The organism is Lentisalinibacter orientalis (assembly GCF_040706535.1).
Taxonomy (GTDB): Bacteria; Pseudomonadota; Gammaproteobacteria; order Steroidobacterales; family Woeseiaceae; genus Lentisalinibacter; species Lentisalinibacter orientalis.
Window position 1 is genome coordinate 1 of sequence record NZ_JAPDRJ010000004.1, and the last position, 230686, is coordinate 230686.

Here is a 230686-nt window from a genome sequence, read left to right on the forward strand (position 1 = left end):
ACTACAACCCGTGGAGCACGCCGGAGGAGAACGAGGAGCGCTCCGCCGCCCGCCTCGCCAAGCGTGACCCGGTGCTCTACAAGTGGTGCGTGAACCACGCCCACAACCATCCCCACGGGCCGGAGGACTTCGAGGACACGATGCAGCGCCGCGGCACCCATACCCACGGCGACGGCACGACGCATACGCATCACCACCACGGCGACCACGACCACTAGAAATGTAGGAGGGCCTTCAGGCCCGATTTCTTCCCGGCCGGCTCCCCTTCTATTGTGGCCGCCCTGCGGGGGCATCCGTCTTGCTCCCGACAAGAGGTCGCGGCGATGGATACCCCCGCATGACGGCCACGCCTTCAGTGGCGTGAAGGAGGCACCAGTCAGCAGCGTCGGCTGACCGGCGCCATTCCTGTCGGCTACGGGCCCGCCACCGGGTGGCGGGCCTAAGCCAATAGAAAGCCGGGTCGGGCCTGAAGGCCCTCCTACCGGAGCAGCTGCTGCGCCAGGTCTTTCTTCAGGATCTTGCCGAGGCTGGACTTCGGCATCTCGTCCACGAAGATCACCGCGGCCGGCACCTTGTACGGCGCCAGCCGCCCGGAGCACCAGGCGAGCACGGCTTGCTCGTCGGTGCTGTCGCCGCACACAAAGGCCACGGGCTCCTCGCCGAGTTTCGAGGAAGGCCGGGCTACGACGGCAGCCTCGGTGATGTTCGGGTGGGCGAGCAGGGCGTTCTCGATCTCGCCGGGATAGAGGTTCACGCCGCCGCGGATGATCACGTCCTTCTCCCGGCCGCGCAGCATCAGATGGCCTTCGGGCCCCCGGGCGGCGAGGTCGCCGGGATAGAACCAGCCGCCGGACTCCGCGCCGTGTTCGTTGCCGTCCTCGTCCAGGAAGTGCGTGGACACGCCGGGGCCGCGGTAGCGCAGGCGGCCCGTCTCGCCCTCCGGCACGGGCCGGCCGTCGCCGTCCAGTATCTCCACGTCCACGCGGAAGACCGGCCGGCCGACGGTGTCGGCATGTTCGGCTACCTCGTGGGGCTGCAGCACCGAGATGCCGCCCCCCTCGCTGGAGGCGTAGTAGGACAGCAGCCGCGGGCTCAGTCTGGCGCTGATCTCCCGGGCCTCGTCGGCATGCAGGACGGCTCCCGAGGAGATCAGCAGTCTCAGACGCGGCAGCAGGTGGCCGTCACCGTTCGCGAGCGGCAGCAGGCGCCTGAGCAGCGTCGGCACCAGGAAGGCGACCGTGGCCCGTGATCGGTTGATGGCCTCGGCGAGTTCCTCCGGCTTGTGCGGCGGCGGATCCAGCACCACGGTGCCGCCGGCGGCGAGCAGGCACATGCTGAACGAGCGGCCCGCGCCGAAGTAGAGCGGCGTCAGGGCGACGAAGCGGTCGTTCACGTTGATGCCCAGGGTCACCCACTGGTTCACGAAGCGCTCGTAGAACTGGCGATGCGTGAGCAGGGCGCCTTTCGGCCGCCCGGTGGTGCCCGAGGAAAGGGAGATCAGGACCGGCAGGTCGCCGTCCTCCGGCATCCGCGGCGGCGCCTCGTCCGGCTCCTCGTACCAGTCGTCGTCGGGCCGCAGCACGGTCAGTTCGCCATAGTCGGCATCGCCGTCGTCCGCCAGCAGGCAGCGGGCGTGGAACGCGCGGGCCACGTCCCGCTGCTCCGCTGCCGTCCAGCGGTGGTCGACGGGCAGGATCACCGCACCGAGGCGGGCCACGGCGTAATGCAGCAGCAGGTGGAGCGGATGATCGCCGAGCGCCAGCGCCACTCTGTCGCCGGTGCGCACGCCGGCCGCGGCGAGCCGCCCGGCGCAGGCCTCGATCCGCCGCCAGGCCTCACGGTAGTCGGTGGCCTCGTCCTCCCGGCCGCGCCAGACGATGGCCGGGTGGGACGGGCGGTTGCGGGCGTGGCCGGCGATGAGGCCGGCCAGGTTCAGCGCATCAGTCACCGCCCTTGCCACCGCCCTTGCCGCCGTCCTTGCCGCCGTCCATCCCGTAGATCCGGATGACGTTGTCGCGCAGGAGTTTGCGCTTCGGGCCGGGCCTGAGATCGAGTTCGTCGATCTCCCGGCGCGTGCGCGCGAAGTCGAGCACGGGGAAGTCGGTGCCGAAGATCACCTTGTCCTGGCCGAAGGTGTTGATGTAGTGCGCGAACTCCTCCGGCCAGTATTTGGGACTGTGAGCATCCGAGCCGATGTAGACGTTCTCGTGCTTCCACGCCATCGCGATCATCTCCCGAGTCCAGGGGATGCCGACGTGGATGCCGATCAGCTTCAGCTCGGGGAAGTCGCAGGCCACCGGGTCCAGCGTGATGGGCTGGCCGACGCTGCGGCAGCGGTAGTCCTTCGAGTAGATCATCGACTGGCCCACCTGCATCTGGATGGGCACGCCCAGCTCCACGCACTTGGCGTAGAAGGGGTAGTACTTCGCATGGTCCGGGGCCAGCTCGAACCAGTGCGGATAGAGATGGGCGCCGATGAAGCCGAGTTCTTTCACCGCCCGCTCCAGCTCGCGCACGCCGTCCATGCCGGTGTAGGGGTCGATGCCGATCAGCCCGGAGAAACGTTCCGGGTACCGCTCCACCGCGCGCGCGACGATCTCCGGCGGCATGTGGTAGCAGCCCGGCAGGCCGGGACGGCCGGACTTGGCGGCCACCAGGAAGGCGTGGCCGATGCCTGCCTCGCCCATGCGCTCGATCATCTGCTCCAGGGAGAGTCCGCCCATGAGCCCGCCCTGGGCCTTCATCTTGCCCACGAAGAAGTCCGGGCCCCAGTCCGGGCGCACCGACAGCGCTTCCTCGGTCCAGATGTTCACGACGGCGTCGATGGCCTGGTATTCGTCGGTCATGGTTCGTCTCTTTGGCAGCGTTGGCCCGTGCGTTATAGTAACCCCTCCACAGGGGTGGCCCCAGAGGGCCTGAGACCCGTTGGCGCGGAGGCTTGTTTCCTCCGGCGCCGGCACGGGAACCCTCAGAACCTGATCCGGTTAGTACCGGCGTAGGGAGGAGGATCCATGACTATCCCGCTATCCGTCGTCGCCCGTCTCGTTGCCATTGCCATTCTGCTGCCGCTCGCCGCGCCCGCCCTCTGCGCGGAGGACGAGGTCATCGAGGAGATCGTGGTCACCGCGGACTTCCGCGAGCGCGAGCGTGCCCGCCTGCCGACCAGTGTCGCCGTGCTGTCGCGGGAGACCGTGCGCGAGGCGGCCGTGCAGCACTTCGAGGAGCTGACCCACCTGGTGCCGAATCTGAACTGGGCCGGCGGCAGCAACCGCCCGCGCTACTTCCAGATCCGCGGCATCGGCGAGCGCAGCCAGTACGAGGGCGCGCCCAACCCATCGGTCGGCTTCCTGATCGACGACATCGACTTCTCCGGCATCGGCGGCATCGCCCTCACCTGGGACGTGGCCCAGGTGGAGGTGCTGCGCGGCCCCCAGGGCACCCGCTACGGAGCGAACGCGCTGGCCGGTCTCATCAACGTGCGCTCGGTGGAGCCGGGCCCGGAGACCGAGGGGCGTTTTCGCGTGCTCGCCGGCGGCGACGATGCCCGCGGCGCCAGCGCCGCGTTCGGCGGCGCACTGACCGACAGGTCGAGTTTCCGCCTCAGCGCGAACCGCTACGAGAGCAATGGCTTCCGCGATAACGTATACCTCGGCCGCGACGACACCAACGGCCGCGACGAGACCGACGGCCGGGCGCGCTTTCGCTGGCAGCCGGCCGACGACCTGCAGGTGGACCTGAACCTGCTCTACGTGGACGTGGACAACGGTTACGACGCCTTCGCCATCGACAATGGCTACACCACGTACTCCGACGAGCCGGGCCGCGACGCCCAGCGCAGCCGGGGCGGCGCGCTGAAGGTGCGGAAGGACTTCGGCGAGACGGCCAGCCTCACCAGCATCACGTCGGCGGCGCGCTCCGACATCACCTTCAGCTTCGATGCCGACTGGGGCAACCCGGACTTCTGGGCGCCCTACACCTACGACTTCGTGACCCGCTTCCTGCGCGACCGGGAGACCATCAGTCAGGAGTTCCGGCTGATGTCCGGTCCGGACGGCGGCCTCGCCGACGGCGCCGTCTCCTGGCTGGCCGGCGTCTACGCACTGCGTCTCTCCGAAGGCAACCGGGAGGACAGCACCGGACTGTACGTCGATCCGGCCTTCGGCGCGTTTCCCCTGGAGAAGGACCTGCGTTCGGATTACGAGGCGCTCAGCACCGCCGCCTTCGGCCAGCTGGACTGGACGCCGGCCGACCGCCACGAGGTCTCCCTGGGGCTGCGGGTGGAGCACCGGGGCGCCGACTACGTGGACACGCTGGACGGTACGCCCCGCAACGACCTCACGGACAGCGAGACGATGCTGGGCGGGCAGCTGAGCTACCGCTATGCGCTCGGGGAGCGCCACGGCACCTACGTGAGTCTCTCCCGTGGCTACAAGGCGGGCGGCTTCAATCTGGGCAGCGTGCCGAGCGAGGACGAGCGCTACTTCGGCCCGGAGTCGCTGTGGAACCTGGAGACCGGTATCCGTTCCGAGTGGCGGCCGGGCGTCCTCGAGTCGGGACTGACGCTGTTTCTCTCCCGCCGGGAGGACCAGCAGATCGGCACCTCGACCCAGCTGGTGCCCGGGGATCCGTCCTCGTTCATCTTCTTCACGGACAACGCGGCCACCGGCCGCAGCATCGGCCTGGAGGGCGAGGTGCGCTGGGCGCCCCGCGGCGACCTCGAGCTCTGGGCCCGTCTCGGCATGATGCGGGTGGAGTTCGACGAGTACGCCACGCCGGACGGCCTGGACCTCTCCGGCCGCGAGCAGGCGCATGCGCCGGGGTACTCCTTCGCGCTCGGCGCAAGCTGGGAGCATCCGGCCGGCTGGTTCGCCCGGGCCGACGTCACCGGCAAGGACGAATTCTATTTCTCCGACAGCCACGACCAGAAGTCCGACCCGTATCAGCTCGTGAATCTGCGCCTCGGCTATGCGAAAGGCGGCTGGACAGCCAGCCTGTGGGGCCGCAATCTCCTCGACGAGCGCTATGCGGTACGCGGCTTTTTCTTCGGCAACGAGCCGCCGGACTTCCCGAACGAGCGTTACGTGCGGCTCGGCGACCCGCGGCAGATCGGCTTCACCCTGGAATACGGATTCTGAGCATGCAGACTATTTTCCGAACCACCGTCGACGTCAGCCTCTATCCGCTGGCCGACGAATTCATCCCGGCCATCGACGATTTCATCGCCCGCCTGAACGCCCGGCCGGAACTCGACGTACACACCAACCCCGTGAGCACGCGCATCGGCGGCGAGTTCGAGGCGGTCTGGGATGCGCTGAAGGCAGAGATACGCGCTACCTTCGAACGTGAGGGCAAGGCCGTGTTCGTGCTGAAGGTACTGAACGCGGGCGGGGCGGACGCCGGCGCGTGAGCGGTTTCGTCGAGAGGCTCGCCGCGCAGGCGTCCTCCATGTCGCCGGCCGAGGCGCTGGCGGTGGCGCTGGCGGTGGGTTATCTGGTGCTCGCGGTGCGCCAGAACATCTGGTGCTGGGCCTGCGCCTTCTTCAGCACCGGGCTGTACATCTGGCTGTTCCACGGCGCGGCGCTGTTCATGGAGTCCGCGCTGAACGTGTTCTATCTGGTGATGGCCGTCTACGGCTGGTACGAGTGGCGCTACGGCGGCGCCCGGCATGCCGGGCTGCCCGTCACCGTATGGCCGCCGGCGCGGCACGGCGCCGCACTCGGGGTAATCGCCGCGCTCACGGTCGCGAGCGGTGCCTGGCTGTCGGCGAACACGGGCGCGGCCTTCCCGTACCTGGACTCGCTGACGACCTGGTCCGCCGTGTGGGCCACCTTCCTGGTGGCGCGCAAGGTGCTGGAAAACTGGGTGTACTGGTTCGTGATCGACGCCCTGTCGGTGTACCTGTATCTCTCCCGGGGCCTGCCGCTCACCGCGCTGCTGTTCTGTTTCTACCTGTTGCTCATCCCCGTCGGCTTCCTGAGCTGGCGCAAGGACTATGCGAGGACGCGCGATGCGCTCGCGGCCGCCTGACGGGCTGCTGCAGCGCGTGCCCCTGTGGCGGGGAGCACGCTCGCTCGAGTGCCGCGCCCTGACCGGCGGACACTCCAACGAGAGCTGGCTGGTGGTGGCCGACGGTGAGGCTGCCGTGCTCCGCCGCGACCGGGAGCGGGTGCCGCCGCCGGTCGTGGATCGGCGCAGGGAGCTGGCCGTACTCCGGTCGGCCGCCGCGGCCGGGCTCGCGCCGGAGATGCTGTACGCCGATCCCGCTGCGGGAATACTGGTCACCCGCTACCTGGAAGGCGAGAAGCCGGGTCCGGCGCAGATCGGCAAACCCGAGACCCTGACGGAGATCGCGGCGTTGCTGCGCCGGGTCCACGCGCTGCCCGACCCGGGCGGGGCCTACGGGCTGGCCGAGGCCGGCGGGGTGTACCTGGCGGCCATCCGCAACCCGGCCCTGCGCCGCCGCGGCATGGAGCTCGTGCAGGAACTCGCCGAGCTTCCGCCCGTGCCGCCGGCGGAGCGCCGCGTCTGCCACATGGACCCCGTCGCCGGTAACCTGATCCGGACCGCGGACGGGCTGCGTCTGGTCGACTGGGAATTCGCCGTGGCCGGCGATCCCCTGTTCGACGTGGCTGCGGTCATCGCCTATCACGACCTGGGTCCGGCCGCCGCGCTGCATCTGCTCCGGGCCTGGTCCGGGCGGGTCTCGCCGCGCCGTCGACAGCGGCTGGCCGAACTCATCCGGGCCCACGACGCGCTGCACTGGCTGTGGCTGGCCGCCGGCGGCGACGCACTCAGGGAGCGGGAGAGGGTGGAGCGCCGCCTCGCCGCCGAACCGCTGCCCTAGCTATTGCCCTGGTTATTGCCCGGGCCACTGCTCTGGCCACTGCCCTTGCCACTGCCCTGGCCATTGCTTTGGCCGGGCCGGGGTTACCGCCGCTCGTAGGACTGCGCCCCCGCAGGCGGTAACATCCGCGTGTGAGCGCCTTCTACTGGATACTGGGCAGCGGCATCCTGATGAGCCTGATCGCGCTCGTCGGCTCGCTGACCCTCGTGCTCCGCGAGGAGACGCTGCAGCGGCTGCTGCTGCCCCTGGTCGCGCTGGCCGCGGGTTCGCTGATCGGCGGCGCTTTCTTCCACATGCTGCCGGCCGGCCTCGCGCAGGCGGACTCCGTCGAAATCGTGTTCGTGGCCGCCATCGCCGGATTCACGAGCTTCTTCCTGCTGGAACAGCTGCTGCACTGGCATCACTGTCACCGGGCGGGCTCGGAATGCCGGGAGCCGGTGACCTACCTGATCCTGATCGGCGACGGGCTGCACAATTTCATCGGCGGCCTGGCGGTGGCGAGCACCTTCCTCGTCGACATCCGGCTCGGCATCACGGCCTGGATTGCGGCTGCACTGCACGAGGTGCCCCAGGAGCTGGGCGACTTCGGCGTGCTGGTGCACGGCGGCTGGCCGCGGCGCAGGGCGCTGCTCATGAACCTGCTGTCGGGGCTGGCCTTCCTGGCAGGCGGGCTCGTGACCTGGTTCGCCTCGTTCCGGATGGACGTGTCGCTGCTGGTGCCGTTCGCGGCGGGCAACTTCCTCTACATCGGGGCCGCCGACCTGATTCCGGAGGTCAACCGCCATGCCGTGACCCGCTCCAACCTCGTCCACGTGGCCGCGTTCCTCGCCGGCATAGCCCTGCTGTGGACGGCGAGCCTGATCAAGTGAGGCGTGCGAACCGGCACGGGGATTCCGTATGAACGGCATCGTCTCGGCGCTGGTGCCGGTGCTGGCGCTGATCCTCACCGGCTACGCACTCCGGCGGCTGGTGTTCCTGCCCGAGGGTACCTGGGCCGGAATCGAGCGACTCACGTATTTCGTCCTGTTCCCGGCCCTGCTGATCCGCACCCTCGGCGGCCAGCGCCTCGACGGTGCGCCCTGGCCCGAGGTCATGGCCGTGGTCGTGCCGACCGTGCTGGCGGCGGCCGTGACGCTGCTGGCCTGGCGGCGGCTGCGGCCGGCGACGCCGGGGCCCACGTTCACCTCGGTGTTCCAGGGCGGGGTGCGCTTCAACACCTACATCGCGCTCGCGGTAGCCCAGGCCTACTACGGCGAGGCGGGCCTGGCCATGGGCGCACTGGCCGCCGGGTTCATGATCGTGCTGATCAACCTGCTGTGCGTGACGACGCTGGCTGCCTGGGGAGCCGGAAGCGGCGGACCCGGCCGCCTCCTCCGTCTCCTGCGGGATGTCGCCGGGAACCCCCTGATCGTGGCCTGCGCGATCGGCTGGTTCCTGAGCCTGAGCGGCATCGGCCTGCCGGGGCTCGCCGCGGACCTGCTCGAGGTGCCTGGCCGCGCCGCGCTGCCGCTGGGCCTGCTGGCCGTCGGCGCGGCGCTGCGGCCTGCCGCGGTGCGTGGTCACGCCGGCCACGTCACGGTGGCCTCGGTGGTGCAGTTCGGCGTGAAACCGGCGCTGGCCTTCGCACTGGTCTCGCTGACGGGGCTCGCCGGCGCCGCGGCCGGGGCGGTGCAGATCGCGCTCATGTCGCCGACGGCGCCGTCGGCCTACATCCTGGCGGGACAGCTCGGGGGCGACCGGGAGACGATGGCCTCGATCATCACCGCCCAGACGGTGCTGGCGTTTCCGGTGATGCTCCTGCTGTCCGGGTTGCTGCCCGGCTGAGCCCTGCCAGCCCTACCAGCTGTTCCTGAGCTCGCGGAGCTTCAGGAATACCTCTTTCGGCGAGGGTTCCGCGGGCAGGTCCGGGAACGCCTCGCGCAGGCGGTCGATGACCGTGCGGCTGCGCAGGCGGAAGAACGTATTGATCTCCTTCTCCTGCGCCAGGTCGGTGACCAGGGCGTCGGCCGGATCCATATCCTCGACTTCTTTCAGCAGGGTGGCGGCGGCCTCGTTGTCGGGTTCCCGGTCGAGGGTGAAGCGCAGGTTGTTGCTCAGATACTCGTGGCCCGGATAGACCCGGGTGGCCTCGTCCAGCCGGTCCAGCTGATTGACGAAGGTCTCGTAGAGTTCCTCCGGATGCCCGCCGTTGTGGCAGTTGCCGGCCCCGGCATTGAACAGCGTGTCGCCGCTGAACAGCGCGGGTGCGTCCGTATGCGCCAGCAGGCAGATGTGGCTCATGGTGTGGCCGGGCGTGTCCAGGCACTCCAGCTCCACGGTCCGGCCCACCCGGATGACGTCGCCGGCGCCGACGCCCCGGTCCATGCCGGGGATGCGCTCGGCGGCGTTGCGATGGGCGATCACTTTCGCGCCGGTGGCCGAAACCAGGCCCTTGTTGCCGCCGATATGGTCCGGGTGCTCGTGGGTATTCAGGAGCTGGGTGATCTCCCAGCCGCGCTCCCGCGCCCGGTCGAGACACCGGCGGAACTCCAGCGGGTCCACGGCCAGCGCTTCGCCGGTCTCGGGGCAGGCGATCAGATAATTGAAATTCCGGTAGGCGTTGCCGGTCCAGATCTGCTCGATAATCATCGCGGTTTTCCTCGCGGGCCGTGACGCTGCGGCGCAGGGCTTGCCACCCCTCCGGCGGCGGCCGTCTACGTCGAAAAGCGGATTCTTTCCCGGTACCATATCGTATTTGCCGCGCGCCATCCCAGGCGCACCGCCGCAGCGGGTGCGGTGACGTCACCAGTACGGAGATACTCGATGAAGAAATGGGGGCTGCTGACCCTGGCGGTCTGGCTGTGTCTTGGTTGCCAGGCATCCGTGGAGGTGGAGACCGGCGAGGACGTCGGCGCGCAGGGCGCCGCTCCCGTGAGCGCCGCGGATACCGGCGGCGACGACCGCATCTTCGATCTGCCCTACCTCATGCGGGATCTGGACAACGGCCTGCGCGTGATCATCGTGCCCACCGACTACCCGGACGTGGTGTCGCTGCAGATCCCGGTGCAGACCGGCTCCCGCAACGAAGTGGAGCCCGGCAAGTCCGGCTTCGCCCATTTCTTCGAGCACATGATGTTCCGCGGCACTGAGCGGTTCCCTGCCGACAGCTACAAGGAGATCCTGAAGAGCGCCGGCGCCGACCAGAACGCCTACACGACGGACGACTACACCAACTATCACGTCACCTTCACGAAGCAGGATCTGGAGACGCTGATCGAGCTGGAGGCGGACCGCTTCCGCAACCTGAGCTACTCGGAGGCGGACTTCCGCACCGAGGCACTGGCGGTGAAGGGCGAGTACCTGAAGAACTACTCGAACCCCACGCAGAAGTTCTACGAGCGCACCCGCGCGCTCGCGTTCCGGCGCCACACCTACCGGCACACCACCATGGGCTTCTTCGAGGACATCGAGATGATGCCCGAGCAGAAGGAGTACGCCGATCTGTTCTTCGACCGCTGGTACCGGCCCGAGAAGACTTCCATCATCCTGGTCGGCGATCTGGACCCCGACGCCACCTTCGAGCTGGTGGAGAAACACTGGGGCGGCTGGGAGCGCGGCGACTACCAGGCCGAGATCCCGGTCGAGCCGCCGCTGGACGGGCCCGTCTACGAGCACATCACCTGGGAGGCGCAGACCCAGCCCTGGCTGGTGATGTCGTTCCGTGGCCCGGCCTTCGTGCCCACCGAGAAGGACATGCCGGCGCTGGACCTCGTCTCCATGCTGTATTTCTCGGAGTCTTCGGATCTGTACCAGCAGCTGGTCATCGAGGACCAGGTGGTCGACGAGTTCTGGACCTACTTCCCCGACCGCAAGGACCCCAACCTGCTGATGATCGCGGCCCGTCTCACCGACGAGGGCCACGCCGCGGCGGTGCGCGACGCCATCGCCGATACGCTGGCCCGGGCGCGCACCCGTACGCCCGCGGCGGAGGAGGTGGAGGAGGCGAAGTCGCGCCTGCGTTATTCCTTCGCCTCCGGCATGGACGACTCGGCGGGCATCGGCTCCATCCTGGCGAGCTACGTGCAGTTCGAGCGCACGCCCGAGACCATCAACAAGACCTTCCGCACCTATGCCTCGCTGGAGCCGGAAGACGTCAGGCGCATGGCGGATCGCTACTTCACCGACGCCAACCGGCTGCTCGTGACGCTGGCCAACGACGCCTCGCTGCCGGGCATCGACGGTAGCTTCTCGGTGGACGAGCGAGCGGCGGCGATGGCCAAGGCGGAGGCGCCGCCGGTCGGCCTCCTCGAGCGGCGCTCGGAGACCTCGCCGCTGGTGGACGTCTCGTTCCTGTTCGCGACCGGCGCAGCCGACGACCCGCCGGGCAAGAAGGGCCTCGCGGCGCTGACCGCCGCCATGCTCGCCGACGGCGGCTCCCGCTCGCGCACCATCCAGGAGATCAACCGCGCCATGTATCCGATGGCGGCCGGCTTCGAGGCCCAGGTGGACAAGGAGATGGTGCGGCTCGCCGGCACGGTGCACCGGGAGAAACTGGCGGACTGGTACGAGCTCGCGAGCGTCCAGCTGCTGCAGCCCGGCTTTCGCGAGTCGGACCTGGAGCGTCTGCGCACCCGCACCATTAACGCCATCCGCACGGGCCTGGTGGGCAACAACGACGAGGAACTCGGCAAGGAGCTGCTGTACGCGGAGATCTACGGCGCCGAGCATCCCTACGGCTCGCTGAACGAGGGTGATATCAGCGACATCGAGTCGATCACGCTGGACGACGTACGGGCCTTCTACCGCGACCACTACACCGTCTCCAACCTGACGGTCGGTCTCGCCGGTGGCTATCCGGAGGACTTCGCGGCCCGGGTGGCTGCCGACATGGCACGGCTGCCTGTCGGCGAGCCGGACACCCGGGAGGTCCCGGCGGCACCGGCGCGGGAGGGCCGTCGCGCGCTGATCGTGCAGAAGGAGACGCCCGCGGTGGCGGTCTCTTTCGGCTTCCCGATAGACCTGCGCCGCGGCGACCCGGACTGGGTCGCCCTGTGGCTCGTGCGCTCCTGGCTGGGCGAGCACCGCTCGTCCTACAGCCACCTGTACCAGCGCATACGCGAGGCCCGCGGCATGAATTACGGCGACTATGCCTACATCGAGTACTTCCCGCGCGGCATGTTCCAGTTCCAGCCGGACGCCAATCTGGGCCGCCGGCAGCAGATATTCCAGGTCTGGATCCGGCCGCTGCGGGACAACAACGACGCGCTGTTCGCCACCCGGACGGCGCTGTGGGAGATGGACCGGCTCATCGAGCAGGGCATGAGCGAGACCGATTTCGAGGCCACCCGCGAGTTCCTCGACAAATACGTCGCGCTGCTGGCCAGCAATCAGTCCCGCCGGCTGGGCTACGCGCTCGACAGCCGCTACTACGGCATCGGGGAATTCTCCGACTACGTCCGTCGGGGCCTCGCCGAACTCACGCTGGACGACGTCAACCGGGTGATACGGGAACATCTCGCCACCGGCGACGTGCAGTTCGTGTTCGTCTCGGCCGACGCCGCCGGCCTGGCGGAGGCCATCGCCGCCGATGCGCCGTCGCCCATGACCTACAACAGCGAGAAGCCCGACGAGCTGCTGGCCGAGGACGAGATGATCGAGGCGCTGCCGCTCGGCATGGGGGCGGAGGACATCCGCATCATCGACGCCTCCGAGGTCTTCGAATGAGCGGCGGCGCGGCAGGGGCGGGTGCGGCATGAGCCGACTCTACGTCGTCAGGCACGGCCAGGCCCGCTTCTTCACGGACGATTACGACCGTCTGTCGGAGAAGGGTGAAGCCCAGTGCGCGGCGCTGGCCCGGCACTGGCTCGAGCAGGGTCTCGAGTTTCATGCCGCCTGGTGCGGCAGCCTGGTACGGCAGCGGCGCTCCGGCGAGACGGTGCGGGAGGTCTACCGGGAGGCGGGCCGGAACTTCCCCGAGATCCACTGCATCCCCACCCTCGACGAGTATCCCGCCGACGACATCATGGACACGCTGTTGCCGCTGTTGCGCGAGAGTGTCCCGGCCATCGACGACCTGGCACGGGGCTTCGAGGCGGCGCGGGACGAGCGGGAGCGCTACCGCGGGTTCCACCGCCTGCTCGAGGCGGTGATGGAGCGCTGGATCGCGCGCGCATACCCGGACGAGGGCACCGAGGGGCTGCTGCCCTGGGACGAGTTCAGCGGGGGCGTGCGTGCGGCCTTCCGCGACATCATGGCCGGCGCAGACTCCGGCGAGAACGTCGCCGTATTCACCTCCGGCGGCCCGGTGGGGATCAGCGTGCAGACCGTCCTCGGCGCCCCCGACCAGGCGGCGGCGGAGCTCAACTGGCGGGTGCACAACGGCAGCGTCACCCGCTTCACGTTCAGCGGTTCGCGGGTCAGCCTGGACTGCTTCAATGCCACCGATCACCTGCAGCCGGAACTGCTGACCTACCGGTGAGTAGTGTCTATATTTTGTAGATATACATTCTCGTCATTAATTTGACGCGCTGGGCGTGATCCGGGCAGTATTAACCGCGAGCAAAGCCGGATTCTTGCAGTCCCCCATACCTCGCTGGCCGGCTTCGCTCGTATGTCCCCAACCCGCCTCTTCCCCCCGGAAGAGTGCACTGGCCGGCGGCGCGAGTCGCCGGCTTTTTTTTTGCCGGGGCGGGTGGCAAGCTTCCATAACGTTCGACAAAGAGGTAGCAAAATGTCTGACAAGACCGAAACCGGGCGGCTTACGAACCGCCGAGCTTTTCTCCGTATGACGGCCACCGGGCTGCTCGCCATTCCGGCGGCGGCACTGCTGCGCCCGGCGCCCGCGGCGGCCCAGGACATGCCGAAGCTTGCGCTGGACAACCCGCAGGCGAAGGCGCTGGCTTACGTCCACGACGCCGCCAACGTCGACAAGAGCAAGCAGCCCCGTTACCAGGAGGGCCAGAATTGCGCCAACTGCGCGCTGTTCCAGGCCAAGGGTGACGAGGAGTGGGCCGGCTGCTCAATCTTCCCCGGCAAGGCGGTCAACGCCGCCGGCTGGTGCAGCGCCTACGCACCGAAGGGCTGAGCGCCCTCTGTCCGGCCCTCTGTCCGGCCATTTGTCCGGCCATCTGACCGGCAGTCAGTCCGCTGTCCGGCCGGCGAGCCGGATGCGTACGGGGCCGCGTGCGGTGGAGCCATCCACGACGCGGCCCTTTTGCGTTATTTCCACCCGACCGCAGCGAGCGCGATCAGCCGTGCGGCCGCGGCAATGCCGGACAGCCAGGCATTCTCCACCCGCGATTCGCCGGCACACCAGTCTCCGCACAGGACCAGGGAGCGCGGCTCGTCGATCAGTGCACCTGCCGTCAGCGGGGCGGCGGCCCGGGCGTAGCGCCAGCGGTGGTACACGGCGGTGGCGCGGTCCAGCGCGATCCCGGTCAGCGCCTCGAAACGCCCGCATAGGGCGTCGACGGTCTCCGCAGGGTCGAGATCGATGCGGGCCGTCGACCACTCGGCGGTGCCGTGCAGCACCCAGGTGGGTCGGCCGGTGCGCCCGGGTTTGCTGTGGTCGGCCGCAGCCCAGCCCAGTACGTCGCCCGCGACGAACGCCGCGTCGAAGGGTGCCGGTCCTGTGACGGCCGGGCTGGCCGCGACGGCCAGACAGGGCGAGAACGATACCGCCGCGGCCTGGCGCGCCAGCTCCGGCGAAGCCGGCCGGACGAGGTCCGCGGCCTGGGGTGCCGGTGCGCTGACGATCACCGCATCGTACAGCGCGTCGTACTGACCGGTGTCCTGATCGCCATCGACACGCAGGCGCCAGCCGCCGTCGGCATGCTCCAGCCCATCGATCCGCGTGCGGAACCGCAGGTCGAGGTCTGCGGCGAGATGGCGCGCCAGCCCATTCATGCCCCGCATGGCGACCAGTCGGTCGTCGCCGGTCGCCCTCGTCAGTGACCCGTCGGCAGCGATGCGGACGAGCCGCGCGGCCCATGGGCCGACCACGCCGTCGTGACGCCAGGAATGGACGTGGCGGCGGAACGCCGCGTCCCGCGCCGTGAAATATTGCGCGCCGTGGTCGAAGCGCCGGTCGGGCTCGCGCCGGGTCGCCGTGCGGCCGCCGGGGCCGCGGGCCTTCTCGAATACGGTCACGCCGTGGCCGGCGTCGGCCAAACTGCGGGCGGCCGCGAGCCCGGCGATCCCGGCACCGACGACGGCGACGCGGAGCTGCCGCCCGGAGGGCGGGCGATCGATGCGCCGGCGGCAGGCCGCCAGATCCAGCCGACGGGCGTGGGCTGCGGTGTCCCTGGGCCGGATGCGGCCGAGCACCGGGCGCTCGGGAGCGAAGGGGCGATCCAGGGCGCCGAGCGCCCAGAGCAGGCCGCCGTAGGAGTTCGGGTCGTTGCCGTCCAGGGCGTAGCGGTGGTTGAGATCGACCAGTGCGGCCATCGCGGCCTCCGGGGTGCGCGTCCAGAGCGGGATGGCCTTGGCCCAGGTCATGCGCAGATTGTTGTGCAGCTCGCCATGGCGGAGCAGCGAGGCCTGCGCCGTGTCCCAGAGGGCGTCGCCCGAGCGGCCGCGGGCCAGCGTCTCCAGGGAAAAGTCCCGGACGCGCGGCTCGCGCCGACGGGCTTCCAGCGTCGCGCGGGCCCAGCGCGGCAGGGCGTCCAGGGTCTCCAGTACGTCACGGTGGTAGCAGAAGTTGTGCGCCAGCTCCCGCCAGACGAGCAGCTCTTCGAGGAATTTGGCTGCACCCTTGCCGCCGTTGCCACCCTCGCCACGCCGGGCGGCGGTCTCACGCGCCATCCGGAAAGGCGATATCTGGCCGTAGTGGAGATAGGCGCTCATGCGCGAGACGCCCCGGGGCGCCTCGATGGCGGCGTCGTTGCGCAGCGCGTGATAGGCGTCCAGCCCCTGGTCACGGAACCGCCGCCACCGTTCTTCTGCGGCCCTAGTGCCGCCGGGCGTGTGGAAGACGGGCCAGACGCCGTGATCGATGTCGCAGCCGGCGATCAGTTCCGCGAGCTCCCGGTCGTCCCGCTCGGCGAGGCCGTCGATGCCGGCAAGACCGCGGCAGTCGGCTTCGGCCAGCCCGACGCTCGGCGCCGCCTCGCCCGGCCACGGTGCCGCGGCGCGGGCCGCCTGTTCCCGGCCGACGACCTCGCGAAAGCGGAAGGCCCGGTCGAAGGCCCGTCCCACCCGCTGCATCGGGTATACGCAGCGGGCATCGACGGCCCATGCGGCGCAGCCGATCCGGGCCGCCAGCGCCGGCTGCCAGCGGTCGAACGGCGGCACGGGCATCTCCTCGAACACCACGGCCGCCGCGTCCCGGCAGAGCAGCGGCAGCGGGGAGGGGGCGTCGGCCTGCCGGGGCAGATGGAAGACGTAGCGGATGCCGCGCTCGGCGAGGGCGCGGGCCACGTCGCGAGCCCCCTGCAGGATGAACAGATGGTGCCGGTCGGAGTTGTAGCGGTGGCGGCCGCCCAGGCCCTGATACACGAGGACCGGCAGCCCGAGCGCCGCGCCGACGGCGAGCGCCGCCTCCAGGGCCGGGTTCTCCGCGGCGCGCATGGCGTGATGCATCCAGTACAGGACGTAGCGGCCGCGGCGGACCGGGGCCGCATTCAGCGCGCGCCGTCTTTCCTCGAGATAGGCCGGCAGCGCCGGCGCGTCGGGCTCCATGGGTATCTCCGCGTGGGGAGGGCCGGGCAGGGAAGGCTAGCCGCAGGGCCCATCCGCTACAATCTCCCCGGCGGCGGACGACGGCCGTGCCGAGTCTGTGACCAAGAATCCACCTCGGATGGGAAGGAGATGACGTGCATATAACCGCAGAAGACCTGGTCGGCGCCTGGAAACTCGAGCGCTGGGAGATCAGCTACCCTGCCACGGGCCGCGTGACCCGGCCCTTCGGCGAGGACGCCACCGGGATGATCCTGTACACGCCGGACGGCTACATGTCGGCCGTGCTGGCCGAGCGCGACCGGGGCTCGTTCTCCACGCCGGTCGTGCCGAAAGCGCCGGACGCGGAGAAGGTGCGGGCCTTCGACGGCTACATGCATTACGCAGGCCGATACTTCGTGGTGCAGGGCGACGTCCACCACGAGGTGGAGTTCGCGCTGAACATGGACCTGATCGGCACCACGCAGATTCGCGAGGCCGAGCTCGACGGCGACCGTCTCACCCTGTCCGCCGAGGAGCCGCTGGAGGGCGGCGAGATGCGCCGCCACCGTCTGCAGTGGATCCGCGCCTCGCTGGCCGGCGGGCTGCCCGGGTGAGGATCGCGAGCTTCCGCCACCGGGGCCGGCCGAGCTACGGCGTCGTGCGCGCCGGCGGGATCGTGGATGCCGGCCGGAAGCTCGGCGTGGAGCTTCCCGACCTGAGAAGCGTGCTGGCTGCCGACGCCATCGACGAACTCCACGCACTGGCCGCGGACGCCGAACCCGACCTGGCCCTGGCCGAGGTGGAATTGCTGCCCGTGATCACCCACCCGGACAAGATCCTCTGCGTCGGCATCAACTACCGGCCCCACGTGGAGGAGACCGGCCGCGACGCGCCGGAACACCCGGTGCTCTTCACCCGCTTCCCCGGCTCCCAGGTCGGTCACGGCCAGCCGCTGGTGCGGCCGTCCGTGTCGCACAAGTTCGACTACGAGGGCGAGCTGGCCGTCATCATCGGGCGCCGCGGCCGCCATATCGCCCCGGAGGGGGCGCTGCGCCACGTGGCCGGTTACTCCTGCTTCAACGACGGCAGCGTGCGCGACTTCCAGCGCCACAGCTCCCAGTTCACCGCCGGCAAGAACTTCGCGCGCAGCGGCGGCTTCGGCCCCTGGCTCACCACCGCCGACGAGATCGGCGACCCGGCCCGGCTGACGCTCGAGACCCGGCTGAACGGGGCGGTAATGCAGTCCGCGGACGTGGCGGACCTCATCTTCGACGTGCCGGCGCTGATCGGCTATTGCTCCACCTTCGCCGAGCTGCTGCCGGGCGACGTCATCGTCACCGGCACGCCGGGCGGCGTGGGCTACGTGCGCAAGCCGCCCGTCTATCTGCAGCCGGGCGACGTCGTGGAGGTGGATATCCCCGGCGTCGGCGTGCTGCGCAACGGCGTCGTTGACGAGGTCGACGTGCTCAGCGGCCGGGGACCCGACTGATCAGCCGAGGTGGCGCCTGAGGAAGTCGGTGGTTCGCCCGAAAGCGAGACAGGCTGCCTCCGGGTCGTAGTCGCCACGCCGGTCGCAGTTGAAGCCGTGCCCGACCCCCTCGTAGACGTGCACGACGGCCTCCGGATTGGCGGTGCGCACCTGCTCCACCTGTTCCATGGGGATGTGGGCATCCCGGTCGCCGTAGTGGAGCATCACCGGGCAGGCGGGCGAGAGGTCGGTCATGTTGTGGATGCCGCCGCCGTAGTAGCCCACCGCCGCCGCCAGCGGCAGTTCGGCGGCGCAGCGGTAGGCCTGCGCGCCGCCCCAGCAGAAGCCGACCGCGCCCACCTTGCCGCCGCGGGTCGCCTGCTCGACGCCGGCAGCGAGGTCCAGGATGGTCTGGCGCGGATCCAGCCGCCCGACGAGGTCCCGTCCGCGGCCGATGTCCGCATAGTCGACGGTGATGTCCCTGCCGAGCCGGTCGAATACCGCCGGCGCCACGGCCAGGAAGCCGGCCTCGGCGAACTGGTCGCAGACGTCGCGGATGTGGTTGTTCACGCCGAAGATCTCCTGGATGACCAGCACCCCGCCGATGGGTGTGCCTCCCGGCGGTGCGATCGCGGCGCCGAGCACGTGGCCGTCGGCGGCGGTCAGCTCGATGTCGTGCGCCATGCTCAGGCCTCCACGATTTTCTGGTCGATGGCGCCGAAGATGCTGTTGCCCTCGGCGTCGAACATCTCGATGCGGACCCGGTCGCCGAAGCGCAGGAAGGGCGTCTTCGCCGCGCCGTCCTCGACCGTCTCCAGCATGCGCCGCTCGGCGATGCAGCTGGAGCCGCGGCTGCGGTCGTAGTTCGAGATGGTGCCGGAGCCGATGATGGTGCCCGCGCCGAGGCGCCGGGTCTTCGTCACGTGCTCGATCAGCTGCAGGAAGTTGAAGGTCATGTCCACGCCGCACTCCGGACGGCCGAATTCCTCGCCGTTCAGCGTGGTGACCAGCGGCAGGTTGAAGGTGCCGTCCTGCCAGGCCTCGCCCAGTTCGTCCGGGGTGACGGCGACCGGGGAGAATGTGGTGGAGGGCTTGGACTGGTAGAAGCCGAAGCCCTTGGCCAGCTCGCCCGGGATCAGGTTGCGCAGCGAGACGTCGTTCACCAGCATCAGCAGCCTGATGTGGCCGGCCGCCTCGCCGGCGCCGGTGCCCATGGGCACATCATCGGTGATCACCGCTGTCTCGGCCTCCATGTCGATGCCGTAGTCCTCGTCCGGTACGGGTATGTCTTCCAGCGGCCCGAGGAAGTCGTCGGAGCCGCCCTGATAGACGAGCGGGTCGTGCCAGAAACTCTCCGGCATCTCCGCGCCCCGGGCCTTGCGCACCAGCTCGACGTGATTCACGTAGGCGCTGCCGTCCACCCAGTGGTAGGCGCGCGGCAACGGCGCATCGAGGTCGGCCATATCCAGGTCGAAGGCGCCCTCGGCGGTACCTTCGTGGAGTTCGTCGGCGAGCGCCTGCAGGCGCGGAGCCGCGGTCTCCCAGTCGTCCAGTGCGGCCTGGAGGGTGGTGGCGATGCCGTCCGCAGCGACGGCCCGTTTCAGGTCGCGGCTGACGACGATCAATCGGCCGTCGCGCCCGCTCCTGAGGCTGGCGAGTTTCATGTGATTCCCCTCTAAGCGTGTATCGGATGAATTGTCCGATGAATTGTCCGATGAATTGTCGAATCCGCGCGAAGCATGGTAGACAGGAAGCCGGGCAGCCGCAATTGGACCGCAATCCGATCACATGAGCAGACAGGACGCGCCCTGGATCGTGGGCTGGCGTGAATATCTCGACCTGCCGGATCTGGGCCTGAGCCGCATCAAGGCCAAGGTGGATACGGGCGCACGCACCTCCACGCTGCACGCGCTGGACATCGAGCACTTCGAGGAGGAGGGCAGGGAGCGCGTGCGCTTCCTGGTCCATCCGCAACATCGCGCCGACGACCTGGAGGTGGTCTGCACCGCCGACGTGGTCGACCGGCGCGGCGTGCGCAGCTCCATCGGCCACCGTCAGCACCGGGTGGTGATCGAGACCACGCTCGCGCTCTCGCCGGAGCTCGTCTGGCCCATCGAGGTGACGCTGACCTCGCGTTCGGACATGCGTTTCCGTATGTTGTTGGGCAGGACGGCGCTGCGCGGGCACATGCTCGTGGACCCCGGCCGCTCCTATCTCACCGGCGGGCGGCCCGCGCGCATCGACGCGGCCAGACGGCGCAGAAAGACACGTTGAACGGGCTGCCGGGCCGTGCCCCGGCGCTGAAGGAGGACCTCTATCTTGAAGATCGCAATACTCTCGCGCAGGCGCTCGATCTACTCCACCCGCAGACTGATGGAGGCGGGCGAGGAGCGCGGCCACGAGATGCACGTGATCGACCACCAGCGCTGCTACATGGACATCACGTCGCACAAGCCGTCCGTGCACTACAAGGGTGCCACGCTGAAGGGCTTCGACGCCGTGATACCGCGCATCGGCGCCTCGGTGACGTTCTACGGCACCGCGGTGCTGCGCCAGTTTGAAATGATGGGCGTCTTCCCGCTGAACGAGTCGGTGGCCATCAGCCGCTCGCGGGACAAGCTGCGGTCCCTGCAGCTGCTCTCCCGGCGCGGCATCGGCCTGCCGGTCACCGGCTTCGCCAATTCGCCGGACGACACCGAGGATGTGCTGAAAATGACCGGCGGCGCGCCGGTGGTCATCAAGCTGCTGGAAGGCACCCAGGGCGTGGGCGTGGTGCTGGCGGAGACCCGCAAGGCGGCCACCAGCGTAATCGAGGCGTTCCGCGGACTGAACGCGAACTTCCTCGTGCAGGAATTCATCGCCGAGGCGGGCGGTGCGGACATCCGCTGCCTCGTGGTGGGCGGCAAGGTGGTCGCGTCGATGAAGCGCCAGGGCAAGGAGGGCGAGTTCCGCTCCAACCTGCACCGGGGAGGCTCCGCCTCACTGGTACGCATCACGCCGGAGGAACGCTCCACCGCCGTGCGCTCCGCGAAGATCATGGGGCTGAACGTCGCCGGCGTGGACATCCTGCGCTCCAATCACGGTCCCGTGGTGATGGAGGTGAATTCCTCGCCCGGGCTGGAGGGCATCGAGGCGGCCACCGGCAAGGACGTCGCGGGCCTCATCATCGGCTTCATCGAGAACAACGCGAAGCCCGGCAAGACGAAGACCAAAGGTGTCGGCTGAGCGTAGCGGGGCGGGCGGCCGCCCCATCGAGATCGGCGGCCATACCGTGCGCCCCGGTGAACGGGCGAGCATCGACCTGCCGGCGGCGGATCTCTACACCCACACGGAAATGACCATGCCCGTGCAGGTCATCAACGGCCGGCGGGCCGGGCCCGTGCTGTTCGTCTCGGCGGCGGTGCACGGCGACGAGATCAACGGGGTGGAGATCATCCGCCGCCTGCTGAAGCGGCGCGCGCTGCGCAGCCTGCGGGGCACGCTGCTGGCGGTGCCGGTGGTCAACGTGCTCGGCTTCCTGAACATGTCGCGCTACCTGCCGGACCGCCGCGACCTGAACCGCTCCTTCCCGGGCAGCGAGAAAGGCTCGGCGGCGGCGCGCCTCGCGAACCTCTTCGTCACCGAGATCGTCGACAAGGCCGACTACGGCATCGATCTGCATACCGGCGCCATCCATCGCGCCAACCTGCCGCAGATCCGCGCCGACCTGGATCACGAGGAGACGCGCGAACTCGCCAGCGCCTTCGGCGTGCCGGTGATGATCAACGCGTCGGTGCGGGAGGGTTCACTGCGCGAGCTGGCGGCGAGCCGTGACGTGCCCCTGCTCCTGTACGAGGCGGGCGAGGCGCTGCGTTTCGACGAGCTCGCCATCCGCGCCGGCGTCCGCGGCATCCAGCAGGTGATGCGTCGCCTCGGGATGCTGCCTGCCGGGAAGTCGAAGCGCCGCGAATCCAGTCCGGTCACCGCGCTCGACAGCGGCTGGATCCGCTCGCCCCAGAGCGGCATCGTGCACGCCACCGTGCGCCTCGGCGACTACGTGAAGAAGGGCGACGTCATCGCCAACGTGCGCGACCCACTCGGCGCTTCGGACACCGTCATCCGCGCCACCGACGACGGCGTGGTGATCGGGCTGTCGAAGCTGCCGCTGGCGCACGAGGGCGACGCCATCGTGCACGTCGCGGCCTTCGATCAGCCCACGCGGGTCGCCCGCAGCGTGGAGGAGTTCCACCGCGGTCACGGCGCCGACGAACCGGCGACCGGCTGAGGGTCATGCGGGATTGCTGCGGCGGCCGATTATGTTGCACTGCCGCGACATACGGACGGCTTTCTGCCCCTGAAATTTGACACTTCGTGGGGTTTCTGCCACCTTTCAAATCCCGACAATTTCATCGACCATCGCGTGCCGGGTATACGACCTTCAGGTACACACTGGGGCGGGGGAACACGATGCACTGATCCCGTCACGACGATGGACACCGCGGCCCCACTGGGGCCGCTTTTTTGTGGCGGAACGCGAACTGTCGCCGGGCCGCCAGCCACTCGACAGCCACCAGCCGCCATCCGCCCCTGAATCGCCGTTCGTTTGAATTGCCGCCCGCCGCGGCGCAGAATCCCGCGGAACGCGGTCTGCAGCAAAGGGAGTAAGGCATGGGCAAGTTCGGTACGGGCCAGGCGATCAGGCGTGTCGAGGACCAGCGTTTCCTCACCGGTACCGGCCGCTACCTGGACGACGTGGCGCCCGCAGACGCGGCCGTGTTGTATTTTCTGCGTTCGCCTTTTCCCCATGGCGTCATCAGCGAACTCGATCTGGACGAGGCGCGGGAGGCGCCGGGCGTGCTGGGGGTCTATACCGCCGCGGATCTGGTGGACGCCGGCTTCGGCGAGCTGCCGGGATCGGCGGTGCCGAAGAGCGACGGGCATCCCGGACACGCAGCGGTGCAGCAGCCGCCGCTCGCGCGCGAGGTGGTGCGTTACGTCGGCGAACCCGTCGTCGCCATCGTGGCCGAGACTCTCGCCGCAGCCAAAGACGCGGCCGACCTGATCCTGTTCGACGTCGACGAACTCCCGGCGGTCACCGGCCTGGCGGATGCGCTGGCCGACGGTGCGCCGCGGGTGCACGACGACGTGGAGGGCAATCTGCTCGGCATCATGACCCACGGCGACGCGGCGGCCACCGACGAGGCCTTCGCCGGCGCCGAACACGTGGTCGAACTCGAACTCGTCAATAACCGGCTTGCGCCGACGGCCATGGAGCCGCGGGGTTGCGTGGCCGTGTACGACGGCGGCGAGGACGCCTACACGCTGTATCAGGGCTGCCAGGGCGTGCACAACCTGCGCAAGCACGTGATGGCGGCCACCGGTATCCCGGAAGACCGGCTGCGCGTCGTCTCGCCGGACGTGGGCGGCGGCTTCGGCCTGAAGATGTTCCTGCAGTGCGAGACCGTGGCCGCGCTGCATGCGGCGAAGAATCTCGGCCGGCCGGTGAAGTGGCTGGCGGAGCGTTCCGAGAGCTTCCTGTCCGACCTGCACGGCCGCGATCAGATCTCCCGCGCCGAACTCGCCCTGGACGGCGAGGGCCGTTTCCTCGCCATGCGGGTGCGGACCGACGGCAACGTCGGCGCCTACACGTCCCAGGCGGGCGCGTTCATCCCCTGGTTCGGCGCGGTCATGCTCACCGGCGCCTACGCCATCCCGGCGGCTTACGCGGAGATCCGCCTCGCCGTGACGAACACCGTCCCGGTGGATGCCTACCGGGGCGCCGGCCGCCCCGAGGCCATCTACCTGGTCGAGCGCCTGGTGGACAAGGCGGCCCGTGAACTCGGCATCGATCCCGCCGACATCCGGCGGCGCAATTTCATTCCCCCCGAGGCGTTCCCGTACAAGACCGTGACGGGGCAGGTGTACGACTCGGGCGAATACGCCCGTCTGCTGGATGCCGCGCTCGAGCGCGCCGACCGGGCGGGCTTCGACGAGCGGCGCAAGGCCTCCGCGGCGAAGGGTCTGCTGCGTGGCATCGGGCTCAGCTATTACGTCGAGATCTGCTCGGCCATGGGCGGCGAGGACACCCACGTGCGCTTCGAGGAGGACGGTACGGTGACCGTGCTCATGGGCACCCAGTCCACCGGCCAGGGCCACGAGACCAGCTACGGTCAGATGGTGGCGGCGGGGCTCGGCGTGCCGCTCGAGCGCATCCGCGTGCTGCAGGGCGACACGAAGACCATCCCCACCGGCCAGGGCACCGGCGGTTCACGGTCCATGGCGATCGGCGGCTCGGCGCTGACGCGCACGGTGGAGACCGTGGTCGAGTCGGGAAAGAAGATCGCGGCGGGACTGCTGGAGGCGGACGCCGAGGACATCGAGTTCGAGGACGGCGATTACCGCATCGTCGGCACCGATCGGGTGGTGGCGCTGCCCGAGGTGGCCAGGGCCTCCTTCGACGACGGGTCGCGGCCGGACGACGTCCGGCCCGGTCTCGCCTCCAGCGAGCATTTCACGCCGGAGGCCGGCACGTTCCCGAACGGCTGCCACGTCTGCGAGCTCGAGGTGGACCCGGAGACGGGTATGATCGAGATCCTCCGCTACACGGTGGAGGACGACGTCGGCAACGTGATCAACCCGCTCATCCTGGAAGGCCAGATCATGGGCGGCATCGCCCAGGGGCTCGGCCAGGCCCTGTTCGAGGAGGCTGTCTACGATCACGACACGGGCCAGCTGCAGACGGCCACGTTCATGGACTACACCATGCCCCGGGCCGACCGGCTGCCCGGCATCGACTTCCATTACACGGAGGTGCCGTCGCCGCGCAATCCGCTGGGCGTGAAGGGGGCGGGGGAGGCCGGCACCGTCGGCGCGCCGCCGGCCCTCGTGAATGCGGTGATCGATGCGCTGGCGCCTTACGGCATCGAGCATCTCGACATGCCGCTCACACCCTTGAAGGTGTGGCGGGCCATCCGGGCGTCGCGGCCGGCGGCGTGAGGCGGCTCAGGTGATGCCGCGGCGCCAGTCGGCGACCCTGATCGCCTTCACGCTGGCCGCTGCCGTGGCCGGTGCGACGGAACGAGACGGGGCCGGAGAGGAACGCTACATTTTCGCCTGGCCGTTCATCGACACCAGCGAGATGGCGCCTCGCGGCGGCACCACCGAGGGGCCCGAGGTCAACGTCGATACGGCACCGAGTACAGCCTGGCGGCGGCTGCGCGAGGAGGGCCTCGACAAAAAGGAGCGAGACCGACGAGCGATCCTGGCGATGGCCGGTCCCTACCGGGCAACCTTCGATTTTCTGGAGACTGTGGGTTTCTCCGCCGGTTTCGAGCCCGCCCGCCCGTTCCGCTCCTGGGGCACGGAGTACATCTACGTCGTCGCCGACGAACCGGATTTCATCAGCCTTCAGCACGTCATGGTCATGTTGTTCCGGCAGCAGGACGGTTCCCTGTCCGACCCCATGGTCATAAAGCACTGGCGTCAGGACTGGCGCTACGAAGACCCCGTCATGCACGTCTATGCCGGTGACCGACGCTGGCGCGAAGCGCGGCTCGACGGAGAAGCGGTGGAGGGCCGGTGGACCCAAGCGGTCTACCAGGTGGACGATTCGCCTCGCTACGAGTCCTTCGGCGAGTGGGTGCACGCCGACAGTTACTCTCTGTGGGAGAGTGCCGAGACCTGGCGTCCCCTGCCGCGCCGGGAATTCAGTGTGCGCGAAGACTACGATGTCCTGGTCGGCACCAACCGGCACACCATCCTCCCGGACGGCTGGGTGCACGAGGAGGACAACCGCAAGGTCGTGCTCAGGGCGGAGGGGGGCGGCATCGTTCCCGCGGATACCCTGGCCCGTGAGGCCGGCGTCAATCGCTACCAGCGCATATCGGATTACGACTGGTCGGCCGGCGAGCGCTATTGGCAGCGCACGGCTCCGTTCTGGCGGCAGGTGAGGGCTGCTTGGAGCGAGATCCTCCGGCGGCATGAAACCGTTCGCGTCGCGAAGCAAGCCGACGGCCGCAGTCTGGTCATGACGATGTTCTCCCTGGCGGAAAGTACCACCGCAGACGGCTTCGATGCCGACACGACCCGTGCGCAGATCGACACCGTGCTGGACCGTTACGTCGACGATGCCGGAACGTCGCGCAGCGCCGACTGAGCGCCGCCGGCGGAGCCGTCGCTGAAGCCGCGACCGTTTCCGATGCAACCTGTGGTATTTTCCACCCGGTAAGCGGGCGATCCCTGCCCGCTCCAAGGGAGAGAAACGATGAGAACGATAAGAAAAGCGATCTGCGTCGCGGCGCTCTGCGCCTCGTCCATGGCCATGGCCACCGGTGCCTGGGCTGCCGAAGAGTGGCCGTTCACCTCCGGTGACTACTGGGAAGTGACCGGGATCGACATCAAGGACGGCGGCGGCTACAAGTATGCCAAGTGGCTGGCGAGCGAGTGGCGGGAGAATCTCGAATTCTCCAAGTCGAAGGGCTGGATCAAGGACTACATGATCCTTGCCAACGTGTACGAGCGCAGCGGCGAGCCGACGATCTACCTCATCCGTGTCATGGAGGACGTACCGACGGGCGCCGAGGGCGAGAAGCGTCAGGAGGAGTACATGGCCTGGCGCAAGAAGAGCATCGAGCAGATGCAGGGGGAGAGCGGTAATCGTGCCGAGTACCGTGAGGTCATGAGCTCCTCGCTGCTGCAGGAACTCAACTTCCGGAAGTAATCTCCGGCGCACGGGGCTCCCGGTCTGCGGATCGGGAGCCCCGCTGCGTTGTGGCGATCGGGTGATGCCGTGGCCAAGGGCCTTCGGCACCTTCACGCGCTGAGAAATTCCGTTAGACTATCGGGATGCTTCGCCTCCGCGCACGATTCCTGGCCCGCTGCACGGCGATCGCGCTGGTCGCGATCCTGGCCGGGCAATTTGCCGTCGCCGGCCATGCCGCGGTCGCCGATCACGGCGTCGGCGAGCAGTGCGACGTCTGCGTCGGCGGCGATCGACTCGCCCACGGGCTGTCGCATACGGTCGCCGAGCTGCCTGCGGTGCCGGTGGCACCCGCCGTCACCGCCCCGGTGGCGACCGGGCATCCCGTTTTCCCGCCCCGGCACGGCCACGCCCGGGCACCTCCGCGCCTCTGATCATCAGTCGACCGACCATCACCGTGTCACCGTGCCGCCGGCAACAGGCCGGCACGGCATCTGCTGATCCGATCAGAGGAATGAGAAATGCGTATTTCGCGACTGGCTGCGGCGTTGCCCGCAGCATTATTGTGTGCCGGCGCCCTGCAGGCCCAGGAAGTGTCCGGCCAAGCGGCTGAGGACACGATCGAGGAGATCGTGGTCACCGCGGCGCCCCTGGGCGACGTGCTGCAGCCCACCAGCGTCTTCAAGGGCGCCGAACTGTTCACCGACCGTGCGCCTACCCTGGGCGAGACCCTCGCCGCACAGCCCGGCGTGAGTTCCAGTTACTTCGGGCCGGCATCGTCCCGCCCCATCATCCGCGGCCTGGGCGGCTCTCAGGTCATCATGCTCTCCGACGGCATCTCGTCGCTGGATGCGGCGGACGTGAGTGCCGACCATGCCGTGAGCATCGAGCCGCTGCTGGCAGAGGCCATCGAGATCATCCGCGGCCCGACGACGCTGCTCTACGGCAATTCGGCGGCCGGCGGTGTCGTGAACGTGATCGACAACCGCATACCGCGGCGGCCTGCCGAGGAGCCGCTATCCGGCGCCATCGAGGCCCGCGCGGATACCGCCGCCGAGGAGCGGGCCCTGGTGGGGCGCCTGGACGGCGGCGCCGGCAGCTTCGCCTGGCATCTCGATGCCTACACGCGGGAGACCGACGACGTCGAGATCGACGGCTACGCCACCGCCGATCCGGACGACCGGGAGGAAGACGAGATGTCCGGCATCCTGCCGAACAGCTACTCCGAATCCGACGGTTACTCCGCGGGCGCCTCCTGGGTGGGCGAGCGGGGCTTCCTCGGCTTCTCCTGGAGCGACTCCGACATGACCTACGGCCTGCCCGGTCACAGCCACGAGCACGAAGAGGAACATGGCGAGGAAGAGCACGGCGAGGAGGAGCATGCCGGCGAGGAAGAGGGCGGTCCGTTCATCGAGCTGGAGCAGTCGCGGGTCGACGTGCGCGGCGAGTACGCGCTGAACGGCGAATACTTCGAAGCGGTGAAGTTCGCCTGGGGTATCAACGACTACGAGCACGCCGAGATCGAGCCCTCCGGTGAGATCGGCACCCTGTTCGAGAACGATGCCTGGCAGGCCAGGGTGGAGGCCATCCATGCGCCCATCGCCGGCTGGCGGGGTGCCTTCGGCCTGCAGCTCGACGACCGGGATTTCTCCGCCGCGGGCGAGGAAGCCTTCATCTCGCCGACGAACACCGAGTCTCTCGGCCTGTTCCTGGTGGAGGAGCGCGACTATGACTGGGGTCACGCGCACCTGGGCGGCCGCGTGGAGTTCCTGGAGCACGCCAACGAGCTGTCGACCGATTTCGACGACACCTCCGTCTCGCTGGCCGCCGGCATCGACTTCGAGATTGCGCCCGACTACACCCTGATGCTGAACGTCTCGCGCACCGAGCGCCTGCCGGCAGCCGAGGAGCTCTACGCCAACGGACCCCATCTGGCGACCGGCCAGTTCGAACTCGGTCTCGCGGTACTGGGCACGGACCCCGACAAGGAGGTCTCGGTGAACTACGACATCGGGCTCTCCGGCCGCGGCGGGCGTCTGCGCTGGGACGTCCACGTCTTCTACAACCGGATCGGGGACTACATCTTCCAGAACCTGACCGGCGCGGAAGAGGACGGGCTGCCGGTGGCGGAGTATGCCCAGGCCGACGCTGACTTCTACGGGGTCGAGGCCGAGGCGACGCTCTTGCTCGGCCGCCTCGGCGATTTCGAAGCCGAACTCGACCTGCTGGGTGACTTCGTCTACGCGGAGCTCGACGACGGCCGCTACCTGCCCCGTATCCCGCCGATGCGCCTCGGCACGGGACTCACCCTGCGCAACGATGTCCTGACCACCTCGCTGGACGTTCTCTGGCATTCGGAGCAGGACAATATCTCCTCGTTCCGGACCGACAGCTACACCATGGTGGACCTGTCCGCGATCTATGCCATGACGCTGCAGGAGACCCGGCTGGACCTCTTCGTCCGTGGCACGAATCTGCTCGACGAGGCGGCGCGGCGCAGCACCTCCTTCCTGGCGCCCTATGCGCCGCTGCCCGGCCGCTCGTTCCACGCGGGCGCGCGTCTGCGCTTCTGACCGGCGGAGGCCGCGCCGCATCCGCGCGGCGCGGCCTCTCGCCGCCGGCGCCCTGCGCCGGCAGGCGTATCGTGTATATTGCCGGTCAGGGCAAGGAGACTCTTCATGCAGCAACTGACCGGCCTCGACGCCTCTTTCCTCTATCTCGAAACGGCTGCCACCCCCATGCACGTGGGCAGTCTGTGCATCTACGATCAGTCGACGGCGGCCGGCGGCCACGTCACCTTCAAGCAGATCATCCGCTTCTTCGAGGAGCGCCTGCACAAGGCGAAGACGTTCCGGCGGCGGCTCGCGAACGTGCCCCTCGGCCTGGCGCGTCCCTACTGGATCGAGGACCCGGAGTTCGACCTGGAATTCCACCTGCGCCACATCGCGTTGCCGAAGCCGGGCGACTGGCGCCAGCTTTGCATTCTGACCGCGCGGCTGCTAGCCCGACCGCTGGACCTGAACCGCCCCCTGTGGGAAGCCTGGGTGATCGAAGGGCTGGACAACGTCGACGGCATCCCGCCGGGCAGCTTCGGTCTCGTGACCAAGATCCACCACTCGGCCATCGACGGCATCTCCGGTGCCGAGATCGCCGCGGCCATCCACAGCCTCACTCCCCACGACCAGGCGGAGCCGCCGCCGCGGCCCTGGGTGCCGGAGCGCGAGCCCACCGACGTGGAGCTGCTGGCCCGCAGCGCCGCGGGCATGGCGGGTACGCCGCTGAAGATCGGCAAGCTGGTGCGCCACGTCGCGCCCACGCTGCCGAAGCTGGCCACGGGCCTGGTGCGCCGCGACATCAGCCTGCCCCGGTCCGTGCCGCGCACCCGTTTCAACGCCAACGTCTCGGCCCACCGGGTCTTCGACGCGCGCACCTTCGCGCTGGACGAGATCCGCGGCATCAAGGGCTTCGTGGAAGGCGCCACGGTGAACGACGTGATCGTCAGCGTCTGCGGCGGCGCACTGCGCAGGTACCTCGAAGCGAAGGGCGAGCTGCCCGACGAATCGCTGATCGCGATGGCGCCGATGAGCGTGCGTTCGGATCGGCAGCGCGGCGCGGAGGGCAACCGGGTCAGCGCCATGCGCCTGCCGGTGGGCAGCGACATCGAGGATCCGCTCGAGCGCCTGCGGGCAGTGCACGCCGCGAGCGACGAGGCCAAACGGTTCACGCGCACCGCCGGGCCGGAGCTCAGCATGGAGCTGGCGGAATTCCTGCCCACGACCACGTCCGGGCTCATGGCCAAGGCCTTCGGCCGCTGGCACATGGCCGAGCGCCTGCCGCCGCTCTTCAACACGGTGATCACGAACGTGCCCATCAGCAATCATCCGCTGTACTCCATGGGCACGAAGATGGTCGCCTACTACGGACTCGGGCCGGTGGTCCACGGCGTCGGCCTGTTCCAGCCGGTGATCGGCTACGACGGCAAGATCACCGTCAGCGCCATCTCCTGCCGGGAGATGATGCCCGACCCGGCGTTCTACTGTGAGTGCCTGCAGGCGTCCTTCGACGAGCTGAAGGCGGTGACTATCGCTACTGCAGGCAAGCGGGCGAGGGCCGTGGTGGGCGGCGGCGCGGAGGCGGCCCCGGAGTCCGGCGGCAGGAAGGCGGGAGGGAAGAAGCCTGGCAGCAAAAAGGCCGGCGCAAAGAAGCCCATCGCGAAGAAGGCCGCCGCGAAGAAGGCCGCCAGAAAGAAGAGCATGCGGAAGAAGAAGGCGGCCGCGCCGACGTCGTCGGAGCCGCAGTCCGGCTAGCGCTCCAGCGTGGGCACCAGCCCGGGGCGGAGGATCGCGCGGGTCGCCTGCTCCAGCGCGTAGGCGTAGCCGATCAGCTGCGGCTCGGTCCACGGGCGGCCGAACAGCGTTACGCCCACCGGGAGGCCGTGAATGTTGCCGGCCGGCAGCGTGAGCGAGGGATACCCGGATACCGCACCCAGCCGCGAACTCGAGATCGTGTAGTTGTCGCCGGCGACGAAGTCGATGGGCCAGGCGGGCGAGTTCGTCGGTGCGATGATCGCATCCAGGCCGTGCTCCTCCATCACCGCGTCGATGAGGCGGCGCAGCGCCGGCCCGCTGTTCTCCCGCGCCGCCAGGTAGGCCTCGTCCGTCAGCGGTCCCCGGGACCCGGCCTGCTCGAAGATCTCCTGGCCGAACCAGGGCATGGTCTCGTCGGCGCGAAGCTCGTTGTAGCGGATCAGTGCGGCCAGGCTGCCCCGGTCGCCTTCCATGCCGGCGTTGCCGAGGTAACGATTCAGGCCGTCCCGGAACTCGTACAGGAGTACCTCGTATTCGGCCTCGCGCACGCCGGCGGGGATCTCGAGGCCGATCGGGTCCACGACCTCGGCGCCGAGTTCGCCGAGCCGGGCGATCGCGGCGTCGAAGATCGCCTCGACGCGGGGCTCCGAGCCTGCACCGTAGTACTGGCGCCAGACGCCGATGCGCGCGCCTGCCAGCGCGCTGGTGTCCAGCATGGCGAGATAGTCCCGCGGGCCCGGGTGCGCCCCGGCCGCGGGGTCCGCGTTATCGGGTGCCGCCATGCCGGCGAGCATCAGCGCCGCGTCGCGGACGCTGCGTGCCATCGGGCCGGCCGTGTCCTGGCTGAGCGCGATGGGGATGATGCCGTCCCGGCTGACCACCCCGAGTGTGGGCTTGATGCCGACGACGCCATTGGTGCCCGCCGGACAGACGATGGAGCCGTTGGTCTCCGTGCCGACGGCGAGCACCGTCAGCCCCGCGGCGACGGCGACTGCCGAGCCGCTGGACGAGCCGCAGGGATTGCGGTCGAGCACGTGGGGGTTGCGGGTCTGCCCGCCGATGCTGCTCCACCCGCTCACCGACCGGGTGGAGCGGAAGTTCGCCCACTCGCTGAGGTTGGCCTTGCCCAGGATGACGACGCCGGCGCGACGGAGCGCGGCGACGTGGAAGGCGTCGTCCGGCGCGCGATGCAGCGCCAGGGCCACCGAGCCGGCGGAGGTGGCCATGCGGTCGCCCGTATCGATGTTGGCCTTCAGGATCACGGGTATGCCGTGCAGTGGCCCGCGCTTCTCCCCGACGGCGCGCTCCTGGTCCAGGTCCCGCGCGATCTCGATGGCGTCCGGATTCACCTCGATGATGGCGTTGAGCGTGGGGCCGGCGTCGTCCAGGGCTTCGATGCGGTCGAGGAACCGGCGCACCAGCTGCTCGGAGGTGAGATCGCCGCGATCCATGCGTTCCTGGAGCGCGGCGATATCGGCGTAGTGGAGGGCGCTCGCCGCGTCGTCTGCGGCGGCATAGGAGGCACCAGGAAGCAAGCCGGCGAGCAGGCAGATCAGACTGAGGGTGAGCGTGCGAGTGATGTCTCGCGGCAGGCAATGCAGCATGGGAGACGCCCCGGTATGGCAACGCCGCCCATTGTAAAGGTTCCGCCGCGATCGGGCAGGTTGCCGGGCTGGGGACCTCTGGCCGTTCAGGCGCTGCCGAAAGCGCGGCCGCCGGCGCGCGCGCTGCTGCCGTCGGCGCCGTAGACCGGCGCCGCGCCCTCGGGCGCCCCGCGCAGCACGTCGAGCGCACGCCCGATCTGCCGCTGGCGCAGATGGACGATGGCCCCGTTGGCCGCATTCGCGTCCCGGCAGCGTCCGGCCACCGCGCCGAGTTCCCGCCACAGACCGCTCAGCGAATGAGCCGGCGCGCAGGCCGCGAGTACCGCCTCGACACCGCCCTGGTCCGCCGGGTAGCCGTGGTCGGCGAGCAGGCGGCGGCGCCGTCCGTCCAGTTCGTCGAGCCGGGACAGAAGTTCCTGCTTGCCGGCGCCGGCCGTGTGCAGCGCCGCGGCGTCCCGCGCCTCGAGCGCGGCGCGCTCGGTCGCGAGCGCCGACTCCAGTCGCTGCGCGGTCGCAAGCGCCTCACGGATCACGGTCTCGAGTGCGCCTGCGCAGGCTGTCGCGTCCGCCTGGCTCATGAGTCGCTGCCGAGGCTCCTCTCGAACATCATCAGACGCGCCGCGATCTTCTCCGCATCGATCTCGTAGTCGCCGCTGGCGATGGACTCCATGATGGCGTCCAGACGCTCGTTCTGCATTTCCAGGCTCTCCAGCATCGAGCTCATGCGCTCCATCATCTGCGCGCTGCTGGTGAGCTGCACGGTCTCGCCGCCCGGTGCCGGCGCTTCCTTCGCCTGACCGGTGCGCTGCGCCGCCCCCGCGGTCGGCCGGCTGCCGCCGACCCCGTTCGGGCCGATCGGCTGCCCCTGATTCGTTCCGTCAATCTTATTGGACATAACTGGCTACCTCAGACATGAGTCTGTGTTATCCCGCTTATCGGCGATTCCGCGTGAAACTTTAGCATCGAGTGACAATTTCTTTACCGTGCCGCATATGGTCAATTCATCCTAATTTCAACGAGTTCGGGGGACCGTACTATCCCCTCGACGACTCGCCGGGAGGAGACGTTCTCCACCCGGATGCGCTGGTCCAGGGCGCCGTCGGACAGGGCCCGCCCCGCCATGCGGATCTCCATGCTGCCGTTGTCCACGACCAGGGTCACTTTCTGGCCCCGGCGGACGATCTGCTCTGCGTCCACCATGGTGTGGGTGAGCGGCGTGCCGGCGAGCACGGGGCGCTTCAGCCGCCGCCCCGGCAACTGGCGCAGGCTGCCCGCATAGGTCTTCAGGTGACTGGACAGGTCGCGCCTCTCCGTGTGCACGTCGCCGGCGGTCAGCACGTGGCCGCGGGGCAGCGAGCGCGAGACCACCAGCACGTCGGCATAGCGGGCGATGCGCACCGGCACGAACAGCTTCCAGGGCTTCGAGCCCTCGCAGCGCACGCCCACCACCAGGCGGTTGCCGTTGCCCATCCCGTTGGGCAGGAAGCCGGACAGCGGCACGTCGCAGCGGTTCATCCGCAGTCGGGTGTCCAGCTCGCTGGCCTCCACGCGGACGTCCTCGCCGTCCGCGCCGAGCTGGCCCGCCGCGTAGCGGGCCGCGGTCTCGCGGATGGACTCGACCGGCTGCCAGTCCGCCGCGGCGGCCCCGGAAGCGAATAGTACGAGCACGACAAACAGCGCGAGCGCGGCCGACACGGGCCATCCGCGCCGGTTTTCAGTCGCTGCCGTCAATGTCCCGTCATTTTGCATACGTGGTTCCTCGTCGTCCGGAAGCGGGCCTGGGTGCCCGGGATACGCCGTATGCGGTGCATCCCGCGTTCCCTGTGCGGCCGCTCCCGCCCGGCTCCGTTTCCGGTCGCCATCATTGATGCAAGAGCTGTGCCAGTGATTCCGCGGATCGCCGGGCCGCGGGGCCGCGTGCGGGACGCCTGTTGTCCGGTATCCGGCTGCAGTCCTTTGCCGCCGGCAGCGGCAGCCCTTTGCCGCTCCGGGCCATTTGCCGGGGCGACATCCATGAATATCAGCCACTTGCAGAGTTGGCACGGCATTTGCTGTGAATCCGGCGGAAGCGGGCGAAGTGCCTGCCAACCAGAGAGACACGATGAAGATCGACCCTTTCGGACAACACGCACTCGCACTGAAGCTGCGCTCGATGCGCACCGAGGTGCTGGCGACCAACATCGCCAATGCGGACACGCCCAATTACAAGGCGCGTGATCTGGATTTCGGTGCGGCGCTGGAGCGCGCGCAGTCCGGGCGGGTCGCCATGGCGAAGACCCACGCCGGCCATCTGGATGCGAGCGGCGGGCCGGCGGGGGCCGAGCTGAAATACCGGCTGCCGCACCAGCCGTCCCAGGACGGCAACACGGTGCAGCCCGACGTGGAGCAGGCGCAGTTCGCGGAGAACGTGCTGCGTTACCGCGCCAGCCTCATGTTCCTGGACGGCAAGGTCCGCACGCTGAAGCTCGCGATCAAGGGGAGTGAGTGATGTCGATGTTCCGGATATTCGATACCGCGGGTAGCGCGATGAACGCGCAGTCCCTGCGTCTGAATACCACGGCCAGCAATCTGGCCAATGCGGAGAGCGTCAGCGGCGACCCGAACAAGGTCTATCGCGCCCGCCATCCGATGTTCGCCACCGCCATGCAGGAGGCCGCCGGCGCCGGCGAGAGCCATGCCGCGGGTGTGAGGGTGCTCGGCATCGTCGAGAGCCAGGCGCCGCTCACCGTTCAGCATCGGCCGGAGCATCCGGAGGCCGACGAGAACGGTAACGTCTACCTCAGCAACGTCAACGCGGTGGAGGAGATGGTCAACATGATGTCGGCCTCGCGCTCCTACCAGAACAACATCGAGATCCTGAAGACCACGCGCGACCTGATGCTGCAGACACTGCAGCTCGGCCGCTAGCGTCCGTAACCAGAGCCGGTAAGCCGGAGGAGAGCACATGGATTCCATCAACGGTTTCGAGGACCTGGGCAGCCTGGGGATAGCCACCCGGCGCGAGTCCCAGCCCACCACGGCAAAGGACGAGCTGGGCCAGGAACAGTTCCTCGAGCTGATGATCGCCCAGTTCCGCAACCAGGATCCCATGGAGCCGATGAGCAACGGCGAGTTCCTGAGCCAGCTGGCGCAGTTCGGCACGGTGTCGGGCATCGGCGATCTGCAGAACTCGTTCAGCGCACTGTCCGAGTCCATCTACTCGGACCAGGCGCTGCAGGCCGCGGGGCTCGTCGGCCATCAGGTGCTGGCCCGCACTGATCAGGGCCATCTGGCCGAGGGCGGAACGCTGAACGGCGCCGTCAATCTGTCGGCCGGCGCCTCCGCCGTGACCGTGGAGATCACCGACCAGACCGGCCAGCTGGTGCGCCGCCTCGAGCTGGGCGGCCGGGGTTCCGGTCTGACCCAGTGGCAGTGGGACGGCATGAACGCCGAGGGCGAGCCGGCCGCGCCGGGCAATTACCGGGTGTCGACCATCGTCAGCCGGGGCAACCAGGTAGAGAACGCGCAGACGCTGGTCGGCGCCACCATCGAGAGCGTGACCCTGGGCCGTAACGGCCAGGGGCTGACGCTGAACATCGCGGGAGAGGGTTCGCTCAGGCTGAGCGAGGTCGACCGCATCCTCTGATTCGTTTAGCCATACGCAGAGTCACAGTCATCGGGTATTCCTTCAAGGAGACAACACCATGCCATTTCGCATCGCATTGAGCGGCCTGAATGCCGCATCGGCTGACCTCGGGGTCACCGCCAACAACATCGCCAACGTGAACACGACGGGCTTCAAGGGTTCCCGGGCCGAGTTCGCCGAGGTGTTCGCCGTCGGCACCCAGAGCACGGGCTCCTCGGCGGTCGGCTCCGGCGTGCGCCTGTCGAACATTTCCCAGCAGTTCGCCCAGGGCAACGTGGACTTCACGGACAACGCGCTGGACCTCGCCATCGGCGGCGAAGGCTTCTTCGTGCTGAGCGACAACGGCTCGCGGGTCTACACCCGCGCCGGCAACTTCAGCGTGGACAACAACGGCTTCGTCGTGAACCCGGCCGGCAAGCGTCTGCAGGCCTATCCGCCCTCCGGCGACGGCAACTTCAACACCGGCTCGCTGAACGACGTGCAGCTCAGCACCGGCGCGAACCCGCCCCAGTCCACCACGGCGATCGACTACGGCGTGAACCTGCCGGCGGACGCCGAGCCGCCGACGATCGTGCCTTTCGACCCGGCGGATCCGAACACCTTCAATCACACGACCTCGGTCACCATCTACGACTCGCTGGGCGCGGCCCACACCGGCACGCTGTACTTCCTGAAGGATGCCGCCACCAACACGTGGAATACCCAGTTCACCGTGGACGGCAACGTCGTGGGTGCCGGCGATCAGCTGGTCTTCGGCAATGACGGCCAGCTGCAGTCGCCCGTGGGCGGCGTGATCAACCTGCCGGCCTATGCGCCCGGCAACGGCGCGGCGGACATCACGATGTCCCTGAACCTGGACGGTGCGACCCAGTTCGGCAGCAACTTCGGCGTGAACTCGCTGTCCCAGGACGGCTTCGCGACCGGACGCCTGACCGGCATCGAGGTGACCTCCGAGGGCATCCTGTTCGCCCGCTTCACCAACGGCCAGTCGACGGAACTCGGCAAGATCGCGCTGGCGGACTTCGCCAACGCGGGCGGCCTGCAGCAGCTCGAGGACACGGCCTGGGGCGAGAGCTTCACCTCCGGTGACGCCCGCCTCGGCGAGGCCGGCACCTCGAGCTTCGGCCTGATCCAGTCCGGTGCCCTGGAGGCGAGCAACGTGGATCTCACGGAGCAGCTCGTGAACATGATCACGGCGCAGCGCAACTTCCAGGCCAACTCGCAGATGATCTCCACGGCGGACACGGTGACCCAGACGGTCATCAACATCCGCTGATGACGAACATCGACCGGCGCAACCCTGAACGATGGACATGAGCAATGGATGATCTCGTCTACGTGGCGATGACCGGCGCGAAGCAGACCGAGCTCGCGCAGTCCGTCAACAGCCACAACCTGGCCAACGCCAGCACCACCGGGTTCCGGGCCGACCTGCACGCGTTCAGCGCGCTGCCCATCCAGGGCTTCGGCGAGCCGACCCGCGTGAATGCCGTCGCCGAGAACTACGGCACGGACCACCGCCGGGGCGCGACGATGAGCACCGGCAGGGAGCTGGACGTGGCCGTGCAGGGCGAAGGGTTCATCGCCGTGCAGGCGCCGGACGGCAGCGAGGCCTACACGCGGGCCGGCGACCTCCGGGTCAACTCGGTGGGCGTCATGACCAACGGTGCGGGCCATCCGGTGATGGGCAACGGCGGGCCCGTGGCCGTGCCGCCCCATGCCAGCATCACAGTCGGCGCCGACGGCACCATCTCCATCCGGCCACTGGGCCAGGGGCCGGAGACGCTCGCCACGGTGGACCGCATCAAGCTGGTGCGCCCGGACACCGAGCAGCTGGAGAAGGGCGCCGACGGCCTGCTGCGGCTGAAGGACGGCGCGGTGGCCGAGGCGGATGCCGAAGTGCGTCTGACCTCCGGCGCGCTGGAGTCCAGCAACGTCAACGTGGCGGAGACGCTGGTGAACATGATCGATCTGGCGCGACGCTACGAGCTGCAGGTGAAGGTGATGACCACCGCCGCCGAAGATGCCGACAAGGCCGCGCAACTGCTCAGCATGAGCGGATGACAGCACAGGAAAGCAGGAGCTAAACGATGAATCAGTCACTCTGGATTGCCAAGACCGGCCTCGATGCGCAGCAGACGCGCATGTCCGTGGTCTCCAACAACCTGGCGAACGTGAACACCACCGGTTTCAAGAAGGGCCGCGCGGTGTTCGAGGATCTCATGTACCAGAACGTGCGCCAGGCGGGCGGCCAGACCTCCCAGGACACCGAGCTGCCCTCGGGCATGATGCTCGGCACCGGCGTGCGCGTGGTGGCGACCGAGAAGCTGTTCACCCAGGGCAACGTCCTGCAGAACGGCAACGCGCTGGATACGGCCATCCAGGGCCGCGGTTTCTTCCAGGTGCAACTGCCGGACGGCACCACTTCCTATACCCGTGACGGCAGCTTCAAGCGCAACGCCCAGGGCGAGCTGGTGACGGCCAGCGGCTACCTGCTGCAGCCGGGAATCACCATCCCGGATGCGGCGCAGAGCATCACCATCGGTTCCGACGGCACGGTGTCCGTGCAGCTCGCCGGGCAGGCGTCGCCCGTGCAGGTGGGCACGCTGCAGCTGGTGGACTTCATCAATCCGGCAGGCCTGCAGCCCCGCGGCGAGAACCAGTATCTGGAGACCGCAGCCAGTGGTTCGCCCCAGCCGGGCACGCCCGGACTGAACGGCCTGGGCACCGTGATCCAGGGCGCGCTCGAGGGATCGAACGTCAACGTGGTCGAGGAGCTGGTCAACATGATCGAGACCCAGCGCGCCTACGAGATGAACTCCAAGGCCATCTCGACCAGCGACCAGATGATGCAGTACGTGAACAACAACCTCTGAGCCTGAATGAACCCGGGCCCGGAGCCAGGACCAAGAGCGATCCCATGGATGCACTGAAACGAATCAAGACCGTCGCCACCGTCGCCACCGTCGCGGCGCTGCTGGCGGCCTGCGGCAGCGCGCCCCGCTACCCGGAGAGCTATGCGCCGCCGCAGCCGGTGCCGCCGCCGCAGCCCGCCGAGCCGGACGGCTCCATCTACCAGGCCGGCAGCGACGTGCGGCTGTTCGAGGACCTGCGCGCCGGGCGCGTGGGCGACATCCTCACCGTCCGGCTGGATGAGCAGACCGCGGCGAGCAAGAACGCGCAGACCTCGACGGACAAGAACACCAGCGCCGATTACTCGGGTCCCACGGTGTTCGGTCGACCGGTCACGAAGGACGGGGTGCCGATTCTCTCCGGTGCGCTGGACGGCAGCTCGGAGTTTTCGGGAGAGGGCGCCAGCAGCCAGTCGAACAGCCTGCAGGGCGACATCACGGTGACCGTGGTGGAGCGCATGGCCAACGGCAACCTGATGGTGAGGGGCGAGAAGTGGGTGACGCTGAATCAGGGCGAAGAGTTCATCCGCCTGTCCGGGATCATCCGGCCCTACGACATCGAGCCGGACAACTCGGTGTCCTCCCGCAAGGTGGCGGACGCCCGCATCACCTACTCCAGCAAGGGCGTGCTGGCCGCCGCGAACCGCATGGGGCTACTGTCCCGGTTCTTCAACTCCATCCTGAATCCCTACTGAGGACGCCGCGCCATGAATAACCGCAACCGGTTTCCGACTATCCGCCAGGCAGCGGCCGCGGCGGCAGCCTGCGTCCTCGTGCTGGCGGCCGGTGCCGCCCAGGCCGAGCGGGTCAAGGACCTCGCCTCCGTCGCCGGCGTGCGCAACAACCAGATCGTCGGCTACGGCCTGGTGGTGGGCCTCGACGGTAGCGGCGACCAGACCAGCCAGACGCCGTTCACCGTGCAGAGCCTGAAGAATATGCTCACCCAGTTCGGCATTACCGTACCGCCGAACGTAAACCCGCAGCTGAAGAACGTGGCGGCCGTGTCGGTGCATGCCGACCTGCCCCCCTTCGTGAAGCCGGGCCAGACCATCGACGTGACCGTCTCCTCCATCGGCAACGCCAAGAGCCTGCGCGGCGGCAGCCTGTTGATGACGCCGCTGCGCGGCGCCGACGGCCAGGTCTACGCCGTCGCCCAGGGCAACCTGGTGGTGGGCGGCTTCGGCGCGTCGGGTCGCGACGGCTCCAGCGTGACGGTGAACGTGCCGAGCGCGGGCCGCATCCCGAACGGCGCCACCGTCGAGCGCGAGGTGGCCACCGCCTTCGACCAGGGCGATGCCATTATGCTGAACCTGCATTCGCCGGACTTCACCACCGCCCACCGGCTGGCCGACGGCATCAACGAGCGGCTCGGCGCCGACATGGCGCGGGCCATCGACGCGGTCTCGGTGCGCGTACGCGCGCCGCAGGATGCGTCCCAGCGCACCTCCTTCGTCTCGGTGCTCGAGAACTTCGAGGTGGAGCCGGGGCAGGCGCCGGCGCGGGTGATTATCAACTCGCGCACCGGCACAGTGGTGATCGGCTCTCACGTGCGGGTGCGCCCGGCGGCCGTCTCCCACGGCTCGCTGGTGGTCACCATCAGCGAACAGCCCTTCGCCAGCCAGCCGCAGCCTTTCAGCGACGGCGAGACGGTGGTGCTGCCGGACTCCGAGGTGGAGATCACCCAGGAGGCGAACCGCATGTTCCTGTTCCAGCCCGGCACCAGCCTGAACGAGATCGTGCAGGCGGTGAACCGGGTGGGCGCGGCGCCGGGCGACCTGGTGGCGATCCTCGAGGCCCTGAAGCAGGCGGGCGCGCTGCGCGCCGAGCTGCTGGTGATCTGAGGGCGGACCCGTGAAGCCCGTCGTCACCGACTTCCAGCAATTCACGGCGCTGCGCACCGAGGCGCGCGGCGGCGGGGATGCCGCGCTGCGCGAGGCCGCCAACCAGTTCGAGGCGATCTTCCTGCAGACCATGCTGAAGTCCATGCGCGATGCCAGCATGGGCGACCCGATCTTCGGCGACAGCAATGCGTCGGAGACCTATCAGGACCTGTTCGACAAGCAGATGGCCATGGAGATCTCCGGCGGACCGGGCCTGGGCTTCGCCGATCTGCTGGTGCGCCAGCTCGGCGGCAGCCACCGTGCGGGCGGCGACCAGAGCGGTCTGGCGATAAACAAGGACCTGGGCAAGGGGCTGGGCACGGCCATGTACGAGGCGCCGGCCATCGGCCGTCGGGTGCCGGTGGAGGGCACCACCGAGCGGCCGCTGTGGCAGAGCCCGGCGGAGTTCGTGCGCAAGCTCTGGCCCTATGCCAGCCGGGCGGCGGACAGACTGAACGTCGATCCCCGGGCCCTGATCGCCCAGGCGGCGCTGGAGACGGGCTGGGGCAAACATGTGATCGCCGATGAGAACGGCCGCAGCTCGCTGAACCTCTTCGGCATCAAGGCCAGCGGCGGCTGGCAGGGCGATGCGGTCAGCGTGCGCACCATCGAGTACCGGGGCGGGGCGGCCCGTCCGGAGGTGGCGAGCTTCCGGGCTTATCCCTCGCTGGCGGCCGGATTCGACGATTACGCCCAACTGCTCGGCTCGAATCCGCGCTACGAGAGCGTGCTGAACCGGGGCGAGGACGTGGCGGGCTATGCCGAGGCGCTGCAGGCCTCCGGCTACGCCACCGATCCCGCCTATGCCGACAAGATCAAGTCGCTGCTCGGCTCCGAGACCATGGGCCGGGCGCTGGAATCACTCAAGTTCGGCGGATTGATGCCGATAGACAGGGAACGCTTCTCCTTCTGACGGGAGCGTGCTGACGAGGGACCATGTCGAATATCCTCTCCACAAGCGTCTCCGCCCTGCTGTCGTTTCAGCGCGGCATAGAGACCACCGGCCACAATATCGCCAATGCGAGCACGCCGGGCTACAGCCGCCAGCGGGTCGACCTGGAGACGCGTCAGCCCGGCGTGATCGGCAACCAGTACATCGGTTCCGGCGTCAACGTCGCGAACGTGCGCCGGATCTACGACGAGTTCCTCGGCAACGAGCTGTCGGCCGCGACCACTTCCCAGGCACGGCTGGATACGCTGGCGGGTCTCTCGGGCCAGGTGGACAACCTGCTCTCCGATCCCAGCGTGGGCCTCGCGCCCGCCATCCAGAACTTCTTCAACGCCGTGCAGGATGCCGCCGGCGACCCGGCGTCCGTGCCGGCGCGCCAGGCCCTGGTCAGCCAGGCGGATACGCTGGCCTCCAGCTTCGACTTCCTCGACGGCCGCCTGCAGTCGCTGGAGAAGGACATCAACGGGCGCCTGCGCCAGTCGGTGACGGACGTCAACGAGCTGGCGACGGCGATCGCAGAGCTGAACCGCCGGATCGCCAGCGCCGAGGCAGGCGTCTCCGGCCAGCCGAACGACCTGCTGGACCAGCGCGATCTCCTGATCCGCAGGCTCTCCGAGCAGGTGGCGGTGACCACCGTGCCCCAGGGCGACGGCGCCCTCAATGTGTTCATCGGCAACGGCCAGACGCTGGTGACCGGCAGCCAGGCCCGGCAGCTCGCCACGCAGCCGAGCGAATTCGATCCGCGCCGCCTGGAGGTGGTGTACGAGGGCGATGCGGGCACCGGTGCCCTGGGAGGCGATCTCTCCGGCGGCGCCATCGGCGGCATGATGGACTTCCGTCGCCTGGTGCTCGACCCCACCCGCACGGCCATCGGCGAGACCGCGGTGGCGCTGGCCACGGCCTTCAACGAACAGCATGCGGCGGGCATGGACCTGAACGGCCGCCTCGGCGGCGAATTCTTCGGCATCGGCGATCCGGCGGTGCTGGTCTCGTCGCGCAACACCGGCACGGCCGGCGTGGACGCGGTGGTCGCCGACGTGGCGGGCCTGCAGAGCACCGACTACGTGATGAGCTACGACGGCAGCGCCTGGTCGCTGACCCGGGCCGACAACGGCCAGGCCATCCCGATGAGCGGCAGCGGCACGGCGGGCGATCCGTTCCTGGCCGGCGGACTCGAGATCACGACGGGTCCGGGCGCGGCCGCCGGCGACCGCTACCTGATCCAGCCTGCGAAGGGCGCGGCGGGCACGCTCACCCGCACTGTCGCCGACGCCCAGTCAGTGGCGCTGGCGGCGCCCGTGCGCACGGCCACCGGCACGGACAACGTTGGCGATGCGCAGATATCGGCCGGCGAGGTGATCGATCCGGCCGATCCGGATCTGCTCGCCGGCGCCGTCATCGAATTCACGGCACCGGATACCTACACGATAGACGGCGCCGGCTCCTTCGCCTATGCGAGCGGCGACGCCATCGACCTCAACGGCGCCCGCGTCGTCATCACCGGTACGCCTGCGGCCGGGGACGTCTTCCGCATCGAGGCCAATGCCGGCGGCACGGGTGACAACCGCAACGCGCTCGGCCTGGCCGAGGTGCAGACCCGGGGTCTGCTCGCGGGCGGCACCGTCGCCGTCTCCGAGAGCTACGGCCGTCTGGTCGCCGAGGTGGGCACCGTCAGCCGCCAGGCGCAGATCGGCCTCGACGCCCAGACCGTCGTGCGCGAGGACGCCGAGCAGGCGCTCAGCAACAAGTCCGGCGTGAACCTGGACGAGGAGGCCGCCAACCTGATGCGCTATCAGCAGGCCTATCAGGCGGCCGCTCAGCTCATCGGCGTGACCAATACCCTGTTCGAGACCCTGATCGGGGCGTTCCGCCGCTAGGAGGCGACACTGATGCGCATATCCACCGCAGGGATGTTCCGGGCGAGTCTCGGCCAGATGCAGGAGCTGCAGTCGGCGCTCGCCCGCACCCAGGAGCAGATCGCCAGTGGCAAGCGGCTGCTCGCGCCGTCGGACGATGCGATCGGCGCGGCGCGCAGCATCGAGCTGCGTGAGCTGTCCTCGCGCATCGAGCAGTTCGACCGCAACGGCAACCTGGCGCAGAGCCGCCTGTCGGTGGAGGAGCAGGCGCTGGCGAGCGCCGGCGATTTGCTGCAGCGCGCCCGCGAGTTGGCCGTGCAGGCGAGCAACGGCACCCAGAGCAACGAGACCCGCGCGTTCATCGCCACCGAGATCCGCCAGCTCAAGGATCAGATGATCCAGATCGCCAACACCCAGGACACCACCGGGCGTTATCTGTTCTCCGGCTACAGCGACAAGGTGCAGCCGTTCAGCGCCACCGCCGACGGCGCCGTCTACAACGGCGACGAAGGCCAGCGCTTCGTCGAGATCGCCGAGGGTCGGCGCATCGCGGACGGCGACTCGGGCGCGCGGGTGTTCGAGCGCATCCCGCGTGGCAACGGCACGTTCACGACGGCGGCAGCCGCCGGCAACAGCGGCTCCGGCATCATCGACTCCGGGGCGGTGACCGATCCGGCCGCCTGGAGCCGGGATACCTATACCGTCAGCTTCGTCGCCGACGACGCCTGGGAAGTGACCGATGGCTCCGGCACCGTGGTGGCGAGCGGCGGCTTCGAGCCGGGTTCCGCCATCGAGTTCGGCGGCGTGGTGGTCAGCATCAGCGGCTCCCCGGCGGCAGGCGACGAGTTCACCGTCGAGCCCAGCCGCGACCAGAGCGTATTCGCGACGCTGGATCGGCTCGCCGACGCGCTGGAGCGCCCGACCAACAACGACACCAGCCGGGCGGCCCTGACCAACGATCTCAACTCGAGCATGAGCGATCTCGACCGTGCCATCGGCAACCTGCTCGACGTGCGCGCCACCGTGGGCTCCCGCCTGGCGGCGATCGAGGACCAGCGCGACGCGAACGAGGGCTTCGCCATCACCGTGGAGCAGACCATCTCCGAGATCGAGGACCTCGACTACACCGAGGCGCTGACCCGCCTGGCCGAACAGATCAACAGCCTGGAGGCGGCGCAGAAGTCCTTCGTGCGCATCCAGTCGCTGTCGCTTTTCAGCGTCCTGTAAGCGCTGAACGAATCCTCGAAGCCCCGTTCCGGGACGCCGGAACGGGGCTTTTTCGTTGGCGTGTCGCGATCCGTATAAGTCGTTTCCAATGGTTCGCGACGGCCCGGCGGGGCAAAAGTGTGGACTGCTTCACGTCTGCGGGAATTTATGCCCGCAAATGGCGTCCAGGGCTCAAGTAAGGCCCGCTCCGACCGATAAAGAAACTGTACTGCGGTGAGGCAGAGCCCGGACATGGTGTGCGGGGAGCTGAGCGGCAGACCAGCAAATATCGGAAGGAGTGTATGTAATGGCACAGTCGATTAACACTAACGTTGCCTCGCTCAATGCGCAGCGCAACCTCAGCCAGTCGCAGGGTCTGCTGAACACGTCGCTGGAGCGGCTGTCCACGGGCCTCCGGATCAACAGCGCGAAGGACGACGCTGCCGGTCTTGCGATTTCCGAGCGTTTCACCACGCAGATCCGCGGCCTGAACCAGGCCGTGCGTAACGCGAGTGACGGCATCTCCCTGGCCCAGACCACGGAGAGCGCACTGGGTGAGCTCACCAACAACCTGCAGCGCATCCGCGAGCTGGCCGTCCAGTCGGCCAACGCCAGCAACTCCGCCTCCGACCGTGCGGCGCTGAACGCCGAGGTGCAGGAGCGCATCGCCGAGGTCGACCGCATCGCCAAGCAGACCAACTTCAACGGTCTGAAGGTGCTGGACGGTTCCTTCGGTTCGGCCACGTTCCAGGTGGGCGCCAACGTCGGTGAGACGATCAGCGTGAGCCTGAGCACGGACGTTACCGCCGAGGCGATCGGTACGGTCAATACTGCCGCTGGTGGTGCGTTCGCGATGGATACCGACACCGATCCTACGACCGGTGCGGTTACGCTGGATTTCACGGACGCTGACAGCAATGCCATGGGCTCGGTCCTGATTGCGGGTGGTTCTTCTGCTCAGGAAGCCGCGGATGCGATCAACAATGAGAACATCGATGGCGTAACGGCTTTCGTGAACGATAGCGGCAACCTCCAGTTGCTGACGACAGAAGCCGGCGTCACTGTCGCCGAGACTGACACGGGTGGCGGTGGTAACGCTACGGGTCTCGATACGGCAGCGACCGCCACTGAGGCGGCATCTGCCACGACCTCCATCGCCGCAGCTGACATCAGCACGGTGGCTGGCGCCAACTTCGCCATCGCCCGTGTCGACTCCGCTCTGACGGACGTGAACGGCCTCCGGGCGAATCTGGGTGCCATCCAGAACCGCTTCGAGTCCACCATCACCAACCTGCAGACGGTGAGCGAGAACCTGGCTGCTTCCCGCGGCCGGATTCTGGACGCCGACTTCGCTGCCGAGACCGCCAACCTGACCAAGGCGCAGGTCCTGCAGCAGGCCGGTGTGGCCGTGCTCGCACAGGCGAACGCCCAGCCCCAGCTGGCGCTGAGCCTCCTGCAGTAAGCGAGAGCCGGAGCGATAGCACCAGCCATCGCACTGGCAATCGGAGCATGGGGGAGGGGCGGCCGCGTGCCGCCCCTTCCTCTCCTCCCGGACGGCGACTTCACGAACGAATGGGGCAAGCATGAGAACGCACGACGCCGGCTACCAGACTCATCCCGTCATCCGGCCGGCAGCGACCGGCGAGGCGGATCTTCGCGGCGGCAACGAGACGCCGGCGGTTGGCACGACCTTGCCGTTTTCCGCGCCCCGCGACGTGCGGCGCCAGCTGGAGCTGGCCGTACATCAGCTGAACAGCGGCAGCATCCGCTCCGGAATGTTTCTGCGCTTCGCCGTCGACTACAGCGAAAATCCCGCAACCGTGCGGGTTACGGATTCGAAAACCGGCGATCTGGTCCGCTCCATCCCCTGGGGGGAGCTGTTGCCGGAGCTGGACCGCTCGTCGGGCGGCAGCCTGGACTGAACTGGCACGCTTCTTGGATTGCAATGGCTGAGTTGAAAGTAGCTGAGTTGAAAAGGGGCCGGAGCAAGCCGGCCGCCAGACACGAACGAAACAGCAGGAAAGGGTAGCGACCGACATGGCGAGCATCACCTCCACGGGCATCGGGTCGGGACTGGACGTCGGCGGCATCGTCGAGCAGCTGGTCGCGGCCGAGGGCCAGCCGGCCCGGCAGCGCTTCGCGCGGCAGGAGGCGCGGGCGCAGTCCGAGCTGTCCGCGTACGGCACGCTCAAATCCGCCCTGTCCGATTTCCGCGACCAGCTCGACGGCATGAAGTCGCTGAACTCGCTGCTGACCCGGAAGGCGAGCTCCGGCAACGAGGAGCTGTTCGCGGTGGTCCCGGACGAGACCGCGATACCCGCGAGCTACTCCGTCGAGGTGGTGCAGCTGGCCCAGGCGGCGAAACTGACCTCCGGGGCCTTCGCCGACTCCGATGCCGTGGTGGGCACCGGCACACTCACGATCGACGTGGGCGCACTGAGCTTCGACGTCGAGATCACCGAAGAGAACAACACGCTGGCCGGCATCCGCGATGCCATCAACGCCGCCGTGGACAACGCCGGCGTCAGCGCGACCATAGTCAACGCCGAGGCAGGCAGCTACCTGATCCTCTCGGGCACCAGGACGGGCGCGTCCCGCGAGGTCTCGCTGAGCCAGACGGGCGGCGACGGCGGTCTCGCGGCACTCACCTACGACGCTGCCACCGGCACGGGCTCGCTGACCCAGTCCCAGGCAGCCCAGGACGCGCAGGTGCGCATCGACGGCTTCGACGTCTACAGCGAGACCAATACGGTCACCGGCGCCATCGACGGTGTCTCCATCGACCTGCTCGGTGCCGCGCCGGGCGAGACGAACGACGCGGTCATCGAATACGACGTGGCCGCGGTCCGCTCCACGATCACGGACTTCGTGGAAAGCTACAACGAGCTCGTCGACACGGTCGGGTCGCTGACGAACTACAACCAGGAGACGCAGCAGGGCGGCCCGCTGCTCGGCGACGCCACGCTGCGCGGGCTCGAGGCACAGCTGCGCCGCGAGTTCTCCACGCCCGCCGGCAACAGCCAGAGCCCGTTCGGCACGCTGGCGGAGATTGGCGTGAGCCTGCAGATCGACGGCAAGCTCGCCGTCGACGACACCCGGCTGGACGAGGTGCTGGGCGCCAACTTCCAGGACGTCGGCCGGCTGTTCGCGGCCGAGGACGGATTCGCGGTACGGCTGTTCGACCGGGTCGACCGGGCGCTGTCCGACGAGGGCGCCATCGAGACGCGCACGGAGGGCCTGAACAACCGCATCGAGCGCATCGAGGAGCAGCGTGAATCCCTGAACCGGCGCCTGGAGGCGCTGGAGACGCGGCTGCTGCGCCAGTTCAACGCGCTCGACTCGCTCGTGAGCCAGCTCAACAACACCAGCAGCTTCCTCGCACAGCAGCTCGCCAACCTGCCCACGCCGGGCAAGGACTCCTAGGGCACCCGCGGATTCCAGACATGAGCTCCCCATGCGGAGCCGACCAGAGAACCAGAGGACATACAGCAGATGACTTACGCAGCCGGTCCCAACGCACTCCGTGATTACCAGAAGATGCACGTCGAGCAGGAAGTGGCGGACGCGAACCCCTACCAGCTGATCCAGCTGATGCTGGACCGCCTGCTGGCGAGGATCGCCATCGCCCGGGGCCACGTCGAGCGCGGCGATGCCGCGGGCAAGGGGCAGCACATCGGCAAGGCCATCTCCATCGTCGACGGGCTGCGGGTCAGCCTCGACGCCGACAGGGGCGGCGAGATCGCTTCCAACCTCGCGGCGCTCTACGATTACATGTCCCGTCGGCTGCTGCACGCGCAGCTGCACGACGATCCCTCCGCGCTGAACGAGGTGGCCTCGCTGGTGCGCGAGATCAAGAGCGCCTGGGAAGCCATTGCCGACCAGGTGGCCGACCAGGTCGCAAAGCAGGACGGCGCCACCGCCGGGAGTGCTGCGTGACGCGAGCGCTAGCCGGGATTGAATCACTCTCCGACGAGATGCGCCGCTGCGCGGAGCAGGGCGACTGGGAGGCCGTGGAAGCGGCATTGACCGCGCGTGACGGCCTGGTGCGCGAACTCCTCGCCGGCACCAGTGCGGCGGATCATGCGGACGACCTGCGGCGGCTGCTGGAACGGGACGCCGAAATACTGGCGCTTGCCCGGAAGGCACGCGACGCCGTGGCGGCCGAGCTGCGTCAGCTCGACAACGGCCGCAAGGCGGTGCAGGCCTATGGCGGCCAGAATGGCCACAACCGCCAGAGCCGCCGCACCATTGCCGGCTCGGCCAACTCGCTCGGCCCCACCGAGGCCTGATTTCACATAAGCTGCCGAATTGTGACCGGCGTCACGACGTCGGCAGCGGCGGCCCCATTACGCTGTCGACCCTGTATCATCCCGCGTGCGGAACCGAGGAGCCATACAGGGCGTGAGCGACAACAAGAGCGAGAATACGGTCAGTCGCATACTGGTGGTCGAGCAGGACGCGGAGCGCCGCGAGTCCCTGCTGAATCGGCTCGAATACCTGGGCTGCGATGCGGTGGCAGCCGACCGGAACACCGCATCGGGTGACGGATGGACGGCGGTGCTGCTGGGCGACGCCGGTGACGATGACGCTCTGCAGAGCCTGATCCGCTCGCTCCTCTCGGCCCGGCGCAAGATCCCTTTCCTCGTGCTGAACGACGGCGCGCAGGGCGAGCCGCCCGGCGAGCTCACCGGCCATCCGGTCTGGCCGCTGGCGGCGAGCATGCGCCGCTCCGAGCTCAATCGCCTGCTGCAGCGGGCGCGGCGCTATGGCGACGGCGACCGGCGCCAGCGCCTGACGGGCAGTTCCGCCGACATCCAGGCCGTCCGCCACGCGATCGAACAGGTGGCGGACTTCGACACCAGCGTGCTGGTAACCGGCGAGTCCGGCACGGGCAAGGAGCTGGTGGCGCGCACCATCCACGACCTGTCGCCGCGGCGGGACCAGCCCTTCGTCCCGGTCAATTGCGGGGCGATCCCGCCGGAGCTGCTGGAGAGCGAGCTCTTCGGCCACGAAAAGGGCGCGTTCACCGGCGCGGTGAAGTCCCGCCCCGGCCGCTTCGAGCTCGCCGGCGCGGGCACTCTGTTTCTGGACGAGATCGGCGATATGAGCCTGGCCATGCAGGTGAAACTCCTGCGCGTGCTGCAGGAGCGCCGCTTCGAGCGGGTGGGAGGCGCCGACTCGCTGGAATGCCGCTGCCGGATCGTCTGCGCCACTCACCGCGACCTGCGCGCCGCCATCGAGGCGGGCGAGTTCCGCGAGGACCTCTATTACCGCATTAACGTCTTCCCCATCGAAATGCCGCCGCTCAGGAAGCGGGCGGACGACCTGCCGTCACTGCTCGATGAACTCATGGTCGCCCGGTCGCCGGAGGGCGGCGACGGCTTTCGCCTCACGACGGAGGCCATGGAGGCGCTGTCCGTCTATCCGTGGCCGGGCAACGTCCGCGAGCTGGGCAATCTGGTCGAGCGTCTCGCCATCCTGCATCCCTCCGGCGTGATCGGCCTGGACGATCTGCCCGAGAAGTACCGCCGGGCAAGGCCCGCAGCCGGCGCGGGAGCGTCGTCGCCGCCGTCGCCGGATCTGGCGGGCGACGGTCTGGACCTGCGTTCCTACCTGGCCGACATCGAGGTCCGGCTGATCACCCGCGCCATGCGCGAGGCGGGCGGCACCGTGGCGGAAGCCGCGCGCCGGCTGAACATGCAGCGCACCACGCTCGTCGAGAAACTGCGCAAGCACGGCCTGAATACCGACGCCCTGTCGGGAAATTGACGCCAGCCGCCCGGCGGCGTTCGCGTAACCCACTGTTTTAGCAAGCAATCCAAGTTGGCATAAGACTTGCTTGGATAACACCGGACCCTGACCCGGGACCGGCGGAGGCACAGCTCCGCCAGAGATCCGCCGGAGATCCGGCAGAGATCAGCCGGAGATCAGAGAGCGATTCCACGGGACAGCGTGACGGGACAATCGATTGCGACGGAGCAGCGGATTGACGAGTGAAGCCAAAGCCAGTGCCGGACCGGGGACCGAAGCAGCCGCGGATGCGCGCCGCGCCGGTCTCGAGGCGGTCTACGCTGCCCTGCAGCGCGAGGTGCTGACGCTGAACCGGCAGCTCGCCGAGGCGCGCTCCGAGCGCGTGGAGCAGCTGCTGGAGAAGGAGCGCCTCGGCAACCGGCTGGCGCTGCTGCTCGAGTCACTGCCGGGCGCGGTGATCGTGCTGGACGGCGACGGCATCATCGTCGAGTGCAACAACCGCGCCGTCGAGCTGCTGGGCCGCCCGCTGATCGGCCTGACCTGGGCCGAGGTCGTCGACCGGGAATTCGGCGCGGTACGCGATTCGGCCGGCGAGCTCAGGCTGCCCGACGGACGCTGGCTGGCGCTGTCCCGTCGCTCGCTCGCCCCGGAGACGGGCGAGATACTGCTGCTCACCGACGTGACGGAGACCCGCCGGCTGCAGGAGACGGCGGAACGCCAGAGCCGGCTTTCCAGCATGGGGGAGATGACCGCGCGTCTCGCGCACCAGATCCGCACGCCGCTCGCCTCGGCGTTGCTGTACGTCTCTCAGATCGAACAGGGTGCCACCGAGCCCGCACTGACGCGCCGTTTCGCCGGCCGTGCCATCGCCAAGCTGCGCGAGCTCGAGCAGATGATCAACGACATGGTGGTGTTCGCGGGCGGCGGCCGCGGCCCGGCCGAGCGATTCCCCGTGGCCGGGCTGCTGGAGGATGTGGCCGAGGCCGCGGCGGCGCACACCCCCGGCGATGCCGAGGCAGCCGTGGTAACGGTGGTGATGGCCGAACCGGGCCTCACGATGAGCGGCAATCGCCCGGCACTGGCGGGCGCGCTTAGCAACCTCGTGCAGAACGCCCTGCAGATGGCGGGCGATGCGGCGCGGGTGGAACTGGGCGCCGCGCGTACGGACGCCGGCGAGATCTGGCTCACCGTGACGGACAACGGGCCCGGCGTCGACGAGTCCCTGCGGGATCGGATCTTCGAGCCGTTCTTCACCACCCGCCGTCAGGGCACCGGGCTCGGGCTGGCCGTGGTGCGTTCGGTGGCGGGCGCCCACGGCGGCAGCGTTTCCGTCGAGAACCACGGCGACGGGGCCACCTTCCTGCTGCGCCTGCCCGCCGTGGCCGATCAGCCGCTGCTGGCGAGCCGGACGGCCTTCGCCCGGGCCGGCGAGGCGGCCGCGGCCGGCGCCCGCCGCCAACCAGAGTTCAGGAGCAACCCATGAGCGAGAGCCGCGCGTGCCGTGTAATGATCGTCGAGGACGATGCCGATCTGCGCGAGGCGCTGACGGCGACGCTGGAAGCGGCCGATCACGACGTGGTCACGGCCGATTGCGGCGAGAGCGCGCTCGCGCTGCTCGAACGCGAAACCGTCGATCTGGTGGTCAGCGACGTCCAGATGGAACCGATGGACGGGGTGGCGCTGCTGGAGACGCTGCGACGCCGCTACGCCAGTCTGCCCGTGGTGCTCATGACGGCCTACGGCACCATCGAGAAAGCGGTCGAGGCCATGCGCCTCGGCGCCGCCTACTACCTGGTGAAGCCCTTCGAGGCGCGGGAACTGGTCGAGACGGTAGGCCGCCACGTCCGCCCGACGCCGGGCGGCAGCGGCCCGGTGGCCGGAGACCCGACGACCCGCGTGCTGCTGAAGGTCGCCGAGCGCGTCGCCGCCAGCGAGGCCACCGTGACCATCAGCGGCGAGAGCGGCACGGGCAAGGAAGTGTTCGCCCGCTACATCCACCGGTGTTCGCCCCGGGCGGACGCGCCCTTCGTGGCCATCAACTGTGCGGCCATTCCCGAGAACATGCTGGAGGCGGTCCTGTTCGGCCACGAGAAGGGGGCTTTCACCGGCGCCACCAGCGCGAGCCCGGGCAAGTTCGAGCAGGCCCAGGGCGGCACGCTGCTGCTGGACGAGATCTCCGAGATGGCGCTGGGCCTGCAGGCGAAGCTCCTGCGCGTGCTGCAGGAACGCGAGGTGGAGCGGATCGGCGGCCGGCGCACCATTCCGCTGGACGTGCGGGTGCTCGCCACCACCAACCGGGATCTGCGCTCACAGGTGCAGGAGGGGCGCTTCCGCGAGGATCTGTTCTATCGCCTGAACGTCTTCCCGCTGAACATCCCGCCGCTGCGCGAGCGCCGGGGCGACATCCTGCCGCTGGTGGCGAATGCGCTGGAACACTATGCGGGCGGAATGCGCGCCGTGCCCGCGCTGACCCCCGCCGCGGAGCAGAAGCTGGCCGGCCACCACTGGCCCGGCAACGTGCGCGAACTGGAGAACCTGGTGCAGCGCACCCTGATCATGACGGCGGCCGACACCATCGACTCGGACGACCTGATCTTCGAGGACGGCGGGCACATCGCCGCGCCCGGCGGCGGCGCGGACGGGGATCTGCAGGACGACCTCTGGCAGCGCGAGCAGCAGCTGATCCTGGAGGCGCTGCGCGAGGGCGACGGCAGCCGCAAGTTCGCCGCCGAGCGCCTCGGCATCAGCGCGCGGACGCTGCGCTACAAGCTGGCGAAGATGCGCGAGGCCGGGGTCGACGTCCCCGGCGGCAACGGCAATGGCAATGGAAATCGGGAGGTCGCCTGAGCGCGGCCGTCGAGAGTCACAGGTAGAGAGCCATGAATACGATCCGACCCGAACAACTGCTGGAACAGATCCGCGCGATGAGCCCGGGCCTGCAGCCCGAGTCCGTGCAGCCGCCGCCGACCGGTCGTCCCGAGTTCGGGGACGTCCTGCAGGACACGCTGAAGGCGGTCAACGAGGCGCAGAAGGCATCCGGCGATCTCGCCGCGCGCTTCGAGGCCGGAGATCCGAACACGAGCCTCGTGGACGTCATGCTCGCCCGGCAGAAGTCCGGGCTGGCCTTCCAGGCGGTGACCGAGGTACGCAACAAGCTGGTCAGCGCCTACCAGGACATCATGAACATGCCGGTGTGAGGTTGACGCTGGTGTTGACGGTAAAGCCCTATGGAAAATAATCCTCCGATCGAGAATCGCTTCGCCGCGGCGTCCCACCTGGACTTCGCGGCCGTGATGCGCATACCCGCCGTGCGCCAGGTGCTGCTGCTGGTGGGCGTCGCGGGCAGCGTGGCCATCGGCATCGCCCTGTTCCTGTGGTCGCAGTCGCCGGCCTACACCCAGTTGTACGGCGACCTGGCCGAGCGGGACAGGAGCCAGGTGGTCGAGGCCCTGCGCACCGCCGGCATCGACTTCCGGCTGGATCCGGGCACCGGCGCGGTCATGGTGCCCGACGCACGGGTGCACGACGCCCGCCTGGAGCTGGCGGCGAACGGACTGCCGGAAGGCACCGGCATGGGCCTGGAGATGATCAAGGAGCCCCAGGGCTTCGGCGTCAGCCAGTTCATGGAGAACGCGCGCTATCAGCATGCGCTGGAGACGGAGCTGGCACGCACCATCCGCAACGTGCGCTCGGTGCAGGAGGCCCGCGTGCATCTCGCCATGCCGAAGCAGACCGCGTTCGTGCGTGACCGGGAGGACGCCAGCGCCTCGGTGATGCTGAGCCTCTACGGCGGCCGCCAGCTCGAACCCGAGCAGGCGGATGCCATCGTGCACCTGGTCGCCTCCAGCGTGCCCAACCTGATGGCGAAGGACGTCACGCTCATCGACCAGCACGGGCGCATGCTGAGCTCGAACGGCGAGCGCAACGGCTATGCGCTGACCGCCGCCCAGTTCGAGCACACGCGCACGGTCGAGCAGAGTTATCGGGAGCGCATCGTGGACCTCCTCACGCCGCTGGTCGGCGCGGGCAACGTCCGCGCCCAGGTGGTCGCCGACATCGACTTCACGGTGAAGGAGGAGACCCGGGAGAACTACGACCCCGAGAGCACGGTGGTGCGCAGCGAGACCGTCAGCGAGCGCCAGCGCAGCGGCGGCTCCGACGCGGCCCAGGGCATCCCGGGGGCGCTCAGCAACCAGCCGCCCGAGGCCGGCGGCGTGGCGCCCCAGGAAGGCGAGGCCGCCACCGCCAGCGCCGTGAATACCTCGCGCGAGGCCACGCGCAACTTTGAGGTGGACAAGACGGTGAGCCGGGTGATCGCGCCCACGGGTGCCATCCGCCGCCTGTCCGTCGCCGTGCTGATCGACGACGTCGCCGCGGCCGGCGCCGCCGCCGAGGATGCCGCTGACGGCGAGGCTGCCGGCGCCGCCAGCCTCGGCGAACAGGACATCGCCCGCATGACCGCCCTGGTGAAGGAGGCCGTCGGCTTCGACGAGGCGCGGGGCGACTCGGTGCAGCTGATCAACGCGCCGTTCCAGCCGGCGCCCGAAGTCGCGGCGCCGGACGGCCCGCCGATCTGGCAGCAGCCCCAGGTGCTCGCGATCGGCCGCCAGGTGCTGGGCGCGCTGCTGGTGCTGGCGCTCGGCTTCGGCGTCCTGCGCCCGATGCTGCGCGGCATCGTGCAGAGCCACCAGCAGTCGACGCCCCAGCTCGCCGCGGCGGGAGGCGCGGGCGCCCTCGGCGCGCCCGCGCACCAACACCAGCCGCAGCTGAGCTACGAGCAGAAGATCGCCGCGGCGAGAAATATCACCACCTATGACCCGGGCCGCGTGGCCCAGGTCGTGAAGAAATGGGTAGCAGAGGATGTCTGAGCAGCCGAATTACTCCGGCACCGAGCGCGCCGCGGTGCTGCTGATGACCCTGGGCGAGGCCGAGGCCTCCCAGGTGCTGAAGCACATGAGCGCCCGGGAGGTACAGCGTCTGGGCGTGGCCATGGCACAGATGAAGGACGTCTCCAGGGACGCCGCCGACAACGTGCTGAACCACTTCGTCTCCGTCGTCGAGGAGGAGACCTCGCTTGGCGTCGGCACCGAGGCCTACATCCGCAAGGTGCTTGTGAATGCCTTCGGCGAGTCCAAGGCCGACGCGTTCATCGACCGCATCCTCATCGGCGAGGACGCGAGCGGGCTCGAGGCGCTGAAGTGGATGAGCTCGGAGTCCGTGGCCGAGATGATCTCCGACGAGCACCCCCAGATCATCGCCATCGTGCTGGCGTATCTCGACGCGGATCAGGCCGCCCACGTGGTAGAGCTGCTGCCCGAGGAGATCCGCAGCGAGGTCGTCATGCGGGTGGCCAAGCTCGACGACGTCCAGCAGAGCGCGCTGGCCGAGATCGAGGCGCTGATCGAGAAGAAGGCGAACATGGGCGAGCGCACGGCCACGGCGAAGATCGGCGGCGACAAGGTGGCCGCCGACATTCTGAACGCGCTGACGCCCCAGGACGGCGACTCCATCCTGGGCTATATCAACGAACAGAGCGAATCGCTGGGCCAGCGCATCTCGGAGAAGATGTTCATGTTCGAGAGCTTGCTCTCGGTGGACGACCGGGGCATACAGGCGCTGCTGCGGGAGGTGTCCAACGACCTGCTGGTCCTGGCGCTGAAGGGCACGGACCAGGCCATGCAGGACAAGATCTTCGGCAACATGTCGAAGCGCGCCGCCCAGCTCCTGCGCGAGGACCTGGAGGTCAAGGGCCCGGTGCGCGTGAGCGAGGTCGAGACCGCCCAGCGCGAGATCCTCACGGTGGCACGCCGCATGGCCGACGCCGGCGACCTCGATCTCGGCACCAGCGGAGAGGAGTATGTCTGAGCCCGCGACGGACAAGGCGGCCACCCGCTGGCAGCAGCCCGACATCGGCGACGAGGGACTGGTCACGGCCAGCCGGCTGGAGACCCTGCAGCGGGAGGCCTACGAGGAGGCCTGGCGCCAGGGTTACGAGGAAGGCCTGCAGGCCGGTGCCGACGAGGTGGGCGAGCGCGCGGCCAGGCTGCAGTCACTGCTCGGCGCGCTGTGCAAGCCGTTCGAAGAACTCGACGACGAGGTGGAGCAGCAGGTGCTGCGGCTGGTGACGCTGGCCGTGCGTCAGCTGCTGCGCCGGGAGCTGCAGAGTGATCCGGGCCACGTCATCGGCGTGGTCCGGGACGCGCTGCGCATGCTGCCAGTGGCCAGCCGCAGCATCGAGGTGCAGCTGCATCCCGAGGACGCGGCGCTGGTCCGTGAGGCCCTCACGGTCGCCGAGGAAGAGCGGCCGTGGCGGCTCACCGAGGACCCGCTCGTGACCCGCGGCGGCTGCCTGGTGAAGGCCGAGAAATCCCGCATCGACGCCACGGTGGAGAGCCGTCTGAATCGCACGCTGGCGGGCCTGATCGAGGACGAGCGCGCATGAGCGGCGGTGCCGGAACGGCGGTACCGTCCGCGAACCGCTCCGCCCGCTGGGCCGAGCGCCTGCGTCACTACCAGGGCCGCATCGAGAACGCGCCGCCGATGGTGGTGGAGGGGACGCTGCGGCGCACGGTGGGCCTCACGCGGGAGGCGGAGGGCTGTCAGGCCGCGGTAGGCGGCCGCTGCGACGTGGTCTCGCTGGGCGGCCATACCGTCGAGACGGAGGTGGTGGGGTTCGCGGGCGAGAGTCTCTACCTGATGCCGACCGGCCACATCCACGGCATCGCCCCCGACGCGCGGGTGATCCCCTCGCCGGGCGTGCGGGAGGTGGCGGCGGGTACGGAGCTGCTCGGCCGGGTCCTCGACGGTCGCGGCCGTCCCCTGGACGGGCTCCCGGCGCCGCGGGCGAGCGACCGCGTGCCGCTGACGGGCACCCGCATGAATCCGCTGGAGCGCCGCCGGATCACGGAGCCGCTCGACGTGGGCGTGCGCTCCATCAACGCGCTGCTGACCGTGGGACGCGGTCAGCGCATGGGCCTGTTCGCCGGCAGCGGCGTCGGCAAGAGCATGCTGCTCGGCATGATGACCCGCTACACCAACGCCGACGTGGTGGTGGTCGGGATGATCGGCGAGCGGGGCCGCGAGGTGAAGGAATTCGTGGACTCCACGCTGGGCGAGGAGGGCCTGGCCCGCTCGGTGGTGGTGGCGACGCCCGCGGACGACACGCCGCTCATGCGCCTGCACGGCGCCTGGCTCTGCACCGCCATCGCGGAGTATTTCCGCGACCAGGGGCTGCAGGTGCTGCTGCTCATGGATTCGCTGACCCGTTTCGCCCAGGCGCAGCGGGAGATCGCGCTCGCCATCGGCGAGCCGCCCGCCACCAAGGGCTATCCGCCGTCGGTCTTTGCCAAGCTGCCGCAGCTCGTTGAGCGGGCCGGCAACGGCGCGAGCGGCGACGGCTCGATTACGGCGCTCTACACCGTATTGACGGAGGGGGACGACCATAACGATCCCATCGCGGATGCGGCGCGGGCCATCCTGGACGGGCACATCGTGCTTTCCCGCCAGCTGGCCGAATCCGGCCTGTATCCGGCCATCGACGTCGAGGCGTCGGTGAGCCGGGCGATGCACCAGATAACGCCGAAGGACCAGCTGGCCCAGGTGAGCCGTTTCCGCCAGATCTACGCCACCTACCAGCACAACCGGGACCTGATCGCGGTGGGCGCCTACCAGCGCGGCTCGGACCGGCGCGTGGACGAGGCCATCGGCGTCTGGCCGGCCATGATCGAGTTCCTGCGCCAGGACTTCGAGCAGCGCGTGGACATGGCGACCAGCCTCAGGATGCTGGACAACCTGCTGCCGGCGGAGCCGACCGGCACGGAGCCGGTGCCGGCCTATGGTGGCAATGGTGGCAATGGTGGCAATGGTGGCAATGCTGCCGCCGCCGGCGGAGGAAACTGACATGGCGAACAAGCGCTCCACCCGCATGCAGCCGGTGCACGACGTGGCCAGTGCCGAGGAGCAGGACCTCTCCCGCGAACTGGGCAGGGCCGAACGCACGCTCCAGGAGCAGATCGGCCGGCTGCAGGAACTGCGCAAGCACCGCGAGGAATACGCGGCGAAAAGCCGGGAGAGCGAAGCCGTGGGTTCGAGCCGGTGGCGGGACTACCGGCTGTTCCTGGACCGGCTGAACCAGGCGATCGTCATGCAGGAGGGCATCATCGCCGACTGGCGTCGCCGGCGGGACGCCCTGCGGCGGCAATGGCAGGTGAAGCGCCAGCGGCTGGAGTCGCTGGACCGCATCATCGACCGCTACCGGCGCAACGAACTCCGCGAAGAGGAGCGTCGGGAGCAGCGGGCCGTGGATGCCGAGGCGCGCCCCCGCCAGGTGTTCGGTGAAGACTAGGCTCTGGCACGCTTCTTGCTCCTGTCCGGATGGATCACACAAGACGGGAGCGGTCCCTTGATCGAAAACATGCTGAACATGCGGCCCGGTGAGGGCTTCGCGACGGGCTCCGGCCCCGTGAAACTGCGCGCTGCGGCCGCCGATGGGTCGGCCGGAACGCCGTTCCGGATCCCGGCGCTGGCCAACCCTGGCGCTCCCGGTTTGCCGGCAAACGGCTTCCGCCCGGACGGCAACGCCTTGCCGCCCGGTGATACTCCGGACGGGAGCCTGCGCAGGCTGGGGAACCTGTTCCCGGGCGACGCCCGGGATCCGGCGGCGGTCTCGACCCGGCAGATGCTCGAGCAGGCCGCGGTCCGTCTCGGCGGCGAGGCGGGCGGGCGGGGTCGGATTGCCGGCGCGCAGATCGTCGGGGAGGAGGCGGCCGCTGCGGCTGTCGCCGGAGGCATCGAACCGGCAGGCACGGCGCTGCCGACAGACCTGCTGCCCGACCTGGAACTGGAGTTTCCGGCCGCGCCGCTGGAACTCCGACCCGAGGGACTGGGTCTGGTAACGCCGCCGCTGGACGGTTCTGCCGGCACCGTTGATGCGATCTCTGCGCCGGCCGACGGGATCAGGACGGGCTTGCCGGGTGCGCCGTATGGCGGTTTGCATCCCGCACTCGCCGATCCGTTGAGCGCTCTGCCCCCGGGTGCCCGGGGATCGGATTGGGCCGGCGCGCTGCCGGCGGGGTCTGCCGGATCGGTTTCCGCGGGGCTATCGGTAATCCAGGGAATCCAGGGACTGCAGGGATGGCCTGCCGCAGTGATGGCGGGCGACAGCGCGGCCAATAGCGCGGCCAATGCCCGGGCCGCCGCCGAGACTCTCGCCGCCGGACTGACGTCGCTGAATGGCCAGCCGCCGGGCACGCCGGTGGTGCCGGCGGCGTCCGGCGCGAACGGAATGGCGGGTCAGGCGTCCGCGCCGGGCCTGCAGGCCGCGCCTCCGGGGATCGAGGCCATGGCCGGACTCCGTCAGGCCATGGCGGATCTTGCCCGTGACGGTGGCGGCTCCTCCGCCGACCGGGGCCGCCCGGCGCCAGAGGCCCTGACCCGCACCGACGGGGCAGGCTTCCACTCCACCCTCGGCCTGACGGCGGCATCCCAGGCCTCGGCGGCCGACCGCCCGATGTTCATGCTGCCGTCGCCGCCGGGGACGCCGGAATTCGCCGACCAGGTGGCCGAGCGGGTGGTCTGGATGGCCGGCCAGAAGCTGGATCGGGCACAGATCAGGCTCAACCCGGCCCATCTCGGGCCGATCTCCGTCGACGTGAGCGTGGGCGAGGACGGGGCGAATATCACATTCACCGCCCAGCACGCGGTGACCCGAGAGGCTCTGGAGCAGGCGCTGCCGCGGCTGCGGGAGATGTTCAGCGGCTCGGGCCTGGCCCTGGCCGGCGCCGACGTCTCGGGCCAGGGCCCGGACACGCACCGGGGCGGTGACGACGCGGGGACCGCCGCCGGCGGCGAGACGGCGCCGGGTATCGGCGTGAGCGGGGCCGCGGACGCCGAGGCGGTCGCCGAGACGCCGGTGCGCTCCGGTCCGGCCGCGCGGGGGCTGATCGACACCTATGTCTGACGGCCGACGCTGGATCGTTGACGCCGGCGCCAATTTCCCGGCGACGGAAATCCGACGCGCCTGAAATTAAATACAATAAAAACATAGGCTTAATCGCGTAGATCCGGTTGGCATGTCCCTTGCATCCACTCCTGTGGTTTCTACAGGAGTGAGGTCGATGGCAGACGAGCAGAACGAGACCCCGGCCAACGAGGAGGCCGCACCCAAGGGCAAGGGGTCCAGGCTGTTGATTATCGGCGGCGCCGTCGCGCTGCTGGTGGTGGGGCTCGCCGTCGGCGGCTTCATGTCCGGCATGTTCTCGTCGGAGGAGGCCGCCGGAGCCGGTGAAGAGACCCCCGAGGCCGCGGTAGACGACGGCCCGGCCCTCTACGTCGGCCTGCATCCCCCGCTCACCGTCAACTTCGGCGGCGAAGTGGGCCAGCGCCATTTCATGCAGGTCAGCCTGGAATTCATGGCTCGCGAGCAACGCATCGTCGATGCGTTCAAGGAGCACGATGCGGTCATCCGCAACAACCTCCTGCTGCTGCTCGGCGGCTACGACTACGAGACGGCGACCACCCGGGCCGGCAAGGAGCGGATGCTGGACGACGTTCTGGCCGAGGTGCAGGGCATCCTCAGCGATCGCATCGGCGAGCCCGGCGTCCGGGAAGCGTACTTCACGACGCTGGTGGTGCAGTAAGCCGATGAGCGAGAAGGTACTCAGTCAGGACGAAATGGACGCCCTCATGGACGGGGTGTCGTCCGGCAAGGTCGAGGTGCAGACGGATACCGGCCCGCTGGACGCGGAGGTCTACGACTACGAGATCCCCGCCCGTAACCAGATCCGCCGCGGCAGCCTGCCCCGGCTGGATCATCTCAATCGCCAGCTCGCCCGCCGCATGGAGCGCACCCTGATGCGCCAGCTGCGGGTGGAGACCCGCGTGGTGACGCGGACCATCGAGACGCTGCGCTTCGAGACCGTCTGCGACGGCTTCCCGACCCCGCCGCTGCTGATGCTGCTGGGCATGAAGCCGCTGACCGGCCCGGCCCTGATGTTCCTCGACCCGCCGCTGATCAATGCGCTGGTCGACCGCTACTTCGGCGGCGCCAACGGCAACGAGTGCCGGAGCGACCGCGAGACCTATACGCCGGGCGAGGTGCGCATCAGCGAGATCGTCATGAGCCGGTTCCTCGAGAACATGAAGGAAGTGTGGCGGCCGGTGATCGAGCTCGAACCCGAGATCGTGCAGACCGAATCGGATCTGCAGCAGCTGCAGGTCGCGGCGCCGAACGATCCGGTGGTGAAGTGCGAGTTCGGCGTGGAGCCGGGCGAGTCCAGCGGCCGCATCCAGCTCATCCTGCCGCTCGAGACCATCCTGCCCGTCTTCGACAGCCTGGACGGCGCCGAGCGTTCCGGCGGCGACGCCCAGGACGAGGTCTGGTCCGGGATGCTGAGGGAGCACGTGCTCGCCTCCGTCGTGGAGCTGACCAGCGGCATCGGCGACAAGGAACTCTCGCTGGGCGACGTGGCCCGGCTCGCCCCCGGCGACATCATCCCGATCAACTCCCCCAAGACGGTGACGCTGAGCGTCGGCGAAACGCCCGTACTCCAGGGCGAGTTCGGCCTGTCGCGGGGACGCAATGCAGTGCGGACCGGCGTCTGGGTCGCCGCCCGCAAGGACTGAGAGCAAGAGGAAGCATCATGAGTGAGAAGACGGAAAACACCGGCGCCGAGGCGGCGGAAGAGCAGGCGGCGCCGCCCGCCGCCGAGACCGGCGAGCAGTACTCGCCCGACCGCTTCGAGAAGGGCGCATCGAGCCTCCCCGCCGACAGCGCGGATATCAAGCTAGACCTGGTGCTGGATGTGCCGGTCACCGTCTCGCTGCGGGTGGGCAACACGAAGATCAGCATCCGCGACCTGATGCGGCTGGTGGAAGGCTCGATCATCGAGCTCGACCGGCCCGCCGGCGAGCCCATGGACGTGCTGGTGAACGGCACCCTGGTGGCTCACGGCGAGATCGTCGTGGTGAACGACAAGTTCGGCGTGCGCCTGACGGACGTCGTCAGCCCCAGCGAACGCATCCGCAAGCTGAATTGAGCCCGCAGGGAGTCGAGCGCATGGAAACCCGTCCCACGTCACGTCCGGTCCGCGCGATGATTGCAGCCGCCGCGCTGTGGCTCGCCGCCGCACCGGTGCTGGCGGCCGGCGACGGCAAGCCGGCGCCGATGCCCTCGCCGCTGTCGGGGACGGAGTTGCTCAGCATGAGCATGAATCTCCTGCTGGTGATCGGCGCCATCCTGCTGTTCGGCTGGATCTACAGCCGCTCCCAGGGGCTGCGCGCCGCGCGCAACGGGCACTTCCGGGTGCTGGCGGCCCAGCCGCTGGGCGCCAAGGAGAAGGTGGTGCTGCTGCAGGTGGGCGAGCAGCAGGTGGTGGTGGGCATCTCGCCCGGCGGCATGAATACCCTGCTGGTACCCGAGAAGCCGGTCGTGCCCTTCGCCCCGGCACCCGGCGACGACGAACGCAGCTTCACCGAGCGTCTGCGCGCCGCGGTGGCGGGCACCACTAGGGAGCGGTCATGAAGCGGCGCGCCCTGCAAGTGTCGATGCATCTGGCGGCGCTGGCCATGGTGATTGCGGTGCTGATCGCGGCACCCGTCAACGGCTTCGCAAACGAGGCGACGGCGGCGGACGTCATCGCCGCGGCGGCCGAGTCGGTAAACGAATCGGTGAATGGCTCACCCGCCGGTGCCGGAGAGAGCTACAGCCTCAGCATCCAGATCCTGGTGCTGATGACGCTGCTGACCCTGCTGCCGGCGGGGCTGCTGTCCATGAGCGCCTTCGTGCGGATGATCATCGTGCTCTCGATCCTGCGCCAGGCACTCGGCACCGCGCAGACGCCCCCGAACCAGGTGCTGATCGGCATCGCTCTGTTCATGACCTTCTTCGTGATGACGCCGGTGCTCGACCGCATCTACGACGAGGCGGCGAAGCCGTACATCGACGGCGAGGTGAGCGCGGAGGTGGCGCTCAGCGCCGGCATGGAGCCGCTGCGCGAGTTCATGCTGCACCAGACCCGCGAGGACGACATCGCGCTGTTCGCCGGCATCGCCGGACGGACGGATTTCGCCTCGGCGGCGGACGTGCCCACCTCGGTACTGGTGCCGAGCTTCATCGTGAGCGAGCTGAAGACCGCGTTCCAGATCGGCTTCCTCGTGTTCATACCGTTCCTGATCATCGACCTGGTCGTGTCCAGCGTGCTGATGTCGATGGGCATGATGATGCTCTCGCCCATGCTCATCTCGCTGCCCTTCAAGATCATGCTGTTCGTGCTGGTGGACGGCTGGGCCATGGTGCTCGGCACGCTGGCCTCGAGTTTCTACGTCTGAGGATGCGCCCATGACACCCGAGACAGTCACCACCATCGGACAGCAGGCCCTCTGGGTGACGATATTGCTTGCCTCGCCCCTGCTGCTCTCGGCGCTCGCCGTGGGCCTGCTGGTGGGCATGATCCAAGCCGCCACGCAGATCAACGAGATGACCCTGTCGTTCATCCCGAAACTGCTCATGCTGGTCGTCGCGCTGTCGGTGGCCGGCCCCTGGATGCTCAGCGTCATCATCGACTTCACGCGGCGCCTGATCACGGACATCCCCGGGATCATCGGGTGAGCCATGGACGGGAAGCAAGGTGAATACCCTCATACCGGTCGTCACGGACACGCTGCTGCCCTACCTCTGGCCGCTGATCCGCATCTCCGCGATGCTGATGGCGATGCCCTCGCTCGGCGGCGGGCTGGTGCCGAAGCGGGTGCGCATCCTGCTGGCACTGGCGCTGTCGGCGGTGATCGCGCCGGTGGTGCCGCTGCCGCCCACGGAGCGCCTCCTGGAGCCGGCCATCGTGATCACGGTCTTCCACGAGATCCTGATCGGCGTCGCCATGGGTTTCTGCGTGCAGCTGATCTTCGACGCGGTGGTGCTGGGCGCACAGAACATCGCCATGAGCATGGGCCTCGGCTTCGCGGTGCTGGTGGACCAGCAGCGCGGCGTGAATGTGCCCGTGCTGTCCCAGTTCTTCCTGATGCTGACCACGCTGGTGTTCCTGGCGCTGGACGGGCACCTGGTGATGATCCAGGTGCTGGCGGACAGCTTCCACAGCCTGCCCGTGGGCAGCGGCGGGCTCACGCGGGACGGGCTCGGCGGCCTGCTCGAATGGACGGCGTATCTGTTCGTGGGTGCGCTGACGGTGGCGCTGCCGGGCATCACGGCACTGCTGGTCGTGAACCTGGCGTTCGGCGTGATGAGCCGGGCTGCGCCCACGCTGAACCTGTTCGCCGTGGGCTTCCCGGTCTCGATGCTGCTCGGCTTCTTCGTGCTGCTGCTGTCCATGGACAGCCTGACCTCGGGCTTCACGCGGCTGCTGGCGCAGTCGCTGGAGATGACGCGCGCACTGGTGGGAGCGAACTGAGGCCATGAGCGGACAGCAGGAACAGTTCCAGGAGAAGACGGAACAAGCGACACCGAAGCGCCGCGAGGACGCGCGCAAGAAAGGTGACGTCGCCCGTTCGAAGGAGCTCACCACCACGGGCGTGATGCTGTGCGGCTCCGCTGCGCTGGCGGTGCTGGCCGGGCCAATCGGCGGCGGTATCGTCGATGGCTTCACGGGCGCTCTGGTCACCGAGCGGGCGAAGATCATGGACGCGGGCTACGGGCCGCAGGCGCTGGCCGAGGCCGGTGTGGCGGCCGTCGGCGCGCTGGCACCGTTCTTCCTGGTGGTGGTGGCCGCCGCGCTGCTGAGCTCCGTGGCGCTGGGCGGCTGGGCGTTCAGCGTGGAGGCCATCGCCTTCAAGGGCGAGCGCCTGAGCGTCATCAAGGGCGTGAAGCGCATCTTCAGCATGAAGAGCCTGAACGAACTGCTGAAGGCCGTGGCCAAGTTCGCGGTGGTGGCGACGGCAGCCGTGATCTGGCTCTGGCTGAGCGCCGACCGGCTGCTCGGCCTGGGCACCCAGACGCCGGGTGCCGCGCTCGGCGGTGCCGCCGAACTGCTGGTGCAGTCGCTCATCATCCTGAGCGCCTCGCTGCTGCTGATCGCGGCCGTCGACGTGCCGTTCCAGCTCTGGGACCACGCCAAGAAGCTGCGCATGACCCGCCAGGAAGTTCGCGACGAGCAGAAAGACACCGAGGGCCGGCCGGAGGTGCGCCAGCGCATCCGCCAGCTGCAGCAGGAGGTGGCGACGCGGCGCATGATGGAGGCGGTGCCGGAGGCGGCCGTCATCATCACCAACCCCACCCATTACGCGGTGGCCCTGGCCTGGGATTCCGGGCGCATGTCGGCACCCCGGGTGGTCGCCAAGGGCCGGGACCTGATCGCGGCGCGCATCCGCGCACTCGGCGAGCAGCACGACGTGCCGCTGTTCTCCGCTCCGCCGCTGGCCCGCGCGCTGTATGCGAGCACCCGCATCGGCCAGGAGATCCCCGCGGCGCTGTATACCGCCGTGGCCCAGGTGCTGGCCTACATCTTCCAGCTCAGGGATTTCGACGGCCCGGCCGCCGAGGCGCCCGAGGCGCCGGAGCCGGACGTGGACGAGAGTCTTTTCACCGGGCCCGGACGGCGCTCGTAACAGGAGAGTAGAACGTGGCAAGTGTCGCTGCAGTGAACGGATTCGCCCGCTTCAGCCGCGGGCTCGGGGTGCCGCTCCTCATGCTGACGATGCTCGGCATGATGATCGTGCCCATGCATCCGTTCGCGCTGGATACGCTGTTCACATTCAATATCGCGCTGTCGCTGGCGATCCTGCTGACGGTGGTCTACGTGCAGCGGCCGCTGGAATTCGCCGTGTTCCCGACGGTGCTCCTGATCGTGACGCTGCTCAGGCTTGCGCTGAACATCGCCTCCACCCGGGTGGTGCTGCTCGAGGGCCATACCGGCACCGGCGCCGCGGGACGGGTCATCGAGGCCTTCGGCAACTTCGTCATCGGCGGCGACTATGCGGTCGGCCTGGTGGTGTTCTCGATTCTGGTGATCATCAACTTCGTGGTCGTGACCAAGGGCGCCGGGCGCGTCTCCGAGGTGACCGCCCGTTTCACCCTGGATTCCATGCCCGGCAAGCAGATGGCCATCGACGCCGATCTGAACGCCGGCCTGATCGACCAGAATGAGGCCCGCCAGCGCCGCCAGGAGGTCCGCGAGGAGGCCGACTTCTACGGCGCCATGGACGGCTCGAGCAAGTTCGTCCGCGGCGACGCCATCGCCGGCATCCTGATCCTGTTCATCAACATCATCGGCGGCCTGGTGATCGGCACGGTGCGCCATGACATGGGTCTGTCGGCGGCCATGCAGAATTACACGCTGCTGACCATCGGCGACGGCCTGGTGGCACAGATCCCCTCGCTGCTGCTCTCCACCGCCGTGGCCGTGATCATCACCCGGGTGTCCAAGCCCCAGGACATGGCCCGGCAGATGCTCTCCCAGATCTTCGCCGACCCCCGCGTGCTGGGTGTGACGGCGGGGGTAATGCTCACCCTCGGCCTGATCCCGGGCATGCCTAACTTCGCGTTCCTGACGCTGGCGGCAGGCGCGGGCTACGGCGCCTGGCGCTCCGCCCGGCGCCAACCGGAGTCCGCCGAGCCCGCCGCGGAATCGGCCGAGCCGGAGCAGCCGGCCCAGCCGAAGGAGCTCAGCTGGGACGACGTCTCCCCGGTGGACACCGTCGGCCTGGAAGTGGGCTACCGGCTGATCCCGCTGGTGGACCGGAACCGGGGCGGCCCGCTGGTCTCCCGCATCAAGGGCGTGCGCAAGAAGCTTACGGAGGAACTGGGCTTCCTGATTCCGGCCGTGCACATCCGCGACAACCTGGATCTGGCGCCGGTGGGCTACCGCATCTCGCTGATGGGCGTGCCCGTGGGCGAGGGCGAGGTGCACATGGACAAGGAGCTGGCGATCAACCCGGGCCAGGTCTTCGGCGAGCTGCAGGGCATCGCCACGAAGGACCCGGCCTTCGGCATGCAGGCGGTGTGGATCGACCCCTCCCAGAACGAGGAGGCGCAGATGCTTGGTTACACGGTGGTGGACGCGAGCACCGTGGTGGCCACCCACATCAGCCAGCTGCTCTCCACCCACGCCGCCGAGCTGCTCGGCCACGAGGAAGCCCAGCAGCTGCTGGACAAGCTGGGCGAGACCGCCCCGAAGCTGGTGGAGGAACTGACGCCGAAGACGCTGCCGATGGCCACCGTGGTCAGGGTGCTGCAGATGCTGCTCGCCGAGAACATCCCGGTGCGCAATATCCGCCGCATCGCCGAGACCCTCACGGAGCAGGGGCCCAAGACCCAGGATCCGGAGCAGCTGGTGGCGGCGGTGCGCGTCGCGCTCGGCCGCTCCATCGTGCAGGGCGTCGCCGGCATGCGCGAGGAGCTGCCGGTGCTCACCCTGGAGCCGGAACTCGAGCAGCTGCTCACCGAGTCCACCCGCAACGGTGCCACTGCCGGGCTGGAGCCGGGCCTGGTGGAGCGCATCCACCGGGTGCTGTCCGAGAACGCGGAACGTCAGGAGGCCGCCGGCGAGCCCGCGGTGCTGCTGGTGGCGCCGGGCATCCGGCCATGGCTCGCGAAGCTCATGCGCGGGATCCGCAACCTGCATGTGCTCGCCTACAACGAGATCCCCGAAGACAAACAGATAAGGATGGTCGGCGCCGTCGGTAACTGACCGGCCGCCTGAGCTGAGGAACCCACTATGAAGATCAAGCGATTCGTAGCACCGGATATGCGCCAGGCCCTGCGCCGGGTGCGGGAGGAGCAGGGGCCCGACGCGGTGATCCTCTCGAACAGCCGCGTGGCCGAGGGCGTGGAGATCATCGCCGCGCTGGACTACGACGAGGCACTGATACGCGAGGCGCTCGGCAGCCTCCGGGCGGAAACCGGCAGTGCAGCCGCGGCGGCGACGCCGACCGGGGACGCCGTGGCGGAGGCGCCCGCGTCGCCCGCCGGCGAGGAGGAGACGCCTGCCGGGCCGTTCATGCACCGTGCGCTGGCCGACCTGGCGGACCGTCCGGTCGCGGAGACCCCGGCCGCCGCCGGGGCGAACCCGTCCCTCGATGCGGTCCACTCCGACATCCGCGGTCTGCGCGAACTGCTGGAATCCCAGCTCTCCAGCCTCGCCTGGAACGACTACTCGCGCCGGCGGCCCGGAAGGGCCCAGGTGCTGAGGAACCTGAGCCGCATCGGCGTGGCGCCGGACGTGGCCGCGCCCATCGCCGAGCAGCTGGAGGACGGGGCTGCGAGCGAACACGCCTGGCAGCTGCCGCTGCGGATCCTGGCGGAGACGCTGCCGATGGCGGAGGACCGGCTGCTCGAGAACGGCGGCATCGCCGCGTTCGTCGGCCCGACCGGCGTCGGCAAGACCACCACCATCGCCAAGCTCGCGGCCCGCTACGCCATGCGTCACGGCGCCGAGGGCATCGCGCTGGTCACCACGGACTGCTACCGCATCGGTGCCGAGGAACAGCTGGCCACCTACGCGCGCATCCTGGGTGCCCGCATGTACGTGGCCGAAGACGGCGAGGCGCTCGCCGCGCTGCTGCAGCGCCTGGGCTCGATGGGCCTGGTGCTGATCGATACCACCGGCATGAACCAGCGCGACGTCCGCCTGGCCGATCAGCTCGCGGCACTGCGGATCGAGGGAACGCCGATCGAGGTATTCCTGACCCTGTCCGCCACGGCCCAGGAAGCCTCGCTGGACGAGGCCGTGCGGCGCTTCGGCCAGCTGCCGCTCGCCGGCTGCGCGCTGACCAAGATCGACGAGGCCGCCCAGCTCGGCTGCGCCCTCGGCGTGCTCATCCGCCACCGCCTGCCGCTGGTCTACATCGCCGACGGCCAGTCGGTGCCGCAGGACTTCTACCTGGCCGATGCGAAGCGGCTCTGGATCGCCACCCAGGCCGTCGAGTGCATGCGCCGCAGCGAAGCGGACGTCTCGGAGGAAGTCATGGCCCAGCGTTTCGGAGGCGGTGCCGATGCGCTCTCTTGAACACACCCAGGCGCGGGACATGGAGCGGGCGCTCGCCGGCGCGCCGGTGAAAGTGATCGCCGTGACCAGCGGCAAGGGCGGCGTCGGCAAGACCAACGTCTCGGCCAACCTGGCCGTCGCGCTGGCCTCCTTCCAGCGCAACGTCATGCTGCTGGATGCGGATCTGGGGCTCGCGAACGTGGACGTGCTGTTCGGCCTGCAGCCGCGCTACAACCTGCAGCACGTGATCTCGGGCGAGACCGACCTGGAGAGCACCATCGTGCGCGGCCCGCGCGGCCTGTCGATCGTGCCGGCCGCCTCCGGCGACAAGGCCATGACCGATCTGGCGCCGGCCGCCCAGGGCGAGATCATCCGGGCGTTCGGCGATCTCGCCTGTCCGCCGGAGGTGCTGGTGATCGACACCGCGGCCGGGCTGTCCGACAACGTGCTGCGTTTCACCCAGGCCGCACAGCACGCGGTGGTCGTCGTCTGCGACGAGCCGGCTTCCATCACGGACGCCTACGCCATGATCAAGGTGCTGAGCCGCGACTACGGCGTGGGCCGCTTCCAGGTGCTGACCAACATGACCCGCTCCGATGCCCACGGTCGGCTGCTGTTCCGGAAGATCGAACGGGTGGCGGACCGCTACCTGGATGTGGTGCTGCAGCACCTCGGTAACGTGCCGGCGGACGACACGCTGCGCCGCGCCGTGCAGCAGCAGGTGGCCGTCGTGGAAGCCTACCCGGCCAGCCGCGCGGCGCTCGCATTCCGCCGCATCGCGGATGCCGTGGACCGCTGGCCTGCGGCGGCGCAGGCGCCCGGCGGGCTCGCCTTCTTCTTCGAGTCCCTGCTGGGGCGCGACCTGACGGCAGCGGGGAGTCTCACCGGATGACCTACACCCAGCTCGCAGACGATCGACGCGTCGTGACCGACGATTTCGTGGAACAGCACCTGGTGCTGGTCAAGCGGATCGCGCATCACCTCGCGGCCCGGTTGCCGGCCTCGGTGGAGCTGGACGATCTCATGCAGGCCGGGCTCATGGGCCTGATCGAGGCGGCGGGCAATTTTGACGCATCCCGGGGCGCCAGTTTCGACACCTACGCCGGCATCCGCATCCGCGGTGCGATGCTGGACGAGGTGCGCAAGTCCGACTGGACGCCGCGCTCGGTGCATCAGCGCCATCGGCAGATCGTGGAGGCCATCCAGCGGGTGGAGGCGGCCACCGGTGCGGCGGCCGAAGACGCCGAGGTGGCCCGGGAGCTGGGCATCTCGCTGGACGAGTATCACGAGGTGCTCCGCGATGCGGCGAGCTGCCGCCTGTTCAGCCTGGAGCAGCCGTTCACGACGCTGCAGGAACCGCTGGAGGTGCCGGCGGAGGGCCAGGCCGGCCCGGAGGAACGGGCCCAGGCCAGCGAGATGCGCGGCCGGCTGGCCGAGGCCATACGCGGCCTGCCCGAACGCGAGCAGCTGGTGCTCTCCCTGTACTACCACCAGGAGCTGAATCTTCGCGAGATCGGCACCGTCCTCGACGTCACCGAGTCGCGGGTCAGCCAGATCCACAGCCAGGCGTTGCTGCGGCTGCGCGCCCGACTGCAGGACGAGGGGGCGTAGTCGTGGTCGTAGCGATGGCGATAGGCAGCGGCGGCGGCAGGATTGGCGGCGGGATAAGCGACGTGTATCCGATCGCGCCTTCCCGGCCCCTGAAGCCGGTGAATCCGGATACGCCGAAGCGGCCGCGCAGGGACGACGACGCCGAATCTGAGCGCGAGGAAAAAAATGAGAATTCGGACAAGGATAACGGTTCAATTATCGATGAGTATGCGTGATGGACTTCATTAGCGAAATCAATGTGATCTACGTGCTGGCATTCTCCAATGCCCTGATCCTGTTTGCCGTGGCGGCGATCCTGCGGGGCGAGCCCCGCCGCGAGCCGCTGCCGCCGGAGCAGGCGGGGCAGGGCGACGACGCCGTGGGCGATGTCCGTGGCGATGTCCGTGGCGATGGCCGGGGCGATGTCCTGGCCCGGGCGGTGCTGGAGCGGCTCGACGAGATCGGCCGGCGCCTCGAGCATCTTGAGAGACTGTCCGCGGATGCCGCGCAGGCGCCTGCGCCCGCAGCGGCGGGCGGGACCGGCGGGCAGCGCTACGGCGAGGCCCTGCGCCTGGTCGGGGGCGGAGCGGCGCCCGACGACCTGGTGAGCCGCTGCGGACTGAGCCGCGGTGAGGCCGACCTGTTCGTGCGGCTGCATGGTAACCGGCACCGGGGCGAGGCTGCGGCCGTCCGCCGGGTGTCCTGACCGGAGTAAGAAGAAATGTCGAGTGCCGAGTACTTCCGTTTTGTCCAGATGCTGGCGGACGAGCTGACCCGCAAGGAGATCAAGCTGCCGTCGTTCCCCGACGTGGTGATCAAGATTCGCGAGGCGCTGGAGGACGGTGACTGCACCGCCGAGCGCGTCGCCGACGTGGTGAGCCTGGAGCCCGTGCTGATGTCGCGCATCCTGGCGATGGCCAATTCCGCCTTCTACAACCCGGCGGGTGTGAAGATCACCAGCCTGCGCGCCGCCATCAGCCGGCTCGGTTTCAACATGGTGCGCAACACGGCGATCGCCATGGCCGTGGAGCAGCTGTTCCAGGCGGAGCAGCAGGCGGCCATCCGCAATCAGCTGAAGACGCTGTGGAAGGTCAGCCTGCGCAGGGCGGCCATGGCCGAGGTGCTCGCCGACCAGCACGCCGAACTGGACGCCGACGGCGCGTTTCTGGCCGGCCTGCTGAACGAGATCGGCAAGCTCTACATCCTCACCAAGGCGAAGGAATTCCCGACTCTGCTGACGGACGAGGACTCCCGCCGCCAGATACTCGAGGAGTGGAACCCCCAGGTGGGCAAGTCGATCCTGGAGAACTGGGAGTTCCCCGACGACATCGTCGACACGGTGGCCGGCGACCAGACCCAGCGGCGCAGCAGCAAGCCGACGCTGCACGACGTGATCGTGGCGGCGTGTTACCTGTCGCTGCGGGAGGCCGAGGCGGAGGTGGAAGAGGAGTTCCAGCCGGTCGTGCACAAACTCGGCGTGGACGGACCCCGTTACCCGCCGGTCTACCAGCGCTTCGAGGAGAAGCTCGAGTCCCTGACCGCCGCGCTGGCCGGCTGACCGGCCGCCGGCGCGGCCGCGCCGGCTATTCCTGCAGCGCGCGCAGCCGGGCCGTGCGGATGTCCTCGGCCTGGCGGCTGAGCATGTGGCGGATGAGCATCTCGCTCTCTGCCTCGCGCATGCCGACGAATTCCACGGCGATCTTGTAGCCCTCGTCTTCCAGGTCGGATTCCTCGGGCGTCTGGCAGCGGACCACTCTGGCCAGCGTCTCGACGTAGTGCGAGTCCGAGACCAGCAGGAACTTCAGCATCAGCCGCGCGCCCTCGCTCATGCCGTGGGGTGCCGCGAAGGCCATGCCCGAGGAGCTGAGGTCGCAGAGTTGCGTGGGGCGCTTGTAGATGGGGTTACGCTGTTGCTCGAGCTCCATCACCTTGTCGGCCACGAGCTGAATCTTCTCGTTCAGCAACTCCACGCACTCCGCACTCACCGGCGCCTTCTGCCGCAGCTTCAGGACGGCGGGCTTCAGGGAGGCCTCCACCTCCATCAGCTTGGCATCCAGTCCGGAGGTCCGGGAAGTGCTGCCCAGGTTCTTCTCCAGTCGCTGTATCCACTCGCTCTCGTCCACCGTCGAGTAGTCGATGCGCACGAGTTCCTTCAGGCGGAACACGCGGCGGCGGTTGGTTTCGCTGGTCTCGGCTTCGTTCTGAATTTCACTCATCGTCTTCGTCTCCCCCGGGTGCATCGGCCGCGGCACCGTCGCCGTCGGCACTCGTCCCGGTCTCTCCCGCTGCGTCCGCGTCCGGTTTGCGGGCTTCGGCGATGCGCAGCTGCCGGTCCTCACTGCCACCGGACGGGTTGCGTATGATGCTGATGTCCACGCGCCGATTGATGGCGCGGTGCTCCGCGCTGTCGTTCGGATACAGCGGGCGCGTGTCGGCGTGGCCGGTCACCACGATGCGGCTCTCTTCGATGTCGCCGCCCTTCAGCAGCGTGTGGGCGACGGAGACCGCCCGGGCCGTGGACAGCTCCCAGTTCGAGCGGTAACGCTCGTTGTAGATGGGCACGTCGTCGGTGTGCCCGGAGATCTTCAGCTCCCCCGGCATCTCGCCGATGAGGCCGCGGATCTTCTCCAGTACCGGCAGGAAGCCGGGCTGTATGCTGGCGTCCCCGGAGGGGAAGGTGGCCTTCTCCAGGATGCGGATGATGATGCGCCGCCCGTCCAGTTCGACGTCCACGCTGCCCTGCGCGATCTCCTCCGCCAGCGCCTGGCGGAGCTTCTCGGCATCCTCCTTCGCTTGGTCGGCTTCCTCGTCGCCCACGCCGGGCTCGTCCACGCCCACGTCCAGGGTGTTCTTGGCGGAATCGATGGTGTGCTGGCGGATCTCGTTCAGCGGCGTGGGCTGGGGCCGCCCGGGGCTGAATTCCCGCGCGATGATGCTGGTGCCCTTGGGGATGGTCTTCACCTCCACCTGCGCCTGCACGCCGAAGGCCTCCCGCACCGACCCGGACAGCACCTTGAACTTCTGCACGTCCATCTCGGAGAACGCCAGCATGAGCACGAAGAAGCACATGAGCAGCGTCATGAGATCGGCGAAGGTCATGACCCAGGCGGGTACGCCCTTCTTCTCCTCTTCCCTGACTCCCGGGGTCGCTTCCTCGTCCATGCGCCGGGACCTCAGGCCAGTTCTTCGTCGACGCTGCGGCGCGAACGGGGCAGGTAGGCCTCCAGCATGCTCTCGATGATGCGCGGGTTCTGCCCCTCCTGGATGCCGATCAGCGCGTCGATGACCAGCGACTTGTGGCGCTGCTCTTCCTTGCTGCGCAGGGCCAGCTTGTCGGCTACCGGTATGGCGATCACGTTAGCGAGGATCGCGCCGTACAGCGTCGTGAGCAGAGCCACGGCCATGGCCGGGCCGATCTGCTTCGGGTCGTCCATGACGGAGAGCATCTGCACGAGGCCGATCAGCGTACCGATCATGCCCATGGCAGGGCCGACGTCGCCGATGGCCTTGAAGATGCCCTGGCCGTCGCTGTGACGCTGCAGCGTCTGGTTCAGGTCCTTGTTCAGCATGGAGCGGACCACCTCGGAGGGATGGCCGTCGATCAGGAGGCCCACGCCCATCTTCATGAACTCGTCGGGCACCTCGGCGTCTTCCAGCGCGAGGATGCCGCCCTGGCGCGCGGTCTTCGCCAGTTCGACGGATTTCTCGATGATGGCCTCGGGGTTGGGCACGCGCTGGGTGAACGCCTTCACCGCGATGCCGGTGGCGCTGAAGAACTGCTTCAGGCTGAACTTCATCATCGTCACGAGGAACGTGCCGACGAGCACGATCAGCAGCGACGGGGTATTGAGGAAGACGCCCGGCGCGCCGCCCAGGAAGATGGAGGTGATGACCACCCCGAGGGCGCCGAGCAAGCCTATCAGTGTTGCGAGATCCAACGCGTCGTCCTCCGTTCTTGTTCGGGATGCCGAAGGCGGCGCCGATCCGCGCATCCGCACGCACGCGCCGCCACGCTCCTGTGGCTACCCTCTGTATCGGCGGCGCACGGGGAATCTTTAGCCCGCGGGACGGATCCGCTACGACACCGGCCCGGCCCGGGGGCGCGTGGCGCAAGAGCATGAACCGGCACGAATTATTCCGGTCTCGAGTTGCAATCGCCTGCTGTGCACCGCACAATCGTCCGCGGTTCCGGCAGACGCCCGCTCGAGGCGCAAGGCACTGAATTGACAGGCGTGATCAGACCAGCGGCCACGGGGGCGACGACTCCGGGCCCCATTCCCCCGCGGCCCGGCAGGGGACGTCCGGCCGCGGAGGCGGCATGGTGAGCGGCGAACGGCTCATACTGGTCATCGCCGAGGACGCCGAGGCAGGGGAGACCCTGCGCGACAGCATCGAGTTTCTGGACGCGCCGGCCACGGCGCTCACGTCGCCCGAACGCTGGCGCGACAGCGCCGCCGGGCAGCGGCTGGCCGCCGTCTTCCTGCACCCCTCACTCGGGCGCGCGGCCGTCGCTCATCTGGTCGCGGAGATCGGCAGCGCGGACGCCGCGCTGCCGCTCGTGGTCGCGGGCCGCGCCGATCTGTCCGCGCTGGAGGCGGACTGCCCCGGCGCAAGGCTGTTCGGCCTGGATCTGCCCGTCGACTTCAGTCAGCTGGCCGCATTGCTGGAGGAGATCTGGGCGGGCTACAGCCGCCACCGCACCGAGCATGCGGCCGCCCGGGTCCAGTCGCGGCCGCTGGGCGAGAGCCTGGCCATGTGCGAGGCCCGGGGGCTCGCCGAGCGGGTCGCCGCCAGCGGAGCGTCCGTGCTGATACTCGGCGAGTCGGGCACCGGCAAGGAGGTGGTCGCCCGCTACATCCACGAACTCAGCGCGAGGCAGGGGCCGTTCGTCGCGGTGAACTGCGGCGCCATCCCGGGCCAGCTGCTGGAGAGCGAGCTGTTCGGCCACGAGCGCGGCGCGTTCACCGGCGCCGTGGCGCGGCGGACGGGACGCTTCGAGCAGGCGGCCGGCGGCACCATCTTCCTGGACGAGATCGGCGACATGCCGCCGGCGATGCAGGTGAAGCTGCTGCGGGTGCTGCAGGAACGCGTGATCGACCGGATCGGCGGCCTGGAGAGCATACCGGTGGACGTCAGGGTCATCGCCGCCACTCATCGTGACCTGCCCGAGGCGATCGAGGACGGCACCTTCCGCGAAGACCTTTACTACCGCCTGAACGTATTCCCGATCGAGCTGCCGCCGCTGCGCGAGCGCACAGGCGACATCCCGCTGCTGCTGGAGGAGATGGTGCGGCGGGTCGACGCGCGGCTCGGCATCCGGGTGGACTTCGAGCCGGAGACGGTGCGGGCGCTGCAGGAGTACGACTGGCCCGGCAACGTGCGGGAGCTGGCCAACCTGGTGGAACGGCTGGCGGTGGTGCGTCCCCACGGCTGCATCATGGTCGGCGACCTGCCGGCGCCGCTGCGGCGCGAGACCGCGGCGGCCGCCACGGCGCCGGCCGCCGCCGACGATCTGCCGCCGGACGGCAAGAGCCTGAAAGAGCACATGGGGGACATCGAGAGCAGCCTGATCCGCGACGCGCTGCGATCCTGCGACGGCGTCGTCGCGCAGGCGGCCAGGATGCTGGGGATGGGACGCACGACCCTGGTGGAGAAGATCCGGCGTTACGACATCGCGCTGGATGAGGCCACGATCCGGGGCGAGACCACCCACGAATAGGAGCCATTCCATGAAACTGGACAATCCCGACCTGTTGCGCAGCCGCTGCTACGTCGCCGGCGAGTGGGTCGACGCGGACGACGACGGCACCATCGCCGTCGAGAATCCCGCCACGGGCGAGAATCTCGGCACCGTGCCTGCCCTGGGCGCGGACGAGACCCGACGGGCGATCGCCGCCGCCGGGGAGGCCATGGCCGAGTGGAGCGCACGGCCGGCCGCCGAGCGTGCCGCGGTGCTGCGGCGCTGGCACGACCTGATGATGGAGCATCAGGAGGACCTGGCCGTCATCATGACGGCCGAACAGGGCAAGCCGCTGAAGGAGTCCCGCGGCGAGATCGCCTATGCCGCCGGCTTCATCGAGTGGTTCGCCGAGGAAGGCAAGCGGGTGTACGGCGACATCATCCCGTCACCCCAGGCCGGCCGCCGCCTGCTGGTGCTGAAACAGCCGGTGGGCGTGGTCGCGGCGATCACGCCGTGGAATTTCCCCGCCGCGATGATCACCCGCAAGGCGGGACCCGCGCTCGCGGCAGGCTGCACCTTCGTCTGCAAGCCCGCCTCGCAGACCCCGTACTCGGCACTGGCGCTGGCCGTGCTGGCGGAGGAGGCCGGCATCCCGGCCGGCGTGTTCAGCGTGGTCACCGGCTCGGCATCGGCCATCGGCGGCGAGATGACCGGCAACCCGACGGTGCGCAAGCTTTCGTTCACCGGTTCCACGGAGATCGGCAAGCTGCTCATGGAGCAGTGCGCCGGCACCATGAAGAAGGTGTCGCTGGAACTCGGCGGCAATGCGCCGTTCATCGTCTTCGACGATGCAGATCTCGACGCGGCCGTCGAGGGCGCCGTGGCCTCGAAGTACCGCAACACCGGCCAGACCTGCGTGTGCACGAACCGGTTCCTGGTCCAGGAATCGGTCATGGATGCCTTTGCCGACAAGCTGGCTGCCGCCGTCGACGACCTGGTGGTGGGCGACGGCCTGCAGGGCGATACCGACCAGGGCCCTCTGATCGACGAGAGCGCGGTGGAGAAGGTGGAGGAGCACATCGCCGATGCACTCGCCGGTGGCGCGGAGCTGATTACCGGCGGCAAGCGGCATGCGCTCGGCGGGCGGTTCTTCCAGCCGACCGTGGTCAAGGGCGCCACGCCCGAGATGCTGGTGGCCGGTGAGGAGACCTTCGGACCGCTGTCGCCGCTGTTCCCGTTCCGCGACGAGGCCGAGGCCATTGCCATGGCCAACGACACCCGCTTCGGGCTGGCGAGTTACTTCTACACCCGCGACCTGGCCCGCGCCTGGCGGGTCGGCGAGGCGCTGGAGTACGGGATCGTGGGCCTGAACACCGGCCTGATCTCCACGCCGGTGGCGCCGTTCGGCGGCGTGAAGGAGTCGGGCATCGGCCGCGAGGGCTCGAAGTACGGCATCGACGACTACCTCGAGATCAAGTACTTCGCCATGGCGGGGCTGGACTGACGGCTGAGGCTATTCCCGGCTCAGGCGATTACCGACAGCGCCGCAGGCACGCAGCGGATCTCGAGCCGGCTCACCGGCACGGCGGCGGCCTCGCCGTCGGCTTCCAGGGGCAGCGGCGCGGAGGTCTCGATGACGAGTTCCCGCGCGCTGAACAGCATGGCTTCCGGCGCGCTCATGTGGGTGCCCCGGATGGCCTGCGGCACCAGGGTCAGTACCCTGCGGCGGCTGAGCGGTGCGGCCACCACCACCGACAGCAGGCCGTCGTCCAGGCTGGCCGGCGGGGCGATGTGGAACAGGCCGCCGAACCAGGCGCCGTTGCAGGCGATCACCATCGACGCCGGCAGTTCCAGGCGGCGGCCGTCGGCCTCGATGCGCACATCCGCCGCGTCCACTCCGCTGCGCAGCACGAGTGCGAGGGCGGCCGGGTAGGCGAGCAGGCCGGGCAGCCAGCGTACCCGTTCGGCGGCGCGGACCACCACGCCGTCCAGCCCGATGCCGACGCTGTTGGCGAACCACTCCCCGTTACACCAGCCCACGTCGATGCGCCGCCGGCGCCGTTCCGCCAGTGCTACCGCTACCGCGGTGCAGGCGTTGCGCCAGCTCCGCGGCGTGCCCAGCGATTTGACGAAGTCGTTGCCGGTGCCGGCCGGGATCACGCCGAGGGCGAGATCCAGTTCCTGGCCGAGGATCGCGTTCACGGCCTCCCGGACCGTGCCGTCGCCCCCGGCTACGACCACCTCGCGGGCTCCGGCGGCGGCGGCTTCGCGCAACAGCGCCGCCATGTGGCCGGGCTCCCGGCTGTAGCGGGGGGCTACGGGGCGACCCGCGGCCTCCAGCAGGCGGCCTATCGCCTCGCCGTGGCGGCCGGCCGCGCCGCGCCCGGCAGCCGGGTTCACGATGAGGGGAACGGGGGGGACGGCCGTGCGGGCGGTCCTGTCGTTCGCCGGGTCGCTGCTCATGACGCTCTCTGCCGAACCGCCCCTGCCGATGGATGCCCGGCAGCTTACACGCTTCGCCGCGCACCGGCTGCATGAAGCCGGCGCGCGGCCACGCTATCATGCGCCACTTTGGCAGCTGACGGAGTCGGGATGGAACGGGAGACGGGCAGGCTTTTCGAAGTCGATATCCACTCGCTCAGCATCGATCGCTACGAAGGCCTGGCCGCATCGGGGCTGCTTGCGGATCTCCGTACCGAGGCCGCGCGGCTCGCTCGGGCGCTGGAGGGCCGGGTCTTCTGGCACCTCAATTCCACGGCGGAGGGCGGCGGGGTCGCCGAGATGCTGCCCTCGCTGCTCGGCTACTGCCGCCACTTCGACATCGACTCCCGCTGGCTGGTCGTCGGCGGCAATCCCGCGTTCTTCCGGGTGACGAAGCGCCTGCACCACGGGCTGCACGGCGAGCCGGGGGACGGCACGCCCCTGGACGACGAGGCCCGGCGCATCTACGAGGAGACCCTCGAGGACAATGCGGCGGAACTGCTGGCCCTGGTGAAGCCCGGCGACGTCGTCCTGCTGCACGATCCGCAGACCCTGGGGCTGGCCCGCTACCTGGTCGAGCACGGGGCCGCCGTCGCCTGGCGCTGCCACATCGGCCACAGTGACTGGAACGAGGAATACGACCGGGCCTGGCGCTTCCTGAGCCCTTATCTCGCCTATCCCAGCCGGTTCGTGTTCTCCCGTCAGGCCTACGTGCCGCCGATCGTCGACCGGGAGCGCACCGTCATCATCCCGCCGAGCATCGACGCTTTCACGCCCAAGAATCAGGGCATGAGCGACGACGCGGTGCGCACGCTGCTGGTGCATGCCGGCCTGGTGTCGGGCCCGCTCCCGGCGGCGCCGGACTACGAGTTCTTCCGCAGCGACGGCAGCCGCGGCCGCGTGGACCGGCACGCGGATCTCATCCGCTGCGGTCAGCCGACGCCGCCGGACGTCCCCATGGTGGTGCAGGTCTCGCGCTGGGATCCCCTGAAAGACCCCTGCGGCGTCATCGAGGGCTTCGCCGCCTGGCTGGGTCACGGCGGCGACGGCGGCGCCGAGCTGGTGATGGTGGGACCCAGCGTGACCGGCGTGGCCGACGATCCGGAAAGCATCGAGGTCTTCCACGAGGTGTTCCGGGTCTGGCGTGAGCTGCCCCACGCCCAGCGCAGCCGCATCCACCTGGCCATGCTGCCGATGGTCGACGTGGAGGAGAACGCCGCCATGGTGAACGCCATCCAGCGCCACGCGGCCGTCATCGTGCAGAAGAGCCTGCACGAGGGCTTCGGGCTTACGGTGACCGAGGCCATGTGGAAGGGCAGGGCTGTGCTCGCGACCCGGGTGGGCGGCATACAGGACCAGATCGACGACGGCCGCCACGGCCTGCTGCTCGACGACCCCCGCGACCTGGCGTCGTTCGCCGGGCTGCTGGATCGCCTGGTCGGCGACAGCGAGCTGCGGGAGGGGCTCGGTGCCGCCGCCAGGGAACGGGTGAGCGAGCGCTTCCTCGAGCCGCGCAGTGTCGCCGATCACCTGCGCCTCGCCGGGGAGCTGCTGGAGGCGGTGCGCTGAACGCCCGGCTGCCGGCGGACCTGGTCTATGCCGCCGCCCTGTTCGCGGTCGCCGTCACGGCGATCGTCGCGGCGGCGGTGGCAACGGGCGCCTCCATAAGCGCGGACGAGCTGCCGCTGGCAGGGTTTTTCCTGCTGTTCGGGCTGTTCACGATCACGGTGGGTTATCCCCATCCGACCTTCGGCCACGTCTCCTTCGATCGGGTGGCCCAGGTGTCCAGCCTGCTCCTGCTGGGGCCGGTCGATGCCGCCATCATCAACGGCCTGGCCTCTCTCCTGTGGCCGCTGCAGCGCTTACGCCGCGGCGGTATCCGTCGGGCGGTCACGGCCTCCCTGCACAATGCGGGCCTGATGTCCCTGATGATCCTGGTCGCGGGGCTGCTCTACGTCAGGCTCGGCGGCCCGGTGCCACTGACGGCCGTCGACTGGCGCAGCGCCGCCCTGATCGTGCTGCTGGCGCTGGCGATGCAGGCCATCAACGAGATCGGCATGCGCATCTATGTCAGCCTGCGCGGCATGGCCACGGCGGGGATGTTCAGCGCCTTCCAGACGATGATCGAGATCGGCTCGGTGCCGGCCGCCGTCCTGGTGGCGATCGTCTTCGGCCGCATGGAGGTGGCCGTCATCATGATCCTGCTGTTCGTGCTCTCGCTGGGCATGCTGGCGCTGAAGGAGTTCGCGGATATGCGCCAGCGGCTGGAGGCGCTGGTGGAGGAGCGCACCCGCGAACTCAGGGCCAAGACCCTGGAGCTCGAGCGGCAGGCGACCCGGGACAAGCTCACCGGACTGTTCAACCGGCGCTATGCCGACGGCTTCGTCGACGGCCAGCTCGAGCTCGCGGAGCGCGTGGGGCGTCCGCTGGGCGTGGTCCTGGCCGACGTCGACCATTTCAAGCTGATCAACGACACGCATTCGCACGCCGTGGGCGACGCGGTGCTGGAGCGCCTGTCGCGTCTGCTCGAGTCTCATTGCCGGGAGACCGACATGGTCGCCCGTTACGGCGGCGAGGAATTCCTGATCTGTCTGCCCGCCACGGACGCGGAGGCGGCTGTGCGCGTCGGCGAGGCCATCCGCGCGGCGGTCGCGGCGCTGGACTGGTCCGATCTGGCGCCGTCGCTCAGCGTGACCGTCAGCATCGGAGTCGCTGCCAGCGGACGGGGGAAAGACCGGGCCGCCGTCCTCGGCAGGGCGGACGCGAACCTGTACCGGGCCAAGCGCGCGGGGAGAGATCGCGTCGTGGGCTGACGGCCCGGCGCACCATGGCCGTGCAAGATCGGCTCCCATACGTATATACTGCGCCCACAATCACAATGCGGGCCGCTGCAGCGGCGGTGCGGACAAGGCGGGAGACCTCACATGGCGATAGCGGATCTCAGTAGCGTACTGAAGATTTTCGGCGGCTCGGAGCCGACCGAGGAAGAGCGGCGCACCCTGTTCAAGGAAGTGCTGCTGATGACCCTCTCCCGGGCCACGAGCGCCGACGCCAATATCGATCCGGCCGAGGTGGACACGGTGCAGACCATCCTCAAGCGCATGCTGGACGAGGACATCCACGCCGCCGACATCCGCGTCGCGGCCAAATCCGAAATCTACGAGAACGCCCCGCTGCCCGACTATCTGTCCAGCGTGGCGAAGCGGCTGCAATCGTCGGAGCGGGTCGCCATCGCCAAGGCGCTCGCCGACGTCATCCACAGCGACTGCCGCATCAGCGAGCGCGAGGTGAACTTCTTCGACATGGTGGCGAAGGCGCTGAAGATCACCCCGGCCGAACTGGCCGGCATCATCGCCAGCTAGTGTCCTGTCACTAGGCATTCGCCGGGGGCGCCGGCCCGCCGGCGGTCAGCGCCGACCAGAATGCCCGCACCAGCCGGTCGCCGAGCCGCTTGCGGCGCGCGAACAACCCCACCTCGAAAGGCGCCAGCGCGGGGCGTGCGTCAACCTGCCGCACCCTGCCGGCCAGCGGGCTGTTCTCCAGCACGATCAGCGGCACGACACCCACGCCGCCGCCGAGCCCGACCATGCTGACGATGGCCTCGTTGCCGGCTGCCTGGGCCAGTACCTGGGGCCGTATCCCCTTGTCCCGGAACCAGCGCTCGACCCGCTCCCGGGCGAGTCCCCGCTCGGGCAGTATCATGGGCACCGAGGCCCAGTCGGCGGGCCGCATGCGCGGCTTCAGGAATCGATCCACGTCCGGGTCTTCACGGGAAGCGATGAACACCAGCGGTGAGACGGCCATGGGTTCGAAGGCAAGGGCGGCTGGCAGGCGCTCCGGGCGGGCCCCGATGGCCAGATCCTCGTCGCCTGCACGCACCCGGGCGACGGCCTGCTCCGGGTCGCCGGTGTGCACCGTGATCCGTACCCGCCGATGGCGCCGCCGGAACTCGGCGACCGGGTCGTAAAGAAAGCTGTAGCTGGCCGTGACCGAGCAGTAGATGCTGATCTCGCCGGTCAGCTCGTCGCTGTCGGCGGCCAGACCGGCGCGCAGCGCCTCCCACTGCTCCAGCGTCTCGCGGGCCCACGTCCGGAAGCGCTCGCCCGCCGGGGTGAGGCTGACGCTGCGGTTGTCCCGCTCGAACAGCCGGACGCCGAGTTCCTCCTCCAGACCGCTGATGATGCGGCTGAGCGTCGACGGACTCATGTGGCAGGCCCCGCTGGCCCGCCCGTAGTGCAGCGTGTCGGCCAGGCTCAGGCAGGCACGCAGGCTGCGGTCGTCCATGCCGGTTCCTTCATTGCAAAAAACGCAATACAAGATTTTAAATATTTCATTTCAGAAAATACACTCGTTGCACTATGGTGCCCCCATCCCGCGCAGGAGGGNGTAGTGCAGCGTGTCGGCCAGGCTCAGGCAGGCACGCAGGCTGCGGTCGTCCATGCCGGTTCCTTCATTGCAAAAAACGCAATACAAGATTTTAAATATTTCATTTCAGAAAATACACTCGTTGCACTATGGTGCCCCCATCCCGCGCAGGAGGGCCTTCAGGCCCGATCCGGTTTATTGGATCGGGCCTGAAGGCCCTCCTACATATCATCACATGCCTCCACATCAGCGACAGGAGCCCGCCATGAACATCTACTACGACAAGGACTGCGACCTCTCCATCATCCAGGGCATGAAAGTGTCCGTGATCGGCTACGGCTCCCAGGGCCACGCCCATGCTCTCAACCTGCAGGACTCCGGTGTCGACGTCACCGTGGGGCTGCGGGAGGGTTCCTCCTCCGTCGCGAAGGCCGAGAAGGCAGGGCTGCGGGTGCAGAGCGTGGCCGAGGCCGTGTCCGGCGCCGATCTGGTGATGATGCTGGCGCCGGACGAGTCCATGGCGGCGCTGTACCGGGACCAGGTCGAGCCGAACCTGAAGCAGGGCGCCACCCTCGCTTTCGCCCACGGCTTCGTCATCCATTACAACCAGGTGGTGCCGCGGGCGGATCTCGACGTCGTCATGATCGCGCCGAAGGCGCCCGGCCACACGGTGCGCAGCGAGTTCGCCAAAGGCGCCGGCATCCCGGATCTCGTGGCCATTTTCCAGGATGCGAGCGGTCGGGCGAAGGACGTCGCGCTGTCTTATGCCTGCGGCATCGGCGGCGGCCGCACGGCGATCATCGAGACCACCTTCCGCGACGAGACGGAGACCGATCTCTTCGGCGAGCAGACCGTGCTCTGCGGCGGCTGCGTGGAGCTGGTCAAGGCCGGCTTCGAGACGCTGGTCGAGGCGGGCTACGCACCGGAACTCGCCTACTTCGAGTGCCTGCACGAGCTGAAGCTGATCGTCGACCTGATGTACGAGGGCGGCATCGCCAACATGAACTACTCCATCTCCAATAACGCGGAGTACGGCGAGTACTTCACCGGCAAGGAAGTCATCAACGAGCAGTCCCGGGCCGCGATGCGCAATGCCCTGGATCGCATCCAGAGCGGCGAGTACGCCAAGTCGTTCATCGCCGAAGGCGCCATGAACTATCCGTCCATGACGGCGCAACGGCGCAACACCGAGGCACACCTCATCGAGACCACCGGCGCCCGCCTTCGGGAGATGATGCCCTGGATCACGGCCAACCGGCTGGTGGACCGGGAGAAGAACTGACGCGCAGACCGGCACGGTCATCCGGTCCGTCCACGGCTGACGCCGCCCTGCGGCGGCGTTACATTGTGGGCATAGCCACCGACCGGAGCGAACGATGGGACACCTGAAGCCCCGTACCGAACTCGCGACCCACGAGGTCATCAACCAGGCGCCACCGCTGGAGGGCGTCAACTGCTACGAGAACGACATCGCGCTGAAGGAGGCCGTGAGCCGTAGCGGCGCGGCCTGGATGGATGCGGAACTCGGCCGGCTGGGCGCGCGAGTCGGCTCGGCCGAGGTCCAGGACTGGGCGGCGCGGGCGAATGCCAGTCCGCCGGTGCTGAAGGCCTTCGACCGCTACGGCCAGCGCATCGACGAGGCGGACTTCCATCCCGACTACCACCGGCTGATGGCGCTGGGGCTCGAGAGCGGTGTGAGCTCGGTGGCCTGGACGGCGGAGCGGGGCGGGCACGTGGCGCACTCGGCGCTGATGTACGTCCTGAGTCAGGCGGACCAGGGCGTGTGCTGCCCGTTTTCGATGACCTACGCCTGCATCCCCACGCTGCGCCATCAGCCGGACCTGGCGGCCGAGTGGGAGCCGCGGGTGACGGCGGCGGCCTACGATCCCCGCTGCCTCCCGGCCGGGGAGAAGCGGGGCGTCACCCTCGGCATGGCGATGACCGAGAAGCAGGGCGGCTCCGACGTGCGCGCGAATACCACCCGTGCCGTGCCGCTCGGCGCGGACGGGGAGTACGAACTCGTTGGCCACAAGTGGTTCTGCTCGGCGCCGATGAGCGACGGCTTTCTCACGCTGGCGAAGACCGAGGCCGGCCTGTCCTGCTTCTTCGCGCCGAAGTGGCGCCCGGACGGTACGCGCAACACCATCCAGGTGGTGCGGCTGAAGGACAAGCTGGGCGACCGCTCGAACGCCTCCAGCGAGATCGAATATCACAACGCGTGGGCGCGGATGGTGGGCGAGGAAGGCCGCGGCGTGCGCACCATCATCGAGATGGTGCAGGGCACCCGCCTCGACTGCATGGTGGGCTCGACGGCCATCATGCGCGCCGCGCTGTCCCAGGCGCTCTGGCACGCCGGGCACCGGCGCGCCTTCGGCCCGCGGCTGGTGGAGCACCCGGCCATGGCCCAGGTGCTCGCGGATCTGGCGCTGGAGCAGGAGGCGGCGCTCGCCATGAGTTTCCGGGTGGCCCGCGCGTTCGACGATGCCCCGCACTCGGAGCATGCCGCCGCCATCGCGCGCATCCTCACGCCGATCGCGAAGTACTGGATCTGCAAGCGCACGCCGGCCCTCGTCTACGAGGCCATGGAGTGTCTCGGCGGCGCCGGCTACGTGGAGGAGTCGCCGATGCCGCGCTACTTCCGCCAGTCGCCGCTGAACAGCATCTGGGAAGGCTCCGGCAACGTGATCGCGCTGGATACCCTGCGCGCCATCCAGCGCGACCCGGGCGTGCTGGAAGCGCTGTTCGCGGAACTGGACGACGCCCGCGGCGCCGACCGCCACCTCGACGGCCTGATCCACACGGTCACCACGTTGAACGTGAAAGAAGCGCTGGGCGAAGCCACGGCGCGGCATTTCGTCGAGTCGCTGGCGCTCGCATGCCAGGCGGCGGAGCTCTTCCGCGTCGCGCCGCCGATCGTGGCCGAGGGTTTCGCCGCCACCCGCCTGCGCTCCGAGCGGGGCTATACCTGGGGCGCCTTCGCGCCGGGGCTGGACCTCGATGCGCGCGGGCTGATCGAGCGTGCGTCGCCCCTGAGTGCCTGACATGAGTGCCTGACATGAGTGCCTGAGTTGAGCACCTGATACACGGCCCATTGCCGTGTTATGTTGATAGGCAGCGCCGAGGCGCTTTGATGCACCGCGACACAGGGAGTCTGCCATGGCGACGGACATCGGACCGGACACGAGACCGGAAATGGAGGCGGGGCCGCTCAGCTGGCGGCAGGACGGGAACGGAGCCCTCACGGAGATTCCGCTCGCGCGGGTCACCCGGCGGGACGTCCTCGCCGGCATCGCGGCGGGCACGGGCTTCGCGTTCGCGCTGTCGCTGACGGGCTGCGCGCGGGCCGACCAGACGGCCGGCGGCCTCAGCGACGTGCGGGGCGGAGACGCCACGCCGAGCCTGTTCATCAGCATCGATAAAGACGGTACCGTCACGGTGACCTGTCACCGCTCCGAGATGGGTCAGCAGACCTGGACGGCAATGGCCCAGATCATGGCCGACGAACTCGAGGCCGACTGGAGCCGCATCGAGGTGGTGCAGGCTATCGGTCATCCGAAATACGGCGACCAGAACACCGACGGCTCGCGCTCCGTGCGCCGCAACCTCACCCGCCTGCGCTATGCGGGCGCCGGCATGCGCCACATGCTGGAGACGGCGGCGGCGAACCGTTGGGGCGTGCCGGCGGAAGAGTGCAGCGCGCAGCTGCACCAGGTGGTGCACGGGCCCAGCGGACGCACCCTCGGCTACGGCGAGCTGGCCGCGGACGCCGCCGGTCTCGATATTCCCGACAAGGACGCCGTCCGGCTGAAGGACCGCAGCGACTGGCGCTACATCGGCAAGGACGTCGCGTCCCTCACGGTCCCCGACATCGTGGTCGGCAAGGGCACCTTCGGCATCGACGTACAGGTGCCCGACATGGTCTACGCGGTCATCGCCCGCCCGCCGGTGGTGTTCGGCAGCGTGAAGAGCGTGAACGACGAGAAGGCGCTGGAGGTGCCCGGCGTGCTGCGTACCGTGCGGCTGGATTCGCCCGAACCGCCGGCGGCCTTCAAGCCCCTCGGCGGCGTCGCGGTCATCGCCGACAACACCTGGTCCGCCCTGCAGGGTCGCGAGGCGCTGGAGATCGAGTGGGAGGCGGGCCCGAACGGTGACTACGACTCCGACGCCTTCCGGGAGCAGCTCCTGGAGACGGCCCGCAAGCCCGGCCAGGTGCGGCGCAGCCGCGGCGACGTAAAGAAGGCGCTCGAATCGGCGGCGAAACGGGTATCCGCCGACTACTACGTGCCGCATCTGTCCCAGGCACCCATGGAGCCGCCGGCGGCCACCGCGCGCTGGGACGGCGACAAGTGCGAGGTCTGGGCCTGCGTACAGGCGCCCCAGGCCACCCGGTCCGCGGTCGCGGGGGCGCTGGACGTCGACCCGGAGCAGGTGATCGTGACGCCGACCTGGCTCGGCGGCGCGTTCGGCCGCAAGTCCAAGCCGGACTTCGCCGTGGAAGCCGCACTGCTCGCGCGGGAGATCGGCAGGCCGGTGAAGGTCACCTGGAGCCGGGAGGACGACCTCAAGCACGGCTACTTCCACTCGGTGAGCGGCCAGCACATGGAGGGCGGCCTGGACGAGGAGGGCCGCTGCACGGCGTTCCTGCACCGCACCGTATTTCCGCCCATCCCGTCGACGTTCCAGAAAGGCGTCACGGAGCCCTCCTGGGGCGAGCTGCGCCTGGGCGCCTCGGACAACCCCTTCATCGTGCCGAACCTGCAGCTGGAGACCGGGCCGGCCGAGGCGAAGGTGCGCATCGGCTGGTTGCGCTCGGTGGCGAATGTCTATCACGCCTTCGCCATCCAGAGCTTCGCCGCCGAACTCGCGGCGGCCGCCGGCCGCGACCAGAAGGACTTCCTGCTGGAACTGATCGGACCGCCGCGGATCGTGGACCCGCGGGAGGAGGGCGCCGAGTACGACAACTACGGCGACCCGTTCGAGGAATACCCCATCGATACCGGCCGGCTGGCCAACGTGACCAAGATGGCCGCCGAGATGGCCGGCTGGGGCCGCACGATGGGCAGCGGCGGGGGCCTGGGCATCGCCGCGCATCGCTCCTTCCTGGCCTACGTGGCCACCGTGGTCGAGGTGAAGGTGGACGACGAGGGCCGGCTCACCATACCAGGCGTCTGGTCCGCCATCGACGCCGGTACCGTGGTGAATACGCGCCACGTGGAGGCGCAGATGGAAGGCGGCTGCCTGTACGGGCTCTCCAACGCGCTGTACGGCGAGATCACCGCCAAGAACGGCGTCATCCAGCAGGAGAACTTCCCCTCCTGGCGCATCATGAAGATGAGCGAGGCGCCGCGGAACTTCGAGGTGAAGATCATGGAGTCCGACGCCCCGCCGTGCGGGGTGGGCGAGCCGCCGACGCCGCCGGCCGCCCCGGCACTCACCAACGCCATCTACGCCGCCACCGGCAAGCGTATCCGCCGCCTGCCCGTCTTCGGGCCGAATGCGGACAGCCTGGACAGCCTCAGCAGCGGGAGTGAACAGTCATGAGCACCAAACTGACCGTCAACGGTGAATCCGTCGAACTCGACGTCCCGAGCGAGATGCCGCTGCTGTGGGCACTGCGCGACCGGCTGCAGCTCACCGGCACGAAGTACGGCTGCGGCATCTCCCAGTGCGGCGCCTGCGTCGTCTACGTGGACGGCAGGGCGCGGCGCGCCTGCGTGACCCCGGTGGGCAGTGTCGCCGATTCGAGCGTCACCACCATCGAGGGCGTCCAGGGCCCCGAGGCCGAAGCCGTCCGCGCAGCCTGGCAGGCGATAGACGTGCCCCAGTGCGGCTATTGCCAGTCCGGCCAGATCATGTCCGCGGTCGATCTGCTGAAGAAGAATCCGAAGCCGAGCGACAAGGACATCGACGAGGCCATGGACGGCAACCTCTGCCGCTGCGCCACCTACGTGCGCATCCGACGCGCCATCAAGGACGCGGCCGCCTCGCTGGGCTGACTGGGACGGGACCGGGATGCCACGGAGGGGCGTCTGCGCAGCCGTCTGCGTGTTGTCGCTGGCCGCGCTGCTCGGCGGCTGCGGCGACGGAGAAGTCGCGCAGCCGAGGCCGAACGAGGTCGCCGCGGGTACCCCGACCGTGAGCGAGGAAGCGGCCGCGCGTCTGCGGCGCGGCCACTACGCCGACGTGCACGACCTCAAGCAGGCCGTGTCGCTGCCGACCGCCTTCGCTCGCTCGGAAGCGCTGCATGCACTCGCCGGCCGTGCCGGCGAGAAGAGAGTGGCGGCCCTGATCGACGAAGTGGCCGAGATCGCCGATCCGGCGCAGCGCCGGCTGGCTCGCCGGGTGCTTTATCTGCGCTTCACAGAACTCGATGCCGAACCGGCCGCGCGCCGGGCGGCGGCGGAATCGCCGCCGGAAGCGCACGAGCTTTTGCAGGCGCTGTTCGGCGACTGGGCGCGCCGCGACCTGGACGGCGCGCTGGCGGGGCTGCAGACGTTCTCCCGCGAGACGGACCTGCAGCGCTCGGCTGCGACGGGCATCGTCAACGCCCATGCGTGGCGCGGCAGTCATCGCGCAGCCGCCGTACTGTCACGGTTGCCGGAGGCTTTGCGGACGCCGCACGTCCAGGGCAGCGCTGTCGCGGCTAACGCGGAAAGCGATCCGGCAGGCGCTTTCGAGCGGGCGCTGGAACTGGAGGATCGGGAGGCCCGCGAGACGGCGCTTTCTCTGATCGTCCGAACCTGGGCGGAGGCGGATCCGGAGGCCGCGTTCGCGCGAGTGAGGCAGCTCGATGACGGCCGCTTGCGAAATGCGGTCATGGCGCCCGCCACGCACGCATGGGCCAAACAGGATCCGGAGGGTCTGTGGGACGCGGCCCGGCGTGAGGATAATCAACGACTCCGCACACAAATGCAGACCGCTGCGCTCGGGACACTTGTTGTGGAGGACACGGATCGTGCACTGGAGCTCGCCGCCGGACTCCCCGCCAGCGCGCGGCAGGGCGCCTACTACTCGATGCTGAGCCTGCTCGCGCAGACCGCGCCGGAGCGTGCCGCCGACGCCGTCCTCGGCATCGCCGAGCCCCAGGTGCGCAAACGGGTAGCGCGGTCGATCATCGGGACGCTGGTGTCGCGGGACATCGACGAGGCGCTAGTCTGGGCCGAGCGAGTGGAGGGTGAGCGGGGCGACATTTGGCTGATGGTGCTGCGTCAGGCGGCACGAAGCGATCCGCTGGTCGGACTGAACCGTGCCGCCGCGCTGGGTGACCCGGATGAACGAGCCCGGGCGCTGATGGTGGCTATCAGCGGCGCTGCGGATACCGATCCCGACCTGGCTGCCGGTTACATTGCGGAGCTGCCCGCCGGGCCGAAGCGCAGCCAGGCTGTGCTGAGCCTGGTGAACGGGCTTGCCACTGCGGACCCCCGGGCCGCGATGGAATTCGCGCTGGCGCGACCGGCGGACGAGCGAGAGAAGCTGCTCCGGCAAGTATCCGGTCGCATCGTCACGACCCATCCGGAGATCGCCGCCCAGTATTTGGCCCGCCTGAACGGGAAGGAGCGTACAGCCTGGCTGACGGCGATGGCGAACCAGAAGAGTGCCGATGATCCGGCCATCGCGGCCGCCTGGCTCGAGGGCTATCAGGGCGACCCCGACTTCGACCGGATTGCCACGGCATTGACCGGCGGGATGAGCCGGAATGACCCCGAGACGGCCCTGGCCATCGCCCGGCGCATCGGCGACGAGACTCTGCGCAGCCATGCTCTGGCCCGCGTCGCCGGTGCGATGGCGAGCGCCGCGCCCGAGAATGCCATCGCCATCTACGAGCGCATGCCGGCGCAGGACCGCTCGCCCCAGCTCGTCGAGCAGATGGTACGACCGATGGTTCGAGCCGACCCGCAGCGGACGGAGCAATGGGTCGGCTCGTTCAGTGAGACCTCGCTGCGGGACAGCGGCTACTCTGCCCTGGCCGTGGGCATCGGGGACCTCGACCGCAGCCTGGACTATGTGCGGCGCATCACCACCGACGAAATGAAGATGCGCGCGCTGGCGCCCCTGCTCCTGCAGAACGGCCGCGATCCGGAGACGGTGGACCGCATTCTCGGCGGTGCGGGCCTCTCTCCCGAGGTCGCCGAGGAACTGCGGGACGAGATGCGACGCCGCTTTCCCATGGGCCTGCCCCGCTGAACCGGACCATGCTGTTCGGCCGCCGCTCCTACAACACCCTGCAGGCTCAGACCCTGCACTATTTCGCGCGTCCCCACGCGAAGATCCGCCGCAAGCCGATTACGGGTCCGGCGGCCTGGCGCGGCAGCGACCTACGCCCTAGTGACTGGACCCACGAGTTGACGCCGGCGGAAGTCGACGAGATTCGTGCGGCCGTGAACGTTGTCGCGGCCCGCGGCCTCGAGCTGCGACGGTTGCGACGGCAGGACTTCCCGCTGCCCCTGCTGGCGCCACGCATCGACGAGTGGCGCCGGGAGCTGGCCGACGGCCGGGGCTTCCAGCTGATCCGCGGTGTGCCGGTCGCGGACTGGAGCGAGGACGAGGCCGGGACCTTCTTCTGGGCGTTCGGCCTGCACCTGGGCATCCCCGGCACCCAGAATCCGGAAGGCGATCTGCTCGGCCACGTCATCGACACGCGCTCCGCCGCTGACCGGGACTCGGGGCGCTATTACAAGACGGCGAAGAACATTGCCTACCATTGTGACGCGGCCGACGTGGTCGGACTGCTGTGCCTGCGCAAGGCGAAGTCCGGCGGTCTCAGCCGCATCGTGAGTTCGGTGACGGTCTACAACGAGCTGCTGTCACGGCGGCCGGACCTGGTGGAACGTCTCTACCGGCCCTTCCACCTGGATACCCACGGCGAGGGTGGCGTGCGCACGGTGCCGATCGAGCCCTGCCGTTACCACGGCGGGCACCTGCGCACCTTCTACCACAGCGACTATTTCCGCTCGGCGTTCGACTACGAGCACGTGCCGTCGATGAGCGAGGCGGAGCGTGAACTGCTGGGTCTCTACGAGAGCATCGCCGAGGACCCCGACAACCGCCTGGACATGGATCTCGCGCCCGGGGACATCCAGCTGGTCTCCAATCACACCGTGCTGCACGCACGCACGGCCTACGAGGATTACGCGGCCCCGACCGAGCGGCGCCACCTGCTCAGGCTGTGGCTGTCGCTGCCGGGCAGCAGCCGCGGCCGGCTGTCACGCCTCTCCGGCCGCTTGCGTCTGCTCGCGCGGGTGGCGCCGCAAAGGCTGCAGGCGCGACTGCGAGGCGCCCCGCCGCGATCCGTGTGATCGGCGCGGGTGGCGTCGACCGGCTCGGCCGGTCCGGCTCCGATCGTCTCAGCGCGCGGCCGTCGCGGTTGCCGCCTCCCGCCGCCAGATCGTCTCGCCCTCCTTGAGGGTCTCGAGCACGGTCAGATCCATCAGTTCCTCCGGCGGGATCGTCAGCGGGTTGCGATCGACGATGACCAGATCGGCCAGCTTGCCGGCTTCGATGGTGCCCTTGCGCGCTTCCTCGAACAGCTGCCGTGCGGCGCTGCTCGTGATGGCCTCCAGCGCCTGCCGGGCCGTCACGCGCTGTTCCGGCCCGAGCACCCGGCCCGAACGGGTCAGCCGATTCACCTGGCTGTAGAGGATCATGCGGCTGTTCGGCGGCGTCACCGGCGCGTCGTTGTGGCTGGTGTAGACGATGCCACGCTCGAGCGCCGAACGGGCAGGTGAGATGCGCACCGCGCGCTCCGGCCCGAGCACGCTGTCCCGGTGCCAGTCGCCCCAGTAGAACGTGTGCACGGACATGAACGAGGGGATCACGCCGAGTTCCGCCATGGCGTCCAGCTGGTCCTCGCGCGCGGTCTGGGCGTGGATGGCCACCGGCCGGCGGTCACCCGGCCCGAGCGCTTCGGTGGCCTTGCCGACGGCCGCCAGGAACTGATCGATGGCGGCGTCGCCGTTGACGTGGGTCAGCACCTGCCAGCCATTCTCGAAGGCCCGGCGCACCTCGGTCGCGAGGTAGTCGTCCTCGAGCTGGGGATAGCCCCGGTAGTCCTCGTCCTGACCGTGGGGCGGCACGTGGTAGGGCAGGCTCAGCCAGGCCGTCTTCGCCTGGGGCGAGCCGTCCAGCGACAGCTTGATGCCCGGGATGCGGAGGTGATTCTCGTATCGGCGTGAGGCGTTTTCCATGAGGCCGTCGAACTCCGCGGCGTCGCGCGCGAAGGTGGGGTCCGGGTAGACGTCGATGTCCAGCTTCAGCAGGCCGCCGCTTGCCGCGGCCTGCAGGGCACGCACGTTGGCCGGGAGGGCGCGGCCTTCCTGGGCCGTCGTGAAGCCGGCGGCTGCGTAGGATTCCTGGGCGGCAGCCACCATGGCGGCGAAGCTCTCCGGGTCCTCGGGCAGCGGGAGCTTGTCGAGAGTGGCGAAGAAGGCGGTCTCCTCCAGCACGCCGTCCGGCTCGCGGCCGTCCGGCTTGCGGCGGATCACGCCGCCGGGCGGGTCCTCGCTCGCGGCGGTGATGCCGAGAGCCTCGAGACCCGCGCTGTTGACGACGGCGACGTGGCCCGACTGGTGGATCAGCAGCACCGGCATGTCGGAGATCATCGCGTCGAGGTCGGCGGCGGTGGGATGGCGCTGCTCGTCGAGTTGGGCATCGTCGTAGCCCATGCCGACGATCCAGCCCATCTTCGCCGCCTGGTCGCTGTCCCGGTGGGCCTCGAGTGCGGCGGCCATGGTGGCGAAGTCGGTGACCCCGCCGTCCGGCGGCGGCAACAGGCTTGCGGACTGGGCGAGGAAGCCCACCTGCAGGAAATGGCCGTGGGCATCGATGAAGCCGGGGAGCACCGTGCGGCCGCCGAGGTTCCTGACCAGCGTGCCGGTGCCCTCCCAGACGGCCGCGATGTCCTCGGCCGTGCCCACGGCCTGGATTCTGCCATCCCGGATCGCGACGGCGCCGGCTTCGAGAGTCGGGCCCGTAAGGGTGACGATAATGCCGCCGCTCAGGATCAGGTCGGCCGGTTCGGCGCCGGCGGCCGCGTCGGTGGCGGTTCCGGCGTCCGGTTCCGGCGACGGGCCGCAACCCCAGGCGAGGGTGGCCAGCGCCGCCGTGGCGGCGAGGCGGCTGGTGAGTCTGAAAACGGTCGGCGTCATCGGCTGGCTCCCCTGCGGCGATATCCCGGACGGCAGTATAGGCGAGCGACCGACGTTTCAGGAGCCGTTCGGCGTATCGTCGGCGTCGCGCTCCCGGTTACGGCCCAGGGACAGCAGGCGTCGCACGGTCTGCTCGCCGAACCAGATCGGCACGATGAACGAGCCCAGCGCCACCAGCCGCAGCGTTGAGAAGAGGGCGTCGAAGATGTCGTCGCTCACCGGCATCGTCAGCGGGAAGCTGAACTCGACGACGCCCGGTTCCGACCGCCGCACTTCCAGACCCTCGGTATGCCGCTCCAGCAACTCGCGCACGTCCGGGTTGTCGGCGAGCGCCACCGAGCGGATGCGGCGGATGCCCCGCTCGGCTGCCGCGCCGGCGATACGTTCCAGCAGACGCTTGCCGACACCGCGGTGCTGCCAGTCGTCCACCACCACGATGGAGATCTCCGCCGTCTCCGGATCCGACGTGCTGCGGACGAAGCGGGCGACGCCGATGCCCTGCGCTTCGCCGTCGGGCGCGCCGGCGGGGAGCATGGCACCCAGGGCGTAGTGATCCGTGCCGTCGAACTCGGTGAGGTAGCGCAGTTCCTCGTCGCTGAGGCCGGTCTTGCTCGTGAAGAAGCGCCGGCGCCGGGATTCCGGCGAGAGGCGGGTGAACCCCTCCGCCAGCATCGCCTTGTGCCAGGGCTGCACGGCGCGGAACTCGATGAGCGTGCCGTCATCGAGCGTGAGCCGTTCCCGGTAATCCCGCGTGTACTTCATGGCCGAATGCTATCAGCAACCGTGTTGCCATCTCGTTGCGGAGACGTGGCGGCGGATCCGTAGAAGCCGCAGTTGACAACAAGACACGAAATAAGAAGGATTCGCATTTGCATCTGGAACCACCGCAAGAGGAGCGACGATGACTTCATCCATGACCCGCCCCGGGCTACTGGCATGCCTCATCCTGGCGGCAGGAACAGGCACGCCCGAATCCGCGGCCGCGCAGTCCGGTAACGACGCCGCGGAGGGCGCGATCGAGGAGATCGTGGTCAGCGCCAGCCGCGTCCAGCAGCCGGCGACCGCCATTCCCGGCACGCTGACCATCCTGGATGCCGAGACCATCGAGCTCCAGTCGGCCATCAGCGACGATCTCGCCAGCGTACTGTCCAACTCGGTGCCCGGGTTCGCGCCCAGCTCCCAGAAGCTCACCGGGCGCAGCGAGACCCTGCGCGGCCGCAACCCGTTGTACCTGATCGACGGCGTCCCCCAGCACAACGCCCTGCGGGACGGCCAGCGCGACGGCCACACCATCGACCTGGCGTTCATCGAGCGCATCGAGGTGATCAACGGCTCGAATGCCATCCAGGGCGTCGGCGCCACCGGAGGCGTCGTGAACACGGTGACCCGCGCGCCGGTGTCCGGGGATGCCTGGCAGACCGATCTGCGGGCTCGCCTCACGACGGCGGACGACCTGGATTCCGACGCCTACGGCTACAAGATCGCGGCCACCACCGGTCGCGGCAGCGACGCGTTCGACTTCATCGTCGGCTTCGCGTACCACGACCGGGGACTGTTCCTCGACGCGGACGGGGACCCGGTGGGCCTTTATCCCACCCAGGGCGACATCATGGACTCGACCTCGCTCGGCCTGTTCGGCAAGGGTGAATGGCGGGTGACCGACGACGCCACGCTGACCCTGCTGGTCAACGACTACGACCTGGAGCGCAACGGCGATTTCCGCAGCGTGCCCGGCGACCGGGCGGCGGGTATTCCGACCGGCACCGAAGAGGGCGACCCCTCCGCAGAGGTGGGTGACCCGGCCCGTAATGAGGTGACGACCGTCTCGCTGACCTGGCGCCAGGACGCCGTGCTGGGCGGCAGCCTCGAAGCCCAGGTCTACGATCAGAGTTACTCCGCGCTGTTCGAGGGCGGCACCTTCGGCGACTTCTTCCGCCTCACACCGGACGGCGGGCCGTTTCTGGACCAGTCGGAGATCGTCTCGGACAAGAATGGTCTGAAGACCACCTGGAACCGCGCGTTCGTCGACCCCGACCTCAACTTTACGGCGGGCGTGGACTGGTTCCGCGACGACTCGGCCCAGGAACTGGCGCGCAGCGGCCGCGAGTGGGTGCCGGAGACCCGGTTCGAGACCGTCTCGCCGTTCCTGCAGCTGGGCTGGACCATCAACGAGGTTTTCACGCTCTCCGGCGGCGCGCGGCAGGAGAACGCGAGTCTGGAGGTGGACGACTACACCACCATCGCCTCGGCCGGCAGCACCTTCGTGGCAGGCGGCGAGCCCGAGTTCGACGAGACCCTGTTCAACGCCGGCGCAATCTGGCGGCTGACGGATAGCTGGACGCTGTATGCGGCCGCTGCGGAAGCCTTCACCATGCCGGACGTCGGCCGTGTACTGCGCGGCGTCTCCACCCCCGGCCTGGACGTGGACAGCCTGCTCGCGGTGGAGCCGATCGTCACCGACAACACCGAGGTGGGCGTGGAATACGGCGACGGCCGGCTGACGGCCCGCGCCACCTACTACGAATCCACCGCCGACAACGGTGCACGGCTCCTCAGCAACGAGGCCGGTATCTTCGAGGTGGAACGCCAGCGCACCGAGATCGACGGTATAGAGCTCGCCCTGGACTACGCGGTCAGCGACACGCTCAGCGTCGGGGCGAACTACAGTCGCATCGACGGCCGCTTCGATTCCGACGGCGACGGCTCCGTGGACAGCGACCTGGACGGCCTGAACATCGGGCCGGACCGCCTGAACGTCTACGCCGAAGGCCGTTTCCGCGACGACATCCGCTGGCGGCTGCAGGCGGCGCGGCTGGAAGACCGCAGCTTCGACGGCCCGGGCGCGCCCGCGGACGCCGCCGACTTCGACGGCTATACCCTGGCCGATGCCTTCGTGAGCTGGAAGTCGGACTACGGGGTCTTCTCCGTGGCCGTCGAGAACCTGCTGAACGAGGACTATTTCACCTATTTCGCGCAGACCGAGCCCTTCCAGCGGTCCGATACCTATTTCGCCGGCAACGGCCGCACGCTGACCTTCGGGTGGCAACGGGCGTTCTGAGCGCATGATCCGCCGGCTGCACCGCTGGCTCGGGGTCGTCATCGCCGCCTGGCTGGCGGTGGCGACCCTGAGCGGGCTCGCGCTGCTCTGGGCCGACGAGTACGTCGACTGGCGCTATCCGCAGCTGCCGGAGACGCTGCCGGCGGAGACGCCGGACGCCGAAGTCATCGCCCGCATCGTCGCCGCCACGGAAGGGCGGCTCTCGGCGCTCGCCATGCCGCGGCCGGCGCGTCCCGCCTATCATGCCTACCTGACCGATGGCGGCGAGAGGCTCTATCACCCGGAGACCGGCGCCCTGGTGGCGGAGTGGGGCTGGAGCGACAGCCTGCCCGCCTTTCTGTTCGAGCTGCATGCGTATCTGCTGGCGGGAGAGCCGGGCCACACCCTCGTGGGAATCCTCGGCTGTCTCGTACTCGTCAGCCTGGTCTCCGGCGTATGGCTCTGGGTGCGCCGGCGCAATATCTTTCGGCTGCGCTATTTCTGGCCCCGTAACACGGAGTCCCGCTACCTCCTGCGCGGCCATGCGGCCCAGGGCGCGACGCTCGGCCTGCTGTTCGCCGGACTGGTCGTCACCGGCGTGGCGATGGTGTTCCCCGCGCCGTTCCAGTCGTCGCTGAACGCAGTTCTCGGCGCGCAGCCTCCGCTCGCACCGTCCGTCGAGACGGTGGAGGGAGACGACGGGCCGATTGACTGGCAGCAGGTGCTCGATGCAGCCGGCGAGGTTTTCCCGGCCGGCGTGGTGCGGTTCGTCTCGCCGCCGCGGCAGTCCGGTGCTCCGGTGCTGGTCCGGCTGCGCAACGAGGGCGAGCTGCATCCGAACGGCCGCAGCTATGTGGTGGTGCACCCCGCGTCCGGCGAGACGCTCCAGGTCATCGACGCGACCCGGCGCGGCGCGGGACCCGCCGTGTTCGATGCCCTGTATCCGCTCCACGCCGGCAAGACCGGATGGCCGGGCTATCGGCTGTTCCTCACGCTCGTCTCGTTGTCCCTGCTGTTCATGGCGCTGAGCGGTCTGCGCCTGATGCTCGGGCGCCGCCGCCTGCGGGCAGGCGCCAGCCGCCGCGCCCTGGCCCGTTGCTCTTGACATAACGGCGGTCCTGAACCGTCAGCTTCCTGCCGGACCTGTCAATCGGTCCCGATTAGCCCACATAGATTTGCGAACCTGGTCACAGATTGGGGTGTGCGGTTGATCGACACTGCGCCCTCGGAACACGAGACGGGAGGGACAGCGGAGGTCGCCCCCCTCTGCAGAGCCGACCCCCACAGTCAGGACGGGTGCCGATCATGTACCAATTCATTCGAATCGCGCTGTTGAGCCTTGTTATGTGCAGTGCCGCAGACGCTGCCGGCGACATATCCGGCGAGCAGATGCGCGGACTCGACGAGCAGGTGCAGGAGATGAAGTCCGACGTGCTCGACATCGCCGCCGAACTCGGCCGTCTGGAAGAACGCCTGCTGTATCCCTCGGGAACGCAGGTGGCGCTTTTCGTCGAGATCGCGGACGGCGATGCGCTGCGCCTGGACGCCGTGCAGGTCGAGATCAACGGCGAACTCGTCGCTCACTACATCTACAGCTTCAAGGAACTGGAGGCGCTGCAGGACGGCGGCGTCCAGCGCCTCTACACCGGCAACATACCGACCGGCGAACACAGCCTCAGCGTGAGCTATAAGGGCAAGCTGAAGAACGGCAACGAGGTGAACGGCTCGCAGCAATTCGCTTTCGTGAAAGGCGTGGAGCCGAAGATGATCGGCATCACGCTGGACGGCTCCGGCGACAGGATCGCGCTCGGAGACTGGTAGCCGTGAAACGCGCCTCGCTCCTCCCGATTGCTCTGGCCGCTGCCCTCGCCCTGACGGCGGCGCCGGTGCGCTGTGAGGAGCTGCGTGACCTGTGGTTCGGCGAGGCGCTCTATCACGCGAAGATGGGCCATTACTTCGATGCGCTGGAGCGGCTGGATACGGAGCTGGGCCAGCATTACGACGTCGATGAGCCCGAGCTCGATCCGCTCCACTACCACATCGACCGGGCCGAGTTCTCGGTGGGTGACTTCGAACTGCGTTACCGGATGCACCATCGCGCGGGCCGGGCCATCCGGGCCGTGCTGGAGGGCGATGTCGAGGAGCCGGTGCGCAACGAGGCCGCCTACCGTCTGGCGCGCATCCATTTCCAGAAGGGCCAGATGCCCGAGGCGCTGGAGGCGCTCGACCGCATCGAGGGCGAGGTGCCGGCCGGAATACGCGACGACATCGGCTTCCTGCGCGCGAACGTCTACCTCGCGACGGGTCGGCCGGATGAGGCCATCCCGGTCCTCGAGGACCTGCGGGGCTCGCGCAATCTGGAGGGCTTCGTGGCCTACAACCTCGGTATCGCTTACCTGCAGGACGGCCGGGAGACGGCGGCCGTCGCGCAGCTGGAACGGGCGGGACGCGTGAAGGCCGGCGACGAGGCGGCAGCCGCGATCCGCGACAAGGCCAACCTGGTACTGGGCACGATCCTGCTCGAGTCCGGCCGCAACGAGGAGGCCGCCACCTACCTCGACCGCGTGAGCCTGGACGGCCCGTTCTCCAACCAGGCTCTGCTGAGTTCCGGCTGGGCGTCGACACGCGCCGAGAACTACGAACGCGCGGTCGTGCCGTGGTCCATCCTCGCGGGCCGGGAGACGACGGACAAGGCGGCGCAGGAGGCCATGCTGGCGCTGCCGTATGCCTACGGCCAGCTGTCCGTGCACGGTCGCGCGGCGGAATACTACGGCCGTGCCCTGGATACCTACGGCGCCGAACTCGGCAAGCTGGATGCCTCCATCCTCAGCATCCGCGAGGGGCGTTTTCTGGAGGCACTGGTGCGTGAGGAGATCCGCAAGGACGAGGACTGGGTGATCCGGCTCCGGTCGCTGCCGGAGACGCCGGAAACCTACTACCTCATGGAACTGATGGCCTCCCACGACTTCCAGACGGGGCTGCAGAACTATCTGGATCTCGCCGATCTGCGCCGGAAACTCGAAGGCTGGCAGTCCAGCTTCGAGGCCTACGGAGAGATGGTCGGGATCCGCCGGGATCATTACGAACCGCTGCTGCCGGGTATCGATACCGAATTCCGCGAGCTCGATTCGCGCATGCGCCTGCGGCTCGAGCAGCACGAGATGCTGAAGAAGCGCCTGCAGTCGATGCTGACCGCGCCCCGGCCCGAATTCCTCGCCACCCGCGAGGAGCAGCGGATGCTCGCGACACTCGAGGCGGTCGAGGAGCAACTCGACGAGCAGGGCGCGGCCGCGGACGACGTGGCGCGGGTCCGCGTGCGCCGTCTCGAAGGCAGGCTGCTGTGGGCACTGCGCACCGAGTACCACGACCGCCTGGACGCGTTCCACCAGCATCTGCAGGAGCTCGACGGCGCCATGACGGCGCTGGAGGTCCGTTACCGGCAGTTCGTGCGCGTCCGCCAGGCTGCCTCGCACAGCTACGAGGGCTACGACACGCCGCTCGCACGGCTGCAAACCCGGGTGGGCGAGTCCATCGCACGGCTGGACCGGCTGATGGCCCGCCAGGGGCGGCTGCTGGAAGTCGTCGCCATCGACGAACTGGTGGCGCGGCGCGACCGGCTGGAGAAATTCCGGGACGACGCCCGTTATGCGCTGGCCGACAGCTATGACCGGGCCACCCAGCTGCAGGCGCGGAGCGAGGCGGAATGAAAGCGCGATCCCGAAATCTCGCGGGCAATCTCACCATCGTCTGGCTGGCGCTGCTCGCCGCCGGCTGCGCCGGCGTGCAGCAGCGCGACACGCTTGCCGATCTGCGCGCCGTGGAGCCCGATCTCGAGGACGTCCGCGTCGCCGACAGTCTGGAACGGGCAGAGCAGAGTTACCGTCGCTACCTGGAGGAGACCCCCTCCGGCGTCATGACCCCCGAGGCCATGCGCCGTCTCGCCGATCTGCAGATCGAGAAGGAATTCGGCGTGATCGGTTCCGGCGAACTCATCGAGATGGCCGTGGACGAGGATGCGGAGGCGATCGCCGCGGAGCGCGCGCCCCGCGGGCCGGTTTCCAACGGCGCCGGAGCCGCGGCCGACGGTATCCGCATCACCGAGTATGCGGAGAGCAGCGAGGCCTTCGAGGCGCGGGCGAGTGCAGAGACCCTGCCGGCCCCGGCGGCCGACGCGATGGCACCCGCGCTGCCGGACGGGATGGATACGACTGCGCTGGCCGGGCCGGTGGAGGCGATCCGGACCTACCGCCGCATTCTAGAGGAGTATCCCGGCTACGAGCGGAACGACCAGGTCCTGTACCAGATGTCCCGCGCCTACGACGAACTCGGCCGCAGCGACGATGCGATGGCCGTGATGGACCGGTTCGTAACCGAGTATCCGGACTCGCGCTATGTCGACGAAGTCTGGTTCCGCCGGGGCGAGTATTTCTTCGTCCGCAAGAAATTCCTGGACGCCGAGGAATCCTACGGCGCCATCATCAACTTCGGCGAGACCTCCCCATACTACGAACTCGCTCTCTACAAGCTCGGCTGGACCTTCTACAAGCAGGCGCTGTACGAGGAGGCCCTGCATCGCTACATGGCGATGCTCGATCATCGCGTGGCGACCGGCTTCGACTTCGACCGGGCGTTCGACAACGGAGACGACGGGCGCGGGGAAGACGAGAAAGGCGGAGACGATCACCGCATCGCCGATACCTTCCGGGTGATCTCCCTGAGCTTCTCCAACCTCGGCGGGCCGGAGGTGATCGACGATTACTTCGCCGCCAACGGCGCGCGGAGCTACGGCGACCGCATCTACAGCAACCTCGGCGAGTTCTATCTGGACAAGCTGCGCTTCCAGGACGCGGCGGCAGTCTACAACTCTTTCATCGACCTGAATCCCGCCCATCGCGTCGCGCCTCACTTCAGCATGCGCGTCGTCGAGATCTACGAGAAGGGGGAATTCCCCCGCCTGGTCGTCGAGGCGAAGAAAGAGTTCGCGGAGCGCTACGCGCTGCAGGCGGACTACTGGCAGCACTACGATCCCGCGGCTACGCCGGAGGTCATGGGCTTTCTCAAGACCAATCTCAAGGATCTGGCGAACCACTATCATGCGCTCTATCAGCAGGAAGACCTCGCGGACGAGCGTCCGGACAATTATGCGGAAGCGCTGACCTGGTACGGCGAGTTCCTGTCCTCGTTCCCGGCGGACGACGAATCCCCGCCCATCAACTACCAGCTGGCCGACCTGCTTCTGGAGAACGAGGATTACGCCCGCGCCGCGCTGGAGTACGAGCGCACGGCCTACGACTACCCGCAGCACGAGCAGTCGGCGGCCGCCGGCTATGCGGCGGTCTACGCCCATCGCCAGGACCTTGAACGGGCCACCGGTGCCGGGCAGCTGGAGGCCAAGGCGCGCACGGTAGAGAGTTCGCTGCGCTTCGCCGAGGCCTTCCCGGGCCACGAGAAGGCGCCGACGGTGCTCGGCGCAGCGGCCGATGACCTCTACGCCATGAAGGACTACCGGCGCGCAATTGCTGCCGCGGACACCCTGATCGAACGCTATCCCGGGACCGACGTCGCCCTGCGGCGCTCCGCCTGGATCGTGGTAGGCCACTCGTCGATGGACGTCACCGAATATCCCCGCGCGGAACAGGCCTACGCCCGGGTGCTCGAACTCACGGCGGAAGATCACGAGTCGCGCCCGGCCATCATCGACGGTCTTGCGGCCGCCATCTACAAGCAGGGCGAGCAGGCCAACCTCCTCGAGGATTACCGGGCGGCGGCAGAGCATTTCCTGCGCGTGAAAACCGCCGCGCCGACGTCCGCTATCCGCACGGCAGCCGAATACGATGCCGCCGCCGCTCTCGTGAAACTCGAGGACTGGGAGGGTGCCGCAGGCGTCCTGGAAGAGTTCCGCGAGGATCATGCAGAACACGAGCTGGCGGACGACGCCACCAGGCAGCTCGCGAACATCTACCGGGAGGACGGCCAGCTCGCCCGCTCCGCCGCCGAACACGAGCGCATCGCGACGGAGAGCGAGGATCCGGAGCTCGCACGCGAAGCGCTGCTGGTCGCCGCGGACCTCTACGAGGAGGCGGAGCGGACCGACAGCGCGCTGGCCGTCTACGAACGCTACGTCGGCGAGTATCCCGCGCCGCTGGACGTCCACGTCGAGACCCGCAACCGCATCGCGGAGATCTACCGCGACCGGGGCGATACGGCGGGCTATCACGACGAGCTGCGCGAGATCGTCGCACGGGATGCCGACGGCGGCGACGAACGCACGGAGCGCACCCGCTACCTGGCCGCCCGGGCGGGACTGGTGCTGGCGAAGCTCAGCTACGAACACTTCGCGGAACTCGAACTGGTGCAGCCCTTCGAGCGCAGCCTCGCGGAGAAGCAGGCCCGGATGGATGCCGCCATGGGCGCCTTCGAGGCGCTGGTGGACTACGAGGTGGGCGAGGTTACGGCGGCCGCCACCTACTACATCGCGGAGATCTACTACCGGTTCAGCGACGCCATCATGGCGTCGGAGCGGCCGGCGGGCCTGTCCGAGGCCGAGCTCATGGATTACGAGATGGTCCTGGAGGAAGAGGCCTGGCCGTTCGAGGAGCAGGCGATCGTCGTGCACGAGAAAAACTTCGAGCTGCTGGCTCTGGGCGTCTACAACGACTGGATACAGCAGAGCCTCGACCGGCTGGCCGTCATGATGCCGGGCCGCTACGCCAAGAACGAGATCTCGAGCGGCTTCCTCGGCTCCATCGACGTCTACGCCTATCGCATGCCGGTGGTCCCCGAGACGCCGGCAGACCCGGCCGTGGAATCGGTCGTGCTTCCCGAGGCGGAGGTCCAGGTAACCGGTGTATCCGGGCTGGCGCACGGGGCGCCGGGAGGCGAGTCGCCATGAGCAAGCTGCATCGTCCGCTGTCTGCGCTGCTGGTGCTGATTCTGGCCGGCTGTGCGGCCACGGCGCCGGAGCCGCGGCCCGGCGCGCGCATCGAGATCCAGGAAGCCGTGGGCTTCACCATCACGGAAGAGGCGCGGATCGGCGCGGCCGTGCGCGAGGACTACCAGACCGCTCTCGATCTGCTCGAGAACGAGCGCGAGGAGCAGGGCATCGAGCTCCTCAGGCAGGTGGCGGAAGAGGCGCCGTCTCTCAGCGCACCGCGGATCGACCTCGGCATCGCCTATCACCGCATGGGCGAGCTGAAGGCTGCCGAGACGGAGCTGCTGGCCGCCCGTGCGCTGAATCCGGAACACCCGATCGTGCACAACGAGCTCGGCATCGTGTACCGCAAGACCGGCCGCTTCGACGAGGCCAGGCGGAGCTACGAGACCGCGCTGGAGATCTACCCCGGCTTCCATTACGCGCGCCGCAACCTCGCGATCCTGTGCGATCTCTACCTCGCCGATCCCGAGTGCGCGCTGGCCAATTACGAGGCCTACATGAAGACGGTGACGGCAGACGAGGAGGCCGCCCTATGGATCGCCGACATCCGCAATCGTCTCGGGGAGACCACGCCATGACACCCGCGAAGCTCGCACCATGGCTCGCACTCGCGCTGCTCGGCATCGGCCTGCAGGCCGGTGCGGAGGACGAGGCGCCGGAGTCTTCCGAGGAGGCCGAGGCCATGACTGCGGCGGCGGAGGATACCGCCGGGACGACACCGGAGAACCCGCGGACGATGTCCGGCATGTCGATCCTCGGGAACGAGGAGGCGCCGAAGGCCCTCGTGATCGTGCCCTGGAAGAGTTCCGAGCTCGGCGACGATCCGTCTCTGGCGGACTCGCTCGACGAGCGTGCCCGCCCGGTGGACCCGGAGGTCTTCGCGCGCGAGCTCCGTTATTACGGGATCCGTTCCGGCGGGGAGAGGGCGGAATGACTCGCGCGCAGGGCGGCGGCCACGCTCGCGGTCGAGACGCCGGCAGGTGCCGGCATGTCCCCTTGGGGTTTGTTACGAAGTTCTGTCAGATGAGGAAAAGGTGATGGACATTTTTTATTCGATCGTAGGTTTCTTCGCCTCGGGCGGAGCGTTCATGTACCCGATACTGATCGTGTTCGCGGTGGGTGCCGCGATCGCGATCGAACGCTACATCACGCTGGACCGGGTCACCCGGAAGAACCAGCGCGTGTGGGACGAGGTGCAGCCGCTGCTCGCGAAAGGCGATTTCGACAAGGCCCGCGAGGTCACGGCGAAAGACGAGTCCACCGTGGCCCAGGTGCTGAACATGGGTCTCTCCCTGCAGGGCGCGGTGCGCCGCCGTGAGGATATCGAGATCGCCATGGAGGAGAACATGATGGAGATCGTGCCGCGGCTCGAGAAGCGCACCGCCTATGTGGCGCTGGCTTCCAGCATTGCGACGCTGCTCGGCCTGCTCGGCACCATCATGGGCCTCATCCAGGCGTTCACCGCCGTGGCCAATGCAAATCCGGCCGAGAAGGCCGACCTGCTGTCCGCCAGCATCTCGGTGGCCATGAACACGACGGCGTTCGGCCTGATGGTGGCGATCCCGCTGCTGATCACCCATGCGGTGCTCACGAGCAAGACGGGCGACATCGTCGACAGCCTGGAGATGGCGACCGTCAAGGCTCTGAACGTCATCAGCAAGAAGGCCAAGCGTCAGTACGAGGTCGCCGCCTGAGGAGGGAAGCGCCATGTTCAGAAAACGGCATCATTACAGGCGACGCACCAAAGAGACGCCAGAGCTGGACGTCACCACCTTCCTCAATCTCATGGTGGTCCTGGTGCCTTTTCTGCTCATCACGGCGGTCTTCTCGCGGCTGACCATCGTGGAGCTCGACCTCCCGTCCTCTTCCGGTGGCGCCGCCACCACGGAGCCAAACTTCCGCCTGGAGGTGATCGTGCGCGAGAGCGGTTTCGAACTCACCAACGGGCAGTCGGTCATCGCCGCCATACCGAAGGTCGAGGACGAGTACGACTTCGAGACACTGTCCGAGCACGTGGTCTCCCTGAAGCAGCAGTACCGCAGCGAGAACGCCGCCTCGGTCCTGCTCGAGCCGTTCATACCCTATGACTATCTGATCCAGGTGATGGACGTGGTCAGGAGCCGGCCCATGGAGGCCGCGGAGAGCGGTGAGATTCAGCTGGTGGCCCTGTTCCCGGAAATCTCGGTAGGAGAGGCGCCATGATGAGGAACACCCGACGCCTGAAGCGCATGACGCGCAACCGGACCAAAGTGACGAAGATGAACCTCACGTCGCTGATGGACGTGTTCACCATCCTCGTGTTCTTTCTCCTGGTGAACTCCGGTTCCGTGGAGGTCATGGAAGCGCCGAAGCAGGTCACGCTGCCGGAATCCATGGTGGAGGAGAAACCGCGGGAGACGGTCGTGATCTTCGTGAGTCCCGACGAGGTCCTCGTCCAGGGTCGGTCCGTCATCCGGGTCAGCGAGATCCTGGAGTCGGAGACGGCCACCATCGAGGCCATCACGGCGCGGCTGGAGGAGATCAGTCAGCGCGTGGTGGGGCCGAAGACGCGCTCCGTCGCGAAGAGCCAGGAAGTCACGATCCTGGCCGACAAATCGGTCCCGTTCACCGTGATCAAGCGGATCATGACGACGTGCACGGGCGAGGGTTACGGCCAGGTGTCGCTGGCCGTCGTACAGAAACCCGCCGACACAGCCGCCACCTAGCCGCGGCCTCATCGGGGTGATGCAGTGAGTCTCGAAAAAACCTGGGAAGAACAGGCGCTCCTGGACCAGATCGACGCCGAGCAGGAGAAGCTCGCCGATCTGGAGGAGCGGCTGCGTGCCGCCAGCGGGGAACTGCAGTCCCTCGCCGGCGAGCGCGAGAAATACGAACTCCTCGATGCGGTCACCGGCTCGCTGGAGCAGCTGGGGCGCCTCGGTGCAGCGGACCTGTTCTGGCGCGATACGCTGCCGGCCGAGGCGCGCGACACGCACCTGGCAGAGGTCCGCAGGCAGGCCACGGCGTTCTGCGACCGTGTGGCGGGCATAGAGCAGCGGCGCGACCAGCTGGAGCGGGAGCTCGAGGAGCACGACGACGTGCTCGAGTATCTGCAGGCCGAACTGCACGACCTCCGCGAGGAGCAGGAGCGCAAGCTGAACGAGTGGGTGCTGGAGCGCGACCCCTCGCCGCTCCCGTTCCGCCGCATGATCATGCCCTGGACCCGGGGCGTGGAAGAGGATCGTCGCTTCCGCCAGTCGCTGGCCGCCACCGTGGCAGCGAGCGTGCTGGTGGCGCTGGTCCTGCGCATGATCGACCTGCCCGTCCCCGAGCACGAGGAACTGATCGAGGTCCCCGAGCGGGTGGCCAAACTCATCCAGCCCGAGCCGCCGCCGCCGGCGCGCACGGTGGAGACGGAGCCGGATCCGGTGATCGAGGAGCCGCCCGAGCCCGAGGAGCAGGTGGCGGAGGAAACCCCGCCCGAGAAGACGCCCGAGATTACCGAGCCCGCGAAGGTGGCCGAGCAGTCGGCGCCGAAACAGGAGGTCCGCTCGAAAGGCATCCTGGCCTTCCGGGAGAGCTTCGCACAGCGGGCGCGCTCCGGACCGTCGGCCGATCTCGGCGCGAGCGCGCGGGTCGGCAACCGCGGCGAGTCGGCCGTGGGCCGACCGACGCGGGCCATGGTCACGACCGACGCGCCGGGGTCGAGCGGCGGCATCAATCTGGCGAGCGTCAGTCGGGACGTAGGCGGTGGTGCCGGCGGCCGGGGCATCGAGGGCGTCCGCGTCACGCAGGTGGCGACTTCCATCGGCGGGGACGGTTCCGCGGACCGGCCGCGGGCCGGCGGACCGTCGGCCGGGCGCACGGACGAAGAGATCCAGATCGTGTTCGACCGCTACAAGGCGGCGCTGTACCGCCTGTACAACCGGGAGCTGCGGCGCGACCCGACGCTGCGCGGCCAGCTGGTGCTGAAGCTCACCATCGAGCCCGACGGCAGCGTTTCGATGTGCCGCCTGCACTCCAGTGACATGGGCGCTCCGGACCTGGCCGACCAGATCGTGGCCAGGGTGAGCGGTTTCGATTTCGGCGCCAAGGAGGACATCGCCGCGATGACGATCATCTACCCGATCGATTTCCTCCCGGCTACCACCTGAACGAACGACGAGTAACCGACAAAGAACAGATTCCGACAAAGGCAAAACCACCGAAAGGTGGCGACGCAAAGTCTCCGGTCTACAGAGCCCCGACGGCTCCATGACAGCGGGACCGCCCGAATCCGGGCCCGGGGTTACGCCAGGGTCCAGGCCTCTCAGGCAACGCGATCGCCGCCGGTGAAACAGGCACCACATGGCGAGCAGCAGAACATCCAACATATCGGCAAGCGTCCGGACGGCACTCCGGCTGCTGGCCTTCGCCGTACTCGCGCTGGCCGCAGCGCCCTCGTGGGCCGTGGACTGCTCGGAGTTCCCGAACGGCACCATCGACGGCTTTGCCGGAGACGTCGCGCCCTCGCAGATCCAGATCGACCGCAACTGCACGATCCGGAACTTCCCGGCGTCCAATCCGCTGAATACGAACTTCAGCTTCCTGACCCAGCCGGGCCAGACGGACGAGCGCTGGCTGATCGTTTTCGACAACGTCGTGCATACCGGCGAGATGGCCTGCAACAGCGTCGCCGGCCATCGCATCTGGTTCGTGAACGGCTCCTCCAGCTCCATCCAGGAGGGCTGCCAGAATCTGCTGATCCCGGTCGAGAAGATCGAGAAGGACAACCCGCCGGGCACGGCGACGGCTTCGATCGGCGTTCCGTTCACCTACACGCTGACGATGCCGGTGCTGTTCGACGCCGGCACCGGCACGGTCATCGACGAGTTCGGTTCGCTGAACGACCTGCATGGCGTCACGCTGGTCGACGACCTCAACGCGACCGGCGTCGATCTCACCTACGTGAGCCACACCGCCTACTGGGAAAGCACGGGGTTGCCCGTGGCGCACACGTTCGACAACGACGGCGGCGTACTCACCTTCGACAACTTCCCGATCATCCCATCGAACGAGCAGATCGTGATCGAGCTGACCGTGGTGCTGGAGGACTCGCCGGCGAACGCGATCGGCACCCAGTTCGTGAACACCGCCAAGTGGGACTTCGGGCGGCTGATCGATGGTGTCTTCTACGAGCCGCTGCCGGGCGAGTGGGGCATCTCCGATCCGCTGACCATCGCCGGTCCCGAGATCGTGGTGACGAAGACCGGTCCGGCGACCCTCGGCCGGACACTGAATCTCGGTCAGTGGGGCGAGTTCGCCATCGACGTGCACAACACCGGACTGGGCGAGGCCTGGGACGTGGCGCTGGTGGACCGCCTTCCGGACGGGCCCCAGGGCGGCATGTGCGACATCCCGCCGGAGATCCTGGACGCGCAGGTGTACGTCGCGGACGGCGTCACGCCGGTGCCGGGCAAGGGCCCGCTGACGCCCGGCGTGGACTTCGAACTGGTCTGGCAGGACAGCCCGCGCTGCGAGCTCACTCTCGACATGCTCACCCCGGCGGCCATGATCGGTCCCGACGAGCGTCTGATCATCCGTTACCGCACCCGGCTCGACGCCGACACCGACGACGGCATCCAGCTCACCAACGTCGCCGGCGCCACCCGCTGGTACAACGGCGCGGCCGACAACGCGGACCGGCTGGAATTCGCCCGCCCCGTGACCAACGGCACGGTCGGCACGGCAGACCACCAGGACGCCCATACGGTCACCACTGCACTGTACGGTTACTTCTTCGAGAAGACCGTGGCCAACGTGACCAGCGGCGCGGATCCGGCGGAGAGCGCCGCGCCCGGCGACCGGCTCCGCTACACGCTGCGGCTGCAGACCACCGACGGCCCTCTCGAGGACGTTGCGATCCGCGACGACCTCGGCTCGCTGAATGCCGCGCCGGTGTTCGTGCCCGGATCACTGCAGGTACTGCCCGGCTCGCTGCCCCCCGGGGCCACCACCGCCGCGACGGATCCCTTCGGCGGCACCAACGGCACGGGCCAGCTGGTGGTCACCAACATCGATCTGCCTGCGGGCAGCGAACTGGTGGTGGAGTTCGAGGTGACTCTGGCCGCCGCCATCCTGGACGGCACCGTGGTCGCAAACCAGTCGGAGCTGATCGGCGCGGTGAAACTCGCCGACAGCGACGACCCCACCGTCAACGGCCAGGCAGACCCGGACATTCCCGGCGACGAGGACCCCACGACCGTGGTGATCGAGGCCGAGCCGCCGCCGGCGCTCGCGAAAGCGACCACGCAGCCGACCGCAGCCATCGGCGAGACCTTCGGTTACCGGCTCACCGTGCCGGCCACGCCCCACAGCGCGCCGCTGTACGACGTGCGCATCCTGGACGACCTGACCGCTTCGGCGGCGGACCTGGAGTTCGTGAGCGTCGCCCGGGTGTCCGGACCGGACGGGTGGACGCCGCAGAACACGGGCACCGCCACGTCGCTGGTCATCGAGGACCCGGTGAACGGCATCGACATCCCCGCGGGCGAGCAGGTACTGGTCGAAATCACGGTGGCGCTCAGCGACACGCCGACGAATATCGCCGGCCTGGAATTCACCAACAGCGCGGCCTACACCTACAACCAGCTCGACGGGCAGGGCGCCACCGAACGTCCCGGCGATGGCGCCGTCAGCGGGCCCATGACGATCGTCGAGCCCGAACTCACGCTGGAGAAATACGGTCCCCTGCGCCTGCGCACGGGCGAGACCGGCGTCTTCACGCTGAATGTGCACAACGTCGGCACCTCGACGGCCTGGAACGTCTATCTGACCGACCTGCTGCCGGATACCGCTGACGGCGGGCTCTGCGACGCGGCGCCGGCGCAGGTGACCGCGCAGCTGTTCGAGGCGGACGGCACCACCGCCGTGGGCGCACCGCTTGCGGCCGGTACGGACTACGCGGTGTCCTTCAGCGGCCGGCCCGGGTGCACGTTCACGCTCGAGGTGCTGTCGCCGGCGGGCGGCATCGGCCCGGACCAGCGCCTCCTCGTCACTTACGAGGCGGGCCTGGACGCCGACACGGCAGCCGACGCGGCGCTCACCAATATCGCGGGGGCCACCGAATGGTCCAGCATCGACGTCTCCACGCCGGACGACCGCGCGCGCACCTACAGCCGTGCCATTACCGACGGCACCGTGGACGTGCTCGACCACGAGGACGCACACACGGTGGTCGAGTTCTCGCCGGAGCTGCTGTTCGAGAAGACCGTGGTCAACGTGACCACCGGTGAAGACCCCGCGGCCGTGGCCACGCCCGGCGACACGCTGCGCTACAGCCTCTACGTCGAGAACCTGAGCGACACGCCGGTCGACGAGTTCCGTCTCGTGGACGAGCTGGACCGGCTGAACGACGTGCCCGCATTCCAGGCCGGCACGCTGACCGTCGTCACGCTACCCTCCGGCGCCGTTGCCGCCAATACGGATGCCGCGGGCGGCGCTGCCGGCACGGGCCTCCTCGACGTGGGCGGCCTCAGTCTCGGCGGTGTCGGGGACACCGTGCGGGTGGAATTCGAGGTGACGCTGGCGCCGGTGATCCGCGACGGCACCTACGTGACCAACCAGTCCGACCTGATCTACCAGGGCAATGCGGTCGCCGTCAGCGACGATCCCCTGGCCAACGGGGCGGCGGACCCGAACGTGGCCGGCGACGAGGATCCCACCCGCGTGCTGATCGAGTCGGCGCCTTATTTCACGGTGGAGAAGGTCTCGTCCTACGTCACGGGTGATCCCGACGTGCTGCTCGCCGGCGAGACTCTGCGCTACACCATCACGGTGCAGAACACGGGCACCGACGATGCCAGGGACGCAGTGATCGCCGATGCCGTGCCGGCCAACACCACCTACGTGGCCGGCAGCACGACGCTGAACGGGGTCGGCGTCGCGGACGCCGACGGCGGCCTCTCGCCGCTGACCGATGGCATCCCGATCAACGCCGCCGGCGACGCCACGCCGGGGCTGCTGCGGGCCGCCGCTGCTCCGGGCGCGGACGATACCGCGACGAATACCGCGACGATAGTCTTCGACGTCGTGGTCGACCCGGACGCCGCGGACGGCACCGTCATCTCCAACCAGGCCTTCGTGAGCGCGCCGGACGGCGGCGTGATCGACCGGCCGTCCGACGATCCGCGCACACCGGTGGCCGACGATCCCACCCGCGACGTGGTCGGCCGCCTGCCGCTGCTCTACGCCGAGAAGTCGGCGGCGCTGCAGGACGACCTGGGCACGCCGGGCATCGTCGATCCGGGCGATACGCTGCGCTACACCATCACGGTCTATAACAACGGCACCGTGCCCGCCACGGTCGTGGAACTGATAGACCAGGTGCCGGAGTGGACGACCTACCTCGCCGATACCACCACACTGAACGGCCTCGCCGCCGGACAGCCGGACGGCGGCAACTTCCCGCTGGCCGCCGGATTGCCCATCGCCTCCGCGGACCTCACGCCGCCGCTGCCCGGGCCCGGCGAGGGCACGCTGAGCCCCGGTGGCTCGGCCGCCGTGCAGTTCGACCTGCTGGTGAACGCCGATGCGGTGCCGGGCACGCTGATCGAGAACCAGGCCGCGGTCTCGAGCTACGAACTGCCGGACCTGCTCACCGACGGTGACGGCGACCCCGCGACGGGCCCCGAGCCCACCGTCGTGGTCGTGGGCGACGCACAGCAACTCGCCATCAGCAAACAGGTAACGGTGGTCGGCGGCGGCATCGCCGAGGCCGGCTCAACACTGGAGTATCTGGTGACGGTCAGGAACATCGCGTCGGTGCCTGCCTACGACGTCGTCATCTACGACGACCTGGATCTGCCCGAGCCCGCACACCTGATCTACGTGGACGGCTCTGCCGCGATGAACGGCTCCGACGAGGGCGTGGCCTTCGCCGGCTCGCTGCTGACGGCCGACTACGGCTCCCTGTACGGCGCGCTCCAGCCCGACGAGACCGTCGAACTCCGTTTCCGCGCGGTAATCGAGCCGACCCTGCCGATTGGCACCACGGTGACGAACATCGCCGAGGTGCGCTGGAATCAGGCGACCCAGAGCGCCACGGCCTCCGTCGCCGTGGACGTCGGCGGCACACCGGGCTCCGCGGCGGTGAACGGCACGGTGTGGCACGACGCGGACTTCGACGACGTCGATGGCGCCGGTGAGCGCCGGCTCGAGGGCTGGTCCGTCGAGGTCTGGCGCAACGACACGCGCGTGCGCTCGGTCCTGACCGACGCGGAGGGCAACTACCGTGTCAGCGGCCTCGTGCCCAACTATCTCACCGACGACGTCTACGAGATCCGGTTCGTCGCGCCGGGTGCGGGACCGCGCAGTGCCGCGCTGGGGCTCGCGTACTCCGCGGATTTCACGAACTACCCGCAGCGCATCGCCGGTATCGAGCTGGTGAAGGGCAACAACCTGCAGGATCTCAACTTGCCCATCGATCCGGCCGGTGTCGTCTACAACTCGGTATCCCGGGCGCCCGTGGCCGGCGCGGTGGTCACGCTGCTGGACGGGCCGGGCGGGACGCCGGTGCCGGCCGCCTGCTTCGAGGACCCGGTGCAGCAGAATCAGGTGACGTTGTCGGATGGCTGGTACAAGTTCGACCTGAACTTCGGCGATCCGGGCTGTCCGGCCGGTGCCGACTACCTGATCAGCGTGACGCCGCCGGGTGCGGGCTACGTGCCTGGTCCCTCCGAGATCATCCCGGCGAGTAACGACGCGACGGGCGCCGCGTTCGACGTCCCGTCCTGCCCGGGCTCGAGCGACGACGCCGTCGCGGCCACCAGCGAACACTGCGAGGTGCAGGCCTCGGAAACCGCTCCGCCGACTTCCGTACGGGCGCGCACCGCCAGGACGGCCTGGTACGAACGGCTGACCCTGGACGGGACTTCGGTGCCCGGGTCCAGCCAGCTGTTCAACAACCACATCCCGGTGGATCCGGAGCTCTCCGGCGCCGTGTCGGTCACCAAGACCACGCCGATGGTGAACGTGAACCGGGGACAGCTGGTGCCTTATCTGATCACGGTGAACAACACCATCGAGATCGAGCTCACCGACGTGAACTTGGTGGACCGCTATCCGGCGGGCTTCGCCTACGTCGAGGGCTCGGCCCGCATCGACGGTGTCGCCGTGGAGCCCGCCGTGAACGGACGCGAACTGGTCTGGGAGAACCTGACCCTCGATGCCTCGGGGCGTCACGAGATCCAGCTGCTGCTGGCGGTCGGTGCCGGCGTGAGCGAGGGCGAATTCGTCAACCGGGCCCAGGTGATGAACGGTATCACCGGCGGTGCCATGTCCGGTGAAGCCACGGCCACCGTGCGCCTGGTACCGGACCCGACCTTCGACTGCACGGACGTGACGGGCAAGGTCTTCGACGACCGCAACCGCAACGGCTTCCAGGACGAGCAGGAGACCGGCCTCGCCGGTGTGCGCCTGGTGACGCCGCGGGGACTCGCGGCCACCACCGATGCCCACGGGCGCTTCCACATCACCTGCGCGGTGACGCCGAACGAGACCCGCGGCAGCAACTTCGTGCTGAAGCTGGACGATCGCACGCTGCCCTCGGGCTATCGGCCCTCGACCCGCTCCGTGCAGATCAAGCGGGCCACCCGGGGCAAGGCGCTGGACTTCGACTTCGGCGCGTCCATCCACCGCGTGGTCGGGCTGGACCTCGCCGATGCCGCGTTCGAGGCCGATTCGGTCGAGCTGCGCAGCCTCTGGCGTCCCAGACTCGAGCTCCTGATGAGCGAGCTGCGCAAGGCGCCGTCCGTGCTGCGCCTGTCGTACCTGGCCGACGTGGAGTCGCCGCAGCTCGTCGAACGGCGGCTGGAGGCGATCCGGCGCCGGATTCTCGAGGACTGGGCCGCGCTCGACTGCTGCTACGAACTGGCGGTGGAACCGGAGGTGCACTGGCGTCTGGGCGGGCCGCCCGAGCGGCCGCGCAGCCGGAGGGAGGAGCGCCCGTGAGAGCCTGCATGAGGAAAATTACCTGTCTTGCCCTCGGCGCGGCGCTGGCTTCGTCGGCGGCGCTGGCCGGAGATATTCGGCCGCTGGGCGAGGCGGTGGAGCGTCATCTGCCGCTGGACGGCCCGTTCCGCGAATGGGTACACGATCCTGCTCGGCTGACGGAGGAGGCCGGGGACCGTATCGAGACGCGCGAGGTACTCGCGGACCGGCCCGAGACGGTGAAGCTTACCGGCGTCGTACCGCCGATTCGCTTCGAGTCCGGCGTCGCCGATATCCCGGAGAGCACCGTCGCCGAGCTCGGCCGGGTACTCGACAGCCTCGGTCACCGCCGCAATGTGCGCCTGCACCTGGTCGGCCATGCCGACAACCAGCCTCTCTCGGCCCGTCTCGCCGCCGTCTACGGCGACAACGCGGGATTGTCGCGGGAGCGTGCCGGCCAGGTGGCCGAGTATTTCCAGACCCGACTCGCGCTGCCGCCGGAATCCATCTCCTTCGAATGGGCTGGCGACACCGATCCGGTGGCGAGCAACGATACCGAGGCCGGGCGGGCGCTGAACCGCCGGGTCGAGGTGGAGGTCTGGTACGACGAGATGCGCGAGTCCGTGGTGGAGGAAGAGGTCCTCGTCCCTCACGAGATCCGTCGTGTGAAGGTCTGCCGCATGGAGACGGTGTGCAAGCTGCGCTACGTCGAAGGCCATGCCCATCGCGCCCGCCTGCAGAACCTGATCCCGCCGCTGCGCTGGCACGAGGAAGGCGTCGACATCGGCGAGCAGCACGTCGCGCAGATTCGCCAGGCGCTGGCGAACCTCGCCGACAAGCAGAACGTGGTGGTGAAATTCATCGGCCACTCGGACGACGCTCCGCTCAGCGGCGCCATCGAGCGCATCTACGGCACCCATCTCGGTCTGTCCAGGGCCCGCGCGCGCCGGGTCGCACTGGCAATACAGGAGCGGCTGGGGCTGCCCAGCGCCGCCGTCGCCAGTGACGGCCGCGGCACGGACAAGCCGCTCGCCTCCAACGACACGCCGCGGGGCCGCGCGCTGAATCGGCGGGTCGAGGTGGAGTTCTGGTACGACGATCCGCTGCAGGAGCTGCCCGACGAGCCGCAGCTCTGCCCCGACGCACCGGGCGCCGAGCTGGTCACTCGGGTCTACGATCCGCCCTGGGGCAGCATCCCGCGGGTGGAGATCGTGGACGGGCAGATGGCGATGCCGCCGGATCTTGCGGCGGATCTCCGGCGCGCCATGCAGGACGTCGCGGACGAGCGCAATGCGCGCATTCGTTTCGTCGGCTACACGCGCAACGAGCGCCTGGAGCGTCGCACGGCGATGGTCTACGGTGACGATATCGGACTGTCCGCAGCACGGGCCCGCCGCGTCATGGAGGCCGTCGGCGAGGATCTCGCTGATGCGGCCATGGAATTCGAGGGCCGCGGCTTCGTGCATACGGACGATCCCGTGAACGCCGGATTCGTCCAGGGCGACGACTCCTACGTCGTAGCCCAGGTGGTCTATGACGAACTCGCGGTGCTGGACGATTACGAGGGGGTGGACGTGACCCGCCTCACCCGCGAGCTCGAGCCAGAGAATCCCCTCGGCCTCAACCTGATGCGCATCACGGTCGACGGCGAGCCCATCGACGATCCTGAGCGCAGCTCCGCCGACATCCAGCGCTGCACCGACGTGGCGCTCGAGGAGGCCGATATCCGCTTCGGCTTCGACAACCTGCGCTCCGCGCCTCGTCTGGCGGTGACCGCCAGTCCGTCGACCGTGGCGATCCCGGCCGGCCTCGGCGACATCTGCATACCGCCCAGGGTCAGGCCCATCCGCTTCCGGATGTATGCGAACTACACCCACTTCATCGAGCGGGCGGAAGTCCGTGTCTTCGAGAACGGTCAGTCCCTCGAGTCCGAGCCGCTGGCCGTGGTCCGGCTCGACGATCCGGACGGCGTGGCCGAGTGGCGTCCGCCCAGGGGTCCCTTCCGCGGTCCCTCGCGCAAGCTCACCTATGTGGTCCGTGCCTACGGCGCCGACGGCAACTTTGACGAGACCGCGCCGCAACCGCTGTGGCTGGTCTACGGCGACAGTCCCGCGTCCTCGCCGGTCGATGCGGATGCGCCGCCCTTGCTCGCCGCGTTCGGCGAGAGCGACCTCGCGACGCAGAACATCCAGCTCGCGAGCGGCACGGTCGGCGTGCGCGGCAGCGGCATCCCCGAAGGGCACACCGTCTGGGTCGCCGGCCGGCAGGTGCCCGTCGATGCGCAGGGCAACTTCGTGGCCGAGGAGGTCCTGCCGCAGGGCACGCACACGGTCGAGGTGGCCGTGCTGGACGATCAGGGCAACGGGGAGCTGTTCCTGCGCGACCTGGAGTTGAAGTCCAGTGACTGGTTCTACGTCGGCATGGCGGACGTCACCGTCGCCGAGAACGATGCCACCGGGCCCATCGATCTCATGAGCGGCGACGAGCCGCTGCGCGATCCGACCTCCGGCGCGGACGGCCGGCTCGCCTTCTACGTCGACGGCAAGTTCGGCGAGCACTGGCGCCTGGTGGCCAGCGCCGACACGCGCGAAGAGCCGTTGGGCGAGCTGTTCAGCAATTTCGTGAGCAAGTCGCCGGATTCGCTGCTGCGCCGCATCGACCCGGACTACTACTATCCCACCTTCGGCGACGACGGCACGGTCGAGGAACTGGCGCCGACCATGGGCAAGTTCTACGTGAAACTGTCCGAGGACGAGAACCACGCCATGTGGGGCAACTTCAAGGTCGGCTACATGCAGAACGAACTGGCCCGGGTGGACCGGGGGCTGTACGGCGCCAACCTGCGCTACCAGTCCGACGAGGCGACCGAGTCGGGCGAACGCCGGTACGCCGCCGACCTGTTCGCGGCCGAGCCGGGTACGGTGCCGAGTCGCGAGGAGTTCCGCGGCACCGGCGGCTCGCTGTACTACCTGCGCCGCCAGGACATCCTCACGGGCTCCGAGCGCGTGCGCGTGGAGATCCGGGACAAGGCGTCCGGTCTCGTCACCGGCGTCGTGAACCTCACGCCCTCGCTGGACTACGACATCGATTACCTGCAGGGCCGCGTCATGCTGACCGAGCCGCTGTCGGCGACGGCGGATGATCAGCTGCTGGTGCGCTCCAACGCGGCCGGCGGCGACGAGGTCTACCTGGTGGTGCGCTACGAGTACACGCCGGGCTTCGACGAGATCGATGCGCTCGCCACGGGCGGTCAGGCCCACTACTGGTTCGGTGATCATGTCCGGCTCGGGCTCACGGCCAGCAATAACGACCAGGACGGCCAGGACTCGAGCCTGAATGCCGCCGACGTGACGCTGCGCAAGAGCGTGGGCACGTGGGTGAAGCTGCAGGGCGCTCAGAGCGAGGGCGCGGTCTCCACGACGCTGCGCTCCGACGATGGCGGCTTCGGCTTCTACGGCCAGGATCCGCTGGCCTGGGCCGGTGTGGACGCCGGCGCCTGGCGGGCCGACGTGAGCCTGGATACCGACGAGATGTTCGACCTGGCCGATGCGCGCATCACCCTGTATCTGCAGGAGATGGAGGCAGGTTATTCGGCGCCCGGCCTGAGCGCGCTCACCGCCACGCGCCATTACGGCGGGACGGTGAGCATGCCGATCCTGCGCGACTGGTCATTCACGGCCAAGACGGACAACCGCATCCAGGATCGAGGGCTCGAGATCCGGGCCATGGAGTACAACCTGACCTACCGGCTGGGCGAGCGCTGGGACATCAGCACCGGCTACCGCCAGGACGAGCGGGCCGACGCGGCGGCCGTGCCCGTGCCGACCCAGGAGGCCGGCGAGCGCACCGATGCCGTGGTCCAGGTCGGCTACAACTCACGCTCCGACTGGACCGCCTACGGCTTCGCCCAGCAGACGCTGTCCACGACGGGCAACCGGGAAGAGAACGGTCGCCTCGGCGTGGGCGGCTCCTACCAGGTCTTCGACAACCTGCGGGTGAACGCGGAGGTCTCCGGCGGCGACCTCGGGCCCGGCGGCCGCATCGGTACCAACTATCTCCACTCCGACCGCACCAGCCTGTATCTCAACTACACGCTGGAGAACGAGCGCACCGACAACGGCCTGCGCAGCTACCGGGGCGAGGAGGGCAACCTGGTTGCCGGCGTGAAGACCCGCTTCTCCGACTCCACCAGCGTGTTCCTGGAGGAGCGCTATCGGCACAGCACCGCCATGACCGGGCTCACGCATGCCACGGGCGTGAGTCTCGCGCCGACAGAGCGGCTGAATATCGGCATGCACACCGATATCGGCACCCTCGAGGATCTGGAGACCGGCGCTGAGACCGACCGCCGGGCCGCCAGCATCCAGGTGGGCTACGGCTTCGACAGGCTCACGCTGTCGAGCGGCGTCGAATATCGCGCGGACGAGGTACAGCAGCTCGACCTCGGCATCGCCGAACGCACGACGTGGCTGTTCCGGAACAACTTCCGTTATCAGCATTCGCCGGGCGCGCGGCTGCTCGGCAAACTGAACCACTCCACCAGCGACAGTTCGCTGGGCAACTTCTACGACGGCGGCTTCACGGAGGCGGTGCTCGGCTATGCGCTGCGGCCGGTCGTCCACGACCGCTGGAACGCACTGGTGAAGTACACCTACTTCTACAACGTGCCGACCACGGACCAGGTGACGCTGAAGAACACGGCCGCGGAATTCATCCAGAAGAGCCACGTGGCGGCGGTGGACGTCACCTACGATCTGACGCCTGATCTCTCGCTGGGCGGCAAGTACGCCTACCGCCTGGGAGAGATCAGCCTCGACCGCGAGGACCGGGAGTTCTTCGACAACAGCGCCGCACTGTACGTGCTGCGCCTCGACTGGCGGTTCCTGGAGAACTGGGAGGCGATGGGCGAATCGCGGCTGCTGGATATGGCGGATATCGATCAGCGGCGCACGGGCACGCTGCTGGCGGTGTCACGCTATTTCGGGGACAACGTGAAACTCGGCCTCGGTTACAGTTTCGCCGATTTCTCCGACGACCTCACCGACCTGGACTACGATCATCGTGGCTTCTTCCTGAACCTGACCGGCGCGATGTAAGCACCGGTCTCAATACAGTCCTGCCAGGTTCGCATAGACACGCTTCCCCGGTGCGCGCAGGTAGTAGCCCGCGGCGGGCGGGTAGCCGTCGAGCACGGAGCGCTCGATCCATTGGCGCTCGATCAGGCCTTTCAGCCCGAGCGTGATCGCGCGCGGGGTCGCGCCCGTCAGGGACCGGCGCAGGTCACGAAAGCGCACCCGTCCGTCGCCGATGACCGCGATCAGCGGCAGAGACCACTTCCGGTAGGCGACGTCCGCGTCCTTATCACCGACGACACGCGCCAGTGCGGCGCAGTGACGGGCCGCCTGCCGTCCCCGATCGGTGAGGAGGTACTCCGGCCGCATGGGGTGGCCGTGGCCGGGATTGCGGCAGATCAGACCGAGTTCGATGAGGTGGTTGAGGGTGGCGCTGAGCGAGCCCCGGCCCACGTCGAGCCGGTGCGCCAGCGTCACGAATTTCGCGCCGGAACCGCGATGGAGCTCTGCCAGGACGGGAATGCTCCAGCGCCGCTCCACCAGATCGAGCAGGGGCGCAAGCCGTAGACGCTGCAGTCCGGTTGATTCTGGTTTCGCCGTCATTTGACAAATAATATACTAAGTATAAAAATAGAACCTCAACAATAAAAAGGGAGAGCCGAACATGGCCGCCGAAATCGACTTCGATGGGGGATTGACGCTGTCCGTGCCGGTATCGGACCTGGACCGATCCATTGCGTGGTACCGGGACACCCTCGGCCTCGAGCTGATCTATCGGCTGGAGGATCTGGGCTGGTGCGAGATGGTGTCGCCGGTCGCGCGGGTGAACGTGGGACTCAGCGTCGTGGAGAACCCGAACCCGGGCGGAGCCACGCCCACCTTCGGAGTGAAGGATATACACGCCGCGAAAACGTCACTGGAGGAGCGGGGCGTCCGCGTCGACGGAGACGTCTTCACCATCGAGGGCATGGTGCATCTGCTCACGTTCTACGATCCGGACGACAATGCGCTGATGTTCTATCAGGATATCGGCGAGTCGGCCTGAGCTGCAGCCGCCTGCTCGGAAAGCAGGGAGCGGGAAGTACGGAGCGCCCGCCGGGCGGCGGGCGCTCCGCAGTCGGGTTACCGGAAGAACCAGCGTCCGCCGACGGTGATGACGTCGCTGTCGCCGGCGAACTCCAGGCTGAGTCCCGCGGCGAACTGACGGGTGAAGTAGTAGTCACCGGCCAGCTCCAGGTAGGTGTCGCTGTCGGCGATGTCCACGTAATTCACGGAACCCCGCACCTCGAACTGCGGCGCAAGCAGGCCGCGCAGTCCGGCGGATAGCGCAATGCCGCTGTCGTCGGCATCACCCACGGGCGTATCCACCTCGGCGTCGACGAAGCGGGCGGTCGCCACCAGGTCGAAATCGTCGTTGTAGGGATAGACGTAGCCGCCACCGAGTTCCAGCGCGGTGTAGTCCACGTTCTGATTGAACTCGAGACTCGTGATACCGCCCACGATGATCCAGTTGTTGCCGAGATCGTAGCTGCCGTTGAAGCGCAGCCCGTCGCCGCCGTTCTCGTCGACGTCCACGTAGCGGAGTTCCGCGTAGGTGTAGCTCAGGTCGTCGCGGCCTGGGTCCTGCGCGAGCGCGAGACCAGGCACGCACAGCACGGAAAGAAGAACCAGCTTCTTCATGATGAAAACCTCTGTTGATGCGACCGTCGAATACCGTCTGCCGCGGGCCGGGGGGACAGGAGTCCGGCTGCTGTGGCCCGCGCATGGCATGCGACGGAGAACCCCTCTGGTTTCGGCAGCCGGCCGATGGCGCGGACTGTAGGAGACGGTTGCGGCTCGTGTCCAGCGTAAGCACAACCGCGCCGGTATTGCCGGCGGACGCTGTCTCAAGCTGTTGATATGGAACGATTAAGGGGAAACAGGAAGGTGTCGCAAAATGGCGTCACCTCGCGGAGGAACGTCGTGGCTGCGCAAGAGCCGGCGGGGTTAATCGGTCTTGTCAGCCATTGCCGACTTCCCGGAGTTCCTTGCCGCGGTCTTCTTCTTCTTACCTGTCGACCGCTTCTTCCTGCTCCGTTTCTTCGTGCTCTGCTTCTTCCGCGGCGCCGCAGCCTGCATTTCCGGACGCAGGCCGGTAGCCTCTTCCAGTTCCACGAGCGCGTCCTCGAGATGATCGATGAAGCGTTGCACCTGCGGCAGCGTGCGGCGGCAGGCGGTGATGCCGAAATTCACGTGGTCAGCCAGGGTGACGAGGGTGATATTCAGGGCGAAGCCGTCCAGCACGATGGAGGCCGGATAGATGCCTTCCAGCCGCGCGCCGTTCCAGTACAGCTGCTGCCGGGGCCCCGGCACGTTGGAGATCACCGTGCTGTAGGGCGGGAACTTCGCCGTGAGGCCGAGCCGGTCCAGAAACAGCAACGGCATCTGCAGCATCTGCATGACGATCTGGGCCTCGGTGGCCGAGAGTTCCTGGAACATGCGCTTGCCGGCGATCATCGAGGCCTGGATCGCGCCAAACCGCTGCACGGGGTCGGCCACGTTGGTGGCCAGGTCGGCGCTGATGGCGCCGACGGCGTTGGAGGAGTCGAGGTCGTCCGGGCGGCGCAGCGATATCGGCACCATGGCCTTCAGCGATTCCCCGGGCAGTTCCCGGGACCCCACGAGGTAGCGTCGCAGCGCGCCCGAGCACATGGCCAGCACGGCATCGTTGAAGGTGCCGTCCAGCGCCTTGCCCACCGCCCGGATGCGGGCGAAGGGCCAGGACTGGGCGACGAAACGGCGCGCGCCTCCGATCCTCGTGTTGATGGGGGAGTGGGGCACGCGGCGCCAGGGCACCATCAGCGGGCTGTTCGGGTCGGCCCACGCGCCCGCCACACGCCGCAGCGCACCCAGGATGTGGCCGCTGCTGCCGAGGCCCGCTTTCAGGAATTCCGCCACGTTCCGGAGTTCGAGGGGCGTCGGCGCCTCTGCCTGCACCGGGCTGACACCGAGTCCCCGCTGGTAGGTTTCGGCGGCCTCCACGGAGAGAGGCGAGTAGGGCATGCGCGCATCCGGATCCGGGGAATACATGCTCTGGGTCAGGTGGATGCCGCGGACCCCGTCGACGGCGGCATGGTGGAACTTCCAGTAGGCGGCGAACTGCCGGTTCTGCAGACCCTCGATCAGGTGGATCTCCCACAGCGGACGGTTCCGGTCGAGCAACACGCTGTGCAGGCGGGAGACGAGCGCGAACAGCTCCCGGTAGCGGCCCGGCTCCGGCAGGGCCGAATGGCGTATGTGGAAGTCGATGTCGAGGCCGTCGTCCGGTTCCCAGTACACCGGTCCGAAGGGACCCAGCGGGCCGAACTTCAGCCGCTCGCCGAAGGGCGGCTGCAATTCCCCGGTCGCCCGGAGATTCTCGGCCAGGGAATGCAGGAAGCGGTGCTCGTCCACATCGTCCGGCAGCGTGAACAGGTGCAGTCCCGCGACGTGCATCGGCACCTGCCGGTTCTCCGCAATGAGGAAACCGGTATCGGTCAGACTCAGGCGTCGCATGCTGCCTCCCCCGCAAGCCGCGTCATCCGGATAGAGCCAGAGGTTACCCGACGAAGCCCTGCCAGCGCGACATGTACTCGATGAACGCCTCGCCGAGCCCCTCGGACCGCAGGTAGTCCTCGCTGACCGGCGTGTGCACCGGCTCGAAACCGGGGTCCGCCCGCATGCGTGCCGGGAAGTCGTGCTGCAGTATCGCTGCCCGCCCGAGCAGCACGAAGTCCGTGCCGGCATCGAGGCAGGCCCGCACGTCGGCAGGCGTGCGGAGTTTGCCGGCGGCGCCCAGACGCACCTCGCCCCGCTCGAGGTCGGTGAAGACCGAGAGCAGGGAACGGCCACGAAACTCCTCCTCCGCCGGCTCCTTGGCCACGTCCCAGAGCGACAGGTCGATGAAATCGACTCGCCCTTCGCGCATCAGCAGCGCCGCGAGCTCCCGTATTTCCGCGAGTCGGACGTCGAATCGTTCGGGCGAGAGGCGGATACCGAGCAGAAAATCCGGTCGGCAGCGGTCGCGGATGCCGTGGATGATATCCAGGACGATACGGGCGCGGTTCTCCGGCGAGCCGCCGTAACGGTCCGTGCGGCGGTTGATGGTGGGGGAGAGGAACTGGCACAGGACGTAGCCGTGCGCGCCGTGGAGTTCCACGCCGTCGAAACCGGCCTTCTCGGCGCGCACGGCCGCGGCGACGAAGTCCTCCGCCAGCTGTTCGACCTCGGCCGTGGTCAGTGCCCGCGCGCCGGTCTCCTCGTCGGCGGAGGGGCATACCGGCTGCGTGCCGATGAGCTCCGCCGGCGAGCGCATGCCGGCGTGATGCAGCTGCACCACCGCCAGGCTGTCGTGGGCCCGGATGCCGGCGGCGAGCCTCGAGAGTCCTGCCAGATGGTCGTCGGAGTAGCAGCCGAGCTGGCCCGGGAAGCCCTGGCCGACCGCCTGGACGTGGGCGGCGCAGGTCATGGTGAGACCGAAGCCGCCGGCGGCCCGCATCGTCAGCCAGCGATATTCGTCATCGGAAAGGCGCCCGTCCTCGTGGCTCTGCAGGTTGGTGAGCGGCGCCAGGGCGAAGCGGTTCTTCATCCGCGCGCCGCTGGCGAACGTCAGCGGCCGGAATGCATCCGTCATGTCGTCTTCCGGTTCGTCGCCGGCATCTGCCGGTCCGTGAGCGCCGTCGTGCGCAGCCAGGCGGAACTCCGCGCCTGCAGTCTCAGTATGTGGCCCTCGCACCGCAACTCCGCGGCGCTCGAGAAGGCGATCTCGATGCCGCCGGGCTCTCCGACGGGCGCTGGTAGTTCGAAGTCCGTCGCGGTGTCGGTGCCATTTACCAGCAGGCCGGCGCCACCGGTGTCGGCACCGTCTCTCGCCTCCCTGATCCATAGTGCGAAGGCATGCAGGCGGTGCCAGTCGTCACTGGTCATCGGCTTTCCCGAGGGCTGCTGCCACTCGATGCGGACGTCGCGGCCGTCGATGGCGAGGTGGCCGTGCACGTACGCGGGCAGGTGCAGGAGAGGGGTCGCCTTCCTCAGCCCGATCAGCTGCCGGACGGCGGCGTGGAAGGCGGGGTCCTCGTCCAGGCCGGACCAGTCGAGCCAGCCGGTCGGGTTGTCCTGCGCATAGGCGTTGTTGTTGCCCTGCTGTGAGTTGCCGAACTCGTCGCCTGCCAGTATCAGTGGTGTACCCTGGGAGAACAGCAGGGTGGCGAGCAGGTTCAGACGCTGGCGCCGCCGGACGGCGACGATGGCCGGGTCGTCCGTCGGACCCTCCACGCCGTGATTATGGCTGAAATTATGCGCATGGCCGTCCCGGTTGTCCTCGCCGTTGGCCTCGTTGTGACGCCGGTCGTAGGCCACGACGTCGGCCAGGGTGAACCCGTCGTGGCTGGTCACGAGGTTGACGCTGGCCACCGGTTTGCGTCCCGACGCCTCGAATATCTCGGCCGAGCCGCGCAGGCCCCGGGCCAGGTCTGCGCTGGCGCCATGGTCGCCGCGCCAGAAGCGGCGGACGGCGTCGCGGTACTGATCGTTCCATTCCGCCCAGCGCGGCGGAAAGGCGCCCAGCTGGTAACCGCCCGGGCCGGGATCCCAGGGCTCGGCGACGAGTTTCGCGCCGACCAGGTCGGGATGCTCGCCGATCTCCGTGAGCAGCGGGTGGCCGGACGAGAAACCGTGATCGTGCCTGCCGAGCACCGGCGCGAGGTCGAAACGGAAGCCGTCCACGCCCATCGTGCGGTGCCAGTAGCGAAGGCTGTCGATCACGAGCCTGCGGGTCGCCGGGTGATCGGCGTTGAGCGTGTTGCCGCAGCCGGTGTCGTTGATATAGGCGGACGGATCGCCCGACTCGGTGCTGTAGTAGGCCAGGTTGTCGATGCCGCGGAAGCCGAGCGTCGGCCCCAGTCCGTCGCCCTCGCCGGTGTGGTTGTAGACGACGTCGAGGATGACTTCGAAGCCCGCCTCGTGCAGGGCGTCCACCATGTCCCGGAACTCGGTCACGGGGTCATGGCGGGCGTAGCGGCGCTCGGGCGCGAAGAAGGCTACCGGGTTGTAGCCCCAGAAGTTCCTGAGGCCGCGCTCGGCGAGATGCGCCTCGTCGACGAAGGCGTGCACGGGCATCAGCTCGATCGAGGTGACGCCGAGCGCCCGGAGATAGGCGAGCACCTCCGCATGGCGCAGGCCGCAGAACCGGCCGCGCACCGTCTCGTCGAGCGCCGGGTGGCGCATCGTGTAGCCGCGGACGTTGACCTCGTAGAAGAGGGTCTCCGCCCAGGGGACGGCGGGCCCCGCGGCCGGCGGCTCGATCCCGCCGCGCACCACCCCGACCGGCACCCGACCCGCGCTGTCGGCGACGCTCATCCTCTCCGGGTGCCCGGGCACGTAGTCGAACACCGAGGGGTGCCATTCGAGCCGGCCGGCGACTTCGCGGGCGTAGGGGTCCAGCAGCAGCTTGTGCGGGTTGCAGCGCAGGCCTTGCGTCGGCTCCCAGTCGCCGTGGACCCGGTAGCCGTAGTGCTGGCCGGGGCGTGCGCCCGGCAGGTAGCCGTGCCAGACGTCGCCCTCGCGCCCGGGCAGGTGGCAGGAGGCCGTCGTCCGTCCGCGGGCGTCGAGCAGGCAGAGTTCGACGGCGGCGGCCACCGAACTGAACAGGGCGAAGTTGACGCCGTCCGCGTCGGCGCTCGCGCCGAGCGCGTCGGCACTGCCCGGCCGGATCCGTGGCCGGATCATTGCGGGTCGAGCCGCACCGGTTCGAGCTTCCAGATCTCGTCGTTGTAGTCGCGCATGGTCCGGTCCGTGGAGAAGCGCCCGGAGCTCGCGGTATTGAGGATGGACATGCGGGTCCATCCGGCCCTATCCCGGTAGGCGGCTTCCGCTGCCGCCTGGGTGTCGACGAAACTGCGGAAATCCGCCGCCGTGAACCAGGGGTCGGAGGGCTCGCGCAGGGACGCGATCACGGCGTCGAGCACACCCGGCTCGAAGCGGCTGAAGTGTCCGCTGTCGAACAGGTGCATGACGCGCCGGAAGTCCTCGTCGGCGTCGATGATGGCCCGGGGATCATAGTGCTGCCGCAGCTCGCGGATCTCGTCCACGGTGTGGCCGAACAGGAAGAAGTTCTCTTCCCCCACGGCTTCGCGGATCTCGACGTTCGCGCCGTCCAGCGTGCCGATGGTGATGGCGCCGTTCATCATGAACTTCATGTTGCCGGTGCCCGAGGCCTCCTTGCCGGCGGTCGAGATCTGCTCCGACAGCTCGGCGGCCGGGCAGATGAGCTCCATCGCCGAGACGTTGTAATCCGGGTAGAACACCAGCCGCAGGCGGTCCGCCACGTCCGGGTCGCTGTTGATGACCTGGGCTACGTTGTTGATGCACTTGATGATGTTCTTCGCCATCACGTAGCCGGGCGCCGCCTTGCCGCCGATGATGATCGCCCGCGGCACCAGGTCGTCGGCGTCGCCGCGGCGGATGCGGTCGTAGAGGTGCACGGCGTGCAGCACGTTCAGGAGCTGGCGTTTGTACTCGTGGATGCGCTTGACCTGCACGTCGAACAGCATCTCCGTGCCCAGCGTGAGCCCGGTCTTCGCCGCGATGTCGTTGGCCAGGCGGTGCTTGTTGCCGAGCTTCACCCGGCGCCACTCCGCCTGGAACCCGGCGTCGTCGGCGAACTCGCGCAGCTTTGCGAGCTGGCCGAGGTCGGTGACCCAGCCGGAGCCGATGCGAGCGCTGATGAGTTCCGCCAGGTCCGGGTTGCAGGCGGCCAGCCAGCGGCGCTGGGTGACGCCGTTGGTCTTGTTGTTGAAGCGTGTCGGCCAGAGTTCGGCGAAGTCGCGGAACAGGCCATCGGTCAGGAGGCGTGAATGCAGCTCGGCGACGCCGTTCACCGAGTAGCTGCCGACGATGGCGAGGTAGGCCATGCGCAGCATCGGCTCGCTGCCTTCCTGGATCAGCGACATCCGCGCGATGCGGTCGTTGTCGCCGGGCCAGCGCCGGCTGATCTCGCCGATGAAGCGGGCGTTGATCTCGTAGATGATGTCCAGCAGCCGCGGCAGCAGCCGGCGGAACATCGACACGGGCCACATCTCCAGGGCCTCCGGCAGCAGCGTATGGTTGGTGTAGGCCATCGTGCTGCGCGTGATGTCCCAGGCCTCGTCCCAGTCGAGGTTGAACTCGTCCAGCAGGATCCGCATGAGCTCGGCGACGGCGATGGCAGGGTGCGTGTCGTTCAGCTGCACGCAGTTCCTGGCCGCGAACTCGCTCACGTCGTTGCCGTGGTGATAGGTGTGATAGCGCAGCATGTCCTGCAGGCTCGCCGAGGCGAGCAGGTACTGCTGGCGCAGCCTGAGTTCCTGGCCGTTCTCCGACTCGGCGTTCGGGTAGAGCACCATCGTGATGTTCTCGGCCTCGTTCTTGGTGGCGACGGCGCGGGTATAGCTGCCGGCGTTGAACTCCTCCAGGTCGAACTCGTCGGTGGCCGCGGCGGACCACAGCCGCAGCGTGTTGACGACGTCGTTGCGGTAGCCGGGCACCGGCACGTCGTAGGGGATGGCGAGCACGTCGTGGGTGTCCACCCAGCGGTAGCGCGTTCGACCGGCGCGATCGGTGTGGCCCTCGGTGCGGCCGCCGAAGCGGACCCGCTGGGCGAATTCGTAGCGCTCGACCTCCCAGGGGAAACCCTGCCGCAGCCACGGGTCGGGCTCTTCCACCTGGAAGCCGTTCTCGATCTGCTGGTGGAACATGCCGTACCGGTAGCGGATGCCGTAGCCGACCACGGGCAGCTCCAGCGTGGCGCAGCTGTCCATGAAGCACGCCGCCAGCCGGCCCAGGCCGCCGTTGCCGAGACCCGCGTCGAGTTCACGCTCGTACACGTCCTCCAGGTCGAGTCCGATGCGGTTCAGCGCCTCAGCCGTCTCTTCCTCGATGCCGAGATTCAGCAGCGCATTGCGCAACAGCCGCCCCATCAGGAACTCCAGAGAGAGGTAGCTGCAGCGGCGCACGTGATCGCGTTCCATCGCCATGCGGGTGCGGCCCCAGCGTTCCATCAGCCGGTCGCGCGTGGCATAGACCACCGCCTGATACAGATACGGCGCCTGCGTGCGGATGGTGCGCCGGCCGAGTGTGCGGCCGAAGTAGTGGGTGAAATCCCGCAGGATCCCATCCGCCGTCATCGGCAGCTCGGGCGTCTGCAGCAGCTCGATCTCGCCGATGCCGACCGTTTCGTCGGAACGTGCAGACATAGTGAATCTCCGTCAGGAATTTCGGGTGGAAGGCCCGAGTATAAGCGTTGCCAGCGCCGGTAGCGTCAGGCAGAGGCTCTGATCGCGGCCGTGACCGGCCACGGCCTGGGCGTCCTGCGCGGGATTATGCAAACCCGAGCCGCCGTAGTGCGTGGCGTCGGTGTTGAGGAGCTCCTCGTAGCGCCCGGGTTCGGGCACGCCGATACGATAGTCCTGGCGCACGACGGGCGTCATGTTGGCCACGCAGATCACGAAGCCGCCCGAACGGTCGCGCCGGATCCAGGAGAGGATGCTGTTGTCCCGGTCGTCCCAGGCGATCCACTCGAAGCCCGCCGGCTCGAAGTCGATCTCGTGCAGCGCGGGCGTGCGGCGGTACAGCGCGTTCAGGTCTCGCAGCAGGCGCTGGACGCCCTGGTGCACCGGGTAATCGAGCAGGTGCCAGTCCAGCGAGCGGTCGTGGTTCCACTCGGCATACTGGGCGATCTCGTTGCCCATGAAGAGCAGCTTCTTGCCCGGATGCGCGTACATCGTGGCGTAGTAGGCGCGCAGGTTGGCGAAGCGCTGCCACTCGTCGCCCGGCATGCGGCCGAGGATGGAGCGTTTGCCGTGCACCACCTCGTCGTGGGAGAGCGGCAGCACGAAATTCTCGTTGAAGGCGTAGACCAGCCCGAACGTCATCTTGTCGTGGTGGTGGCGCCGATGCACCGGGTCTTCGGACATGTAGGCCAGGGTGTCGTTCATCCAGCCCATGTTCCATTTGTAGGTGAAGCCGAGGCCGCCGGCCTCGACCGGCCGGGAGACGCCGGGCCAGGCCGTCGACTCCTCCGCGAAGGACACGGCGCCGTGCGCGTGGATCTCCGTGTTGAACCGGCGCAGGAAGTCCACGGCCTCCAGGTTCTCGTTTCCGCCGAGCTCGTTCGGCACCCACTCGCCGTGCTCGCGGGAATAATCGAGATAGAGCATGGAGGCGACGGCATCCACCCGGATGCCGTCGATGTGGAATTCGTCGATCCAGTACAGCGCGCTGCCGATGAGGTAGTTCACGACCTCGCGCCGGCCGAAGTTGAATATCAGCGTCCCCCAGTCGGCGTGCTCGCCCTTGCGGGGATCCTGGTGCTCGTACAGCGCCGTGCCGTCGAAGCGGCGCAGTCCGTGCTCGTCCTTCGGAAAATGCGCGGGCACCCAGTCGACGATGACGCCGATGCCGGCGGCGTGGCAGCGGTCCACCAGGTAGCGGAAGTCGTCGGGTTCGCCGAAGCGCTGGGTAGGCGCGTACAGGCCGATGGGCTGGTAGCCCCAGGAGCCGTCGAAGGGGTGTTCGGTGACCGGCAGGAACTCGATATGGGTAAAGCCCATCTCGGTGACGTAGTCGATCAGCTCGTCCGCGAGTTCCCGGTAGCCGAGATAGCCTCCGTCGGCCCGGCGGCGCCAGGAGCCCGGGTGTACCTCGTAGATGGCGAGCGGCCGCGCGAGATCGGGCGTCATCGAGCGGGCGCCCATCCAGTTTTCGTCCTGCCAGTCGTAGCCGCTCCGGTACACGATGCCGGCGTTGCCCGGCGGCGGCTCGTGATAGCGGGCGAAGGGGTCCGACTTGAGCGGCAGCAGGCGGCCGTCCCGGTCGAGCAGCTCGTACTTGTAGCGTGCCCCCTGGCCGACGCCCGGCACGAAGACCTCCCAGATGCCGTTGGCGGGATGCAGCCGCATCATGTGCCGGCGCCCGTCCCAGCCGTTGAAGTCGCCGACCACGCTCACGCGGGACGCATTCGGCGCCCAGACGGCGAAACGTGTGCCGACGACGCCGTCGATCTCGCGGAGCTGCGCGCCGAGTTTCTCGTAGATCTTCCGGTCGGAGCCTTCGCCGAGCAGGTACAGGTCCATCTCCCCGAGGGTCGTCGGGAACCGATACGGATCCTCGATCTCGTAGCTCTCGTTCTCGTGGGTCGTGATCCGCAGCCGGTAGCGGCGTTTGCGGGCCGGCAGCGGCGCGGTGAAGAGCCCGGACGGGTGGACGCGTTCCATCGTCGCGAGATGGCCGCCTTCGCCGTCGACCAGGTCGACCTCCCGGGCCTGGGGCTGGAGGGTCCTGACCACGCGCAGGTTGCCCACCCGGTGCACGCCAAGTAACGAGAACGGGTCGTGGTAGCGCCCATCGGCTACCGCGGTCATGGCGGCCAGCAGTCGGTCTGTTTCAGTCCTGCGGTTCATAGAGTCTGGCGATGGTGTCACGTGCGGAGCTCGTCCAGTCGAATTTCTTCGACGCCGCGCGGATGCGCAGGTTCTCCCATTCCGTCTTGTCGCTCGATTTCAGCGCGAGCGCCTCTTGCACCCGGGCGACGAAAGCGGCCGCCTGGGCGCGGGAGGTCGCGCCGGAGAAAAGAAAGCCGGTGCGGCCGTCCTCGATGGTGTCGCAGAGGCCGCCCGTCGCGTGCGCCACCACCGGCTGCGCGGCGCGCATGGCCAGCATCTGGCTGATCCCGCAGGGCTCGAAACTCGAGGGCATCAGGAACAGGTCGCCGCCGGGATAAAGGGCCTCCGAGAGCATCTCCGAGTAGCCGCGCAGGAACAGCAGCTGCTCGCGGCGTTGCGCGATCGCGGTCACGCGCCGTTCGTACGCGGCTTCGCCGCTGCCGAGCATGATGAGCAGGCCGCGTGATCCGAGCGTATCCAGGAGGTGTTCCAGCGCCGTCCGCCCGTCCTCGAGTTCTTCGAGGAAGAGGCTGACCTTCTGCCGCACGAGCCGGCCGATGCTGACGAGGACGTGCTCGGGCCTGTGCTTCGGCAGCGCCAGCAGCCGATCCCGCGCGGCCCGGTGAGCCGGGTCCTCCGGTGCGTCGTCGCGCCAGACGTTCACCTGCCAGGCCGCCAGGCCGGTCAGATCGTGCCAGTCGGGACGGCGTCCCGGCGCCCCGCTGTAGTCACAGCCGTTCAGGATGCCGACCAGCCGTCCTCCCCGTGCCGCGTTTCCCAGCTGGTGCTCCAGCCCCTCGCCACCGATGAAGCCCCGTGCCGGGTCGCTCGGCTCGAGGATCTCGCGGGCATAGGTGGGCGAGACGGTGCTCACGCAGTCGCAGGTGCGGATGGCGAGCGCCATCGGGTTGATGCAGTCGGGGCTGTGCGGGTCGCCGACGAGTCCCGGGTCGACGTCGAGATCGGGAAACCAGGCGGTGAGCGACGACGCGTGGCCGTCCAGCGGCCGGGTGCCCTGATAGGAGAGGTTATGGATGGTGAAGACCGTGCGGATGGCCGCGAGCAAATCGTAGTCGGGCGCGAAACTCCGGAACAGACAATAGAAGGCGGCATGCCAGTCGTGCAGATGCAGCACGTCGGGCGCCGTCTCGAGGTCGCGGATCCATCGCGCCGCGGTGGCGCCCAGAAAGGCGAACCGGGTCGCATCCGTCGCGAAGGGGCCGTCGTCTTCGTCGTCGGAGTAGATCCTGCCGAGGCCGCCGGCGCTGAAGCGGGGATGCTCGAATACCAGCTGGCTTACGCCGCCTTTCGGCGGGACGGCCTCGTAAACCTCCACCGTCTCGCTGCGCCCGGCGAACGGGACGTCCAGCGAGCCGATGCGGCGAGCCCCCGGCAGGGCCGAGAAGACCCCGTACGAGGGGGTCAGCACGGTGGCCTGCCAGCCGAGCTTCGCCAGCGCCGCCGGCAGGTCGCGGACGACGTCGCCCACGCCGCCGACCTTGCCGCCCGGCAGAGCGCCGTTCTCGGCCGCGAGGAAAATGACGTGTTTCGTGCCGATGCCGGAGACCCTGCTGCTAGCGCGTGAAATGCAGGTACTGTCCCAGCATGTCGGGCGTGACCAGCGTGATGCCCGTCCCGGTCACGCGGAAGCCGCGGGCGCGGTCTGCCTCGGCATCCTCGCCGACGATCGTGCCGTCGGGGATCTTCGCACCGCGGTCGATAATCGCCCGGTGGATGCGGCAGTTCTCGCCGATCTGGACGTCCGGCAACACGACCGAGTCGGTAACGCTGCTATAGGAGTTGACCGTGACCTTGGAGAACAGCAGTGAGTTGCCCACGTGGGCGCCGGAGATAATGCAGCCACCCGAGACCATGGAATTGATGGCCTCGCCGCGGCGTGTGGCATCGTCGAACACGGACTTGGCCGGCGGCAACTGGGCCTGGTGCGTCAGCACCGGCCAGGTCTGGTCGTAGAGATTGAGCTGCGGTGAAACCGAGACCAGCTCCATGTTGGCCTCCCAGAACGCCTGCAGGGTCCCGACGTCGCGCCAGTAGGCCTGTTCGCCGGTCTCCGCGTCACGGAAGGCGTAGGCATAGATCCGGTAGTCCCTGATCACCGACGGGATGATATTGCGACCGAAATCGTGGGCCGAGGTCGCGGTATCGGCATCCTTGATGACCTGCTCGTAGAGGAAACTGGTGTTGAAGACGTAGTTCCCCATCGACGCGAGGCACAGACCGGGCTTGCCGGGGATGGGGTTGGGTTTCTCCGGCTTCTCGTCGAACGCGATGATGCGCCCGGTCTCGTCCACCGTCATCACGCCGAACTGCCCGGCGGCCTCCTCGATGGGCACCTCCAGGCAGCAGATGGTCATGTCCGCACCGAACTCCGCATGTGCGGCGAGGAAGCTGCCGTAGTCCATCTTGTAGATGTGGTCGCCCGCCAGGATCAGGACGTAGCGGGGCTCGTGGGTGCGGATGATGTCCAGGTTCTGGTAGACGGCGTCGGCCGTGCCCTTGTACCACTCGCCGCCCACGCGCTGCGAGGCGGGCAGGATCTCCACGAACTCCTGACTGGCCGCGCCGGCATTCATCCACGACCAGCCCTGCACCAGGTGGCTGATCAGGGAGTGGGCCTTGTACTGGGTCAGCACGCCGATGCGGCGGATGCCGGAGTTCAGGCAGTTGGACAGCGGAAAGTCGATGATGCGGTACTTGCCGCCGAAGTGCAGCGCCGGCTTCGCCCGCCAGGTGGTCAGCTCGTGCAGCCGCGAGCCCTGACCGCCGGCCAGGACCAGCGCAAGCGTCTCGCGCGTCAGGCGGCTGACGAAACGCGCGTCATCGTAGATCTGCATGTCGGCCACGGGCTGGGCCTCTTCCGGTGTCGGGTTCAGTCCTTAGTTTGCCAGATCGGGCGGGCAATTTCGGGACAGTCGTCGCAATTAACGGCCGCGGCGCGGCGGGGTGCGCTCCGTGGCATCCACCAGGGCCGCCACGTGGTCAAGGAGAGGCTCCGTCACGTCCGCCGGATCCAGACGCCAGCGCCAGTTGCCGGCCGAGGTGCCCGGTGTGTTTATCCTCGCCTCGGAGCCGAGGCCGAGGTAGTCCTGCATCGGTGCCATCGCGAGACCGGCCCGCGTGGCGAACGCGGCGCGGATCAGGTCCTCGTGGATCGTCTCCGGCGTACCGCCCGTGATCTGCAGCGCGGCCTGCCGGGTCCGGTCTATCTCTTCCGGCGAGCGGAGGTCGTGCGGGCTGCCGGCGAACCAGCCCCGCGTCGTATCGTTGTCGTGGGTGCCGGTGTAGCAGACGCAGTCCGCCGGCACCTCGTCCAGGGCGAAATCCGGGTCCGCGACGGCGAACTGCAGCACGATCATCCCCGGAAGATTGTGACGCTCGCGCAGCGCCTCGACCTCGGGCGTGATGACGCCGAGGTTCTCCGCCACGATCGGCAGCTCGCCGAGTTCGCGCCGGATCGCCTCGAAGATCCCGTCGCCGGGGCCGGGAACCCAGGCGCCGTCCCGGGCGGTCTCCGCCCCGGCCGGCACCGACCAGTACGCCTCGAAACCGCGGAAGTGGTCGATGCGCACCAGGTCGGCGAGGGCGGCTGCCGCCCGCAGGCGCTCGACCCACCAGCGGTAGCCCGAGGCGGCGTGCTTCTCCCAGTCGTAGAGGGGATTGCCCCACAGCTGGCCGTCGGCGCTGAAGTAGTCGGGCGGGACGCCGGCGACGAATTCCGGCCGTCCGTCCCGGTCGATCTGCAGGATATCCCGGTTCGCCCAGGCATCGGCGCTGTCCAGCGCGATGTAGATCGGCATGTCGCCGAACAGCCGGATGCCCTGCTTGTTGGCGTAGCGTCGGAGCCGCTGCCACTGGTGGTGGAACAGGAACTGGATCGTCCTGATCGCATCGATCTCGGCGCCGGCGTCCGCCTCGAACCGCGCGAGAGCCGCGGCCTCGCGATGCACGTAGCGCGGCTCCCACTCCGGCCACGGCCGCTCGCCGTGCCGCGACTTCAGGATGCGGTAGCGCGCATAGTCGCGCAGCCAGGCGGCGTCGTGCCGCTCGCAGAATTCATCCCGTGCCGACTTCAGGGCGCTATCCGCGACCCGGTTGAAGCGGCCCGCAGCCGTCTGCAGCAGCGCCGTCTTCAGCGGGATCAGCGCGCCGTAGTCTGCGCTGCCGTGGTGCAACGCCTCCAGGGCGGCGGCTTCGCCCGGGCGCAGCAGTCCTGCGTCCAGCAGGTTGCCTGTGGCGATCATCATCTCGTTGCCGGCGAACGTGGACAGCGGCTGATAGGGCGAGTCGCCATAGGCGGTAGGGCCCGTGGGCAGGAACTGCCAGACGCCGAGCTGCATGCGCCGCAAGTCGTCGACGAAGGCGAGCGCCTCGCGGCCGATCTCGCCGACGCCGAAGCGGCCCGGCAGGGAGGTGATGTGCAGGCAGACGCCGGCCTGGCGGTCCGGCGGCAGGCTGTCGGTTTCGGTTCGCTCGGTCATAATCCTTTCGGTATTCAGTGCGCGGGCGCGGGGAGCAGCGCATCCAGGTCGGAATCTAGCAGTGTTGACCGGTCCTGCAACAGAGTGCGTTCGGCAATTATGAGGGAGGGATCATCTCATCGGATGCCGGCAATTCGAGTACGCCGGCGCTTCCCGGCTGCCGGCGCCCCCCACGCATATCGCGGCACTGTAACGTAGGTTCGATTAAGATCTTCCGGGGCCGGACCGAAGGGCTGGCAACGCACTCAACCCGACCAAGAAGATTATTCAAGAATGGAACTCGTCGTTTTCGACCTCGACGGTACGCTGCTCAACAGGGCGTCCGCGATCTCAGACTTCACCCGCGAGACGCTGAAGCTCCTGGCCGAACGGGAGATCGCGTACACGGTCGCCACGGGGCGCACGTTGCATGGCGCCCGGGCGGTGCTCGAAGGGCACAGTTTCAGGCTGCCCCAGGCCTACAAGAATGGTGTGGTGATCTGGCATCCCGACACCCGGCACCTGTCAAGCGTCGCCACGCTGACGCCTGCCGAGCTGGAGCACGTCACGAGCGCCAGTATGGATCAAGGCCTGACCCCTTTCGTCTTCACGATGAGAGCCGGCACCGAGGGTCCCGTGTATCACCCGCCGACCCTGACGCCGATCGAGCGGGAACTCATCGCGCATGTCGGCATGGAAGCGCAGCTGGATGTCCGCGGACTGGACGAACTGCCGCCGGACGCAGTCGTGACCCACGTGAACGCTATCGGCGAGGCGGATGCCATCGCCGCCGTCGTCGCGAGCATCGAGGACGAGCCGTCGCTGGTGGCTTACTCCGGCGTCGCGCTGGAAGGCGATCAGTGGCGCTGGCTGGATATTCATCACAGCAATGCCAGCAAGGGTGGCGCCATCCGGACGCTGAAAGACCTCCTCGGCCTGGAACGGGTCATCTGCTTCGGTGACAGCGACAACGACCTCAGCATGTTCGAGGCGGCGGACGAGTGTTACGCCCCGGCAAATGCGAACGAAAGGATCAGGTCTGCTGCCACGTCCGTGATCGGCCACCATGATGAAGAGGGCATCGCGCGTTTTCTGCGGGAGCGCTTCACGCTCGGCTAAGGATCGCTGGGAACCCCAACCTTGGCCGAGCAGCCATTATGGCTGGTCGGGGTGGGAGGATTGGAAAACTGACTCGCCACCGGTGATATATGTACTGGGTACATATGTTGTCGATAGCATAATGGGCTGAACGGTTCGTCTGTGGATTTGAGTCTGACCTAGTGGCCATCACCGGCGCAGATGACTCGCAGCAGGATCCTGCAAGTGTCAGTCACGATAAAATTTCTGCAGCCAACGACCAGTCGAAGTGTTGACATCCATGGGAAGGGATTACAAAAAGGTGCTTCCTGTATGCCTTCTTATGGCATATGCGGGCTTTAAGTTCTTCGGGGGTGAGAGCTATACGGCGCCTGAGAATTCTCGGGCGAACATGCGTGAGGAAACCCCTGCTGTTCGCGCAGCGGCCGTTCCCGACGGGCCCTCCGAGCTCGCCAAACCAGGCCCGGCAGCAGTCGAATCGCCAACTTCCCCACCAGGTGACACCAGCAACGTCGGCGACGAAAGCGAGATTAGCTTTGCGATACGGATTTCAAGACGTGACGGCAGTTATTATCCATTCGTCGCGGAACACTATCCTGCCGCAACTGAGGGGGATCCCGATAGTCAGTTTTTAGTTTGGCGACTGATGGAAATGTGCAGACCGCACGACGGGTTATTGTCAAGCAGCTCCTTCGAAGAAGTCTTGTCTCGCCTGACGGACCCTTCTCCGGCAACTATCGAGAGATTGCGAAAAACCTGGGAACGCTGCAGCGAGCTCCACGCCCACGCATCAGATTTTTCAGGGTGGGGACGATTCCTTATGGATGCCGCAGAAGGCGGCCACCCATACGCTCAACTGGAGGTTGCACTAAGTCGTCTTGCCAAAGGTGACACGCGCGAGACTGTAGCGCCGCTACTGGCTTCGGCACTCGGCTCTGCCACTGCAGACGTCGTCTTCGATATGTCGGCCGCTGCCGTTGAGCCCGACGATCCCACATCGGCGATTAATGGAGCGGCTTGGATACTCGCAGGATGCCGTTTGGGTGCAGACTGCGGTCCCAATGGTTATCGGATGCAGCAATTCTGCCAGTTTTCTACAGAATGTGGCGTCGGCGAATCGGTCGAGGACTTCGTTTTACGTCAGTTCGGGCAAGATACATACGATCAGGCCACACGGCGTGCGGAAGAGATACTCACCCACCTGGGAAACGATCAGATCGCTCGGCTTGTCTCTGATTGGGTCGAAGCCGGCTGACTATTCCGCTGACTCGTCGACTTGCCTGCCTTCCAGTGACTGTACAGCAGAAGTGAAAAATTTCCTCTGATGACGAACGACTGGGTCCCTTTCTTGGCCAGGTTGTTATCGGTCCGGACCCCCGTCCTCAAGAATCACGGTCAGCTCCACCCACTGCTTGAGGGCGTGGCTCCTCGCGTTGCCGAATGCCGAGCGTGGAGGCACAACAGACCAGTCTTCTGCGACTTGTGGTGACGTCGCTGGCCGTACTGATTGCCGGCACCATTGCGGTCTCGGCCCGGAGTTTCAAGAAATACTCGTGAGCCGCATCGTCCGGGCATATGGTTATGGCGCAACTCGAGAGCTATCCGAAAGGGTTCTGTTGATGTGTGACGCCTTCACGGCTCGCCCGCTCTTGCTTTTGGCTGATGGCAGGCGTCGCTAAGAACAACGACACCACCATCATCGGCGCTGTCCTGTCCGGTATAAGAGCATGGACGGGCTGGCTAGGAGCCTTTGCGGGCGGGATGAGCGCGATCAGTGCCGTTGTCCGGCTAATCGACGTCGGACTCAAGCCCATTTTGCAGGATCTCGTGGGCTTCTACCGCGGTCTGATACAGCCACTCGTGGATTTGGTCCATTTGGCGTTGCCATGGGAGATTCCGCTCCTGGCGATTGATCTGGCGATCGTCTATTCAGTGTTACTTGGAATTTCAGTCCGTACGTATTACGACAGTCGACGGCAGTGTTGGAAATTCTCATCTCATCCTACTGATCATATTCGATACTTCTTAACGGATCTCGCAGACATCATCAGTTTGCGACCCGCATGGACGCTAAAGCCAGTCAGAAACTGGTACTCATACAGAAACCGCGCACGGAAAAGGCCTCGCGTGGCCAATCCAGAGGATGAGGATGCACAAGCTCTCGCCGAATTTCTTTTTTACATAGACCAGGACATTGTTGCTGCGAGCGACTATCGTCAGCAGTTGATTCAGTTTCTTATCGTGCCTGGCGCTCTGATCGTATTCTTCGTATTGAACGCCTATTGACGCTTGGCCCTATTGACGCTTGGCGATGCACATTTTGAGCCGGCGAGTCTATTTCTTCACGCGTGCTCGGGCGATTTTGTAGACGGCACTACGATCGCGTCTCGAAACGGCGATAACCGTTATGACCATGGCATCGTCCCGATACTCATAGACCAGGCGGTAGCCGTTAGCGCGCTGCTTGATCTTGTAGAAGTTCGGCCCGAGACCCGAAATCCTGTTCCTGGGCGAGGGCGTCTCTTCTCTGGAGACCAGCTTTTCCAGCTTCTTCTTGAACTGTGCCCGGATCGGGCGATCCAGCTTGTGCCATTCAGCCAGCGCCCGCTTATCAAAGAGGAGTTTCAGCGGCGTCTCCCGCATCGGCGGGTCAGAGGTCGTCCAGAGTTACCTCAACGAGATCGGGCTTGGCGAGTCGCTTGCGAACGATCTCGGCGATCTCGTGATCGTCGAGAATTTCGTTGATCTGCTCGAAGAGCTTCGGCGGAACGGCATAGAAGACCGGCTTGCTGTGCGACAGCACCGCAAGCGGCTCGCCGCCTGCATCGTCGACCGACTTTTTCGGGCTGGCCTTGAATGCAGACATGCTGATGGCGCGCTTTGCGAGAACAGTTTCCATTTGCCCTTCCTCCTGTGCGCGCACATTACGATATTTCCGACCAATTTTCAACCATAAACAGGTCTTAAAAGTGGTCATATTCTGACCCGAAAAGAATAAGTGTCTGTGTCTATCGGGCTTTTCTTGTCCTTTCCTGTCTATCGGTCAGGACACCGTGTCCCGGCTCGAGAACCGCTGCAACATCATGGTCTCGACGCTGGATCGCTATATCAAGGCGATCGGCGGCGAAGTGTCGATCGTTGCCGAGTTTCCGGACCGTCCACCCGTCAAGCTGAAATGCGAGGAGATATCCAGAGCCCTGGAGGACGAGGAGCGAGCGAAGTGAGCCGGGACGCTCTTGGCCAAAATCTCCTGGTAAGACTCCAGGTTCTTCAGGCAGGCTGCAGGAACGGCTCCTGACCCTGGCACAGATAGATTGAGAATCTTCGGCAGCTTGCTATTTCTGGCCATTATTTCGGCGCTGGTCCTGGTGGCCATCACCGTCGGGGATGACACGCAGCAGGATCCTGCAAGTGTCAGTCACGACAGAATACCTGCAGCCGCCGACGAGCCGAAGTCCAGGACGGTAAACGCAGCGGGACCTGCCCTTCGCGGGCGGGAACCGGCGCGCAGACCGGATCAGTCGCCGATTCGTCCAGCGGATCCGTCAGATATCCCTGAGCGCAAGCTGAATGCACTGCTGGAGCGTAAGCCTTACCGTGAATACCAGATTGTCGAGATCGATAGCGATCTGCTTCGAGAGGCAATCCGACTCGAGCCTGCTGAGAGCTTTGTGTCACTCGATCTATTCGGAGAGACCGTTACTCTCATTACCGAATCTGGAACGGAACATGCGGAAGGGCCGAGGAACGGCTACGCGGTCTGGCGCGGCCAGGTCAAGCACGCAGACTGGAGCTACGCTTCTCTCCGGATCAACCCTAACGGTCAAGTGAGTGGTGAGATCCAGGCGCCAACAATTGGGTTCATCACTATAGAAAGCCCGGGCGAGGGAAGATTTCACCTGATTTGGTCGATGGACGATACGAAAATCGACCAAAAAATGGAGTAGTAATCGAGCGGTTCATTTCTGCAGGACCAAAGGCCGCACTTGACATGACCAATAGGCGATCAGCTTACCTGGTAATCGCGGCTGCAACGTGTGCCGCCGCTTTCGGCTATCTCTACTTGTTCTCTTATCAAGTTGAGAGAGAGAACGAGAAGATAGTCCTGCGTGAGGTACAAACACGAGGAGCGATTGCCGAGATCCCAGCAACTCCCTCTGGATTCAAGCAACAGGCGACAGACAGCAGGGGCAAAGCTCATTCGGCCTCTGACGAGATCGTGGTCAGTCCGGCTTCAAGCTACGAGATTGCGCGCTTGAAGCCTTGGATCGAAGAGGTGTTCGCACGAGAGGTTCCTTCAAAGAACATTATCGTCATAAATATCGATGAAGTGGCTCTTCGGCAGATGATTGGCCGATCCGCTGGTTCAGGTCGCTCCATCGTGCAACTGGATCTCGCACAGCTCGGCATGCACTCATTCGAAATATCCGGTGTATTTCGCGATGAGAATGGGGTGATCTTCGGTTGGGAAGGACGCAATACCGCAGACTCGAGTCTCGATTTGCGTTTGCTGCCGTCCGGTATTCGCCCGGGGCTGACCGGCTACATCAGGATTCAGTCAAACGACAACTCACGGCAAAGGTTGCACGTCGCCCCTACGCCGGAGAATTCTCACTTGCTATACGAGCTTGACATGGATAGTGCACAAGCAGAGTAGGTAAGAGCAATAAGAAGCGTAAGCATGGCTACCGGTGTGAGTTGTCGTTTGAAGATTGTTCTGTTCCTGTTGATCGTTGCTTCATCGCCCGCAAATCCGTGAGGCGTCAACTGCAGCGTGACGGTCTTGCTGATCTTGGTGAGATTGATCCCGGAATCCCGATGGAGAGACTGGCGGCCACGCTTGGACCACTAGAGGCTATAGACGGGCTTCGGTCTGTGCAGACCCTCGGCCTGGATCTCGCGCAGCAGCACCGTTGCCGGGATCCAGTCCGGCGAGGCGGCGGCAATGCGCTCCAATGGGAGCTGGTTTAGGCGGAGCCGTGGTAAGAACTGCACTTACAGTGCACTTACGGGACTAGTTGAAGTATAGCGAAATTTGCGAAGTTATTGTTTTTATTGGTCGGGGTGAGAGGATTTGAACCTCCGGCCCCTGCCTCCCGAAGACAGTGCTCTACCAGGCTGAGCTACACCCCGATTCCGCTTGGATCGTCGGCCGCGGAAGGCCGACGGTGCCGTGCGCAGCGCCCATAAGTGCCGGTTCGGGAAGAGACTTTCCGGTCTCCATACCGGCGGACAGCTGCCGCAGAGGGCGGGTAGTGTACTTGAGCGGCCCCGCCGACTCAATCGGCGCGAACGCCTTTCAATCCTGCTCCTGAAGATCGCGGATGGCGCCGCGAAGGCCGTCCAGGATGCGGTCGCGATCGGTCTCGCCGTCGCCGCGGTCGTGGAGGGCCTGCACGCTGATACCCTCGCCGTAGCGGACGACGATGCGTGCGGGGCGCGGCAGGCGCTGTCCCCGCGGCCAAGCCTCGAACGCGCCTTCTATGGACACGGGCAGCACCGTGACTTCCGGTGCATGTTCCAGCAGCACGCCGATCCCGGGACGCAGCGGCTGCAGTTCGCCGTCCCGGGATCGCTCGCCCTCCGGGAACCAGACCAGCATGCGGTCCCGGTCCAGCGCGGCCTTGGCGAAGGCGAGGCTGGAGACCACCGTGCGCTGCGGGTCGATGGGGATGACCCGGCCCAGACGGCTGAAGCCGCGGAAGACGGCGTTGCGATAGGCCCAGCCGGTCCAGCCGCCCCAGAACGTGTTCACCCGCAGGTCGGGCGGGAGCGTGGCCGCCAGCACGAAGGGGTCGAGGAAGCTCGTGTGATTGGGCGCGATCAGCAGCGGCCCGGACTCCGGCGGCGGCTCGCCGGTGGCACGCACGCGGAATGCCGCTCGCATCAGGCCGGTGTTGACGGCGTAGGCGGCCCGTGCGGTGATGGTGCTGGCCCTGGAGCGCGGTTCGAGCCACTCCTTCTGCTCGTCGGTGAGTACGGCGTCCGGCCGTTCGAGCGGCGTGTGCAGTTCCTCGACGGATTCCTCCTTCTCCGCGACCGCGGCGAGCATGTCCCGCACCGTCTCGATACCGGCGATGTCGTCCTCGCGCAGCTCGGCGCCGGTGCGCCGCGCGATGTCCATGCTGAGGTCGAGCCAGCCGAGGGAGTCGACGCCGAGCTCGAGCTGGAAGCTGGTGTCGGGCGTCAGGCGCGTCCGCCGGTAGCGCTCCGTCAGCAATTCCCAGGCCCTGCGGGCGCGCTCGTTGCGCAGCAGCTCCCGGTCTTCGGCGGTCATGTCGTCGATGGCCATCGGCTCGCCGCCATTCGCATCCTCGCCGTCGGCCAGGGACTCGTAGCGCTCCTCCAGCTTGTTCCGTCTGATCTTGTCCAGCCGGGTGCGGTCGAGAGGCTCGTGGGTGACGCGGTAGCGGTCGAGGCGCTGGTAGGAGGGGAGGGAGCGCGAGCGTTCGCGCACGGCCGCGCCGATGGCGTCCTCCGCCGCGCGGGATTCCCGGCGCAGCGCCTCTAGGTCCAGAAAGATGACGGCGGCCAGCTGTTCGCCGTCCTTCAGTATGCCGATCTCCGCGATCAGCGGGTGTTCGGCGTACGCCTCCTCCAGGGCCTCCGTGCGGATATTCTCCCCGGAAGCGGTGACGAGCATGGTGCTCTTGCGCCCGAGCACGTGCAGGTAACCGTCGTCGTCGATGCGTCCGAGATCGCCGGTGCGGAACCAGTCGTCGGTGAAGGACTCCCGGGTCTCGTCCTCCCGGTCCAGGTAGCCCTCGAAGACGCCGGGGCCCCTGGCGAGGATCTCGCCGGCGTCCTCGTCGCTGGCCGTCTGCACGGAGCGGTCGATGGAGAGCTCGATGCCGTCGACGACCCGGCCCACGGTATCGAGATGACCGCGGCCGGGCATCTTGATGGTGAGTAGTGGCGCCGTCTCGGTGAGGCCGTAGCCGATGGCCACGTCCCAGCCCATGCCTTCCAGCCGGTGGGCGGTGGCGGCGTCCAGCGGCGAGCCACCCGAGGCGAGCATGCGCAAGGTCGGGCCGAGCTGGCGATGCAGGGGCCGCAGCAGGTAGCGCCCCGCGTTCACGCCCGTGGCACGGCGCAGTGCGGTGCAGCTGCGGATGAGCCCGCGCAGCACCACCCTGACGGGGGCCGGCAGGCCGTCGATGCGGGCATCCACGCCGGCGAGCAGGGCGGCGTAGAGACGCGGCACGCCCAGGATGATAGTGACGCTGTGGGCGCGGATCGCCCGGATGATGTCCGGGCCGGTCAGGCTGGCCGGGATGACGATGGGGATGCCGAGGGAAAGGGGCGCCAGCGTACCGATGACCAGGGGGTAGACGTGGTGCAGCGGGAGCGGCTGGAGCATGCAATCGTCGGCAGCGACGAGGCCCGTCTCCTCCACCGTGCGCACCTGGAAGGCCAGGTTGCGGTGTTTCAGGGGCACGCCCTTGGGCGGGCCGGTGGTCCCACTGGTGAACAGCAGCAGGGCGGTATTCTCCGCGGCGGGCAGGTCCGGCGCTTCGCCGTCGATATCCAGCCAGCGCTGCCAGCTGCGGGCGCCGCCGTCGCGGTCGAGCCGGAGCACGGTGCCGTCGTAGTCGATCTCCTCCAGTATCGAGGCGCGTGCCTCGTCTGCGACCACGCAGGGGATGTCGGTATCGGCGAGTATGCCGCCGAGTTGTTCCCGCTCCATCTGGGTGTCGATCGGCACCGCCGTGATCCCCGCCCGCAGCAGGCCAAGGAAGACGCTGATCCAGTCGGCGTCCGGGGTGGCGAACAGGGCAACACGGTCGTATCCGTCCGCATTCGCACCGACGGCGACGGCGGCGACGCGATCCGCGAGTTGCCGGTAGGTAATGAAGGAGTTGTCTTCGCCGTCCGCCTCGACCACCGCCGGGTGCTCGCCGTGGCCGGCCAGTCCCTCGAACAGTGACGAAAGTGTCAGCGACTCGTTCATGCGGTCTCCCTGCCGGGCTTCGCTCCGAGTGCCAGGGTGTCTCGGCCATGGCCTCGGCATCGATCAACGGCTCGGTCGTTCTACTCCTTCTCGGGACGACGCCATTCCAGCGCCGTGACTGTGAGCGCGGGCAGCATGGTCAGTGATACCACGGCGGCGCCCAAAATGCCGAACAAAACGATGGCGCCGACGCCCCGGTAGAGCTCCGTGCCCTCGCCGGGCATGAATACCAGCGGCGACAGACCGCAGATGGTGGTCAGCGTGGACATGGCGATGGGCCGCAGCCGCACGCGCACCGCCTCGCGCACGGCCTCCAGCGCCGAGGCGGAGGTCTCCCGGATTTGCCGCATGGCCCGGTCGACGATCAGGATGGGATTGTTGACCACGGTGCCCATGAGGATCAGGAAGCCCAGCATGGAGATCATGTCGAAAGGCTGGCGGATGGGGTTCAACCCGACCAGCGGCAGGGCGGCGCCCACCAGGTTCAGCAGGACCAGGCCGACGATGCCGCCGGCGATGCCGAGCGGGATGGTGGTCATGATCAGCAGCGGATAACCCCAGTGGCGGAAGATCGCCACCAGCAGCAGGAAGACAATGACGAGTGCCACGGGGTAGTTCTCCGCCAGGGCGGCCTGGGTGGCGGCCAGCTGGTCGCTGGCGCCGGAGATGTCCACGTTCACGCCGGCGGGCAGCCCGCCGGTCTCACGGAGCTGGCCGATGACCTGCGAACGCATCATCTCGACGCCGGTCTCCAGCGCGATGCTCTCGGGCGGGATGACGTTCAGCGTCACCGTCCTCTGGCCGTTCACGCGCCTGACGGTGCTGGTGTCCACGGTCTCCTCGATGCTGACCAGCGCCGACAGCGGCAGCACCGTGCCGCGAGGCGTCCACACCGGCAGGTCGCCGATGTCGTCGAGCCGGGCCTCGGTGCCGCGTCGGCCGAAGAGGTAGATGTCGATCTTGTCGTCGTTCTGGAAGAACTCGTCCACGAAGGCGCCGTCGGTGAGCGCGGCCACCGTCAGGCCCACGTCCGCGGCACTCATGCCCAGTTCCGAGGCGCGGTCCCAGTCGGGGCGCACTTCCACCAGCGGCTGCGACAGCGCGAGGGAGGAGGGGTTGGACTGGATGCGCGGGTTGCCGAATACCTCCTCGGAGCGCCGGTAGGCGGCGAGCGCCGCCTCGTAGATCACCGCCAGGTTCGGCCCGGAGATGTCCAGGTTGATGGAGCGGGTGCCGCCGTCGTTGCTGGTGATGATGGAACCCCGGGAGGCAAATGCCCGCATGCCCGGATAGGTCTCGTACTTGTCGGTGAGCACGTCCATCAGCGCGTCGACGTGGTCGGGGTCGACCGGCTCGGTGATGATGCGCATGCCGTCCGCCTCGATGCCGAGGTTGAGATACTGCAGCGCGGGCACCGGCGTCTCGCCGGCGTCGAAACGGTCCGGGTCGTCGCCGACGAAGGCCAGGAAGTAGTCCTGTATCTCCAGGCCGATGTCCGCCATGGTCTCCAGGTTGTAGCCCGGCGGCGCGCTCATGCGCGCGAAGATCTTCGGCTCCTCGCCCTCGGGCAGGTACTCCGCCGGCGGGGTGAGTATGAAGATGACGGCAAGGCTGGCGGCGACGGTGGCGCCGATGGTGCCGAGCCGTCGGGCGCGGGTTGCGATCAGCGTCTCCACGCCGGCGAGCAGGCGGTCACGCAGGTGCTGTCCGCCAGGTTGTCGCTTGCTGGTGCCGAACTCCAGCCGCGCGCTGGCCGTGGGGATCAGGGTGACGGCCACCAGCATGGAGGCGAGGATGGAGGCGGCGATGGCGATGGCGATGTCGGAGTAGAGCTGGCCGGCTTCCTCCTCGATGAACACGATGGGCGTGAATACCAGGATGGTGGTCAGCGTGGAGGCGAGTACGGCGGGCCAGACGTTGCGCACGCCCGCGACGGCCGCCTTGAAGCGGTCAAGGCCCCGGCGGCGCTCGAGTTCGATGCTCTCGATCACGACGATGCTATTGTCGAGCGTCATGCCGATGGCGAAGGCCACGCCGGCGAGCGAGATCACGTTGATGGTGCGTCCGGTCACCAGCAGGCCGATGAACGCGGCGATGGTACAGATGGGGATGCCGATGACGCCCACCAGGGTGGCGCGGCCGGAGCGCAGGAACAGGTACATCACCAGCGTCGCGAACAGCGCGCCGAGGCCGAGATTCACCCAGACGTTGGCCACGGAGGCCTCCACGTAGCCGGCGTCCTCCGCGGTCAGTTCGAGTTCCATGCCGGCCGGATTCAGGAGGTCGGCGTTGATGTCCTCCGCCGCGTCCAGCATGGCGTATTTGATGTCGATGACGTTGGAGCCGGTCTCCCGGCGCACGTACAGGCTGATTACCGGGTCGCCGTCCACGAACGAGAGGTCGCGGATCTCGAAATGGTCGAGTTCCACCCGGGCCACGTCTTCCAGCCGGATGATCGTGTCGCCGCGCCGCTCGATGATCAGCCCCTCGAGGTCGGCGACGTCGCCGAAGCGCCCGACGGTGCGCAGCAGGTAACGGCGCTTGCCGCTCTCCACTTCGCCGGCGGAGATGTCCTGGTTGCGGCTGCGCACCGCGTCGCGCACGTCGCTGATGGTGAGCCCCCGATCCGCCAGGCGGGAGGGATCCAGCAGGATGCGGATCTGGCGCTCGGCGCCGCCGCCGACGCCCACCTGGGCCACGCCGGGCACGCTGGACATGCGCGGGCGTACGTTGTCCTCGATGAAGTCCCGCATCATGTCCATGTCGAGCGAGCGCGGATTGCCCGGCAGCGGCGAGACGCGGAAGAACATGAAGGCGTTGGAGGAGAAGCTGGTGGCGTCCACCCGCGGCTCATCCACGTTCAGGGGGTAGGAGGGCACCTGGTTCAGCGCGTTGTTGACCCGGATCAGCGTCTGGGTGATGTCCACGCCGAACGGGAAGTCCAGCTCGATGCGGGCCTGACCGCTGGAGGCCGTGGCCTCGAGCCGCTGCAGGTTCGGGATATTGCGGAGGTACTCCTCCTGCTCGATCAGGATTTCCTTCTCGATGTCCTGCGGGGTCGCGCCCGGCCACGAGGTGCGCACGGAGATGGTCCGCACCTCCAGGTCCGGGATCATCTGCACCGGGATACGCAACGCGGCCACGAGCCCGATGACCGCGATGATGAGCGCGGCGACGGTGGTCAGTATGCCGTTGCGGACGATGGCCTCGAACACGGCCCTAGTCCCTGGTCACGGTGACGGTCTGTCCGTTCTGCAGCGCCTCGTTGCCCCGGGTGACCACGCGGGTGCCCGCCTCGATGCCGCTCACGATCTCGACCAGGCCGTCGAACTCCAGGCCGGTCTCGACGCGCTGCTCGGTCACCGTCGCTTCGTCGCCCTGGCCCTGCAGCACCCACACCGTGATGCGGCCGTCGGGATAGCGAATCAGCGCGTCGCGGGGCACCACGACGGCCTCCCGGCCGGTATCCAGATGCAGCGCGCCGCGGGCGGACATGCCGGGCGTCACCGGCAGGCCGTGTCCCTCGGCGGCCACGGCGCGCAGCAGGAAGGTGCGCGCGGCGGGGTCGTTCACCGGCACGATGGCGATGATGTCGCCCGGGATGGACTCCTCCGGCGCGGCATCCGGGCTGATGTCGATGAGGGTGTCCGGGGAGATGTCCGGGTAGTAGTTCTGCGGCACGCGGAAGTCGTAGCGCAGCCCGTCGACGGCCACCAGCTCCAGCAGGCCGTCGCCCGGGTTGACCCACTCGCCGACCTCCGCCAGCCGCCGGGCGACGGCGCCCGCGAACGGCGCCCGGATCTCGTGGCGCCGCACCACCGCCTGCTGCTGGCGGAACGCCGCGCTCGCCGCCTGCAGTGCCGCCTCGTCGGCGGCCACCTCCGCGCGGCGGGATTCGATCTCGGTCTCCGGGATGCCCCGCTCGCTGCCGAGCCGCTCCGCCTCGGCCAGCCGCCGCCGGGCATCGGCCACACCGGCCTCGGCTTCCGCGAGAGTGGCCTGGGCACGCTGCAGCGCGAGTCCCTCGAGTTCGTCATCCAGGCTGACGAGGATGTCGCCCGCCGCGACCCTGTCGCCGGCGTCTACCGCGAAGTCGTCGATGAGTCCCCCGACGGAGGGGGAGAGCAGCGCAGAGCGGGGAGAGGTCACCGTGCCGCTCACAGGCAGGATGCGGACTACCGGCTGTATGCGCGCCTCGCGCACGGTGACCGGCGGGCCTTCCGCTGCCGCCGGCGGCGCCCACGAGAGCAGGGCGCCGCAAACGAACAGTGCGGCACAGGCAATCGCGACGGTACCGGTGGCGCGCTCTGCCCCGCTGGGCTCGAAGGAGTGAGTCATCACCGCCTCGCGACGTCAGGAACGACGGTTGACGGCGAATTCAGCGACGGCGATCAGCGCGTCCTTGTAATCCGACGGCGGCAGGCCGGCCAGCGCCGCGATGGCGTCGTCGGCGGCACGCTGCGCGCGCTCGGCAGTGTATTCCAGGGCGCCGGTCGACTCGATGGCCGCCTGCACCGGCGCCAGGTTGTCCAGTCCGCCGTTCTCGATGGCCGCGCGGATCAGCCTGCGCTGCTCCGGCGTGCCCTTGCTCATCGCGCGGATGAGCGGCAGGGTCGGTTTGCCTTCGGCGAGGTCGTCGCCCAGGTCCTTGCCCAGTTCGTCGGGTGACGCCTTGTAGTCCAGCGCGTCGTCCACCAGCTGGAAGGCGGCGCCGAGGTTGCGGCCGTATTCCGCCATGCGTTCGCGGACGTCCGCCGGCTGGCCGGCCAGCACGGCGGCGATGGCTGCGCCTGCCTCGAACAGCTTGGCCGTCTTGCGGTAGATCACCTCGAGGTAGCGCTCCTCCGTCGTGTCCGGGTCGTGCACGTTCATCAGCTGCATGACCTCGCCGGCGGCGATGGTGTTGGTGGCGTCGGCGAGTATGTCCATGACCTGCATGTCGCCGATACGCACCATCATCTGGAAGGAGCGGGAGTAGAGGAAGTCGCCCACGAGCACGCTGGCCTGGTTGCCGAACACGTGATTGGCGGTATGGCGGCCGCGGCGGCGGTCCGAGGCGTCGACCACGTCGTCGTGCAGCAGCGTGGCCGTGTGGATGAACTCGATGATGGCGGCGGCCCGGATGTGCTCCTCGCCGTCGTAGGCGAGCGCCCGGGCGCCGAGCAGCACCAGCAGGGGGCGCAGGCGCTTGCCGCCGCTGCCGATGATGTACTCCGCCACCTGGGAGACGAGCAGCACGTCGCTCTGCAGCGACTCGCGGATGAGCGCATCCACGCGGTCCATGTCGGAACGCGTCAGGCGTCGCAGCGCATCCAGCGTCGCGACACGGCGGGTGTCTTCTGCGGCATACATATCGGCGATCGATAATGCCTGAAACGGCGCCGCTTGGCGAGCCGGCGGCCTTTGTCAGAGGCTGTCCAAGCCCCTGAATCCGGGGGTTATTCGTGGGTCGGCCCCGTTGACCGGCCGGCATGCAGGCCGTACAATGCCCGGTCTTTTGGGGACCCGCCGGCCGTACCGGCCTCTGTCGGGTCCGTTCTCACCGTTCTCAACGGGTAATGACAGACAGGCGAAGGGGCGGCCGCGGTTGGCCGGAGCCCGCTTCCGGAGTTCGAGATGTACGCGGTTTTTCGTAGTGGCGGCAAGCAGTATCGGGCCAGCATGGGCGACAAGCTCCGGCTGGAGCGTCTCCCTGCCGAGGAAGGGGCTTCCATCGAGTTCGACGAGGTATTGTTGATCGGCGCCGGCGGCGAGCTGAGTGTCGGCAAGCCCCTGATCGATGGCGGCAAGGTCGAGGCGACGGTGCTGGCGCAGGGCAAGGGCCGCAAGATCGACGTGGTGAAGTTCAAGCGGCGCCAGAACTACAAGCGCCTGGGCGGCCATCGACAGGCCTTTACCGAGGTGGAGATCACCGGCATCAGTGGTGCCGGCATGACGGCGGGACCGGCGGAGAAGGCCGAGGCCGCGCCGAAGAAGAAGGCCGCCAAGAAGAAGGCTGCCAAGAAGACCGCGACCAGGAAGAAGGCTGCGAAAAAGAAGACCGCCAAGAAGACGGCGGCGAAGAAGGCGGCCGCCGGGAAGGAAGGGGCCGGCAGCGACGAGTAAGGTAATACGGGTAATGACGTGCGCCGCCGCGCGGCGCCAGCGGACGAGCAGGTAGACGACAATGGCACACAAGAAAGCAGGCGGCAGCAGTAAGAACGGCCGCGATTCAGAATCCAAACGACTGGGCGTGAAGCTCTTCGGCGGCCAGTCCGTGGTGGCGGGCAACATACTCGTGCGCCAGCGGGGCACCCGCTTCCATGCTGGCACCAACGTGGGCGTCGGCCGGGACCACACCCTGTTCGCCAAGGCGAACGGCAAGGTCCTGTTCGAGAAGAAGGGACCGCAGGGCCGCAAGTACGTGAGCGTCGTCGACGCCTGATCGGCGAGGCCGGATCCGGAGCCGTGGCCCCGCGGCCAGTGACGGTACTCCGTCCCGCTGAGAAAACCCCGCTGCGGCGGGGTTTTTTTGTCTCCCGCTGAAATTCCGATGAAATTCGTCGACGAAGCGACCATCCGAGTGCAGGCCGGCAACGGCGGCCACGGCTGCCTGAGTTTCCGCCGCGAGAAATACGTCCCGCGGGGCGGGCCGGACGGCGGCGACGGTGGGCATGGCGGCAGCGTCTGGCTGCAGGCCGACCAGGGCATCAACACGCTGGCCGACTTCCGCGTGCAGCGTCGGTTCCGTGCGGAAAGTGGCGAGGCCGGTGCCGGCCGGAACAAGACCGGCCGCTCGGGCGACGACCTGACCGTGCGGGTGCCGGTGGGCACCATCGTCGCCGACGTGGACACCGGCGAGGTGCTGGGCGATCTCGCCGACGACGGCGCACGGCTCAAGGTGGCCGAGGGCGGCCGCGGCGGTCTCGGCAACACCCGCTTCAAGAGCTCCACCAACCGCGCACCGCGCAGGACCACCAACGGGACGCCGGGCGAGGCGCGGCACCTGAAGCTGGAGCTGAAGCTGCTGGCCGACGTCGGGCTGCTCGGCCTGCCGAATGCGGGCAAGTCCACGCTGATTCGGGCCATGAGCGCGGCCAGGCCGAAGGTGGCCGACTATCCGTTCACGACGCTGCATCCGAACCTCGGCGTAGTGCGGGTGGGCCCGGAGCAGAGCTTCGTGATGGCGGACATCCCGGGCCTGATCGAGGGCGCGGCCGAAGGCGCAGGCCTCGGCATCCGCTTCCTGAAGCATCTGGAGCGGACCCGGCTGCTGCTGCACGTGGTCGACGTCGCTCCCGTCGACGGTCACGACGTGGCCGCTGCATTCGCCGCCATCGAGGGCGAAGTGCAGAAGTTCGGCGCCGGGCTCGCGGAGCGTCCCCGCTGGCTGGTGCTCAACAAGATCGACCTGCTCGAGGACACGGCGCTGGAGGGATTGCGCGCGGATCTGCTCGCGGAGATCGGCTGGAGCGGGCCGGTATTCGCCGTAAGTGCCGCGACGGGGGCCGGTACCGAGGCGCTCGCCCGCGCCGTGATGGCGCATCTGGAGCGCGAGCGCCGGGCATGAGGCCGCGCCTGCCGCAGGCATAAAAAAACCGGCCGACGGCCGGTTTTTCTTCGGCTGCGGTCCGGCGTCAGCCGAGCGAGCTGATCCGCTTGTTCAGGCGGCTCTTGTGGCGCGCCGCCTTGTTGCGATGGATGATGCCCTTGTTGATCATCGAGTCGATCACCGGCACTGCCTCCTGATAGCTGGCCTGGGCCGCTTCCTTGTCACCGGACTCGATCGCCTTGATCACTTTCTTGATGCGCGTGCGCAGGCGGGAACGGAGCGCCATGTTGTGCTTGCGGCGCTCTTCGCCCTGCCGGGCCCGTTTCTCTGCTGATTTGATGTTAGCCACTCGAATTCTCTCTGCGGAGCGTGCGGGAAAGCCGGGTATTCTCGCACGCGCGGCGCTATTGTCAAGCCTGACAGCGGCTTAGGGCGGCGGTGCCGGCGACCGCGGAAACCGGCCCGGCTTCGGGCTACACTTCGCCATTGTCCGCAATCGTCCGCAATCGTCCGCCGCTGGCGGCCATTGCCCGGCAGACGGAGGAATCTTGGGCCAGCAGCGTAATTCGGAGTCAGCCGGCGACGGCGGGGCCGGGCAGGGCGGCGCGGCAAAGCTGCTCCGCTCCACCTCCACGGTCAGCGCGATGACCCTGCTCTCGCGCATCCTCGGGCTGGTGCGCGACATCGTCTTCGCCCGCTTTTTCGGCGCCGGCGTGACGATGGATGCCTTTTTCGTCGCCAACAAGATTCCCAACATGCTCCGCCGTTTCTTCGCCGAAGGCGCCTTCTCCCAGGCGTTCGTGCCGGTGATCTCGGAGTACCGCTCCACGCGCAGCCACGAGGAGGTGCAGGCGCTGGTGGACCGGGTCGCGGGCACGCTGGGCGCTTTGCTGTTCGTCATCACCGCCGTGGGCGTGGTGGCTTCGCCCGTGCTGGTGCTGATCTTCACACCCGGCTTCATCGGCGACGACGGGCGCTTCGACCTCACCGCGGCCATGCTGCGGCTGACTTTTCCCTACCTCCTGTTCATCTCCCTGACGGCACTGGCCGGCGGCATCCTCAATACCTTCGGCCGCTTCGGCGTTCCGGCCTTCACGCCGGTGCTGCTGAACGTCGTGCTGATCGGCTTTGCGGTGTTCGTCGCGCCCCGGGTGGCCGAGCCGGGCATGGCGCTCGCCGCCGGCGTCTTCGTGGCCGGCCTGGTGCAGCTCGTCTTCCAGCTGCCGTTCCTCGCCCGTATCCGCGCGCTGCCGCGGCCCCGCTGGGGCAGGCGAGACGAGGGCGTACTGCGGGTCGGCCGCCTCATGCTGCCGGCGCTGTTCGGCTCGTCGGTAGCCCAGATCAACATCCTCATCGACAACCAGATCGCCTCGTTCCTGGGCCCGGGCAGGATCAGCTGGCTGTACTACTCGGACCGGCTGATGGAGTTCCCGCTGGGCGTTTTCGGCATCGCGCTGGCCACGGTGATCCTGCCCGGTCTGTCGGCCCACCATGCGCGCAGCGAGACGGGCGCCTTCTCCGCGACGGTGGACTGGGCGCTCAGGCTGGTGCTGCTCATCGGATTGCCCGCCGCGCTGGCGCTGGCGGTGCTGGCCGGACCGCTGATCGTCACCATTTTCTACGGCGGCGAATTCACCGCGTTCGACGTGCGCATGGCCCGCCTGAGTCTGATCGCCTTCTCGTTCGGACTGCTGGGGTTCATCCTCGTAAAGGTGCTGGCGCCGGCCTATTTCTCCCGCCAGGACACGAAGACCCCGGTGCGGATCGCGGTGGTGGCACTACTGTCGAACCTGGTGCTGAACCTGATCTTCGTGCTGACTCTCCTGCGGGTCGGCGCGGAGGGCACCCATGCGGGTCTGGCACTGGCCACCTCGATCGCCGCCTTCGTGAATGCGGGGTTGCTCTACCGCGGGCTCCGCACCCGGGGCATCGTGACCCACGGCCCCGGCTGGCCGCTGCTGCTGGCGCGTATCGGCGCCGCCTGTGCCCTGATGACGGCCGCGCTCGTCTGGCTGGACCAGCCCGCCGACTGGTGGCTGGCCGCCGGCATCGGCGCCCGCGTGGGCTGGCTGGCGCTGCTGGTCGGCAGCGGACTCGGGGTCTATGCCCTCGCGCTGGCGGCGACCGGACTGCGGCCGCGCCACCTGCGCCTCGGCGCGGCTGGCGAGAGGCGGGGCTGAACGGCGCCCTCCGCCGCGATCCGCGCGCCATCGTGCTACCCTTCCGCCTGCACCGGCGCGGTGACTGCCGCGGTGTCCGGACCAGAGGTTTCCATGAAGCTCAGCAGGACGAGAGATTCTTTGCCGCGTCTCGCGGGCCCCGCCGGCAGCGTGCTGACGATCGGCGCCTACGACGGGCTGCACCTCGGCCACCGGCGCATACTCGACCGGGTCCTCGCGGAGGCGCGCGCCCTCGGTGCCGACCCGATCGTGATGAGCTTCGAGCCCACGCCCAAGGAATTCTTCTCCGGGGAGCGGCCGCCGGCGCGTCTCATGCGTTTCCGCGAGAAGTTCCAGGCCCTGCGTGACTACGGTATCCGGGGCTTCTTCTGTCCCCGCTTCGACCGGCGCATGGCCGACATCGGCGTGAAGGAATTCGTGGATGCGCTGCTGGTCGAGGGCCTGCGTGTCCGCCACCTGGTGGTCGGCGACGACTTCCGCTTCGCCAGGCGCCGCAGCGGCGGCGTCGAGGATCTGGTGCGGGCCGGCGAGCGCGCCGGCTTCAACGTGGAGCAGGTGCCCAGCGTGGTGGTGGACGGCATCCGAGTGAGCAGCAGCGCGGTGCGCGAGGCGCTGGCGGCCGGCGACATGGAACAGGCCCGGCGTTTCCTCGGCCGCTACTATCGCATGGGCGGGCGGGTCATCCGCGGCCAGCGGCTGGGCCGTTCACTCGGCTATCCCACCGCCAACGTGAATCTCTGCCGGCGCCAGAGTCCGGTGATGGGCATCTTCGCCGTGCGCGTGGACGGCCTGGGCGACGCGCCGCTGGACGGCGTCGCCAGCGTGGGGACGCGGCCGACGGTGGACGGCACGAAACCGCTGCTCGAGGTCCACTTGTTCGATTTCGACGACGATATCTACGGCCGCTACATCGGCGTCGAGTTCATCGCCAAGCTGCGCGACGAGGCCCGGTTCCCGGACCTCGGCGCCCTGACCGAGCAGATGCACGTGGACGCGGCCCAGGCACGGGAGATACTGGCAGCATGACGGAGGAAGCCGGAGTGAACGAATCCCCCAGCGACGGGGCGAAGGAGATTGCGGGCCCGCAAGGCGGCGCCACGGCCGTCCACTGGCTGTGGCTATCGCTGGCCGTCCTGGCGGCCGACCAGGCGACGAAGTGGGTGGTCACCCGGGAGTTCGAGCTCTTCGAATCGGTGGCGGTGAACCCGTATCTGGACCTGACGCTGCTGCATAACACCGGCGCGGCGTTCAGCTTCCTGGCGGACGCCGGAGGCTGGCAGCGCTGGCTTTTCACCGGCCTCGGCATCGTCGTCAGCATCGTGATCCTGTTCTGGCTGCGGCGGCTGCCGGCGCGGGGTCAGTCGTGGCTGGCCATCGGCCTGTCCCTGGTGATGGGTGGCGCGCTCGGCAACGTGATCGACCGCGTACAGTACGGCTACGTGATCGACTTCATCCACGTCCACTACGAGGATGCCTACTTCCCGGCCTTCAACCTCGCCGATTCGGCCATCACGGTGGGTGCGGCCTGCCTGATCATCGACGCGCTGTTCTTTTCCGGCCGTGAGGAGGCCGGGGAGAAGGGGGACGGGCAAGAGACCTGACGGGCTGCCCGGCTCAGAACCAGAACCGGGCGGCCCGTCACGTGCCCGTTACCGCGCCGGTTACCGGGCCCAGCATTCGTCCGGGCCCAGCGGGCCCGAGGTACGGGTGCCGCGGGCGTCCAGCTCGAACCAGCTGCACTTGCCGGCTTCGGCATCGGCATTCTGGTAGTCCGCACGAACCGTGAAGTCCGCCGCGTTGCCCGCGGTGATCGAGATTTCGTACTTCCCCGTATCGGTCGGCACGGCGTTGCTGGCGTAGCCGAATGCCGTCATCGTGTTGGCGTAGGTGGAGTTCTGCAGGTAGAACTTCTCCTGGTCGGCCGCGATGCGCAATAGCATCGACCGCGCCTCGGTGCGCTGCGCCCGCGAGGAGTACTCGCGGTAGTTGGGGTAGGCCAGCACCGCCAGCGTGCCGATGATCACGACGACGATCATCAGTTCCAGCAGCGTGATGCCTTGCATGGTCTTGCGCATGATTCCTCTCTCGTGCGGGACGGGCAGGGACGGGCGCCGATTACTCGACGCCGTCCTCCGTCCAGAAGGTCCTCACGGGCACGTTCTCGAAGCCCGGGTCGAAACATTCGACGCCGACGCAGCCGACCGGATCCGGCGAGCATTCCTTGCCCACGCAGTTCTGCGGATCGTCAGGGCTCGGGAAGAGGAATACCGTCTCCGGCGCGATGCCCTCCTGCTTGAGTTCCTCCGAGCGCGGGTCGGGGTCGGAGACTTCGCCGTCTTCCGGCGGCGGCGGGTCGCCGTTGACCACGCTGATCTCGTACAGCCGGTTGACACCGCCGCCCGGGTTGCAGGCAGCCAGGTCCGCGATCTTCGGCTGGAAGCTCACCACGAACACCTTGTCGTTGAAGGTACGCGACTCGGAGAGGATTTTCTCGCCGTCACGCAGCGTCAGCATCCAGCCGTCGTCGCTGGGTCCGATCACGGTGCCTGTCGGCTCGTTGGTGACGTCCACCAGCGTGGCCTCGGTGACGATCTGCCCGGCGCCCAGGCCGTCGTACCAGGTCTGGGGCTGCTGCTGGAAGATGTACGGGTCGCGGATCGAGTAGAAACGCTCGTCCGTATCCGTGTCCAGCGGGTGCGAGCGGTAGCCGGTGCCGATGCTGATGGACAGGTAGCGCTTGTCCTGCACCGGGTCACGGAAGATCGCGATGTCCGGGGCCACGAAGAAGCGTCGCTCGTTGGCCGCACCCGTCAGGCCGCTCTCGATACCGAAGGTGCCGATGACGCCGCCGGCCACGAGGTCCGACGGCGGCTGGCCGTCGAAGATGTCGAAGCGCCAGAGCTGGCCGCCCATGTCGCCCACGTACATGCGGTCGGCACGGCCGTTGCCGTTCATGTCCGCCACCGTCACGTCCGACGGGATGGCGCGTTTCATCTTCGGCAGTACCAGATCATGGGACGTGTCGTTGCCGGCGGACCAGAGCAGTTCGCCGTCGTCGACGTCCACCATGAAGATGGCGTTGCCGAAGGAGTCCTCGGCGCTCGAGAATGCGCCGGGCTCGTCGTGGGCGACGTCGTAGCCACCGGCGAAGATCAGCACGGTCTTGTGGTCCGCCTGGCTGGCGCCGTCGACCGCGACCCTCGCTGGTACCGGCGTCGACCAGCTCTGCCCGATCGACGGATTCGAGAACTTCCACGCGAGCTCCGGCGATTCCGGATCCGTGATGTCGATGGCGTAATAGCTGCCACCGCCACGGCGCATGCCGAACACCAGGTAGACGTTGTCGATGCCGGTGTCGATGAGGCCGTTGTTGTTCTTGTCGATGATGACGGCCTGCATATTGCCGTCCACGCCGTAATGCTTGTTCGAGGACTTCGGGTTCTCGAACAGGCGGGCCAGATCGGAGAGCTTCTCCCGCGGGACGAAGGCCCACAGCTCTCTGCCGTCCTCGGCGTCGATGGCGTGCACGTAGCCTTCGTTGGTACCCACGAAGACGACGCTGCGGACGTTGGCCTCGGTGGTGCCGTAGACCACTACCGCGGGGCGCGAGTGCAGGGGATCGCCCATCTGGTTGCGCTGGTTGGTCAGCGGGTCGCCGTCCTCGTCCTGGATGTCTTCACCCAGCGCCCATGCTATGAGGTCGGACTTCGACGGCTCGGTGGAGGCGCCGGTCAGGCCCAGGTCGGCCAGCGAGAAGTTGCCGGCGTTGGCCAGCGAGACCGCGTTGGCCGGGGCCTTGAGGTCCACGCCGCTGTTGCCGGTCAGGTTGGTGTACAGATTGCGCGAACCGGGGGCCGGCAGCTCGTTGGCGGCGCCACCCAGTTCGACAACCCGCCCGTCGTCGACGTCGGACCAGAAGCTGCGGGCCGTCTCGGTCTGCCCCGTGTTCGGGTCGGCCTGTTTGAAGAAGCCCGTGACAGGGTCCACGGCCTCGATGCCGTTCGCGTCCACGATCTTGCCGCCCACCAGCTTGTACTTCTTCAGGTTGCCGGGCCAGCGCAGCTTGCGGTCCGCACGGAACACCGTCACATACAGCTCGTTCAGGTTCTGGGCCCGGTTGAAGGCGTTCACCGGCACCGCCGGCGCCGTGAAGGTCACTTCCTGCTGGCTGATCGTGTTCAGGATCTGCGTCAGCGCGTCGGTCAGGCCCTGGGTGTTGTCGGCCGTGTAGTACTGGCCGCCGCCGGCCTCGGCCGTCTCCTTGAGGAGCGGGAAGTCGGTGCGGAAGCCGATCGTGTACGTATTCACGTGAGGCGTCCCGAGCTCATCGCCGTTGATGTCGCCCTTGAACAGGTATTCGGCGATATCGTCGAGGCAGGCGCCGTCGCCGGTGCCGGTGCAGCCGGTGCGGCCGGTCACCACGGAGTAATCGGGCAGCCAGCTGGTCAGGTTGTAGTACTGCACATCCCGGTCCGCTGTCGGCTGGCCGTCCGTCAGCAGGACGATGAAATTGCGCGAACAGGAGTAGCTGACCGGGTTCACGTAGGTATCCGGGTTGGTCGACGTGTCCACCGCGTCATAGTCCTGGTTCGTGCGCCAGTTCCAGTAGTGGTATTCGGGGCTCATGCCGCGGTAGTACCGCGCCGCCTCCCAGAGCGTCTCCGACAGCGGGGTCAGGCCGCTGGCCGGTATATTGTCGATGACGTCGAAGAGCTCGGCCCGGCTGTCCTCGATGCGCTCCATGGCCTTGATGACCTGGCCGCCGTCGTCAAAGTTGAACCGCATCATGCCGACATTGACGTCGTTGACTGTGGAGAGCACGTTCTTGGCCACTTCCTTCACGATATCGATGCGGCGCTTGAACGTCGTCGGCGGATTGGCGGACCAGTTCATGTAATTGCCGTCCACCACCTTGTAGGTGGTGTCTGCGAGGCCCGCGCCCCAGATCAGCGCCTGGTCGGAATCCGAGGTCCAGGGGAGGTTGTCCAGGCCGCGCTGGGCGAAAACGGCCGCGCTGGAGGCGGTCTCGCCGTGCAGGCCGGCGTCGCGGGCGCACTCGACCGGGCTCGAGTTGTCACTCGGGTCCAGCCGCGCCCACTGATCCGTGTCGTCGCCGACCGGGTATTCCCGATACTGGACGAACTTGTCGGTGTAAGCACCCGTCGCCCGCAGCTCGGCCGTGGCCCGGTCGCAGAAGAACGAGGCCTTGTCGATCTGGGCGAGAGAGACGGAACAATCCGGAGTGGCGGACGTATTCGTGGTCCAGTACAGCTTGGAGCTGTCGCAGGAGCCACTGTAGTCGCGGTCCGGGTCGTAGTCTTCCTGCACGGACTCCCAGCTCGTCATACTGCCCGACGAGTCCATGATGAACAGGATGTTCGGCCGGTCCTCCGGCAGCGTCGTCGGGTTCAGTACCAGCAGCTCGGTGTCGTCTGCGAGGGCGCCGCCGCCTGCTGCCAGCGAGAGCAGTGCTCCGGCCGCCAGCACTCGAATGTTCTGCGTGTTCCGAGTCATATCCCTATCCTCGTGTCTCGAACGACCGCTTGCCGGAGGTCTCCGGCGGCGTGCTCACGTTGATCTGCCGCACACGATTGTCCTCGAGCCGGTAGACCACCGTGCCCACCGCCTCGTCGCGGCCTTTCATGTTCAGGACTGCCTCGCGGAATGCCCTCAGCGTCATCGCGCGGCCGTCGAAGAGGTAGCTCGTGTCGCCCTCCACACGAAGCGTCACCCGGTCGCAGTCGTCGCATTCCCGCAGGATCACGCTGCCGAATTCGTTGGCGGGGAGCGTCAGATGCCTGACCCACACCTCGTAGGCCTCCTCGACCGCCGGCGGCGCTGCTGCCGCCACCTGTGCGAGGCCGGCGAGCGCCAGCACTGTCAGTGTCATCCGTAATCTCATGTCGCTGTCTCCCTCGGTGATCCTTCCGCCTCAGGGGCAGACGTCGGTGATGCCCTTCGGCCCGACGATGTAGAAGTTCTGGGTGTGCTCTGCGGTCGCGCCCCGGGTCGATTCGGCGGTCGCGATCGTCTGGAAATGGAATGCGGCGATGCCCTTGCCGGCGCCGATGCTGAAAGCGGCATCCGGTACCAGCGTGTTGCACTGGTAGGTGGTGGTCGATTCGACGGTGTCGGTGCCGTTGATCACATGCGGCGCGATGATGTTCGGCGCCGCCGTCTGGAACGTACCCTGGGCCAGCGCCTCGTCCACGCCGGATTCGGCGGCCTGGAAGGCGCTTTCCAGGAACTGGTTGTTACCGGCCATGGTGAGTCCGGTGGTCGCCGTGTTCATGCCGGAGATGGCCAGCAGCGTCAGGACCATCAGCAGGACCAGGCCGACCACCAGCGCGGCACCGCCCTGGCGCCGTCGCGTTGCGTTGAATTTTTCGCTCGTCTGCCTCATGTGCGCACGTTCCTCAGCAGTATCGTTTTGGTCTTGACCATGCGGCGGAAGTCATCGTTGAAAGCGCCCAGGTCGACGTCGGCGAGCTGGTAGTTAGTGTTGTCGGCGATACCCGGTTCGCGCTCGACCGAACGCACCAGGAGCCAGAGCCGCACGGCCAGGACCCGGACCTCCGGGTCGAATGCCGCGGAGGCCGGATCGATGATCGGGCTGTCCGGGTTGACGTAACGGTCCACCGTGGCGTTCCCGTCCATATCGAGGCCGAACTGGATCTGCATGTTCTCGACGCCGGGCACCACTTCCTCGTCGCGGATCACCGGTGCGCCGCCCACCGATGCCAGCGATCGCCGTCTGAGGGACGGCACGTTGGGGAAGATGTCCGAACTCGGCGAGACGTAGTAACCGTTGACCACCAGGTTGTTGGTCTGGGTGCCGCCGCCCACGAAGCCGCCGGGAGCCACGCCGTTCGAATACAGCTGACCCTGCAGCCGCGTCGTCTCCAGCTGGATGACGCCCGCGGTAGGCGCGGCCGGCGTGATGCGCGCGTGGCGCACGACGAAGCTGTCGGAGTTCGGCATGAAGTTGCCTGCGCCCACGCACGGCCAGTCGGTCGTGTTGTTCGCACCCTCGATCGGACGCAGAAGATCCGTCACGAAGTCGGCGCCGCAGCCGGCCGGAGGATTGATGTTCAGCGGATCCGGGTCGCCCGTGGTGGCACGTCCCTCGACCAGGTCCGGCCGGCTCAGCAGGCCCCAGTAGCTCGCCATGCGCAGATCGGGTTCCATGACGTCGAAGGCGAACTCTCCGTTCTCCTGCACCCGTGCGATGTTCTCGTTGACGATGTAGGCGCTGCGGCTCTGCATGTAGACCTGCACCGCGCCGATGATCAGGAACGAGCCGATCACGAGGGCGACCATCAGCTCGATCAGCGTGACGCCCTGCTGGCGCCGGTGGCCGTGATTTGCGTTCATGGCATCCATCAGTTCATCGCCTGTACCTGGATGGTGTAGGAGGGCTGCTCGGGCAGACCCGCCTCGTCCCAGTTGACCGTGACCGTATACGTCCACGGCACCGTCGCCTGGTCCAGCGCGACCTGAACGTCGCCGTCCGGCAGAGTCTGCTGGGCCTGCTGGCTCCACAGGAAGATGTCGTGCTGTGCCATCTGGTCGGCGTCGCAGTCCACGAGGCCGGTGTCGCAGTCGTTGTCCGCGCCGGCGCCCTCGTAGGTGATGCCGGCCGTACGATTGGCCCGGATCCGGTCGGCCACGTCGCCCGCCAGGGTCACCGCCTGGGTGCGGAACTGGGCGGTGCGCCCGGCCTGCAGCGTCTGCAGGTACAGCCCCGCGATGCCGAGCATGCCCACCGACATGACCACCATGGCGATCAGCGCCTCGATCAGGGTGAAGCCCCGTATTCTCTGCATCAGGTTCGCGTTCATCCTCTCGCTCATCCGTTCTTTCCGCGCTTCCCGGTTCAGGGGCAGCCGCCGCCGACCAGTACGTCGGCCACGTTCTGGACCAGGGCCACCTCACGCACGATCTGGGGTCGGCCGGGGCCGTCCATGCGCAGGGCGCGGGCTGCAGACAGCCCGCCGGCCGCCGGCACGTTGCCCCGTGCGTCACACATCAGGGCGCCGCGCAGGGCGGGGGCGCCAGCCACGTCGCCGCGGCCGAAGCCCGTGGCGGCGTAGGAGAAGTAGTTGGAGCCGCCGTTGGTCTGCAGCGTGATGCCGTCCGGTATCCCGCCCACGCTGCGGATCACGTCTTCGCCGGCATCGATCGCGATGTCGCCGTCGTCGTCCGCGAACACCACCCAGCCGTCCGCGAAGGTGCCGCCGCAGGCCGGATTGGCCGCCTCGGCGTTCAGGCTGGAACACACGGTGACCGGCGACTTGCGTTTGACGGCCTCGCTGCGGGCCAGCGTGAAGGCCGAAAGCAGGTCGTTAGAGGTGGCGGCCATGCGGTTGTTGCGCGTGAACTCGAGGAAATTGGGCACGCCCAGGGACAGGATGATGCCCATGATCACGACCGTGACCAGCAGCTCGTACAGCGTAAAGCCGTGTTGTGCGGTTCTTTCCATGGGGCGGACACTACCCCGCACCGCGTTGCGGAGGAAATATTCCCGACGAGCGGTCACTCAGGGCGGACGAGCGGTACTTGCCGTCCCGGCGGTCACGCGCCCGGGCAGGCCAGGCTGGCAGGGGCATCGTCTCCCGGTGCACTCCGCGGACGGCCTGTATAGCTCACGATCAGCGCCCGGGCAGGGACGCGGCCGGCGTCGTCGCAGACCAGAAAGGTGCCATTGGTATTGCGTTTGCGCACGCCGCGCAGGGTGTAGCGGTGCCGGTTCGTGATTATGTTCACTGCATCGGCGGGCCGGTGGCGGCGGAGTACCGCCTCGCCGGGGTCCGCCCGGCCGTCGTCATCGTCGTCGACGAACAGCATCCAGCCGCCGCCCCAGTCGGCAGCGCCAGTGCAGCGGCTGCCGTCGGCGGACTGGCAGAGGACGAGGTTGAGCCGGCGCTTGATGGCCTCCTGACGGCCGAAGTGCAGCGCGTGGTGCAGGGCGTTGATCTCGGCCGTCAGCTGATTGCGCGCGATCAGACTGCCGAGTGGCGGCGCGCCGATCACGATCAGGATGGTCGCCACGCTCAGCGTGACCAGCAGCTCGTATAGCGAATAGCCGCGGTGTGGAGACATGGCCCAGTTCCCTCCGGTGCCGTTGACCGCAGGGGGCATTGTCGGCAGCGAGTACCTGCCGAGCGAGCGCGATTCCCGGGCGAGGCGCCCGGAAATCGGGCTTGTGCGCCATTTTGAGAATCACTATCATCTTTCGAGGAACATTGGACTCGGACCAAGCCTATACTTGGTCTAAACCTGAAGCGGTCGGTATCCCTTGAACAGACAGGAAGTCGAAAAGCGCCTCGAATCCCACGGCGTCATGCCCACGCCCCAGCGCGTCGACGTGGCCAGCATCCTGCTGGAGCGTCCCCAGCATCTGTCCGCCGAACAGATACTGGAGCGTCTGCGCGAGCGGGGCAGCCGGGTGTCGAAGGCCACCATCTACAACACGCTGAAGCTGTTCAGCGACAAGGGCCTCGCCCGGGAAGTGAACGTGGATCCCAGCCGGCTGTTCTACGATTCGACCACGCACCCGCACCACCACTTCTACAACGTGGACACGGGGGAGTTGTCCGACATCCCCTCCGGACAGGTGGCCATCATGGACGTGCCCGATCTGCCGGCCGGCACCGAGCAGGAGAGCGTCGAGCTCATCATACGGGTGCGGGACAAGCGCTGAGCACCCCAGGGCACGCCCTCGGCCAGGCGGTGGATTGCCTGCCTATTCCGCATTATCTATACTCGCCGCCCACCCGGGGCCGAAGTAGCTCAGTCGGTAGAGCAACGCATTCGTAATGCGTAGGTCGTCAGTTCGAGTCTGACCTTCGGCACCAGCCTCCCGCACCCGGTTCGTCCGTCCCCCTCCCTGATCCGCCCCTCGCCCGGTCCGGCGATGCCGTGCACGTCGACGCCGTGAGGCCGCGCGGGCGCTGCTCATTGCTTGCTCATCGCTTCTCAGCCGACTACCGATGCATAACCCAAGTCATTCCGGTTACTTAGCTTGTATTCTTAGAATATCGTGTCAGAATGCGTCCCTAACACGGTGTGCGCGGGGGATACCGGAAGTGAGAACGCTGTCAATCCAACGGTCCGCACGGGCTTCCTAGAATGTCCCGATTGAGAACGTCCCCACTGACTGCCGACGGGTGCAAAGCCTCGAGATGATCAGCGAGAAGGATCTGCGGGCCGGCATCGCCGGCGACACCCTCGCCTCACGGCGCGGTTCCGGGCAATACCCCGCGATCGCGGTGGATGCCGTCTACACCAAGCTCGCAATCAATCTCCTCACCCTCGAGAAGGACACGGCAGGCGCGGTCATCGAGTCCGTGGTGGAGGATCTCCGTGACGCGGCGGGGGTCGACGTCGCCTTCGTCTGCCTCGCCGACGAACGCGCCGCCAGCATCGAGACGGTGATCGCGGCGACGTCCCCCTACAGTATCTGCCGGCCCCAGGTGCTGCAGCACCAGGATCTCGGCGACTGGCGCTGGCTGGCCCGTGGCATGAGCGGCCAGCGTCTGCTGGAGATCGGCGACTGCGGTCAGCCGCCGGCGGGTGCGGAGGCGGAGGCGGCGCGCCTCGCCCAGATCGGCCTGGGTGCCTGCCTGCTGATCGGCGTCGGCACCGCTGAGGGTCCGGCCGGTTTCATCGCGCTGGCCAACGAGGCGCCGGTGGACGGCTGGGACGCCAACCTCAAACTGCTGCTGAAGCTCCTCGGTTCCAGCTTCGGCGCCGGCGTCGAACGCATTCGCACCCGGGCCGAGCTGGCACACATCCGCGAGCGCGACGAACTGCTGTCCGAGACTGCCAACGACGGCATCTGGGATTTCGACGGCCGTGCCAAGGCCGTGTGGTTCTCCCGCCGCTGGAAGACCATGCTCGGTTACGACGAGGACGAGGAGGATATCTCCCCGGACTGGTACCGCCTGGTGCACCCTGACGACATGACCCGGGTGCAGTCCAAGATGCGCGAGCACCTGGAAGGTCGGGCGGACTACTTCGAGAGCGTCCACCGCATGCGCCACTCCAGCGGCGACTGGCGCTGGATGATCAGCCGGGCGAAGGCGCTGCAGGACGACAACGGACGGCTGCGGCGGCTGGTGGGCGTCGAAGTGGATATCACGGAGCGCAAGCTCTACGAGGAGGCGCTGTTCCGCGAGAAGGAGAGTGCCCAGATCACCCTGCAGTCCATCGGCGATGGCGTGGTCACGACGGACGCCGACTGCAACGTGGAATACGTCAACCCGGTGGCCGAGGAACTCACCGGCTGGAAGGTGGACAGCGCCACGGGGCGCGCGGTGGACGAGATTTTTCGCGCCTACCACGAGGAAACCTGCGAGCCGCTCGAGAATCCGGTGGCCGTGGCCATCCGCCGCAACCGCTCCATCAAATCGGTGCGCCCGACGCTGCTGATCACCCGGGACGGCAACGAGCTGTACGTGGAATCCACGGCCTCGCCCATCCGCGACGGCTCGGGCAACGTGACGGGCGGGGTGCTGATATTCCACGACGTGAGCGAGGCCCGGGAGCTGAACCGCAAGCTGGCCTACCACGCGAGCCACGACATGCTCACCCAGCTGGTGAACCGGCGCGAGTTCGAGAGCCGGCTGGAACGCGCGCTGAAGAGCGCGAGGGCGAGGGAGACTTCCTACGCGCTCTGCTACATGGACCTCGACCAGTTCAAGATCGTCAACGACAGCTGCGGCCACAGCGCCGGCGACGCGCTGCTGGCCCAGCTCGGTGCGCTGCTGAAGTCGAAGATCCGCTGGCGGGACACCCTGGCGCGCCTCGGCGGCGACGAGTTCGGCGTGCTGCTGGAGAGCTGCAACCTGGACGAGGCCATGCGTACCGCCGAGGAACTGCGCGAGACGGTGGCCGACTACAAGTTCGTCTGGGACGAGCGCAGTTTCCGGCTGGGTGCCAGCATCGGCGTGGTGCCCATCACCGCGGACAACGACGACGTGGCGGCGCTGCTGTCGGCGGCCGACAGCGCCTGCGCGGCGGCGAAGGAGGCGGGCCGCAACCGGATCCACAGCTATCACGAGAACGACATCGACCTCATGCGCCGCCGCCGCGAGATGCAGTGGGCCGCGCGCATCAACAACGCGCTGGAGGAGTCGCGCTTCGAACTCTTCCGCCAGACCATCCTGCCGCTGCAGGGCGAGGACCGGGGCGCCCATTACGAACTGCTGCTGCGCATGCGCGACGAGGCCGGCGCGATGGTGTCGCCCGAGCTGTTCATCAACGCGGCCGAGCGCTACGGCATCACGCCGAACATCGACCGCTGGGTGATTTCCAACGCCTTCCGCTGGCTGGTCTCCGAGGCGGACGAGCGCGAGCGCCTCGATCTCTGTTCCATCAACCTGTCCGGCCAGAGTCTCGGCGACGAGAAGTTCCTGCCCTTCGTCATCGACCAGTTCCAGGTGAGCGGTCTCGACGCGACGAAGATCTGTTTCGAGATAACCGAAACGGCCGCCATCGCGAGCTACTCACAGGCCAACCGCTTCATCAACGCGCTGAAGGAGCTGGGCTGCAAGTTCGCCCTGGACGACTTCGGCACGGGCCTGTCGTCGTTCGGCTACCTGAAGCACTTCCCGGTGGATTTCCTGAAGATCGACGGCAGCTTCGTGAAGGAGATCCTGCACGACCCCATCGACCGGGAGATGGTCCGCTCGATCAACGAGATCGGCCACCTCACCGGCAAGCAGACCATCGCCGAGTTCGCGGAGAACGAGGAGATCATCACCATGCTGCGCGGCATGGGCATCGACTATGCCCAGGGCTACGGCGTCTCCGAGCCGAAACGCGTGCAGCAGAACTTCGCCGCCGAATCGCTCTAGTCGTTATATCGCTATAGTCCGTCTAGCGTCCGTCGGCGGAGGCCTCGCCGGTCGCCGCGCCGAAGCGCATCGAGTAATCCACGGCGCGCAGGTGCTTGGTGAGCGCGCCCACCGAGATGAAGTCGACGCCGGTTTCGGCGACGGCCACCATGTCCTCCATCTCGAGTCCGCCGGATGCCTCCAGCGTGGCGCCCGTGCCGCCGTCGCCGGTGATGCGCACGGCCTCGCGCAGGGCATCGAGCGGAAAGTTGTCGAGCAGCAGGCGGTCGGCTCCGGCGGCCAGCGCCTCGCGCAGCTCGCCGATGTTCTCCACCTCCACCTCGACCGGCAGCGCCGGGTTCCCGGCACGTGCCTGCGAGACGGCTGCCGCGATGCCGCCGCAGGCGATGATGTGGTTCTCCTTGATGAGTATGGCGTCGAACAGCCCGATGCGGTGGTTGACCGCACCGCCGCAGCGTACGGCGTACTTCTGGGCCAGCCGGAGACCCGGGATCGTCTTGCGGGTATCGAGTATGCGGCAGCCGGTGTGGGCGACGGCGGCGGCGTAACGGGCGGCCGCCGTGGCGGTGCCGGAGAGCGTCTGCAGGAAATTCAGCGCGGTGCGTTCGCCGGTGAGGATCGGGCGGGCAGGCCCCTCCAGGGAGCAGACTGTCTCGCCCGGCGCCAGCCGGTCGCCGTCGTCGGCCTGCCATTCGATGCGGATGGTCTCGTCCAGCACGGCGAAGACCCGGTCGAACCAGGCGCGGCCGCACAGTATTGCGTCCTCGCGGCAGACCACAGTGGCGCGGGAGCACGCCCCGGCGCCGATCAGCGCGGCCGTCACGTCGCCTTCGCCGACGTCCTCCGCGAGGGCGGCGTCGACGCTCGCCCGGATGTGTCCCGAGAGCCTGTCTTCCTGCATTTCCGCTGCCTCCGCGCCGCGCCGGGACGATACGCCAGAGTGTCTCTGGTCACAAGCGTCAACATACGTATAATCCACTATAAATGCATAGCGACCGGCAGCCGCCAGGATTGGACCAGACAGTGATGAACGAGCCGCCGCCGAGACGCCCGGCCTCGCCTTGCGTGAACATCTGCACGCTGGACGAGCGGGACGTCTGTACGGGCTGTCTGCGCACCCTCGACGAGATCGGCGCCTGGTCCACCCTCAGCCCGGAAGAGCAATGGCGCGTCGTGGACGCGCTGCGCGCCCGCGCCGCGCAGCGGAGAGCCGGCCCCTGAGGTCTCATGAACACCCCGCGCTTCACCACTGTCCTGTTCCCGCTCCTGCTGGCCGGCTTCGGCCTGACCGGCTGCACGGCCATGCTGATCGGCGACGGTCAGGCGAGTGGCGGCGCGAATGGCCAGGGCGGCATCTCGAGCGGGCGCGCCGCGGAGACCGGCAGCACGCGATCGATCGGCGACGCCGAAGTCACCGAGGCGGTGCGCTCGAGGCTGCTGGCGGATACATCGGTGGAGGCGACGGGCATCGACGTGACGACGGCCGCAGGGCGGGTGACGCTCAGCGGCATCGTCACGAGTTTTGCCGAGCGGGACAGGGCGGGCCGGCTGGCCGCCGCCGTTCCGGGGGTCGTGGGGGTGGATAACCGTCTGGCCGTGCAGGCGCGTCGCTAGCAAGCCTGACGACGGCAAGTCAACGAGAGCAAAGGAGGTAGAGGGGAATATGGACGTAATGGAAAGGATCAAGCAGCAGATCAGCGAGAACCCGATCCTGCTGTACATGAAAGGGACGCCGGATTTCCCGCAGTGCGGCTTCTCCGCTCAGTCGGTGGCGGCACTGAAGGCCTGCGGCAAGGAATTCGCCTACGTGAATATCCTGGAGGATCCGGAGCTGCGCGAGGCGCTGAAGAGCTATTCGAGCTGGCCGACCTACCCCCAGCTCTACGTTCGCGGTGAGCTCATCGGCGGCTCGGATATCGCCGTGGAGATGTATCATTCCGGCGAGCTGAAGCAGATGCTCGACGACGTCGCCGCCTGAGGGCGGCGGCGCTCAGGCGCCGGCCAGCGCGTCCCGATATACGCCCTGCACCCGGTTGACGATCTCGCAGAACAGATCCGCCGTCCGTTCGGCGTCGTAGGCTGCGGAATGGGCCCGGGATTCGTCCCAGTCCAGTCCCGCCGCAGTCACTGCGCGCGCCAGCACCGTCTGTCCGAAGACCACGCCGCCCAGCGTCGCCGTATCGAAGCTGGAGAACGGGTGGAACGGGTTGCGCTTCAGCCCCGTGCGTCGTACCGCGGCATTCAGGAAACTCAGATCGAAGAAGGAATTGTGGCCCACCAGTACGGCCCGGGTGCAGCCGGTCTCGCGGATGGCGCGGCGCACTTCCCGGAACACCCGCTGCAGGGCGTCCCGCTCGTCGATGGCCGGGCGCAGCGGATGCCACGGGTCGATGCCGTTGACGGCCAGCGACGCTGCCTCCAGGTTGGCGCCGTCGAAGGGCTTCACGTGATAACGGTGGGTCTCGCTGCGTCCCAGGCGGCCGGCGTCGTCCATCTCCAGCAACACGGCGGCGATCTCCAGCAGCGCGTCGGTGTCCGCATTGAAACCGCCCGTCTCGACGTCGACCACGACGGGCAGGAAGCCGCGGAAGCGGTTCGCAACCGGTGCCGGCTCGCTCTGTTCGTTCGCTTTCCCCATACGGTTCAGGAGTCGGGCCGGCCGGGCGTCGCGGCGAGATCCAGCAGCAGGCCGAGGGTGTAGCGGACGCCGAAGCCGGTGACCTTGCTGGGCGCGTGGGCCAGCCCGCCCTCGTGGCTCGAGGCACTGAGGTCGATATGAATCCAGGTGCTCTGCCGGGGCACGAACTCCCGCAGCAGCGCCGCTGCCATGATGTGGTCGCCGGCGCCCGCCGGCAGGCATTGCTTCAGGTCCGCCACCTCGCTCTTCAGCTCGTCCCGGAACTCGTCGGTGACCGGGAACGGCCAGACCCGCTCGCCGCTTGCCTCGCCGGCGCGCTCGAGCAGGGGATGCAGGGACGGGCGATTCGTGAATACGCCGCTGTAGCGGGTGGTGAGGGCGCTGATGCAGGTCCCGGTGAGCGTGGCGTAATCGATGATGGTCGCCGGTTCCGCCTCACCGGCCAGAGCCAGCGTGTCGGCGAGCACCATCCTGCCCTCGGCGTCCGTATGCATCACCTGTATCGTCTTGCCGTTGACGGCCGTGACCACGTCCTGCTGCTTGTAGGCCCGCGGGCCCGTCCGGTTCTCGGTCAGCGCCAGCCAGCAGTCGACGCCGAACGGCGCCTCCAGCAGCGTCAGGGCGAGCAGGCTGCCGAGTGCGACGGCGGCACCCTGCATGTCCCCGTGCATGTCCAGCATGCCGGCGGCGGGTTTGAGATTCGTGCCGCCCGTGTCGAAGACGATGCCCTTGCCGACCAGGGCGACGGCGGGTGCGTCGCCGGCGCCCTGCGGGCGCCAGGACAGACGGACGATGCCCGCGTCGTCGTTGTCGTTGCCGCGGGCGACCGCCAGGAAGGCGCCGGCGCCCCGGTCCTCCAGCTGAGTCGTGTCGAGAAACTCGTAGTGCCAGCCGTGTCGCTCGGCGAGCTCCGCGGCGGCGACCCGGAGAGCCCTGGCGTCACCCACGTTCGGCGGCAGCGCGGTGAGCCAGCGGGCCAGATTGTTGCCCGCGGCTTCCGCCTGCACCCGGTCGGCGTCGATCCGTTCGGGCAGGCCCACCAGGCGGATGGTGGCCAGCCGCCGCGGTTTCGGCGCCTTCTGCCGGAATACCGGCAGGCGGAAGGCGGCCAGCAGCAGGGCCAGCAACTGGTCACGCACGAAGGGAGCGGTCGACTCTTCGGGAAAGCCGGCCGCTAGCACGGCGATCCGCGCCGGGTCTTCCGCCAGAGCGGCTTCCGCGAGCCGGCGTGCGGCCGTGCCGCGCTCGAATGCGCTCGCTTCCGGCGCCACCATGGCCACCAGTACGGTGGTCTGTGCCTTGTTGTCCAGACGGCTCGTGACCAGCGGCACGTCGGATGCGTCGCGACGGCGGGCGATGCTTCTCAGCCGGGTGCCCCTTGGCACCGCCGACCAGGCGCTCTCGCTTGCACCGCTCGGCAGCAGCACCAGCAGCTGGTCGAGATTCTCGTAGTCTTTCAGCAGCGGCTTCTTCGTCGACTGGATGACGCGTATCGAAGAGTCCGGCGGCAGCACTGTGGCCATTCGAGGTTCCTCCGGGGCGCCTTGACCTGTCTCCGGCAAAGGTCGAACATACGCCCCCAACCTCTGGCGGGCGGAGCGGGGCGACGAAGAAGCGCCATCCTAGCAGGTGACCTCCGCCAATTCATCACGGCCGCGGTGGCGGACAGACGGCATCAGGCAAGAAACGGCATCAGGCATGAGTGCAAACAGTCCTTTCGACGATACCGACCCGACAGAGACCCGGGAATGGCTCGAGTCCATCGACTCGGTGCTGAAGGTCCACGGTCCCGAGCGAGCCCATTTCCTGCTTAACCGGATGATCGATTTCGCGCGCCGCTCCGGTGCCTATCTGCCCTACAGCCCGAACACCGCCTACCTGAATACCATCTCTCCCGGCCAGCAGCCGGAGTATCCCGGCGACCGTTCCATCGAACGGCGCATCGAGGCGTACATCCGCTGGAACGCGATGGCCATGGTGGTGCTGGCGAACCGGGCCAGCAGCGAATACGGCGGCCACATCGCCTCCTATGCATCCTCCGCCACGCTCTACGAAGTGGGTTTCAATCACTTCTGGCGCGCGCCTTCGGAGCGCAACGGCGGCGACCTGGTCTTCATCCAGGGCCATTCGGCGCCGGGGATCTACTCGCGGGCCTATCTCGAGGGACGTCTCACCGGCGCGCAGCTGCAACGCTTCCGCATGGAGGTGGGCGGCGGCGGGCTGTCGTCGTATCCGCATCCCTGGCTCATGCCGGAGTTCTGGCAGTTCCCGACGGTGTCCATGGGCCTCGGCCCGATGATGGCGCTGTACCAGGCCCGCTTCATGCGCTACCTGGAGCACCGCGGCCTGATCCCGGAGAGCGACCGCAAGGTGTGGTGCTTCCTCGGCGACGGGGAGATGGACGAGCCGGAGGCCATGGGCGCCATCACGATGGCCGTGCGCGAGGGGCTCGACAACCTCATATTCGTCATCAACTGCAACCTGCAGCGCCTCGACGGACCCGTGCGCGGCAACGGCAAGATCATCCAGGAACTGGAGGCGGCGTTCGGTGGCGCCGGCTGGGACGTGATCAAGGTGATCTGGGGCTCGCGCTGGGATCCGCTGCTGGCCAAGGACACCGACGGCCTGCTCCGCCGCGTCATGGACGAGACGGTGGACGGCGAATACCAGGCCTACAAGAACAAGGGCGGCGCCTATACCCGCGAGCACTTCTTCGGCAAGTATCCCGAGCTGAAGGAGATGGTGGCGAACATGTCGGACGAGGAAGTCTGGCGTCTGAACCGCGGCGGCCACGACTCCATCAAGGTCTACTCGGCCTACGAGAAGGCCGTGCGCAGCAAGGGCCGCCCGACCGTGATCCTGGCCAAGACCGTGAAGGGCTACGGCATGGGCGAGTCCGGCGGCGAGAGCGCGAACCCGGCGCACCAGCAGAAGAAGCTGGACGACGAGGCGCTGAAGGAATTCCGCGACCGCTTCAACATTCCGGTCTCCGACGAGGACATCCCCAAGGTGCCTTTCTGCCGACCGCCGGAGGATAGCGACGAGATCGAATACCTGCACGAGCGGCGGCGCAAGCTCGACGGCTATCTGCCCCAGCGGCGGACCCGCTCCGAGTCGCTGCAGGTGCCGCAGCTGGAGGCCTTCTCCAGTCAGCTGGAGGGCACGGGCGAGCGCGAGGCCTCGACCACCATGGCGTTCATACGCCTGCTGACGACGCTGATACGGGACAAGAGCATCGGCAAGTACGTGGTACCCATCGTGCCCGACGAGGCGCGCACCTTCGGCATGGAAGGCATGTTCCGGCAGGTGGGCATCTATTCCTCCAAGGGTCAGCTCTATACGCCCCAGGATGCCGATCAGCTGATGTACTACAAGGAGGACAAGAAGGGCCAGATACTGGAGGAGGGCATCAACGAGGCGGGCTCGTTCTGTTCCTGGGCGGCGGCCGGCACGGCGTACAGCAATCACGACCGGCCGATGATCCCCTTCTACATCTTCTACTCGATGTTCGGCTTCCAGCGCATCGGCGATTTCATCTGGGCCGGCGGCGACATGCAGTCGCGGGGCTTCCTGATGGGCGGCACGGCCGGGCGCACGACGTTGGCGGGCGAGGGCCTGCAGCACCAGGACGGACACAGCCTCGTGCTGTCCTCCACCGTGCCGAACTGCCTGTCCTACGACCCCACGTATGCCTACGAGCTGGCGGTGATCATCCAGGACGGGCTGCGGCGCATGCTGCACGAGCAGGAGAATGTCTTCTACTACATCACCTGCATGAATGAGAACTACGTCCACCCGCCCATGCCGAAGGGCGTCGAGGACGGCATCCTGAAGGGCCTGTACCTGCTGAAGATCGGCGGGCGGGGCAAGGTGCGCGTGCAGCTGATGGGCGCGGGCACCATCCTGCGCGAAGTCATCGCCGCCGCCGAGCTGCTGGAGGAGGACTATTCCATCCCGGCGGACATCTGGAGCGCCACCAGCTTCAACCAGCTGCGCCGCGACTGCCTCGAGGTGGAACGCTGGAACCAGCTGCACCCGGGCGAGGAGCCGAGGCGGAGCTACCTCGACCAGTGCCTGGCGGACAAGGAAGGCCCCTTCATCGCGGCGACGGACTACATGAAGATCGTGCCGGACCAGATCCAGCGCTGGGTGCCGGGTCAGTTCGTCACGCTGGGCACCGACGGCTACGGCCGCAGCGACCGCCGCTCCGCGCTGCGCCAGCATTTCGAGGTGGACCGCCGCTACATCGCGGTGACGGCGCTGAATGCGCTGGCCGACGAAGGCGCGCTGGACATGGATACGGTCTCGGATGCCATCCGGCGCTACGACATCGATCCGGACAAGCCGGATCCGGTGACCCTCTGAGGGGTTCGCGATGGCTGAACGCAAGGAAATACGCGTCCCCGATCTCGGCGACTTCTCCGACGTCGACGTCATCGAGGTGCTGGTCTCCGCCGGCGACACCGTCGAGGTGGAAGACGGCCTGATCGTGCTGGAGACCGACAAGGCGTCCATGGACGTGCCGAGCACCGCGGCCGGCAAGGTGGTCGAGGTCAGCGTCTCGTCGGGCGACACGGTGAACGAGGGCGACCTCATCGCCGTGGTCGAGACGAGCGGAAGCGCAGAGGAGGGCGCCTCCGGCGACCGGGAAACGGATGCCGGCGATGACAAGGCCGGCGCCGAGGACGACAGGACCGGTGCCGACAGCGACGAGACCGATGCCGGAGATGGTGAGGCCGGTGCCGACGATTACAAGGCCGGTGCCGACGATCACAAGGCCGGTGCCGACGAGGATCGGTCCGGCGGCGGCGAGCCGCGCCGCGAGTCGGGCGGCAAGTCTGGCGGCAAGTCGGATGGCGACACGGTGGCCGCGCCGGGCCGGCGCCGGGTCGAGGTGCCGGACCTCGGCGACTTCGACGAAGTGGACGTGATCGAGGTCCACGTCGCCGAGGGCGACGAGGTGGCAGAAGAGGATCCGCTGCTGACCCTCGAGACGGACAAGGCCTCCATGGACGTGCCGTCGCCGGCGGCGGGCCGCGTGGCCGAGGTGGTGGTGAGCGTCGGCGACAAGGTGAGTTCCGGCGACGAGATTCTGACGCTGCTGACCGGCGAAGGCGCCGGCGGCGACGGCGGCGAGGCCGCGCAGGCCGATCAGGCGGACGAGACCGCCGGCGAAGCCGGGGCGGAACGCGCGGCGGGCGAGGGCGACAGCAGCGCCGAGGCCGGCAGCAAGCGCCGCGAGACCGGGTCGGCGGCGCAGTCACGAGAGCAGGCCGGGAGCACCCGCCGCGAGCGGGCCGACTCCGCCGACGAGCGCCGGGACGTGCCCTCCGGATTCCCGGCCATCGACGAGGCAGGTTTCTCCCGCGCCCATGCCAGCCCGTCCGTCCGCAAGCTGGCGCGGGAGCTGGGCGTCGACCTCGTGAGGGTGGAAGGCACCGGGCGCAAGGGCCGGGTTCTCGCCGAAGACGTGAAGTCGTGGGTCAAGAAGGCGCTGCAGGGCGGCGGCGAGGCCGCCGCGGGTGCCGCGTTGCCGTCGGTCCCGGAGGTGGATTTCGCTAAGTACGGTGACGTGGCGACGCAGCAGCTCGGCCGGATCCGCAAGATCTCCGCGCGCCGGCTGCAGGCGTCGTGGCTGAACCTGCCCCACGTTACCCAGCACGACCTCGCCGACATCACCGAAATGGAGGAACGGCGCACGGAACTGAAAGGCACGGCGGCGGAGCGCGGCATCAAGCTGACGCCGCTCGCGTTCATCATCAAGGCCTGCGTGCAGGCGCTGAAGGAGTTCCCCCGCTTCAACAGCTCCCTGCATCCGGACGGCGAGCACCTGGTGCTGAAGCACTACTTCCATATCGGTTTCGCCGCCGATACGCCGAACGGCCTGGTGGTTCCCGTCATCCGGGACGCCGACCGCAAGGACGTCTACGAGCTTGCTCGTGATCTTGCCGAGCTGTCCGCCGCGGCGCGGGAAGGCAAGCTCAGCGCCGAGCAGATGCAGGGCGGCACCTTCACGGTCTCCAGCCTCGGCGGCATCGGCGGCACGGCTTTCACGCCGATCATCAACGCCCCGGAGGTCGCCATACTCGGCGTTTCCCGCTCGAGCATGCAGCCGGTATGGAACGGGCGGGAGTTCAAGCCGCGTCTGATGCTGCCGCTGTCGCTGTCCTACGATCACCGCGTGATCGACGGTGCGGACGCAGCCCGCTTCACCACCTGGCTGTCCGGCGCCCTGGGCGACGTCGGCGGCCTGCTCGAGGCCATCCCCTGAGCATGATTGTCATGATCACCCTGATCACCACGACGGTGCCATGAGCGAAGACGCCCGCATCATCCGCGTGCCTGATATCGGCGACTTCGACGAGGTCGACGTCATCGAGGTGCATGTGGCCGAGGGCGACGAGATCGCCGCCGAGGACCCCATCGTCACGCTGGAGACGGACAAGGCCAGCATGGACCTGCCGGCGCCCCGGGGCGGCCGGGTCGAGGCCGTGCTGGTGAAGACCGGCGACAAGGTCTCCGAGGGCAGCGAACTCCTGCGCCTGGCCGACGCGGCTGACGAGGGGGAAGACGCGCCCTCTGACGGCGGTGAGAGCGGAGAGAGCGACACCGACGAGGCCCGGACCGACGAGGCAGAGGTCGCGGGGGCCGAGGACGAAGCAGAAGCAGGAGAACGGGACGGGCAGGCGTCTGGCTCGGACAAGCGATCGCCCCGCCGCAGCCAGGCGCGGCAGGCGGCCCGCGACGACGCCGACGCGGACCTGGAGACGGACCTCGTCGTGCTGGGCGCCGGGCCGGGCGGCTACGCCGCCGCGTTCCGCGCCGCCGACCTGGGCCTGCGGGTGACGCTGGTCGAGCGCTGGCCGGTGCTGGGCGGCGTCTGCCTGAACGTGGGCTGTATCCCCTCCAAGGCGCTGCTGCATGCCGCCCGGGTCATCGAGGAAGCCGCCGACATGGGCGAGCACGGCATCCGCTTCGGCGAGCCGGAGATCGATGCCGCGCGGCTCGGTGAATGGAAGTCCGGGGTCGTCGAACGGCTCACCGACGGGCTCACCGGCCTGGCGAAGCAACGCAAGGTGCAGGTGGTCCACGGCACCGGCCGCTTCCTGTCGCCCCACCGGCTGGCCGTCGAGAACGACGACGGGCGCCGCGTGATCGCATTCGAACAGTGCGTCATCGCCGCGGGCTCCGAGCCCAGCCGCATCCCCGGCCTGCCCGACGACGAGCGCATCGTCGACTCGACCGGCGCGCTGGAACTGGCGCCCCTGCCGGAACGCCTGCTGGTGGTGGGCGGCGGCATCATCGGACTGGAGATGGCCTGCGTCTACGATGCGCTGGGCGTGAAGGTCACCGTGGTGGAGCTGATGAAACAGCTGATGCCCGGGGCCGACCCGGACCTCGTCCGGCCGCTGGCGAAGCGCATGAAGAGCCGCTACGAGGACATCCTGCTGGGCGTGAGCGTGTCCGGCATGGAGAGCCGGAAGGAGGGGGTCCGGGTCAGCTTCGAGGGTGACGGTGCGCCGGAGCCGGGGCTGTGGGACCGGGTGCTGGTGGCCGTGGGCCGGCGGGCCAACGGCGATCGCCTGGACGCGGACAAAGCGGGCGTCGAGGTGGGCGAGCGCGGCATCATCCCGGTGGACAAACAGATGCGCACGAACGTGCCGCACATCTACGCTATCGGCGATATCGTCGGCCAGCCCATGCTGGCCCACAAGGCCACCCACGAAGGCAAGGTGGCGGCCGAGGCGGCGGCCGGCGAGAAGAGCGCCTTCGACGCCCGGGTGATCCCGTCGGTGGCCTATACCGATCCCGAGGTGGCCTGGGTGGGGCTCACCGAGACCGAGGCGAAGGAGCAGGGCGTCGACTACGGCAAGGCCCAGTTCCCCTGGGCCGCCAGCGGGCGCTCACTGGCGATGGGGCGCGACGAGGGCTTCACCAAGCTCCTGTTCGACAAGTCGACCAACCGCCTGCTGGGCGCCGGCATCGTCGGCACCAACGCCGGCGACCTGATCTCGGAGACGGCGCTGGCCATCGAGATGGACGCCGACGCGGCCGATATCGGTCTGACTATCCATCCCCACCCGACCCTGTCGGAGACCGTGGCCATGGCGGCCGAGGCCTGGGAGGGGACGCTGACGGATCTCTACATGCCGCGCCGGAAGGACCGCTAGGACGAAGTCACCACCGCTCGCTGTGGGCGGAATCGTCTCGCGATCCAGTAGTCGACGCTGGCATAGCGGCCCGCACCGGTGAAGAACAGCGCCAGCAGCATCACGAAGTAGGTGGCCGCCCACTCGATACCGTTGTTCGAGATGACCAGGCTGCCGGTCTCCGTCAGCCAGTCGTAATTGCCGTGCTCGCGCAGCAGTTCCTTCGCCTTGTCCAGCCGCTGCATGGCGCCGTCGATATTCTCTGCCGGGAACGGGCTCATCGGGTCGTGCACGGCCTGCCAGCCGTTCTTCCAGTGCACGCCGAAGGCGGCCACCAGCATGGTCACCATCAGCGGGATGGAGACCCAGCGTACGGCGAAACCGATCAGCAGCAGGACGGCGCCGCCCACCTCCGCGCCGGTGGCCAGCCAGGCCATCAGCGTGGGGAACGGCAGGCCGAGTCCCCAGTCCGGGTTGCCGAACCAGCTGATGATGTTGTCCATGCCGGAGAGCTTGTTGGTGCCGGCCACCCAGAATACCGGCACCAGGTACAGGCGCAGCGCCAGCGGGCCGAGGAAGTCCACGGCCTTCGTGGCGTCCAGCAGGTCCTGCAGGCGGTTCAGGAATCCAATCATGAGTCTGTCACTCCCCTCTGTCTGCGGTTCGGTCCCGGCGGATACCCAGGACGATATCCAGGCGCTGCATCTCCTCCAGCGTGTCGCGGGCGCCCGCGACGACGGCCTGCGGCTGCGGATGGCCGATCTCGGCGGCGACGGTCTCGGCGAGTTCGCGCCCCGTGCGGCCGGCCTCGTTGTCACGCGCGAGTTCGAACAGGCGCGCGGTGGCGGCGTTCAGCTCCAGGAAGCCCATGCGGTCGTCGAGCCGGCGATAGACCACAAGCCAGGTCGGCTGCGCATCGGGTTCCTCCGGTTGAAACTCCGGGCTGATGCGGTGCACCGGGAAGGGGTAGCCGCACAACCACGCGAGCGGCGAGACGACGGGTATGCCCGTCAACAGGTCCGCCTCCCGCTCCACGCCGGTCAGGTCCGGGTCCTCCTCCTCGATGGAGAGCGCCAGCCCCACCCATTCGTAGTGCGCGAGCGCATGCAGGAAGGGAGGGTCGGCGGGCTCGTCGCGCTCGTGCTCCAGAAAATCGACGAACTCCCGGGGCATGTGCAGGAACAGCGGGGTGTGGGATTCGTGGCGGGCGATGAAGTCGCGCACCAGCGCGTCCCACTGCTCGCCGTCGAGGACGCGTTTGGTCACCCGGAAGGTGGCCGCGAGCAGCCCCGAGATATTGCCGAAGAACAGGTCGCGGTAGATCGCGAGGCGCCGGTCCTCGATGCCGGCCGGCGCCGGGTTGGATTTCGGGTCGCGGATGTGGGCCGCGAACTCGTACTGCCTGCGCTGGAAGGACGGGCGCTCAGACACGGGCGGCCTCCGCCTCGATGTCGGCCAGCGCCCCTGGCTCGCGCTGCAGCGTGCGCACCAGGCGCAGCTCGCCCAGCAACTCGTCCAGGGGCGGGAAGTTGAAGTCCCGTTCCAGCAGCGTCGGCAGGGGCCCCAGCCGCTCGTAGGTCCTGGCCAGCAGCCGCCAGACGGGGTCGCTGACCGCGGCGCCGTGGGTGTCCACGCGCAGGTCCTCGGCCTCCACGTAGTGGCCTGCCACGTGCAGGTAGGCTACGCGCTCGTCCGGCATGGCCGCCAGGAATTCCTCGGCGTCGTAGCCGTGGTTGATGGCATTCACCACGATGTTGTTCACGTCCAGCAGCAGATCGCAGTCGGCTTCCTCCAGCACCGCGCGCACGAACTCCGCCTCGCTGAGCGAGCGGTCCGGGGTGGCATAGTAGGAGACGTTCTCCACCGCGATGCGCTGGCCCAGGATCTCCTGGGCGCGGCGGATGCGCGCGGCGACGTAGTGCACGGCCTCCTCGGTGAACGGGATAGGCATCAGGTCGTAGAGGTGGCCGTCGTCGCCGCAGTAACTGAGGTGCTCGGAGTAGAAGGTGATGCCGTGCTCGTCCATGAAGCGGCGGATGCGCCGGAGCAGGTCCTCGTCCAGGGGCGACGGCGCACCCAGCGACAGCGACAGGCCGTGCAGGGTCACGGGATAGCGTTCGGTGAATTCGCGGAAGCGCCGCCCCTGCCGGCCGCCGACGCCGATCCAGTTCTCCGGCGCCACTTCCAGGAAGTCGATCTCCTCGGGCTGCGCCTCCCACAGCGACTGCATGAGGCCCCGCCGCAGGCCGAGGCCGGCGCCTGCGGGGATGTCGCGCTGCGCGCTGCCGTTCGGCGTCCCGGTTTCCTGCCGTGCTGTCTCCGTCATCGTCCTTTCCGTCTTCCTGTCTGCCGTGCCGCTGTCGTCGTCATCCGGTTCATCGCGTTCCGGTCCGTCGTCATCACAGAGGACCGGCCGCGCCGGCCGTATATTTCACCGCCGCCGACGATCAGGTCAGCCGGCGCAGGCGCTCGAGATAGGCGCTCTCGTCCGGGGGCGTGCCGGCGCGCTGGGCCTGCCAGAGCGCTTCCGCCAGGCATTCGATCATGCGGTGTTCGGCCTCGTGGGCGTTGCCGAGCCGTGTGGCCAGCCCGTCGAACACGGTGCGCACGCCGGCCGGCCGGTCCGTGGCCACCTGCTCGCGCAGGGCCATGTGCAGCCCCATGTGCAGAAACGGATTGGCAGCCCCGTCCGCACCCGTGTAATCCCGCGCGAGCCTCGAGTCTGCCAGTGCGTCGTGATACTCCGGGTGGGCGGCCACCACGTCGGCGATCTGCGCCTCCAGCGCGCTCATCGGCCGGGACTCCGTGGCCTTCTGCCAGGCCTCGGCATACATGCGCCGGAGTTCGTCGCGGTCCTGGCCGAACAGCATCAGGCCGCCTCCGGCGACTCGGTCTTGTGGCGGTACTCGCAGAGGTCGGCAATGATGCAGTTCGGGCAGTCGGGCTTGCGTGCCTTGCACACGTAGCGCCCGTGCAGGATCAGCCAGTGGTGGGCGTCCTTCAGGAACTCCTCCGGCGTCAGCCGGCTCAGCCGCTTCTCCACCTCCAGCGGCGTCTTTCCTTTGGCCAGCCCGGTACGATTGGCCACGCGGAAGATGTGGGTATCCACCGCGATCACGGGCTCGCCGAAGGCCGTATTCAGGATCACGTTCGCGGTCTTGCGGCCGACGCCGGGCAGGGCTTCCAGCGCTGCCCGGTCCCGGGGCACCTCGCCCTCGTGCTCCTCGATCAGGATCCGGCAGGTCTCGATGATGTTCTTCGCCTTGCTGTTGTAGAGGCCGATGGTGCGGATGTGGCGGGACAGCCCGTCGACGCCCAGGGCGAGAACGTCCGCCGGCGTATCGGCCGCCGGGAAGAGTTTCCGGGTGGCCTTGTTCACTCCGACGTCGGTCGCCTGGGCCGAGAGTATGACCGCGACCAGGAGCTCGAAGGGCGTGGAATACTCGAGCTCGGTGGTGGGGTGGGGATTGGCATCCCGCAGCCGCCGGTAGATGGCCGTGCGCTTGTCCCGGTTCATTGCACGCCGTCCGCGGCTGTCGGCGCCGGCACGGATCGCCGGCGGCTGTCCAGGAAGTTCTTGCCGGCCACCAGCAGGGCGAGGGTCAGGAATGCGCCCGGCGGCAATATGGCCAGCAGGAAGCCGCCACCGGCGCCCGCCTGGTCGGACGGTGCGGCTACCGCGCCGGTGAGCAGGTGCCAGTCGGCGAACAGGGTGCCGCGGCCGACCAGCTCGCGGATGCCGCCGACGACGACCAGCACCCAGGCGAAACCGAGGCCCATCACCAGGCCGTCGGCGGCAGCGGGCAGCGGCGGTTGGCGCGACGCCACGGCCTCCGCCCGCGCGACGATGGCGCAGTTGGTCACGATCAGCGCGATGAAGATGCCGAGCGCCCGGTCCAGTGCCGGGAACCAGGCTTCGAAGATCATCTCCACGCAGGTCACCAGCGAGGCGATGACCAGCACGTAGACCGCGATGCGGATCTCCCGGGTGAGCGAGCGGCGCAGCAGGGAGACGAGCGCGTTGGTGGCGGTCATGACGAACACGGTGGCCAGCCCGAGGCCGAGACCGTGCACGGCGCCGGTGGTCACCGCCAGGAGCGGACAGAGGCCCAGCAGCTGCACCAGCCCCGGGTTGTTATCCCAGAGTCCGTTGCGCAGCCACGTGCCACGGCCGGCGGCGGGCGCTGCGGCGGTGTCTCCGGTCGGGTTGCTTTGCTGGCCGACGGTGGCGGCGTCGGTCTGGCTCATCCGGCCTCCTCCTGCACACGCTTCTCGAGATCTTTCCGGTGAGCGGCGAAGTATATCAAGGTGGATTTCACCGCCCGGACCACCGCGCGGGGCGTGATGGTAGCGCCGGTGAATTGCTCGAAACGGCCGCCTGAACGCCGGAGCGCCCATTCGTCGGCGGGCGGAGCGCCGAGGGAGAGTCCGGCGAAGGCCCGGATCCAGTCGGAGCGGGAGGCCTCGATGCCGTCGCCGAGGCCGGGCGTCTCGCGGTGTTCGAGCACCCGCACCGCGGTGATGGTGCCGTCGGGACGCAGGCCGATCAGGAGCCGGATGGGACCGGAGTAGCCGTCGGCGGACACCTCGAAGATCCAGGCGCTGGTTCGCCCGCCGTCCAGCGCCCGGTACACCAGGGCGGGCTGGCGCCCCGGGAGATCGTGGGGCGGCTCGAAGCGCAGCGGAGCGTCCAGGGTGATGCGGTCCCAGGCCACGCCCTCGAGCAGGGGCGCGAAGCGCTGCTGGCGCAGAGCGGCGCGGTTTTCCTCGATGCGCTCCCGGGTGAGTTCCCAGGTCAGCGAGACCGCGCCGGCGCAGACGGCGGCGAACACGGCCAGCACCAGGCCGGTGCGCCAGGGCGGCAGGCTGGCCGGCCGCTCGCTCACGGCGAGCGCCCGTGGCCCGCGATGCGCGGGCGGGTGTAGCGGTCGATGGCGGGGACGGCCATGTTCATGAGCAGCACGGCGAAAGCCACGCCGTCCGGGTAGCCGCCCCAGGTCCGGATCGCCCAGGTGACGAGACCGATGCCGAAGCCGTACACCAGCCGGCCCGCGGGGCTGGTGGCCGCCGAGACCGGGTCGGTGGCGATGAAGAAGGCGCAGAGCAGGGTGGCGCCGCTGAACAGGTGGAAGCCGGGGGTGGGGGCGAGGCCGGGCTGCAGGATCGAGGCGACGGTCGCGGGCACCAGCACGCCGGCGAGCACCGCCACCGGTATGTGCCAGCGGATGATCCCCCGGTACAGCAGCCAGAAGCCGCCGAGGGCGATGAAGTTGTCGATCCATTCCCAGCCGCGGCCGCCGAAGTCGCCGAACAGGGGATTGCTGCGGATCTCGGCGAAGATCTGCATCTCCCTCAGGCCCTCGCGCACCGAGTCCAGCGGTGTCGCCCGGGTGATCGCGTCCAGCGTGACGCCGTCCGGCAGTCGTCCTGCCAGTACGTAGCCCAGGGACTCCAGCAGCGAGAGCCCCTCGTAGTCCAGGTCGCCCATGCGTGGCGGCAGCCAGGCGGTCATGGCCACCGGGAAGGACAGCAGCGCGGCCACGTAGCCGGCCATCGCCGGGTTGAAGACGTTGTAGCCCAGGCCGCCGTACAGATGCTTGGCGAATACCATCGCGAAGATCGAGCCGGTGGCCGTGACCCACCAGGGCGTGAGCGGCGGCAGGGCGAAGGCCAGCAGCACCGCCGTCACCACCGCGCTGTAGTCTTCCAGCGCCGGGGCGACCGGCATGCCGCGGAGGCGCAGGACCAGCGCCTCGCTCCCCAGGCAGAAGACCGCGGCGACCAGCACGTTGAACAGCAGGCCGGGGCCGAAGAACCAGACATAGGCTGCGGCCGCGGGGGCGAGTGCATACAGGACCTGGCGCATGACGGCGCCCACGCCGGTCCTCGGGCGCAGCAGCGGCAGTCCGACGGTGCGGAAACGCACCGGTTCAGCCCTCGTCGTCACGGCCGCCGCGGCGGCGTTCGAGGATCTCCCGTATCGCCGCGGCGCCGGCCTGACGCCGGACGTCTTCCTGGCGTTCCCTGGCGGCCTGTTCGCGCTCGGCGAGCCGCCGCTCCCGGGCCTCGAACCGGTGCCGGGCCCGTTCGGCCTTGCGCCGCTCGTGGGCCTTGAGGCGCAGCGCCACCTTGGCCCGGCGGAAACTCCCGGTGAGCGGGATGTGGCTCGGGCACACCAGGTCGCAGCAGCCGCATTCGATGCAGTCGTCGAGCCCGAACAGGGCGAGGGCCTGCTCGTCGGCGGGGCCCGCGTGGTCTGCGTGGCCCGCGTGGCCCGCGTGGCGATAGAGCTGCTGGGGCTGCAGCCGCACCGGGCACACCCGGGCGCACTCGCCGCAGCGTATGCAGGGCCGTTCCGGTTCGCCGGACACGGCAGGGGGCTCGCGGGTGAACAGCAGGCAGTTGGTCGCGCCCACCACCGGGAAGTCGTCGTGGGGCAGCGAGACGCCGGTCATCGGTCCGCCCATGATCAGGCAGGCCGCCTGTTCCGTGTAGCCGCCGGCGGCGCGCGCCAGATCGGCGATGGGGGTGCCCAGCCGCACCCGGTAGTTGCCCGGTTCGGCGATGCCCTCGCCGGTGACGGTGACCACGCGGCTGACGAGGGGTTCTCCAGTGGCGGCGAGGCGGGCCACGGCTTCGGCGGTGCCCACGTTGTGCACCAGGTAGCCGACGTCGGTGGGCAGGCCGCCGCTCGGCACCTCCCGGCCGGTCAGCAGTCTGACCAGCTGGTCTTCGCCGCCGGACGGGTAGACCGTGGGCAACTGGACCAGCCGGATGCCCTCCGGCCCTTCTGCCACGGCGGCCTTCATGGCCTGCCAGGCCTCGGGCTTGTCGCTCTCGATGGCCACGATGCATTCGCGGATGCCTAGTATGGTCAGCATCAGGCGGGCGCCCGAGACGATGTCTGCGGCCTGCTCCCGCATCAGCCGGTCGTCGCAGCTGATGCACGGCTCGCATTCGGCGCCGTTCAGTATCAGCGCCTCCAGGCCCTGTCCCAGCCCCTCGGCGAGCTTTGGTGCCGTCGGATAGGCTGCGCCCCCCAGTCCGAGGATGCCTGCCTCCTCGACGGCGCCGGCCAGTGCGGCCGGGTCGCGGGTGACGGCGTCCGGCAGGGGGCGGCAGTCCTCGTGCAGGCGGTCGTCGCCGTCCGTATCGATCAGGATGCAGGGCACCGTCGCGCCGTCCCGCGCCGGCACCGGTCGGTCCTCGATGGCGGTGACGGTTCCGGAGGAGCCGGCATGCACGTTGGCGCTGTCCGGCGGACGCCCCTCGGCGACGCGCTGGCCCCGGGCCACCCGGTCGCCCGCTGCAACCAGCGGCCGGGCGACGGCGCCGGGCTTGCGGCCGAGCGGCACCATCAGCCGCGCGGGCACGGCCGCCTCCCGGATTGGCGCGCCCGTGGAGCGCGCCTTCTGCGCCGGCAGGCGGAGCCCGCCGTGCAGGCGCGACAGGCCTTCCGTCGGCGCGGTCATGGCCCGCCGCCTGGCACCGGGGGGCGTACGGGCACCAGGTCGATGCAGTCCACCGGACAGGGATCCAGGCACAACTCGCAACCGGTGCACTCGCGCTCGATCACGGTATGCAGATACTGGGGCGCGCCGACGATGGCGTCCACCGGGCAGGCCGGCAGACAGCGGGCGCAGCCGATGCACTCGGCCTCCCGGATGACCGCCACCCGGGGTTCGGGCTCGCTGCCGCGGGCCGGGTCCAGGGGCAGCGGCTCGCGTCCGAGCAGTTCCGCCAGCGCATGGATGGTCTGCTCGCCGCCGGGCGGGCACTGGTTGATCCCGGCGCTGCCGTCCGCGATCGCCCGGGCGTAGGGGCGGCAGCCCGGGTAGCCGCACTGGGCGCACTGGGTCTGGGGCAGCACCGCATCGATGCGCTCGACCAGCGGCTCTTCGTCCGCCGGCAGGCGCCGTGCCGCCCAGGCCAGGCCGAAGCCGGCGGCGAAGGCCGGGATCGCGAGTGCGAGTACGGCGCCGAGCATGCGTCAGAGTCCCGCGAAACCGGAGAAGCCCATGAAGGCCAGCGACATGATGCCCGCCGTGACCAGCCCGATGGCCGCGCCGCGGAAGGCGGCAGGCACCGGCGCCGTCGTCAGGCGCGCGCGGACCTCCGCGAACAGCACCAGCACCAGCGCGAAACCGGCCGCGGCGCCGAGGCCGTAGGCGACCGACTGCGCGAAACTCTCCGCCTGGCGCGTATTCAGCAGAGCCACGCCCAGCACCGCGCAGTTGGTGGTGATCAGCGGCAGGTAGATGCCGAGCACCCGGTGCAGCAGCGGGCTCAGGCGCCGCACCATGATCTCGGTGAACTGCACCATGCAGGCGATGACGAGAATGAAGGCCAGGGTGCGCAGGTACTCGAGGCCGAAGGGCACGAGTATCCAGGTCTCGGCCAGGTAGCTGACCGCCGACGACAGCGTGAGCACGAAGCCGGTGGCGAGCGCCATGCCGGCCGCGGGCTCCACCCGCGTGGAGACGCCCATGAACGGGCACAGGCCGAGGAACTTCACGAGAACGAAGTTGTTGACCAGTACCGTGGCGACGATGATCAGGAAAAGATCGGTCATGTCCGGGACCTCGAGTGTCCCGCTATTGTAGAGGCTGGCGCCGGCGCCTTCAGGCGATCGGCGCTACTTGACGCGCATGCCCGGCTCGGCGCCGTCGTCCGGCGAGAGCAGGAAGATGTCCTCGCCGCCCGGGCCGGCGGCCAGCACCATGCCCTCGGAGGTGCCGAAGCGCATCTTGCGCGGCTTCAGGTTGGCGACCAGCACCGTCAGCCGCCCCTCCAGCGCCGCGGCGTCGTAGGCCGACTTGATGCCCGCGAACACGGTCTTCTCGCCGCCGCCGGTGTCCAGCGTCAGGCGCAGCAGCTTGTCGGCGCCCTCCACGGGTTCGGCCTTCAGGATCCGCGCAACGCGCAGATCCACCTTCATGAAGTCGTCGATGGTGATCTCGTCGTTCTCGGGCGCCGCGGGCTCGGGTTTTTCTGCCGCGCCGCTGTCGCCGCCCTGGCGGGAGTCGTCGATCATGGCGTCCACCTGTTTGCGATCGATGCGTGTGATCAGGGGTTCGTAACGTTCGATGGCCGTGCCGAGCAGCGGTCGGACCGCGTCGTCCCACGACCACTCGTCCTCGCGGAACTGCTCAGCGGCCCTGGCCGCCAGCTGTGGCAGCACCGGCTGGAGCCAGATCATCAGCATGCGGAACAGATTCAGGCCCTGGGTGCAGATGCCCCGGACCTCCGGCAGCCGCTCGGCGTCCTTCGCCAGTATCCAGGGCTTGTGGGTGTCGATGTACTGGTTCGCCCGGTCCGCCAGCGCCATGATCTCGCGCATGGCATGGCCGAACTCGCGGGCCTCGTAGCGGGCGGCGATGTCTTCGCCGCGGGCGGCGAACTCGGCGTAGAGCGCCGGGTCCGGCAGCTCGGCGGCCAGCTCGCCGTCGAAGTGCTTCGTGATGAAGCCCGAGCAGCGGCTGGCGATGTTCACCAGCTTGCCCACCAGGTCGGAGTTCACCCGGGCCACGAAATCGTCCAGGCTGAGGTCGATGTCGTCGGTGCCCGGACCGAGTTTCGCCGCGTAGTAATAACGCAGGTATTCCGGCGCCAGGTGGGCGAGATAGGTGCGGGCATTGACGAACGTGCCCCGGGACTTCGACATCTTCTCGCCGTTGACGGTGAGGAAGCCGTGGGCGAATACGCCGTCCGGCGTGCGGTAGCCGGAGCCGTGCAGCACGGCGGGCCAGAACAGCGCGTGGAAGTAGACGATGTCCTTGCCGATGAAATGGTAGAGCTCGCCGTCGGCATCCGCGCCCCACCAGGCGTCGAAATCCAGCCCCTCCCGGTCGGCCAGGTTGCGGAAGCTCGCCATGTAGCCCACGGGCGCATCCAGCCAGACGTAGAAGTACTTGTCCTCGGTGCCCGGGATGCGGAAACCGAAGTAGGGTGCGTCGCGGGAGATGTCCCAGTCCTGCAGGCCCTTGTCGAACCACTCCTCCAGCTTGCGCACGATGCCCGCATCCAGCTGGGAGGCGGCCATCCAGCGGCGCAGGAAGTCCTCGAAACGCGAGAGGCGGAAGAAGTAGTGCTCGCTGTCCCGGTACACCGGGGCGGTGTTGGAGAGGATCGAGACCGGATGCTTCAGGTCCCGGGGCGTGTAGGTGCTGCCGCAGGCCTCGCAGTTGTCGCCGTGCTGGTCGGGCGCGCCGCACACCGGGCATTCGCCGCGCACGAAGCGGTCCGGGAGGAACATGCCCTCCTTCTCGTCGTAGGCCTGGTTGACCACTTCGGTGTAGATGTAGCCGCCTTCCTGCAGCCGCTCGTACATGCCGGTGACGATGGCCTCGTTCTCCGGCGTGTGGGTCGAGTAGTAGTTGTCGAACTCGATCTGGAAGTCGCCGAGGTCGCGCTCGTGCTCGGCCGTCATGCGCTCCACCAGTGTCTCGGGACTGATGCCGTCGCGGCGGGCGCGGATCATCGTGGGCGTGCCGTGGGCATCGGTGGCGCAGACGTAGCGGCATTCGTGCCCGCGGGACTTCTGGAAGCGCACCCAGATGTCGGTCTGCAGGTACTCCACCAGGTGCCCCAGGTGGATGGACCCGTTGGCGTAGGGCAGGGCGCTGGTGACGAGTATCTTGCGGCGTTGTTCGGCCATTTCGGAGTGTCTTTTCGGGCAGGCGGGGATTATGCCAGAGGCGCGGCGCTCGGCGGGCGGCGGGTCGGGCCGGCTCGGTTCAGTTCTCGTCCTTCATGGGCTCGAATTTCGACTTGCTGATGGCCTTCTGGTAGGCCTCCCTGCCGCTGATGAAGCGCCGCTCGTAGAGCTCGCGCAGGGCGGTGTCCATGGTCTTCATGCCCATGGCTCCGCCGCTCTGCATGGCGTTCTCGAGCTGGTCGATCTTGCCCTGGCGGATGAGGTTGCTGATGGCGGGCGTGTTCACCATGATCTCGAGTGCCGCCACCCGGCCCGGCTTGCCCTTCGTGGGCACGAGCTGCTGTGAGATCACGCCGCGCAGCGAGGTGGAGAGCATGGTGCGGATGTGCGCCTGCTTGTCGTGGGGGAAGGCGTTGATCATGCGGTCGATGGTCTGGGCGGCGCCGTTGGTATGCAGCGTGCCCATGACCAGGATGCCCATCTCGGCCGCCGTCACCGCGATGCTGATGGTCTCGAGATCGCGCAGCTCGCCCACCAGGATCACGTCCGGGTCCTCGCGCAGGGCCGAGTGCAGGGCATCGGCGAACGACGGGCTGTGCACGCCCACTTCGCGCTGGCTTATCAGGCAGCCCTTGCGCTGGTGCACGAACTCGATCGGGTCCTCGATGGTGAGGATGTGGCCCTTCAGGCGCAGGTTGATCGCATCGATCATCGCGGCCAGCGTGGTGGATTTGCCCGAGCCCGTCTTGCCCGTGACGAGGATCATGCCCTGGGTCTGGCGGCAGAGGTTCTTCACCACGTCAGGCATGGCGAGATCTTCCAGCGTCCGCGCCTCGGTGGGGATGGCGCGCAACACGGCGCCGATGCCGTTGAGGTGGCGGAAGGCGTTGACCCGGAAGCGGGCCAGCCCCGGCACCTCGTAGGCGAAATCCACTGCATCGTCGGCCTCGAAATGCTTCTGGGCCACGCCGCTCATGATCTGGTAGAGCGCCTCCTGCACGTGCGCGGGGTCCAGCCGTTCCTCCCGCAGCTCCTTCAGGTTGCCGTAGACGCGCACGCGCGGCGGGTCCAGGGCCAGGAAGTGCAGGTCGGAGCCGTTCCGCTCCAGCGCCTCCCGCAGATAGGGGTCGATCAGGTTCGTGCTTGCGGTTTCCGTGCTCATCGGCTGCTCACGAGGTCGCGATGTCGAGCTTCGGCAGCACGTCCGTGTTGGTCACGAATCGCTGGAAGCGCTTCTTGTCGTGTGCGAAACGGAACGCATCGTCGGGATCGATGGTCTTGGCCTCGATGGCCTCCAGCAGCGCCTGGTCCATGGTCTGCATGCCGAGATCGCGGCCGGTCTGCAGCTGGGCCGGGATCTGGTGGGTCTGGTCGCTCATGATCAGGTTGGAGATGGCCTTGGTGTTGATGAGTATCTCCAGCACCGCCTTGCGTCCCCGTCCGTCCGGCGTCTTCACCAGCACCTGGGTGACCACGGCGTTCAGGCTCTGGGCCAGGAAGCTCTTGGTCTGCTCCCGCAGTTCGCCGGGCAGCGCGTCGATCATGCGGTCGATGGTCTTCACGGCACCCGTGGTGTGCAGCGTGCCCAGCACGAGATGGCCGGTCTCGGCCGCGGTCATGGCCATGCTGATGGTCTCGGCATCGCGCAGCTCGCCCACCAGGATCACGTCCGGGTCCTCGCGCATGGCCGAGCGCACGCCGTCGGCGAAGCTGGTCAGGTGGGTGCCCAGCTCCCGCTGGATGACCTGGCAGTTCTTGCTCGGGTGCACGAACTCGATGGGGTCTTCCAGGCTGATGATGTTCAGGTTCCGGTGCCGGTTCAGGTGATCGATCATGGAGGCCAGCGTGGTCGACTTACCCGTGCCGGTGGAGCCGGTCACCAGCACCATGCCCTGGTGGTAGTCACAGAATTTCTCGATCACCGGCGGCAGGTCCAGCGACTCCATCGTGGGGATGTCGGTGGGGATGTGGCGGAAAGTCGCGCCGATGCCCGTGTCCTTGCGGAACAGGTTGACGCGGAAGCGCCCGCCGTCCTCGCTCACGTAGGAGAAGTCGAGGTCCCGGCCGCTCTCGAACTTGTCCTGCTGGGACTTGGTCAGAATCTCGGCCACGTAGGTGTCGAGCTCGGTGTCCGAGAGTTCGCGGAACTTGATGGGCATGAGATCGCCGTGCATGCGCAGCATCGGCGGCACGCCCACCGCCAGATGGACGTCGGAGCAGCCCTGGGCCAGGCCGAGTTTCAGGAATGCGTCTATGCGTGCCATGTCTGCGTCTGCTCGTGTGACGCGGGTACGGTCGCCCGCGCAGCCCTATGCTAGGGCCTAATGGCAGAGATGGCCAGCGCCCGATGGCGAAGGTGGCCAGGACCCGGTGGCACGGATGACCGGTGCGGCGGCGGTGTCAGAGCTGGATGGCTTCCAGCTCGTCTTTCAGCTCGGCCATGGAGGGGTGGCGCTTGTTCTTGTCCACCGACATGGTGCGGTTGACCAGCGCCGCCAGGTCGTCGGGGATCTTCGGGTTGACCTCCTGGCACTTGCGGGCCTTGCCCTGGACGTGCTGGTACATCACCGACATGTGGTCGCCCCGGGTGTACGGCGGCGTGCCGGTCAGCATCTCGTAGATCATGACCCCCAGGCTGTAGATGTCGGCCTTCTCGTCCACCCGCTTGCCGAGGATCTGCTCCGGCGCCATGTACTTCGGCGAGCCGATCACGTAGCCGGTCTTCGTGAGCTGGGTGTCTCCCGCGGTGGCCGCTGCCGCCACGCCGAAGTCCACGATCTTCAGGACGCCTTCCTCGTTGATGAGGATGTTGGCGGGCTTCAGGTCGCGGTGGATGACGCCGGCCTCGTGGGCCACCATCATGCCGGTCGCGATGTCCTTGGCGAACTGCAGCGCCTTGGCGAACGGCATCGGCTTCTGTGCCGCGATCTCGGCTCCCAGCGTGTGGGAGGGGAAATACTCCATGGAGATGGCGTAGAGGCCCTGCACGCTCAGGAAGTCGTAGATGCGGATGACGTTGGGGTGGGTGATCTTGCGCGAGAACCGGAGTTCGTGCACGAAGCGCTTCATCATCTCCTCGTCCGAGGAGACGTTCGGGTTCAGGAACTTCAGGATGAGCCGCTCGTCGACGACCTTGTCCTGCATCAGCAGAACCGTGCCGAAGGCCCCCTTGCCGATCTTCTCGACGAAGATATAGCGGTCGTCGATGACGTCGCCCGGCTCCAGCGTGGAGATGTCCAGCGGCTGCCTGCCGCCGACCTCCTCGATGATGCTCTGGATGTCCTCGTTCTCGATCAACAGCGTCTTCGCCGGTTCGGCGGCCAGCTTCTCCGCCTTCACGTTCTGGTAGCGCACGTCCGAGGAGAAGCGGGCCTCGAGTTCCTTGATGGCCTTGTCCGCGGTGTTGACGATGACCGAGTCGTCCAGCTGCTTCATCTTCTCCAGATAATTGCGGATGGGCTCTGCCTTGGACTCGTCCGCGAGGTGAGCAATCGCCTTGATGGCCTCCACCCGGATCTCGCGCTCCTGGCGGTTCAGCATGGGCAGCAGCTTCTCGATCACCGTCGCATTGCCGATCTTCGACAGCGCGCGCACCACCGAAGCATCCGACTTGGGGTGCTGGCCCAGCATCTTGGTGAGCGCCGGCAGCGCCTTGGTGCTGCCGATGCCGGCCAGGGCGTCCACCGCGCGTTCGCGTACCCACCAGTCCGGGTCCTTGGTGGCCTCGATCAGGTGCTTGACTGCACTGTCGTCCTTGGTGGCGTTCAGGATCTCGATGGCGGCGCGGCGGATCTCCTGGTCTTCGTCCCGGATCAGTGCCAGCGCCGCGTTCATCACCTTCGGCCCGCCGATCTTGGCCAGCGCGTCGGTGGCCCGCGCGCGCACCCACCAGTCGTCGTCCTGGAGCGCCTGCAGCAGGTCCTTCACCGAATCCGTGGTGCCGATCTCGTTCAGCACCTCCACCGCCGCGCGACGGGGGTACTCCGATTCGTCCTTCAGCGCCGGGATGAGGTGGCGCACGGTGGTCGGGTCGTTGATGCGGATCAGCAGATCCACGGCCTTCGTCTGCACGTCGTAGTCGGGGTCCAGCAGCAGACTGGCGATCAGTTCGACGTTCTGCGCGCCGTCCATGCGGGCCAGCGCGGTCAGGGCCGCCTGCCGGATCATCTTGTTGTTGCTCTTCAGCTGCTTCTCCAGCGCCGCGGCAACGTCAGGGCGGCCGAACTTGCCCAGGATGTTGATGAGATGCATGCGGACGAAGGGGTCCTTGCCCTCCAGCCGGGCGATGAGTTCCGGCACCATGTCGGCGTCGACGACGTCGTCGATGATCTTGAAGATCGCCGCCTTGTCGTTGTGCTCGAGTTCGTAGGACTTGGTCAGCAGGTCGCGCACGTTCAGCTTGCGCTTGTGCACGTTCAGGATCTCGATCACGGCCGATTTGGAGACCTCGTCGTCGTCCAGCAGAGCGATGAGGTCATTGGGGTTCAGGTTGCGGGTGCTGGAGAGCGCCCAGGCCGTGCCGGAGACGACCCGCTGGTTGCCGTCGGAAAGGCCTTCGATGAAATGCTTGAGGCTCTTCGGGCTGGCCAGCTCGGCGAGTACCTCGACGAACAGGATGGTCTGCTGCTTGGTGCTGTTGGCCAGCGCATCGATCACCCGCGGCACGGCCGACGGGCCCATGGCCTTCAGCTTGCTGGCCGCCTTCTGGGCGGCTGGCGAATTCGTATCGCCCGCGCCGACGATCTCGGCGATGAGGCGATCGGTTTTGAATCCGCTGAGTAGAGCCATCCTGCCTCGCTGTTACCCTGGAGACGTCCCGGGACGCCCCGGGAGCTCCGCCGCACGCCGGCGGCGCGGCCGCCGTGGCCACGGCCCCCGCCCACAGCCCCTGGCAGCGACACCGCCGCTCGCTGGCGGCGGGCCGTCGGTCCGCGGACTCGAGGTTGCGGGATGCCGGCGATCCGGGTCGTCCCCTGTGATGGCCCGATTATGCCACAAGCCCGCCGTCCAGCTGCCATTTCCGGCCGTGAACGTGACGGCGGTCACGCCGGCGCGCCGGGGGCGGCCCCCGGCGGGGCCCGGGCGCCGCGGGCCCGGTCTCCCGCCGCATTCTCCGTTACAATGTCGCGCCCCGGAATCCACCGCGGAACAGAGCCCAATGCCGTGACTGCCGAGAAAGACCCCGACATCGCCGCCGCCGCCGAAGCCGTCAGACTGCCCGTCGCCGACGTCCCGCTGTCCCGAGCAGGCAGCATCGACCGAGCGGTGAGGGACGGCGGGACCGCCCGCCTGGCCGTGACGCTGCGGCTGCCGGCGGACGGCATCCGCGCCGAGCTGGCCGAGGCGCTGGAGGCGGCCGTGACCGCGCTGCCGGGCATCGAGCGGGCCGAGATCGAGATCGCCGCGAAGATCCCCGTGCAGTCGGTGCAGCACAACCTGAAGCCGCTGCCCGGCGTGGGCAACATCATCGCCGTCGCCTCCGGCAAGGGCGGCGTCGGCAAGTCCACCACCGCCGTGAATCTGGCGCTGGCGCTCGCCGCCGAAGGCGCCCGGGTGGGCATCCTGGACGCCGACATCTACGGGCCCAGCATCCCGCTGATGCTCGGCCTCGCGGGCGAGAACCCGGTCAGCGAGGACGGCAAGCACCTCGAGCCGCTGGAGGCGCACGGGCTGCAGGCCATGTCCATCGGCTTCCTGGTGGACGCCACTCAGCCCATGGCGTGGCGCGGCCCGATGGTGACCCAGGCGCTGAACCAGCTGCTGTCGCAGACCCGCTGGCGGGACCTGGACTACCTGATCGTGGACATGCCGCCGGGCACCGGCGACATTCAGCTCACCCTGTCCCAGCGGGTGCCGGTGGCGGGGGCCATCGTGGTGACCACCCCCCAGGACATCGCCCTGGCCGACGCCCGCAAGGGTCTGGAGATGTTCCGCAAGGTATCGGTCAACGTGCTCGGCATCGTCGAGAACATGAGTACCCACATCTGCAGCGAGTGCGGCCACGAGGAGCGGATCTTCGGCGCGGAGGGCGGCCGGCGGCTGTCCGCGGCGACGGACACCGTGCTGCTGGGGGAGCTGCCGCTCGATATCGCCATCCGGGAGGATGCCGACGGCGGCAGACCGTCGGTGGTCGCCCGCCCGGACGGCCCGATCGCCGCCGCCTACCGGGAGGCCGCGCTGCGGGCTGCTGCCGCGCTGGCCGCCGCCGGGAGGGACTACAGCCGCGCCTTCCCCAATATCGTCGTGGAGGATTCCTGACCGATGAGCATCAAGTCCGACCGCTGGATACGCCGCATGGCCGCGGAGCACGGCATGATCGAGCCCTTCGAGCCCGGCCAGGTGCGCGCCACGGGAGACCGGCCGATGGTCTCGTACGGCACGTCGAGCTACGGCTACGACGTGCGCTGCTCGCGGGAATTCAAGATTTTCACGAACATCAACTCGGCGATCGTCGACCCGAAGGCTTTCGACGAGAACAGCTTCGTCGACGTGACCTCGGATGTCTGCATCATCCCGCCCAACTCGTTCGCCCTGGCGAGCACCGTCGAGTACTTCCGCATCCCGCGCACCGTGCTAACGATCTGTCTCGGCAAATCCACCTACGCGCGCTGCGGGATCATCGTGAACGTGACGCCGCTGGAGCCCGAGTGGGAGGGTCACGTCACGCTCGAGTTCAGCAACACCACGCCGCTGCCGGCCAAGATCTATGCGGGCGAGGGCGTGGCGCAGATGCTGTTCTTCGAGTCGGACGAGCCCTGCGAGGTCTCCTACAGGGACCGCCAGGGCAAGTATCAGGGGCAACGGGGCGTGACGCTGCCTCGCGCGTGACCCCGAGCCTGAGGCTCGGACGGCACGCCGGGCCGGTATGTCTTCAGCCGGGCCGTGACCTGCTTGTCGTCGCCCTTGAACTGCTCGATCATCACCGGCATCCAGTCCAGCTTCGGAGCATAGTGGATCAGCACGCTGCGGCTCGAGCCCACCCGCTGACGGCGGAACGCGACGGTGTGATAGCTGCCGGCCGGTGAATCCACGACCCGCGTGCCTTCCGGCCGGTATTCGATGGTCCGGTACTCGTTGCGCTCGATGGTCGTGTAAGGCCCCAGCTCGGCCGTGGCGGTGGCGAGTTCGTGGCGCACCACCATCTGCTCGGTGGCCCGATCGAGGGTGCCGGGCCGCAGCTCCAGGGTGTCTTCGCGGCCCTTGTAGGTGGCGACCGCCTCGCCTTCCTCCGGGCGGAAGCGCACGGTGCTGGAGTCGTCGCCGGCGTCCTCGTGGTAATGCAGCGGCTGGAAGCCGTCTTCGTCGTAGCGGAAGCGGCTGCACTCCACCTCCTCGCCGGCCACCAGCTTCGCGAGACCCCGCGGGTCGCTGGTATTTCGGAATATGTAGACCCCCGGTTCCTCCGCCTCCGCCAGTTGCATGATCACGTCGCCGCCGAGGCCGAGCACCGTTGCCTTCGCCTCGTACACCGCGACGAAAGGCTGCAGCCCGGTCGGCGCCGCCTCCGTCGTCTCCGTCGTCTCCGCCGTCTCCGCCGTCTCCGCCGTCTCCGGTGACGGTGCAGGCTCGCCGCGCGCCGGCGCGACGGCGGCGGCCGCGGCGAGGAAGACGAGCGACAATCGTACGATGGGGGTCATGGCGGCGATTCGGTCCTCGGTAGCGACGATCAGGGGTTCACCTTTACAGGTCCAGGACGACGGGTTCGTGCAGCGCGGACCCGTCCAGTTCGGGGACGCCGCCCGCCAGGCGCAGCCTGCCGCTGGCGAACCAGCCGGCGGCCCGTGGATAGATGATGTGCTCGGCGGCCTGAACGCGGGCTGAAAGCGATGCCTCGTCGTCGCCGGGCAGCACCGGTACACGAGCCTGTATGACAGCAGGGCCGCCGTCGAGTTCGTCGCTGACGAAGTGCACCGTGCAGCCGTGCGTCGGGTCGCCGGCCGCGAGGACCCGCCGGTGCGTGTGCAGCCCCCGGTAGGCGGGCAGCAGTGACGGATGCACGTTCAGCAGGCGGCCGGCGAATTCCTGCACGAAGGCGCTGCCGAGGATGCGCATGAAGCCGGCCAGCAGCACGAGCTGGGGGTCGTGGCGGCGGATCTCCGCCGCCAGCGCAGCGTCGTAGGCCTCCCGGTCCGGGGCGTCGTCCGCCGGCACGGCTGCCGCCGTGATCCCGGCCCGCCGCGCGCGGGCGAGCCCCGGCGCGTCCGCGCGGCTGGCAACGACCGCCGCGAGGCCGAGTGGCAGGTCGCCCGCCGCTACCGCGTCGATGAATGCCTGCAGGTTGGTGCCTTCGCCGGAGATCAGCACCACGGCCCGGACGGCGCTCTCGCCCCCCGCGCTCAAGAGATGATCGCGCCGCCGTCGCCGGCGGCGATCTCGCCGATGGTCCAGGCCTGCTCCCCGTGCTCCGCCAACAGGGCCAGCGCCTCGTCGGTGCGCTCCCGCGGCACGACGACCGTCATGCCGATGCCGCAGTTGAAGGTGCGGAGCATCTCCGCCGGGGCGATATTGCCCGCCGCGGCCAGCCAGTCGAAAACCGGCGGTGTCGTCCAGGCGCCGCGGTCGATGCGGGCCTCGGTGCCGGGCGGCAACACGCGCGGCAGGTTCTCCGGCAGGCCGCCGCCGGTCACGTGGACCAGACCGTGCACGGGCAGGGCGCGCAGCAGGGCCAGCAGCGGCTTGACGTAGATGCGGGTGGGGGCGAGCAGCGCCTCGCCCAGCGGCTGCCCGCCCACCGACTCACCGCCGCCGGTGGTGACCGCGGTGCCGCTCGTCTCCAGGATGCGGCGGATGAGCGAATAGCCGTTCGAATGGGGGCCGGAAGAGGCGATGCCCAGCACCGCGTCGCCCGGGGCGATGCGGCTGCCGTCGATCAGGTCCTCACGGTTCACGACGCCCACGCTGAAACCGGCCAGATCGTACTCGCCGCGCGGGTACATGCCGGGCATCTCGGCCGTCTCGCCGCCGATCAGCGCGCAGCCGGCCCGGCGGCAGCCTTCGGCGATGCCGCTCACCACCGCGGCGGCCTGCTCCACGTCGAGGGCGCCGCAGGCGTAGTAGTCGAGGAAGAACAGGGGCTCCGCGCCCTGCACGACCACGTCGTTCACGCACATCGCCACCAGGTCGATGCCGATGGTGTCGTGCCGGTCGAGCATGCCGGCCAGCTTCAGTTTCGTGCCGACGCCGTCGGTGCCCGCCACCAGGACCGGCCGCGGGTAGCGCTCCAGATCCAGGGCGAACAGGCCGCCGAAGCCGCCCAGCCCGGCCAGCACCTCCGGGCGGCGCGTGCTCTCCACGGCCTCGCCGATGCGCTCTACCAGCGCGTTGCCCGCGTCGATGTCGACGCCGGCGTCCTTGTATGTCAGTTGTTTGTCGCTCATCGGCCGATGTGTCCCGGGCGGTGGCCTCAGGCCGGGGGGAGGACGATATAATAGAGATTGAAGTCCTGCTCGGAAACCGCGTCTCATGCATCCAACCGCACGAAGCACCGCCGGCGTGCCTCGCGCAGCGGTTCTGCCGCTCCGCCTCGCCACCCTCCCGACCCGTGTCGCCGCCGCCCTGGTCAGCGCACTTGTCATGGCGACGGGCGTGGCAGTCGTCCTGTCGGCGGCCGCGCCTGCCCGGGCGGCGGAGGTGGCCGACCTCTACACCATCCGGGTGCCGGTGGATCAGAGCGAGCCGGACTGGCGCGAGCAGGCCTACCGGCGCGCCTTGTCCCAGGTGCTGGTGCGTGTGACCGGGCAGCGCGCGGCGGCCGGGGACCCGGGGCTGGACGCGTTGTTCGAGGATCCCGCCCGGCTGGTGCAGGGCTATCGGCGTGGCGCGGACGAGACGCTGTGGGTGAGCTTCGACGGCCGGGCCATCGCGGCGCGGCTGCGGGAGGCCGGCCGTGCGGTATGGGGCAGCGAGCGGCCGGTGACGCTCCTGTGGCTCGCGGTCGACCGCGGCGGCGGCGACCGCGATCTCATCGCCGCCGGGGACGAGCCGCCCTCGGCGGCACTCCCGGCGCGCTCCGCGCAGCCGCCGGACGGCGCCGATCCCGACCGTTTCCTGCGCCAGCGCGTCGAGGACGTGGCGCGGGCGAGGGGACTGCCCCTCGTGTGGCCGCTGCTCGACGCCGAGGACCGGGGCAGCGTGGCGTTCAGCGACGTGTGGGGCGGTTTCGAGCAGCCGGTGCTCGAGGCGTCCGCCCGCTACGGCGCGAACAGCATCCTGCTCGGCCGCATCGATGCGGACGGGCGTCAGCTGCCGCGCTGGACCTGGTATTTCGGCGGCGAGCAGCGCCAGTGGCGCGCCTCGGTCGAGGATGCCGTGCACCGGGTCGCCGACCTCATGGCAGGACAGCTCGCGGCCGTGGGCGACGAACGGGCGAGATCGGTGCGCCTCACGGTGACCGGCGTCGAGGATCTGGCCGCATACGCCGACGTCAGCCGCTACCTGGCCTCGGTGAGCGTGGTCCGGGAGCTGCGCCTGGAGCAGCTTGCCGACAACGCGCTCACTTACCGGCTCGAGTTGCTGGGCGCGCCCGATCGGCTCGGCCGCGTGCTGCGGCTGAGCGGGCGATTCGGCACCCTGGAGGAGGTGGTGGACCCGACCGGGGTCGGCGGAGCGGGCCTGGTGCGAGACGTGACGGATCTGACCGTGGCCTACCGACCCTGAGTCGCCGGCGCGCCCCATGAACCTGAGCTGGCTGCCAAATCTCATCTCGGTGGTCCGCATCCTGCTGATCCCGCCGACGCTCTACGCCATCGTCGTGGGTGCGTATCCGGTGGCGCTCGCCCTGTTCTTCCTCGCCGGCTTCTCCGATGGCGTGGACGGATTTCTCGCCAAGCGCTTCGCCTGGCAGAGCCGGCTCGGCGCGCTGCTGGACCCGGCGGCGGACAAGCTGCTCGTGGCAGGCGTGTTCCTCACCCTTGCCGCCGTGGGGCTGGTGCCGATGTGGCTCGCGGCCGCGGTCATCGTCCGCGACCTGGTCATCGTCGCGGGCGCGCTCGCCTACAATTTCCTTATCGCGCCGGTGACGGGCCAGCCGACGAGGATCAGCAAGGTGAATACCGCGATCGAACTGCTCTACGTCCTGAGCGTGCTGAGCCACGCCGGCTTCGCCTGGCCGCCGGATATCACGCTGCTGGTGCTCGGGGCCGGCGTGCTCGTGACTGCGGTGGTGAGCGGTATCGACTACGTGTTGTCCTGGGCCCGCCGGGCCAGCGAGGCGTCCGGAGGAGAGCACAGAGCATGAGTGCCGAGAATCGCATCTTCTGGCTGGCGGGTGCGGCCATCACCGCGTGGCTGCTCTACCTGCTGGCACCGGTGCTGACCCCGTTCGTGGCGGCGGCCCTGCTGGCCTACGTCGGCGATCCCATGGCGGACCGGCTGCAGAGGCTGAAGCTGCCGCGCTCGCTGGCCGTGCTGGCGGTGTTCCTGCTGACGTTCCTCGTCATCGGTGCGATCGTGCTGCTGGTGCTGCCGCTCGTTCAGGCGCAGATCGGCGCGCTGCTAGAGGCGCTGCCGCGCTACATGCAATACGTCGAGGAACGGCTGCTGCCGCTCGTACGGCAATTCATCGACGGCGAGGGCACGGGGCAGGGCATCGGCCTGGCCGCGTTCCTCTCGGACTACGGCAGCATGGCGGGACAGTGGGGCAGCCGCGTGCTCACCTCGCTGGGCCGTTCGGGCGGTGCGCTGGTGGCGGCGCTGCTGTCGCTGTTTCTGATACCGATCCTCACCTTCTACCTCCTGCGCGACTGGGACCTCATCGTCGCCCGGCTCGGCAGCCTGGTGCCGTCGTCGCGGCGGGAGACCGTGTTCCGCCTGTTCCGCGAGACCGACGAGGTGCTCGGCGCCTTCCTGCGCGGCCAGCTGCTGGTGATGGCGGGGCTCGCCTTCATCTACACGGTGGGCCTCACGCTACTCGGGCTGCAGTTCGCGCTGGCCATCGGCGTGGTGTCCGGCCTGGTGAGCTTCGTGCCCTATCTGGGTTTCATCTTCGGCATCGCGCTGGCCGGCCTGACCGCGGTGAACGAGCCGAACGCGCTGCTGATGCTGCTGGGCGTGGTCGCCGTGTTCTCGGTGGGCCAGTTCATCGAGGGCAGCGTGCTCACGCCGAAGCTGGTCGGCGACCGCATCGGGCTGCACCCCGTCGTCGTGATCTTCGCCGTGATGGCCTTCGGCCAGCTGTTCGGGTTCTTCGGCATCCTGCTGGCGCTGCCGGCGGCGGCGGTGCTGTCGGTGCTCGCCCGGTTCGCCTATCGCAATTACCTGGCGGAAGACCCCGGTCAGGCCCCGGACGGGGGCGGGGATGGCTGAGGATCCGGCCCGGGGACAGCTGCCGCTGGCGCTCGCGCTGCAGGATCATGCGGTGTTCGAGACTTTCCGTGCCCCGGGGGACGGCGCGCTGGTGGCGGCCGCGAAGGATCCCGCGCCGCCGGGTCTCTGGATAGCCGGCCCGCCGGGCAGCGGCAAGAGCCACCTGCTGCAGGCGATCTGCGCCCATCGGCCCGAGCGCCGCTGCGCCTACGTGCCGCTCGGCAGCGCGCCGGCGCCGGAGATGCTCGAGGGGCTCGAGGCGCTGGACCTGGTCTGCCTGGACGATCTCGACCGGGTGGTGGGCGAGGAGCGCTGGGAGCGGGCGCTGTTCGGGCTGGTGAACGGATTGTCGCTCGCGGGCGGCCGGCTGGTGGTGGCCGCCGCCGGCCCGCCGGCGGAACTGGGGCTGCGGCTGCCGGACCTCGTCAGCCGCTGCCAGGCCCTGGCGCTGTTCCGCCTGCGCTATCTGGACGACGAGGAGCGTCTCGAGGCGCTGCGGGCCCGGGCCAGGTTCCGCGGTTTCGACCTGCCGGCCGACACGGCGCGCTATCTGCTGCGCCGGGTGCCCCGGGACATGGGTCGGCTGACCGCCCTGCTGGACCGGCTGGACACCGCGTCGCTGGCCGCCTCCCGCCGCCTGACCATCCCCTTCGTGCGCGAGGTGCTAGGACACTAGCTGCCGCTGCGGGTGATCCTCACGACCGGGACCAGGAGGAAGAACGCGAGCAGCGAGACGGCCGCCACCGTGGCGGCCAGCAGGCGCGCCGGCGGGTTCGCGATCGATTCCATCAGGCCGAAGCCGGCGTAGCCCGCGCTGCCCAGCAGCGCCAGCAGGAATGAATCCGGCCGGCGCAGCAGCATGAACGGCAGAGTGAGCCCCACCGGCAGGGCGGCGGCGATCCAGGCCCAGACCGGGGCGGTGCCGGGGCCCGCCGCAAGCAGCGCCATCGACAACACGCCCGCCGCGACCCACGCCGCGGTGGCCGGCAGCCACAGCGCGATCGGCAGCACCGGCCGGCTCAAGGCACCAGCCTGAGGGCGGTCTCGGCCACGCGCCGGCCGAGGGCCCGGGCCAGCGTGATCTCGTGGCCGGTGAGACGCGGATTGGCGTCGGGGCCGGCGACATGACTGGCGCCGTAGGGCGTGCCGCCGCTGGTCGTCTCGGTCAATGCCGCCTCGCTGTAGGGCAGGCCGACGATCAGCATGCCGTGATGCAGCAGCGGCACCGCCATGGTGAGCAGCGTGGCCTCCTGGCCTCCGTGCAGGCTGCCGGTGGAGGTGAACAGGCCGGCGGGCTTGCCGATCAGCTTGCCGGCCAGCCACTGCGCCGAGGTGCCGTCCAGGAAATACTTCATCGCGGCGGACATGTTGCCGAACCGGGTGGGGCTGCCGAGCACCAGCCCGGCGCATTCCACCAGGTCCTCGGTCGTGGCGTAGGGCGGGCCTTCGCCGGGCACTGCGGGCGCGCTCGCCTCCGTCTCGGCCGAGACCGCCGGCACCGTGCGCAGCCGCGCCGCGGCGCCCTTCACGCCGTCCACCCCCCTGGCGACTTCGCGGGCCAGTGCTGCGGTGGCGCCGGTCCGCGAGTAGTAGACCACCAGGATCTCGCTCACGCGCGCAGGATCCCGTGCACGTTCTCGGGCGGCCGGCCGATCGCCGCCGCGTCGTCGTCCCGGACCACGATCGGCCGTTCGATGGCCGCCGGATGCGCCGCAAGCCACGCCGCCGCGGCATCGTCGGCGAGAGCGTCCACCGTCTCCCGCTCGCTGCGATAGTCCGGATCGTTGCGGCGGATCAGGTCCCGTGGGCGGCAGCCGAGCAGATCCGTGATCCGCAGCAGCGCGGCCGCGTCCGGTGGTTCCTTCAGGTATTCCGTGACCGTGACGGGAACGCCGGCTTCCTGGAGGAGGGCGAGCGTCGCCCGGGATTTGGAGCAGCGGGGATTGTGGTAGATACGGTAGTTCATCGTTCCTGGTCGTATTCTTCTCGTCGGGCCGGACCGGCGCGTAATGTACCAGCAGGGCGGTCTCCCGTCAGTCCCCATCACGACCATAAACCGCCGTTTCTGGTCGGGTTTTGTTTGCTTGACGCTCCCCGTGGCTGCTGCTAGCGTTCCGCTGTGATCTCGAAGTCCTCATTCTCCGGAGCGCCACTCGCCGCCTGGGTAACGGTGGTGACGCTGCTGTTTTCGGCCGGCGGCTGCGCCTCGGGCGGCCCGCCGGTGCAGGAGATGAGCGATGCCCGCCAGGCCATCGAGGCCGCGCGGGAGGCCGGCGCCGAGGACCTGGCGGCCGGCGAGTTCCGTTCGGCGCACTCCAGGCTGATCAGCGCCGAGACCCACCTGAAGGAACGCAGTTTCCGCGCGGCGCGCCGCGACGCCCTGGCCGCACGCGACCTGGCGGTGCATGCCCGCGCGGTCGCCGAGGCGGCACGCACGACCGGCGACGAGCCCGAGCAACGGCTGCCCTGAGACGCGCTCCCGCCGGGAGGTTGCCCGATGTCCGATGAGATGGCAGATACGCAGTGCCTGCGTTTCTTCGTCAGCGGCCGGGTGCAGGGCGTCTGGTTTCGCGCCAGCACCCGGGAGCAGGCCCGGCGCCACGGCATCACCGGCCACGCCCGCAATCTGCCCGACGGGCGCGTGGAGGTGCTCGCCTGCGGCCGCCCCGAGGCGCTCGCCCGTCTCGAGGCGTGGCTGTGGCAGGGGCCGGAAGCGGCGCGGGTCGCCGACGTGGCCCGGGAGGCGGCTGCGGTGACGCCGCCCGAAGGCTTCAGCACCGGCTAGCGATCAGGCCGCGCTCCCAGGGGAGCGCTGCGGCCCTCAGATCCGGCGCCAGGTCAGCCGCAGCTTGTCCAGCACCCGGTTCGAGTACCAGGACTTGCCCAGGCTGCCGTTGTAGCGGGCCAGGGCGCGCTGCAGGTCGCCGTCTTCCATGTCGTAGTAGTAGCGCAGGATGGTGCAGCCGAGGCGCAGGTTCGTGTCGATGTGGAACAGGTTGTCGTCGGGCCGGCCGATCTCGTCCAGCCAGAACGGCATCACCTGCATCAGCCCGCGGGCGCCCGCTCTGGAGACCGCGAAGCGATCGAAATTGCTCTCCACGTCGATCACCGCCAGGACCAGCTCCGGTGGCAGATCGACCCGCCTGGCCTCGTAGTGGACGCGTTTCAGGATGCGGACGCGCTCCTGCGGATCGTCGATCCGATTGCCGAGCCGCTGGGACATGTCGACCAGCCAGACCTCGGCGTGGAAGCGGTCGTCGAAGCTGTCGGCTTCCGCCGCCGCCTCGCGCAGCAGTTCCCGCAGGACCGGGTCCGGTCCCCTCTGATCGGCGACGTCGGCGACCGACGGCGCGGTCGCCGCCCACAGCAGGCCGGCCGCCAGCAGTCCCAGGGAGCGCCGGCGCAGACCGCTGTCGGTTGCCGCAGGCCTGTCCATGGGCAGTCAGCTTACCGCCGGCTCCCGCAGCAGGGCGAGAACGGCATCACGCTTCAGGTTCCTCGACTCGGTGTCGCGGCGATGGCGGTACTCCAGTTCGCCCGCGTCGAGGCCGCGTTCCCCGATCACGATGCGATGGGGGATGCCGATCAGCTCGGCATCGGCGAACTTCACACCGGGCCGCGCGTCCCGGTCGTCCAGCAGCACGTCGATGCCGAGTTCGCCCAGCTCGGCGTACAGGGCCTCTGCGGCCTCTCGCACGCGCTCGGAGCGGTGCGCGTTGATCGGCACGATCACCACCCGCCAGGGCGCTATCGGTTCCGGCCAGACGATGCCGTTGTCGTCGTGATTCTGCTCGATGGCGGCGCCCACGATGCGGGTGACGCCGATGCCGTAGCAGCCCATCTGCATGGGGCGGTCGTTGCCGTCCTGATCCTGCACGGTGGCGCCCATGGCCTCCGAGTACTTCGTGCCCAGCTGGAAGATGTGGCCCACCTCGATACCGCGCGCGATGCTGAGCGTACCGCTGCCGCCGGGCGTGGGATCGCCTGCGACCACGTTGCGCAGGTCGACGCTGTCCGGTTCCGGCAGGTCACGGCCCCAGTTCGCGCCGGTCAGGTGATGGTCGGCCTCGTTTGCGCCGCAGGCGAAGTCGGCCAGATGGGCCGCGGCGTGGTCGACGTAGACCGGGATGTCCAGGCCGATCGGGCCCACGAAGCCCGGCGCGCAGCCGGTGGCGGCCAGCACTTCGTCCGGCTCGGCCATGCGCAGCGGGTCCGCCACGCCGGTCAGTGCCTGGGCCTTGACCGCGTTCAGCTCGTGGTCGCCGCGCAGCACCAGGGCGACGGGGCCGTCCTCGCCGGCGACCACCAGCGTCTTCACCAGGCGCGCGGCCGGCAGGTCCAGCGCGGCCGTGACCGCCTCGATGCTGCGCGCGCCGGGCGTGCGCACCTTCTCGAGCGCCGCCGACGGCGCCGGGCGGGGCTCTGCCGGCGGTTCCGTGCGCGCCATCTCCACGTTGGCGGCGTAGCCGTCCTCATCGCAGTAGGCGATGGCGTCCTCGCCGGAGTCCGCGAGCACGTGGAATTCCTGGGAGCGGCTGCCGCCGATCTCGCCGCTGTCGGCTTCCACCGCGCGGAACTTCAGGCCCAGCCGGGTGAAGATGGCCTCGTAGGCCCGCGCCATGCGCTCGTAGGCCGCCGCCATGCCGGCCTCGTCCAGGTCGAAGGAATAGGCGTCCTTCATGATGAACTCGCGGGCGCGCATGACGCCGAAGCGGGGCCGTATCTCGTCGCGGAACTTGGTCTGAATCTGGTAGTAGTTCACCGGCAGCTGGCGGTAGCTCCGGAGCTCGCGCCGGGCGATGTCGGTGATCACCTCCTCGTGGGTGGGCCCGAAGCAGAAGTCGCGCTCGTGGCGGTCCTGCATGCGCAGCAGCAGCGGGCCGTATTTCTCCCAGCGGCCGGATTCCTGCCACAGCTCGGCGGGCTGCACCGCCGGCATGAGCAGTTCCAGCGCGCCCGCCCGGTCCATCTCCTCGCGCACGACCGCCTCGATCTTCTGCACCACCCTGAGGCCGATCGGCATCCAGGTGAACAGCCCGGACGCGAGCCGCCGGATCAGCCCCGCGCGGAGCATGAGCTGGTGGCTCGGGATCTCGGCTTCCGCCGGCACTTCCTTCAGTGTGGTGAGATTCAGTCGGGAGGATCGCATCGGCTGTCCCCGGGGTTATGGACGGGCCCCGGATTCTAGCCCGAATGGCCGGCGTACACACGGGATCGACCGCGGCAAGGGCCGCCCGCGGGGTGGCATCTCGCTGCCATTCAGCGCATGATCCGCGCATCCTTTCGACCGACCGGGAACCGATGCCGAGAACGGATTATCCACGCATAGCACCCGAAGGCATGCCCTGGATACTGGCGGCGCTGGCCGCACTCGCAGCCGGCGTGGTGCTCGTCGGCTGGTGGGCCGCGGTGCCTCTGGGTGCGCTGGTGGCCGCCCTCGTGCTGCTGTTCCAGGACCCGTGGCGGGACATCCCGGCGGCGCCGCTCGGCGTGCTGGCGCCGGTGGACGGCGTGGTTACCGAGATCACCGGCGCCGGACCCGGCATACTGGACCGGGAGGCCGTGCGGGTCACGATGCGCATCAACAACTTCGGCGCCTACACGGCCCGCAGCCCCATCGAGGGCAAGGTCCTCGACCCCCGCGACAACCTCTCCGACCACAGCCGCTGGCTGGACGTACACGGCATGTGGGTGCGCAGCGACGAGGACGACGACGTGGTGGTCCTCGTCCATGGTCCGAAGCGCGGCCCGAAATGGTTCGGTGCGCCGCGGGCATTCCTCGGCTACGGCGAGCGGGTGGGCCAGGGCCAGCGCTTCGCGTACATGCGGCTGGCCAGGACCGCCGAGGTGTACCTGCCGGCGGACGCCCACGTGCGCGTGAAGACCGGGCAGAAGGTGCGCGCGGGGACCGACTCGCTGGCCGAACTGAGACACCGATAGCGAGCCGCGACCGCCCATCTTGTATGATTGCGCCGTGGGTGCATCCGATGAAAAACCGCGCCGCGGCATTTATCTGCTGCCGAATCTGCTGACCACCACGGCGCTGTTCGCGGGTTTCTACGCCATCGTGGCGGCCGTGGACGGCAACTTCGAGGCGGCCGGCGTGGCGATATTCGTGGCCATGGTGCTGGACGGCCTCGACGGCCGCGTGGCGCGCCTGACGGCCACCGAGAGCGACTTCGGCAAGGAGTTCGACAGCCTCTCGGACATGGTCTGCTTCGGCCTGGCGCCGGCGGTGGTGGTCTACCAGTGGGGCGTGGCCCGGCTGGCCGAGTACAGCGTCGCCTGGGGACGGGTGGGCTGGCTGGTGGCCTTCCTGTTCGCGGTGGCGGCCGCCATGCGGCTGGCGCGCTTCAACACCTCGCCGGGCTCCCAGGACAAGCGCTTCTTCGTCGGGCTGGCCAGCCCCTCGGCGGCGGGCATGGTGGCCGGGTTCGTCTGGCTCAGCGCGCGGCACGGCATCGCCGGCCTGGGCGGCCTCGCGCTCGCCTTCGTGATCACCGCCATGGCCGGCGCGCTGATGGTGAGCAACCTGCGCTACTACAGCTTCAAGGAACTCAATCTCGGCAGCCGCATCTCGTTCCCGTATCTGCTCATCATCCCGCTGGTGCTGATACTGATCTCGCTGGAGCCGCCGGTGGTGCTGTTCACCATGTTCACCGGTTACGCCCTGTCCGGGCCGGCGTTCTGGCTGTGGCGCCGGCGGCGCGGCCGCCGCCAGGAGGCGGACGGGACGTGACCGGCAGCGAGGGGGAACGGCTGGCCTATCTGCGCGCGCTCGGCATCGACGTGTGGGTGCTGCGCGGCGAGGAGGCCGCCGACGAAGCCGCGGCACCGCAGGATGCGGGTGCGGAAGAGCCCGCCTCGCGGGAGCCGGCGGCGGCCGGCGGTAGCGTTCGGGTGATACCCGCGCCGGCAGACGCCGGGCCCGCGGCGGATCCGTCCGCCGACGGCTGGGAGGCGCTCAGGGTGCGGGTCAGCGGATGCACCCGCTGCGCCCTGCACGAGGGCCGCACCCAGACCGTGTTCGGCGTCGGCAACCCGGAGGCCGACCTCATGATCATCGGCGAGGCGCCGGGCGCCGAGGAAGACCGCCGCGGCGAGCCCTTCGTGGGCCGCGCCGGCAAGCTGCTGGACGAGATGCTGCGGTCTCTCGGTCTGGGGCGGGACGATGTCTTCATCGCCAACATCCTGAAGTGCCGGCCGCCGGGCAATCGGGACCCGCGGCCCGAGGAGTCGGCCGAGTGCCGCCCGTATCTGCGCCGCCAGATCGCCCTGGTGCGTCCGCGGGTCATCCTGGCCGTCGGCCGCATCGCGGCCCAGGACCTGCTGGAGAGCGACGAGCCGATCGGGCGCCTGCGCACCCGGGCGCATAGCTTCCCGGAGGCCGACATCCCCGTGGTCGTGACCTATCATCCCGCCTATCTGCTGCGCAGTCCCAGCCAGAAGCGCAAGGCCTGGCAGGACCTGTGCCGGGCCCGGCAGCTGCTGGCCGGGGAGGGCGCATGAACTCCGTGGTCCGCGAACCGGCGCCGCAGATGCGCGCCATGCTGCCCGGCGACCTGGCGCTGGTGGCCGACATCGAGCGCCGCAGCTACGAGTTCCCCTGGAGCCGGGGGATATTCCGCGACTGCCTGCTGGCCGGCTATACCTGCCTCGTGATCGAGGCGGAGGGCGAACCGCGCGGTTACGGCATCCTGTCGGTCGCCGCCGGCGAGGCGCATCTCCTGAATCTCTGCGTGGACCGGCACTGGCGCCGCTACGGCTTCGGCGAGATCCTGCTGGCCGAGCTGATCAGCCGGGCGCGCAACGCGGCGGTGCGCCAGATGCTGCTGGAGGTGCGCCCCTCCAACGAGGCGGCGCTGCGCCTCTACCGCAAGTACGGCTTCCGGCCGATCGGGCGGCGGCGCGGCTACTATCGCGCCGACGACGGCCGCGAAGACGCCATGGTGCTGGCGCTGCGTCTCATCCCGGACGAGTAGTGCCGGGTGGCCGTGAGCGGATGACCGGCGGCTGCCGCGGGCCTCTGGCAGGGCCGCTGCCCATCGGGTAGACTCGCCGCCTTTTTCCCGACCCCCGGGTTGACCCATGGCCACTCTGGAACACGAGGTGCGGCGCCGGCGCACCTTCGCGATCATCTCTCATCCCGACGCCGGCAAGACCACGCTGACCGAGAAGCTGCTGCTGTTCGGCGGCGCCATCCAGCTCGCCGGCACCGTCAAGGGCCGCAAGGCGCGCCGTCATGCCACGTCCGACTGGATGAAGCTCGAGCAGGAGCGGGGCATCTCCGTGACTTCCTCGGTCATGCAGTTCCCGTACCGGGACCGCATCGTCAACCTGCTCGACACGCCGGGCCACGAGGACTTCTCGGAGGATACCTACCGCACGCTGACCGCCGTCGATTCGGCCATGATGGTCATCGACTGCGCCAAGGGCGTGGAGGAGCGCACGGTGAAGCTGATGGAGGTCTGCCGCCTGCGCGATACGCCCATCCTCACCTTCATCAACAAACTGGACCGGGAGGGCCGCGAGCCCATCGAACTGCTGGACGAGATCGAGTCCGTGCTGGGCATCCAGTGTGCGCCTGTGACCTGGCCCATCGGCATGGGCCGGGATCTCAGGGGCGTCTATCACCTGCAGGATGACCGCATCTACGTCTACGAGAGCGCGGGCCGTGAAAAGGCGGGCGGCACCCGGGTGATCGAGGGCCTGGCCTCCGACGAGGCGCGGGCATTCCTCGGCGATCGGGCACCCGCCTTCGACGAGGAGATCGAACTCGTGCGCGGCGCCTGCTCGGAGCTGGACCCGGAGGCCTATCTGGCGGCGAAACAGACACCGGTGTTCTTCGGCTCGGCCGTCAACAACTTCGGCGTCCGCGAGCTGCTGGACGGCTTCGTGGAGCTCGCCCCGGCGCCCCGGCCGCGGGAGGCGGGCGGCCGCGTGGTCGAACCGACGGAGAATGCCCTGACCGGCTTCGTATTCAAGATCCAGGCGAACATGGACCCCGCGCATCGGGACCGCATCGCCTTCATGCGTCTGTGTTCGGGGCGGTTCACGAAAGGCATGAAGGTGCACCACGTGCGTCTCGGCAAGGCGGTGAAGGTGGCCGAGGCCATTACGTTCATGGCCGCCGACCGACAGTCGGCGGAAGAGGCGTGGGCCGGCGACATCATCGGTATCCACAATCACGGCACCATCAACATCGGCGACAGCTTCTCGGAGGGCGAGGAACTCGTCTTCAGCGGCATCCCCAGTTTCGCGCCCGAGATATTCCGTCGCGCGGTGCTGCGCGACCCGCTTCGTCTGAAGGCGCTGCAGAAGGGGCTGGACCAGCTGTGCGAGGAGGGCGCCACCCAGCTGTTCCGGCCGCTGCGCAGCAACGAGCTGATACTCGGCGCTGTCGGCATCCTCCAGTTCGACGTGGTCGCCGCCCGCCTGCGTGACGAGTACGGCGTGGAATGCACCTTCGACACGGTCAACGTGCACACCGCCCGCTGGCTCGATTTCCCGGACGAGAAGAAGCGCGACGAATTCACCCGCCGCAACCACGACAACCTGGCTCTCGACCACGCTGAGGCGCTGGTGTACATCGCGCCCACCCGGGTCAATCTCCAGCTCGCCGAGGAACGCTGGCCGGACGTCCGCTTCCACGCGACTCGGGAGCTGTAAACCGGCGCACGCCTGCTATAGTCGGTCCGTCGCGGCGAGCCTCCGGAGCCTGACATGACCATGGAGATGGCCATGGAGATGACCATGGTGATGACGACTGCGCCAGCACGCAGCCGGACGGTGACCGGCCCGTGACGCATCGCCTCCTGCGCAAGCCCGTACTCGCCTGGGCCTTCTACGACTGGGCCAACTCCGCCTTCGCGCTCACCGTGCTGGCGGTGCTGTTCCCCATCTTCCTGGGCGAGTACTGGAGCTCCGGCGAGGTGGGAGCGGACGTCACCTTCCGTCTCGCCGTGACCAGCGGCGCCGCGAGCCTCATCGTCGCCGTGCTGGCGCCGGTGCTCGGCGCCATCTCCGACCGTGGCGGCACCCGCAAGAAATTCCTCACGGGCTTCGCCCTGCTCGGCATCGTCATGACCGGCGGGCTCTACTTCGTGGCCGAGGGTGCCTGGCCGGTGGCGATCGGCCTGTACCTGCTGGCCTCGGTCGGCTTCTACAGCGCCAATTCGTTCTACGACTCCCTCATCCACAACGTCGCCAAAGCCGGCGAGTTCGAGTCGGTCTCGGCCTTCGGCTTCGCGCTCGGCTATTTCGGCAGCGCGATGCTGCTCGCGCTGAACACCTGGATGGTGCGCGATCCGGGCACCTTCGGCCTGGCGGGCCCGGACGTCGCGGTGCGGGTGGCCTTCCTGCTGGTGGCCGTGTGGTGGGCGCTATTCACGATCCCGCTCCTGCTCTACGTGGAGGAGCGCAAACCGCCCGAGAAGGCCGTGGCGGGGGCGGTGCGCGAGGGCTATCGCCAGCTCGTCGACACCTTCCGCGAGATCCGCCGCTACCGGCACGTGTTCCTGTTTCTGATCGCCTTCTGGCTGTACATCGACGGCGTGCACACGATGATCCAGATGGCGACCAACTTCGGACAGCGGCTCGGCTTCTCCAGTGCCGACCTGATCACCGCGCTGCTGGTCACCAATTTCGTCGGCTTCCCGGCGACACTGTTCTACGGCTGGCTCGGCGAGAAGATCGGCGCGAAGCGCGGCATCTACATCGCCCTGACCGTCTACATCGGCGTGAGCCTGTGGGCGTTCTACCTGGAGCACGTCTGGCAGTTCTATGCCATGGCCATCATGATCGGCACGGTGCAGGGCGGCGTGCAGAGCATGAGCCGGGCCTATTACGCGGCGATGGTGCCGCCGGACAAGGCCGCCGAGTTCTTCGGCTTCTACAACATGATCGGCAAGTTCGCCGCGGTGCTGGGGCCGTTCCTGGTGGCCGTCACCAGCAGCGTGAGCGACAGCCCGAAGGCGGTGATCCTCGCCATCGTGCCGCTGTTCATCGTCGGCGCCGCGCTGCTCTCGCGCGTACATCCGCCCAGACGCCGCGAAGTGGAGACCAGTGTGGTCTGACGGCGGCGGCGAGTTCGTCTGCCCGCGGGCGGCCGGCGTAGCGGGTGTCAAGGTAGAGGGCGGTGACCTGGCGTATGTCTCCTGCGAGGCCTGGCAGCGCGGCCGAGGCCCGCTCTGCGTAGCCCAGCGGCGGCTCGCCGGGACCGCGGGGGATGCCTGTGGCCCGCACGAAGCGCCGGTACAGCCGCTCGGCCCGGTCCGGCCCCGGCCGGCGGTGACGCCAGGCGAGCCAGCCGGTGAGCCCCGCGAGCAGCAGTGCCATGATGGCGACCAGCCACACGACCATCCGCCGCCAGTCCGGGCGCTCCATGCCGAGCCAGCGCAGGAAGTCCTCCTGGGTGGCGGATCCGTAGCCCAGCACCCACTCGTCCCAGCGGGCGTTGGTGAGGTCCCAGTAGAAGCGCATCGTCTCCACGAAGTCGGCGCGCCAGAAGCGGTCGGTAACGCCGAACTCGGTGGAGTCCAGCGCCTCGTAGAGGCCGGACTCGATACGCTGGGGGGCCACTGCGGCGGTGGGGTCCACCCGCACCCAGCCGTCGCCCTCGAACCAGACCTCCGCCCAGGCGTGGGCATCGGACTGGCGGACGATGTAGTAGGGGTCCTCCGTCTCCAGCGGGTTCAGCTCGCCGCCCTGGTAGCCGGCGACGACGCGGGCCGGAATGCCGGCGGCGCGCATGAGCGTGGCGAACGAGGTCGCGTAGTGCTCGCAGAAACCGCGCCGGCTGGAGAACAGGAACTCGTCGGCGGCGTCCCGGCCCAGCGCCGGGGGCGACAGCGTGTAGTAGAACGGCTCCTCGCGGAACCAGGCCAGCACCCGGCGGACGTAGTCCCGGTCGCTCGCCGCGCGGGCCCTCAAATCCGTCCCGAAGGCGCGTGTGCGCGGGTTGGTGTCGTCCGGCAGCCGCGTCATGAAGTTCCGGTAGCCGTCGCTCAGCGCCGGCTCCAGGGCCGCCTCCGGCAGCGACGTTGCGCTGTAGACCAGTTGCCGGTCTACGGGCCGGGAGCGCGCCACCTCGTGGCGACGGGTCAGGTACGCGCCTTCCGCGTCCACGTCGTAGGGGCGCTCCAGCAGGAACAGGTAGCGCTGGCTGGTGGGATCCAGCCGGACCCGGTAGCGCAGCGCCTCCCCCGCCGGCTCGATGAGAGTCTCCGCCTGCGGATACCTCAGGACCTGCTGGGCGCTCCAGGTGCGGCCGTTCAGTACCTGGTCCATGACGATGCCGCGCCAGTAGCGTTCCGAGGGCGGCGGCACCTCGCCGTCGAACCAGACCCGGAAGGCGCGGGCGTCGGAGCGGCCGAGGCTCGTGATGTCGCCGGGGCTCATCTGATCGCTCAGGCCCGTGACGGCGCTGCCCTGCTCGTTGGGGATGGCCCAGAACGGCCCCGGCACCCGCGGAAACAGCACCCAGAAGACGAGCATCAGCGGCAGCGCATGCAGCAGCAGGCGGCCGGCGCCGCGGATCGCGAGGCGCGGCGCCAGCGCCGCGCCCGAGCGCCCGGCGTTCAGCCAGGCGGCCGTGATCACGAACACGGAAGCGAACAGATAAGGCAGGGTCCACAGGAACTGCTCGCGCAGCAGCGTGGCCAGCACCAGGAAGAAGGCGATGAACAGGAGCACGAACTGGTCCCGCCGCGTGCGCGTCTCCAGCAGCTTCAGCGACGCCATGAGTACCAGCAGCGCCGTGCCGGGGCCCACGCCGTTGATGCCGCCGTAAGCGAACAGCACGGCCAGGAAGCCGCCGAAGGCGAGCGCGATCCGGAAGCCCCGCCAGGGCAGGGGCCACCGGCGCACTTCCACGATCCAGCGCCACAGCCCGCAGCCGAAGGCCGGCACCAGTACCCAGGCGGGCAGGGCGGCGGCATGGGGGATGACGGCCAGCAGCAGCGCCGACAGCGTCCACGGCAGCGTATCGAGCAGCCGCCCGTCGCTGCGCCGGTCAGCCTTCACGGTCGGTCTCCGGTTCGTCGGAGCGGTACAGTGCCAGCGCGTCGAGGCAGCGGCGCCGGTGGCCGCTGCCCCGGGAGGGCTCGACGGTCTCGCCGCCGAGGCGCAGGCCGTAGTGGCGGCCGCCGTTCTCGGCATCCAGGATCCAGCGGCACAGCACCGAGAGCCTCGTCTCCAGATCACGGCCCGGCGCGTCGCGGAGATCGAGCCACGCGAGCGATGCCGTCGCGCCCGAGAATCGCTTCGACTTGAGCTCGCCGGTGCGCGCGTAGGTCTTCCACGCGACGTGGCGGGGCGGGTCGCCGGCGTGGAAGTCGCGCAGCCCGGCGAAGTCGTCGTCGCCCTGCTCGGAGGCCCGCCGGCGGCCGCGGCTGGCGGCGCTGGGGGGTGGCGGCGGCGGCGCGTCGGCCGGCTGCGGCCACACCAGGCAGCCGGCGTCGGCGTGGATCCAGACCCAGGCCCGGAACAGGGTCAGCGGATGGGTCGTGCGCACCCCGTAACGCACGAGGCGGAGGCGGCCACGCCGTTCGGTCGGCACCCGCAGCTCGGCGACGGCGTGTCCGCCCGCCGCCACGTCCACCCGGGGCGAGGAGGCCTCGCCGGCGTAGACGCCGAGCTCGTAGCGGGGCGCCTGTCCGTCGTTGGTCAGGTTGAAACGCAGGCGGGCCTCCTCGCCGGCGAACACCGGCTCCGCGCCGGCGAAGGCCACGGTGAGCCCGGCCAGGTTGCGGTGGCAGTGGTGCATGGCCACGAGGCCCAGTGCCGCCAGCAGGAAGGTGAGCGCGAAACCCATGCTGTTGTTGTAGTTCATGGAGCCCAGCAGCATGGCGAACGTCATCAGGCCGTAGGTGACGCCCACGCCGGTCGGCAGGATGTAGATGCGCCTCGAGGCAAGCCGTACGGGCACCGGGTCCGCGCCCTGGCGGCGCCGCGCCCAGCGCGCGGCCCATTCGGCAGCCGCCTCCCGGGGACGGCGCCAGCCGCGCCGCAGCGCCTCAGGGGATAGCGACGGACTCGAGGACATGGCGGCCGATCTCCTCCGGGCGGCGGCGGCGGTCGAGTTCATCCGTCGTCAGCCGGTGTGCGGCCACGGCCGTGAACACGGCCTGCACATCGTCCGGGAATACGGCCTCGCGGCCTTCCACCAGTGCGATGGCGCGGGCGGCCCGGGTCAGCGCGATGGCCCCGCGGGGCGACAGGCCGGCCGGGAAGTCGCCGGATTCGCGGGTGTAGCGCACGAGCGCCTGGATGTAGTCGATCAGCGGTTCGCTGACCTTGACGGCGTCCACCGCCCGCTGCAGCCGGACGACGTCATCCGGGCCCAGGGCCGGCTCCAGCCCGGCCAGCGCCAGCCGCGTGTCGTGCCCGGCGAGGAGCCGGCGTTCGGCTGCCTCGTCCGGGTAGCCGAGCTCGATGCGCATGAGGAAGCGGTCGAGCTGGGATTCGGGCAGCGGGAAAGTGCCGATCTGGTTGCCCGGGTTCTGGGTGGCCACCACGAAGAACGGCTCGGGCAGGGTGTGGCTCGCGCCGTCTACCGTGACCTGACCCTCCTGCATCGCCTCGAGCAGCGCGCTCTGGGCCTTCGGCGTCGCCCGGTTGACCTCGTCCGCCAGCACCAGCTGGGAGAATACGGGTCCCGGATGGAAATCGAAGCGGCCGTCCTCCGGACGGTAGATGGACACGCCCACGATATCGGCCGGGAGCATGTCGCTGGTGAACTGGATGCGCTGATAGGTGAGGCCGAGCACCCGGGCCAGGGCATGAGCCAGGGTCGTCTTGCCCACCCCGGGCAGGTCCTCGATCAGCAGGTGGCCACGGGCGATCAGGCAGGCCAGCGCCAGCCTGAGCTGCGGGCCCTTGCCCAGGATGATCGAGTCGAGAGAGGCCAGCGCCGATGTCAGCGCATCGCCTATCCCGTCGTCTATCGCATTGTCCTTCTCGAGCACGTTCCCGATGTGCATCCGGCCTTCTCCTTCACGACGCCGCCGTTATGTTGACCCGTCGCGGCGCGGATTGCACCCGCCCGGCCGCCGTAATGTGACCGGATACTCAGATTGCGCCGTCAGCCGAGCCGGTCCAGGCGGCCGAGCTGCTCGCGGATCTGGTCGAGCTGGCGGCGGAACTCGGCCTGCCGTTCCCGCTCCTTGGCCACGACCTCGTCCGGTGCATTGTCCACGAAGCGGGGATTGGCGAGCTTGGCCTCGGCCCGGGCGAGCTCGGCCTCCACCTTCCCGGCCTGTTTGCCGAGGCGCTGGCGCTCCGCCGCCACGTCGATGAGTCCGGCCATCGGCACGAAGATCTTCATGTCGCCGAGGAGCGCGGTGGCGGAGGGCGGCGCCTCGGCCTCGTCGTCCAGGAAGTCGACGGCATCGATGCGCCCCACCTCCCGCACCAGCCGGCCATGGCGCTCGAGCAGGCGCCGGTCTTCCTCGCCGGCGCCCTGCAGCAGCACGGGCAGCCGGCGGCCGGGGGCGATGTCCATCTCGCCCCGGATGCGCCTCACGCCCAGGATGAAGCCCTGGACCCACTCCATCTCGGTCTCCGCGGCCGGGTCGATGTCGTCGGTGTCGGCCGCCGGGAAGGGCCGGATCATCACCGTGTCGCCGTCCATTCCGGCGCGCGGCGCGGCCCGCAGCCAGATCTCCTCCGTAATGAACGGCATCAGGGGGTGGGTGAGCCGGAGCAGCGTCTCCAGCGTCTCGACCAGCGTGCGCCGGGTGCCCCGTTTGTCCGCCTCGCTGGCGTCGTCGGACTGCAGCACCGGCTTGGACAGCTCCAGGTACCAGTCGCAGAACTCGTGCCAGGTGAACTCGTAGATGGCCTGGGCCGCCAGGTCCAGCCGGTAGGCGGCAAACTGTTCGTGGACCGTGGCGATCGTGCGCGCGAGACGGGAACGGATCCAGTGATCGGCGGCGGAGAGCACCTCCTCCCCCTCATCGAGGTCTTCGGTGGCCATCAGCACGTAGCGCGAGGCGTTCCAGAGCTTGTTGCAGAAGTTCCGGTAGCCCTCGATGCGGCCGAGGTCGAAGCGGATGTCCCGGCCCGTGGTGGCGAGTGCTGCGAAGGTGAACCTGAGCGCGTCGGCGCCGTACTCCGGGATGCCGTCCGGGAACTGCTGGCGGGTGGACTTCTCGATCTTCGGCGCGAGATGGGGCTGCATCAGGCCCCGGGTGCGCTTGGCGATCAGCGTGTCGAGGTCCACGCCGTCGATGAGGTCCAGCGGATCCAGCACGTTGCCCTTGGACTTCGACATCTTCTGGCCGTCCTGGTCGCGGATCAGGCCGTGGATGTAGACCTCGTGGAACGGCACCTCGCCGGTGAACTTGAGCCCCAGCATGATCATGCGTGCGACCCAGAAGAAGATGATGTCGAAGCCGGTGACCAGCACGGAGGTGGGGTAGAAAGTGCGGAGCTCCTCGGTGTCCTCCGGCCAGCCGAGGGTGCTGAACGGCCACAGTCCCGACGAGAACCAGGTGTCGAGCACGTCCTCGTCCTGCGTGAGCGGCACGGCGGCGTCCAGGCCGTGCTTCTCGCGCACCTCTTGCTCGCTGCGGCCGACGTAGAGCTCGCCCTCGGCGTCGTACCAGGCCGGGATGCGGTGGCCCCACCACAGCTGGCGGCTGATGCACCAGTCCTGGATCTTGTGCATCCAGTCGTAGTAGGTCTTGTCCCAGTTGGCGGGGACGAAACGGATGTTGCCCTGCTCGACGGCGCGGATGGCCGGCTTCGCCAGCGGCTCGATGGCGACGTACCACTGGTCGGTGAGATAGGGCTCCACCACCGCGCCGGTGCGGTCGCCGCGGGGCACCATCAGCTTGTGGTCGTCGGTCCTGGCGAGCAGGCCGGCGGCGTCCATGTCGGCGACCACGCGCTCGCGTGCCTCGAAGCGGTCGAGGTCCCGGTAGGCGGCCGGCACGGCGTCGTTCATGCGGGCATCGTCCGTGAGCACGTTGATGATCTCGAGGCCGTGGCGCTGGCCGATCTCGTAGTCGTTGAAGTCGTGGGCGGGCGTGATCTTCACGCAGCCGGAGCCGAACTCCGGATCCACGTATTCGTCCGCGATCACCGGGATGCGCCGCTCCGCCAGCGGCAGCAGCACCTGCCTGCCGACGAGGTGGCGATAGCGCTCGTCCTCCGGGTGCACCGCCACGGCGGTGTCGCCGAGCATCGTCTCGGGCCGGGTGGTGGCCACGGTCACGTGGCCGTCGCCGTCGGCCAGCGGATAGCGGAAGTGCCACAGGTGTCCGGATTCCTCCTCGCTCAGCACCTCCAGATCGGACAGCGCCGTGTGCAGCACCGGGTCCCAGTTGACGAGCCGCTTGCCGCGGTAGATCAGGCCCTCGTCGTAGAGGCGCACGAACACCTCGGTGACGGCCTCCGACAGCCCCTCGTCCATGGTGAAGCGCTCCCGCGACCAGTCCACGGAGGCGCCGAGGCGGGCGAGCTGCTCGGAGATGGTGCCGCCGGACTCCGCCTTCCATTGCCAGACGCGCTCCACGAAGGCCTGGCGGCCGAGGTCGTGGCGGGTGAGTCCTTCGGCGTTGAGCTGGCGCTCCACCACCATCTGGGTGGCGATGCCGGCGTGGTCCATGCCGGGCTGCCACAGGGTGCGCCGGCCGCACATGCGGTGGTAGCGGGTCAGGGCGTCCATGATCGTGTCCTGGAACGCGTGGCCCATGTGCAGCGTGCCGGTGACGTTCGGCGGCGGGATCATGATGCAGTACGAATCGCCGTCGCCGGCGGGCTCGAACCATCCGTTCTCCCGCCAGCGCCGGTAATGCTTCATCTCGATATCGGCGGGGCGATAGGCCTTGTCCATGCTCATTGCTCTTGCGCCGGCGCCCGCGCGCCGGTGGTTCTCGTCGTTCATCTTGCCGTGTCCGGCGTCCCTGTCAGGACGAGTCCCCGAAGTGCTCGCGAATGATCCGCGCCACCAGTTCCGGCAGTTCGGCCCGCAGCCGGTTCGACACCTGCTCGAACATGGCCGCCTCCATCTCCTGGAACGCGGTGTGCAGCAGGCGGTCCGTCAGGTCGAGGCTGGCGGAGGCGAGCCGCACCTCGAGTTCCGCCAGCGCCGCCTCGTCGATGCCTGACGGCCCGGCGTCTTCGATACCGTTCGCGATATCGTTTGCGATACCGGTCGGTTCCGCCTCGGCGATCTCGGCCGGCCGGTCCGGCGCGGCCTCGCCGACCACCGTCGTCAGGGTCGGTATGTCGTCGTCGCCGGTGTCGTGGATGTCGTCGGGTTCGCTGATGGTCCGCTCCGCGCTGTCAGCCGATCTCGTGGGTCTCGAGAGGATAGCCTTTCTCGCGATAGAAGATAAATCGGCGCCGTGCCTCGGCGCGGGTCTGCTCGTCGCCGCCGACCAGCTCGGCGATGCGGGGCAGCGCCAGCGCGAAAGCGGGCACGCCGGCGGACAGATTGATCACGAGGTCCGCAGACTCCGGTGCGGCTTCGCCGTAACCGATGGTCACGGGGGCGCCGCTCTCGTTCGGCAGCGTCTCGTGGGGCAGGAAGCTGCCGTCGCGGAAAGTCCACAGCAGTTCGTCGAGCGCCTCGGCCGCGGCCGGGTCGTCGGCGTGCAGGTGCACGCGGTGCTCGAGACGGTAGGCCTTCTCCGTCAGGCGGCAGGCGAAGCGCCGGCGCGCGTCTTCGCCGCCGGCGGCCAGGATGTAGAAGTCGACCCGCGGCGCGGTCACGGCGCCCGTCAGTCCCGGGCGCCGGCGCGCTCGATGAGGTAGTCCACCAGCAGCGGCACGGGCCGCCCGCTCGCACCCTTGCGGTTGCCCGAGCGCCAGGCGGTGCCGGCGATGTCCAGGTGCGCCCAGGTGGCGTCCCGCGTGAATTTCGACAGGAAGCAGGCGGCCGTGATGGCGCCGCCCTCGCGGCCGCCCACGTTGGCGAAGTCCGCGAAATTGCTCTTCAGCTGCTTCTCGTAGTCCTCGCCCATGGGCAGGCGCCACGCCGTGTCGTCCGCGCGCCGGCCGGCGGCCAGCAGCGCCTCCGCCAGGCCGTCGTCGTTCGCCATCAGGCCGCTGTTGTGGTTGCCGAGTGCGATGACGCAGGCGCCGGTGAGCGTGGCCACGTCGATCAGCGCCGCGGGCTCGTAGCGCTGGGCGTAGGTGAGCGCGTCGCAGAGGATCAGGCGGCCCTCGGCGTCGGTATTCAGTATCTCGATGGTCTTGCCCGACATGCTCTTGACGATGTCGCCCGGCCGGGTCGCACGGCCGCTCGGCATATTCTCGCAGGTGGGCACGAGCACCATGAGATTGATCGGCAGCTTCATGGCCGCCACGCTCTGCATGGTGCCGATCACGGCGGCGGCGCCGCACATGTCGAACTTCATCTCGTCCATGGCGGGTGCCGGCTTCAGCGAGATGCCCCCGGTATCGAAGGTGATGCCCTTGCCGACCAGGACGATGGGCGGCTCGCCGTCCGCGCCGCCCTGGTAATTCATGACGATGAGCTTCGCCGGCTCCTCGGCGCCCGCCGTGACGGACAGCAGCGCGCCCATGCCGAGGCGCTCCATGTCCTTCTCTTCCAGCACCTCGACGCTCAACGGGCGGTACTGTTTCGCCAGCCGGCCGGCCTCTTCGGCCAGATAGCCCGGCGTGCAGACGTTGGCGGGCAGATTGCCGAGCTCCCGCGCCAGGTCCATGCCGCGCACGATCGCCTGGCCGTGCCGCGCGCCTTCCAGCGCGGCGTCGCCGTCGGCTTTCGAGTCCACGCCGAAGCCGAGCTTCTTCAGCTTCAGGCCGCCGTCGCGGTTGCTCGACTTCAGCTTCGTGAAGCGATACAGGCGGTCGCCCAGGGTCTGGGCGGCGTAGCGCGCCAGGTAGTAGGCGTCCGTGTCCGCGATCTTGTCCCGGTGCAGATAGGAGACGGCCTCCGTCACGCCGGTGGAGGACAGCGCACCGAAGGCGGCGTCCAGGGCCTTGCGATACTGACGAACGCCGAACTCGCTCTTCTTGCCGAGCCCGACGACGAGTACGCGCTTGCACTTCACCTTCGCCGGCGCGGGGATGAGGCTGGCCTGGCCCAGCTTGCCCGAGATGTCACCCGACTTCTTCAGCTTCCCCAGCAGGCCGCCGCTGCCCTCGTCGATCTCGCCGGCGCCGGCGTCGAAGGCGCCGTTCGCATACAGGCCCACGATGGCGCATTCCGTTGCGCGTTTCGCGGCGTCGCCGCTGGTGGTGAAATATTCCATGGATGAACCTCGGTGCAGCGTCCGTGCGCCCGCTCCCCGGAGCCGCCGGGCCTCGCCCTCGCTTGACTCCGTGGTGCAGCGCACCGGATCATGCAGTTTCTTGTTGTGTGCCGGGAGCTTAGGGCACGTCGCCGTGCCGGCGCGCTCTGCGGGAAAGCCGGGATTCTAGCCCAATTGTGGCAGCGAAGTTAAGCGCGGCCCTGGTCTGCGGGATGGCAGTGCGATGAAGATACTCGATCGCTATGTGTTGCGCGAAGCGGCCCGCACCTGGGCTGCGGTCACCGCCGTGCTGCTCTTCATCCTGCTCAGCAACCAGTTCGCGCGGGTCCTGGGCGACGCTGCCAAGGACAAGCTGCCGCGGGAAGCCGTCTTCAGCGTCATCGGCCTGACCGCGCTGCAGTACCTGACCATCCTGATCCCGTTCGGCCTGTTCCTGGCCATCATGCTGGCGCTGGCGCGGCTGTACCGGGACAGCGAGATGCCGGCCATGATGGCCTGCCGCATGGGGCCCGGCGCGATGTACCGCCCGCTCGCCTGGCTCGCGGTGCCGCTGGCGCTGCTGGTGGGCTGGCTGTCGCTCGATCTCGGGCCGCGCGCGCTGCGCGAGGTGCAGCGCATCGCCGCCGTCGCCGAGCAGCAGGTGGATCTCAGCGCCATCGAGCCGGGGCGCTTCACCAGTGCCGGCCAGGGGGACGCGGTCATCTACGCCGAGCGGGTGGACCGGGACGGTTCGCTGACCAACGTCTTCCTGCAGCGCCGGACGGGGGGCGCGCTGGAAGTGGTGCTGGCGGAGAAGGGCAGCCAGCGTCCCTCGGCTGATCCGGGCATGCGCTACATCGTGCTGGAGAACGGCCGGCGCTACGAGGGCCGGCCGGGCGAGCACCAGTTCCGCATCGTGGAGTTCGCCGAACACGGCATTCCGTACAAGGTGCCGGCGCCCCGCGAGCCGGATTTCGATGCCGAGGCGCGCAGCACCGACGAACTGCTGGCCTCGGACGATCTGCAGGCTGCGGCGGAGCTGCAGTGGCGGGTCTCGGTGCCCATCTCGGCGCTGCTGCTCGCCTTCCTGGCAGTGCCGCTGGCAAAGAGCCGCCCCCGCCAGGGCCGCTACGGCAAGATGCTCGCGGGCGTGCTGGTCTACTTCATCTATTTCAACCTGCTCGGCGCCGCCCAGGTCTGGGTGGAGCAGGGTGAGCTCGCGCCCGCCCTCGGCATGTGGTGGGTGCACGCGCTCATATTCCTGCTGGGCCTCGTATTGCTGGGGGCGCAGAACGGCTGGTTCTGGCGGCTGTTGCCGAGGCAGCGGGCATGAAGGTATTCACGCTCTACCTGGTGCGCTCCGTGGTCTCGACGACCCTGATCGTCGTCGCGGTGCTGCTCGCGCTGGCCGGGTTCTTCGAGTTCATCGCCCAGCTGGACGATACCTCGGTGGGCCGCTACGACACCTGGGACGCGGCCGTCTACACCCTGCTGCGCCTGCCCCTGCTGGCCGTGCAGATGCTGCCGGTGGCAACCCTGCTGGGTGCCCTGCTGGGCCTAGGCACACTCGCCAGCCACAGCGAGCTGGTGGTCATGCGCGCCTCCGGCGTCTCCCACTACCGGCTGGCCGGCTCGGTCGCGGTGGCCGGCGCGCTGATCATGCTGGGTACGGTGGTGCTCGGCGAATACCTCGCGCCGCCGCTGGACCAGTTCGCGCGCAAGTATCGCAGCGTGGCGAAGAACGAGGAGGCCGGCCTGACCGGCGGGCGCAGCACCTGGGTGCGCGACGGCAGCACCATCTTCAACGTGGAGCGCATCAGCAGCGAGTTCGAGTTCGGCGGCGTCTACCTGTTCGAACTGGGCCCGGACCGGCGGCTCGCGTCGATCAGCCACGCCGACAACGCGGGCCTGGACGCCGAGGAGCGCTGGGTGTTCGAGAACTTCGCCCGCACCCGCTTCACCGACGAGGGCGCGACGGCCAGCCGGCAGCCCCGCACCGTGGAGGACTACGGCGTGGATGCCGAGGTGCTGGGCATCGCCGTGGTCAAGCCCGGCAGCCTGTCCGTGCGCGGCCTGCTGAGCTATATCGGCTACCTGAAGAAGAACGAGCTGGATGCGACGACCTATCAGACCGAGCTCTGGAACCGGATCGCCTCCACGCTCACCATCACGCTGATGCCGGTGCTCGCCATCGGCTTCGTGTTCGGCTCCCTGCGCAGCGCCGGCGCGGGCGGGCGGCTGATGGTGGGCGTGCTGATCGGGCTCGCCTATTTCCTGGCCAGCCGCATGCTGGCCAACACCGGCGTGGTGTTCAACCTGAATCCGGCCGTGCTCGCCTGGCTGCCCACGGTGGCGCTGCTGGCGGTCACGGCATTCGTGCTGTCACGAGTGCGCTGAGCCGCGCCGGCCGCCTAACGCCGTTTGACCGAGCGCACCAGCTGCGTGCCCGACAGGCGGTCGTGCCAGGCGAGGCCGTCGCGGTCGACGAGCGACCAGAGGAAGCCGGCGCCGCAGGGCAGCCACGACAGCACTGCGGCGCCGGCGCGCAGCATCGCCCCGCGCACGGTCACCGGCCCGCCGTCGCGGCTCACGACCATGATGCGCCAGGACTTCATGCCCAGCGTCTCCGCGCCCCGGACCCAGAAGAAGACGAAGTAGCCGCCGACGATGGCCAGCAGCCAGAGCCGGTACCAGGCCGTATGGGCCGGTATCGCCTCGCCGGCGTTCAGCACGACCAGCGGCAGGGTGCCCAGGAAGACCAGGGCCAGCACGAGGAGGCTGTCGTAGAGCATCGCGGCGAGGCGCAGCAGCAGGCCGACGGGCTCGTCGCCGGCCGGTACGGCACGGGTCACAGCGACTCGATGAACGAGACCATGCGCCGGCGCAGGGCGGCGTCGGGCAGTGCGCCGGTGCCGGCGCCGAGGTTGTCTCGCATGTGCCTCGGCTTCGAGGTGCCCGGGATGACGCAGGTCACCGCGGGATGCGCGAGCACGTACTTCAGGAAGAACTGGCCCCAGCTCTCGATGCCGGCCTCCACGGCCCACTGCGGGACGTCGCGGCCGCGCACGGCGCGGAACAGATCGCCGTCCTCGAACGCGCGGTTCACTATCACGGCCACGCCCCGGTCGGCGGCCAGCGGCAGCAGCGTGTCCTCGGCGGCGCGGGTCACGATGGAGTAGTTCAGCTGCACGAAGTCGGGGCGTTCCGCCTCGATGACGTCGGCCAGGTCATCGTGTTCGCTGACCCGGTAATGCGTGATACCGGAGTAGCGGATGCGGCCCGCCTCCTTCAGCTCGCGGATGCTGCGGAGCTGGTTGCGGGTATCCACCAGGTTGTGGACCTGCATCAGGTCGATGGTCTCGGTGCGCAGCAGCCGGAACGACTCCTCCATCTGCGCCAGGCCCTCCTCGCGGCCGCGGGTCCACACCTTGGTGGCGAAAAAGAGCCGATCGCGCACGCCCAGTTCTTCCACCACGCGGCCGACCACGTCCTCCGCCTGGCCGTACATGGGCGAAGTGTCGATCACGGACGCACCGCGCTCCACCATCAGATCCACGATCTCCCGGCGGGCGGCCAGGTTCCCGGCCGTCGGATCGACGTCGAAAACCCCCGAGGTGCCCAGTCCCACGACAGGCAGCAACTCGCCCGAGGCCGGGATCTTCCGCCGCATCACGGCCTCGTCGGCCGCGAGCAGGCCCGGCACGACCAGGCCGCCGCCGGCGGCGGCGCCCATGGCCATCAGCTCCCTGCGGTTCAGTGTCCATTCGCTCATGTCGGTGCCTCCGTTATCGGTCTCTCTTCCCTCAGCCGCCGATCATAACGCGAGCGGTAGCCTCGCCCGAGCGCGAAGGCGACGCCGAGCCAGGCGGCGCAGACGCCGATCACGATGGCGAGGATCGCCGAGAGACCCGCGCCCGCCGCCTGCAGCCCGCCGATGATCTGGGCGGACAGCGCGTCCCCGCCCCGGTAGACGACGGTGTCGATGAAGTTCTTGGCCTTGTACTTGGCGGCGCGGGAGACCACGGTGAACAGGACCTCCTTGGCCGGCCCGGCGATGCCGTAGTTCATGGCACGGCGCACCACCTGCAGCGCCAGGACGACGCCGAGCACCGGCGTCACCGCCAGCGCGAGGAAGCCGGCGATGCTGACGGCGGGCAGCAGCGCCAGGGTGATGCCGAGACCGAAACGGCGCATCACCCGGCTGACCACGAGCCCCTGGGCGATCAGTGCCAGCACGTTCACGCTCAGGTCCACGAGCGCGAATACCCGGGTGCGCTGGTTGGAATCGGCGAAAGCCTGCTCGAGGAACTGGGCCTGGAAGATGTACAGCGCGGTGCCGGCGAAGACCGCGAGCAGCATCATCGCCGAGACGCCCGCGAGATACGGCCGGCGCAGGGTCAGCGAGATGCCCTCCAGCACGCCGCCCCCCAGCGCCTCGTCCGTGTGCGCCCGCTCGTGCCGGGGCTGGGCGTGGGCCCAGCTGCGCAGTCGCAGGATGCACACGACGGTGAATGTGAGCAGTCCGGCGGAGATGAGCAGCATCTGCTGATAGCCGATCTGAGCCACCAGCAGCGCGGTGAGCGCCGGGCCGGCGAGGGCGCCCACGCTGCCGCCGGCGGCGACGATGCCGAACAGCCGCTTCGCCTGGTCCCGGTCGTAGAGGTCCGCCATGAAGCTCCAGAACACGGACACCACGAACAGGTTGAACACGCTCAGCCAGACGAAGAAGGCCCGTGCCACCCAGACGCCGTTTTCGCCGGCGCTCGCGAAGGCCAGGTAGAACAGGACCAGGTTGGCCGCGCAGAACAGGTTCACCCAGGGCAGGAAGCGCGCGCGTGGCCAGCGTCCCGTCACGAAGCCGAACAGGGGTACCACGGCCAGCATGGAGAGGAACGTGGCCAGGAACAGCCAGCGGATATTCTCGGTGCCGCCGAGGATGGCCATCTCGTCCCGGATGGGCCGCAGCAGGTAGTAGCTGCAGAGCAGGGTGAAGAAATAGAGGAAAGACCAGACGACCGCGCTGCGCTCCCGGGGCTCGAGCGCGAACAGGCGTCTCAGCAGAGAGGCCTCCCGGCCCCCGCCATCCGGATGCACGTCATCCTGACTCAAAGGCCGCTCCCGCGGGGCAGGCGTCGCTGCGGGGACGTGGCGGGGTGGGTGAGCCGCATCGACTGATCCTGTGAGGCCACGACCGGTGAGGCACCGGGTGCCTCGGAGGGGGGCAGGTTGGCACTCCCTAGGGGAATCGAACCCCTGTTTCCGCCGTGAGAGGGCGGCGTCCTGGACCGCTAGACGAAGGGAGCGCTGCGCTTTTTGTCCTGCCCGACCCTGCGGGGGCTGCTATTATACGGGCCACTTTGGCAGTTACAAGCGAACTCTATTTGTCGAAACCAGCCCCGGCAGGCTCCGGCCAGCCTCCGATAATCATACCGCGCCCGGACCACGGCGTCTCGCGCGCAAACATCTCCAAGAATGCACTGAAAGTCCTGTACCGGCTCAAGGATGCCGGCTTCCAGGCTTTCCTGGTGGGCGGTGCCGTGCGCGATCTCCTGCTGGGCCTGAGGCCCAAGGACTTCGACGTGGCGACGGACGCCGACCCGGACCAGGTGCGCGATCTGTTCCGCAACTCGCGCCTGATCGGGCGGCGATTCCGCCTGGCCCACGTGCGCTTCGGCCGCGACATCATCGAGGTGGCCACGTTCCGTGCCAGCGCCGACGAGGACGACGAGCGCGCGGACGTGGAGCTGGACCAGCACGGCCGCATCCTGCGGGACAACGTGTACGGCAGCATCGACGAGGATGTCTGGCGGCGGGATTTCACGGCCAACGCGCTCTATTACAACATCGCCGACTTCAGCATCTGGGACTACGTGGGCGGCGCCCGGGATATCGAGGAGCGCGTGCTGCGCCTGATCGGCGATCCGGAGCAGCGGCTGCGGGAGGACCCGGTGCGCATGCTCCGTGCGGTCCGCTTCGCGGCCAAGCTCGATTTCACCATCCACGACGAGGTGGCCGAACTGATGCCCGAGCTCAGCGCGCTGCTGGGCCATGTGCCCGCGGCCCGGCTGTTCGACGAGTTCGTGAAGATGTTCCAGGCGGGCCATGCGCGGCGTACGTTCGAGCTGCTGCTGGACCACGGGCTGTTCGGGCGGCTGTTCCCGGAGACACGGCGCGAGCTGGACGGCCCGGTGGCGGCCAAGTTCCGGGAGTTCATCGCGCTGGCGCTGGCCAACACGGACCAGCGGGTGGCGGAGGGCAAGGCGGTGACGCCGATGTTCCTGCTGGGCGTGTTCCTGTGGGCGCCGGTGCGGGCGCGGGCCGCGGAGATGCTGGCGGAGCGCAAGATGGGCGAGCCCCAGGCGCTCGGCGTCGCCGCCGGGGAGGTGGTGGCGAGGCAGCAGTCGCTCATCTCCATTCCGAAGCGCTTCGCGATCCCCATGCGCGAGATGCTCGCGCTGCAGCCCCGCTTCGAGCGGCGCCGCGGCAAGCGGGCCATGAGTTTCCTGGAGCATCGGCGTTTCCGCGCCGCCTACGATTTCATGCTGCTGCGCTCGCGTATCGGCGAGGTCGATCCCGAGGTGGCTGCCTTCTGGACCGAGGTGCAGGAGATGAGCGGCGAGGAGCGGGCCGACGCCTTCGAGGTGCGCGGCTCCTCCGGCCGTGGCAAAGGCGCAGACAAGGGCAGTGGCCAGAGCAGTGGCCAGAGCGGCGACCGGGAGGGCGGCACGGGCGAAGGCAGGAAGAGCGGCCGCCGTCGGCGTCCCCGCCGGCGCAAGCGCCGGGAATCGGGCGATTGAGTCCGGCCGGGCGGCCGGTGTGGCGGCCCGCGTGGGTCGCGCTCGGCAGCAACCTCGAGGAGCCCGATGAACAGGTCCGCCGTGCCTTCGGCGAGATCGGCCAATTGCCGGGGGTGCGCCTGGTGGCGCGCTCGCCGCTGTACCGCTCGCGTCCCATGGGTCCGGCCGACCAGCCCGACTTCGTCAACGCCGTCGCCGGCCTGGTGACCCGCCTCGGCCCGTCCGAACTGCTGCAGGCGCTGCACGGCATCGAGCGCGCTCACGGGCGCCGGCGCAGCGAGTCCGGGCGCTGGGGTCCGCGCACCCTCGACCTGGACCTCCTAGTCCATGGCGAGACCGTCTGCGACGAGCCGGGTCTGATCCTGCCGCACCCGGGCATCGGCGAGAGAAATTTTGTATTGTTGCCGCTGGCCTCGGTGGCCCCGGATCTCGTCATCCCGGGCCTCGGTCGGGTCGCGATGCTGGCGCGGCGGATCGCCGGGACGGGTATTGAGCGGATGGAGGAGCGAGGAGGCGACAACCGGGAATGAGCCCGTCCGACCACAACACTGTCACGCCGCTGCGGCGCCAGGGCGGCAAGGATCCGTCGCCGCCCCGCTACCTGGTGGTGGAAGGGCCCATCGGCGTGGGCAAGACCAGCCTCGCCCGGCGTCTGGCCCGCACCTTCGGCAGCGAGCTGCTGCTGGAGGAGACCCAGGACAATCCGTTTCTCGAGCGCTTCTACCGTACGGGCAGGGCCGCGGCGCTGCCGACCCAGCTCCACTTCCTGTTCCAGCGCGCCCGGCAGCTGGAGGGTCTGCGCCAGGACGACCTGTTCCGGCCGATGCTGGTGGCCGATTTCCTGTTGGAGAAGGACCGGCTGTTCGCCGAGCTGAATCTGGACCGGGAGGAGCTCTCGCTGTACGAACAGATCTACGATCGGCTCGACATCGACGCCCCCACGCCCGACCTGGTGGTGTACCTGCAGGCGCCGGTGGAGGTGCTCATGGAGCGCATCGCGCGCAGGGGCCTCGAGTACGAGCGCGACATGGACCCCGGTTATCTGGAGCGGCTCGCCGAGGCGTATGCGCGGTTCTTCCACGACTACGCCGAGGCGCCGCTGCTGATGGTGAATGCGGCGGGTATCGATCCGGTCCATAATGACGACGATTTCCGCCTGCTGTGCGAACAGATTCGCCGCACCAGCAGCGGGCGCCATTTCTTCAACCCCAATCCGGTCGCCTTCGCCTGACGCCCCGAGCCGGGCGCGTCGCACCGCGGCCGCCATCCCGAGACACCAAGAAGAGAGATGTACACACAGCTTCAGCAACGCGACATGGCGGAGCCACCGGTCAACGTGGGCACCCTCATGCGGATGAAGTCCGAGGGCGAGCCCATTGCCTGCCTGACGGCCTACGACGCGAGTTACGCCCTGCTGGTGGATGCCGCCGGAACCGACGTGGTGCTCGTCGGCGACTCCCTCGGCATGGTCATCCAGGGCCACGACACGACGGTGCCGGTGACG

203 protein-coding genes, 3 tRNA genes, 3 pseudogenes and 2 riboswitches (1 of these 211 cut by a window edge) are annotated in these 230686 nt (G+C 68.5%); of the genes and pseudogenes, 128 read left to right on the top strand and 81 right to left on the bottom strand.

The features are described 5' to 3' along the window. Positions 1–218 (top strand): annotated as a pseudogene (locus ACJMK0_RS13960) (hypothetical protein); the annotation flags it as partial. 260 nt (positions 219–478) lie between these two features. Here ACJMK0_RS13960 and ACJMK0_RS13965 read toward each other — a convergent pair. Then, entirely contained in the window at positions 479–1948 is a 1470-nt protein-coding gene (locus tag ACJMK0_RS13965; RefSeq protein ID WP_405239080.1) for a class I adenylate-forming enzyme family protein, read from the bottom strand. Continuing rightward, complete coding sequence (locus ACJMK0_RS13970) at positions 1941–2846, bottom strand: amidohydrolase family protein (RefSeq protein WP_405239082.1); 906 nt, start codon at positions 2844–2846, stop codon at positions 1941–1943. Before ACJMK0_RS13970 ends, ACJMK0_RS13965 begins: the two co-directional genes overlap by 8 nt. Positions 2847–2886: 40 nt before the next feature. Continuing rightward, positions 2887–3020: riboswitch (TPP riboswitch) on the top strand. Here ACJMK0_RS13970 and ACJMK0_RS13975 point away from each other — a divergent pair. From ACJMK0_RS13975 to ACJMK0_RS14000, 6 genes are all read left to right on the top strand, one after another. Continuing rightward, complete coding sequence (locus ACJMK0_RS13975; RefSeq protein WP_405239083.1) at positions 3012–5135, top strand: TonB-dependent receptor; 2124 nt, start codon at positions 3012–3014, stop codon at positions 5133–5135. Its footprint overlaps the riboswitch before it by 9 nt. Before the next feature lie 2 nt (positions 5136–5137). Beyond that, complete coding sequence (locus tag ACJMK0_RS13980) at positions 5138–5407, top strand: YkoF family thiamine/hydroxymethylpyrimidine-binding protein (RefSeq protein WP_405239085.1); 270 nt, start codon at positions 5138–5140, stop codon at positions 5405–5407. Beyond that, complete coding sequence (gene pnuC, locus ACJMK0_RS13985; protein ID WP_405239087.1) at positions 5404–6027, top strand: nicotinamide riboside transporter PnuC; 624 nt, start codon at positions 5404–5406, stop codon at positions 6025–6027. Before ACJMK0_RS13980 ends, pnuC begins: the two co-directional genes overlap by 4 nt. Further along, positions 5993–6844, top strand: coding sequence for a phosphotransferase (locus ACJMK0_RS13990; RefSeq protein ID WP_405239089.1), 852 nt, complete (start codon positions 5993–5995; stop codon positions 6842–6844). The genes pnuC and ACJMK0_RS13990 overlap by 35 nt, the downstream gene beginning before the upstream one ends. A gap of 131 nt (positions 6845–6975) precedes the next feature. Next, the gene (locus tag ACJMK0_RS13995; protein WP_405239091.1) at positions 6976–7713 is read left to right on the top strand and encodes a ZIP family metal transporter; all 738 of its coding nucleotides are present in this window, start codon (positions 6976–6978) and stop codon (positions 7711–7713) included. Between the two features lie 28 nt (positions 7714–7741). Beyond that, a complete protein-coding gene (locus tag ACJMK0_RS14000) occupies positions 7742–8668 on the top strand; it encodes an AEC family transporter (RefSeq protein WP_405239092.1) in 927 nt (308 codons plus the stop codon). A 12-nt stretch (positions 8669–8680) separates the two neighbouring features. Here the strand turns inward: ACJMK0_RS14000 and ACJMK0_RS14005 are convergent, their stop codons facing one another. Continuing rightward, the gene (locus tag ACJMK0_RS14005) at positions 8681–9472 is read right to left on the bottom strand and encodes a hydroxyacylglutathione hydrolase (protein WP_405239094.1); all 792 of its coding nucleotides are present in this window, start codon (positions 9470–9472) and stop codon (positions 8681–8683) included. Positions 9473–9646: 174 nt separating this feature from the next. Here ACJMK0_RS14005 and ACJMK0_RS14010 point away from each other — a divergent pair, with 174 nt between their 5' ends. From ACJMK0_RS14010 to ACJMK0_RS14020, 3 genes are all read left to right on the top strand, one after another. Beyond that, positions 9647–12547, top strand: a complete 2901-nt coding sequence (locus ACJMK0_RS14010) for a M16 family metallopeptidase (RefSeq protein WP_405239096.1) — start codon at positions 9647–9649, stop codon at positions 12545–12547. A gap of 28 nt (positions 12548–12575) precedes the next feature. Next, complete coding sequence (locus ACJMK0_RS14015; protein ID WP_405239097.1) at positions 12576–13301, top strand: histidine phosphatase family protein; 726 nt, start codon at positions 12576–12578, stop codon at positions 13299–13301. A gap of 252 nt (positions 13302–13553) precedes the next feature. After that, positions 13554–13907, top strand: a complete 354-nt coding sequence (locus ACJMK0_RS14020; protein WP_405239099.1) for a high-potential iron-sulfur protein — start codon at positions 13554–13556, stop codon at positions 13905–13907. A gap of 54 nt (positions 13908–13961) precedes the next feature. Here ACJMK0_RS14020 and ACJMK0_RS14025 read toward each other — a convergent pair whose 3' ends face one another. Both ACJMK0_RS14025 and ACJMK0_RS14030 read right to left on the bottom strand, forming a co-directional pair. Next, positions 13962–14051, bottom strand: a complete 90-nt coding sequence (locus tag ACJMK0_RS14025; RefSeq protein WP_405239100.1) for a DUF3253 domain-containing protein — start codon at positions 14049–14051, stop codon at positions 13962–13964. Next, complete coding sequence (locus tag ACJMK0_RS14030; RefSeq protein ID WP_405239102.1) at positions 14042–16501, bottom strand: FAD-dependent oxidoreductase; 2460 nt, start codon at positions 16499–16501, stop codon at positions 14042–14044. The genes ACJMK0_RS14025 and ACJMK0_RS14030 overlap by 10 nt, the downstream gene beginning before the upstream one ends. Positions 16502–16635: 134 nt before the next feature. Here ACJMK0_RS14030 and ACJMK0_RS14035 point away from each other — a divergent pair, with 134 nt between their 5' ends. Then, positions 16636–17094, top strand: a complete 459-nt coding sequence (locus ACJMK0_RS14035) for a lipocalin-like domain-containing protein (protein ID WP_405239104.1) — start codon at positions 16636–16638, stop codon at positions 17092–17094. After that, on the top strand, positions 17091–17969 hold the full coding sequence (locus ACJMK0_RS14040; RefSeq protein WP_405239106.1) for a fumarylacetoacetate hydrolase family protein: 879 nt from the start codon (positions 17091–17093) through the stop codon (positions 17967–17969). The genes ACJMK0_RS14035 and ACJMK0_RS14040 overlap by 4 nt, the downstream gene beginning before the upstream one ends. Here the strand turns inward: ACJMK0_RS14040 and ACJMK0_RS14045 are convergent, their stop codons facing one another. After that, a complete protein-coding gene (locus tag ACJMK0_RS14045) occupies positions 17970–18632 on the bottom strand; it encodes a dienelactone hydrolase family protein (protein ID WP_405239108.1) in 663 nt (220 codons plus the stop codon). 2 nt (positions 18633–18634) lie between these two features. After that, entirely contained in the window at positions 18635–19612 is a 978-nt protein-coding gene (locus ACJMK0_RS14050; RefSeq protein WP_405239110.1) for a fumarylacetoacetate hydrolase family protein, read from the bottom strand. Positions 19613–19736: 124 nt separating this feature from the next. On the opposite strand from ACJMK0_RS14050, the gene ACJMK0_RS14055 reads away from it, so the two are divergent. The 9 genes from ACJMK0_RS14055 (at position 19737) to ACJMK0_RS14095 (ending at position 30932) form a co-directional block, all read left to right on the top strand. Continuing rightward, entirely contained in the window at positions 19737–20222 is a 486-nt protein-coding gene (locus ACJMK0_RS14055) for an ATP-dependent zinc protease family protein (protein WP_405239112.1), read from the top strand. Between the two features lie 45 nt (positions 20223–20267). After that, a complete protein-coding gene (gene rimK / locus ACJMK0_RS14060) occupies positions 20268–21173 on the top strand; it encodes a 30S ribosomal protein S6--L-glutamate ligase (RefSeq protein WP_405222847.1) in 906 nt (301 codons plus the stop codon). Continuing rightward, positions 21163–22212 carry a succinylglutamate desuccinylase/aspartoacylase family protein gene (locus ACJMK0_RS14065; protein ID WP_405239114.1) on the top strand — a complete coding sequence of 350 codons (1050 nt, stop codon included), beginning with the start codon at positions 21163–21165 and terminating at the stop codon, positions 22210–22212. The genes rimK and ACJMK0_RS14065 overlap by 11 nt, the downstream gene beginning before the upstream one ends. A gap of 383 nt (positions 22213–22595) precedes the next feature. Further along, on the top strand, positions 22596–24923 hold the full coding sequence (locus ACJMK0_RS14070) for a xanthine dehydrogenase family protein molybdopterin-binding subunit (protein WP_405239115.1): 2328 nt from the start codon (positions 22596–22598) through the stop codon (positions 24921–24923). Between the two features lie 13 nt (positions 24924–24936). Beyond that, a complete protein-coding gene (locus ACJMK0_RS14075) occupies positions 24937–26082 on the top strand; it encodes a DUF6607 family protein (RefSeq protein WP_405239117.1) in 1146 nt (381 codons plus the stop codon). 108 nt (positions 26083–26190) lie between these two features. Beyond that, positions 26191–26646, top strand: a complete 456-nt coding sequence (locus ACJMK0_RS14080; protein WP_405239118.1) for a hypothetical protein — start codon at positions 26191–26193, stop codon at positions 26644–26646. Between the two features lie 125 nt (positions 26647–26771). Further along, the gene (locus tag ACJMK0_RS14085) at positions 26772–27059 is read left to right on the top strand and encodes a hypothetical protein (RefSeq protein ID WP_405239120.1); all 288 of its coding nucleotides are present in this window, start codon (positions 26772–26774) and stop codon (positions 27057–27059) included. A gap of 87 nt (positions 27060–27146) precedes the next feature. After that, positions 27147–29198 carry a TonB-dependent receptor gene (locus tag ACJMK0_RS14090; RefSeq protein WP_405239122.1) on the top strand — a complete coding sequence of 684 codons (2052 nt, stop codon included), beginning with the start codon at positions 27147–27149 and terminating at the stop codon, positions 29196–29198. 105 nt (positions 29199–29303) lie between these two features. Continuing rightward, positions 29304–30932, top strand: coding sequence for a WS/DGAT/MGAT family O-acyltransferase (locus tag ACJMK0_RS14095; RefSeq protein ID WP_405239124.1), 1629 nt, complete (start codon positions 29304–29306; stop codon positions 30930–30932). Here the strand turns inward: ACJMK0_RS14095 and ACJMK0_RS14100 are convergent. The 4 genes from ACJMK0_RS14100 to flgA all read right to left on the bottom strand — a co-directional run bounded on the left by ACJMK0_RS14100 (position 30929) and on the right by flgA (position 34231). After that, complete coding sequence (locus tag ACJMK0_RS14100; RefSeq protein ID WP_405239125.1) at positions 30929–32536, bottom strand: amidase; 1608 nt, start codon at positions 32534–32536, stop codon at positions 30929–30931. The genes ACJMK0_RS14095 and ACJMK0_RS14100 overlap by 4 nt on opposite strands. 86 nt (positions 32537–32622) lie before the next feature. Then, the gene (locus tag ACJMK0_RS14105) at positions 32623–33114 is read right to left on the bottom strand and encodes a flagella synthesis protein FlgN (protein WP_405239127.1); all 492 of its coding nucleotides are present in this window, start codon (positions 33112–33114) and stop codon (positions 32623–32625) included. Continuing rightward, on the bottom strand, positions 33111–33431 hold the full coding sequence (flgM, locus tag ACJMK0_RS14110) for a flagellar biosynthesis anti-sigma factor FlgM (protein WP_405239129.1): 321 nt from the start codon (positions 33429–33431) through the stop codon (positions 33111–33113). The genes ACJMK0_RS14105 and flgM overlap by 4 nt, the downstream gene beginning before the upstream one ends. Before the next feature lie 101 nt (positions 33432–33532). After that, positions 33533–34231: a flagellar basal body P-ring formation chaperone FlgA gene (gene flgA / locus ACJMK0_RS14115; protein ID WP_405239131.1), complete on the bottom strand. Its 699-nt coding sequence runs from the start codon at positions 34229–34231 to the stop codon at positions 33533–33535. A 406-nt stretch (positions 34232–34637) separates the two neighbouring features. Here flgA and flgB point away from each other — a divergent pair, with 406 nt between their 5' ends. The 41 genes and pseudogenes from flgB to ACJMK0_RS14320 all read left to right on the top strand — a co-directional run bounded on the left by flgB (position 34638) and on the right by ACJMK0_RS14320 (position 72795). Next, positions 34638–35024: a flagellar basal body rod protein FlgB gene (gene flgB, locus ACJMK0_RS14120; protein WP_405239133.1), complete on the top strand. Its 387-nt coding sequence runs from the start codon at positions 34638–34640 to the stop codon at positions 35022–35024. Next, positions 35024–35443, top strand: a complete 420-nt coding sequence (gene flgC / locus ACJMK0_RS14125; RefSeq protein ID WP_405239135.1) for a flagellar basal body rod protein FlgC — start codon at positions 35024–35026, stop codon at positions 35441–35443. The genes flgB and flgC overlap by 1 nt, the downstream gene beginning before the upstream one ends. Positions 35444–35480: 37 nt before the next feature. Next, positions 35481–36161, top strand: a complete 681-nt coding sequence (locus ACJMK0_RS14130; protein ID WP_405239137.1) for a flagellar hook assembly protein FlgD — start codon at positions 35481–35483, stop codon at positions 36159–36161. A gap of 58 nt (positions 36162–36219) precedes the next feature. Further along, on the top strand, positions 36220–37437 hold the full coding sequence (gene flgE / locus ACJMK0_RS14135) for a flagellar hook protein FlgE (protein ID WP_405239139.1): 1218 nt from the start codon (positions 36220–36222) through the stop codon (positions 37435–37437). Between the two features lie 44 nt (positions 37438–37481). Beyond that, positions 37482–38225, top strand: a complete 744-nt coding sequence (gene flgF, locus ACJMK0_RS14140) for a flagellar basal-body rod protein FlgF (RefSeq protein ID WP_405239140.1) — start codon at positions 37482–37484, stop codon at positions 38223–38225. Between the two features lie 26 nt (positions 38226–38251). After that, a complete protein-coding gene (gene flgG / locus ACJMK0_RS14145) occupies positions 38252–39037 on the top strand; it encodes a flagellar basal-body rod protein FlgG (RefSeq protein WP_405222797.1) in 786 nt (261 codons plus the stop codon). 44 nt (positions 39038–39081) lie between these two features. Next, complete coding sequence (flgH, locus tag ACJMK0_RS14150; RefSeq protein WP_405239142.1) at positions 39082–39768, top strand: flagellar basal body L-ring protein FlgH; 687 nt, start codon at positions 39082–39084, stop codon at positions 39766–39768. A gap of 12 nt (positions 39769–39780) precedes the next feature. After that, entirely contained in the window at positions 39781–40914 is a 1134-nt protein-coding gene (locus ACJMK0_RS14155) for a flagellar basal body P-ring protein FlgI (RefSeq protein ID WP_405233768.1), read from the top strand. Between the two features lie 10 nt (positions 40915–40924). Then, positions 40925–41866 carry a flagellar assembly peptidoglycan hydrolase FlgJ gene (gene flgJ / locus ACJMK0_RS14160; RefSeq protein ID WP_405239144.1) on the top strand — a complete coding sequence of 314 codons (942 nt, stop codon included), beginning with the start codon at positions 40925–40927 and terminating at the stop codon, positions 41864–41866. Between the two features lie 23 nt (positions 41867–41889). Then, entirely contained in the window at positions 41890–43779 is a 1890-nt protein-coding gene (gene flgK, locus ACJMK0_RS14165) for a flagellar hook-associated protein FlgK (RefSeq protein WP_405239146.1), read from the top strand. 12 nt (positions 43780–43791) lie between these two features. Then, entirely contained in the window at positions 43792–44985 is a 1194-nt protein-coding gene (gene flgL, locus ACJMK0_RS14170) for a flagellar hook-associated protein FlgL (RefSeq protein WP_405239148.1), read from the top strand. Between the two features lie 286 nt (positions 44986–45271). Continuing rightward, positions 45272–46426: a flagellin gene (locus ACJMK0_RS14175; protein ID WP_405239150.1), complete on the top strand. Its 1155-nt coding sequence runs from the start codon at positions 45272–45274 to the stop codon at positions 46424–46426. A gap of 121 nt (positions 46427–46547) precedes the next feature. After that, on the top strand, positions 46548–46886 hold the full coding sequence (locus ACJMK0_RS14180) for a flagellar protein FlaG (protein ID WP_405239152.1): 339 nt from the start codon (positions 46548–46550) through the stop codon (positions 46884–46886). A gap of 115 nt (positions 46887–47001) precedes the next feature. Continuing rightward, on the top strand, positions 47002–48387 hold the full coding sequence (gene fliD / locus ACJMK0_RS14185; RefSeq protein WP_405239154.1) for a flagellar filament capping protein FliD: 1386 nt from the start codon (positions 47002–47004) through the stop codon (positions 48385–48387). Between the two features lie 69 nt (positions 48388–48456). Then, complete coding sequence (gene fliS, locus ACJMK0_RS14190) at positions 48457–48900, top strand: flagellar export chaperone FliS (protein ID WP_405239156.1); 444 nt, start codon at positions 48457–48459, stop codon at positions 48898–48900. Next, positions 48897–49253, top strand: coding sequence for a flagellar protein FliT (locus ACJMK0_RS14195; RefSeq protein WP_405239157.1), 357 nt, complete (start codon positions 48897–48899; stop codon positions 49251–49253). Before fliS ends, ACJMK0_RS14195 begins: the two co-directional genes overlap by 4 nt. A 112-nt stretch (positions 49254–49365) precedes the next feature. After that, positions 49366–50733: a sigma-54 dependent transcriptional regulator gene (locus tag ACJMK0_RS14200; RefSeq protein WP_405239159.1), complete on the top strand. Its 1368-nt coding sequence runs from the start codon at positions 49366–49368 to the stop codon at positions 50731–50733. Between the two features lie 217 nt (positions 50734–50950). Continuing rightward, positions 50951–52198 (top strand): sensor histidine kinase, encoded by a 1248-nt coding sequence (locus ACJMK0_RS14205; protein WP_405239161.1) that lies wholly within the window; start codon positions 50951–50953, stop codon positions 52196–52198. Further along, positions 52195–53562 carry a sigma-54-dependent transcriptional regulator gene (locus ACJMK0_RS14210; protein WP_405239163.1) on the top strand — a complete coding sequence of 456 codons (1368 nt, stop codon included), beginning with the start codon at positions 52195–52197 and terminating at the stop codon, positions 53560–53562. Before ACJMK0_RS14205 ends, ACJMK0_RS14210 begins: the two co-directional genes overlap by 4 nt. A 32-nt stretch (positions 53563–53594) precedes the next feature. After that, positions 53595–53912, top strand: coding sequence for a flagellar hook-basal body complex protein FliE (gene fliE, locus ACJMK0_RS14215; RefSeq protein ID WP_405239165.1), 318 nt, complete (start codon positions 53595–53597; stop codon positions 53910–53912). A gap of 30 nt (positions 53913–53942) precedes the next feature. Further along, positions 53943–55583, top strand: coding sequence for a flagellar basal-body MS-ring/collar protein FliF (fliF, locus tag ACJMK0_RS14220; RefSeq protein WP_405239167.1), 1641 nt, complete (start codon positions 53943–53945; stop codon positions 55581–55583). Further along, complete coding sequence (gene fliG, locus ACJMK0_RS14225; RefSeq protein ID WP_405233754.1) at positions 55576–56580, top strand: flagellar motor switch protein FliG; 1005 nt, start codon at positions 55576–55578, stop codon at positions 56578–56580. The genes fliF and fliG overlap by 8 nt, the downstream gene beginning before the upstream one ends. Beyond that, entirely contained in the window at positions 56573–57157 is a 585-nt protein-coding gene (locus ACJMK0_RS14230; RefSeq protein WP_405239169.1) for a FliH/SctL family protein, read from the top strand. Before fliG ends, ACJMK0_RS14230 begins: the two co-directional genes overlap by 8 nt. Beyond that, positions 57154–58614 (top strand): flagellar protein export ATPase FliI, encoded by a 1461-nt coding sequence (fliI, locus tag ACJMK0_RS14235; protein WP_405239171.1) that lies wholly within the window; start codon positions 57154–57156, stop codon positions 58612–58614. The genes ACJMK0_RS14230 and fliI overlap by 4 nt, the downstream gene beginning before the upstream one ends. 1 nt (position 58615) lies before the next feature. Next, positions 58616–59059: a flagellar export protein FliJ gene (fliJ, locus tag ACJMK0_RS14240; RefSeq protein ID WP_405239173.1), complete on the top strand. Its 444-nt coding sequence runs from the start codon at positions 58616–58618 to the stop codon at positions 59057–59059. A gap of 69 nt (positions 59060–59128) precedes the next feature. Then, entirely contained in the window at positions 59129–60673 is a 1545-nt protein-coding gene (locus tag ACJMK0_RS14245) for a flagellar hook-length control protein FliK (protein ID WP_405239175.1), read from the top strand. A 157-nt stretch (positions 60674–60830) separates the two neighbouring features. Then, complete coding sequence (locus tag ACJMK0_RS14250) at positions 60831–61352, top strand: flagellar basal body-associated FliL family protein (RefSeq protein WP_405239177.1); 522 nt, start codon at positions 60831–60833, stop codon at positions 61350–61352. A 4-nt stretch (positions 61353–61356) separates the two neighbouring features. Further along, entirely contained in the window at positions 61357–62337 is a 981-nt protein-coding gene (locus ACJMK0_RS14255; RefSeq protein WP_405239179.1) for a flagellar motor switch protein FliM, read from the top strand. Between the two features lie 161 nt (positions 62338–62498). Then, positions 62499–62750: pseudogene (gene fliN, locus ACJMK0_RS14260) on the top strand (flagellar motor switch protein FliN); the annotation flags it as partial. A gap of 20 nt (positions 62751–62770) precedes the next feature. Next, a complete protein-coding gene (gene fliO / locus ACJMK0_RS14265) occupies positions 62771–63235 on the top strand; it encodes a flagellar biosynthetic protein FliO (RefSeq protein ID WP_405239181.1) in 465 nt (154 codons plus the stop codon). After that, on the top strand, positions 63232–64041 hold the full coding sequence (fliP, locus tag ACJMK0_RS14270) for a flagellar type III secretion system pore protein FliP (RefSeq protein WP_405239183.1): 810 nt from the start codon (positions 63232–63234) through the stop codon (positions 64039–64041). The genes fliO and fliP overlap by 4 nt, the downstream gene beginning before the upstream one ends. A gap of 10 nt (positions 64042–64051) precedes the next feature. Continuing rightward, complete coding sequence (gene fliQ, locus ACJMK0_RS14275; protein WP_405222729.1) at positions 64052–64321, top strand: flagellar biosynthesis protein FliQ; 270 nt, start codon at positions 64052–64054, stop codon at positions 64319–64321. Positions 64322–64340: 19 nt separating this feature from the next. Next, positions 64341–65117 carry a flagellar biosynthetic protein FliR gene (gene fliR / locus ACJMK0_RS14280; RefSeq protein WP_405239185.1) on the top strand — a complete coding sequence of 259 codons (777 nt, stop codon included), beginning with the start codon at positions 64341–64343 and terminating at the stop codon, positions 65115–65117. A gap of 4 nt (positions 65118–65121) precedes the next feature. Then, a complete protein-coding gene (flhB, locus tag ACJMK0_RS14285; protein WP_405239186.1) occupies positions 65122–66270 on the top strand; it encodes a flagellar biosynthesis protein FlhB in 1149 nt (382 codons plus the stop codon). A 14-nt stretch (positions 66271–66284) separates the two neighbouring features. Next, positions 66285–68351, top strand: a complete 2067-nt coding sequence (gene flhA, locus ACJMK0_RS14290) for a flagellar biosynthesis protein FlhA (RefSeq protein WP_405239188.1) — start codon at positions 66285–66287, stop codon at positions 68349–68351. 27 nt (positions 68352–68378) lie between these two features. Next, entirely contained in the window at positions 68379–69668 is a 1290-nt protein-coding gene (gene flhF / locus ACJMK0_RS14295; RefSeq protein WP_405239190.1) for a flagellar biosynthesis protein FlhF, read from the top strand. Beyond that, positions 69655–70539, top strand: coding sequence for a MinD/ParA family protein (locus tag ACJMK0_RS14300; protein ID WP_405239192.1), 885 nt, complete (start codon positions 69655–69657; stop codon positions 70537–70539). The genes flhF and ACJMK0_RS14300 overlap by 14 nt, the downstream gene beginning before the upstream one ends. Further along, on the top strand, positions 70536–71258 hold the full coding sequence (locus ACJMK0_RS14305) for an RNA polymerase sigma factor FliA (protein WP_405239193.1): 723 nt from the start codon (positions 70536–70538) through the stop codon (positions 71256–71258). The genes ACJMK0_RS14300 and ACJMK0_RS14305 overlap by 4 nt, the downstream gene beginning before the upstream one ends. A gap of 2 nt (positions 71259–71260) precedes the next feature. Continuing rightward, positions 71261–71473, top strand: a complete 213-nt coding sequence (locus ACJMK0_RS14310) for a hypothetical protein (protein WP_405239195.1) — start codon at positions 71261–71263, stop codon at positions 71471–71473. Beyond that, the gene (locus ACJMK0_RS14315; protein ID WP_405239197.1) at positions 71473–71943 is read left to right on the top strand and encodes a DUF2802 domain-containing protein; all 471 of its coding nucleotides are present in this window, start codon (positions 71473–71475) and stop codon (positions 71941–71943) included. Before ACJMK0_RS14310 ends, ACJMK0_RS14315 begins: the two co-directional genes overlap by 1 nt. A 15-nt stretch (positions 71944–71958) precedes the next feature. Next, positions 71959–72795, top strand: a complete 837-nt coding sequence (locus tag ACJMK0_RS14320) for an HDOD domain-containing protein (RefSeq protein WP_405239199.1) — start codon at positions 71959–71961, stop codon at positions 72793–72795. Positions 72796–72820: 25 nt separating this feature from the next. Here ACJMK0_RS14320 and ACJMK0_RS14325 read toward each other — a convergent pair whose 3' ends face one another. From ACJMK0_RS14325 to pomA, 3 genes are read right to left on the bottom strand one after another with little or no spacing between them, the layout of a single operon-like run. Continuing rightward, a complete protein-coding gene (locus tag ACJMK0_RS14325) occupies positions 72821–73453 on the bottom strand; it encodes a PilZ domain-containing protein (RefSeq protein WP_405239201.1) in 633 nt (210 codons plus the stop codon). Next, on the bottom strand, positions 73446–74399 hold the full coding sequence (locus ACJMK0_RS14330) for a flagellar motor protein MotB (RefSeq protein ID WP_405239203.1): 954 nt from the start codon (positions 74397–74399) through the stop codon (positions 73446–73448). The genes ACJMK0_RS14325 and ACJMK0_RS14330 overlap by 8 nt, the downstream gene beginning before the upstream one ends. An 11-nt stretch (positions 74400–74410) precedes the next feature. Then, on the bottom strand, positions 74411–75175 hold the full coding sequence (pomA, locus tag ACJMK0_RS14335; protein ID WP_405239205.1) for a flagellar motor protein PomA: 765 nt from the start codon (positions 75173–75175) through the stop codon (positions 74411–74413). Between the two features lie 380 nt (positions 75176–75555). Between pomA and ACJMK0_RS14340 the strand changes: the two genes are divergently transcribed. Then, positions 75556–76956, top strand: a complete 1401-nt coding sequence (locus tag ACJMK0_RS14340; RefSeq protein ID WP_405239207.1) for a sigma-54 interaction domain-containing protein — start codon at positions 75556–75558, stop codon at positions 76954–76956. Positions 76957–76966: 10 nt separating this feature from the next. Continuing rightward, positions 76967–78421, top strand: a complete 1455-nt coding sequence (locus ACJMK0_RS14345; RefSeq protein ID WP_405239209.1) for an NAD-dependent succinate-semialdehyde dehydrogenase — start codon at positions 76967–76969, stop codon at positions 78419–78421. 20 nt (positions 78422–78441) lie between these two features. Here ACJMK0_RS14345 and ACJMK0_RS14350 read toward each other — a convergent pair whose 3' ends face one another. Then, the gene (locus ACJMK0_RS14350; RefSeq protein WP_405239211.1) at positions 78442–79380 is read right to left on the bottom strand and encodes a diacylglycerol/lipid kinase family protein; all 939 of its coding nucleotides are present in this window, start codon (positions 79378–79380) and stop codon (positions 78442–78444) included. A gap of 129 nt (positions 79381–79509) precedes the next feature. Here ACJMK0_RS14350 and ACJMK0_RS14355 point away from each other — a divergent pair, with 129 nt between their 5' ends. From ACJMK0_RS14355 to ACJMK0_RS14365, 3 genes are all read left to right on the top strand, one after another. Beyond that, the gene (locus ACJMK0_RS14355) at positions 79510–80967 is read left to right on the top strand and encodes a glycosyltransferase (RefSeq protein ID WP_405239213.1); all 1458 of its coding nucleotides are present in this window, start codon (positions 79510–79512) and stop codon (positions 80965–80967) included. A gap of 77 nt (positions 80968–81044) precedes the next feature. Further along, entirely contained in the window at positions 81045–82211 is a 1167-nt protein-coding gene (locus ACJMK0_RS14360) for a GGDEF domain-containing protein (RefSeq protein WP_405239215.1), read from the top strand. A 111-nt stretch (positions 82212–82322) separates the two neighbouring features. Then, positions 82323–82760, top strand: a complete 438-nt coding sequence (locus tag ACJMK0_RS14365) for a TerB family tellurite resistance protein (RefSeq protein WP_405239216.1) — start codon at positions 82323–82325, stop codon at positions 82758–82760. A gap of 10 nt (positions 82761–82770) precedes the next feature. Here ACJMK0_RS14365 and ilvY read toward each other — a convergent pair whose 3' ends face one another. Then, positions 82771–83682: an HTH-type transcriptional activator IlvY gene (gene ilvY / locus ACJMK0_RS14370; RefSeq protein WP_405239218.1), complete on the bottom strand. Its 912-nt coding sequence runs from the start codon at positions 83680–83682 to the stop codon at positions 82771–82773. A gap of 346 nt (positions 83683–84028) precedes the next feature. On the opposite strand from ilvY, the gene ilvC reads away from it, so the two are divergent. From ilvC to ACJMK0_RS14400, 6 genes are all read left to right on the top strand, one after another. Further along, positions 84029–85045 (top strand): ketol-acid reductoisomerase, encoded by a 1017-nt coding sequence (gene ilvC / locus ACJMK0_RS14375; protein ID WP_405239220.1) that lies wholly within the window; start codon positions 84029–84031, stop codon positions 85043–85045. Between the two features lie 94 nt (positions 85046–85139). Next, entirely contained in the window at positions 85140–86804 is a 1665-nt protein-coding gene (locus ACJMK0_RS14380; RefSeq protein ID WP_405239222.1) for an acyl-CoA dehydrogenase family protein, read from the top strand. 151 nt (positions 86805–86955) lie between these two features. Next, positions 86956–89304 (top strand): xanthine dehydrogenase family protein molybdopterin-binding subunit, encoded by a 2349-nt coding sequence (locus ACJMK0_RS14385; RefSeq protein ID WP_405239681.1) that lies wholly within the window; start codon positions 86956–86958, stop codon positions 89302–89304. Next, positions 89301–89759, top strand: a complete 459-nt coding sequence (locus ACJMK0_RS14390; RefSeq protein ID WP_405239224.1) for a (2Fe-2S)-binding protein — start codon at positions 89301–89303, stop codon at positions 89757–89759. Before ACJMK0_RS14385 ends, ACJMK0_RS14390 begins: the two co-directional genes overlap by 4 nt. A 49-nt stretch (positions 89760–89808) precedes the next feature. Beyond that, on the top strand, positions 89809–91947 hold the full coding sequence (locus ACJMK0_RS14395) for a hypothetical protein (protein WP_405239225.1): 2139 nt from the start codon (positions 89809–89811) through the stop codon (positions 91945–91947). 8 nt (positions 91948–91955) lie between these two features. Continuing rightward, positions 91956–93059, top strand: a complete 1104-nt coding sequence (locus ACJMK0_RS14400; RefSeq protein ID WP_405239227.1) for a TauD/TfdA family dioxygenase — start codon at positions 91956–91958, stop codon at positions 93057–93059. A gap of 48 nt (positions 93060–93107) precedes the next feature. On the opposite strand, the gene ACJMK0_RS14405 is transcribed toward ACJMK0_RS14400, so the two are convergent. Together ACJMK0_RS14405 and ACJMK0_RS14410 are read right to left on the bottom strand one after the other, a co-directional pair. Continuing rightward, complete coding sequence (locus ACJMK0_RS14405; RefSeq protein WP_405239229.1) at positions 93108–94907, bottom strand: amidohydrolase; 1800 nt, start codon at positions 94905–94907, stop codon at positions 93108–93110. Between the two features lie 57 nt (positions 94908–94964). Then, complete coding sequence (locus tag ACJMK0_RS14410; protein WP_405239230.1) at positions 94965–95669, bottom strand: GNAT family N-acetyltransferase; 705 nt, start codon at positions 95667–95669, stop codon at positions 94965–94967. 139 nt (positions 95670–95808) lie between these two features. Between ACJMK0_RS14410 and ACJMK0_RS14415 the strand changes: the two genes are divergently transcribed. The 13 genes from ACJMK0_RS14415 to ACJMK0_RS14475 all read left to right on the top strand — a co-directional run bounded on the left by ACJMK0_RS14415 (position 95809) and on the right by ACJMK0_RS14475 (position 120921). Next, positions 95809–97965, top strand: a complete 2157-nt coding sequence (locus tag ACJMK0_RS14415) for a TonB-dependent receptor (protein WP_405239232.1) — start codon at positions 95809–95811, stop codon at positions 97963–97965. A gap of 4 nt (positions 97966–97969) precedes the next feature. After that, positions 97970–99049: a PepSY-associated TM helix domain-containing protein gene (locus tag ACJMK0_RS14420; RefSeq protein WP_405239234.1), complete on the top strand. Its 1080-nt coding sequence runs from the start codon at positions 97970–97972 to the stop codon at positions 99047–99049. Between the two features lie 239 nt (positions 99050–99288). After that, entirely contained in the window at positions 99289–99765 is a 477-nt protein-coding gene (locus ACJMK0_RS14425; protein WP_405239236.1) for a hypothetical protein, read from the top strand. Positions 99766–99767: 2 nt separating this feature from the next. Then, the gene (locus tag ACJMK0_RS14430; RefSeq protein ID WP_405239238.1) at positions 99768–101651 is read left to right on the top strand and encodes a tetratricopeptide repeat protein; all 1884 of its coding nucleotides are present in this window, start codon (positions 99768–99770) and stop codon (positions 101649–101651) included. Then, on the top strand, positions 101648–104836 hold the full coding sequence (locus tag ACJMK0_RS14435) for a tetratricopeptide repeat protein (protein WP_405239240.1): 3189 nt from the start codon (positions 101648–101650) through the stop codon (positions 104834–104836). Before ACJMK0_RS14430 ends, ACJMK0_RS14435 begins: the two co-directional genes overlap by 4 nt. Continuing rightward, positions 104833–105456 carry a tetratricopeptide repeat protein gene (locus ACJMK0_RS14440; protein ID WP_405239242.1) on the top strand — a complete coding sequence of 208 codons (624 nt, stop codon included), beginning with the start codon at positions 104833–104835 and terminating at the stop codon, positions 105454–105456. The genes ACJMK0_RS14435 and ACJMK0_RS14440 overlap by 4 nt, the downstream gene beginning before the upstream one ends. Next, positions 105453–105812, top strand: coding sequence for a hypothetical protein (locus ACJMK0_RS14445; RefSeq protein WP_405239243.1), 360 nt, complete (start codon positions 105453–105455; stop codon positions 105810–105812). Before ACJMK0_RS14440 ends, ACJMK0_RS14445 begins: the two co-directional genes overlap by 4 nt. 103 nt (positions 105813–105915) lie before the next feature. Continuing rightward, on the top strand, positions 105916–106572 hold the full coding sequence (locus tag ACJMK0_RS14450) for a MotA/TolQ/ExbB proton channel family protein (RefSeq protein WP_405233712.1): 657 nt from the start codon (positions 105916–105918) through the stop codon (positions 106570–106572). A 13-nt stretch (positions 106573–106585) separates the two neighbouring features. Beyond that, positions 106586–107080 (top strand): ExbD/TolR family protein, encoded by a 495-nt coding sequence (locus ACJMK0_RS14455; RefSeq protein ID WP_405239245.1) that lies wholly within the window; start codon positions 106586–106588, stop codon positions 107078–107080. Continuing rightward, positions 107077–107583 (top strand): ExbD/TolR family protein, encoded by a 507-nt coding sequence (locus tag ACJMK0_RS14460; RefSeq protein WP_405239247.1) that lies wholly within the window; start codon positions 107077–107079, stop codon positions 107581–107583. Before ACJMK0_RS14455 ends, ACJMK0_RS14460 begins: the two co-directional genes overlap by 4 nt. A gap of 24 nt (positions 107584–107607) precedes the next feature. Continuing rightward, positions 107608–109011: an AgmX/PglI C-terminal domain-containing protein gene (locus ACJMK0_RS14465; protein WP_405239249.1), complete on the top strand. Its 1404-nt coding sequence runs from the start codon at positions 107608–107610 to the stop codon at positions 109009–109011. Positions 109012–109041: 30 nt separating this feature from the next. Continuing rightward, positions 109042–109131, top strand: a riboswitch (cyclic di-GMP riboswitch). A 73-nt stretch (positions 109132–109204) separates the two neighbouring features. After that, the gene (locus tag ACJMK0_RS14470) at positions 109205–115846 is read left to right on the top strand and encodes a hypothetical protein (RefSeq protein ID WP_405239251.1); all 6642 of its coding nucleotides are present in this window, start codon (positions 109205–109207) and stop codon (positions 115844–115846) included. Positions 115847–115854: 8 nt separating this feature from the next. Further along, positions 115855–120921, top strand: coding sequence for an OmpA family protein (locus tag ACJMK0_RS14475; protein ID WP_405239253.1), 5067 nt, complete (start codon positions 115855–115857; stop codon positions 120919–120921). Between the two features lie 9 nt (positions 120922–120930). Here ACJMK0_RS14475 and ACJMK0_RS14480 read toward each other — a convergent pair whose 3' ends face one another. Next, complete coding sequence (locus ACJMK0_RS14480; RefSeq protein WP_405239255.1) at positions 120931–121500, bottom strand: winged helix-turn-helix transcriptional regulator; 570 nt, start codon at positions 121498–121500, stop codon at positions 120931–120933. Positions 121501–121561: 61 nt separating this feature from the next. Between ACJMK0_RS14480 and ACJMK0_RS14485 the strand changes: the two genes are divergently transcribed. Further along, positions 121562–121942: a VOC family protein gene (locus ACJMK0_RS14485; protein WP_405239257.1), complete on the top strand. Its 381-nt coding sequence runs from the start codon at positions 121562–121564 to the stop codon at positions 121940–121942. Between the two features lie 77 nt (positions 121943–122019). Here the strand turns inward: ACJMK0_RS14485 and ACJMK0_RS14490 are convergent, their stop codons facing one another. The 9 genes from ACJMK0_RS14490 to malQ form a co-directional block, all read right to left on the bottom strand. Then, a complete protein-coding gene (locus ACJMK0_RS14490) occupies positions 122020–122577 on the bottom strand; it encodes an outer membrane beta-barrel protein (protein ID WP_405239259.1) in 558 nt (185 codons plus the stop codon). Positions 122578–122883: 306 nt separating this feature from the next. Continuing rightward, on the bottom strand, positions 122884–124431 hold the full coding sequence (locus ACJMK0_RS14495) for a WS/DGAT/MGAT family O-acyltransferase (protein WP_405239261.1): 1548 nt from the start codon (positions 124429–124431) through the stop codon (positions 122884–122886). A gap of 43 nt (positions 124432–124474) precedes the next feature. Continuing rightward, positions 124475–125548 (bottom strand): NADH:flavin oxidoreductase, encoded by a 1074-nt coding sequence (locus tag ACJMK0_RS14500; RefSeq protein WP_405239263.1) that lies wholly within the window; start codon positions 125546–125548, stop codon positions 124475–124477. Then, positions 125545–127641: a glycogen debranching protein GlgX gene (gene glgX / locus ACJMK0_RS14505; RefSeq protein ID WP_405239265.1), complete on the bottom strand. Its 2097-nt coding sequence runs from the start codon at positions 127639–127641 to the stop codon at positions 125545–125547. The genes ACJMK0_RS14500 and glgX overlap by 4 nt, the downstream gene beginning before the upstream one ends. Then, positions 127638–130145 (bottom strand): glycogen/starch/alpha-glucan phosphorylase, encoded by a 2508-nt coding sequence (locus ACJMK0_RS14510; protein ID WP_405239267.1) that lies wholly within the window; start codon positions 130143–130145, stop codon positions 127638–127640. Before ACJMK0_RS14510 ends, glgX begins: the two co-directional genes overlap by 4 nt. Positions 130146–130157: 12 nt before the next feature. After that, positions 130158–132350 carry a 1,4-alpha-glucan branching protein GlgB gene (gene glgB, locus ACJMK0_RS14515; RefSeq protein WP_405239269.1) on the bottom strand — a complete coding sequence of 731 codons (2193 nt, stop codon included), beginning with the start codon at positions 132348–132350 and terminating at the stop codon, positions 130158–130160. Continuing rightward, on the bottom strand, positions 132334–133920 hold the full coding sequence (locus ACJMK0_RS14520) for a glycogen synthase (protein WP_405239683.1): 1587 nt from the start codon (positions 133918–133920) through the stop codon (positions 132334–132336). The genes glgB and ACJMK0_RS14520 overlap by 17 nt, the downstream gene beginning before the upstream one ends. Next, complete coding sequence (gene glgC / locus ACJMK0_RS14525; protein ID WP_405239685.1) at positions 133907–135187, bottom strand: glucose-1-phosphate adenylyltransferase; 1281 nt, start codon at positions 135185–135187, stop codon at positions 133907–133909. The genes ACJMK0_RS14520 and glgC overlap by 14 nt, the downstream gene beginning before the upstream one ends. An 87-nt stretch (positions 135188–135274) precedes the next feature. Continuing rightward, complete coding sequence (malQ, locus tag ACJMK0_RS14530) at positions 135275–136831, bottom strand: 4-alpha-glucanotransferase (RefSeq protein ID WP_405239271.1); 1557 nt, start codon at positions 136829–136831, stop codon at positions 135275–135277. 273 nt (positions 136832–137104) lie between these two features. Between malQ and ACJMK0_RS14535 the strand changes: the two genes are divergently transcribed. From ACJMK0_RS14535 to ACJMK0_RS14545, 3 genes are all read left to right on the top strand, one after another. Further along, entirely contained in the window at positions 137105–137929 is an 825-nt protein-coding gene (locus ACJMK0_RS14535; protein WP_405239273.1) for an HAD family hydrolase, read from the top strand. A 370-nt stretch (positions 137930–138299) separates the two neighbouring features. Then, positions 138300–139163: a hypothetical protein gene (locus tag ACJMK0_RS14540; RefSeq protein WP_405239275.1), complete on the top strand. Its 864-nt coding sequence runs from the start codon at positions 138300–138302 to the stop codon at positions 139161–139163. 407 nt (positions 139164–139570) lie between these two features. Beyond that, a complete protein-coding gene (locus ACJMK0_RS14545) occupies positions 139571–140194 on the top strand; it encodes a hypothetical protein (protein ID WP_405239276.1) in 624 nt (207 codons plus the stop codon). 48 nt (positions 140195–140242) lie between these two features. Here the strand turns inward: ACJMK0_RS14545 and ACJMK0_RS14550 are convergent, their stop codons facing one another. Both ACJMK0_RS14550 and ACJMK0_RS14555 read right to left on the bottom strand, forming a co-directional pair. Further along, positions 140243–140551 carry a type II toxin-antitoxin system RelE family toxin gene (locus ACJMK0_RS14550; protein WP_405239278.1) on the bottom strand — a complete coding sequence of 103 codons (309 nt, stop codon included), beginning with the start codon at positions 140549–140551 and terminating at the stop codon, positions 140243–140245. A 7-nt stretch (positions 140552–140558) separates the two neighbouring features. Beyond that, complete coding sequence (locus tag ACJMK0_RS14555; RefSeq protein ID WP_405239280.1) at positions 140559–140807, bottom strand: type II toxin-antitoxin system Phd/YefM family antitoxin; 249 nt, start codon at positions 140805–140807, stop codon at positions 140559–140561. Between the two features lie 154 nt (positions 140808–140961). On the opposite strand from ACJMK0_RS14555, the gene ACJMK0_RS14560 reads away from it, so the two are divergent. From ACJMK0_RS14560 to ACJMK0_RS14570, 3 genes are all read left to right on the top strand, one after another. Continuing rightward, complete coding sequence (locus tag ACJMK0_RS14560) at positions 140962–141132, top strand: hypothetical protein (protein ID WP_405239282.1); 171 nt, start codon at positions 140962–140964, stop codon at positions 141130–141132. Between the two features lie 90 nt (positions 141133–141222). Next, the gene (locus ACJMK0_RS14565; RefSeq protein WP_405239284.1) at positions 141223–141855 is read left to right on the top strand and encodes a hypothetical protein; all 633 of its coding nucleotides are present in this window, start codon (positions 141223–141225) and stop codon (positions 141853–141855) included. Between the two features lie 44 nt (positions 141856–141899). After that, positions 141900–142565 carry a hypothetical protein gene (locus ACJMK0_RS14570; protein ID WP_405239285.1) on the top strand — a complete coding sequence of 222 codons (666 nt, stop codon included), beginning with the start codon at positions 141900–141902 and terminating at the stop codon, positions 142563–142565. A 399-nt stretch (positions 142566–142964) separates the two neighbouring features. Here ACJMK0_RS14570 and ACJMK0_RS14575 read toward each other — a convergent pair. The 5 genes from ACJMK0_RS14575 to ispB form a co-directional block, all read right to left on the bottom strand. Next, positions 142965–143041: transfer RNA gene (locus tag ACJMK0_RS14575), tRNA-Pro, on the bottom strand. Between the two features lie 166 nt (positions 143042–143207). Continuing rightward, entirely contained in the window at positions 143208–145859 is a 2652-nt protein-coding gene (locus ACJMK0_RS14580) for an AMP-binding protein (protein WP_405239287.1), read from the bottom strand. Positions 145860–145939: 80 nt separating this feature from the next. Continuing rightward, positions 145940–149074 carry an efflux RND transporter permease subunit gene (locus tag ACJMK0_RS14585; protein ID WP_405239289.1) on the bottom strand — a complete coding sequence of 1045 codons (3135 nt, stop codon included), beginning with the start codon at positions 149072–149074 and terminating at the stop codon, positions 145940–145942. A 4-nt stretch (positions 149075–149078) separates the two neighbouring features. Next, the gene (locus tag ACJMK0_RS14590; protein WP_405239291.1) at positions 149079–150197 is read right to left on the bottom strand and encodes an efflux RND transporter periplasmic adaptor subunit; all 1119 of its coding nucleotides are present in this window, start codon (positions 150195–150197) and stop codon (positions 149079–149081) included. Between the two features lie 15 nt (positions 150198–150212). Further along, positions 150213–151211: an octaprenyl diphosphate synthase gene (gene ispB, locus ACJMK0_RS14595; RefSeq protein ID WP_405239293.1), complete on the bottom strand. Its 999-nt coding sequence runs from the start codon at positions 151209–151211 to the stop codon at positions 150213–150215. A 264-nt stretch (positions 151212–151475) separates the two neighbouring features. Between ispB and rplU the strand changes: the two are divergent. The 3 genes and pseudogenes from rplU to cgtA all read left to right on the top strand — a co-directional run. Next, positions 151476–151784 (top strand): annotated as a pseudogene (rplU, locus tag ACJMK0_RS14600) (50S ribosomal protein L21); the annotation flags it as partial. A gap of 241 nt (positions 151785–152025) precedes the next feature. Next, complete coding sequence (gene rpmA / locus ACJMK0_RS14605) at positions 152026–152283, top strand: 50S ribosomal protein L27 (RefSeq protein WP_405239295.1); 258 nt, start codon at positions 152026–152028, stop codon at positions 152281–152283. A gap of 108 nt (positions 152284–152391) precedes the next feature. Further along, the gene (gene cgtA / locus ACJMK0_RS14610; RefSeq protein WP_405239297.1) at positions 152392–153408 is read left to right on the top strand and encodes an Obg family GTPase CgtA; all 1017 of its coding nucleotides are present in this window, start codon (positions 152392–152394) and stop codon (positions 153406–153408) included. A 67-nt stretch (positions 153409–153475) separates the two neighbouring features. Here the strand turns inward: cgtA and rpsT are convergent, their stop codons facing one another. Continuing rightward, positions 153476–153739 carry a 30S ribosomal protein S20 gene (rpsT, locus tag ACJMK0_RS14615; RefSeq protein ID WP_405239299.1) on the bottom strand — a complete coding sequence of 88 codons (264 nt, stop codon included), beginning with the start codon at positions 153737–153739 and terminating at the stop codon, positions 153476–153478. 199 nt (positions 153740–153938) lie between these two features. On the opposite strand from rpsT, the gene murJ reads away from it, so the two are divergent. From murJ to lspA, 3 genes are all read left to right on the top strand, one after another. Beyond that, positions 153939–155570, top strand: a complete 1632-nt coding sequence (gene murJ / locus ACJMK0_RS14620) for a murein biosynthesis integral membrane protein MurJ (protein ID WP_405239301.1) — start codon at positions 153939–153941, stop codon at positions 155568–155570. A gap of 93 nt (positions 155571–155663) precedes the next feature. After that, on the top strand, positions 155664–156596 hold the full coding sequence (locus tag ACJMK0_RS14625) for a bifunctional riboflavin kinase/FAD synthetase (protein ID WP_405239303.1): 933 nt from the start codon (positions 155664–155666) through the stop codon (positions 156594–156596). Beyond that, on the top strand, positions 156593–157171 hold the full coding sequence (gene lspA / locus ACJMK0_RS14630) for a signal peptidase II (RefSeq protein WP_405239305.1): 579 nt from the start codon (positions 156593–156595) through the stop codon (positions 157169–157171). Before ACJMK0_RS14625 ends, lspA begins: the two co-directional genes overlap by 4 nt. 60 nt (positions 157172–157231) lie before the next feature. On the opposite strand, the gene ACJMK0_RS14635 is transcribed toward lspA, so the two are convergent. The 8 genes from ACJMK0_RS14635 to ACJMK0_RS14670 form a co-directional block, all read right to left on the bottom strand. After that, a complete protein-coding gene (locus ACJMK0_RS14635; RefSeq protein ID WP_405239307.1) occupies positions 157232–157645 on the bottom strand; it encodes a type IV pilin protein in 414 nt (137 codons plus the stop codon). A gap of 40 nt (positions 157646–157685) precedes the next feature. Further along, positions 157686–161084: a pilus assembly protein gene (locus tag ACJMK0_RS14640; RefSeq protein ID WP_405239309.1), complete on the bottom strand. Its 3399-nt coding sequence runs from the start codon at positions 161082–161084 to the stop codon at positions 157686–157688. 4 nt (positions 161085–161088) lie between these two features. Beyond that, positions 161089–161460, bottom strand: coding sequence for a hypothetical protein (locus ACJMK0_RS14645; RefSeq protein ID WP_405239310.1), 372 nt, complete (start codon positions 161458–161460; stop codon positions 161089–161091). A gap of 42 nt (positions 161461–161502) precedes the next feature. Next, positions 161503–161973, bottom strand: coding sequence for a PilX N-terminal domain-containing pilus assembly protein (locus tag ACJMK0_RS14650; RefSeq protein WP_405239312.1), 471 nt, complete (start codon positions 161971–161973; stop codon positions 161503–161505). Continuing rightward, positions 161970–162944 carry a PilW family protein gene (locus ACJMK0_RS14655; protein ID WP_405239314.1) on the bottom strand — a complete coding sequence of 325 codons (975 nt, stop codon included), beginning with the start codon at positions 162942–162944 and terminating at the stop codon, positions 161970–161972. Before ACJMK0_RS14655 ends, ACJMK0_RS14650 begins: the two co-directional genes overlap by 4 nt. An 8-nt stretch (positions 162945–162952) precedes the next feature. Next, positions 162953–163423, bottom strand: a complete 471-nt coding sequence (pilV, locus tag ACJMK0_RS14660; protein WP_405239316.1) for a type IV pilus modification protein PilV — start codon at positions 163421–163423, stop codon at positions 162953–162955. A gap of 23 nt (positions 163424–163446) precedes the next feature. Further along, positions 163447–164052 carry a GspH/FimT family pseudopilin gene (locus ACJMK0_RS14665; RefSeq protein ID WP_405239318.1) on the bottom strand — a complete coding sequence of 202 codons (606 nt, stop codon included), beginning with the start codon at positions 164050–164052 and terminating at the stop codon, positions 163447–163449. A 92-nt stretch (positions 164053–164144) separates the two neighbouring features. Next, positions 164145–164672 carry a GspH/FimT family pseudopilin gene (locus ACJMK0_RS14670; protein WP_405239320.1) on the bottom strand — a complete coding sequence of 176 codons (528 nt, stop codon included), beginning with the start codon at positions 164670–164672 and terminating at the stop codon, positions 164145–164147. Positions 164673–164913: 241 nt separating this feature from the next. Here ACJMK0_RS14670 and ACJMK0_RS14675 point away from each other — a divergent pair, with 241 nt between their 5' ends. The 3 genes from ACJMK0_RS14675 to ACJMK0_RS14685 all read left to right on the top strand — a co-directional run bounded on the left by ACJMK0_RS14675 (position 164914) and on the right by ACJMK0_RS14685 (position 168430). Then, on the top strand, positions 164914–165273 hold the full coding sequence (locus tag ACJMK0_RS14675; protein ID WP_405234165.1) for a Fur family transcriptional regulator: 360 nt from the start codon (positions 164914–164916) through the stop codon (positions 165271–165273). A 78-nt stretch (positions 165274–165351) separates the two neighbouring features. After that, positions 165352–165427: transfer RNA gene (locus tag ACJMK0_RS14680), tRNA-Thr, on the top strand. A 327-nt stretch (positions 165428–165754) separates the two neighbouring features. Then, positions 165755–168430, top strand: a complete 2676-nt coding sequence (locus ACJMK0_RS14685; protein ID WP_405239322.1) for an EAL domain-containing protein — start codon at positions 165755–165757, stop codon at positions 168428–168430. A 22-nt stretch (positions 168431–168452) separates the two neighbouring features. Here the strand turns inward: ACJMK0_RS14685 and nadC are convergent, their stop codons facing one another. Further along, entirely contained in the window at positions 168453–169331 is an 879-nt protein-coding gene (gene nadC, locus ACJMK0_RS14690) for a carboxylating nicotinate-nucleotide diphosphorylase (protein ID WP_405239324.1), read from the bottom strand. Between the two features lie 164 nt (positions 169332–169495). On the opposite strand from nadC, the gene ACJMK0_RS14695 reads away from it, so the two are divergent. Genes ACJMK0_RS14695 through grxD form a run of 3 tightly spaced genes read left to right on the top strand, consistent with a single transcriptional unit; the run spans position 169496 to position 170408 of the window. Next, the gene (locus ACJMK0_RS14695) at positions 169496–169651 is read left to right on the top strand and encodes a DUF1289 domain-containing protein (RefSeq protein ID WP_405239326.1); all 156 of its coding nucleotides are present in this window, start codon (positions 169496–169498) and stop codon (positions 169649–169651) included. Positions 169652–169657: 6 nt separating this feature from the next. Beyond that, positions 169658–170044 carry a BON domain-containing protein gene (locus ACJMK0_RS14700; RefSeq protein ID WP_405239327.1) on the top strand — a complete coding sequence of 129 codons (387 nt, stop codon included), beginning with the start codon at positions 169658–169660 and terminating at the stop codon, positions 170042–170044. A gap of 49 nt (positions 170045–170093) precedes the next feature. Next, positions 170094–170408 carry a Grx4 family monothiol glutaredoxin gene (gene grxD / locus ACJMK0_RS14705; RefSeq protein ID WP_405239329.1) on the top strand — a complete coding sequence of 105 codons (315 nt, stop codon included), beginning with the start codon at positions 170094–170096 and terminating at the stop codon, positions 170406–170408. 12 nt (positions 170409–170420) lie between these two features. Here grxD and rnt read toward each other — a convergent pair whose 3' ends face one another. Both rnt and ACJMK0_RS14715 read right to left on the bottom strand, forming a co-directional pair. Then, positions 170421–171068, bottom strand: a complete 648-nt coding sequence (gene rnt / locus ACJMK0_RS14710; protein WP_405239331.1) for a ribonuclease T — start codon at positions 171066–171068, stop codon at positions 170421–170423. A gap of 5 nt (positions 171069–171073) precedes the next feature. Beyond that, positions 171074–172591, bottom strand: coding sequence for a M17 family metallopeptidase (locus ACJMK0_RS14715; protein WP_405239333.1), 1518 nt, complete (start codon positions 172589–172591; stop codon positions 171074–171076). Positions 172592–172766: 175 nt separating this feature from the next. On the opposite strand from ACJMK0_RS14715, the gene aceE reads away from it, so the two are divergent. Genes aceE through lpdA form a run of 3 tightly spaced genes read left to right on the top strand, consistent with a single transcriptional unit; the run spans position 172767 to position 179239 of the window. Beyond that, positions 172767–175433, top strand: a complete 2667-nt coding sequence (gene aceE, locus ACJMK0_RS14720) for a pyruvate dehydrogenase (acetyl-transferring), homodimeric type (RefSeq protein WP_405239335.1) — start codon at positions 172767–172769, stop codon at positions 175431–175433. A gap of 10 nt (positions 175434–175443) precedes the next feature. After that, the gene (gene aceF, locus ACJMK0_RS14725; protein ID WP_405239336.1) at positions 175444–177339 is read left to right on the top strand and encodes a dihydrolipoyllysine-residue acetyltransferase; all 1896 of its coding nucleotides are present in this window, start codon (positions 175444–175446) and stop codon (positions 177337–177339) included. A 40-nt stretch (positions 177340–177379) separates the two neighbouring features. Further along, positions 177380–179239 (top strand): dihydrolipoyl dehydrogenase, encoded by a 1860-nt coding sequence (lpdA, locus tag ACJMK0_RS14730; RefSeq protein ID WP_405239337.1) that lies wholly within the window; start codon positions 177380–177382, stop codon positions 179237–179239. On the opposite strand, the gene ACJMK0_RS14735 is transcribed toward lpdA, so the two are convergent. From ACJMK0_RS14735 to ACJMK0_RS14805, 15 genes are all read right to left on the bottom strand, one after another. Continuing rightward, complete coding sequence (locus ACJMK0_RS14735; protein ID WP_405239339.1) at positions 179236–179853, bottom strand: HvfX family Cu-binding RiPP maturation protein; 618 nt, start codon at positions 179851–179853, stop codon at positions 179236–179238. The two genes, lpdA and ACJMK0_RS14735, sit on opposite strands and share 4 nt — an antisense overlap. Positions 179854–179860: 7 nt before the next feature. After that, complete coding sequence (locus tag ACJMK0_RS14740) at positions 179861–180649, bottom strand: HvfC family RiPP maturation protein (RefSeq protein ID WP_405239340.1); 789 nt, start codon at positions 180647–180649, stop codon at positions 179861–179863. Further along, positions 180642–181544, bottom strand: a complete 903-nt coding sequence (locus ACJMK0_RS14745) for an HvfB family MNIO-type RiPP peptide maturase (RefSeq protein WP_405239342.1) — start codon at positions 181542–181544, stop codon at positions 180642–180644. The genes ACJMK0_RS14740 and ACJMK0_RS14745 overlap by 8 nt, the downstream gene beginning before the upstream one ends. Before the next feature lie 121 nt (positions 181545–181665). Then, complete coding sequence (locus tag ACJMK0_RS14750) at positions 181666–182088, bottom strand: DUF1841 family protein (protein ID WP_405239344.1); 423 nt, start codon at positions 182086–182088, stop codon at positions 181666–181668. Then, positions 182088–182735, bottom strand: coding sequence for an endonuclease III (gene nth / locus ACJMK0_RS14755; RefSeq protein ID WP_405239346.1), 648 nt, complete (start codon positions 182733–182735; stop codon positions 182088–182090). The genes ACJMK0_RS14750 and nth overlap by 1 nt, the downstream gene beginning before the upstream one ends. Then, positions 182732–183466 carry an electron transport complex subunit RsxE gene (gene rsxE, locus ACJMK0_RS14760; protein WP_405239348.1) on the bottom strand — a complete coding sequence of 245 codons (735 nt, stop codon included), beginning with the start codon at positions 183464–183466 and terminating at the stop codon, positions 182732–182734. Before rsxE ends, nth begins: the two co-directional genes overlap by 4 nt. Next, a complete protein-coding gene (locus ACJMK0_RS14765; RefSeq protein ID WP_405239350.1) occupies positions 183463–184104 on the bottom strand; it encodes an RnfABCDGE type electron transport complex subunit G in 642 nt (213 codons plus the stop codon). Before ACJMK0_RS14765 ends, rsxE begins: the two co-directional genes overlap by 4 nt. Further along, positions 184101–185144: an RnfABCDGE type electron transport complex subunit D gene (locus tag ACJMK0_RS14770; RefSeq protein ID WP_405239687.1), complete on the bottom strand. Its 1044-nt coding sequence runs from the start codon at positions 185142–185144 to the stop codon at positions 184101–184103. The genes ACJMK0_RS14765 and ACJMK0_RS14770 overlap by 4 nt, the downstream gene beginning before the upstream one ends. A 4-nt stretch (positions 185145–185148) precedes the next feature. Beyond that, positions 185149–186690, bottom strand: coding sequence for an electron transport complex subunit RsxC (gene rsxC / locus ACJMK0_RS14775; RefSeq protein ID WP_405239352.1), 1542 nt, complete (start codon positions 186688–186690; stop codon positions 185149–185151). Then, the gene (gene rsxB, locus ACJMK0_RS14780) at positions 186687–187205 is read right to left on the bottom strand and encodes an electron transport complex subunit RsxB (protein ID WP_405239354.1); all 519 of its coding nucleotides are present in this window, start codon (positions 187203–187205) and stop codon (positions 186687–186689) included. Before rsxB ends, rsxC begins: the two co-directional genes overlap by 4 nt. Before the next feature lie 3 nt (positions 187206–187208). Next, positions 187209–187790, bottom strand: a complete 582-nt coding sequence (rsxA, locus tag ACJMK0_RS14785) for an electron transport complex subunit RsxA (RefSeq protein WP_405239356.1) — start codon at positions 187788–187790, stop codon at positions 187209–187211. A gap of 63 nt (positions 187791–187853) precedes the next feature. Then, the gene (gene metG, locus ACJMK0_RS14790; protein WP_405239358.1) at positions 187854–189875 is read right to left on the bottom strand and encodes a methionine--tRNA ligase; all 2022 of its coding nucleotides are present in this window, start codon (positions 189873–189875) and stop codon (positions 187854–187856) included. A 79-nt stretch (positions 189876–189954) separates the two neighbouring features. Continuing rightward, positions 189955–191037: a type IV pilus twitching motility protein PilT gene (locus ACJMK0_RS14795; RefSeq protein WP_405239360.1), complete on the bottom strand. Its 1083-nt coding sequence runs from the start codon at positions 191035–191037 to the stop codon at positions 189955–189957. A gap of 7 nt (positions 191038–191044) precedes the next feature. Then, on the bottom strand, positions 191045–192139 hold the full coding sequence (locus ACJMK0_RS14800; protein WP_405239362.1) for a type IV pilus twitching motility protein PilT: 1095 nt from the start codon (positions 192137–192139) through the stop codon (positions 191045–191047). Positions 192140–192275: 136 nt separating this feature from the next. Continuing rightward, positions 192276–194663 (bottom strand): HEAT repeat domain-containing protein, encoded by a 2388-nt coding sequence (locus tag ACJMK0_RS14805; protein ID WP_405239364.1) that lies wholly within the window; start codon positions 194661–194663, stop codon positions 192276–192278. Positions 194664–195038: 375 nt separating this feature from the next. On the opposite strand from ACJMK0_RS14805, the gene apbC reads away from it, so the two are divergent. Further along, entirely contained in the window at positions 195039–196133 is a 1095-nt protein-coding gene (gene apbC, locus ACJMK0_RS14810) for an iron-sulfur cluster carrier protein ApbC (protein ID WP_405239366.1), read from the top strand. A gap of 3 nt (positions 196134–196136) precedes the next feature. Further along, the gene (gene dcd / locus ACJMK0_RS14815; protein WP_405239368.1) at positions 196137–196703 is read left to right on the top strand and encodes a dCTP deaminase; all 567 of its coding nucleotides are present in this window, start codon (positions 196137–196139) and stop codon (positions 196701–196703) included. Here the strand turns inward: dcd and ACJMK0_RS14820 are convergent. Genes ACJMK0_RS14820 through purM form a run of 3 tightly spaced genes read right to left on the bottom strand, consistent with a single transcriptional unit; the run spans position 196667 to position 199252 of the window. Further along, entirely contained in the window at positions 196667–197512 is an 846-nt protein-coding gene (locus ACJMK0_RS14820; protein ID WP_405239369.1) for a DUF3108 domain-containing protein, read from the bottom strand. The genes dcd and ACJMK0_RS14820 overlap by 37 nt on opposite strands. A 43-nt stretch (positions 197513–197555) precedes the next feature. Beyond that, a complete protein-coding gene (purN, locus tag ACJMK0_RS14825) occupies positions 197556–198215 on the bottom strand; it encodes a phosphoribosylglycinamide formyltransferase (RefSeq protein ID WP_405239371.1) in 660 nt (219 codons plus the stop codon). Further along, the gene (gene purM, locus ACJMK0_RS14830) at positions 198212–199252 is read right to left on the bottom strand and encodes a phosphoribosylformylglycinamidine cyclo-ligase (RefSeq protein ID WP_405239373.1); all 1041 of its coding nucleotides are present in this window, start codon (positions 199250–199252) and stop codon (positions 198212–198214) included. The genes purN and purM overlap by 4 nt, the downstream gene beginning before the upstream one ends. Before the next feature lie 208 nt (positions 199253–199460). Here purM and ACJMK0_RS14835 point away from each other — a divergent pair, with 208 nt between their 5' ends. Genes ACJMK0_RS14835 through hda form a run of 4 tightly spaced genes read left to right on the top strand, consistent with a single transcriptional unit; the run spans position 199461 to position 202854 of the window. Then, on the top strand, positions 199461–200531 hold the full coding sequence (locus ACJMK0_RS14835; RefSeq protein WP_405239374.1) for a DUF2066 domain-containing protein: 1071 nt from the start codon (positions 199461–199463) through the stop codon (positions 200529–200531). A 16-nt stretch (positions 200532–200547) separates the two neighbouring features. Beyond that, positions 200548–201111, top strand: a complete 564-nt coding sequence (locus ACJMK0_RS14840; RefSeq protein ID WP_405239376.1) for a CDP-alcohol phosphatidyltransferase family protein — start codon at positions 200548–200550, stop codon at positions 201109–201111. After that, a complete protein-coding gene (locus ACJMK0_RS14845) occupies positions 201108–202178 on the top strand; it encodes an AI-2E family transporter (RefSeq protein WP_405239378.1) in 1071 nt (356 codons plus the stop codon). Before ACJMK0_RS14840 ends, ACJMK0_RS14845 begins: the two co-directional genes overlap by 4 nt. Beyond that, entirely contained in the window at positions 202171–202854 is a 684-nt protein-coding gene (hda, locus tag ACJMK0_RS14850; RefSeq protein WP_405239379.1) for a DnaA regulatory inactivator Hda, read from the top strand. Before ACJMK0_RS14845 ends, hda begins: the two co-directional genes overlap by 8 nt. On the opposite strand, the gene ACJMK0_RS14855 is transcribed toward hda, so the two are convergent. Genes ACJMK0_RS14855 through arsC form a run of 3 tightly spaced genes read right to left on the bottom strand, consistent with a single transcriptional unit; the run spans position 202851 to position 204144 of the window. Beyond that, a complete protein-coding gene (locus tag ACJMK0_RS14855) occupies positions 202851–203201 on the bottom strand; it encodes a hypothetical protein (RefSeq protein WP_405239381.1) in 351 nt (116 codons plus the stop codon). The two genes, hda and ACJMK0_RS14855, sit on opposite strands and share 4 nt — an antisense overlap. After that, positions 203198–203791, bottom strand: a complete 594-nt coding sequence (gene wrbA, locus ACJMK0_RS14860; protein WP_405239383.1) for an NAD(P)H:quinone oxidoreductase — start codon at positions 203789–203791, stop codon at positions 203198–203200. Before wrbA ends, ACJMK0_RS14855 begins: the two co-directional genes overlap by 4 nt. Continuing rightward, positions 203788–204144, bottom strand: a complete 357-nt coding sequence (arsC, locus tag ACJMK0_RS14865; protein ID WP_405239385.1) for an arsenate reductase (glutaredoxin) — start codon at positions 204142–204144, stop codon at positions 203788–203790. The genes wrbA and arsC overlap by 4 nt, the downstream gene beginning before the upstream one ends. Positions 204145–204351: 207 nt before the next feature. Here arsC and ACJMK0_RS14870 point away from each other — a divergent pair, with 207 nt between their 5' ends. Next, a complete protein-coding gene (locus ACJMK0_RS14870) occupies positions 204352–204648 on the top strand; it encodes a DUF4398 domain-containing protein (protein ID WP_405239387.1) in 297 nt (98 codons plus the stop codon). 27 nt (positions 204649–204675) lie between these two features. Next, on the top strand, positions 204676–204963 hold the full coding sequence (locus ACJMK0_RS14875) for an acylphosphatase (RefSeq protein WP_405239389.1): 288 nt from the start codon (positions 204676–204678) through the stop codon (positions 204961–204963). Positions 204964–204999: 36 nt separating this feature from the next. Here the strand turns inward: ACJMK0_RS14875 and ACJMK0_RS14880 are convergent, their stop codons facing one another. After that, positions 205000–205614 (bottom strand): lytic transglycosylase domain-containing protein, encoded by a 615-nt coding sequence (locus ACJMK0_RS14880; protein ID WP_405239391.1) that lies wholly within the window; start codon positions 205612–205614, stop codon positions 205000–205002. Positions 205615–205620: 6 nt separating this feature from the next. Continuing rightward, on the bottom strand, positions 205621–207327 hold the full coding sequence (locus tag ACJMK0_RS14885; RefSeq protein WP_405239392.1) for a proline--tRNA ligase: 1707 nt from the start codon (positions 207325–207327) through the stop codon (positions 205621–205623). 152 nt (positions 207328–207479) lie between these two features. On the opposite strand from ACJMK0_RS14885, the gene ACJMK0_RS14890 reads away from it, so the two are divergent. The 6 genes from ACJMK0_RS14890 to ACJMK0_RS14915 all read left to right on the top strand — a co-directional run bounded on the left by ACJMK0_RS14890 (position 207480) and on the right by ACJMK0_RS14915 (position 213253). Further along, on the top strand, positions 207480–208118 hold the full coding sequence (locus ACJMK0_RS14890) for a phosphatidylserine decarboxylase (RefSeq protein ID WP_405239394.1): 639 nt from the start codon (positions 207480–207482) through the stop codon (positions 208116–208118). A 34-nt stretch (positions 208119–208152) separates the two neighbouring features. Continuing rightward, the gene (gene pssA / locus ACJMK0_RS14895; RefSeq protein WP_405239396.1) at positions 208153–208917 is read left to right on the top strand and encodes a CDP-diacylglycerol--serine O-phosphatidyltransferase; all 765 of its coding nucleotides are present in this window, start codon (positions 208153–208155) and stop codon (positions 208915–208917) included. Beyond that, positions 208914–209687, top strand: coding sequence for a uracil-DNA glycosylase (locus ACJMK0_RS14900; protein ID WP_405239398.1), 774 nt, complete (start codon positions 208914–208916; stop codon positions 209685–209687). The genes pssA and ACJMK0_RS14900 overlap by 4 nt, the downstream gene beginning before the upstream one ends. Continuing rightward, on the top strand, positions 209684–210160 hold the full coding sequence (rimI, locus tag ACJMK0_RS14905; RefSeq protein WP_405239400.1) for a ribosomal protein S18-alanine N-acetyltransferase: 477 nt from the start codon (positions 209684–209686) through the stop codon (positions 210158–210160). The genes ACJMK0_RS14900 and rimI overlap by 4 nt, the downstream gene beginning before the upstream one ends. A 106-nt stretch (positions 210161–210266) precedes the next feature. After that, entirely contained in the window at positions 210267–211847 is a 1581-nt protein-coding gene (locus tag ACJMK0_RS14910; protein ID WP_405239401.1) for a peptide chain release factor 3, read from the top strand. Positions 211848–211978: 131 nt separating this feature from the next. Then, the gene (locus ACJMK0_RS14915) at positions 211979–213253 is read left to right on the top strand and encodes an MFS transporter (RefSeq protein ID WP_405239402.1); all 1275 of its coding nucleotides are present in this window, start codon (positions 211979–211981) and stop codon (positions 213251–213253) included. Here ACJMK0_RS14915 and ACJMK0_RS14920 read toward each other — a convergent pair. From ACJMK0_RS14920 to ACJMK0_RS14950, 7 genes are all read right to left on the bottom strand, one after another. Then, positions 213180–215201 carry a transglutaminase TgpA family protein gene (locus tag ACJMK0_RS14920; RefSeq protein WP_405239403.1) on the bottom strand — a complete coding sequence of 674 codons (2022 nt, stop codon included), beginning with the start codon at positions 215199–215201 and terminating at the stop codon, positions 213180–213182. The genes ACJMK0_RS14915 and ACJMK0_RS14920 overlap by 74 nt on opposite strands. Then, positions 215191–216222, bottom strand: coding sequence for a DUF58 domain-containing protein (locus tag ACJMK0_RS14925; RefSeq protein WP_405239405.1), 1032 nt, complete (start codon positions 216220–216222; stop codon positions 215191–215193). Before ACJMK0_RS14925 ends, ACJMK0_RS14920 begins: the two co-directional genes overlap by 11 nt. Then, positions 216194–217159 (bottom strand): AAA family ATPase, encoded by a 966-nt coding sequence (locus ACJMK0_RS14930; RefSeq protein WP_405239406.1) that lies wholly within the window; start codon positions 217157–217159, stop codon positions 216194–216196. The genes ACJMK0_RS14925 and ACJMK0_RS14930 overlap by 29 nt, the downstream gene beginning before the upstream one ends. Before the next feature lie 101 nt (positions 217160–217260). Beyond that, the gene (locus ACJMK0_RS14935; RefSeq protein ID WP_405239689.1) at positions 217261–220017 is read right to left on the bottom strand and encodes a valine--tRNA ligase; all 2757 of its coding nucleotides are present in this window, start codon (positions 220015–220017) and stop codon (positions 217261–217263) included. A gap of 73 nt (positions 220018–220090) precedes the next feature. Beyond that, positions 220091–220393 (bottom strand): hypothetical protein, encoded by a 303-nt coding sequence (locus ACJMK0_RS14940; RefSeq protein ID WP_405239408.1) that lies wholly within the window; start codon positions 220391–220393, stop codon positions 220091–220093. A gap of 76 nt (positions 220394–220469) precedes the next feature. After that, positions 220470–220898 (bottom strand): DNA polymerase III subunit chi, encoded by a 429-nt coding sequence (locus tag ACJMK0_RS14945; protein ID WP_405239410.1) that lies wholly within the window; start codon positions 220896–220898, stop codon positions 220470–220472. An 8-nt stretch (positions 220899–220906) separates the two neighbouring features. Further along, entirely contained in the window at positions 220907–222406 is a 1500-nt protein-coding gene (locus ACJMK0_RS14950; protein WP_405239412.1) for a leucyl aminopeptidase, read from the bottom strand. 223 nt (positions 222407–222629) lie between these two features. Here ACJMK0_RS14950 and lptF point away from each other — a divergent pair, with 223 nt between their 5' ends. Both lptF and lptG read left to right on the top strand, forming a co-directional pair. Further along, the gene (lptF, locus tag ACJMK0_RS14955) at positions 222630–223718 is read left to right on the top strand and encodes an LPS export ABC transporter permease LptF (RefSeq protein ID WP_405239413.1); all 1089 of its coding nucleotides are present in this window, start codon (positions 222630–222632) and stop codon (positions 223716–223718) included. Next, positions 223715–224782 carry an LPS export ABC transporter permease LptG gene (gene lptG, locus ACJMK0_RS14960; protein WP_405239415.1) on the top strand — a complete coding sequence of 356 codons (1068 nt, stop codon included), beginning with the start codon at positions 223715–223717 and terminating at the stop codon, positions 224780–224782. Before lptF ends, lptG begins: the two co-directional genes overlap by 4 nt. A 14-nt stretch (positions 224783–224796) precedes the next feature. Here lptG and ACJMK0_RS14965 read toward each other — a convergent pair whose 3' ends face one another. From ACJMK0_RS14965 to ACJMK0_RS14980, 4 genes are all read right to left on the bottom strand, one after another. Next, the gene (locus ACJMK0_RS14965; protein WP_405239417.1) at positions 224797–225237 is read right to left on the bottom strand and encodes an RDD family protein; all 441 of its coding nucleotides are present in this window, start codon (positions 225235–225237) and stop codon (positions 224797–224799) included. Next, entirely contained in the window at positions 225234–226157 is a 924-nt protein-coding gene (locus tag ACJMK0_RS14970) for an aldo/keto reductase (RefSeq protein WP_405239418.1), read from the bottom strand. Before ACJMK0_RS14970 ends, ACJMK0_RS14965 begins: the two co-directional genes overlap by 4 nt. Further along, the gene (locus ACJMK0_RS14975; RefSeq protein WP_405239420.1) at positions 226154–227494 is read right to left on the bottom strand and encodes an NTP/NDP exchange transporter; all 1341 of its coding nucleotides are present in this window, start codon (positions 227492–227494) and stop codon (positions 226154–226156) included. The genes ACJMK0_RS14970 and ACJMK0_RS14975 overlap by 4 nt, the downstream gene beginning before the upstream one ends. 118 nt (positions 227495–227612) lie before the next feature. After that, positions 227613–227688 (bottom strand) — tRNA-Glu (locus tag ACJMK0_RS14980). 78 nt (positions 227689–227766) lie between these two features. Here ACJMK0_RS14980 and pcnB point away from each other — a divergent pair. The 4 genes in view from pcnB to panB are tightly spaced (at most 57 nt apart) and all read left to right on the top strand, a layout consistent with a single transcriptional unit that may run on beyond the window. Next, positions 227767–229182: a polynucleotide adenylyltransferase PcnB gene (pcnB, locus tag ACJMK0_RS14985; RefSeq protein WP_405239422.1), complete on the top strand. Its 1416-nt coding sequence runs from the start codon at positions 227767–227769 to the stop codon at positions 229180–229182. Continuing rightward, the gene (gene folK / locus ACJMK0_RS14990) at positions 229170–229712 is read left to right on the top strand and encodes a 2-amino-4-hydroxy-6-hydroxymethyldihydropteridine diphosphokinase (RefSeq protein WP_405239691.1); all 543 of its coding nucleotides are present in this window, start codon (positions 229170–229172) and stop codon (positions 229710–229712) included. Before pcnB ends, folK begins: the two co-directional genes overlap by 13 nt. After that, positions 229709–230413: a deoxynucleoside kinase gene (locus tag ACJMK0_RS14995; protein ID WP_405239423.1), complete on the top strand. Its 705-nt coding sequence runs from the start codon at positions 229709–229711 to the stop codon at positions 230411–230413. Before folK ends, ACJMK0_RS14995 begins: the two co-directional genes overlap by 4 nt. A gap of 57 nt (positions 230414–230470) precedes the next feature. Beyond that, positions 230471–230686, top strand: partial view of a 3-methyl-2-oxobutanoate hydroxymethyltransferase gene (panB, locus tag ACJMK0_RS15000; RefSeq protein ID WP_405239425.1) — the start only. Its footprint extends 615 nt past the window's final position; the window shows 216 of its 831 coding nt (coding positions 1–216); the start codon lies at positions 230471–230473; its stop codon lies off the right edge, out of view.

Bases quoted from the DNA above. Each gene is read 5' to 3' on its own strand.
- ACJMK0_RS14590 (WP_405239291.1), bottom strand. From the start codon at position 150,197: ATGACTCACTCCTTCGAGCCCAGCGGGGCAGAGCGCGCCACCGGTACC.
- ACJMK0_RS14000 (WP_405239092.1), top strand. From the start codon at position 7,742: ATGAACGGCATCGTCTCGGCGCTGGTGCCGGTGCTGGCGCTGATCCTC.
- ACJMK0_RS14700 (WP_405239327.1), top strand. From the start codon at position 169,658: ATGAACACCCCGCGCTTCACCACTGTCCTGTTCCCGCTCCTGCTGGCC.
- ACJMK0_RS14655 (WP_405239314.1), bottom strand. From the start codon at position 162,944: ATGAACGCAAATCACGGCCACCGGCGCCAGCAGGGCGTCACGCTGATC.
- ACJMK0_RS14050 (WP_405239110.1), bottom strand. From the start codon at position 19,612: ATGAAACTCGCCAGCCTCAGGAGCGGGCGCGACGGCCGATTGATCGTC.
- ACJMK0_RS14820 (WP_405239369.1), bottom strand. From the start codon at position 197,512: ATGACCCCCATCGTACGATTGTCGCTCGTCTTCCTCGCCGCGGCCGCC.
- ACJMK0_RS14995 (WP_405239423.1), top strand. From the start codon at position 229,709: ATGAGCCCGTCCGACCACAACACTGTCACGCCGCTGCGGCGCCAGGGC.
- ACJMK0_RS14795 (WP_405239360.1), bottom strand. From the start codon at position 191,037: ATGAGCACGGAAACCGCAAGCACGAACCTGATCGACCCCTATCTGCGG.
- ACJMK0_RS14475 (WP_405239253.1), top strand. From the start codon at position 115,855: ATGAGGAAAATTACCTGTCTTGCCCTCGGCGCGGCGCTGGCTTCGTCG.
- ACJMK0_RS14010 (WP_405239096.1), top strand. From the start codon at position 9,647: ATGAAGAAATGGGGGCTGCTGACCCTGGCGGTCTGGCTGTGTCTTGGT.
- ACJMK0_RS14210 (WP_405239163.1), top strand. From the start codon at position 52,195: ATGAGCGAGAGCCGCGCGTGCCGTGTAATGATCGTCGAGGACGATGCC.
- flgK (WP_405239146.1), top strand. From the start codon at position 41,890: ATGTCGAATATCCTCTCCACAAGCGTCTCCGCCCTGCTGTCGTTTCAG.
- ACJMK0_RS14095 (WP_405239124.1), top strand. From the start codon at position 29,304: ATGCAGCAACTGACCGGCCTCGACGCCTCTTTCCTCTATCTCGAAACG.
- ACJMK0_RS14580 (WP_405239287.1), bottom strand. From the start codon at position 145,859: ATGAACGAGTCGCTGACACTTTCGTCACTGTTCGAGGGACTGGCCGGC.
- malQ (WP_405239271.1), bottom strand. From the start codon at position 136,831: ATGACCGAGCGAACCGAAACCGACAGCCTGCCGCCGGACCGCCAGGCC.
- ACJMK0_RS14380 (WP_405239222.1), top strand. From the start codon at position 85,140: ATGGGACACCTGAAGCCCCGTACCGAACTCGCGACCCACGAGGTCATC.
- flgC (WP_405239135.1), top strand. From the start codon at position 35,024: ATGTCGATGTTCCGGATATTCGATACCGCGGGTAGCGCGATGAACGCG.
- fliF (WP_405239167.1), top strand. From the start codon at position 53,943: ATGGAAAATAATCCTCCGATCGAGAATCGCTTCGCCGCGGCGTCCCAC.
- ACJMK0_RS13970 (WP_405239082.1), bottom strand. From the start codon at position 2,846: ATGACCGACGAATACCAGGCCATCGACGCCGTCGTGAACATCTGGACC.
- ACJMK0_RS14045 (WP_405239108.1), bottom strand. From the start codon at position 18,632: ATGGCGCACGACATCGAGCTGACCGCCGCCGACGGCCACGTGCTCGGC.
- ispB (WP_405239293.1), bottom strand. From the start codon at position 151,211: ATGTATGCCGCAGAAGACACCCGCCGTGTCGCGACGCTGGATGCGCTG.
- ACJMK0_RS14650 (WP_405239312.1), bottom strand. From the start codon at position 161,973: ATGAGGCAGACGAGCGAAAAATTCAACGCAACGCGACGGCGCCAGGGC.
- ACJMK0_RS14535 (WP_405239273.1), top strand. From the start codon at position 137,105: ATGGAACTCGTCGTTTTCGACCTCGACGGTACGCTGCTCAACAGGGCG.
- ACJMK0_RS14155 (WP_405233768.1), top strand. From the start codon at position 39,781: ATGAATAACCGCAACCGGTTTCCGACTATCCGCCAGGCAGCGGCCGCG.
- ACJMK0_RS14670 (WP_405239320.1), bottom strand. From the start codon at position 164,672: ATGTCTCCACACCGCGGCTATTCGCTATACGAGCTGCTGGTCACGCTG.
- ACJMK0_RS14325 (WP_405239201.1), bottom strand. From the start codon at position 73,453: ATGAGTGAAATTCAGAACGAAGCCGAGACCAGCGAAACCAACCGCCGC.
- ACJMK0_RS14675 (WP_405234165.1), top strand. From the start codon at position 164,914: ATGCCCACGCCCCAGCGCGTCGACGTGGCCAGCATCCTGCTGGAGCGT.
- ACJMK0_RS14665 (WP_405239318.1), bottom strand. From the start codon at position 164,052: ATGGAAAGAACCGCACAACACGGCTTTACGCTGTACGAGCTGCTGGTC.
- fliJ (WP_405239173.1), top strand. From the start codon at position 58,616: ATGGCGAACAAGCGCTCCACCCGCATGCAGCCGGTGCACGACGTGGCC.
- ACJMK0_RS14345 (WP_405239209.1), top strand. From the start codon at position 76,967: ATGAAACTGGACAATCCCGACCTGTTGCGCAGCCGCTGCTACGTCGCC.
- ACJMK0_RS14950 (WP_405239412.1), bottom strand. From the start codon at position 222,406: ATGGAATATTTCACCACCAGCGGCGACGCCGCGAAACGCGCAACGGAA.
- ACJMK0_RS14080 (WP_405239118.1), top strand. From the start codon at position 26,191: ATGAGAACGATAAGAAAAGCGATCTGCGTCGCGGCGCTCTGCGCCTCG.
- ACJMK0_RS14460 (WP_405239247.1), top strand. From the start codon at position 107,077: ATGATGAGGAACACCCGACGCCTGAAGCGCATGACGCGCAACCGGACC.
- ACJMK0_RS14230 (WP_405239169.1), top strand. From the start codon at position 56,573: ATGTCTGAGCCCGCGACGGACAAGGCGGCCACCCGCTGGCAGCAGCCC.
- pilV (WP_405239316.1), bottom strand. From the start codon at position 163,423: ATGAGCGAGAGGATGAACGCGAACCTGATGCAGAGAATACGGGGCTTC.
- ACJMK0_RS14540 (WP_405239275.1), top strand. From the start codon at position 138,300: ATGCGTGAGGAAACCCCTGCTGTTCGCGCAGCGGCCGTTCCCGACGGG.
- ACJMK0_RS14015 (WP_405239097.1), top strand. From the start codon at position 12,576: ATGAGCCGACTCTACGTCGTCAGGCACGGCCAGGCCCGCTTCTTCACG.
- ACJMK0_RS14840 (WP_405239376.1), top strand. From the start codon at position 200,548: ATGAACCTGAGCTGGCTGCCAAATCTCATCTCGGTGGTCCGCATCCTG.
- ACJMK0_RS14300 (WP_405239192.1), top strand. From the start codon at position 69,655: ATGCGCTCTCTTGAACACACCCAGGCGCGGGACATGGAGCGGGCGCTC.
- ACJMK0_RS14075 (WP_405239117.1), top strand. From the start codon at position 24,937: ATGCCGCGGCGCCAGTCGGCGACCCTGATCGCCTTCACGCTGGCCGCT.
- ACJMK0_RS14405 (WP_405239229.1), bottom strand. From the start codon at position 94,907: ATGACGCCGACCGTTTTCAGACTCACCAGCCGCCTCGCCGCCACGGCG.
- ACJMK0_RS14910 (WP_405239401.1), top strand. From the start codon at position 210,267: ATGGCCACTCTGGAACACGAGGTGCGGCGCCGGCGCACCTTCGCGATC.
- rsxA (WP_405239356.1), bottom strand. From the start codon at position 187,790: ATGACCGATCTTTTCCTGATCATCGTCGCCACGGTACTGGTCAACAAC.
- ACJMK0_RS14305 (WP_405239193.1), top strand. From the start codon at position 70,536: ATGACCTACACCCAGCTCGCAGACGATCGACGCGTCGTGACCGACGAT.
- rsxC (WP_405239352.1), bottom strand. From the start codon at position 186,690: ATGACCGCGCCGACGGAAGGCCTGTCGCGCCTGCACGGCGGGCTCCGC.
- ACJMK0_RS14180 (WP_405239152.1), top strand. From the start codon at position 46,548: ATGAGAACGCACGACGCCGGCTACCAGACTCATCCCGTCATCCGGCCG.
- ACJMK0_RS14490 (WP_405239259.1), bottom strand. From the start codon at position 122,577: ATGAAGAAGCTGGTTCTTCTTTCCGTGCTGTGCGTGCCTGGTCTCGCG.
- ACJMK0_RS14440 (WP_405239242.1), top strand. From the start codon at position 104,833: ATGAGCAAGCTGCATCGTCCGCTGTCTGCGCTGCTGGTGCTGATTCTG.
- ACJMK0_RS14750 (WP_405239344.1), bottom strand. From the start codon at position 182,088: ATGCTGTTCGGCCAGGACCGCGACGAACTCCGGCGCATGTATGCCGAG.
- ACJMK0_RS14970 (WP_405239418.1), bottom strand. From the start codon at position 226,157: ATGAGCGAATGGACACTGAACCGCAGGGAGCTGATGGCCATGGGCGCC.
- ACJMK0_RS14685 (WP_405239322.1), top strand. From the start codon at position 165,755: ATGATCAGCGAGAAGGATCTGCGGGCCGGCATCGCCGGCGACACCCTC.
- flgM (WP_405239129.1), bottom strand. From the start codon at position 33,431: ATGTCCAATAAGATTGACGGAACGAATCAGGGGCAGCCGATCGGCCCG.
- ACJMK0_RS14130 (WP_405239137.1), top strand. From the start codon at position 35,481: ATGGATTCCATCAACGGTTTCGAGGACCTGGGCAGCCTGGGGATAGCC.
- ACJMK0_RS14510 (WP_405239267.1), bottom strand. From the start codon at position 130,145: ATGTCTGCACGTTCCGACGAAACGGTCGGCATCGGCGAGATCGAGCTG.
- ACJMK0_RS14320 (WP_405239199.1), top strand. From the start codon at position 71,959: ATGTCGAGTGCCGAGTACTTCCGTTTTGTCCAGATGCTGGCGGACGAG.
- ACJMK0_RS14420 (WP_405239234.1), top strand. From the start codon at position 97,970: ATGATCCGCCGGCTGCACCGCTGGCTCGGGGTCGTCATCGCCGCCTGG.
- lptG (WP_405239415.1), top strand. From the start codon at position 223,715: ATGAAGGTATTCACGCTCTACCTGGTGCGCTCCGTGGTCTCGACGACC.
- ACJMK0_RS14385 (WP_405239681.1), top strand. From the start codon at position 86,956: ATGGAGGCGGGGCCGCTCAGCTGGCGGCAGGACGGGAACGGAGCCCTC.
- ACJMK0_RS14315 (WP_405239197.1), top strand. From the start codon at position 71,473: ATGGACTTCATTAGCGAAATCAATGTGATCTACGTGCTGGCATTCTCC.
- fliP (WP_405239183.1), top strand. From the start codon at position 63,232: ATGAAGCGGCGCGCCCTGCAAGTGTCGATGCATCTGGCGGCGCTGGCC.
- flhF (WP_405239190.1), top strand. From the start codon at position 68,379: ATGAAGATCAAGCGATTCGTAGCACCGGATATGCGCCAGGCCCTGCGC.
- ACJMK0_RS14445 (WP_405239243.1), top strand. From the start codon at position 105,453: ATGACACCCGCGAAGCTCGCACCATGGCTCGCACTCGCGCTGCTCGGC.
- ACJMK0_RS14935 (WP_405239689.1), bottom strand. From the start codon at position 220,017: ATGGACAAGGCCTATCGCCCCGCCGATATCGAGATGAAGCATTACCGG.
- aceF (WP_405239336.1), top strand. From the start codon at position 175,444: ATGGCTGAACGCAAGGAAATACGCGTCCCCGATCTCGGCGACTTCTCC.
- ACJMK0_RS14875 (WP_405239389.1), top strand. From the start codon at position 204,676: ATGTCCGATGAGATGGCAGATACGCAGTGCCTGCGTTTCTTCGTCAGC.
- ACJMK0_RS14880 (WP_405239391.1), bottom strand. From the start codon at position 205,614: ATGGACAGGCCTGCGGCAACCGACAGCGGTCTGCGCCGGCGCTCCCTG.
- hda (WP_405239379.1), top strand. From the start codon at position 202,171: ATGGCTGAGGATCCGGCCCGGGGACAGCTGCCGCTGGCGCTCGCGCTG.
- ACJMK0_RS14255 (WP_405239179.1), top strand. From the start codon at position 61,357: ATGAGCGAGAAGGTACTCAGTCAGGACGAAATGGACGCCCTCATGGAC.
- fliO (WP_405239181.1), top strand. From the start codon at position 62,771: ATGGAAACCCGTCCCACGTCACGTCCGGTCCGCGCGATGATTGCAGCC.
- nadC (WP_405239324.1), bottom strand. From the start codon at position 169,331: ATGCAGGAAGACAGGCTCTCGGGACACATCCGGGCGAGCGTCGACGCC.
- flgG (WP_405222797.1), top strand. From the start codon at position 38,252: ATGAATCAGTCACTCTGGATTGCCAAGACCGGCCTCGATGCGCAGCAG.
- purM (WP_405239373.1), bottom strand. From the start codon at position 199,252: ATGAGCGACAAACAACTGACATACAAGGACGCCGGCGTCGACATCGAC.
- ACJMK0_RS14570 (WP_405239285.1), top strand. From the start codon at position 141,900: ATGACCAATAGGCGATCAGCTTACCTGGTAATCGCGGCTGCAACGTGT.
- ACJMK0_RS14800 (WP_405239362.1), bottom strand. From the start codon at position 192,139: ATGGCACGCATAGACGCATTCCTGAAACTCGGCCTGGCCCAGGGCTGC.
- ACJMK0_RS14435 (WP_405239240.1), top strand. From the start codon at position 101,648: ATGAAAGCGCGATCCCGAAATCTCGCGGGCAATCTCACCATCGTCTGG.
- ACJMK0_RS14450 (WP_405233712.1), top strand. From the start codon at position 105,916: ATGGACATTTTTTATTCGATCGTAGGTTTCTTCGCCTCGGGCGGAGCG.
- flgF (WP_405239140.1), top strand. From the start codon at position 37,482: ATGGATGATCTCGTCTACGTGGCGATGACCGGCGCGAAGCAGACCGAG.
- ACJMK0_RS14635 (WP_405239307.1), bottom strand. From the start codon at position 157,645: ATGCGCAAGACCATGCAAGGCATCACGCTGCTGGAACTGATGATCGTC.
- ACJMK0_RS14485 (WP_405239257.1), top strand. From the start codon at position 121,562: ATGGCCGCCGAAATCGACTTCGATGGGGGATTGACGCTGTCCGTGCCG.
- ACJMK0_RS14020 (WP_405239099.1), top strand. From the start codon at position 13,554: ATGTCTGACAAGACCGAAACCGGGCGGCTTACGAACCGCCGAGCTTTT.
- metG (WP_405239358.1), bottom strand. From the start codon at position 189,875: ATGGCCGAACAACGCCGCAAGATACTCGTCACCAGCGCCCTGCCCTAC.
- flgL (WP_405239148.1), top strand. From the start codon at position 43,792: ATGCGCATATCCACCGCAGGGATGTTCCGGGCGAGTCTCGGCCAGATG.
- fliQ (WP_405222729.1), top strand. From the start codon at position 64,052: ATGACACCCGAGACAGTCACCACCATCGGACAGCAGGCCCTCTGGGTG.
- ACJMK0_RS14245 (WP_405239175.1), top strand. From the start codon at position 59,129: ATGCTGAACATGCGGCCCGGTGAGGGCTTCGCGACGGGCTCCGGCCCC.
- ACJMK0_RS14085 (WP_405239120.1), top strand. From the start codon at position 26,772: ATGCTTCGCCTCCGCGCACGATTCCTGGCCCGCTGCACGGCGATCGCG.
- ACJMK0_RS14885 (WP_405239392.1), bottom strand. From the start codon at position 207,327: ATGCGATCCTCCCGACTGAATCTCACCACACTGAAGGAAGTGCCGGCG.
- ACJMK0_RS14005 (WP_405239094.1), bottom strand. From the start codon at position 9,472: ATGATTATCGAGCAGATCTGGACCGGCAACGCCTACCGGAATTTCAAT.
- ACJMK0_RS14175 (WP_405239150.1), top strand. From the start codon at position 45,272: ATGGCACAGTCGATTAACACTAACGTTGCCTCGCTCAATGCGCAGCGC.
- ACJMK0_RS14340 (WP_405239207.1), top strand. From the start codon at position 75,556: ATGGTGAGCGGCGAACGGCTCATACTGGTCATCGCCGAGGACGCCGAG.
- arsC (WP_405239385.1), bottom strand. From the start codon at position 204,144: ATGAACTACCGTATCTACCACAATCCCCGCTGCTCCAAATCCCGGGCG.
- grxD (WP_405239329.1), top strand. From the start codon at position 170,094: ATGGACGTAATGGAAAGGATCAAGCAGCAGATCAGCGAGAACCCGATC.
- ACJMK0_RS14390 (WP_405239224.1), top strand. From the start codon at position 89,301: ATGAGCACCAAACTGACCGTCAACGGTGAATCCGTCGAACTCGACGTC.
- ACJMK0_RS14350 (WP_405239211.1), bottom strand. From the start codon at position 79,380: ATGAGCAGCGACCCGGCGAACGACAGGACCGCCCGCACGGCCGTCCCC.
- ACJMK0_RS14090 (WP_405239122.1), top strand. From the start codon at position 27,147: ATGCGTATTTCGCGACTGGCTGCGGCGTTGCCCGCAGCATTATTGTGT.
- fliS (WP_405239156.1), top strand. From the start codon at position 48,457: ATGACTTACGCAGCCGGTCCCAACGCACTCCGTGATTACCAGAAGATG.
- rnt (WP_405239331.1), bottom strand. From the start codon at position 171,068: ATGGGGAAAGCGAACGAACAGAGCGAGCCGGCACCGGTTGCGAACCGC.
- rsxB (WP_405239354.1), bottom strand. From the start codon at position 187,205: ATGCTCGGCGCCGTACTCGCACTCGCGATCCCGGCCTTCGCCGCCGGC.
- cgtA (WP_405239297.1), top strand. From the start codon at position 152,392: ATGAAATTCGTCGACGAAGCGACCATCCGAGTGCAGGCCGGCAACGGC.
- ACJMK0_RS14470 (WP_405239251.1), top strand. From the start codon at position 109,205: ATGGCGAGCAGCAGAACATCCAACATATCGGCAAGCGTCCGGACGGCA.
- ACJMK0_RS14055 (WP_405239112.1), top strand. From the start codon at position 19,737: ATGAGCAGACAGGACGCGCCCTGGATCGTGGGCTGGCGTGAATATCTC.
- ACJMK0_RS14480 (WP_405239255.1), bottom strand. From the start codon at position 121,500: ATGACGGCGAAACCAGAATCAACCGGACTGCAGCGTCTACGGCTTGCG.
- ACJMK0_RS14415 (WP_405239232.1), top strand. From the start codon at position 95,809: ATGACTTCATCCATGACCCGCCCCGGGCTACTGGCATGCCTCATCCTG.
- glgX (WP_405239265.1), bottom strand. From the start codon at position 127,641: ATGATCCGGCCACGGATCCGGCCGGGCAGTGCCGACGCGCTCGGCGCG.
- ACJMK0_RS14250 (WP_405239177.1), top strand. From the start codon at position 60,831: ATGGCAGACGAGCAGAACGAGACCCCGGCCAACGAGGAGGCCGCACCC.
- ACJMK0_RS14100 (WP_405239125.1), bottom strand. From the start codon at position 32,536: ATGCTGCATTGCCTGCCGCGAGACATCACTCGCACGCTCACCCTCAGT.
- flgH (WP_405239142.1), top strand. From the start codon at position 39,082: ATGGATGCACTGAAACGAATCAAGACCGTCGCCACCGTCGCCACCGTC.
- ACJMK0_RS14545 (WP_405239276.1), top strand. From the start codon at position 139,571: ATGGCAGGCGTCGCTAAGAACAACGACACCACCATCATCGGCGCTGTC.
- ACJMK0_RS14715 (WP_405239333.1), bottom strand. From the start codon at position 172,591: ATGGCCACAGTGCTGCCGCCGGACTCTTCGATACGCGTCATCCAGTCG.
- glgC (WP_405239685.1), bottom strand. From the start codon at position 135,187: ATGCAGATCTACGATGACGCGCGTTTCGTCAGCCGCCTGACGCGCGAG.
- lptF (WP_405239413.1), top strand. From the start codon at position 222,630: ATGAAGATACTCGATCGCTATGTGTTGCGCGAAGCGGCCCGCACCTGG.
- ACJMK0_RS13990 (WP_405239089.1), top strand. From the start codon at position 5,993: ATGCGAGGACGCGCGATGCGCTCGCGGCCGCCTGACGGGCTGCTGCAG.
- fliD (WP_405239154.1), top strand. From the start codon at position 47,002: ATGGCGAGCATCACCTCCACGGGCATCGGGTCGGGACTGGACGTCGGC.
- ACJMK0_RS14030 (WP_405239102.1), bottom strand. From the start codon at position 16,501: ATGGAGCCCGACGCGCCGGCGCTGCCGGCCTATCTCGAGGAAAGACGG.
- fliG (WP_405233754.1), top strand. From the start codon at position 55,576: ATGTCTGAGCAGCCGAATTACTCCGGCACCGAGCGCGCCGCGGTGCTG.
- ilvC (WP_405239220.1), top strand. From the start codon at position 84,029: ATGAACATCTACTACGACAAGGACTGCGACCTCTCCATCATCCAGGGC.
- ACJMK0_RS14365 (WP_405239216.1), top strand. From the start codon at position 82,323: ATGGCGATAGCGGATCTCAGTAGCGTACTGAAGATTTTCGGCGGCTCG.
- ACJMK0_RS14735 (WP_405239339.1), bottom strand. From the start codon at position 179,853: ATGATTGGATTCCTGAACCGCCTGCAGGACCTGCTGGACGCCACGAAG.
- ACJMK0_RS14330 (WP_405239203.1), bottom strand. From the start codon at position 74,399: ATGGACGAGGAAGCGACCCCGGGAGTCAGGGAAGAGGAGAAGAAGGGC.
- glgB (WP_405239269.1), bottom strand. From the start codon at position 132,350: ATGAACCGCAGGACTGAAACAGACCGACTGCTGGCCGCCATGACCGCG.
- ACJMK0_RS14455 (WP_405239245.1), top strand. From the start codon at position 106,586: ATGTTCAGAAAACGGCATCATTACAGGCGACGCACCAAAGAGACGCCA.
- ACJMK0_RS14925 (WP_405239405.1), bottom strand. From the start codon at position 216,222: ATGTCCTCGAGTCCGTCGCTATCCCCTGAGGCGCTGCGGCGCGGCTGG.
- lspA (WP_405239305.1), top strand. From the start codon at position 156,593: ATGACGGAGGAAGCCGGAGTGAACGAATCCCCCAGCGACGGGGCGAAG.
- rimI (WP_405239400.1), top strand. From the start codon at position 209,684: ATGAACTCCGTGGTCCGCGAACCGGCGCCGCAGATGCGCGCCATGCTG.
- rsxE (WP_405239348.1), bottom strand. From the start codon at position 183,466: ATGAGCCAGACCGACGCCGCCACCGTCGGCCAGCAAAGCAACCCGACC.
- ACJMK0_RS14550 (WP_405239278.1), bottom strand. From the start codon at position 140,551: ATGCGGGAGACGCCGCTGAAACTCCTCTTTGATAAGCGGGCGCTGGCT.
- rpmA (WP_405239295.1), top strand. From the start codon at position 152,026: ATGGCACACAAGAAAGCAGGCGGCAGCAGTAAGAACGGCCGCGATTCA.
- fliE (WP_405239165.1), top strand. From the start codon at position 53,595: ATGAATACGATCCGACCCGAACAACTGCTGGAACAGATCCGCGCGATG.
- dcd (WP_405239368.1), top strand. From the start codon at position 196,137: ATGAGCATCAAGTCCGACCGCTGGATACGCCGCATGGCCGCGGAGCAC.
- ACJMK0_RS14425 (WP_405239236.1), top strand. From the start codon at position 99,289: ATGTGCAGTGCCGCAGACGCTGCCGGCGACATATCCGGCGAGCAGATG.
- ACJMK0_RS14500 (WP_405239263.1), bottom strand. From the start codon at position 125,548: ATGACGGATGCATTCCGGCCGCTGACGTTCGCCAGCGGCGCGCGGATG.
- ACJMK0_RS14745 (WP_405239342.1), bottom strand. From the start codon at position 181,544: ATGACGGAGACAGCACGGCAGGAAACCGGGACGCCGAACGGCAGCGCG.
- ilvY (WP_405239218.1), bottom strand. From the start codon at position 83,682: ATGGACGACCGCAGCCTGCGTGCCTGCCTGAGCCTGGCCGACACGCTG.
- ACJMK0_RS14805 (WP_405239364.1), bottom strand. From the start codon at position 194,663: ATGGCTCTACTCAGCGGATTCAAAACCGATCGCCTCATCGCCGAGATC.
- ACJMK0_RS14890 (WP_405239394.1), top strand. From the start codon at position 207,480: ATGCCGAGAACGGATTATCCACGCATAGCACCCGAAGGCATGCCCTGG.
- lpdA (WP_405239337.1), top strand. From the start codon at position 177,380: ATGAGCGAAGACGCCCGCATCATCCGCGTGCCTGATATCGGCGACTTC.
- ACJMK0_RS14355 (WP_405239213.1), top strand. From the start codon at position 79,510: ATGGAACGGGAGACGGGCAGGCTTTTCGAAGTCGATATCCACTCGCTC.
- flhB (WP_405239186.1), top strand. From the start codon at position 65,122: ATGAGCGGACAGCAGGAACAGTTCCAGGAGAAGACGGAACAAGCGACA.
- ACJMK0_RS14555 (WP_405239280.1), bottom strand. From the start codon at position 140,807: ATGGAAACTGTTCTCGCAAAGCGCGCCATCAGCATGTCTGCATTCAAG.
- ACJMK0_RS14640 (WP_405239309.1), bottom strand. From the start codon at position 161,084: ATGACTCGGAACACGCAGAACATTCGAGTGCTGGCGGCCGGAGCACTG.
- flgE (WP_405239139.1), top strand. From the start codon at position 36,220: ATGCCATTTCGCATCGCATTGAGCGGCCTGAATGCCGCATCGGCTGAC.
- ACJMK0_RS14625 (WP_405239303.1), top strand. From the start codon at position 155,664: ATGAAGCTCAGCAGGACGAGAGATTCTTTGCCGCGTCTCGCGGGCCCC.
- aceE (WP_405239335.1), top strand. From the start codon at position 172,767: ATGAGTGCAAACAGTCCTTTCGACGATACCGACCCGACAGAGACCCGG.
- ACJMK0_RS13975 (WP_405239083.1), top strand. From the start codon at position 3,012: ATGACTATCCCGCTATCCGTCGTCGCCCGTCTCGTTGCCATTGCCATT.
- ACJMK0_RS14495 (WP_405239261.1), bottom strand. From the start codon at position 124,431: ATGCGACGCCTGAGTCTGACCGATACCGGTTTCCTCATTGCGGAGAAC.
- flgB (WP_405239133.1), top strand. From the start codon at position 34,638: ATGAAGATCGACCCTTTCGGACAACACGCACTCGCACTGAAGCTGCGC.
- ACJMK0_RS14400 (WP_405239227.1), top strand. From the start codon at position 91,956: ATGCTGTTCGGCCGCCGCTCCTACAACACCCTGCAGGCTCAGACCCTG.
- ACJMK0_RS14410 (WP_405239230.1), bottom strand. From the start codon at position 95,669: ATGAAGTACACGCGGGATTACCGGGAACGGCTCACGCTCGATGACGGC.
- ACJMK0_RS14930 (WP_405239406.1), bottom strand. From the start codon at position 217,159: ATGCACATCGGGAACGTGCTCGAGAAGGACAATGCGATAGACGACGGG.
- fliI (WP_405239171.1), top strand. From the start codon at position 57,154: ATGAGCGGCGGTGCCGGAACGGCGGTACCGTCCGCGAACCGCTCCGCC.
- ACJMK0_RS13980 (WP_405239085.1), top strand. From the start codon at position 5,138: ATGCAGACTATTTTCCGAACCACCGTCGACGTCAGCCTCTATCCGCTG.
- nth (WP_405239346.1), bottom strand. From the start codon at position 182,735: ATGAACCGGGACAAGCGCACGGCCATCTACCGGCGGCTGCGGGATGCC.
- ACJMK0_RS14070 (WP_405239115.1), top strand. From the start codon at position 22,596: ATGGGCAAGTTCGGTACGGGCCAGGCGATCAGGCGTGTCGAGGACCAG.
- ACJMK0_RS14845 (WP_405239378.1), top strand. From the start codon at position 201,108: ATGAGTGCCGAGAATCGCATCTTCTGGCTGGCGGGTGCGGCCATCACC.
- ACJMK0_RS14645 (WP_405239310.1), bottom strand. From the start codon at position 161,460: ATGACACTGACAGTGCTGGCGCTCGCCGGCCTCGCACAGGTGGCGGCA.
- ACJMK0_RS14105 (WP_405239127.1), bottom strand. From the start codon at position 33,114: ATGAGCCAGGCGGACGCGACAGCCTGCGCAGGCGCACTCGAGACCGTG.